Origin of the sequence: Neorhizobium petrolearium (genome assembly GCF_029854435.1) — a bacterium.
GTDB classification, from domain to species: domain Bacteria; phylum Pseudomonadota; class Alphaproteobacteria; order Rhizobiales; family Rhizobiaceae; genus Neorhizobium; species Neorhizobium petrolearium.
In genome coordinates this window covers 784,519-1,006,489 of the sequence record NZ_CP123000.1, presented here as the reverse complement: position 1 = coordinate 1,006,489, position 221,971 = coordinate 784,519, and the positions used below count along the sequence as shown (strand labels likewise).

Sequence of the window (221,971 nt, the reverse complement as noted above, 5' to 3'; positions counted from 1 at the left end):
CGCATCCGATCTTCGACACGCAGGTGGCCGCCATGGTCTGCGGTTTCGGGGATTCGGTCTCCTATGACCAGCTCGTGAACCGCATCAAGGGCGTGCATATCGACAAGTCCTCGCGCTTCACGGATTGGAGCCGGCGACCGCTTTCCGACAAACAGCTCGAATATGCGCTGGCTGACGTCACCCATCTGCGCGACGTCTATCTGTCGCTGAAGGAGCAACTCGAGCGCGAAGGCCGGGCGCTGTGGCTCACCGAGGAAATGGCGATCCTCGAATCGCCCGAGACCTACGACCTGCATCCGGATGATGCCTGGCTGAGGCTCAAGGCGCGGCTCAGGAAACCGACCGAGCTTGCCATCCTGAAATTCGTCGCCGCCTGGCGCGAGCGCGAGGCGCGCAGCCGCAACGTCCCGCGCTCCCGCGTGCTGAAGGACGATGCGATCTATGAGATCGCGCAGCAGCAACCGAAGGATGCGGAAGCGATGTCCAGGCTGCGCACGGTTCCGAGAGGCTGGGAGCGCTCGGCCTCGGGTGCTGCGGTCATCGAGCAGGTCAATGCCGCGCTGGCGCTGCCGAAAACCGAGATGCCGCATCCACCGAAGCATGCGCATGTGCCGGAGGGCACGGCCGCGGCCGTCGAACTGCTCAAGGTTCTCCTGAAACTCATCTCCGACAGGCAGGGGGTTGCCGCCAAGGTCATCGCCAATACGGACGACCTGGAGAAGATCGCCGCCGAAGGCGACAAGGCCGAGGTTGCCGCCCTCTCCGGGTGGCGTCGCGACCTCTTCGGCGACACCGCATTGAAGCTGATCGACGGCGACGTAGCGCTCCGCTTCGTCAACAAGAAGGTCGAGGCGGTCGAGCTTTAGGGGCTTACGGCATTTTCGCTTTTCCCCCTGTTTCACCCCCCCTCTGTCCTGCCGGACATCTCCCCCTCAAGGGGGGAGATCACAAGCGGCATGCTCTTTCCCCGCCAAACTACCCCCTTGGCGGACTTCGTCGTTGTTTGTTTGGGGAAGCCGATGCGTCCAGCCGATCTCCCTCCTTGAGGGGGAGATGTCCGGCAGGACAGAGGGGGTAAGAGCGGAGCGTCGTATATTTCGCGCCAGGTCATTCCGGCGCAGCCATCCGACAGCCCCCTATCGAATGACCGGCTCGCCGTGATAGCGGCGTTTCGACGGTTTCGAGACGCCGAATCCGACTTCCATCATCAGGCGCGGGCTCTGCTTCGCGAGCGTGCCCATATGAAAGCCGAACGGGTCCTCGACAAAGCCCGTTCCTGCGCGGCCAGTCAAAGTGACGGCGTTTTCCTCGCCGTAGAACTCCAGCACCTCTTCCGCCGGATGACCGACCAGCAGAGTCAGCTGATGCTTGATGCGCCGGCGCCTGTGGCTGCCCCGGACATATATATGCGGGCCGGCATCGGCATCGACGTCCGACAGGTAGAAAAAGAATTTCAGCATGCGCCAGTCGTCCAGGTCGAAGTGGTATTTGAACGAGGCGCGGCTGAGATCCGCGTCGGTTGCCGCCTTGGTGGGGAAACTCCACCAGATCCGGGTGGTAATCAGTTTCGCCTCGCCGCCGAGATAGTGCCGCGCCACGTCGATGAGAAGCGGGTCCTGTTGCACCGCGACGGCGGCCTCGCATTGCAGGACCCGTTCGAAGTGATGGCCGCTCAGGATCGGGCGACCGAAACGCCGCTCGGCTTCTGCATGCTCGCCGGCCAGAAATTCGAGCTTGCGTTCGAAATTGCCGAAACACGGCGTTTCCCGGCCAAAGCGGGCGATCTCCCGGTGGATGTCGTCCGGCAGGGTAAGACCGGCAAATATCCCCGCGCCTTTCAGCTCCGCCGCAATGGTCCGCGCATCCAAATCGCCGAACATCGAAGGTCCCGGCGTTGCCGCTCGGACCGGCTTCGCCGTCAGCCAATGCGCCCGGCGGAACGGCATCGTCCGCGCCAGAAGAAACATCGGCAACCATGCGGGATTTTCGCGCACGTCGGTCAGATAGGTCGGTATGCGTGCGGTGATGCGGCGAAGCGGTCCGCCGGAACGGGCAATGGTCTCGAGATCTTTCGGCTTGGATTTGGAAGCGTCAAGCATCTGATATCCTTTACGAAATCTTTGCTAGAGCGAATTCATGAATCTTGGCGGCCCCCATTCACGGTAACGCGCACTCGCCGCTATCGCAATGCAGCATAAGAATTTTTGCATAAAACATCCGATGAAAACCGCCGCCTTCGTTAAGAGAAACTTGACGCGGCTGGCCATCTCGATCACACGGGATTGCCGCCGAGCATATGCCCGCACCCGTTTCCGGCTTGATCCGGCCGGTTTCGTATGGTGATCTCGCCCATCATCTTACCCCGACGCGACGATGTCCGCGCATCGCCGCTCCTTCAAAGCGAGCCAATCCACATGCGCCAGTCCCTCACCGCCGAGACCGCCCAGCATTTTGCCGCGATCGCGCTCGGGCACGTCGGGCGCGAATATCCAAACAAGCCGGCCAACGTGTTTTCAGGCCCAGAAGATGCGAAAACACCGAGCGAGCTTCACCCGATCTTCCACGGCAGCCTCGACTGGCATTCCTGCGTGCACGGCTACTGGATGATGGCGCATATCCTGCGGACATTCCCGGATATCCCGGCGGCAGAGAGCATCCGGGCGCTGTTCGACGCGATGCTGGTGCCGGACAAGGTGGCGGGCGAATGCGCCTATCAGGCAAAGCCCACATCGCGCGGTTTCGAGCGGCCCTATGGCTGGGGTTGGCTCCTGAAACTTTCCGCCGAACTGTCGCTGCTCGATGAGCGGTGCTGGTTCGAGAACCTTAAACCTCTGTCGGATGTCTTCACCGGTCGCTTCACCGATTTCCTGCCGGTCGCCACCTATCCGGTCCGGGTCGGCACGCATTTCAACACCGCCTTTGCCATGCGGCTTGCAGCCGACTATGCCGAGACGATCGGCGATACCGCGTTGCTCGGACTGCTAACGGAGACGGCGCTCCGTTGGTATGGCAAGGACGAGGCCTGCCCGGCCTGGGGCGAACCCTCCGGCGACGATTTTCTCTCTTCAGCGCTCGTGGAAGCCGAATGCATGCGGCGGCTGATGCCGGCGGAGGGTTTCCTGCCCTGGTTCGACCGTTTCCTGCCTGAGATCGTGGCGCGGAGGCCCGCGACGCTGTTTTCGCCGGCCTCCGTCTCCGACCGCTCGGACGGCAAGATCGCCCATCTCGACGGTCTCAATCTTTCCCGCGCCTGGTGCTGGCGGTCGCTCGCGAAAGCCCTGCCGCAAGGCGATCCGCGACGGCCGATCATGGAGAAGGCGGCGGAAGACCATCTTGCAAGCGCACTTCCCCATGTGGAAGGCGACTATATGGGCGAGCACTGGCTGGCGAGTTTCGCGACGCTGGCGCTGGAGGCATGAGCGGAGAAGTTACCGGTGCATCTTCGCTCCCCTGGTGATCTTGTCGACGATCTTCTTCTCGGCCCGCAGCGCAATCCCGACCAGCCTGGCGTCGTCCGGCGCAAACTCGGCGAACACCGCGCGGTTCGCCGCATCGTGGCCTGTCGCAAACATCTCCTCGATATAGGCCGATGTTGTCACTTCCCGTTCGAGCGAGCGCCGGTGGATCATGCGCAACGTCTCCTGCTCGGCAGACAGGACCACGACCGGCTGGATGCTCATCGGATTGTAGACATGGCCGGCCGCATCCCGATATGCTTCACCGATGATCGCGGGAGATTGGGCGACGATGCCGCTCATCAGGAAAGCGGTCACGTTGAGCTCCTGCCAGGAGGCGAGGTCATCGCGAAGCACAATCGCGATCTTGGTGTCGAACATGAAGAACTCCGTCGAAGGTTATGCAAGGACCGACGCGATAGCGGCAGCAAGCACCGCCGGTCTTGAACGTTCATGCAAGGCGGAGGAAAAGCCGGACGGCATCGTCCAGGCTCCCTCCTCATGCGGCATCGAGCGGATCGAGGCGCGGTTCCACGGCAACGGTTTTTCGCCGCACCGGCATGACACCTATGCGCTCGGAATCACGCTTTCCGGCGTCCAGACGTTCCATTATCGCGGCTCGGTCCGCGTCAGCCTGCCCGGCAATGTCATCGTCCTGCATCCGGACGAGGTGCATGACGGCGCCGCCGGCACCGACGACGGTTTGCGTTACCGCATGCTCTACCTGCCGCCGGAACGGCTGATCGAGGCGGCGGGCGGTGTGGCCGGACTGCCCTTCGTGCCCGAGCCCGTCATGGCAGACGATGCCTTCCGCGACTGCCTCGCCGAGGCGCTCGACGATCTTGACGCCACGCCGCAGGAGCTTCTGCTGGATGACCTGATCGCCCGTCTGACGGCAAGCCTCTGGCGTCACGCGGACAGTCGCGGCGCTTTGCCGGACAAATCGACCTCGCGCGAAGCCGTGCTCCGCTGCCGCGACTATCTCCAGGACAATTGCGACCGCGCCGTCTCTTCCCAGGAACTGGAAGCCGTCAGCGGCCTCGATCGTTACACGACTTCACGGCAATTCCGGAAGCTCCTGGGGACAAGCCCACACCGCTATCTGGTCATGCGCAGACTCGACCGGGCAAAACAACTGCTCTTCGAAGGCGGAAGCCTGGCGGATGCCGCTTTCGGCGCAGGCTTTGCCGACCAGGCCCATTTCACCCGGCACTTCAAGAAAACCTTCGGCATGACGCCGGGCCGCTGGGTGGCGCTCAAGAGAAGCGCCTGACGTTCAAATCGACCTCGATATCCCGTCATCAAAGCTTCATCGAAGCTTCAATGTTCCATCACCCGGCCGTCACGACCGCTCCCTATGCGGTAGGCGTCTTTGACACGCCAACCAACAGGTGATCTCATGATCCGACCCCTTCTCGCCTCCGTTGCTCTCGCTGCGCTGATCGGCGGTTCTGCTGCTGCCGAAGAAAAAGCCTTCCCGGCCAAACTCGTCGGCCAGGCAATCCTGCCCGCCAACACGATCGTTCCGGCTCCGGCCGACGCGCCAGCCTTCCTGAAGACGTCCGGCAAGTTCACCACGCCCGACCGCAAGCGCACCGAGGCCCTCGGCACGCTGCCGGGCAAGGACGGCGTCCGCGTCACCGATGTGAAGCTGCCGTTCGACGGCCAGCCGCTGCAGGGCTTCTCCGGCATCAAGACGATGGCCGACGGCACGTTCTGGACGCTGTCGGACAACGGTTTCGGCTCGAAGGCCAATTCCTCCGACGCCATGCTCTTCCTGCACCAGATGAAATTCGACTGGGCCGCCAACAAGGCGGAAGTCGTGAAGAATATTTTCCTCTCCGATCCGAACAGGATCGCGCCCTTCCCGATCACCATGGAAGGTTCCGACACCCGCTATCTGACCGGCGCCGATTTCGATATCGAATCGATCCAGCCGGTCGCCGACGGCTTCTGGCTCGGCGAGGAATTCGGCCCCTATCTCTTGAAGTTCGACACCGAAGGCCGCCTGACCGACGTGATCGCGACCGTGATCGATGGCAAGCCGGTCAAGTCGCCCGACAATCCGACGCTCACCACGCCGGCCAACCCGGCCGCGAAAATGGTTGCCTTCAACCTGAAGCGCTCGGGCGGCTACGAGGGCATGGCCATGTCGAAGGACGGCTCGAAGCTCTACGGCCTGCTGGAAGGCCCGCTCTATCTGGAAGACGGTTCGGTCGAGAAGGCGGACGGAATGACGGCGCTGCGCATCGTCGAATTCGACGTCGCCTCGAAGGCATGGACCGGCCGCTCCTGGCTCTATCCCCTATCCCAGGGCGGCGAAGCGATCGGTGACTTCAATATGGTCGACGCCACGACCGCCCTCGTCATCGAGCGTGACAACGGCGCCGGCTCCGCCGACAAGGCCTGCGCCGATCCGGCCAAGCCCCAGCCGACCTGCTTCAACGCGCCTGCTAAGCACAAGCGCGTCTATAAGGTCGAGATGACCGACGGGAATGTCGGCAAGGCCGTCCGCAAGATCGGCTACATCGATCTCATGAAGATTGAGGATCCGGACGAGAAGAAGAAGGCGGGTAATGTCGAGGGTGTCTACGACATGCCCTTCGTGACGATCGAGAATGTCGACGTGGTCGATGCGACGCATATCATCATCGGCAACGACAACAACCTGCCCTTCTCCGCCGGCCGCGCCGTCGACAAGGCCGACGACAACGAATTCAGCCTGCTCGAAGTCGGCGAATTCCTGGCGGCGAAATAGTCCAGATCCGCCTCGGACAACAGGCCCCGGCATCCGCCGGGGCTCAGTTTGTTGGCAAACCTTCCGGCATGCAAGACGTCATCCCCGGGCTTGTCCCGAGGATCTGCCATCCCTTGCCAAATCATTGGTTATGTTGGGATAATTTCGAGAGTATAGAGGTGGTAAGATGCTCGGGACAGGCCCGAGCATGACCGAAGAGGAGTTGCCGCCCTTTGTCAGCAGCCTGAGCCCGGGCATCCGCCGGGGCTAATGCATTCAATCAATTGACCGGTATGTCGATCGCATAGCGGTCGACCAGTTTCAGGCTCCGGTCCGACTGAATGATGTAGGTCTCGTAATACCGGCGACCGTCCTGGCCGTAGAACTGATGGGTGACGGGACTGCCGACCGGCGACTTCGTTAGCTTGCTGCGCGGCTGTCCGCCATAGGTGATGCTGCCCGGAATGGGCTCCAATGCAACGGCGGTGCAGCCTGCAAGGGCCGCCGTCAGCAGGGCAACTGCAACTATCTTCTTCATCACTCGTCTCCCCTGTCCCGCAATTTCCTGCACGCCGGGCAGCCAAAATGGTCTGCCTCACGGTGGATGTCGGGATTGCCGACGTGATTTACAATCGGGGAGCGATAAAGTTTCCCGAAATCTATTCGAACCGGAACGCCAGCCGCTTGCCGGTCAGCTTCGCCAGTTGCTGCAGGCGACCATCCAGCCTTTCACCGGCAAAATTGCGGTAGGCCGGCGGCACGATGAATTCCAGATCGAGATCGGGGTCGGATGATGGGCGGAACGTCAAGTTGTGGACGATGCCCGGCATCGCGGCCGAGAAGAGATAGACAACGCGCAGCAGGCCACCGAGCAGCTTGGCAAGATCGAGCATGCGTGGCGTGGCAATCGTCGCCAAGGGGCCTGTCGCGCCGTCGTCGTTCAGTCCCTCGAAGCGATAGTAGTTGGCGAGCGCCAGATAGGCACGGCCTGCATGGGTGATGCCGACGAAAGAGGAATGAGCGATGATATTGAGCGCCTGCAGACCGCGATAATCCGGATGGGCGCGCCAGCTTATGTCGGCGAGCAGGCAGGCGGCCTGACGATAGCGGCTTTCTTCCTCCGTCTCGGTGATGCCAAAAGCAGGCACCATGCGGCCCGTCCATTCCGCCAGCTCGCGGGCATGTTCGGGCGAGCGGGCGCGCAGGATCGCCAGTTCGCCGGCCGCGGCGAGCAGCGGGTCACTTGCCTTCTCTCCGTCGGAAAGCCGTGAATAGAGATAGCCTTCGCGCACGCCCTGCGCGGAGAAGCTCACCCTGGCGGGTTTCATCGCACTCAGCACTTCCTGCATGGCGATGGCGCCGTAGGGCAGCAGCGAACGGCGGCTTTTGGAAACCGCCTGCCAGGCAGGGTCCTTGGAGTCCTTGGCGGCGATCACCTCTTCGAGGAATTTCTGGATGTCCGCGAGCGGCAGTTCGTAACCCTGCATCATGTGCAAGGGATATTTCGTCATCTCCATGTGCAGCTTGGCGATATTTCGCCAGGTGCCGCCGACCGCATAGAAGGTGCGGCCTGCGCCCTGTTCAAGGAACCGCGCGGTGTTCACCTGCTTACGGGCGAAGGTGCGCGCCTTGGAGAGAGAATTTCCGGAGGACTCGGACAATCGCAGTCCCCCGAGCGGCAACGTGATGCCGCGGCCGAAATCATTGCCCTTGATGTCGATGAGTTCCAGCGAACCGCCGCCAAGATCGCCGGCGATCCCGTCCGCATCATGAAAGCCGCTGATGACACCGAGCGCCGAATAACGCGCCTCCTCTTCTCCGGAGAGAAGCTGGATCTCCTGGCCGAGGATATCCTCCGCCTCGCGGATGAAGTCCGGTCCGTTCGACGCCTCACGGGCAGCCGCCGTCGCCAGCACATAGATTTCGTTGGCGCGCGCCTGCGTCGACAACGCCTTGAAGCGCCTCAGTGCCGAAAGCGCGCGCTGGACGGCCTCCTCGTCCATCCGGCCGCTGGATCCAAGCCCCTTGCCGAGCCCGCAGAGAACCTTCTCGTTGAAGAGAATCGTCGGCGCGCGGGACAGGCCTTCATAAACGACGACACGAACGGAGTTCGAGCCAATGTCGATGACGGAAACAGGGGCAATCCCCGGAAGGCGCCCCTGGGCTTCGGATCGTACCATATTGCCTATTTCTTGCGTCCGGACATCAGGCCGGCGATCAGTTTGGGAGCACTCGACTTCAGAGCTTCACCGCGCCCCGAGAGGCTTGGATTGGTCATGAAATAGTGCTGCGCGTTAAAAGGTTCTTCGCCTTTGCGCACTTCCATGCGCCGCGACGTGCCGTCGGGCAATATCTCGTAGCTCTGCTGGTTGTCAATCAAGTTGCCCAGCATGATCTGTGAAAGAACCTGCTCATGCACGGTCGGATTGAGGAGCGGCACGAGCGTCTCGACGCGGCGGTCGAGGTTGCGCGGCATCATGTCGGCCGAGCCGATATAGACGAGCGCCTTGTCGGATGGCAGGCCGTAACCGTTGCCGAAGCAGAAGATGCGGCTATGCTCCAGGAAGCGGCCGACGATCGATTTGACGCGGATATTCTCGGAAAGGCCGGGCACCTGCGGGCGCAGGCAGCAGATGCCGCGCACCACGAGGTCGATCTCGACGCCCGCCCGGCTTGCCCGGTAGAGCGCATCGATGATGTCCGGATCGACGAGCGAGTTCATCTTCATCCAGATCGCTGCGGGCTTGCCGCTCTGCGCGTGGACGATTTCCTCCTCGATATGCCTGAGGATGCGCGACCTGAGCGTATAGGGCGAGACCGCCAGCTTCATGCTCTCTTCCGGCTCGCCATAGCCGGTGATGAAGTTGAAGACGTTCGCCATGTCGTGGGCGATCTTCGGATTGCAGGTGAAGAAGGACAGGTCCGTGTAGATCTTGGCGGTGACCGGATGATAGTTGCCCGTGCCGATATGGCAGTAGGTACGGAGCTTACCCTCTTCGCGGCGCACCACCATCGACATCTTGGCGTGCGTCTTCAGCTCGATGAAGCCAAAGACGACCTGCACCCCGGCACGTTCGAGGTCGCGGGCCCAGCGGATGTTTGCCTCCTCGTCGAAACGGGCCTTCAATTCGACCAGCGCCGTCACCGACTTGCCCATCTCGGCCGCATCGATCAGCGCCCTGACGATCGGGCTGTCGTTGGAGGTTCGGTAGAGCGTCTGCTTGATGGCGAGCACGTCCGGGTCGCGCGCCGCCTGCAGAAGGAATTGCACAACCACGTCAAAGGATTCATAAGGGTGGTGAACCACCATGTCCTTTTCGCGGATGGCCGCAAGGCAGTCGCCAGCATGTTCGCGAACCCGCTCGGGAAATCGGGCGTTATAGGGCTCGAACCTCAAGTCGTCGCGCGGCGCCCTGGTGATTTCCGAAAGGGTGTTGAGCGCCAGAAGGCCGGGCAGAACCGCAACGCGATTATCCGGCACGCCGAGTTCCTGCACCACGAACTGACGCAATGACGCCGGCATTTCCGAATCGGTCTCGATGCGGATGACCTTGCCGCGGCGGCGGCGCTTCAGCGCCGTCTCGAAGAAGCGCACCAGGTCCTCGGCCTCTTCCTCCACCTCGATATCGCTGTCGCGGATGATGCGGAAGGTACCGGCGCCCTTCACCTCATAACCGGGGAAGAGCCTGTCGGTGAACATGCCGACGACGTCCTCCAGCGTGATGTAGCGGATCGCCGCGCCTTCGTCCGGCAGGCGAATAAAGCGATCGAGCGTGGTCGGCAGGCGCAGGAGCCCCGTCATCGGCTCCTTGCCGTGCTTGCTGTGAAGCTGCAGGCCCATGGAGAAGCCGAGGTTCGGGATGAAGGGGAACGGATGGGCCGGGTCGATCGAGAGCGGCGTCAGGACGGGGAAGAGTTCGTCGTCGAAGGACGTGGCCAGCCAGGCGCGATCTTCCGCCGAAAGCGCCGCCGGACGGACGATCAGAATGTCCTCCTTGGCAAGATATTGCTGCAGCACGGCGAGCGAAGCCTGCTGTTCCATCTGCAGATTGTCGATTTCCCGAAGGATGGCGTCGAGCTGTTCGGCGGGCGTCTTGCCGTCCGGGCTGCGCACGATGATGCCCTGGCGCACCTGGCCTTCCAGACCGGCGACGCGGACCATGAAGAATTCATCGAGGTTGGCTGCGGAAATCGACAGGAAGCGCACCCGTTCCAGAAGCGGATGGGCCGTGTTCAGCGTTTCTTCCAGAACGCGGCGGTTGAATTGCAGCCAGGAGAATTCGCGGTTGATGAACCGGTCCGGGCTCGTCAGCAGCTCAGCGGCGGAATCGACCGCTGCGATTTCGGCCTGCTGGGTTTCCGTCGTCATCGAATCCATTTCGCATCCTCCGCTAACCCTTTGGGTTCGAACGCCAAGTTCGGCGAGGAAAGTGTCACAGTCAATCACCGTCCTTGGCGCCGGCGCCAGAATTTCCGACATCGTTCAACACTTCGGCCGCCAGCGGACGGGTGATCCTGGTGCCGCGGGCGAGCGCCAGCCGGTCCAGCCGGTCGACGATCGTCTGGGCCGCCCCGAGGGAACGCTCCATCCTGTTGACGATATAGCCGACAAGTTTGTCATCGATATAAAGCTGCCGATCCGCGAAAAGTTTCACGATCACCTGGGCGAGCAGGTCCTCGTCCGGCTCACCGATCTCGACTATGGTCGCCGCCTTGAGCCGCGACTTGAGGTCCGGCAGCGTCACGCCCCACGATATTGGCCACAAGCGCGAGGTCAACAGGAGGCTATGGCCATTCTCGCGCACGCTGTTGATGACGTGGAAGAGCTCCGCATCGTCGAAACCGCGTCTATCGGCATCCTCGAACAGGACCGGGCCGGCGGCTGCAAGGTCCGCGGCATTCGAACCGACCACCGGATGGATGTCCGTGGCGCCGGCCTTCTCCCGCCAGATATGCGCGAGATGCGATTTGCCCGAGCCGATCGGCCCCGCCAGCACGACGACCGGCGACGGCCAGGCCGGCCATTCGTCGACGATCGCGACGGCCGCAGCCAGGCGTTCGGAGACCAGGAGGTCATCCCGGCTCTTCGCCGCATCATGAATGAATTGGAGCGGCAATTGCTCGCTTCTCCGCCGCTCGCGCTCAGTGGTCTCGTTCATTGGTCTTTCGAACTGCTCTCTTGAGCATCATTTGCTGCGCTGGTTCCGCTGCCATCCTGACGGTGTTCCAGCACTCGGGGCGGAGGCGCCCCTTCCCAGGGAAGCGTGGTCGTTCGTCCGTAATAGATATCGCTGTCAAGATACCGCGCCAGCGCGAAGCGGACAAGGACGCCAACCACGGCTGCGGCCGGCACGGCAATCAAGAGCCCGACGAAACCGAATATCGCACCAAAGGCAAAGAGCGCGAACATCAGCCAGACCGGATGAAGTCCGACGCTTTTGCCGACCAGCTTCGGCTGCAGGATATTGCCCTCGAGGAACTGGCCGATGAAGAAGACGCCGGCGACCGCAACAATCCACGCGTAATCCGGCCAGAATTGCACGAATGCAACCCCGACCGAAAGCACGAGGCCGACCAGCGAGCCGATATAGGGGATGAAGCTGATCATGCCGGCGATGAAGCCGATGAGCAGGCCGAAATTCAGGCCGACAAGCGAGAGGCCTACCGCGTAGAAGATGCCGAGGATGAGGCAGAGCGAGCCCTGGCCGCGGATAAAACCGGCGACCGACTGATCCATCTCGCGGGCGATCTGCCTGACGGTGTCGACCTGATCGCGCGGAACCCAGCTATCCACTCTGGCGACCATGCGGTCCCAATCGAGCAGGATGTAGAAAGCGACCACCGGCGTCACGATCAGCAGCGATACGACGTCGACGATCGCCTTGCCGGAATTCCAGATCTGCGTGAGCAGCGAGCCGAGAAAGCCGGCGCCCTGGCTCAGCACCTCGGAAAAGTTCTGCTTGACCGTCTCGATCTGCGCACCGACCCAGCTTGGCAGGAAGGAAGTCTCAGGGCTGGAGATGATCTGCTGCAATTGCGAGATATAGCCCGGCAGCGCCGCCGCAAAGCCGGTGAACTGGCTGATGATGATCGGGATCACCAGCATCAGGGACAGCACGAAGACCAGCACGAAGCAGACAAGGATGACGACCGTCGCCATCAGCCGGCTGAGACCCCGCCGCTCCAGCCAGTCTGCGACCGGATCGAGGAAATAGGCAAGCGCCATGCCCGCCACGAAGGGCAGGAGAATCGTGCGGAAGAACCACAGAAACAGGATAAAGACGACCAGCACACCGATCCAGAACAGGATGTGGCGTTTCAGGCTCGCGCCGCTGATATGGTATGGCATCTCTGCTTCCCCTGGTATTGGCCGGGCCGATCAAGGCATATGGAAGCGGGCGTATCAGGTCAAGAGTCCGGTCGTTGGGCTGTGAAAAGCCTTCAAAAGCAGCCTGAACGCTTGCATATCGGGGCGTGGCGTGCAATGGCGGCCAGATATATTGCGCATGCCCCCAGAAAGCGCTTCACACTTTTCGGGGGACATGCGGTGGTCCCCACTGGAGATGGAAGATGAGCGAGGCGGGCAAGAACGGTCTCACCTACAGCGATGCCGGTGTCGATATCGATGCAGGTAATCTCATGGTCGAGAAGATCAAGCCGGCCGTGCGCTCCACCCGCCGCCCCGGCGCCGACGGCGAGATCGGCGGCTTCGGCGGGCTCTTCGACCTCAGGGCAGCGGGCTTTACCGATCCGGTTCTGGTTGCGGCGAATGATGGCGTCGGCACCAAGCTCAAGATCGCCATCGACGCGAACTTCCACGACACCGTCGGCATCGACCTCGTCGCCATGTGCGTCAACGATCTCGTCGTGCAGGGCGCCGAACCGTTATTCTTCCTCGACTATTTCGCGACCGGCAGGCTCGATCCCGACCAGGGTGCCGCGATCGTCGGTGGAATTGCCGCCGGCTGCCGCGAGGCGGGTTGTGCGCTGATCGGCGGAGAAACGGCCGAAATGCCGGGCATGTATTCCGACGGCGACTACGACCTCGCGGGTTTTGCGGTCGGGGCCGCCGAACGCGGCCAGTTGCTGCCGGTCGGCGACATCGGTTCGGGCGACGTCATCCTCGGCCTCACCTCCTCCGGCGTCCATTCCAACGGCTATTCGCTGGTCCGCAAGATCGTCGCGATCTCCGGCCTCGCATGGGATGCGCCCGCCCCTTTCCGTGACGGCATGACTCTGGGTGAGGCGCTGCTCGTGCCGACCCGCATCTACGTGAAGCCGCTGCTCAAGGCAATCCGCGAAACCGGTGCGCTGAAGGCTCTCGCCCACATTACCGGCGGCGGCTTTCCGGAGAACATCCCGCGCGTGTTGCCGAAGAACCTTTCCGCCGAAATCGATCTCGATTCCATTCCGGTTCCGCCCGTCTTCTCCTGGCTTGCCAAGACCGGCGGTGTCGAGGCGAAGGAAATGCTCAGGACCTTCAACTGCGGCATCGGCATGATCATCGTCACCGCCGCCGAGAACGCCCAGATGGTCAGCGATATCCTTACCGGCGAAGGCGAGATCGTCGTGCCGCTCGGCCGCATGGTCGAGCGTCCCGAAGGCGGCGCCGGCGTCATCTACAAGGGCACGCTCGGCCTATGACGGCAACCTCCGCACCGTCGGCGCGCAAACGCGTTGCCGTCTTCGTTTCAGGCGGCGGCTCCAACATGCTGGCTCTCGCAAACGCCTGCGCGGCGCCGGATTTTCCGGCCGAGATCGTCGCGGTCATCTCCGACAAGCCTTCGGCCGGCGGCATCGCCAAGGCAAAAGCACGCGGCATCCGGACCTTCGTCTTCGAGCGCAAGCAGTTCGCAGGCAAGGCCGAGCACGAGGCAGCGATCCTTGTCGCGCTCGACGAGATAAAGCCCGACATCCTCTGCCTGGCAGGCTATATGCGGCTCTTTTCCGGCGAATTCATCAGCCGCTACGAAGGCCGCATCCTCAACATCCACCCTGCGCTTCTGCCGCTCTTTCCAGGCCTTCATACGCACCAGCGCGCCCTCGATGCCGGCGTCAAGATCGCCGGCTGCACGGTGCATTTCGTGACCGAAGGCATGGACGAAGGACCGATCGTCGCGCAAGCGGCAGTTCCGGTGCCTGCCGATGATACGGCGGAAACGCTCGCCGCCCGGGTGCTGACCGTCGAGCACAAGCTCTATCCGCTGGCTTTGAAGCTGCTGGCGGAAGGCAGGGTGCGGATGGAGGGGGACAAGGCGGTTTTCAGCAACCTGCCAGCGAAGGACGAGGCGAAGCTCATTTCGCCGGCAGTCTAAAAGCCGCTCGATCTGATCCGGCGGATCACTCCTCCAGTTCATCTCCTTTCACCGGCGGGTTGCCTTTGCCCGCACGGGCGAGGATATCGATCTCGTCAACTCCTCAAAAACGTCATCAGGTCTTTCGCCAGTTGTTCCTTGTTCGAGGCGAAGAGGCCGTGCGGTGCGCCATCATATTCGATCAGCTTCGAGCCGGGGATCATCGCGGCAGCGGCGCGAGCGGAAATGTCGATCGGGACGGTCTGGTCGCTCGTCCCGTGAATGATCAGCGTCGGCACCCTGAAACTCGTCAGGTCGGGCCGGAAATCGGTCGTCGCGAAGGCTTTGGCGCAGGCAAGCGTGGGTTTGAGCCCCGCCATCATCGTCTGATTGAAGGACCAGTCGAGCACTTCATCGCTCACCGAACCGGTGAAGACACCTACGCCGAAGAAGCTCTTGAAGAAGTCCGCGAAGAAATGCGCCCGGTCCTCCCTGATACCCTTGGCCATCTCATCGAAAACCGATTGCGGCACGCCGGCCGGATTGTCGGACGTCTGCAGCATGTAGGGCACGACGGAAGCGATCAGCGCCGCCTTGGAAATACCCTTGCCGCCGTGGCGCGACATATAGCGGGCGACCTCGCCGCCGCCCATGGAAAAGCCGAGGAGCGCCGCATCCTCGGCTTCGGTCGCGGCGATCACGTCCGCGAGGTCATCGGAGAACGTGTCGTAGTCATAGCCCTGCCAGGGCTGGTCAGATCGGCCGAAACCGCGGCGGTCGTAGGAGATCGCTCGGAACCCCGACTCCGCCGCAACCATGGCGAAATCATCCCATGTGTCGCAGGTCAACGGCCAACCGTGCAGCAGGATGACCGGACGGCCCCTGCCCCAGTCCTTGACGTAGAGTTCGGTGTCGTCGCGCGTCTTGATCATCGTCATCGGAAAGTCCTCGCTGGATGGGATCTTCCGTAAACGGTGCGGCAATGCCGTTGTTCCTGGGATTCAGCCCGAAATCGCCGTCCGATTGATCACCGCCCATTGCAGCAGCATGATCGTCTTGGCGTCGCAGATCTCGCCGCTTTCAATCATCGCCACGGCTTCATCGAGCGGCAGTTCCACCACCTCGATGTCCTCATGTTCCTCCGCCAGCCCGCCGCCGCCGTTGATGCGGTCGGCAAGGTCGATCGGTGCATAGAAGAAGTGCACGAGTTCCGTCACCGATCCGGGCGAGGTCAAAGCCTTGAACAGGTGGCGCACCTCGCGCAAACGGTAGCCTGTCTCCTCCATCGCCTCGCGGCGGATCGCGTCCTCGGGATGATCCTCGTCGAGAAGGCCGGCAGGCACTTCGATCATCCAGCCGGGTTCGCCGGAGAGATAGGCCGGCAGGCGGAACTGCTTCACCAACACCACCATGCCGCGCTTCGGATCATGGAGCAGGATGCAGGCCGCCGGCGTGCGGTGGTAGATTTCCCGGTGCAGGCGATGGGTCTCGCCGTTGCGGTCCATATAATCGAGTTCGTAGTTCGACAGCCGTGTCCAGCCATCCGACAGCGTCTTTTCGCTGACGATCTTCACTCGCGCACCATCATCCGTCATGCGGCGTCCTTGCGAAGCCAGACCTTGTTGTCGTGGAAGGCCGCGCCACCATAGGGCGCCACTGCGTCGGCGCCGGTCAACACGTTGATACCCTCGCCATCGAGATGCTTCCGGTTCGGCCAAAGCCCTTCGGCGATCAGCACACCCGGCCGCGCGCCCGGTACGATCCTGGCATGCAGGCGGATTTCGCCGCGCTGGTTGCCGAGCCGGACGATATCGCCGTCCGCAATGTCAAGCCGGGCCGCATCGGACGGTTCGATCATCACCTCCGGCCTCCCTTCCCGCTCGTAGGAACTCTTCGTCTCGGTGAAGGAAGAGTTCAGGAAGCTGCGCGCCGGCGATGTCGCAAGCCTGAAGGGATGCGCTTCGTCCGCCACCTCGATGACGTCGACCTGATCGGGAAAGACCGGCAGTTCGGAGAGCGGCCCCATCGGCCCGACATTCTTCGGCGGTTTGTCCGGCGACGGGCCGTTCGCCCAGTCCGGGCTGAAACGAAACTTGCCATCCGAATAGCCGAAGCCCCTGATATAATGGGCCGTTTCAAAATCCGGCTGCGCGTCGATCCATTTTTCCCGTTCCAGCACGTCGACGCCCGGCCAGTGGCTTGCCTTCAAAATGTGATCGATATGCTCTCGCTCGTTGAGACCGAAACCGGGGTAATGATCGACGCCGAGACGCTTTGCCAGTTCCTCGATAACGAAGAGGTTGGTGCGCACGGTCGGCGGTGGTTCCGTGATCTTCGGCCCAAGCAGGATGTGCTGCTGCCCACCGGCGCGATAGATGTCGTCATGTTCGAGGAACATGGTGGCCGGCAGGACGATATCGGCGACCTCCGCCGTATCGGTCAGGAACTGCTCGTGGACGGCGACGAACAGGTCGTCGCGCATGAAGCCCCGGCGCACAAGGCGCTGTTCCGGCGCGACGTTCATCGGGTTGGTGTTCTGGATCAGCATGGCAGTCACCGGCCCGCCATAGCGCAAGGCTTCCGCATCGCCCGTCAGCACGCGGCCGATCTGCGACTGGTCGAGCTGGCGGATGTCCGGGTCGGCATAGGCCGTACCCATCAATTCCGACTTGTTGAGCCTGAAGATCTCGCCGTTGTTATGGAAGGCGCCACCGCCCTCGTACTGCCAGGAACCGAGCACGGTTGCGATCGAAAGAGCAGCATGCATAGCGACCGCGCCGTTGCGCTGGCGGGCAAAACCGTAACCCAATCGGAAGAAGGTCTTTCTGGTCGTCCCGACGAGCTTGGCGAAATTCTCGATCTCATCGACGGACAGGCCCGTGATCGCGGATGCCCATTCCGGCGTTCTCGTCTTCAGGTGGGCTTCGAGCCCAGCCGGATCGTCGGCATATTTTTCCATATAGGCGCGGTCGGCATAACCGTCGCGGAAGGCGACATGCATGACGGCGCAGGCGAGCGCGGCATCTGTCCCCGGCCTGACTGTCAGCGCGATATCCGCCTGCTTCATGGTCGGGTTGTCGTAGATGTCGATGACGACGATCTTCGCGCCGCCCTCCTTGCGGGCCTTCACCGCATGGGTCATGACGTTGACCTGGGTCGAGACGGCGTTCGTCCCCCAGATCACCACGCAATCGGATTTCGCCATCTCGCGCGGGTCGGGGCCGCGAAGCGCGCCGGTCCCCATCACATAACCCGTCCAGGCCATGTTGGTGCAGATCGTGCCAAAAAAGCCGGAATATTTCTTGGCGTGACGTAGCCGCTCGATCGAATCTCGCTGCACCTGGCCCATCGTGCCGGCATAGAAATACGGCCAGACGGCTTCCGAGCCGTGCTTCGCCTCGGCCTTCAAAAAGGCATCGGCGATCTCGTCGAGCGCCGCCTCCCAGGAAAGTTCCTGCCAATCGCCGCCGCCCTTGGCACCCCTGCGGCGCTTCGGCACCATCAGCCGGCCGGGATGGTAGATGCGCTCGGAATAACGCGCCACCTTGGCGCAGATGACGCCGGCGGTATAGGTGTTGTCGGCCGCGCCGCGCACGCGGCCGATACGGCCGTCGGCGGTCAGGTCGACATCCAATGCGCAGGCGGACGGACAGTCGTGCGGACAGACGGTGTGGCCGACAGTCGTATGACTGACAGCGGTTTTGGCGGAGATCGGGGTCGCAACGTTCATGGCTTTTCTATATTGCAAGCAGAGGGCCACAAAAAGCGCGATTTGCGGCGCATCAATTTTATTCAAGCGAGACTCCAGTCACAATGAACTACCGGCATATCTATCACGCAGGCAATTTCGCCGACGTCCTGAAACACGCGGTGCTGGCGCGGCTGATCCGCTATGCCCAGAAGAAGGACAAGGCGTTCCGCGTGCTCGACACCCATGCCGGGATCGGTCTTTATGATCTTTCGTCCGAAGAGGCGCAGAAGACCGGCGAATGGCGCGATGGCATCGGGCGGCTCCTGGAAGCAGAGCTTCCGGCGAATGTGTCCGAACTGCTGGAGCCTTATCTCTCGACCGTCAGAGAGCTGAACCCCGACGGCGCGCTGAAACTCTATCCCGGCTCGCCAAAGCTCGCCCGCATGCTGTTTCGCCCGCAGGACCGTCTGTCGGCGATGGAACTGCACCCGGAAGACTTCAATCGCCTGCATAACCTGTTCGAGGGCGACTTCCAGGTGCGCGTCACCGAACTCGACGGCTGGCTTGCACTTGGCGCGCATCTGCCCCCGAAGGAGAAACGGGGAATCATCCTGGTCGACCCTCCTTACGAGGAAGAAGGGGAATACCAACGGCTGGTGAAGGGTCTTGCCAATGCCTACAAGCGTTTCCCCGGCGGCACCTACTGCCTTTGGTATCCGATCAAGAAGGGCGCGCCGATCAAGGTCTTCCACGAGGAGCTGCAGGCGCTCGATATCCCGAAAATGCTCTGTACGGAACTCACCGTCCGCAGTGATCGCGAGACCACCGGCCTCACCGGCTCCGGTCTCGTCATCGTCAATCCGCCCTTCACCTTGAAGGATGAGTTGCACGTGCTGTTGCCGGTCCTGAAGACAATCCTCGCCCAGGATCGTTTCGCCTCGCAGCGCACCTTCTGGCTTCGGGGCGAATAATCCGATTCACGAGGTCTCCCGTTTGCCTCTCTCCACATCCGGCGGATGCTCGGCGCGGAACCGCGACCGCTCGAAGACCAGGATCACCACCAGTGCCATGGCGAAGGGGATGAGCAGGTAGAACAGCCGGAAGACCAGCAGGGCGGCGATGACATCCGCCGGATCCATGTCCGGCAATCCCATGACAAAGACGAGTTCGAGGACGCCGAGCCCGCCCGGCGCATGGGAGATGAGCGCCGCCGAAAAGGAAATCAGGAAGATGCCCAGCACGACGAGGAAGCCCGGATTTCCCGCCTCGGGCAGCGCGAAATAGATGATGCCTGCGGCACCGACCAGCTCCACCGGCGCGATGATGAGCTGCGGCAGCACGACCCGCGGTGCCGGATAGAAGATGCTGATCGAGCCGATCTTGAGCGGCCTGAGCTTCAGGAAGCTCGCTGCGACATAGAGCGCGATGAGGAAAAGAATGACCAGTCCGGTTCCCGTCGAGGCTTCGACCGGCACGACATCGCCGAAACGTTCGGTAAGGTCCGGTTCGATGACGAGCACCAGACCTGCGAGCAGGAGGGTTCCAAGGACGAATGTGAAGGAGCATATGGCGATCAGAACGCCGATTTCGGCCGGTGTCAGGCCCTTGGAAGAATAGGCACGATAGCGGACCACCGCTCCCGAAAAGACGGACGCGCCGACATTGTGGGACAGCGCGTAGGTCGTGAACGAGCAGATCGTGATGAACCACCAGTCGACCTTGCGCCCGAGATGCATCAGAGCGATACGGTCGTATCCGGCGAGCGCCGCATAGGCAAGCAGAGTCGAGAGGCCGGCCAGCATCCAATGGGTCGACGATATCGCCTCCAGACTGAGCCACAGATCGTCCAGAGACAGCCCGCGCAATTCCTTGTAGAGAAGCCACGCCGAAAGCGCTATCGTCAGTCCGCCTATCGTCGGCCACAGGTATTTCTTGAATGTCATCCAGTCACGTCGCTCTTTACTCCCTGCCTCTATCCGGGCTTTCCGCTTTCCGCGAAGGGTTACTCTATTCGCCGAAACTCTGATTGTTCAACCGTTCAGACCGATGCCTGTTCCGAAGATCGAGATTTCCGACAATGACGCCGATTTTTAAAGCGACAGCCAAGAGCATCATCGCCGCAGCGCTTTTTTTCATGCCGGTAACAGCCACCATCGCCCTGGCCCAGCAACGTCACGACGATCGCGCCGGGCAGTTCGATTTCTACGTCCTTTCGCTCTCGTGGTCGCCAACCTTCTGTGCCTCGCAACGCGGCAACGAAAGCGATCAGCAATGCGGCGAGACCAGGGATTTCCGCTTCATCGTCCATGGGCTCTGGCCACAATACGAGAAAGGCTATCCGGATTTCTGCGAGACCCGCGAGCCGGGCCGTGTGCCGCGCTCGGTCGGCGAACCGCTTTTCGACATCATGCCGTCCATGGGACTCATCGGCCATCAGTGGCGCAAGCATGGAAGCTGCACCGGCCTTGGCCAGCGGGAGTATTTCAACGAGACCCGCCGGGCTTTCGAGCGTATCCGCCTGCCCTCCGATCTCTCCCGCGGCGACAGCGCCGTGACGCTTTCGGTCGATCAGATCGAGGAGAAGTTCGTCTGGGCAAACCCCGGTATGAGCCGCCGCGGCATTTCCGCAAGCTGCGAGGGCCGTCGGCTGGAAGAGGTGCGTATCTGCCTCACCAAGGACCTGCAGTTCCGCGATTGCGCCGAGGTGGATGGTGACGGCTGCCGCGCGGGCAGCATCACGCTGCCGCCGGTGCGCTGAATTTCATAAAGAGGAAAGACCATGAAGCTGCTTTATTCGCCGGCCTCGCCCTATTCCGCCAAAGTGCGCATGGCGGCACGTCATCTCGGCATCGGGATCGCCGAGGTGAAGACCGATACCAACTCCAATCCGCCGGAACTCGTCGACAGCAATCCGCTCGGCAAGATCCCGGTGCTGATCCGCGACGGCGAGCCGCCGATCTATGACAGCGTCGCCATCATGCACTATCTCGACCGGTTGTCCGGCGGAAAGCTCTATCCGAAGAAGGATGGAAAACGCACGGAAGCGGAAGTGCTGGAAGCGTTGTGCGACGGCATCATGGATTGCCTTCTCGCAATCGTCTACGAGCGTCGCTTCCGCCCGGAGGAAAAGATCCACCAGGGCTGGATCGACAAGCAATGGGAAAAGGTCATGCGCGGCCTGGATTATCTCGAAAACAACCTGCCGAAGACCGGCAAGAAGCTCAATGGCGGCCATTTCGCGCTCGCCGCCCTGATCGGCTATCTCGACCTGCGCTTCAACGGGCAATGGGCGGAAGGCCGTCCGGAACTCGCCTCATGGCCCGATACCTTCGCCAAGCGGTTTGCCGATTACGGCGCGATGAAATCGTCCGGATAAACAAGGCAAAAAGCCCGGAGCGACGCTCCGGGCTTCCCCAGCCTGTGAAGGCTTTCGAACTTAGAACTTGACGCCGATACCGACCTTGACGCTGTGGTCGTCGAAGCCCTTCGAGACCGAACCCGTGGCGAGGTCGTAATCTTCGGCCGCGAAGTCGGTATAGCGATATTCGATACGAGCGGTGATGTTGTTGGTGACGAACGCTTCCGCACCTGCACCGACCGTATAACCGACCGAAGTCTTGTCGTCGGAAGAGATGCCGTCGCTCAGTTCGTTATTCTGGAAGGCGACACCGGCCGTACCATAGATCAGGAACGGGTTGAGGTCATAACCGACGCGGCCGCGGACCGAACCCTTCCAACCACCTTCGCCGGTGTAGCCATTGGGGCTCGGACCGTCGAGGCCGTTGTAGCCGACATCAGCTTCGATACCGTAGACGACCGGACCGGTCTGGAAGTTGTAACCTGCGAAGGCTCCGCCGCCGAGACCGTCGGCGTCATAGTCGCCACCACCGAAGCGGCCCCAGTCATATTCACCGTAAGCACCGAGATAGAACCCCTGCCAGGTGGCGGCCGGTGCCGGCTCTTCGACCGCGACCGGAGCCTGCGGAATCTGCTCTACGGCATCAGCGGCATTGGCCGCGGAGATTGCGATGAAGCTGGCTGCCGAGGCCATCAGAGTTGCGATAAGAGTACGCATACATTTTCTCCTTTTACTGCTGTGCCGGGAATTTCGTCGCGACAACACGATAGTCGACGCATTTGTTCCCTACCCACTGGAGGCGAATGTGGATGCCAAATGAGGAATTGAAAGAGCCGAAATGTGAATTGATTGCGGCAGACAGAAGGCGAAAGTTTGATGTTGCTGTACCGCAACATGTAATTCATTAACCTTAACTGTTCCTTACTTTAAATATAAATTTCTTTACCTTCGTGAAATACTTCTTAAAACGCAAGAACAGCTTCGTCAATATATCTTGACAGGCAGCCACTCGCGGCCGCCCTCGTGCGGTTTCGACTTTTATCTTCAGAAAAGTCTGCGCCTGCCGCGAGCAGAAGGAGATTTTAGACATGGGAAATAAAGACCTTCAGGCGCCATCCGGGACAAGGACCCGATCGACGAAACGCTTTGCCGGATTTCTGCCTCAAATCATCCCCGACAAAGGCGGCGTTTCGGCCTCGAAGCACGAAGGCAAGGCATTCGCCTGCCACGCTTTCAAAATCAGGCCTGAGTCACTATGTCTGTCGCAACGGCCGATCGGGAGCCCGGCCGGCTATCCCGCAATCTTTTGACAAGCCGCCGATGACGAGCCCATGGTTCGAATCGGCAATGGTCAGGCATCGATCGCGAACGGAAAGCCGAGTTCGCAGGTCGTATCTGGCGGAGACTTTGGAAATGAACGGAACGAAGCTGCCCGACGGCGGCGTTCTCTACGACGAGACGGAAGACGATGACGACGACGCTCCGGTGAGCGAGCCGAGCGCAGGCCTCGCTGTGTCGATCGACTGGAACGAGGCTCTCCGGAACGAGAGCGGGCTGAAAGGCGCCGAGCTTATCGGCGAATTCGTCAAGCACCTGCCGAACCAGCCTGGCGTCTACCGCATGTTCAACGAGGCGGGCGACGTGCTCTATGTCGGCAAGGCGCGCAGCCTCAAGAAGCGGGTCGGCAACTATGCGCAGGGCCGCGTCCATTCGAACCGCATCGCCCGTATGGTGCGCGAAACCACGCATATGGAATTCGTCACGACGCGGACGGAGACCGAGGCGCTGCTGCTCGAGGCCAATCTCATCAAGCGTCTGCGCCCACGTTTCAACGTGCTTCTGCGCGACGACAAGTCCTTCCCCTATATCCTGATCACCGGCGACCATCGGGCGCCAGCCATCTTCAAGCATCGCGGCGCCCGCGCCCGCAAGGGCGATTATTTCGGCCCCTTCGCATCCGCCGCCGCCGTCGGTCGCACGATCAATTCGCTGCAGCGGGCGTTCCTGCTGCGCACCTGTACCGACAGCGTCTTCGAGACGCGCACCCGCCCCTGCCTGCTCTTCCAGATCAAACGCTGTTCCGGCCCGTGCACCCACGAGATCAGCGACGAGGATTATGCCGGCCTTGTGCGCGAGGCGAAGGATTTCCTCTCCGGCAAGAGCCAGAACGTGAAATCCGCGATCGCCGCCCAGATGACGGAAGCCTCGGAAGACCTCGATTTCGAGCGCGCAGCGGTCTATCGTGATCGTCTTGCTGCGCTCTCCCATGTCCAGAGCCATCAGGGCATCAATCCGGCGGGCGTCGAGGAGGCGGATGTCTTCGCCATCCATCACGAGGGCGGGCTCTCCTGCATCCAGGTCTTCTTCTTCCGTACCGGCCAGAACTGGGGCAACCGGGCCTATTTCCCGAAAGCCGATCCGCAGATGCCCGGCACGGAGGTCTTGAACGCCTTCCTGGCGCAGTTCTACGACGACAAGCCGGTGCCGAAGCAGATCCTGCTTTCCGAAACCGTCGAGGAACAGGACCTGCTGGCGCAAGCGCTTTCCGAAAAGGCCGGCCATAGGGTGATAATCTCCGTGCCGCAGCGCGGCGAGAAGAAGGACCTTGTCGATCACGTGCTGGCGAATGCCCGCGAGGCCCACGGTCGCAAGCTCGCCGAGACTTCATCGCAGGCGCGGCTGCTGCACGGGTTCGCCGAGACCTTCGGCCTGGCCCAGGTCCCGCGCCGCATCGAGATCTACGACAACTCGCACATCATGGGCACCAATGCCGTCGGCGGCATGGTCGTGGCGGGGCCGGAAGGCTTCGTGAAGAACCAGTACCGCAAGTTCAACATCAAATCGACGGACATCACCCCCGGCGACGACTTCGGCATGATGCGCGAAGTGATGACCCGCCGCTTCTCGCGTCTTCTCAAGGAAGAAGGCCTGCCGGACCGTAGCGTCGCCACCCAGGAGGACGCGGCCGATGCCGCCTTCCCCGCGTGGCCGGACGTGATCCTGATCGATGGCGGCCAAGGCCAGATGACCGCCGTGCGTGCCATCCTCGACGAGCTCGGCATCCGCGATGTCGTCACCGCGATCGGAGTCGCCAAGGGCGTCGACCGAGAGGCCGGCCGCGAGCGTTTCTTCGCGGACGGGAAAAGCGACTTTTCACTGCCGCCGCGCGATCCGGTTCTCTATTTCATTCAGCGCATGCGCGACGAGGCGCATCGTTTCGCTATCGGCTCGCACCGGGCTCGGCGCAAGAAGGAGATGGTCAAGAACCCGCTCGACGAGATTTCCGGCATCGGACCTGGCCGCAAGCGCAAGCTCCTGCAGCATTTCGGCACGGCGAAAGCGGTCTCCCGCGCAGGCCTCACCGACCTGATGGCGGTAGAAGGCATTTCCGAGGCCGTCGCAAAGCAGATCTACAATCACTTTCACGAGAGCCGGGCGGGGTGAAACTATCCACGTAAGTTGCGCCTCACCCTGACCCTCTTCCCGCAGACGGGGAGAGCGAACGTGCCATGCGCAACGTCGGGGGGTGGAGGAAAACGGTGCGGCACATGCCTTTCTCCCCGTAAGTACGGGGAGGCGTTGCCCGACAGGGCGGAAGAAGGGCAATAAAAGCGGGAGCAGACGGGCCGCCGCATTCTGCTACAAAAAAGCCGCGGGAACATGTTGACGCTCAGCCTCCAAAGCCTCAACTAGGGACAAACATCGCAATAGGTCATCCATGGCTTCCCGCGCATACAACATTCCCAACCTGCTCACCTATGCGCGTATCCTGGCCGTGCCGGTGATCGTCCTTTGCTTTTTCATCGAAGGCCGGCTCGAAAGCTCGGATTTCGCCCGCTGGACGGGGCTTACCATCTTCGTCGTCGCCTCGATCACCGATTATCTCGACGGTTACCTGGCCCGCATCTGGAACCAGACATCGAATATCGGCCGCATGCTCGATCCGATCGCCGACAAGCTGCTGGTCGCGTCCGTGCTGCTGCTGATGGCCGCCGACGGGACGATCGCCGGCTGGTCGCTCTGGGCGGCAATCACCATTCTGTGCCGCGAGATCCTCGTCTCAGGACTTCGTGAATACCTGGCGGCACTGAAGGTCTCCGTACCGGTAACGCGGATCGCCAAGTGGAAGACGACGATCCAGATGGTGGCAATCGCCTTCCTGCTTGCCGGCCCTGCGGGCGACAAGATCATGCCCTATATTACCGAGCTCGGCATTGCGCTCTTGTGGATCGCAGCGATCCTGACCTTCTATACCGGCTACGACTATTTCAAGGCCGGGCTGAAACATCTGGTGGATGAGGAATGACCACGAAACTCGTCTATTTCGCCTGGGTGCGCGAGCGGATCGGCAAGCCGGAGGAAGAGATCGAGCTTCCGGCCGATGTCGTCACCGTGCGCGATTTGCTGAATCATCTGAAGGGCCTGGGCGAAGAATACGAGAATGCGCTTCAATATCCGGACGTGATCCGCGTGGCGATCAACCAGGAGCATGTGGAACATTCCGAAAGGATTGCAGGCGCGCGCGAGATCGGGATATTTCCGCCGATGACCGGAGGGTGAGGAGCGGTCCGGCGAAGCCGGAGAAATCGATCCTGTGAATCGATTTCAGTGACGAACGCCCGGAGCCAAAGCGACGGGCGGGCGCCGGTGAGGCAACTCGGCTCACGGCAGCGGAGATATCAGATGTCGAAAATCATCCCTACCATCCGCGTCCAGGCGCAGGACTTCGACCTGCAAGCCGAAATCGATGCGCTGACTGCCGGCCGCAAGGATATCGGAGCCGTTGTCACGTTCACCGGCCTGTGCCGCGATGAACAGGGCGCGCTGTCGGCGCTGGAACTGGAACATTATCCCGGCATGGCGGAGGCAGAGATGCGCCGCATCGCCGAACTCGCCATCGAGCGCTTCTCGCTGCTTGACCTCACGGCCGTGCACCGCCACGGAAAGATCCTGCCGGGCGGGAATATCGTGCTTGTCGTCGCCGCAGCCCCGCATCGGCAGGCCGCCTTCGACGGGGCCAGCTTCATGATGGATTTCCTGAAAACCTCGGCCCCCTTCTGGAAAAAGGAGCATGGCGCCGACGGCGCGACGGGCGACTGGGTCGCCGCCAAGGATGCGGACGACAAGGCCCGCGACAAATGGCGGTGATGACGCGACCGGCCTCTGCTCGTCACCACAGACGGATCAAGCCTGGAAGCGTATCGAATATCTCATCGGCGGAGACGAGCGGGATGGAGGAATGCAAAGCCGTTGCCGCCAGGAGCCGATCAAAAGGATCGCGGTGCTCCCAAGCCATCATGGCACCCTGTAAACAGATTTGCGGCGCAAGCGTCGCCACCCTGCCGCCCTGCTCTTCGAGCAGCGCGGGCAATTCCTCCACATAGGGCGCTATCTCGGGCCATTTGCCGAGGCGGACCTTCTGGCCGATCTCGAAAAAGCTGACAGGGCTGACAAACACGGCGTCCGCTTCCAGAATCGCCCCAACCGCTCTCCCGGACAGGCGTTCGTCTCCGGTCAAGGACCAGGCCCAAGCATGGGTATCGAGCAAGATTGCAGTCAATTCTTGCCTTCCCACAGGCCCAATTCATCCTCCCCCATTGGCTCAAAGAAATCGGGACCGCCAGGCTTGATCTTGCCCTTCAGCAATCCGATCGTGAACCCGTGCTGCGGGATCGGTACGATCTTGGCAACAGGGACTTTTCCCTTCGCAATGATGACTTCCTCGCCGGCTTTCGCCAGCTCGATGAGCTTTGACAGATTGGTCTTGGCCGAATGGATTGTGACTTGCATGGGGATGTCCTAGCTAACTTAGCTAAATTTAGTCGTTTTGGCTTATAAAATCCAGCCTCGGCAAAGTCGAAATGACGGTGCCGTCTGCGGCAACGGGAAGCCGCTCACGGCACCACCCTCTCCCGCCGGCTCATGACCAGCACGGCAACCAGCGCCGAGACGATCACCAGATCGCGCCAGACGATCGGGCCGTAGCCGCTCCAGAGTGTCTCCGCAAAACCGATCACCGCGGCACCGGCCGCCGATCGCAACGGATTGGAATGGCCGCCTGCCGCTGCGATCAGCACCACTTTCAGCCCGAACAACAGGCCGGCGCCGAAATCCATCGTGCCGTAATGGGAGGTCGCAAGAACGCCGCAGATCGAGGCGAAGAGCGCTGCGGACACATAAGCCGTCACGAAGACGCGGGCGGAATTTGTGCCGGCAAGCTCCGCCGCAAGCGGATCGTCGGCAACGGCCCGCCAGATGCGCCCCCAACGGGTATGGGAAAGCACGAATGTGCCTGCGACGATCATGGCGAGCATGATCGCCACGTTGATGAGCTGGATGAGCGTCAGCGTCACGGGGAAACCGCCGCCCCGCCAGAAAACCACGACCCGGTTCAGGAAAGGCGGCAGCCAGAGTTCGCGTGTGTCGGAAGCGAGCCGCGCGCCCTCCATCAGCACCATGAGAACGCCGAGCGATGCGACGATCATCGCATTGGGAGAAACCTTTGCCAGCGGCCGCATCACCAACTGCCCGACCGTCGCGCCCGCCCCCACTCCGCCGATCAGCGCCACCATGGCTCCCATGGCCAGCGCCGCCGGCAGGATCAGCCAGAACCGGTCCCAGCCGATATGGGCAATGAGCAGATAGAGATGGCCGGAAAAGGCGAAGATCGCCCCATAGGTGATGTCGGCACGCTTCGTCACGGCGAAGGCGATCGCATAACCGAAGGCGAGCGCCGCATAAAGCGCCGCCAGCGGAATCGCATTCGCCAGTTGCTGCAACAGATAGGCCATGGACACTCCGGAAGCAGCTTCAAATATAACTGTCCAATCTCGTTTTGCCAGTTATAATCTCAGGCATGAGCTTTTCCTGGACCCCGCATCGTTTCGTCGGAGGCGCGCTGGCGCTGGATGTCGCCAACAGCGTCATTATGCGCTTCGACCCCAAGCGCAGCATCGACCGTTTCGCGAAGCTCGAACAGATGAATGCCTTTCCGAAGGCAGCCGAGGAATTTTCGGCCGAACGAGCACTGTTCGGCAAGCTCGCACCGGTGAAACCCCAAAATCACAAGCCTTTCCTGGCTCTGCGCGAGGCGATCGACCGTTATTTCCGCGCCCGCGTGCTCGGCGAAGAGGAACATACGCTGCTTGCCGACTTCCTCGACGCCACAGCCTCGATCCTGCGCCTTGCGGAGAAGGACTCGCTTGAGGCCGCGACCGCGCATTCCGCCCTTCGACTGCTCGCCGAGGAGGGAATGGCCCGGTTGAAAATCTGCGGCAATTGCGGCTGGCTGTTCATCGACCGCAGCAGGAACCGCAGCCGCACCTGGTGCGACATGGCCGTCTGCGGCAATCGCGTGAAAGCCAACCGCCACTATCATCGCAAGAAGAAGGAGGCCACGACATGATGCGCCGGCTCGTTTTCTGCGCCCTTGCCGCACTCCTGCTCACCGCCTGCCAGCGCGAGGCGGACGAACCGTTGGCCGAGCTTTCCGGCCGGGTGTTCATCTTCAACTACCGGGTGGCGGCGGCAAACTACGTCGTCACGCTCAGAAAGACAGCGCCTTTCCCTGAAAACAGTTATGCGGAAGCGGAGTTCGAAAACCCGCAGGGCGGTGCGGCGCTCGTGGTGCGGCAGAAGCTTTTCCCAGCCATGGAAAAGATCGTTCTCGAAAGCCCGGATCTCAAATGCGTCAGGAAGGACAAGCCCTATTCGGTGAAAATCCGCCTCGTCGGCGCGGACGACAGGCCATTGCAGACGATCGAGACGAGCATCACCTCCAACATGGACCAGACGGCAATGATGCCGGGCAAGCCGCTGGTGGTCGGACCGATCTACACGCCGAATCCGGAGGTTTTCAAGGCGGACGGCAGCGTCGACTATGACAAGCAAGCCAACTGTCCGGCATGAAATCCTGAAAGGGGAAGCAGCCCCTCACCCTAACCCACTCCCCGCATGCGGGGAGTGGGTCCCGGCAGGGAGATAAGGGGCAAAGAGCAAAAAGCCGAGGCGCGAGCCCCGGCTTTTCCTGTTCCATCGCTGACTGAAGCAATCAGCCGACGATTTCGGTTTCCGAGAACCAGTAGGCGATTTCCTGAGCGGCGGTTTCCGGCGCGTCGGAGCCGTGAACCGAGTTTTCGCCGATCGAAAGGGCGAAGGTCTTGCGGATCGTGCCTTCGGCGGCCTGGGCCGGGTTGGTGGCGCCCATGATCTCGCGGTTCTTGAGGATGGCGTTTTCGCCTTCCAGGACCTGAACGACGGTCGGGCCGGAGGTCATGCCTTCAACGAGTTCGCCGAAGAAGGGCCGTTCCTTGTGGACTGCGTAAAAACCCTCTGCTTCGCGCTTGCTCATCCAGACGCGCTTGGATGCTACGACGCGCAGGCCGTTGTCCTCAAAGACCTTGGTGATGGCGCCCGTCAGGTTGCGCTTGGTGGCATCCGGCTTGATCATCGAAAACGTGCGTTCAATCGCCATTGTTCTATCCTTCATCTCCAACGGAAAGTGGGCGGTGTTTACCCGCCCCTTTCACTGGAAACAAGGGGGTTCCGGCAATTTCACGCGGCTGTCACATGCCGCCCGACGCCATCATGGAGGTCCAGGCAGCGTTCGAACCACTGCCCGACCGGGTCGTCGTCGGCAAATACCTTGACGCCGGTGGTAACCCTCATCCACTGCAGCGCGCCGAACAGGATGTAGTCGGCAAACAGCGGGCCGTCACCACCGATAAACTCCTGATATTTCAGCGTCTGACGCACGGGTTCCAGCTTTGCGGCGAAGGCGGCGATCGCCTCGTCGCGGCCCGCCCTCATCTCCTCCAGCGTCCTGCCGAGAAAAGCCTCCCGGCTCTTGCGGAAATAGATCCGGTCGGTCTCACCAAGCATGTCATGGATATCGGCGACGGCAATATTGGTGACGGCAGGATGGATGATGGTCTGCGAGAAGCGCTCGACGAAACGGGAAAGCGCCTTGCCACCTTCGCCGCCGAACAGCGTCGGCCGGTTGGGATAGGTCTCCTCCAGGTAAAGCGCGATGTCGAAACTGTCGCGGATCAGCTCGTTGCCGTCCCTCAGGATCGGCACGGTCTTCGAAAAGCCGTTCTCCAGCGCCGGTATCTCCGTGAAGGGCGTCGGCTTCTCGATGAAGTCCAGCCCCTTGTGGCGAAGCGCCAGCACGACCTTCCAGCAATGGGGTGAGAATGGGCGGCTCTCGTCGGCGCCGCAGAGGGAATAGAGGATACGGGTCATGTCAGGCTCCTGATCTTCGATCGCAAATAGTGAAGGCAAACGGGCCGTCAAATCCAGTCAGGAAATTTCATGGATCCCATCACGCGGCAACCATACCGGCCGCGCCGTCCACTCTCTTTTAACCCTGTCATCGAGCCGCGGCGCCGTTTTCAGGAGATATTAAATGGAGATCACGCATGAGTTTTCGCGGATATCGAATAAATCCGATCGAGCGCGGGAGCGAGATATGGCGGGTGAAGTCAGCAAGGCAGCGAGGGACGGAAGCCTGCAGGCGGTGGTAAGCCGCATGGCAAAGCTGGATGTCGGCGGTCTGCCGCGCAATTACGAGCTTTTCCACGAAGCGCTTTCCGGCGCCGATGCGACGCTTTCCCGCGAATTACTGTCGCTCCCCTCTTCGCCGTCCCAAGCGCTGCTTGATGAGATCGGCCTCAGATACCAGTTGCCGGGCTTCATCGCGCTTGCGCCGTCCGCCTCCCGCGATCAGGAAATCAGGCTTCTTCGGGATCTGAAGGAAAAGATGGCGAGCGGCGTGACGCAGAAGCAAGGCTTCACACGTGTCCTCGAAGCCGTCGCCCGCAGCCTTCGCGAAGACAGCGATGCAGGCCCAAGAGATATTCTTGCCGAAATCGAATACCTAAGCGTCTCCCTGTCGGATGCGGTGGTGGCCGAAACGGAACTGGAGGCCGCGCTCAAGGCAGGCATAGACCGCCTTGCCGGCGCCAGCCAGAAAGCTGCAGCCGCCCGCGCCATCACGCTGACGGACCGGCTGACCTCGCTGCCGAACCATGCCGCATTCGCCGAACGTCTCGAGGCTCTCTATGCTTCCCCGGCCGACGACCACGGCATGGCACTCTTCCTGATCACGATCCCCGATCTTCCGGACATCAGCCGGACCTATGGCGAAGCAGCGGCCGGCCGGATTGTCAGAAAGGCTGCCACGACCTTCCGCAGGGCGATCAAGAAGAACGATTTCGTCGCGCGCATCGGCAGCGGCGATTTCGCCTTCCTGCTCCGCGACGTGAGCCGCGACAGCGTGCAACCGATCGCCGAGCGTCTGATGACCACGATCGCCGACAACCTGGTCTTTGCCGCCTCCGACAAAACAGCGGCCACGCTCGAGCTTTCAATCGGCGTTGCCCTGGCGCAGGACGCGTTCTCGCCGCAACAATTGCGCCTGCAGGCCACGGCTGCTCTGCAGACAGCGAAGGCAAACGGACGGCCGGCCGTTTTCGTCCCCGACCAGGCCAGGCGTTAGCTTCGCCGAAATCGGAGCGGCGGGCGCCTGCACCCGTCTTGCCTTCGCGGCCGGTTTCGGCCAAAACGCCGGCCATGATTACGATCACCGAACTCTCCGCCCGCGTGGCCGGGCGTCTTCTCCTCGATCATGCCAGCGTGACGCTTCCGGCGGGCGCGAAGGCCGGGCTCGTGGGCCGCAACGGCGCGGGCAAATCCACGCTCTTCCGGGTGATCACCGGTGATCTCGCGGCCGAAAGCGGATCTGTGAGCATCCCGAAGAACGCCCGCATCGGCCAGGTGGCGCAGGAAGCGCCGGGCACCGAGGAGTCGCTGATCTCGATCGTGCTTTCCGCCGACAAGGAGCGTAGCGCCCTTCTGCACGAAGCTGAGACCGCAACCGACCCGCATCGGATCGCCGAAATCCAGATGCGGCTTGTCGATATCGACGCCCATTCGGCGGAAGCGCGCGCGGCGAGCATCCTCTCCGGCCTCGGCTTCGACCATGAGGCCCAGCACCGTCCCGCCTCGTCGTTTTCCGGTGGATGGCGCATGCGCGTAGCGCTCGCGGCGGTGCTTTTCGCCGAACCGGACCTGCTGCTGCTCGACGAACCGACCAACTATCTCGACCTCGAAGGCACCATGTGGCTGGAGGACTATGTGCGGCGTTACCCGCATACGGTCATCATCATCAGCCACGATCGCGACCTTTTGAACAACGCCGTCAACTCGATCGTCCATCTCGACCAGAAGAAGCTCACTTTCTACCGCGGCGGCTACGACCAGTTCGAACGGCAGAAGGCGGAAGCCGACGAGTTGCAGATGAAGGCGAAGGCCAAGAGCGACGCGGCGCGGAAACACATCCAGAGCTATATCGACCGCTTCCGCTACAAGGCCTCCAAGGCCCGTCAGGCGCAGAGCCGCATCAAGGCGCTGGAGCGGATGGGCACGGTCTCGGCTGTCATCGAAGATCACGTCCAGCCGATCACCTTTCCCGAGCCGGAGAAACAGCCTGCCTCGCCGATCGTCGCGATCAGCAAGGGTGCGGTCGGTTATGTTCCCGGCAAGCCGATCCTGAAGAACATCACGCTCAGGATCGACAATGACGACCGCATCGCGCTGCTCGGCTCGAACGGCAACGGTAAATCGACCTTCGCGAAACTCATCTCCGGCCGCCTTCAGGCAGACGGAGGCGAGATGAAGCTGGCTCCTGGCCTGAAGATCGGCTTCTTCGCCCAGCATCAGCTCGACGACCTGATCCCCAATGAGACGCCCGTCGATCATGTCCGCCGGCTGATGCCGCAGGCGGGAGAAGCGCAGGTACGCGCCCGCGTTGCCCAGATGGGGCTTGCGACCGAAAAGATGGCGACCGCGGCGAAAGACCTGTCCGGCGGCGAGAAGGCGCGCCTGCTGATGGGGCTTGCCGCCTTCCACGCGCCGAATCTGCTGATCCTCGACGAACCGACCAACCACCTCGATATCGACAGCCGCCGGGCGCTGATCGAGGCGCTTAACGATTATGATGGCGCCGTCATCCTGATTTCGCACGACCGACACCTGATCGAAGCGACGGTCGATCGCCTCTGGCTGGTCAACGAGGGCACGGTGAAACCTTTCGAGGGCGACCTTGAGGAATATCGCGACCTGATCGTCTCGGCCGGCCGCAGGAAGGATGACAAGCCGCAGGCTGCCGATGAGCCCGCCTCGAAATCGGATCAGCGCAAGGCGAATGCCGAAAAGCGCGCCTCGCTCGCGCCGCTCAAGAAAAAGATCAATGAAATCGAGGCCTTGACCGCGAAGCTGGAGAAGCAGATTCAGGCTCTTGATAAAGAGCTTGCAGATCCGGCGCTCTACGACAAGGCTCCCGCCAAGGCTGCGCAGAAGGCCAAGGAGCGCGGCGAAGCGGCGTCAAAGCTCTCGGCTGCAGAAGAAGAATGGCTGATGCTTTCTTCCGAATACGAAGATGCGATGGCGGGCTGAGCGCCGCCTCATCAAAACCTGCACCGCTCAACCCGGAATGACGATCGCAGCGGTTGCCCATCGCGCTTCTGGACCATACGTATGGCTTCCTGACTGGAGACCCGCCATGGACCTTTTCCTTGAAACCGATGACGATCCGAAGACACTTGCCTTTGTGGCGGAGCTGAACAAGGCTTCCGACGAGCAGTTGCAGACACCGGAATTCGAGAAGGACCGCGACATCGTCAAGGCGATGTTCGAACGCGAGGACCGGCTGATCGTGCCCAGCCGGCGCGGCAATTGGCTCTTCGACTATCATCGCACCAAAGACAATCCGCTCGGCATCTGGCGTCGGCTCCCGGCGGATCAGGAGCCGCGTTCAGACGCTGACTGGGAAACGGTCTTCGACCTCGATGCCTTCTGCAGGCAAGAGGGCAAACGCTGGATCTATTACGGCGCGATCACCTGTCCGTTCGAGCCAACGCTGGTGCTGCTCATTCTCTCGGACGGTGGCTCCGATCTTTTGCGGCTCATCGAATTCGACACGGCGGCCAGGGCGATTGTCGAAGGCGGCTTCGATACGCCCGCCGCGCGCGCCCATGCAAGCTGGCTGAGCCGCGACGAGATCGCCTATTTCGGTTCGGTTGACGAGAACTCCGCCACCCGCTCGGGTTGGCCGCGGGTCGGTCGCCGATTGAGGCGTGGGCAGAATCCCCAGGATGCACCTGTCTATTTCGAGGCCGGCAAAGACGACGTCTACGGGTCGGCCTTCTCCATCGATCCCCTCTTTTGGCGCGGCAAGCCGGGCGAGCGGCCAATAGAAGTCTTCTTCATTGGCCACGAGATCGGCAAGGTGAGCGTGCATCTGCGTGACGGCAAGGGCGAGATCCGCCGCCTCGACCTGCCGGCCGAGATCGACTACTCGATCAATCACAGCCATATCCTCTGGCGCGTCAAGACGGACGAGCGTTTCCCGACCGGCAGCCTTATCCTGCAGGGCATTGCGCCGTTCTCGGACAATTTGCTCGGGGAACCGCGCGTGCTGTTCACGCCGAGAGACGGGCAATCGATCGCCCAGATGGCGCTACTCAAGACATGGGCCCTCTTCATCGTCAGCGACCGGATGGTCCCGAAGTTTTACCTGTTCGATTTGACCAAGGCGGATGCCGAACCGGAGGAGTTGCCGCTGCCGCCCGAATTGCAGACCGTGAACTTCCGGCTGCTCGATGCGGACCTGACCCTTGGTGAAGAAGTGCTGACCGTCATCGGCCAGGGTTTTCTCCTGCCCTACAGCACCTACCGCCTGGACCTGACCGGGCGAAGCCGAAAGCCGGAACTCGTTCTGACCGGCACCGCGCCGGCCTATTTCGATGCCGAAGGCATGCGCACCGAACTCCTGGAAGCCACGTCGGAAGACGGGACGAAAGTGCCCTATCACATCGCTTTCCCCAAGACCTGGACCAAGGGCGAACTGCCCGTGCTGATGTATGGCTATGGCGGCTTTGCCTCGCCCCTCGCGCCCTACTATTCGGGCAATAACGGCCTATGGCTGGAACATGGCGGCGCCTATGTGCAGGCCTATATACGCGGCGGCGGCGAGCTCGGGCCTGACTGGCACCACGTCGCCAAGGGCCGCGGTCGTCACAAGGCATTCGAGGATTTCGTGGCGGTCGCCCGGGATCTCGTCAGGCGGGGCTACACCAAACCGTCGCGCATCGCCTGCACCGGCGGCAGCAATGGCGGCCTGCTGACGGCCGTTATGCTGACGCGATACCCAGAGGATTTCGGCGCTGTCTGGACCCGCGTGCCCGTAATCGACATGTCGCGCTTCCACGTCTTCCCTGCCGGCAAAGCCTGGATGGACGAGTACGGCAATCCCGACGTCGAAGCCGATCTTGAATACATGCTCGGCTATTCGCCGCTGCACCAGGTGAAGCCGACCGCCGAGATCAGCTATCCACCGGTCTATATCGAAAGCTCATCCAATGACGACCGGGTCCATCCCTCCCACGCCCGCCGCTTCGCCAAGCGGCTGATCGAGGCGGGACATACACCGCTGTTCCATGAATATGGTTCCGGCGGACATGGCGGCGCCGGCGATTCCTCGGAGCAAGCCGCCCGCCTGGCGATGGGCTACAGCTTTCTGCGCCAGACGATCATGAGCGGCTGACCGGAACGGCGGCCGCGCGACGTGAGCACGGACCGTATCAAGCCTTCTTGACCCAGCGCCCTTCCTCCGACTGCTGCCAGTAGGTGAGCGTATGCCCCTCGCCCTTCAGCTTCTTCCATTGGGCGCGGGCATTTTCGAGTTGCGCGGCGTCGTAGCCGTCGAACATGAAGACGATCCGTTGATAGGTTTCGACCGGCGGCGGCTCGGCGCCGTCGACCAGGAAACGCACGTTGGCGCCATTGCCGTTTTCCGCTTCGGCGGTCAAAAGCACCGGCTGGGCCTCGGCCATCGGCGCCGTATCCGTGCCATGCGGCAGAAAGCTGTCCTCGCGAAAGGTCCAGAGATGCGCGTCAAGAAAATCCCGCCGCGCCTCTCCGCTCGTCTGCACAACCACCTTCCAGCCTCTCTCGACACTCTTTTCGAGCAGCGCCGGAAGAGCGTCCTCGAGCTTGGACTCGGTCAGATGGTAAAACAGGATTTCGGTCATCAGGCTTCGTAGTGCGCCCGCACCAGTTCGTCCAGAAGGCGCACGCCGTAACCCGAGCCCCAGGACTGGTTGATCTCGTTTGCCGGCGAATTCATCGCCGTGCCGGCGATATCGAGATGCGCCCAGGGTGTTTCCCCCACGAAGCGCTTCAGGAGCTGCGCCGCAGTGATCGACCCGGCCTGGCGGCCGCCCGTGTTTTTCATGTCGGCGAACTTCGAATCGATCAGCTTGTCGTAATCCTTGCCGAGCGGCATGCGCCAAAGCTTTTCGCCCGTCACTTCGCCAACAGCGCTGAGCTGGCCCGCCAGCGCGTCATCGTTCGAGAAGAGCCCGGCATGCAGGTTGCCGAGCGCCACCACGATCGCGCCCGTCAGCGTCGCAAGATTGATCATGAAGCGCGGCTTGAAGCGGTCGTTGCAGTACCAGAGCGCATCGGCTAGCACGAGACGGCCTTCTGCATCCGTATTGATGATCTCGATCGTCTGGCCGGACATCGTGGTGACGATGTCGCCCGGGCGCTGGGCATTGCCGTCCGGCATGTTCTCAACGAGACCGAGAATGCCGACCGCGTTGACCTTCGCCTTGCGGGCGGCGAGCGTGTGCATGAGGCCGATCACGGCAGCCGCGCCGCCCATGTCGCCCTTCATGTCCTCCATGCCGGCGCCGGGTTTGATGGAAATACCGCCGGTATCGAAGACGACGCCCTTGCCGACAAAGGCGACCGGCGCGTCCTTCGTCTTGCCGCCCTTCCATTGCATGATCGCAAGCCGCGGAGGCCGCGCCGAGCCCTGGGCGACGCCGAGCAGCGCGCCCATGCCGAGCTTCTTCATCTCCTTCTCGGTCAGGATCTCCACATCGACGCCGAGCTTTTCCAGATCCCTGGCCCTGTCGGCGAATTCGACCGGGCCGAGCGCGTTCGGCGGCAGATTGACGAGTTCGCGCGCCAGGGTGACCCCGCCGGCGATCGCTTCCGATTCGGCGAAAGCCTTCTTGGCGGCCGCATGCTCGCCGGTGACGATCGTCACCTTCACCGTCTTCGGCGCCTTTTCCTCGTCGTCTTGCTTCTTCGTCTTGAAAGCGTCGAAACTGTAGCTGCGCAGCAGCATGCCGAGCGCAAGGCCTGCCACCTGTTCGCCGCCGACCTGCAAACCGGGGGCATCCGCAAAAATGGTCACCTTGGACATCGATTTGACCGCGGCGGCGGCAACGCCACCCGCCTTCAGCCAGTCATAAGCCGTCAGGGCATCCGCCTTGCCGAGGCCCAGCACGACGAGCCGGTCGGCCGGCGAGCTCTGCGGCGCGATGATGTCTAGTGTCGTCATCGCCTTGCCGGAGAATTTTCCAATCTCCGCCGCCCTTGCGACGATGCCGGCCGGATCGACGTCGGCAGCACCTGCCGCCGGTCCATCGCCGGCAAGTTTGAGCTGGATGGCAAGTCCACCGTCGATCTTGGCGGACTTGGCGAAGGAGATATCGAATTTCACGGACATTGCGGCTCCAGAAGACTCTCGAAGAAGGAGCCGAGATCATCACCGTTTCAGCGCGAACGCAAGGTGGCGATCCGCTTCCGCCTTCACAGGCGCGAGAACGTTTCATGGCGATTCGTATGCGAGCATCAAAAACCTTTCACATTCGCATGCGAAACGAAGAAATAGAATCACCCGATTTCATTCCGATCAATGTTGTACTAAGTTCCGCGCGGGGGCCTTTATCGGAAATCAACAATTCGGCACAACCAGCTGTTCAAGAAATTCTAGCCATGACCGTCAGACAGTTCCTTTCGAGACCTTCAGGCTGGTTTATCGTGCTCTTCGGGGCTTGGTGGTTGCTGCTGGCAATCTTCTATCTGTTTCCACGGATCGATATCTGGGTCGCGCACGCCTTCTTCATCAAATCCGTTTGCGGCGGCTTGGACATCCAAGGCCAGATCTGCGGCAGCTTTCCCTACGGTACGCAGGCCGTCTTCATCGTCATCCGGCGCATATTCTTTTACCTGCCTGCGCTCGTTGCGATCTATCTGCTCTATCGCCTGCTCGCCAATCTTCAGCACCATGGCACCACATATTGCAGACGCAAGACACGCGATTACTCGATCGCCCTGACCGGCTTCCTGCTTGGCCCGCTCGTGGTGGTCAACATGATCCTGAAGGAGATATCAGACCGGCCGCGCCCCTATCAAACCGATTTCTTCGGCGGCAGGCACGTCTTCATGCCGGCCGGAGACTTCCAGGGTGCCTGCGCCAACAACTGTTCCTTCGTTTCCGGCGAGGCCGCCGGCGCCGGATGGCTGGCCTGCCTGATCGTGCTGATACCGAAGCCGTTGCGCCCGATTCTAGGACCGCCGCTCATCACCATCTCACTGATCTCGCCGGCGCTCCGCGTCGCCTTCGGCGGCCATTATTTCTCGGATGTCACGCTCGGCTGGCTGTCCTCGCTGGTCATCTATGCCTGCGTGGCAGCGTGTTTCGAAATGTCACAACGCGAAAGAAAACGAGAGCTTCAAACAAATTTGTGACACCACCCCTGTCGCAAACCCGCTCTGGATCGCTTAGATAGGCGCGGCTGCCATCAGTGGTGTGACGAGGTCATCACCCGGGTGGTGCAACGTAACATGTCTAGGCCTCGATGAAGCTTCTCGAACGCTACATACTGCGCCGGATTTTCCAGATGTTCCTGGTGACGCTCGTTCCCGTGCTCACCATCATCTGGACCATCCAGGTGCTCGGACGCATCAATCTGGTCACGGACACCGGCCAGTCGATGGGCTCGTTCGCGACGCTTGCCACCTATATCCTGCCGACCATCATTCCCGTCGTCGTGCCTTTCGCGCTCGTCATCGGCATCACCCAGACGCTGACGGCAATGAACAACGATTCGGAACTGCCGGTCATAGATGCGGCAGGAGCCTCTCGCGACATCATCTACCGGCCGGTGCTGATGCTCGGAATCGTGCTCAGCCTGTTCTCCTTCCTGGTGACGAACTTCGTCGAGCCGCCCTCGCGTGTGGCAGCCCGCCAGATGGTCGCTGCGGCTTACGCCGACCTGCTTTCGTCGGTTATCGAGGAAAAGACCTTCCGCAGCATCGAGGACGGGCTTTACGTCCAGATTTCGGAGCGCCATTCCGGCCGTGTTCTCAGGGGCCTGTTCGTGGTGGACTATCGCGACCCGAACTTCGACCTTATCTACTATGCCCGTGAAGGATCGATCGACGAAAACGGCACGACGCTCACCATGCGCGACGGCGAAGTGCATCGCAAATCCGCCGACGGGCGCGTTTCGATCATCAAATTCGTCTCCTATGCCTTCGATCTTTCGGCCATGGCGAAGTCGGAAGGCGGACTGCCGCAATATTCCGCCGATCGCAGCCTTGCCTTCCTGCTCAATCCGGATCCGAACGACCCGCTCTACCAGAAATCGCCCGCTTCCTTCCGTGGAGAGCTGCATCGCCGCCTCTCGGATTGGCTATACCCGATCACCTTCGCGCTTCTGTCGCTGGTCGCCGCGGGCAGCACGCGCTCGCACCGCCAGGCGCGGGTGCATCCGATGGTCCATGCGCTCTTCCTTGCCTTCTTCATCCGGTGGCTGGGTTTCTCCGCAACCAATTTCGTGGAGCGTCATCCGCTTTATGCTCCCCTTCCCTACATGGTTCCGCTGATCAGTTCCCTGATCGCCATCTACATGCTGGCCACCAACCGACAATTTGCGATTCCCGGCGTCCTCGCCCGTGGCATCTCGCACCTCACGGGCAACCTGCAACGCCGCTTCGCTTCCCGCACCTCGGATGGAGGCGCGGCATGATCTTCTCGACGCTCGGGCGGTATTTCTTCCGCCGCTATATCGCGACTGCGCTCTGGTTCCTGCTCGGCGTCAGCGCCATCATCTTCCTTGCGGATTTCAGCGAAACGAGCCGCCGCATGTCCGGCTTCGTAGGCTATACGGTCTACAGCGGCCTCCTGATGACCGCGATGCGCGTGCCGCTCATCCTGCAGCAGACCATCCCGACACTCAGCCTCTTCATCGGCATGACAGTGCTGATCGCGCTCAACCGGCGCTACGAACTGGTGGTGACCCGGGCGGCCGGCATCTCGGTCTGGCAGTTCATAGCGCCCTTCATCGCCGGCGCCTTCCTGATCGGCCTTGCCACGCTTCTCATCATCAATCCGCTCGCCGCCTGGGGCCAGCGCGAATCGATCTCGATGGAGGCGAGCTGGCGCGAGGCGAGCAACCGTTCCCGTGCCTCAAAATTCGTTCCGTGGATCCGCCAGATCAGCGGCGACGAGGATACGATCATCGGCGCCAAGAGCTATCAGGAGGAAGGAACGTTCCTCATCGACGTCGTCGTGTTCCACTTCGACAAGGATGGCCGCGTCATCATGCGGCAGGACGCCAAGACCGCAAAATTGGAAAATGGTTACTGGCTTCTTAACGACGTTCTGGAAAACCGGCCTGGAGAAATCCCCGCCCGTCGCGAGACTGCACAGGTTCGCACCAACTTGAGGCAGGAATATATCCAGGAGAGCCTGGCGCAGCCGGAAACCGTTGCGTTCTTTGATCTTTCCAGAAAAATCGAGGTGAGCAAATCCTTCGGCATATCCACCAAGGCGCTCGAGACGCAGTATCACTCCCTGCTCTCCATGCCGATCCTGCTCATGGCGATGACCCTCATTGCTGCAACAGTCTCATTAAAATTCAGCCGGTTCGCCCAGTCCCGCTCCATGATTCTGGGTGGAATAGTTTCCGGCTTCGTGCTTTATGTCGTAACCGTGCTTGTGAAGGCATTTGGGAGCAGCGGGGCGATTCCTCCCTTCGTGGCAGTCTGGGTTCCAGTCATCGTCGCGACGGCGTTGGGGATGACTATTCTGCTTCACCAGGAGGATGGCTAGTGGCGGCAAGTGACCGCAAAAACATAAGACGGCTCGCCGCCGCCCTGCTGACAGGTGTGTCTTTATGCGTTCTCGGCGTATCGGCAACGACTGTGCATGCACAGAGTCTGGTTCCTGCGCCCGCGGATGACGCCAAGCTTCTCCTGCGTGCCAATGAACTCATCTACAATCAGGATGCCCAGCAGGTCACCGCCTCCGGTGGCGTGCAGATGTATTACAACCGTTACCGCATGGTGGCGCAGCGCGTTCAGTACGACCAGAAGACCGGCCGCGTCATGGCGACCGGCAATATCGAGCTGGTCGAGCCCGGCGGAAACCGCGTCTATGCGGACGCGCTCGATGTGACGGACGATTTCGGCGAAGGCTTCATCAATGCGCTCCGCGTCGAGACGACCGACAATACCCGTCTTGCGGCCGAAAGCGCCGAACGCCAGCCCGGCGACCTGATGGTCTTGAACAATTCGGTCTATACCGCGTGCCTTCCCTGTACCCGGACGCCCGGCAAGGCGCCGCTCTGGCAGGTCAAGGCCGAACGGGTCGTCCGCAACGGCCAGACCCACACGATTCGCCTCGAGAACGCACAGTTCGAACTTTTTGGTTTGCCGATCGGCAGGTTGCCCTTCGCCATCGAGGTGCCGGACGAAACGGTCGAGCGCAAGTCCGGCCTCCTCTTCCCGCAGTTTTCTGCGAGCGACAATCTCGGCTTCGGCGTGACGGTGCCTTACTATCACGTCTTTTCGCCGAGCATGGACGCCACACTCAGCCCGACCTACTATTCCAACCAGGGCTTGCTGCTCCAGGGTGAGATCCGCAACAAGTTCGAGAGCGGCGACCATACTTTCCGCTTCGCCGGAATCCATCAGCAGAATCCGGACGCCTTCGACCTCGGCAGCAGCGACGCACAGGCGGAAAACCGTTTCATGGCCGCCTCGAAAGGCGAGTTCCAGATCAATCCCCGCTGGACCTTCGGCTGGGATGTCATGGTCCAGAGCGACAACAATTTTTCGCGTACCTATGATCTTACGGGTGTCAAGGCCGACACGTTCACCAACGACGTCTACCTGACGGGACTCGGTACCCGGAACTATTTCGACCTGCACGCCTATTACTTCGACGTGCAGGACGACGCATCGCTCAGTACGGTCGAACAACAGCAGGCGATCGTCTACCCGTCGCTCGACTACAGCTATTACGCTCCGGAACCGATCCTGGGCGGCGAGTTCTCCATCACCGCCAACCTCACCAATCTGTCACGCCGCGAAGACGATTGGTATACCGAAGGCACGACCGACCGCTTTCCGGGCCTCGAAGGCAGCTACAGCCGCTTCACCGTCGAGACCGAATGGAAGCGCACCTTCAACACGTTCAACGGCCTCCTGCTGACGCCGATCCTGGCCGCGCGGGCAGACGGACTGCGCCACACCGCATCGAACGTTCCGGGCGGCATCTATCTCGGCGACCTCGAGTCGGAAGGTAGCGATGGCCGTTACATGGTCACTGCCGGCCTCGAAGCCCGCTATCCGATCCTGATGACCTACGGCGAGAGCAGCCATATCATCGAACCGATCGCGCAGATTTTCGTGCGCCCCGACGAACAGATGGCCGGCGGCCTGCCGAATGAGGATGCCCAGAGCTTCGTCTTCGACGCGACCACCCTCTTCGAACGCGACAAGTTCTCCGGCTTCGATCGGATCGAAGGCGGCACGCGCGCCAATGTCGGCATTCGTTACACCGGGTTGTTTGCGAACGGCATCGGCGTGAGAAGCATTTTCGGTCAATCCTATCATCTCGGCGGACAGAATTCCTTTGCCACCGAGGACCTCGTGCACGCGGGCGCCAATTCCGGTCTGGAGACCGACGTTTCCGACTATGTTGCCATGGCAGCCGTCGACCTGCCGCAGGGCTTCACGATCGGCGTCAACACCCGGTTCGACGAGAAGACCTTCGCAGTCAAACGCACCGATGCTTCGCTCAGCTACACAATGCCTCGCCTGCAGGGGACGCTCGTCTACACGCAGGTCGATCCGCAGCCGGAATACGGTTCCGACGAAGCGAACGACGTGCTCAAGCAGTCGATGAGATTCCGCATCAACGAGAATTGGGCGATCGCCGGCACGGCGACCTGGGATCTCGCCGACAAGGAGATCATCAAGCGCGGGATAGGCGTCAGCTATGCGGACGAGTGCACGATCTTCACGCTCGCCTATACGGACAAGCCGTCGGACACGGCGGCCAACGACTGGACCGTCAGCGCCCGCCTCAGCTTCCGCACGCTTGGCGACATCAATATCGGCTCGAACACTGCCGATTACGACCAGGATTACCAGTACCAGTAACCCGTCGTGAATACGAAAACCCCGGGTCCGGACTGATCGGCGTCATTGTTTCGCCGCAAGAATTGTGCAAGCGGGCGCAAATATAGTATGAGAACGAGGCCGGTCGGGCAGAGTGCCGACCGGGGCGGGAAAGGAATTGGTATCATGTTTGCAATGACCGCAACGCGCAGGCTGGCGCTGGCCGTGGCCGTACTGGCCGCCTCCGTCGTCGTTCAGCCGGTCGTCCAACAGGCCCAGGCCGCCAGCGAGATTGCAGCGGTCGTCAATAGAACGCCGATCACCAGCACCGATGTCGCTCGCCGCGCAGCCTTCCTTCGGCTGCAGCGCCAGAAGGCCGACACCAAGACGGCCCGGGAGGCGATGGTCGAGGAAATCCTGAAGCGCCAGGAGGTCGCCCGGATGAGAATGTCGGTCAGCACCGACGACGTCGACAAGGCCTTCGAGCGCTTCGCCGCCAGCAACAAGATGAACGCGCAACAGATGGGCCAGATCCTTGATCGGGCCGGCGTCGGGGTGGAGCATTTCAAGAACTACATCGCCGTGCAGATGAGCTGGCCGCGCCTTGTCAACGCCCGCTATGGCAGCGGCCGCGGCCGCATGTCGAGCCAGGAACTCGTCACACGCATGATGGAGAACAAGGAAAAGCCGGTGACGACGGAATATTTCCTGAAGCAGATCATCTTCGTCGTGCCGCCGGCCAAGCGCAATGCCATCCTCGGCAAACGCCAGAAGGAAGCCAACGCCTCCCGCTCCAAGTTCCCGGGCTGTGAACAGTCCAAGCAGTTCGCAGCAACGATGCTGGACGTTTCCGTTCGCGATCTCGGCCGCATCCTCGCCCCCGAACTTCCGGCGGAATGGAAGCCGCTGGTCGAGAAGGCTTCCGGCGGAACCACGGCCACTCGCGTCACCGAGCGCGGTGTCGAGTTCCTCGCCATCTGCAACCAGCGCCAGGTTTCCGACGACTTCGCGGCTGAAGTGGTCTTCAGAGCCGAAGACCTCACCAAGGCGCAGAAGGAAGGGCAGAACCCCAACGACAAGAAGTATCTCGACGAACTGCGCGGCAAGGCGCAGATCGAATACCGCTGACAACCGGAGTGCCCATGCCGCTTGATCGTCCGCTCGACCGCCCTTTGGCGCTGACCCAGGGCGATCCTGCCGGCATCGGCCCCGACATCACGCTTGCCGCCTGGGTTTCGCGCGAACGGCACAGCCTGCCGCCATTCCTTTTCCTCGGCGATCCGGCGGTCCTGAAATCGCGCGCCGCGCTGCTTGGCCTCGACGTGCCGATCCGGGAAGCGGATACCGAGAGAGCCATCTCCATCTTTCAGGATGCGCTCCCCGTCCTGCCCATCCCGGCCGGCGCGGAGGTTGCAGCCGGCGAACCGCATGTGGCGACTGCAAAAGGCACGATCGACGCGATCGAAAAGGCGGTATCCCTCTGCTTCGAAGGCAAGGCTGCCGGCACCGTCACCAATCCGATCGCCAAGTCGATCCTCTATCAGGCAGGGTTCGGTTTCCCGGGACACACGGAGTTCCTGGCCGATCTTGCCGAAAAAGCGACCGGTAAAAAAACGATGCCGGTGATGATGCTGGCCGGGCCGAAGCTCAGGGCCATTCCAGTCACGATCCACATCCCGATCAAGGACGTGCCGACGGTGCTCACCCAGACGCTGATCGAAGAGACCTGCCGGATCGCCGATCACGATCTCAGGACACGCTTCGGCATAGAGAGGCCGCGGCTTGCCGTCGCGGGGCTCAACCCGCATGCGGGCGAGGACGGAGCGATCGGGCGCGAGGACCAGGAGGTCATCCATCCGGCGGTCTTCAAGCTGCGCGCCGAGGGCATCCACGTCTTCGGGCCGCTGCCGGCCGACACCATGTTCCACGACGAGGCGCGCGCCCGTTACGACGTGGCGATCTGCATGTATCACGACCAGGCGCTCATCCCGGCCAAGGCGCTCGGCTTCGACACGTCCGTCAACGTGACGCTCGGACTGCCCTTCATCCGCACCTCACCGGATCACGGCACCGCCTTCGGCATTGCCGGCCAGGGCATTGCCCGCGAGACCAGCCTTGTCGAGGCGCTCAAGCTCGCCGGTGATCTCGCTTCGAAAGCCTCCGCCTGATGGCTACACTCGATGGCCTGCCGCCGCTGCGTGACGTCATCCAGCGTTACGGGCTCGACGCCAGGAAGGCGCTCGGCCAGAATTTTCTGTTCGACCTCAACCTCACCCAGAAGATCGCCCGCAGCGCCGGACCGCTCGACGGCGTCACCGTCTTCGAGGTCGGCCCCGGCCCCGGCGGGCTGACCCGCGCGATCCTGTCGCTCGGCGCGAAGAAGGTCATCGCGATCGAGCGTGACAGCCGCTGTCTGCCGGCACTCGCCGAGATCGGCGACCACTATCCCGGCCGGCTGGAGGTCATCGAAGGCGACGCGCTGAAGACCGATTTCGCGGCGCTCGCGCCCGAAGGGCCGGTGAAGATCATCGCCAACCTGCCCTACAATGTCGGCACACAGCTTCTCCTCAACTGGCTGCTTCCGGAAAACGGGCAATGGCCGCCCTTCTGGGAAAGTCTGACGCTGATGTTCCAGAGGGAAGTGGGGCTCAGGATCGTCGCCGACGAGGACGACGACCACTACGGTCGCCTCGGCGTGCTCGCCGGCTGGCGGACGGAGGCGCGCATGGTCTTCGACGTGCCGCCGCAGGCATTTAGCCCGCCACCGAAGGTGACATCGACCGTCGTACATCTGACGCCAAGGCAGAATCCTCTGCCCTGCGACGTGGGCAAGCTGGAACGGGTGACGCAAGCCGCCTTCGGCCAGCGGCGGAAAATGCTGCGCCAGAGCCTTAAACCGCTCGGCGGCGAGTCCCTGCTCGTCAAGGCGGGCATCGACCCGTCGAGACGGGCGGAAACATTATCCGTGGAAGAGTTCGTGCGGCTGGCGAATTGCCTCTGAGGCCACGACTTCGTAGCTTACCGCCAAGCCACCCGCCAGCGGCGGATGGCTTCGGCGTGTCACGGAGTTCGCCGGTATTCCGCTTCCGGCCAGCAGGCTAACGCATCGGCTTGAGATGCTTGAAGCGGCCAAAGTTACGAAGGGATATTGGGCAAGGGAAATGATCACTGAAATCGAAGACTTCTTTACGAAGGGATGCGGACGCTGCGAACGCTTTGCGACACCGGATTGCTCGACGCGGCAATGGGCCCATGGACTGAGTGAACTTCGCCGGATCTGTCTCAGTTCAGGCCTCGTCGAGACGGTGAAATGGGGGCATCCGTGTTACATGCATGAAGGTCGCAATATCGTGATCTTCGGTGCCTTCCGCGGCGATTTTCGCCTCAGTTTCTTTAACGCAGCGCTGATGAAAGACCCCGAAGGCGTGCTTGAAAAACAGGGGCCGAATACCCGGCACCCCGACATGATCCGCTTTGTCGACAACGCACAGGTGGCGAAGATGGAGCCGGTCATCCTGTCCTATCTGAACGAGGCGATGGGCTATGCGGAGGCGGGCATCAAACCGCCAAAAGAACAAGGCGATATCGAACTGCCTGACGAACTGGTCGAGGCTCTGGATTCCGATCCCGAACTTGCAGAGGCCTTTCACAACCTGACGCCGGGGCGGCAGAAAAGCTATGCGATCAATCTCAGCTCGGTGAAGAAGTCCGAAACGCGAATTTCGCGCATTGCCAAATTCCGCAATCACATCCTTGCAGGAAAGGGTGCGATGGAGCGGTGAGCCGAAATTTCCAATGGCGGCAAGCAAGCCGCGCGGCCGGTCAATCCGCCGGCCAGCCTCCTGCCTCCGGGGGATACAGGCAGGCGATGTGTTTCAGGTCGGCGTGGCCTGTATCCGGTTTGCGTTCGGTCTGCGCAGGTTGAAAAGGTTGCCGGCAAGAATCAATCCAGCACCGATTGCGGTAAGGCCGTCGATCGCCTCGGCATACAACAGATAGCCCAATAGCGCCGACAACGGCACACGCAGATAATCCATCGGCATCGCCACTGTCGCTTCAGCGTGGGTCAATGCTTTGGCCATGCAAAAATGCGCGAACGTACCTGAAAACGCTATCAGAAAGATCCACGGCCAGATTGCTGCGGATGGCCATACCCAGACTTCCAGTGCCGGGATAAATCCGACGACTGATTGAATGATGAGCATCCAGAAGATGATCTTCGTTGGGCTGTCCGAAAGCGTCAGGATCTTGGTGGCAATGAAGGATATCGCGAATACAAAGGCTGCTCCCAGCACGATCAGATGGCCTGGGTTGAGCGGTGCAGCACCCGGTCGCACGATCAATACGACGCCACCCAGCCCAAACAGAATAGCGACGCCCTTGCGCCAGGTCAGCTTCTCGCCAAGGAACGCTGCAGCCATCAAAGCCGCCCAGATCGGCGCGGTAAACTCAATGGCGATGACTTGCGCCATCGGGATCATTGTCAACCCCATCAGCCACGCGAATTGGCCGATGTAGTGGGCAACGTTGCGGCCAATATGACTTGGCAGAATGCTGGTTCGCATGGCCCTGAAGCCACCTTCGCGATAGACGAGCGGCAACAGCATGAAAAAGGCGATGATGGAGCGCATCTCCATGACCTGGAAAACATCGACTTCACGCGTTATGGCACGACCCGAAACGGCCATGAGCAGAAGTAGTGCGATGGAGGCCATCATCCATGCGGCCGCCTTCATGGTTGAAGGACTATTTTCCACGTATGATCTTCTTTCTGGCGCGCATCATGGGCGACGGCAGCCAGCCCTCAATCAAGACCCGGCAAGCCCTGGCGGCGACAATCTCATAACTCCGGTTCTTCCATTAAAAGCCCCTGCACGAAGTCGAACAGGCCATGGCGGCGGTCGCGGCGGATGCGTTCGGCACCGATGATGTTGCTCACCGCGTGGAAGGCATTGTCGAGATCGTCATTGACGATGACGTAATCGTATTCCCGCCAGTGCTCGATCTCGGCGCGCGAATTCAGGAGCCGCGTGCGGATCACCTCCTCGGTGTCTTCGGCGCGGCGGTGCAGGCGCGACTGCAACTCCGTCATGGTCGGCGGCAGCACGAAGATCGATACGACATCCGCTTTCATCTTCTCCTGGAGCTGGCGTGCTCCCTGCCAATCGATGTCGAACAGCATGTCGCGGCCTTCCGCCATGGCGGCCTCGACCGGCTCTCGCGGCGTGCCATAAAAATTGCCGTGCACCTCGGCCCATTCGAGCAGCGCATCGGAATCCCTCAACCGCTCGAACTCCCGGGTGCTGATAAAGTGGTAATGCTTGCCGGCGATCTCGCTCGGGCGGCGCTGGCGCGTCGTGACGCTGACGGAAATGCCGAGAGTCGAGTCGGATTCGAGCAGGTTGCGGGCAATCGTCGACTTGCCGGCGCCGGAGGGCGACGAAAGGACGAGCATCAGCCCGCGCCGGGCGATCTTCACGGGCGAGGATGGCTTGCCCTTGGACGACGGTGCCGGGCTCATGGCCTACTCCAGATTCTGGACCTGTTCACGGAACTGGTCGATGACGACTTTCAACTCGATACCGGCTGCGGTTACAGCAGCAGAATTCGATTTGGAACAGATCGTATTCGATTCCCGGTTAAATTCCTGTGCAAGAAAATCGAGCCTGCGCCCCACCGGCCCGCCCTTGTCGATGAGTTCGCCGGCCGCGGCGACATGCGCCTTCAGCCGGTCGATTTCCTCACGCAGATCTGCCTTGGTAGCGAGAAGAGCCGCTTCCGCATGCAGCCGGTCGCGGTCGAGCGTCGGCGCCTCCTGCAGAAGTGCCGAAAGCTGCGTGGAAAGCCGCTTGGCGATCTCTTCCGGCGTGCGGGAAGGATCGGCTTCCACGGCCCTGGTCAGTTCCGCAATCCGGGCGACATGTCCCTTCAGCACGTCGGCGAGGACCGCCCCTTCCCCCCCGCGCATGCGCGCAAGACGACCGATCGCCTCGTCGAGGCCGGCGAGGATCGCGGCGTCACGGGCAGCAAGTGCCTCCTCACCCTCTTCCGGCTCCCTGATGTCGACTAGCCCGCGGATGCCGAGCAGCGTGTCGAGTTTCAAGGGCGACGGATCGATGAGATCGCCGAGTTCCTCGCGCAATGCCAGCACTGCCGCCAATGCATCGCGGTTCAGCGCCGCCTCCAGCTGGGTTTCGGCGATGGTCAGGTTGAGGGACGCCTGCAGATTGCCGCGGGAGAATTTTTCCGAGATCAGCCGGCGCACCTCCGGCTCCAGCCGTTCGAGGCCCGGCGGCAGGCGGAGCCGGATATCCAGGCCTTTGCCATTCACGGAGCGCAGTTCCCATGCAAAGCGGTTGCGCCCGCTCGATCCTTCGCTGCGAGCAAACCCAGTCATGGACTGCAAGGTCATTGACGTCTCCAGATAATGCTCAGGCCACGATCTGCGGCCTGAAAACAAGCGGTCAGTTGCTCTTCGGCGGCTTTTCCGCTTCCTCGCCGTCCGGCTGGCCGTCCACGGCGATGTCGGGGTTGGCCGCGCGCTCGGCTTCCACCTTTCGCCAACGACGGACATTGGCATTGTGTTCCTCCAGCGTCGCAGCGAAGACATGGCCGCCGGTGCCGTCGGCTACGAAATAAAGGTCGTTGGTGCGCCAGGGGTTGGCGACTGCTTCCAACGCAGCACGGCCGGGATTGGAAATCGGCGTCGGCGGAAGGCCCTTGATCTGGTAGGTATTATAGGGCGTCGGCTTGGCGAGGTCCGACTTGAAGATCGGCCGGTCGGACGGCTTCCCTTCGCCGCCGAAAAGTCCGTAGACGATGGTCGGGTCCGATTGCAGGCGCATGCCCTTCTGCAGCCGATTGATGAAAACGGATGCGACATGAGCGCGCTCGTCTTCCTTGCCCGTCTCCTTCTCGACGATCGAGGCGAGCACGACGAACTCTTCTTTCGTCTTGATCGGCAGGTCCAGATCGCGCTTTTCCCAGATCTGGTCGATCATCTTCTCTTGCGCCACGCGCATCTGCTGGATGATATCGGCCCGCTTGCTGCCGCGCGAGAACTTGTAGGTATCGGGGCGCAGGCTGCCCTCCGGCGGCAGTTCGGCCGGCAGATCGCCTTCCAGCACCGGATCTTCCGCCAGCCGCAGCATCATCTGCCGGACCGTCAGGCCCTCCGGCAGCACGACGGAATAAAGGATCGACTTGCCCGATTCCAGGACGCCCATGATGTCCTTCATGGACGCATGCGCCTTGATCTCGTATTCGCCTGCCTTCAGCGTCTCGCCACTGCGCAGATAGGTGGCCGTTACGTAGCGGAAGATGCGGGCATCGGAGACGATGCCGTTGCGCTCGAGATTGGTGGCGATCTCGGCCAAACCTGCGCCGGGACGAACCATGAAATGCGTGTTCGCCTCCAGCGGGCCGGGCTCCTGGAAGGCCGAAATCATGTAGTAGAAGCCGGCGACTGCAGCCACGCAGATGACCACCACCATCGTCATCACGAAATTCAAAAAAATGACGAGCTGGCTGCGCGCCTTCTTGGACCGGCGCGGCGGCTCGGGCACGCGCTCCGGCTTCAGGGCTTCATTCGGCGATTTCGGAATGATCGGCCCCCTGCCATTGCCGGGAGGCTGTTCATTGACATGATTCGTATCGCTCAACCGCGCCCCCCAAGAGACTCAAACACGTTCGACCGCTGTTTGGCCAAGCAATGCGGCAAAAAACAGGTCCAGAAGATGATACGAGCCGGACCCGAAAGTCCAGCCGCATTAAAAGCAGCGCTTCGACTACGCGTCGTAACGGCGCAGCACGAGGGAGGCGTTCGTGCCACCAAAGCCGAAGGAATTCGACAGCGCCACATTGATCTCGCGCTTGCGCGCCTTGTGCGGCACGAGGTCGATCGCCGTCTCGACATCGGGATTGTCGAGGTTGAGCGTCGGCGGCGCGATATTGTCGCGGATCGCCAGCGTCGAGAAGATCGCCTCGACGGCGCCGGCAGCCCCCAGAAGGTGGCCGATCGCCGATTTCGTGGATGACATGGAGATCTTCGACGCCGCATTGCCGACGAGCCGCTCGACCGCGCCAAGCTCGATCGTGTCGGCCATGGTCGACGTGCCGTGGGCATTGATGTAATCCACGTCCGATGCCGAAATACCGGCCCGCTTCAGGGCCGAGGTCATGCAGCGATAGGCCCCGTCGCCGTCTTCCGACGGCGCGGTGATATGGAAAGCGTCGCCGGAAAGCCCGTAACCGACGATTTCGGCATAGATCTTGGCGCCGCGCGCCTTGGCATGTTCCAGCTCTTCCAGGACGACGATGCCGGCGCCCTCGCCCATGACGAACCCGTCACGGTCACGATCATAAGGGCGCGAGGCCTTCTCAGGATCGTCGTTATGCTGGGTGGACAGCGCCTTGCAGGCCGCGAAACCCGCGAGCGAAATGCGGCAGATCGGTGATTCCGCGCCGCCTGCGACCATCACGTCGGCATCGCCGAGCATGATCAGCCGGGCCGCGTCGCCGATCGCATGTGCGCCGGTCGAACAGGCCGTGACGACGGCATGGTTCGGGCCGCGCAGCTTGTGGCGGATCGACACCTGGCCGGAGACGAGGTTGATCAGGCGGCCGGGGATGAAGAAGGGCGAAATACGGCGCGGGCCCTTGTCGCGCAGCGTGTAGCCGGCTTCCACGATGCCTTCGAGGCCGCCGATGCCGGAACCGATCAACACGCCCGTGGCGATCTGATCTTCGTCCGTCTGAGGATGCCAGCCGGCATCTTTGAGCGCCATGTCGGCGGCAGCCATGCCGTAAATGATGAAGGGATCGACCTTGCGCTGTTCCTTCGGCTCCATCCAGTCGTCGGGATTGAAGGTGCCATCGGAGCCATCACCTGTCGGAATACGACAAGCGACCTTGGCGGGAAGATCCTCGACTTCGAACTCGGTCACGAGACGGGCAGCGTTCTGGCTGGCAAGCAACCGCTGCCAGCTCACTTCCGTTCCGCACCCAAGAGGAGATACCATGCCGGTACCGGTGATAACGACACGTCTCATCGCCAGCGTTCCACCCTGAATTTTCATGTTCCAGGGGCAAGCCCCCAGTTGCTGAAACGGCCCGTGCGAGCGGGCCGTTGTCGGGATTTGCCTTGCGGCTTTATCCCTAGTCTATCGGATCGATCAGGCCTGGGCCTTCTCGATGAACTTCACGGCATCGCCGACGGTCAGAATGGAATCAGCAGCGTCATCCGGGATTTCGACGCCGAATTCTTCCTCGAAAGCCATGACCAGTTCGACGGTGTCGAGCGAGTCTGCGCCAAGATCGTCGATGAAGCTTGCGCCTTCAACAACCTTGTCGGCATCGACGCCGAGATGGTCAATAACAATTTTCTTCACGCGTTCTGCGATATCGCTCATGTCGGTTTCCTCGACCTTTGTCTTATCGGATGCCCGCTTGGCATCCGCATCCTGTTAAAGCCTGCAATCGCCGCCTTCGCAAGGCCGATGCCGGCAAACCTGTTCGCCCCTCGTCAGGCTCCAATCATGTCTTGCTCACGCAATATGAAGGCCTGCATTTCAGGGTGACTTCTCACAGTCATGGCCCGCTTAACACGGTTTGACTGTTCCGCAAAGCCAGAATTTGTTCCATTCCACCGCCGCCAACAACCGATTGCAACGGAATTTTGGAACCTTCCCGGCTCGGCTCAGATCATCGCCATGCCGCCGTTGACATGGATCGTCTGGCCCGTGACGTAACCCGCCTCGTCGGAAGCGAGATAAAGCACCGCCGCGGCGATGTCCGAACCCGCACCCATGCGCTTCATCGGGATCGCGCCGAGGATCGCTTCCTTCTGCTTGTCGTTGAGCTTGCCGGTCATGGCGCTCTCGATGAAGCCCGGTGCGACGCAGTTGACAGTCACGTTGCGGGTGGCGATCTCCTGTGCCAGCGATTTGGAAAAGCCGATCATGCCGGCCTTGGAGGCGCAGTAGTTCGCCTGGCCCGGATTGCCGGTAACGCCGACGACGGAGGTGATGTTGATGATGCGGCCATGGCGGCGGCGCATCATCGGATGGGTGAGTTCGCGGGTCAGGCGGAAGACCGCCGTCAGGTTCACCTCGAGTACCGAATCCCAATCCTCGTCGCTCATCCGCACGAAGAGGCCGTCCTTGGTGATACCGGCATTGTTGACGAGAATGTCGACCCCGCCGAGTTCGGCTTCGGCCTTCTCGCCGAGCGCCTTTACCTCGGCGCGGTCGGAAAGGTTGGCCGGGAAAATCTTGACGCGGTCACCGAGTTCGGCGGCCAGCGCCTCCAGCTTTTCGACACGCGTGCCGTGCAGGCCGACCACGGCGCCCTGCTTGTGCAGCATGCGGGCGATCTCTTCGCCGAGGCCGCCGGTTGCGCCCGTCACCAATGCCTTGCGGCCGGTCAAATCAAACATGGTGGTGTTCCTCTTTTTTGGAGCGAATAGCCAGTAGCGAATAGCGAATAGTTTTTCATCGCATCATCGCCATCTCTTTACTATTCGCCACTCCCTATTCGTTATTCGCTTTTCCCAATCAGCCGAGGATAGCGGCGAGCGCCGCGTCGATATCGGCTGGCGTATTGATGGCAATGCCGGAAATATTCTTGTCGATGCGGCGGGCAAGGCCGGTCAGCACTTTTCCCGAACCGATCTCGTAAAGCGTCGTGACACCATTGGCGGAGAACCACTCCACCGTCTCGCGCCAGCGCACCTGGCCGGTCACCTGGGTGACGAGCAGCTTGGCGATCTCGTCTGCATCGTAGACGGGTGCCGCGCGGACATTGGCGACGACCGGTACGACCGGGTTCTTCTTTTCCACCCTGTCCAGCGCATGGCGCATGGCATCGGCGGCCGGTGCCATCAGGTCGCTGTGGAACGGCGCGGAGACCGGCAGCATGATGGCGCGCTTGGCACCCTTTTCGGTCGCGAGCGCCGCCGCCTTCTCGACGGCCGCCTTCGAACCGGAAATCACGAGCTGACCGCCGCCGTTGTCGTTGGCGATCTGGCAGACCCCGGCATCACGCGCATCGGCGCAGGCGGCTTCCACATCGCCATGCTCCAGACCAAGGATTGCCGCCATGGCGCCCTGCCCTACCGGCACCGCCGTCTGCATGGCGTCGCCACGGATGCGGAGCAGCCTGGCGGTATCGGCAAGCGAGAAGGTGCCCGCCGCGCAGAGCGCGGAATATTCGCCGAGCGAATGGCCGGCCACATAGGCGACCTTTTCGACAAGGTTCAACCCACGCGCTTCCATGACGCGGATCGCAGCCATCGAAACGGCCATCAGCGCCGGCTGCGCGTTGGCCGTCAGCGTCAGCGTCTCTTCCGGCCCGTTCCACATGATATCGGAGAGCTTCTGGCCGAGCGCATCGTCGACCACCTGGAAAACCGCGCGGGCTTCGGGATAAGCGTCCGCCAACTCCTTGCCCATGCCGACGGACTGGCTGCCCTGACCGGGGAATGTGAATGCGATGCTCGCTGAAGTGCCCATGGGGATGATTTCCTTCCCTTATGTTTGCCTCTCCATTCACATTTGGGCTTCCTGAGTCAAGGGCAAGGCCAATCTCGAAGGTTCCCGAGGCCCGGTTGTCCCCCTTGCGCTATGTCAAATCCCGCTTAAAGTCCGGCCGACCTTCCAAGATCAGGATTCCTTTCATGAAATATAAGAGACTGGGCCGCACGGATATCACCGTGTCCGAAATCTGCCTCGGCACCATGACCTGGGGCACGCAGAATACGGAAGCGGAAGCCCATGAGCAGATGGATCATGCGTTCGACCAGGGCGTGAATTTCTTCGATACGGCCGAACTCTACCCGACGACGCCGGTCAGCATCGAAACCTACGGCCGTACGGAAGAAATCATCGGGACCTGGCTCGGGAAGAGCGGTAAGCGCAAGGACATCATCCTCGCCTCCAAGATCGCCGGAAGCGGCCGGCCGCATATCCGCGGCGGCCGCGATATCTCGGCCGCGACGATCCGCGAGGCACTCGATGCCAGCCTGAGACGCCTGCAGACCGACTATCTCGACCTCTACCAGATCCACTGGCCGAACCGCGGCACCTATCATTTTCGCAATCTATGGTCCTTCGACGCCTTCGCTCAGGATCGGGAGAAGGCGGCGGTCGAGATCGCCGAAATCCTCGAGACACTCGGCGATCTGGTGAAGGCGGGCAAGATCCGCGCGATCGGCCTTTCCAACGAAAGCGCCTGGGGTACGCTGAAATACCTCAGGCTTTCGGACGAAAAGAGCCTGCCGCGCGTCGCCTCGATCCAGAACGAATATAGCCTGCTCTACCGCCAGTTCGATACCGACCTTGCGGAAGTCGCACATCACGAGAATGTCGGGCTGATGGCGTATTCGCCGCTCGCCGCCGGCATCCTCACCGGCAAATACCGGAACGGCGCACGCCCTGCGGGCTCCCGCGCCACGATCAATACGGACCTCGGCGGCCGCCTGCAGCCGATGCAGGAGCCGGCCGTGGAAGCCTATGCGAAGGTCGCGGAAAAACACGGGCTCGACATGGCGCAGATGGCGCTCGCCTTCTGCCTCTCGCGCCCCTTCATGGCCTCGGTCATCATCGGCGCAACCTCGATGGCGCAACTGAAGACGGATATCGGCGCGGCGGAAGTGAGGCTCTCCGAAGACGTGACGAAGGATATTGCCGGGGTTTATCGGCAATATCCCATGACGCTGTAAGCGGAACAGGCAGACCCGCCTTGCGACGTGGGACGGGTCCGGCTCTCAAAAGCTCGTCGTGAGCCGCGTCAGCCAGTCCGGAGATGCCGCGACGAGCGCCGCCTCGATGGTCTTGTCCACGCCCGTCAGGACGGCGAAGCCGACCACCAGCAGGACCATGCCGAGAAAGCCCTTGGCAATCTTGCCGAAATTCAGCATCCGGTCGCGCCAACGCTGCACGATATCCCTCGACAGCCGTCCGAGCAGAAGAAGCGGGGCTGCCGCGCCAAGTCCGAATGCCGCCATGGTCAGGAAAACCTCACCGAGGTTCTCGCCGCGCGCCGCCATCAGCGACGCCGCGCCGAGCGTCGGGCCGACACACGGGCTCCAGACCGCGCCCAGAAGGACCCCGACGAGAAACTGGCCTGTCAAACCCCGGTCGTCAAAGCCGCCGAAGCGGCGCTCCGTCCAGTTGCCCACCGGCCCCGCTGCGGCGGCGAGGCGAACCTGCATAGCCGGGGCCAGGAGGACCACGCCGAACAGGATCATCACCAACGCGCCGATCTGGCGAAAGAACACAAGATCGAGCCCGAGGCCAAAGCCGACAAGCGCCACGAACATGCCGATCACAACGAATGAACCGGCCAGTCCCGAAGCGAGCGCCACCTGGGCGTAACGGTGCTTGCCCGTCGCACTGGCGAGAACGATCGGAACCAGGGGCAGAACGCAGGGCGAGAGGATCGACAGCACACCCGCGAGGGCGGCGAAAACCAGTGATGTGCCCATGGCCTAATTCTTCTTCAATGTGGATCTGAACAGCTTCTCGATCGACTTGGCATCTGTATCTCCAACCGAGCGGGCGGTCTCGCTATCGCCCTTGAAGGCGATGAGCGTCGACTGACTTTGAGCTTTGAAGGATCTGACGACGTCCTTCTGCTTGTCGAAATCGACCCGGAAAATCGTCAGGTCCGAGAAATCGGATGAAGAGGTCAGCTTCTCGATGATCGGCTGCTGCGCCGCGCATGTCGGGCACCAGCTTGCCCAGATATCGACAATGACCGGCGTTCCTGCCTTTTGAGCGGCCTCGAACGATTTCTGGTCGTAGGCTTTCAGCTCAACGGCGCCGGCCGCCGTCGAAACCAGCAGAACGAATGCCGACGCGCTTAAAATCCGCATCGAGCGCACAATATTTCTCATGTTCACCCTCCAATGGTTCAGCCCCGGCTCCGTTGACACTTCAGGTCAAAACGGCAGCCATCCGGACGTCAGCGGAAACCGGTCAGGATGTGGCTTCTGCCTGGCGTCAATCCGGTTACGCATCGCGCGGGGCTCAGGTTACATTTCGCCGAACACAAGGCCGTGATCACATGACGTCACGCAAATCCGCCGCCCGTCGGGAGGCAATTCACCACGCCCCTTGCCATCCGCCCAAAAATCCGTATAAGCGCGCTGTTCGAAACACCCGGTCTTCTGGCTGGTGGCTGAACGGAGGGCAGGTTTCCCGAGGGAAACCGCAGGGACCACAAGGTCCAAGCCTCCCGTGTCTCCGCTCTCGACCGTCTCGATCAAACAACTTTTCTTGCTTGGCTTTTCAGTCTTTCAGGAGCAGTCGTTGAGGCTTAGCCGCCGAGTCCGGGTGATACACAACCGCAAGAAAAGGCAAAGCTTACATGGCTCTTTACGAACACGTATTCCTTGCCCGGCAGGATATGTCGCAGCAGCAGGTTGATGCCCTCGTCGAACAGTACAAGGGCGTCCTCGAAGCTAACGGCGGCAAGGTCGGGCGCGTAGAAAACTGGGGCCTCAAGTCCCTCACCTACCGCATCAAGAAGAACCGCAAGGCTCATTACGCACTGATGGACATCGATGCTCCGGCTGCCGCCGTGCATGAGATGGAGCGCCAGATGCGCATCAACGAAGACGTCCTCCGCTACATGACGATCGCCGTCGACAAGCATGAGGAAGGCCCGTCTGCGATGATGCAGAAGCGTGACCGCGACGACCGTCCGCGCCGCGATGGCGACGACCGTGGCCCGCGCCGCGAATTCGGCGACCGCCCGCCGCGTCGTGAATTCGGCGACCGCCCGCCGCGTGAAGGCGGCTTCGAGCGCGCCCCGCGCCCGCCGCGTGAAGCGTAATCGGCTATAAGGAGAAAACACCATGGCTGACGTATCCTCCTCCCCGGCACGCCGTCCGTTCCACCGCCGCCGCAAGACCTGCCCGTTCTCGGGCGCCAATGCGCCGCGGATCGACTACAAGGACGTGCGCCTGCTGCAGCGCTACATTTCCGAGCGCGGCAAGATCGTTCCGTCCCGCATCACGGCCGTTTCCCAGAAGAAGCAGCGCGAACTCGCCCAGGCGATCAAGCGCGCCCGCTTCCTCGGCCTGCTGCCTTACGTCGTAGCGTAATGTGAATTTCCGACCCTCCGGTCCCAAACCAGAGGGTCGGATCTCCCTTCCGCGATGGGCGCGGATCGGAACTCCGACAAATCCCATGTTGGGGATGAAGGACCTGAGACAGAGAATCAGGTTGCCTCCCCTAACTGCTTGAATGGCAGGACAGCGAGACCGTGACGACCAAGAAACAAAGCATATTGCCGATCGGCATCCTTGCCGGCATTGCCGCCGCCCTGCTGGTGCTGGGTGCGAATGCACAGTCGTCCTTTGCGTCGCTTCTTTATGCCGCCTCCGCACTTCCCATTCTGATCGCCGGCCTCGGCTGGGGCAATCGCGCCGCCATCGTCGGCATCGTGACGGCAGCCGCGCTCGGCGCCGTCCTGGTTTCGCCGCTCTTTGCGCTCGCCATGGCGATCTTCACCCTGATCCCGGCGGGCTGGCTCAGCCACCTCGCCAACCTGGCGCGCCCGGCCACCGAACTCGGCGGTCCGGACAACCTGATGGCCTGGTATCCGATTTCGGACATCCTGCTGCATCTTTGCGGCCTGGTGACGATCGCCGTCATCGCGCTCGGCGTGGTGATCGGCTACGGCCCGGAACTTACCGGCCAGATGGTCGATGCGATGATGTCGTCCCTGCAGACCCAGGAACCCGCCTTCACGCCCGACGCGGCCAGCCTGGCGCAGACCAAGGCGATGATCGTGCTGATGCTGCCGCTGGTACAGGGTGGCATCTGGGTCATGCTTCTGTTTGCGGCCTTCTATATCGCCGTGCGCATCGTCTCCCGTTCCGGCCGGGCTCTGCGCCCCCGCGAGGACATGCCCTCCGCGCTTCGCATGAACCGCCATGCGATCTTCATCTTCCTCGCCGGCATCGTGCTCACCTTCGTGGGCGGTGTTCCGGCGATGATCGGCGCCGTGATCTGCGGCACGTTCGGCGCCGGCTTCCTGATGGCAGGCTTCGCCTCGATCCATTTCCGCAGCCAGGGCAAGGACTGGCGGCTGCCGGTCCTCGTCCTCTGCTACCTATCTTCCATGCTTCTCCTGCCGGCAATCATCGTCCTCGTGCTCGGCCTGTCCGACACGCGGCGGACGATCGCGCTCACGCCGGCAAGAGGCCCGATCAATCCCGACGAAAACAAGAATTGAGACCTAGAAAGGAAACCAAACATGCAAGTCATCCTGCTTGAACGTGTACCGAAGCTCGGCCAGATGGGCGAAGTCGTGAAGGTTCGCGACGGTTACGCCCGTAACTTCCTGCTGCCGCAGGGCAAGGCGCTGCGCGCCAATGACGCCAACAAGAAGCGTTTCGAATCCGAGCGCGCCACGCTCGAAGCCCGCAACCTGGAGCGCAAGGGCGAAGCCCAGAAGGTTGCCGAAGTGCTCGACGGCAAGTCTTTCATCATCGTCCGCGCCGCCGGCGAAACCGGCCAGCTCTATGGTTCTGTCGCTGCCCGCGACATCATCGATGCTCTTGCCGCCGAAGGCTTCAGCATCGGCCGCAACCAGCTCGATCTCAACCACCCGATCAAGGCGATCGGCCTGCACAAGGTCACGCTGCACCTGCATTCGGAAGTCGAGATCGCCGTCGAAGTGAACGTCGCCCGTTCGCCGGAAGAAGCAGGGCGCCAGGCCAAGGGTGAGAGCCTTACCTCCGTCGACGCCATCTACGGCGTCGATGAGGATGCACTGCGTCCGGAAGATTTCTTCGATCCGGATGCCGATCGCGAAGAAGGCGAAGAAGCCTGATCGCATTTCGGATTGCAGGTTTCTCAGGCCCTCGGCTCACGCCGGGGGCTTTTTTTATCGAAGCTCTACGAGACTTCGGCAAGCCAGGCTGCATGGGTAGCCATGCCGGCGGTCATAGCCTCCTGCGCGAAGCAGGAAGACGTGAACGACAGCCGGAAGTGGTTGACATGCAAGCCTGACTTTCTTCATGGTGACCGAAACAAGAGAAAGGGAGAAACAATGACCATCAGAAAGAACCTCCTCGCTATCGGCGCCATGATCGGCCTCGCGGCTGCAGGCATCGGCTTCGCGGCAGCTCAATCGCCGGCCTTCTTCCGGATCGGCACGGGCGGCACGGCCGGCACCTACTATCCGATCGGCGGCCTCATCGCCAACGCGATTTCGGGCGCCGGCGACAAGGGCGTCCAGGGCCTCGTGGCGACGGCCGTCGCCTCCAACGGTTCCGTCGCAAACATCAACGCCATCCAGGGCGGTTCGATGGAATCGGGCTTCTCCCAGTCGGACGTCGCCTACTGGGCCCATAGCGGCACCGGCCTCTACGAGGGCAAGGGCAAGGTGGAGGACCTGCGCCTGATCGCGACGCTCTACCCGGAAACCATCCATCTCGTCGCCCGCAAGGACGCCGGCATCAAGTCCGTCGCCGATCTCAAGGGCAAGCGAGTCTCGATCGACGAACCCGGCTCGGGCACGATCGTCGATGCCCGCATCGTCCTGGCCGCCTATGGCCTCAGCGAAAGCGACATCAAGGCCGAGCACATGAAGCCCGGTCCAGCCGGCGAGCGCCTGCGCGACGGCGGCCTCGACGCCTATTTCTTCGTCGGCGGCTATCCGACCGGAGCGATTTCCGAACTCGCCACCTCGGCCGGCATTTCGCTCGTGCCGATCACCGGTCCGGAAGCGGACAAGATGCTTTCGGAATACAAGTTCTTCTCGAAGGATACCGTCCCCGCAGACACCTATCAGGGGGTCGGCGAAACCCCGACGATCTCGGTCGCGGCCCAGTGGGTCACCAGCGCCAAGCAGTCTGACGATCTCGTCTACAACATCACCAAGGTGATGTGGAACGATGCGACGCGCGCCGCACTCGACGCCGGCCACGCGAAGGGCAAGATGATCACGCTGCAGAATGCCGTTACCAGCCTCGGCATTCCGCTGCATCCGGGCGCCGAGCGCTTCTACAAGGAAGCCGGCGTCCTCAAGTAAGGACGATATCTCTCCTTGACTGGAATGGCGGCGGTCGGCAGCGGGCGGACCGCCGTTTTCCGTCTGGAACAAGATAAATATATCAAGGGAAAAACGACATGGCGGCGGACGACGAGGGCAAGATTGCTCCCCTGGAACTGGACGAGGCGAAGGCGCGCGAACTGGAGGAGAAGTTCGACTCGGAGATCCGCTTCCGGCCGCTCTCGCCGATGGCCGCCCGCCTGGTGGGCGTGCTGCTGGTGACGCTCTCCATTTTCCACTACTATACCGCCGGTTTCGGCCTGCTTTCGGAAGTCGTCCATCGCGGCATCCACCTCTCCTTTGTGCTCGGGCTGATCTTCCTCGTCTTCCCGTTCACGCGGCGCGGATACGACCAGCCGGCGCAATCGAGCCTCGTCCGCCCGCTCGGGATTTCGCTGATCGATTGGGCGCTGGCGGCCGGCGCGGTGGTCGCCGTGCTGCATGTCCCCTTCATTCCGCTGGATGACCTCGCCTTCCGCGTCGGCAACCCGACGACGACCGACGTGGTGCTCGGCGGCATCCTGGTTCTGGTGCTGCTGGAGGCGACCCGCCGTTCCGTCGGCTGGCCGCTGCCGATCATCGCCCTTCTCTTCATGGCCTATTCCATCTGGGGACCGTCGATGCCCGGCATCCTGGTGCATCCGGGCGCCACGTTCTCGCAGCTCATCAACCATCTCTATCTCACGACCCAGGGCATCTACGGCATCGCGCTCGGGGTCGTCGCGACTTATGTCTTCCATTTCGTGCTGTTCGGCGTCTTCGCGACCCGCATCGGGCTTGGCCAGCTCTTTCTCGATTGCGCCGCCTGGGTCGCCGGGCGTTATGCCGGCGGGCCTGCCAAGGTGTCGATCTTCGGCTCGGCGCTGTTCGGCATGATCTCCGGCTCGTCCGTCGCCAATACCGTCACGGTCGGATCGCTGACGATCCCGGCAATGATCCGGCTCGGTTACAAGCGGACCTTTGCGGCGGCGGTGGAATCGGCATCCTCGACGGGCGGGCAGATCACGCCGCCGATCATGGGCGCGGCCGCCTTCCTGATGATCGAATTCCTGAACCTGCCCTACACGACCATTATCCTTGCCGCGATCGTGCCGGCCTTCATGCATTTCTTCGGCGTGCTGATCCAGGTGCATTTCGAGGCCAAGCGCAATGGCCTGCGCGGCATGACGCGCGAAGAACTGCCTGATCTCAAGGAGGCATTCAAGCGCGACTGGCCGACCGTCATTCCGCTCGTCGTGCTGATCGGCGTGCTGCTTTCCGGCTATACGCCCTATCTCGCGGCCTTCTGGGGCATCACGCTCTGCGTCGCCGTCGGCCTCCTCAACCCGCGCCGGCGCATGTCCTTCACGGAAGTGTTCGAAGGCTTGCGCGACGGCGCCAAATATGCGCTCGCGGTCGGTGCCGCCGCAGCGACTGTCGGCATCATCGTCGGCGTCGTGACGCTGACCGGCGTCGGCTTCAAGATCTCCTATATCGTCACCTCGACCGCCGCGCAGATGGCTACCTTCGTCGGCACACTCGTGCCGGCCGCCTGGTTCGGGCCGCAGACGCTGACGCTGCTCTTCACGCTCATCATGACCGGTGTCGTCTGCATCCTCATGGGCTGCGGCATCCCGACGACGGCGAACTACATCATCATGGCGACGATCGCCGCCCCGACGCTCGGACTTCTCGGGGTCGAGCCGATCGTCGCGCATTTCTTCGTCTTCTATTACGGCGTGCTTGCCGACATCACGCCGCCCGTGGCGCTCGCGGCCTACGCGGCGGCGGGCATGGCGGGCGCCGATCCGTTCAAGACCGGCAACACGGCCTTCCGGCTGGGGCTCGGCAAGGTTCTGGTGCCGTTCGTCTTCGTCTTCTCTCCGTCGCTGCTGCTGGTCACCGCGAATTTCACCTGGAGCAACTTCCTCATCGCCTTCATCGGCTGTGTGCTCGGCATCACCTGCCTCGGTTCGGCGCTTTCGGGATGGCTGCTCGTCAGGACGGCAGCCTGGGAGCGGCTGCTTCTCGTCATCGCGGCAGTCCTTCTCGTGGTGCCGGAACTGATGTCGTCGCTGATCGGATTGGCGTTGATCGTTCCCGTGCTTCTTCACCAGTTCGCCGGCCATCGCATGCAACCCGCCTTGTAGCGAATCTGCAGAAGACTTATTCTTCATGGCCGTGGCAAAGGGTTGAACAGTTTTGCCACGGTCAAATCATCTTGTTCGGTTCGGTGCGTTTTATCCACAAGCTCAAGCGATGACTGTGGAGATCGATGGATTCTGAAGATTCTGCCGGGATCGCCCATCCATCGTCTGCAAAGTGCTGTAGGATCGCGCCCGATTCAAAAAATACATGATTGGAAGACATGCAGGACGTCGCACGCAAGCTGACAGCGCTCAGCAACAAGGATGCGGAACCCCATTACCGCGAAGCTCCGAACAATATCGAAGCCGAACAGGCGCTTTTGGGCGCGATCCTGGTCAATAACGACGCCTATTATCGCGTCTCGGATTTTCTGAAGCCCGTCCACCTCCACGAGCCCCTGCACCGCAAGATCTTCGAGGTGGCAGGCGACATCATCCGCATGGGCAAGACCGCCAATCCGGTGACGATCAAGACCTTCCTGCCGGCAGAGGAGAAGGTCGGCGACTTGACCGTGGCGCAATATCTCGCCCGTCTCGCGGCCGAAGCCGTGTCGATCATCAACGCCGAGGACTACGGCCGGGCGATCTACGATCTGGCGCTCAGGCGCGCGCTGATCACCATCGGCGAGGACATGGTCAACATCGCCTATGACGCGCCGCTCGACATGCCGCCGCAGACACAGATCGAGGATACCGAGCGCCGCCTCTTCGAGCTTGCCGAGAACGGCCGCTACGACGGCGGCTTCCAGTCCTTCAACGACGCGGTGGCGCTGGCGATCGACATGGCGGGTGCCGCCTTCGAGCGCGACGGGCATCTCTCCGGCATTTCGACCGGCATCATGTCGCTCGATGCCAAGATGGGCGGGCTGCAGCGCTCAGACTTGATCGTTCTCGCCGGGCGTCCCGGCATGGGCAAGACCTCGCTCGCCACCAACATCGCCTACAATATTGCAGCCGCGTACGAGCCCGAGGTCATGCCGGACGGAACGTTCAAGGCGAAGAATGGCGGCGTCGTCGGCTTTTATTCGCTCGAAATGTCGGCCGAACAGCTCGCAACCCGTATCATCTCCGAGCAGACAGAGGTCTCGTCGTCGAAAATCCGCCGTGGTGACATTACCGAGGCCGATTTCGAAAAGCTCGTCGCCTGCAGCCAGATGATGCAGAAGGTGCCGCTTTTCATCGACCAGACCGGTGGTATCTCGATCGCCCAGCTGTCCGCCCGCGCCCGCCGCCTGAAGCGCCAGCGCGGCCTCGATTGCCTTGTGGTGGACTATATCCAGCTCATGACCGGCGCCGGAAAATCCGGCGACAACCGCGTGCAGGAAATCACCCAGATCACCACCGGCCTCAAGGCGCTCGGCAAGGAACTGAACGTGCCGATCATCGCGCTGTCGCAGCTCTCGCGTCAGGTCGAAAGCCGCGACGACAAGCGCCCGCAGCTCTCCGACCTTCGCGAATCCGGCTCGATCGAGCAGGATGCCGACGTGGTGCTCTTCGTGTTCCGCGAGGAATATTACGTCAAGAACATGGAACCACGCGATCCGGCCGATCCGAAATATCCGGAATGGGAAGCCCATATGGACAAGGTGAAGGGCACGGCGGACGTCATCATCGCCAAGCAGCGCCACGGACCGACCGGCACCGTCAAGCTCGCCTTCCAGTCGGAATACACCCGCTTCGCCGATCTGGCCGACCCGAGCTTCACCCAGTACGAAGAGCATTGATCGGGTTCGGCGCTCTACCCCGCCTGGGCTGCATTGTGTAGCAAAAGCCAGCAGACCGAAGCTCAACCCAAGACACATCCGCAAGGATTGCCGGGATAGGGAAACTGCAGGAAGCCCAAGCAGATCGTCCCGGGGAGCAGGCGTCCAGGCATCAAGGTTCTATCACGGGAATTCCCGTGGTATAATGCGTCATTGCGGACATCATCCGCCATGGCCTTCCGCGCCAGAGACTTGTCCGATGAGCGAAGTGGACGTGCTTTTTGCAGCCCTGCGACAGGCGGCTGACCCGCAGGCGGTTGAGTGTATCGAGCAAGTGGTCATGCATGGCTCGGATCGCGATCTCAACCGCATCAATGTGTTTGCCTTCGCCGACACCCATCATCTCGATGAAGAAAAAACGATCGCGGCGTTTCTCCATGCGGCGCGCATAGGCACATTCGAGATGACCTGGAATGTCCTCTGCCCTGGATGCGGCGGCGTCCTTGAAACCGGCGCCAACTTGAAAGCGGTCGATCGGGGAACGTACCATTGCGCGCTCTGCGCGGCCGGATATGAGCCAACTCTCGACGAGATGGTCGAGGTGACGTTCACGGTCAGCCCGAGAGTGCGCCGCATTGCTGCCCACGAGCCCGACCGCTTGCCTCCGCTTGAATACTACCGTCAGATATTCTTCAGCTCGGGAGTCGACCTGCCCGAGAACCTGGAAGCGAGCTTCGCACGCATTCTACTGGAGATGATCGAGTTGGATCCGGGCGAGAAGGCCTTCGTCTCGCTACAACTGCCGGCGCAATTCGTCATCATCTTCGATGCCGTCACACATTCGGCGCAGTTCATCGACGTGAAGGGTGAGCCAACCGACGAACGTCAGAACCTCTCAATGTTCATCAGTCGGGATTATGCACCGAACGAAACGCTTACCCTCCGTCCCGGCTTACTGCGGCTCACGATCGAGAATCACACCGACCGCAGAGTGCTCCCCAATGTCTGCATCGCCGGAGAGCAGCTGCACGACCTGCTGGGCCGCAGGCGACCGTTCCTGACAGCCAAGCGACTTCTGACAAACCAGAGCTTCCGGGACATCTATCGGACCGACACGCTTGATATCGACCAGCGTCTAAGGATCACCAGCCTGACATTCCTCTTCACCGATTTAAGAGGGTCAACCGCTCTCTACGAGCGCGTCGGAGATCTGGCCGCCTTCGATCTGGTGAGAGCACATTTCAAGGTTCTTCACGAGATCATCGCCACGGAATCCGGAGCGGTGGTCAAGACCATAGGCGACGCCGTGATGGCGACATTCTCGAGCCCGGATCGTGCGGTGGCGTCCGCGCTGCGGATGCGGGAAGCGATGCTTCGGCTGAATGCCGAGCACGGTCGCGAGGACCTTCTCCTGAAGATCGGTATCCATGAGGGGCCATGCCTCGCAGTCAACCTGAACGACCGGCAGGACTATTTCGGCCAGACCGTCAATATCGCCTCCCGCGTACAGGGCCTTGCCGATCCCTATGTGATCCTCACCACGGAGGCCGTCGTCGAAAACGCCCAGGTTTCAGAGATCTTAAGAAACAACGGCATCGCATCGGTTTCTCGGATGGAGGAACTTCAGGGCGTCGAAAGGGAAGTGAAGATCTTCGCCCTGTCGTGATCTCCGGATCTGCGCCATCGGAGAAGCATGACGGAAATCCTGTCGCGTTCATGCCTGGCGGCTGCCCAAGGCTAAGGCCAATCCGGATGCTCTCGCCCCAAAAGATTGTGCAGTGCGAAGGTTTTTCGCATGGCGGCCTTTTTCCCGCCTTCGAAACGGATAGGATCGCAGGAACATTCCTCAGCATGGCCGACGTGTAAAATGACCGATTTCGACAGCGATCCTTCTCCCTCCGGCGATTTCGACGTCGCGCCCGTCCGGCTGACGGTCGATCTCGCAGCGCTTTCCGACAACTGGCGGGAGATGCAACGACGCTCGGGAAGGGTGCGCACCGCGGCTGTCGTCAAGGCGGACGCCTACGGTCTCGGCATCGAGGATTGCGGCACGGCGTTTTATGAAGCCGGCGCGCGGGACTTCTTCGTCGCGGTCGCCCAGGAAGGCGTGACGCTGCGCAGCTATGCGCCAGACGCCCGCATCTACGTGCTTTCCGGCATCTGGCCCGGCCAGGAGCAGATGTTCTTCGAGAACGACCTCGTGCCGGTGCTGGCCTCCGAAGAACAGCTTGCCTTCTGGATGTCGGTCGTATCGGAACATGGAGACCACCCCTGCGCCCTGCAGGTGGATACCGGCTTCAATCGGCTCGGCCTTTCATTCGAGGATGCGCTTGCCCTTGCAGGCGACGTCTCGCGGCCCGCAGGCTTCTCGCCGGTTCTGGTGCTGTCGCATCTTCACAGCGGCGACAACCCGGCCTCGCCCCTCAACCGGCAGCAGCTCGAACTGTTCCAGCAGGTTAGCGCCGCCTTCGAAGGCATCGAATCAAGTCTTTCGGCTTCCGCCGGAATCTTCCTGGGCCCCGAATATCATTTCGACCTCACCCGCCCCGGCATTGCGCTTTATGGCGGCGAATCCGTCGGCGGCATGATGCCGCTCAAGCCGGTGGTGAAGGCGGAGGCGCGGGTCATCCAGGTCCGCGACGCCGCCGCGGGCGGCACGGTCAGCTACGGCGCCACCCATCAGCTTTCGCGCGAGAGCAGGCTTGCCATCGTCTCCGCCGGTTACGCCGACGGCTATCTCCGCTCTCTCTCCGGCTCGGGCGTGCCGATCCGCACCGGCGGCTCTTCCGGCGCCTTCGGCTTCATCGCCGGTCACAGGGTGCCGGTGATCGGCCGCGTCACCATGGACCTGACGATCTTCGACGTGACGGATGTTCCGGCATCCGATATCCGCACCGGCGACTATATCGAGCTTTTCGGTCCCAACATGCCTCTCGACGACGTGGCGCGGGCCGCCGGCACGATCGGCTACGAACTCCTGACCGGCCTCGGGTTGCGCTACGAGCGGCGGTATATCTATCCCGAATAGTTTCCACTCCTCCTTGCCAGCAGTGATATTTCCGGAGTACAAGAACAAATGTTCCGCTTTTGTTCTTGGCGGATTTTGTGAGTGTTTGAAGACGGCAACTCAATTTCATGGCAAAACCCAAGACCCAATTCGTGTGCCAGAACTGCGGCACGGTGCACAGCCGCTGGGCCGGCAAGTGCGATGGCTGCGGCGAATGGAACACGATCGTCGAGGAAGACCCGATGGGCGGCATCGGCGGCGGTCCCGGCCGCGCACCGAAGAAGGGCCGTGCGGTGGCACTCACCACGCTTTCCGGGGAGACCGAACAGGCGCCGCGCATCCATACCGGCATTTCCGAACTCGACCGGGCGACCGGCGGCGGTTTCGTGCGCGGTTCGGCCGTGCTTATCGGCGGTGATCCCGGCATCGGCAAGTCGACGCTGCTGATGCAGGCGGCGGCGGCCCTCTCCCGCCGCGGGCATCGCATCATCTATGTTTCGGGCGAGGAGGCCGTGGCGCAGGTGCGGCTTCGCGCTCAGAGGCTGGATGCCGCCAATACCGAAGTGTTGCTCGCCGCCGAAACCAATGTCGAGGACATCCTCGCCACCATTTCCGAGGGCAAGCGGCCCGATCTCGTCATCATCGATTCGATCCAGACGCTCTGGAGCGACACCGCTGATTCGGCACCGGGCACCGTCACCCAGGTGCGCACCGGCGTGCAGGCGATGATCCGCTTCGCCAAGCAGACGGGTGCGGCCATGGTTCTCGTCGGGCACGTCACCAAGGAAGGCCAGATCGCCGGCCCGCGCGTCGTCGAGCACATGGTCGATGCCGTCCTCTATTTCGAGGGCGACCGCGGCCATCACTACCGCATCCTGCGGACCGTCAAGAACCGATTCGGCCCAACCGACGAGATCGGCGTCTTCGAAATGTCCGACAAGGGCTTGCGCGAAGTCTCCAATCCGTCCGAACTCTTCCTCGGCGAACGCAATGCAAAGGCGCCGGGCGCGGCTGTCTTCGCCGGCATGGAAGGGACGCGACCCGTGCTTGTCGAGGTGCAGGCGCTGGTGGCGCCGACCTCGCTCGGAACACCGCGCCGTGCGGTGGTCGGCTGGGATTCGTCCAGGCTTTCGATGATTCTCGCCGTGCTGGAGGCCCATTGCGGCGTGAAGCTCGGCCAGCATGATGTGTATCTGAACGTGGCAGGCGGCTACCGCATCTCCGAGCCGGCGGCCGACCTTGCCGTCGCCTCTGCACTGGTCTCCTCGCTTGCCGGTCTTGCCCTGCCCGCCGATTGCGTCTATTTCGGCGAAATCAGCCTCTCAGGGGCGGTGCGACCGGTTTCACAAACGGCGCAACGCCTTAAGGAGGCTGAGAAACTTGGTTTTGCCGGGGCCATGCTGCCGGCAGCATCCGCCGAAGTGCCGAAAGGTACGGGCGGTCGCTGGACCGAGATCGACGACCTGCCGGACCTGGTGGCACGCATCGCAGGCTCATCGGCAAGGTTACGGCAAGCACCGGAAGATGATTGATCTTCCGTTAACAGGTCCGCTGTTGTATGACGGCTGCCTTGAGGCGGGGCGCCGGCATAATCCGGCAAGTCTTGGAGTAATATATGCCCATTACGATTTTCGACGGTATCGTCATCGGCGTGACGCTGTTTTCCGCCGTGCTCGCCATGGTTCGCGGCTTTTCGCGGGAGGTGCTGTCGATCGCAAGCTGGGTGGGATCCGTCGCGGCGGCCTATTACCTCTATCCGCTGCTTCTCCCCTACGCGAAGAACTATACCGCGGATGACCGCATCGCGATTGCCGCGTCCGCCGGCATCATCTTCCTGATCGCGCTGATCGTCATCTCGTTCATCACGACCCGCATCGCCGATTTCATCATCGACAGCCGCGTCGGCGCGCTGGATCGGACGCTGGGCTTCCTCTTCGGGGCCGCCCGCGGCATCCTGCTGCTCGTCGTCGCCGTCGCTTTCTGGAACTGGCTCGTGGCCGCGAATGCGCAGCCGGCCTGGGTCACGCAGGCGAAATCCAAGCCTTTCCTCGACACGCTCGTCGCGCGCCTCGAAGCCGTGCTGCCCGACGATATCGAGCCGCAGATCCGCGCACGCATCCTGGGCCGCGAGGCAGCGCCCGCCGAGGGCGCCGCCGGACAGGACCAGCCGCCGGCAGAGGATGCGCCTGCGACAAATAATTGACGCTTTGTTGCGCTTGATGCAGCGCAAAACATCACCATTTGTGGTAACATTCGAATTCAGGTAAGAGCGGGCTGGGTTCCGGGGAGGTTTTCCCCGGCCGGCCTTTCCATTTTTCCGACAGGGACGGTTGTCCGAAGGATAAGGGGCCAAGATGAGCGAGCCGGTTTCCGAGACGTTTGACGAAAAAAGCGTCCATGAATGGGATGGCGATACGCTTCGCGAAGAATGCGGCGTTTTCGGCATCCTGGGCCATCCCGAAGCGGCGACGCTGACGGCGCTCGGCCTGCACGCGCTCCAGCATCGCGGCCAAGAGGCGGCCGGCATCGTCTCCTTCGACGGCCTGCGCTTTCATTCGGAACGCCGCATGGGGCTTGTCGGGGACCACTACACCGATCCAGTCACGCTTGCCCGCCTGCCCGGCAATATCGCCATCGGCCACAACCGCTATTCGACGACCGGCGAGGTGGCGCTCCGCAACGTTCAGCCGCTTTTCGCCGAGCTCGAAGTCGGCGGCATCGCGATCGCCCATAACGGCAATTTCACCAACGGGCTGACCCTGCGCCGGCAATTGATCGCCGGCGGCGCCATCTGTCAGTCGACCTCCGACACTGAAGTGGTGCTCCACCTCATCGCCCGCTCACGCTACACCTCGACGGCAGACCGCTTCATCGATGCGATCCGCCAGATGGAAGGCGGTTACGCAATGGTCGCGATGACCCGGACCAAGCTGATCGCGGCGCGCGATCCGATCGGCATCCGCCCGCTCGTCATGGGCGAGCTCGACGGCAAGCCGATCTTCGCTTCCGAAACCTGCGCACTCGACATCATCGGCGCCAAATTCGTCCGCGACGTGGAAAACGGCGAGGTCATCATCTGCGAAGTCCAGCCGGACGGCTCGATCACCATCGACGCCCGCAAGGCCGGCAACGGACAGCCGGAACGCCTCTGCCTTTTCGAATACGTCTATTTCGCCCGTCCCGACTCGGTCGTTGGCGGCCGCAGCGTCTACGTCGCGCGCAAGAACATGGGCATCAACCTCGCCAAGGAGGCGCCGGTCGAAGCGGACGTCGTGGTGCCGGTACCGGACGGCGGCACGCCGGCGGCGCTCGGCTATGCGCAGGAAAGCGGCATTCCGTTCGAATACGGCATCATCCGCAACCACTATGTCGGCCGCACCTTCATCGAGCCGACACAGCAGATCCGCGCCTTCGGCGTCAAGCTCAAGCATTCCGCGAACCGTGCGATGATCGAGGGCAAGCGCGTCGTGCTGGTCGACGATTCGATCGTGCGCGGCACGACCTCGTTGAAGATCGTCCAGATGATCCGCGATGCGGGCGCCAGGGAAGTACACTTCCGCGTCGCGAGCCCGATGATCTACTACCCGGATTTCTACGGCATCGACACGCCGGACCGGGAAAAGCTTCTCGCCAACCAATACGACAACCTGGACGCCATGTGCCGATATATCGGCGCGGATTCGCTCGAGTTCCTGTCGATCAACGGCCTCTACCGCGCCGTCGGCGGCGAGGACCGCAACGATGCACGCCCGCAATTCACCGATCATTACTTCACCGGCGCCTATCCCACCCGCCTGCTCGACAAGGATGGCGAGACGATGGGTCGCAAGGTTTCGGTTCTCGCCAGCAACGGCTGAGGCAAACGGACCGGTTTGCATTCAGTGGCAAACGCTTTAGAAGGCTGCGGCAACGCAGCCTTCTTTTTATGCCGCGAGACCGTGAGGTGAACAGATGAACATCGATTTGAAGAACAGGATCGCGCTGGTCACCGGCGCGTCGCGGGGCATCGGCTATTTCACGGCGCTCGCGCTCGCAAAGGCCGGCGCGCATGTGATCGCCACCGCGCGCACCGTCGGTGGGCTAGAGGAACTCGACGATGCGATCAAGGCGGTCGGCGGCACAGCCACCCTCGTCCCGTTCGACCTTACCGACATGGCGGCGATCGACCGGCTCGGTGCTTCGATCTTCGAGCGCTGGGGCAAGCTCGACATCCTCGTCGCGAATGCCGGCATCCTCGGCGTCATCTCGCCGCTCGGCCATATCGAGGCCAAGGTGTTCGAAAAGGTGATGACGACCAATGTCACCGCCACCTGGCGGCTGATCCGCTCGGTCGAGCCGCTGCTCGTCAAATCCGATGCGGGCCGCGCCATTCTCCTGTCGTCGGGTGTCGCCAGCAATCCCCGCGCCTTCTGGGGCGCCTATGCAATGTCCAAGGCAGCGGTCGAAAACATGGGTCGCATCTGGGCTGAGGAGACCGCGCATACGCCACTCAAGGTCAACCTAGTCAATCCCGGCGCCACCCGCACGGCGATGCGCGCCCAGGCGGTACCGGGGGAGGACCCCGAAACGCTGCCGCATCCTTCCGAAATTGCCGAAAAAATCCTCTTCCTCGCCTCCCCCGACATGAAGGAGAGCGGCCGGCTGTTCGTGGTGCGCGAGAACCGCTTCGTGGATTTCAAGTCGCCGGAGTGAGACGGTCTAACCATCGCGAGCAGGGACCATTCCTGCTTGCAGCTTCGAAGCGGGGGGCCTAATTTGCCCGACATCGATTGGGTACCGGGACGCTTCCTCCATTGTCGCTTGCAGAATTCATCACGCAATACGGAGCGCTCGCGGTCTTCGTCGGAGCGGGAGCCGAGGGTGAGACGGCCGCATTCCTCGGCGGAATCTTCGCGCATCGCCACCTGATGCCGTACTGGCAGGCGGCGGTGGCCGCATCGCTCGGTTCTTTCGTCGCCGACCAGTTCTTCTTCCTCGCCGGACGATACGCGAGCAGGCTTCGCTTCGTCCAGACATTCACCGCCTCCGACATGATGCGGCGCGTCACCCGCCTTCTGGAAACCTATCCGACCGGCTTCATCCTGTCCTTCCGCTTCATCTACGGGATCCGGATCATCAGTCCGGTCGCGATCGGCCTTTCCTCCGTATCGGCACTGCGGTTTCTGGCGCTCAACCTGGTCGCCGCAAGTATCTGGGGCACGGTCATCACCGCAATCGGCTTTCTTCTCGGCAACGTCGTCGAAGCCGTTTTCGGCCGGCTGCACCTCCACATCCATCTGTTGATCGCGCTCGCGGCCGTTGCCGTATTGATCGCCGCGACAGCCATCCTGACGAAGAAATACCTCACGCGCCCTTCCAGGCGCACGTGAAGCCATATTGCCCACGGGTTTATGCCACCACACGCCCCCCGTATTCCGCTTGCTTGATTTCCGCTATGCTGCGGCGCCTGCGGTGGGACGCAGGAATCACGCCTTTGGGGGATATCGCATGAAAAATATCGCATTCTATTTCTTCGGCGCGGCGGTGCTGTGCGTCACCGTCGGCATGTTCTGGGGCATCCAGATGTCGATCTCGCACAATCACACGATGGCGCCGGCACATGCACACCTGAATCTCGTCGGCTGGACGACGCTCGGCCTCTTCGGCCTCTATTACACTGTAACGCCGAATGCCGCCGGCACGATGCTGTCGAAGGCCCATCTCGGTTTCGCCGTGCTCGGCGTTCTCTGTCTGGTGCCCGGCATTGCGATCGCGGTCTCCACCGGCGGCGAGGCGCTGGCCGCGATCGGCTCGATCCTCACCGTCATCTCGATGCTGATCTTCCCGGTTATCGTCTTCAAGAACGGTATCGGCCACAAAGCCTGACGCATTCGCCCGTGGCGCGGGCAAGGCCTCTTGACCAAAGTTCCCGCCCGCGCCATAACCTCGTACATGAAAACGGCGATTTCCATTTGCGGGATCATTATTCGCTAGCGCATCCGCTGGCCCGGCCGTTTTCGTCTCTCGAAAAGCCTTGAAGACAAACGACCCGGCCGGAGCCGGATGATTTCTTGTTGTCTCAACCCGAAATCATCCGGCTCCCTATCGAATGATCGGAGCGGGATGTCGGCCGAAAACCGCATACACTTTTCGGCATCCCGCTCTGCCGGCCGCTTGCTTTGGGAGATTTTTTGATGAGCGTCACGCTCAAGCTCTACAATACGCTGACCCGCGAGAAGGCGGAGTTTTCGCCGATCGATCCGCAGAACGTGCGCGTGTATGTCTGCGGCCCGACGGTCTACGACTACGCCCATATCGGCAATGCGCGTCCTGCAATCGTCTTCGACGTGCTCTTTCGGCTGTTGCGCCACGTCTACGGCGAAAACCACGTCACCTATGCTCGCAACATCACCGACGTGGACGACAAGATCAATGCCCGGGCGCTGCGCGACCATCCCGGCCTGCCGCTCAACGAGGCGATCCGCGCCGTCACCGAACGGACCGAGACGCAGTATCACGAGGATGTGGCCGCACTCGGCTGCCTCATGCCCACCGTCGAGCCGCGCGCCACGGACAATATTTCCCAGATGATCGAGATCATCGAGCAACTGATCGCGCGCGGCCATGCCTATGTGGCGGCCGGCGAAGTGCTGTTCGACACGAAATCGATGCGCGACTACGGCCAGCTTTCCAAGCGCCCGCTCGACGAGCAGCAGGCCGGCGCCCGTGTCGCCGTCGATGCGCACAAGAAGAATCCCGGCGATTTCGTCCTCTGGAAGCTCTCCTCCCACAACGAGCCCGGCTGGGAGAGCCCCTGGGGCCGCGGCCGTCCGGGTTGGCATATCGAGTGCTCGGCGATGAGCCAGCGTTATCTCGGCGAGGTGTTCGACATCCATGGCGGCGGGCTCGACCTCATCTTCCCGCATCATGAGAACGAGATCGCCCAATCGCGTTGCGCCCACGGCACGCAGGTGATGGCGAATGTCTGGATGCACAACGGCTTCGTGCAGGTCGAAGGCCGCAAGATGTCGAAGTCCGAAGGCAATTTCATCACCATCTACGACCTCCTGCACACCGAAACCTTCGGCGGTCGGCAATGGCCGGGCGAAGTGCTCCGGCTCGCCATGCTGATGACGCACTACCGCGAGCCGATCGACTTTTCGGTGAAGCGGCTGGAGGAAGCCGAACGCCTCATCGCCAAATGGCCGGCGGCCGACCCTTCGGATGCAGCCCCTGCCGACGTCGTGCTGGAGGCGCTGGCGGACGACCTCAACACGGTCGCTGCCGTGCAGGCGCTGCATGGACTGGCGCAGGACGCCAACGCCGACAAGGCGCTGCTGCCCGTCTTCGCGGCGAGCGCCGCCCTTCTCGGCGTGTTGCCGCAGAAGATGGAAATCGACGAGGCCGTCGCCGCCGAGATCGATCAGCGCGTCAAGGCGCGTCTCGAACTCCTCAAGGCGAAGAATTTTGCCGAAGCCGACAAGATCCGTGACACGCTTTCCGCCGAGGGTATCCAGCTCAAGGACGGCAAGGACCCCGCGACCGGCGAACGGATGACCAAATGGGAGGTGAAGCGGTAGGATGGGCGCCCTTGCGGCATATACCCCTCTCTGCCCTGCCGGGCATCTCCCCCACAAGGAGGGAGATTGGATAATAGCCATGCCTCGCCCTCAGCAAAGGTCCCGATTTGCCGTGCAGACAACCAAGGTGGTCTGTTTTTCGGGAAGCTGGCGCGTCTTGCCGATCTCCCCCCTTGTGGGGGAGATGCCCGGCAGGGCAGAGGGGGGTGCCAGCCCGGAAACGATCCGTGAGGAGCATGACATGCCGCATGCACCTGTCCCGCCTCAGCGCCGCGCAAACGCCAAGCGCATGCGCAAGACGATGACCGATGCCGAGCTGAAGCTCTGGAACGCGCTACGCGCCCACCGGCTGATGGGACTGAGCTTCCGCCGCCAGGTGCCGATCGCCGGTTACATCGTCGACTTCGCGTGTCCGGCGCATCAACTGATCGTGGAAGTGGACGGTTCACAGCACGGCAACGATGCCGACCTTCGCTACGACGACAATCGAACCAAACGGCTCGAACAAGATGGCTGGACCGTCCTGCGCTTTTGGAATGACGACGTCCTGAAGGACATCGACAACGTCTGTTTGCATATCGTGAAAATCGTTGGGGAGGGTTAGGTGATGAAGAACGGCATGGCTTTCTCGGTGGCACTTACCCCCCTCTGCCCTGCCGGGCATCTCCCCCACAAGGGGGGAGATCAGATAGTAGCGACGTCCCGCTCTCAATCCGAGTCTGAGGTTGCCGAGATTGTTCTCTCCCCGGATGCTGTTCTGGGAAGCCGGAGCCTCTTGCCGATCTCCCCCCTTGTGGGGGAGATGCCCGGCAGGGCAGAGGGGTGTGGCGTATGGCATGACGAACGAGAAGAGGAGACTCGTCCATGACCCATATCCACACCGGCGGGTGTCAGTGCGGCGCGGTGCGCTTCCGTGCGGAAGGAGAGATCGGTTTTCCGCATCTGTGCCACTGCCGCATGTGCCAGAAAGCGGCAGGCAATTATTTCATGCCGCTCGGTGGCGTGAAGTGGGAAAACTTCTCCTTCACCCGCGGCGAGCCGGCCTGGTTTCACTCCTCCGAAACCGTGAAGCGCGGCTTCTGCGGAAAATGCGGCACGCCGCTCTTCTATGATGGCGGCAGCGACCATATCAGCATCACGCTCGGTTCGCTGGACGATCCGGAAAGCGTCAAGCCCCGGCTGCAGACCAATCTCGTGCACAAGATGTCCTTTTTCGGCGAACTGGATCACCTGACGCACGAGACGGCCATGGATATGACGCCGAGCGAAGAAAAGAAGGTCGCGGCGAGCAGCCGGCAGCACCCGGATCACGATACCGGGGTCTGGCCGCCGGAGCGATGGGAGGAGAAGTCATGAGCGATATTGTCCGAACCGGCGGTTGCCAGTGCGGCGCGATCCGCTTCCGGCTGGAAGGCGAGCCGAAGGATTCATCGATCTGCCACTGCCGCATGTGCCAGAAGGCTTTCGGCGCCTATTATGCGCCGCTGGTTGCCGTCGGTGAGGCGGAGCTTGCCTGGACGCGCGGTGAACTCAAATATTTCCAGTCGTCGAATCATGTGCGGCGCGGCTTCTGCGCGGATTGCGGCACGCCGATGACCTACGAGGCGGACGACGGCATCGCGATTTCCGCCGGCAGCTTCGACGATCCGGCCTCCCTGCCGCCCGTCGTGCAATATGGCATCGAGGCCAAGCTTCCCTTCGTGGACCGGCTGCATCAATTGCCCGGACGACACACGATGGAGGATATCGAGGCGGCCCCGTTCCTCGCCGACGTCGTCTCTTACCAGCATCCGGACCACGATACCGAAACCTGGCCGCCGGAAAACCGGCAGAAGGAGAAGAAGCATGACTGAGCAAGAGAGAACAGGCGGCTGCCAGTGCGGCGCCGTGCGCTTCCGCATCCATGGAAAGCTGGGGCGGCCTTCCATCTGCCATTGCCGCATGTGCCAGAAACAGTTCGGCTCCTTCTTCTCCGCGCTGGTCACCGTGCCGCCGGAGGGCCTGGAATGGACGCGCGGCGAGCCGAGCTATTTCCAGTCGTCGGTCAATATCGACCGAGGCTTCTGCCCTCATTGCGGAACGCCGCTGACCTACCGCCATCCGAACGGAATCGAGCTCGCCATCGGCGCCTTCGACGACCGTTCCGATCTCGCACCGCAGATTCAGGTCAACTATGCGTACCGGCTGCCCTGGGTTGAGACGATCTTCGACCAGCCGGTCTTCGAAGATCCGGATTTCGACCGGCAGCAGGAACAGATCATCTCCTTCCAGCATCCCGACCACGATACCGAAATCTGGCCGGAAAAAGGCCTCCACCTGTGACCGGCAACCCGAACCTGAAGGTGCCGAAATGGCTGTTCTACGGGCTGATCGCCAAGGGTGCGATCGTCGTGCTCATCACCGCCGCGGTGCTCGCCTATGCATTCCTCAGATGACGCACTGAATTGCGTTCCAGACCGCCGGCAGGCAAAAGCGATTGATGAAGGACTTTTCGATGACTGAAGCGCTACGCACTCTCTATCCCGAGATCGAACCCTACGAGACGGGCCATCTCGATGTCGGCGACGGCCATGTGATCTATTGGGAACGCGTCGGCACGCGCGGCGCCAAGCCCGCGGTCTTCCTGCATGGCGGGCCGGGCGGCGGCTGCAACCCGAACCAGCGGCGGCTGTTCAATCCAGACCTCTATGACGTCTTGCTGTTCGATCAGCGCGGCTGCGGCCGATCCACGCCGCATGCCAGCCTGGAGGCCAACACGACCTGGCATCTGGTCGCCGATATCGAGCGCCTGCGGGAAATGGTCAGGGTGGAAAAATGGCAGGTCTTCGGGGGCTCTTGGGGTTCGACGCTGGCGCTCGCCTATGCCGAAACCCATCCGGAGCGCGTGAGCGAACTTCTGGTCCGCGGCGTCTACACGCTGACCAGGCCGGAACTCGACTGGTACTACCAGTTCGGCGTCTCGGAAATGTTCCCGGACAAGTGGGAGGCCTTCCTCGCGCCCATTCCGCCGGAGGAGCGCCACGAAATGATGGCTGCCTATCACCGCCGGCTGACCGGCGACGACAAGGCGGAGCAGATCCGCTGCGCCAAGGCCTGGAGCGTCTGGGAAGGCTCGACCATCACGCTTCTGCCGGACCCGCAACTGGCGACCAGCCACGATGACGACCATTTCGCGTTGGCGTTTTCGCGCATCGAGAACCACTTCTTCATGAACGCCGGCTGGCTGGAGGACGGACAGCTTTTGCGCGATGCGACGAAGCTCAAGGGCATTCCGGGCGTCATCGTGCACGGCCGTTACGACATGCCCTGCCCGCTGAAATATGCCTGGCAGCTCTCGAAAGTCTGGACGGATGCTGATTTCCATATCGTGGAGGGCGCGGGACACGCGGTATCGGAGCCGGGGATTACCGATCAGCTCATCCGCGCGACGGATAAGTTTGCGGGAAGGTCTAATATCCGATGAATACGAAGAACACCCCCCTCTGGCCTGCCGGCCATCTCCCCCTCAAGGGGGGAGATCGACTCGCGGCGACGTCGCGCTCCCGACAAGCGCTGACGATGGAGGGAAGCCAGAGCGTCTTACCAATCTCCCCCCTTGAGGGGGAGATGGCCGGCAGGCCAGAGGGGGGTAAAGCGGAAAACCACGGAGTATCGTTCTGGGAGGGGCGCCCATGACACGCGAACGCATCTATCTCTTCGACACCACGCTCCGCGACGGGCAGCAGACGCCCGGCGTCGACTTTTCCGTCGAGGACAAGATCGCCATCTCCAACCTGCTGGATGCCTTCGGCATCGACTATATCGAAGGTGGCTATCCGGGCGCCAACCCGACCGACACGGCCTTCTTTTCCGAAAAACGCACGCAAAAATCCACATTCGTCGCCTTCGGGATGACGAAGCGCGCCGGCATTTCCGCTTCCAACGATCCGGGGCTTGCCATTCTCCTTCAGGCGAAGAGCGATGCGATCTGTTTCGTGGCGAAGAGCTGGGACTATCACGTGCGCGTCGCGCTCGGCTGTTCCAACGAGGAGAATCTCGAAGCGATCCGCGAGAGCGTCGAAGCCGCCCGCAGCGCGGCCAAGGAAGCGATGGTCGATTGCGAGCATTTCTTCGACGGCTACAAGGCCAATCCAAAATACGCGCTCGCCTGCGCGAAGACCGCATACGAGGCCGGCGCCCGCTGGGTCGTGCTCTGCGACACCAATGGCGGCACGCAGCCGCATGAAATCCGCGAGATCGTTTCAGCGGTGATCGCCGCCGGCATCCCGGGCTCATCGCTCGGTATCCATGCCCATGACGATACAGGCCAGGCGGTCGCCAATTCGCTTGCGGCCGCCGAGGCGGGCTGTCGGCAGATCCAGGGCACGCTGAACGGCATCGGCGAGCGCTGTGGCAATGCCAATCTCGTCACCCTAATCGCGACGCTTTCGCTGAAGGAAACCTATTCCTCGCGCTTCGAAACGGCGATCGACGCGGAACGGCTCACCGGCCTCACCGCTCTCAGCCATGCCTTCGACGAGTTGCTCAACCGTTCGCCGAACCATCAGAGCCCTTACGTCGGGGCATCCGCTTTCGCCACCAAGGCCGGCATCCATGCTTCCGCCCTGCTCAAGGACCCGCGCACCTACGAACATGTGACACCGGAGAGCGTCGGCAATTTCCGCAAGGTCATGGTCTCGGACCAGGGCGGCAAGTCGAACTTCATCAATGCCTTGAAACGGCGCGGCATCGAGGTCGCCAAGGACGATCCCAAACTCGACCAGCTGATCTCGATCGTGAAGGAGCGCGAAGCTTCCGGCTATGCCTACGAGGGCGCCGACGCGAGCTTCGAACTGCTTGCCCGCCGCACGCTCGGCACCATCCCGGAATTCTTCACCGTCGAAGGGTTCCGCGTGATGGTCGAGCGCCGCTTCGATTCCCACGGCCGCATCAAGATCGTCTCGGAGGCGGTGGTGAAGATCGCGGTCGATGGCGAAACGCATATGTCGGTGGCGGAAGGCGACGGCCCGGTCAACGCGCTCGACCGGGCGCTGCGCAAGGATTTCGGCAAGTACCAGCACGAGATCAACGACCTCGTGCTTGCCGATTTCAAGGTGCGTATCCTCAACGGCGGGACGGAGGCGATCACCCGCGTCCTGATCGAATCCACCGATTCGAGCGGCGTGCGCTGGTGGACGGTCGGGGTTTCGGAAAACATCATCGACGCCTCGTTCCAGGCGCTGATGGATTCCGTCATCTACAAGCTGATGAAGAATCGGGAACTCGCCGGCAAGATCGCTGCGGAGTAATCAGAGCCCCGGCGCTTGCCCGCTTCACTTCCTGGCGAGCGCCATGATCGTCCAGCCAAACCCCAGCCTTTCCTTGAGCCGTTCGACACGATTGCCGAACAGGAAGCGAATTGGCTCGTTCAGCCTTGAAGAATTCACGACGCGCATGAGCCCCTTGTTCGCCTTCGGTGAAACTGTAAACAGCTCGGTAACCACGAAGTTGTTTTCGAGAAGATTGCGGAGTTCGCCTTTGTCCACCCAGCGGCGGATCTGGCCCGTCGCCGGTGGAGGGACATTGTTGAAGTTCTCGAGGACATAACGGTTCTGTGTTGCCATCATCAGATAACCGCCCGGCCTTAGATGGTCCGCGAGCTTTCTCACAAAGGCCGCCTGTTCCTCGACATGGGAAAGAACTTCGAGCGTCACGACCACGTCGAATTTCTCCGCGCCGAAATCCAGGTGCATGAAATCACCGGGGACAAAGCGGATATGCGGCATACGTCGGCTGGCGCGCGCCAGAACCTCATCCGACAGATCGGTCGCGGTGACGCTTCCGTAGCGTGACAGATGATTGCAGAACCAACCCGATCCGCAGCCCGCTTCCAGAATCGCGGCATCGCGAATTTCCAGCCTGTCCAGCCAGCCGGTCACCACCTCCGCCTGCCGGAGTGAAACATCATGGACGGCATGCTCACGAGCGGAAGCATTCCAGTCGTTCCAAAAGCGCGTTTGGAGGCCGATTTCTTGCATGTCAACGCCACTCCGAATGCGGCGCCTGCCCCATGCCGCCATAGGTCTCCGGTGGAGGGTGGGAAAGCCGCCTTGATCGAAGGCTACCATCGGAGCATCCGTCTCCCCATCTGTCCAATAGAGGTATGCGGCTCGTGAACCTGTCTCGATCGGCCTTTGCTCATCCTTCCGGACATGATCTCGATAGATGGCCGGGGCAAACATCCTCGCCACCTCCCGAAAGAAAGTTCCGATGGGATCCGAGCAGGTCGTGCATCTCCGCCATTTCGGCGGCAACCTCGGATCGGCTAGACGTATGATCCGGCAATCAGCAGGACGGCGCCCGCAACCATCATGGCCAAACCCGGCCAGTTCTTGCCGAGGCCCAGGAAGGCGACGCCTTGGCGTCCGGGTTCCAAGGTGGGCTTTGATCCGGCCTGATCAGGGCGGTGTGGATCACTTAGCCGACGGCGGCCAAGGGCCTCGCGGAGCATATACAACAGTCCGATCACGATCAGGATCGATCCAAGAACGATTGCCAGCATCGCGCCTATCTCCTTAGGCGTTACCTAGTTATTATAACGCAAAGACGCCCGATTTGGGAGTAAGCATCGTTTTTCTGTATGTGCCGAGGTCCACCGGCTCACACCTCCTCGAACGACAGTCCCCAATCCTCCTCGCCGTACCATTCCTCCCGCCCCGGCGGTGTTTGCCAGCGAAAGCTGCGCACCTGAAAGCCTCGGCGCGAGCGGAAGGCATCGGCCAGTCGCTGATGGCGGCCTTCCGGTGGAGGCACCTGCCCCTCAACCCAGACGAAGGAGACCGGCTGCAGGAATTTTGCGCCGAAGCCTGACGGTCGGCGGTCGATCATCAGGAATCCGGCCCAGCGGGTGAAACCGGTAGGCCTGCCGTTCTCGATCGCCGGGACGCCAAGGGGAAAGAGCGCCCTGCCGTAGATCGCAAGATTATCGATCCAGGCTTCCGGCGGATGGTCGAGCGCGAAATTGGCATAAACGACATCCGCATCCTCCTCCGGCCATTCGGTCCCGTCGCCCTGAATGAGCTGGACGTTCGCATAGCGGCCAAGGTTTTCCTGCGCCTTTTTCGCCAGCGCTTCGTCATATTCGACTGCGATTACCCGGCCCGACGGACCCACAAGCTCCGCGATGATTGCACTGTAATAGCCTGTTCCGGCCCCCAGATGGGCGACCGTCTCCCCTTCCCGAATGCCGAGCGCATGCAGCGCTGCAGCATGCAGCGAGGGCATGCCGTTATTGACGCCGCGTGCCGTATCAATCCCGATCAGCATATCCTGATAGAGAACGACGGGATCGGCGGATGCCATCTCCCGATAGTTGTGGAAGTCCTTGTAGACCCAGGGCGGCGGCCCGATGAATTCCTCGCGCGGCACCTTCGCAAAAGCCGCTAAAAGTCTGTCACTCCTGGCAACTCCGGCTTTCGCCAGTATCTGTTTCGCATAGATCTGCCGGTGCACCGGCTCATCCTCGAAAGCCATTCAACCCTCCGCTCTCAAAGGCAACCACCATTCCATCCGAAGCTTACAGGATCGCGACAGGTCATGGTTCCTTCAAGGAAATGAATTGGTTCGGCTCAATCTATTCGTTTAGACCGGGGAAAAATAGAATAAATGATGGAAACACCCGCAATGGCCTCCGATACCACCCCTGCTATCATCAAGAACGAGGATACGCCGCGCGGTTTCGCGTTCGGGCTGACGGCCTATTTCCTCTGGGGTTTCCTCCCGTTCTATCTCAAGGCGGTCGCCCATATTCCCTCGCTCGAAGTTTTGGCGCATCGCGCGCTCTGGTCCGTTCCGGTCGCCGGGATCGTCCTCGTCGCGCTACGCCGCACGGCCGATCTGAAGGTCGCGCTGAAGACACCGCGCATGCTGGGCATGGCCTGCCTGACCGCGACGATCATCATGGTCAACTGGGGCATCTATGTCTGGGCAGTCGCCGCCGGTCGCGCGCTGGATGCCGCGCTCGGTTATTTCATCAACCCGCTCTTCAGCGTCTTTCTCGCAGCCATCATTCTCAAGGAGAAGCTGGCGCCCGCGCAACTCGTGGCGATCGGCCTGGTCGTGGTGGCCGTCACGGTTCTGACGATCGATGCCGGCGGCCTGCCGTGGGTGTCGATCGGACTTACCGTAACCTGGGGCTTCTATGCGCTTTTCCGCAAGACACTGCCGATCGGGCCGAACCAGGGCTTTTTCCTGGAAGTGCTGCTGATCAGCATTCCCTGCCTGCCCTATGTGGTCTGGCTCGAGGCCACCGGACAAGGCCACCTCCTCCATTCGACCGGCTGGGACACGTTCATCCTGGCGATCGCCGGCGTCGTCACTGCCGTTCCTCTGATGGTCTATGCCAACGGTGCCAAGCTCCTGACGCTCTCTACCATCGCGATCATGCAGTATATCGCGCCGACAATGATCTTCCTCATCGCAGTCTTCGCCTTCCACGAGCCACTCAGCCTCGTCAAGCTCGGTGCCTTCGTGCTGATCTGGGCGGCGCTGGCAATCTATACATGGTCGATGCTCAGGCAGGTGCGCGGGCGCTCGCTTTAAGATACTGAGGCATATTCATGAAAATGAACGGGATTCTCTTCGGCACTACTGACTGGAGCGGCGTGCCGAAGGCCCGTCACGAGGGCGAGCGCGGCTTCGCGATCTGGCAGACTCGCCATTTCGGGGAGGTACGGGTGCGCATGGCCGAATATTCGCCCGGGTACCTGGCCGACCATTGGTGCGTCAAGGGACACATTCTGCTCTGCCTCGAAGGGGAGCTTGCAACCGAACTCGCGGATGGCCGTGTCTTCGTGCTGAAGCCGGGCATGAGCTATCAGGTGGCCGACGACGCAGAGCCGCACCGCTCCTCGACATCCGGCGGCGCGAAACTCTTCATCGTCGACTGAGGACCATCAGAGTTTTGAAATCACATCCTCCTCGCCATCGGACGGGGGACGGTCTTCGCCCTGCTCCAAGATCGCCGGGACGATCTGGTCCACTTCCGGGATGACCATGGGCTGGACGAGATGTGCGTGATGGACGAAGCCCTGCTCGCGCATGTGCCGGATGAGCTCGAGCATCGGGTCCCAGAAGCCGCCGATATTGGCGAAGACCATCGGTTTCTGATGCCGGCCGAGCTGTGCCCAGGTCATGATCTCGACGATCTCCTCCAGCGTGCCGATGCCGCCCGGCAGGGTCACGAAAGCGTCAGCGCGCTCGAACATCTTATGCTTGCGTGCATGCATGTCCTCGGTCACAATCAGCTCGTTGAGCTGGCCGAGCGAGTGGCGCGTCGCCTCCATATCGACAAGAAACTCGGGAATGATGCCGGTGACCTGACCGCCGTTCGACAGAACGCCGGATGCGACCGCACCCATGATGCCCTTGGTGCCTCCACCGTAGACAAGCCGAAGCCCGTGGGCAGCAATGGATTTTCCGAGCGCACGGCCCGCCTCTATATAGGCGGGATCGCGTCCCGGCTGCGAACCGCAGTAAACGCAGATGGATCGAATCGGCAAGAGTTTTCTCCGTCAGGCATCCCAAAATGCGGGCAAGAACATGCCCCGATCCGCGAAATTGGCGGGAAATGCCCGGAAGAGCAAGGGTTTATAACGTGAAAAGCTTGTGAAGGCAGGAGGAAAGGATTAATCCGATTATGCGACGGTAATTTGATCCGAATCCCTCCACTGGCAGGGTTTCAGGACCCGTCGGGAGAGACTTTGATGATGAGAAACCGCGCCGGCTGGCTGGCCATCACCGCACTCGCCATAGCATCATTGCTGATGGTGTTCTTCGTATTGCCGCGAATCAACCACGACGCGAAGCCGGTCGGGGATGCGATCAATGCCGCGGGCAATGCCGTCAAGGAAGCAGTGACGGAAACGCAGCAGGCCACCAGGACGCCGGATACTTCAAAGCCTGCCGAACTGCAGGCTGCCGCTCCGCAGGCCGGAGCCCCGGCCGCCCAGCCCGGCACGTCTCAGTCTGATGCGACCAAGGCTAACGCCATGACGTCTCCCTCCTTCGACGTGCTGCGCGTCGAACCCGACGGCTCGACTGTCATTGCAGGGCGCGCCGAACCCCATTCCACGATCGAGGTAACGAACGGCACATCGGTCGTCGCCAAGGTGAATGTCGGCCCGAGCGGCGACTTCGCCGCCGTCCTTGACGAACCACTGCCGCCCGGCGACCACGAACTCGTGCTGAGAGCGACCGGCAAGGACGGCAAGGCGACGATATCCGAGGAGACCGCGACCGTTTCCGTCCCTGCCGACAAGAGCGGCAAGCTGCTCGCCATGGTGACCAAGCCGGGCAAGGCCAGCCGCGTGATCGCCATGCCGGCCCAGAACAAGCCCGCAGCTTCCGTTCCGGAGCAGCCGTCGCCTACGGTTCCCGCTGCTTCGGCCTCCGAAACCGCGACCTCGCCGGCAACCGCGCCTGCAACATCGGTTGCGGGAGCGCCGACTGCACTGCCCGCGCCTCCGGCAGGTTCATCCGGCCTTGCCTCGTCGGCACCTGACATTGCGGCGCTCACCCCGAACTCTACGGCACCGGCCGGCACTCTGGCCTCGTCCGAGCTGCATATCACCGCCGTCGAGATCGAGGGCACCAAGATTTTCGTCGCCGGCGTTTCGAAAGCCGGCACGTCGTTGCGCGGCCAGGCCGACGGCAAGCTGATCGGCGCCGCAAAGGCCGGTCAGGACGGCAGTTTCGTCATCGAAGGCAACATGGAACTTGCGGTCGGTGATCACCGGATTTCCGTCGAGGCGCTCAGCGCGACCGGCCAGGTTGTGGTCCGCGTCGAGGTGCCCTTCAATCGCCCGGCCGGCGAACAGGTCGCTGCCGTTGCCGCCCCGCAACAGGGGGGCAATGCCATGGTCACGCTCGACGACGCGGCCTTCGACAAGCTGCGCAACGAGACGGTACGCGCCTTCAACCTGCTGCGCGGCCTTTATGATGGCGGCAACATCCCATCCATGGAACAGATGATCGCCGCCCGGTCCGCCACTTCGATCGCGCTGAGATCGCTCAGCGAATACCGTCTGCCGGCCGATGCCGCGGCCGCCTCCCGCTCCGTCGCGGAGACCACGGCAAAAGATGCGGCAGCCGCCTTGGCCGCACTCGACGCGCTTCCGAAGGAAGTCGCCGCCGTCGGCGCCGGTCTCAAGGAAATCGCGGCAATGATCGCCAAGGCCGTCGGCCCGGTTATCGCCCAGCAATTGGCAGGCGTCGAAATGGCCGCGGTGGTCCCCGTTGCAGCGACGGATGCGAGCGGCGCGAAGACGATCCAGCAGGCGCCGCTGACCCAAAGCACCCGCAACTCGGTCATCATCCGCCGGGGCGATACGCTGTGGCAGATCTCCCGCCGCGTTTACGGCCAGGGCGTGCGCTACACGACGATCTATCTCGCCAACGAGGACCAGATCCGCAATCCCGACATCATCCAGCCGGGCCAGATCTTCGGCGTGCCGGAGGAATACCGGCCGGATTCCGAAGAGCTTCATCGCCAGCGTATGCTGCAAAAGCGGTCCTGATCCCGCATTCCCCCTCCCTGCCTGCGGTTGGGAGGGGATGAATTCCATGGGTCTCAAAAATTCTTCGACCATTTCCCAATGGCTTAATCTCGCCATCGCCCCCGCCTCGTCCCCATATCCCGGAGCCAGGCGACAATCGTCGCGTCATCGGATGGGAAACCGGGTTCTGGAACCGGTCGCCTTCCTGGGTTCGAAAAGCTCGGTTTCCGGTGATGGTCGACGAAGGCGGCAAGAGAGGCCTGACTATACCTCCCGAACCGCCTTGCACCGGCCGGGGCAGGCGGAAAACCTGACACCCAATATCATTGAAATGCCCCGCCTGCCCCATTCCCAGGCAAAACCGCGCGGACGAGACGTCCGGCGCGGGCGAAGGGATTCCCGCAGCCAATACATCGTCCATGTCAGGGTAATAGTTCCCGTCCGGATGCAAGGCATCATCGGATGTCTGCGGCTTCATCCCATAAGCAGGATCACGCCGTAGATCATCGCCGCCCACATCGCCAGTGAGACCGCAACCATCAGCAGGAAGTTTCGAAAGCGCGATGTCATAAGGCATAGTACGGCCATTTTCCGGCAGCTTCACCGTGGCTATAAGGCGTAAGAAGCCGCTGGCATTTCCTCCCGGTCCATACGGCCTGCCACTTCACGGCCGACGACATCGCATCTCCCGCAAGCCGGAACTTTCATCAAACCGTCATTGCAACATTCCGCATCGGACCTTATGTGCCGGTTGGCGTTTGACACGCCCCGCGCGGAGATATCGATGGCAGGACAGAAAAAGACCGTATCGGCGGATGCGAGCAATCCGCTCGGCACCCTCGTCAACCTGTGGCCCTATATGTGGCCCGAGGGCCGCGCGGATCTGAAGGCACGGGTTCTCTGGGCGACCCTCTTTCTCTTCATCGCCAAGCTGGTGCTGCTCGCCGTTCCCTATTTTTTCAAATGGGCGACGGATGCGCTGAACGGCAGGCTCGACATGGCCGGCCTCCTGCCCGCCTTCCTGCTCGGCGCCGTGGTCCTCGTCATAGCCTACAACTTCACCCGCATCCTGCAGCTCGCACTGAACCAGCTTCGCGATTCGCTGTTTGCTTCGGTCGGGCAATATGCGGTGCGCCAGCTAGCCTACAGGACATTCGTGCACATGCATCAGCTTTCCTTGCGCTTCCATCTGGAGCGCAAGACAGGCGGGCTGTCACGCATCATCGAGCGCGGCACCAAGGGTATCGAGACGATCGTCCGCTTCACGATCCTCAATTCCGTGCCGACGCTGCTCGAATTCCTGCTGACCGCGATCATCTTCTGGGCGGCCTACGGCTTCTGGTACGTGGCGGTCACCGCCGTTACCGTCTGGCTCTATATCTGGTTCACGATCAAGGCGAGCGACTGGCGGATTTCCATTCGGCGTTCGATGAACGACAGCGACACCGACGCAAACACCAAGGCGATCGACTCGCTTTTGAATTTCGAGACGGTCAAATATTTCGGCAACGAGGAGATGGAGGCGCGGCGCTTCGACGTCTCCATGGCGCGCTACGAAAAGGCCGCGACGGACGTCTGGACCTCGCTCGGCTGGCTGAACTTCGGCCAGGGTGTCATCTTCGGCGTCGGACAGACGGTGATGATGGTCATGTCGGCGCTTGCGGTCCAGCGCGGCGACCAGACGATCGGCGATTTCGTCTTCGTCAATGCGCTGCTCATGCAGCTCGCCGTGCCGCTCAATTTCATCGGCTTCGTCTATCGCGAAATCCGCCAGGGGCTCACCGATATCGAACAGATGTTCGAGCTTCTGGAGGTGGAGCCGGAAGTGGTGGACAAGCCGGATGCCAGGGCACTGGATATCCGCAAGGGCGCCATCGCCTTCAAGGACGTCCATTTCTCCTATGATCCGGAACGGCCGATCCTGAAGGGTGTCTCCTTCGACGTGCCGGCGGGCAAGACGGTGGCGATCGTCGGCCCCTCGGGAGCGGGCAAATCGACGATCTCCCGCCTGCTCTACCGCTTCTACGATATCCAGGACGGCGCGATCACCATCGACGGGCAGGACGTACGGGACATCACGCAGCAGTCGCTGCGCGCCGCGATCGGCATGGTGCCGCAGGATACGGTGCTCTTCAACGACACGATCGCCTACAACATCCGTTATGGCCGGCCCTCCGCCACGGACGAGGACGTTCAAACGGCAGCCGAAGTGGCGCAGATCGGCCATTTCATCCACACCCTGCCGGAAGGTTTCGCCACCAAGGTGGGCGAACGGGGCCTGAAGCTCTCCGGCGGCGAGAAACAGCGCGTCGCGATCGCCCGCACGATCCTCAAAGCTCCGCCGATCCTCATCCTCGACGAGGCGACCTCGGCGCTCGATACGACGACCGAGCACGAGATCCAGTCGGCGCTCGACACGGTTTCGAAGAACCGCACGACGCTCGTCATCGCCCACCGGCTGTCGACCGTCATCCATGCGGACGAGATCATCGTGCTGCGCGACGGCCAGATCGCCGAACGGGGTACGCATGCAGCGCTTCTCGAAGCGGACGGGCTCTATGCCTCGATGTGGAACCGCCAGCGCGAGGCGGTGCAGGCCGAAGAACAGCTCCGGAAAGTACGCGAAAGCGACGATCTCGGCATCGTGCTGCGCGGCCAGCCGGCGGCGGAATAGCGATCACGAGGAAACAAATGCGATATTCCTGGAAGAGAATGGCGGTGTTCGGCAGCGTGGCGCTTGCCTATCTGCTCGTGCTGGCATTCTACGGCTCGCCGCTGCTGGCGCTCACGACGTGGCTGGGACTGGTGAAGCCGTAATCTGAAGCGAAGCGATCCACATCACGAAGGAAGGCAGGAGATATCGGATCGAAGCCGCGGCATGATCTCATGCCGCAGGAAATGAGTAAAATATTTGCATTCGCCGTTTTTCTTCGCAGTTTTCTTCCAATCAAAGCGTCCTAATTTCTGGCATCTAGGGTCGGAAACCAAATGCCAGCAAAGCATTGCTGAAAGGATGACGAAAATGATCCGGTTGAAAACCATTGTCGCTGCAGCCCTCATTCAGGCGGCGGCGATCGTTTCCTCCCTCGCCGGCGAAAACCTTGGCGCCATCAAGTCGGCCGGCGTCCTCAAGATCGGCACCGAGGGAACCTATGCGCCCTTCACCTATCACGATCAAAACGGCAAGCTCGTCGGCTTCGACGTCGAGATCGGCGAAGCCGTTGCCGCGAAGCTCGGCGTCAAACCGGAATTCATCGAGGGCAAGTGGGACGGCCTGATCGCAGGCCTCGATGCAAAGCGCTACGACACGGTCATCAACCAGGTGGGCATCACCGAAGCGCGCAAGCAGAAGTACGACTTCTCCGACCCCTACATCGCCTCCAAGGCGGTGCTGATCGTCCGTGCGGACAATGACGACATCAAGGGCTTTGCCGATCTCAAGGGCAAGAAGTCGGCCCAGTCGCTGACCAGCAATTTCGGCAAGCTCGCCGAGCAGTCCGGTGCCGAACTCGTCGGCACGGACGGTTTCGACCAGTCAATCCAGCTTGTGTTGACGCGTCGCGCCGACGCCACGGTCAACGACAGCCTTTCCTTCCTCGATTTCAAGAAGCAGAAGCCCGATGCTCCGGTGAAGATCGCTGCCGAGCAGGAAAACGCCGACTATTCCGGCATCATCATCCGCAAGGGTGAACCGGAACTGCTGGAAGCCATCAACAAGGCGCTTACCGACATCAAGGCCGACGGCACCTACCAGAAGATTTCCGAGAAGTATTTCGGGCAGGATGTGTCCAAATAAAGGGAACGGTTTCCGGTTTCCGCAAACTGCACTAATTGAAGACATTCAAAGCGTCCGGCGGCTGCGCCGGACGCGCTGTTTTTGAGGGGCACACCTTGCCGCACTGGCTTCAACTGATGTCGGATTCACTTCCGATGCTTTTATGGGCGGGCATCAAGTTCACCGTCCCGCTGACCTTGCTTTCCTTCACCTTCGGCCTGATCCTCGGCCTCGTGACGGCGGTCACCCGCCTGTTCGGGCCCAATCCTCTTGCGCTGATCGCGCGATTTTATGTGTGGGTGATCCGCGGCACGCCGCTATTGGTGCAACTTTTCGTGATCTTCTACGGCCTTCCGAGCATCGGCATCCTGCTCGATGCCTTCCCGGCGGCGCTGATCGGCTTCACGCTCAATATCGGCGCCTACAGTTCCGAGATCATCCGGGCGGTCATCTCCTCCGTCCCGAAGGGGCAATGGGAAGCGGCCTATTCGATCGGCATGACATGGCGGCAGGCGATGAGCCGGACAGTCCTGCCGCAGGCCGCACGGGTCGCGGTACCGCCGCTCTCCAACACCTTCATTTCACTCGTCAAGGATACCTCGCTTGCGGCCGCGATTACCGTGCCGGAGCTTTTCCAGGCGGCCCAGCGCATCGTCGCCACCACTTACGAACCGCTTATCCTCTATATCGAAGCTGCCCTCATCTATCTCGTGCTGAGCTCGGTCCTCTCATCGCTGCAGGACAGGCTGGAAAAGCGCTTCGCCCGCTATGGCGGCATGCTGGAGGCAAATAGATGATCGAGCTTTCCCATATCGAAAAAAGCTTCGGCGATACCGCCGTCCTGAAGGACATCAGCATCCGCATTCCCGAAGGCAGCGTCACCGCGCTGGTCGGCCCGTCCGGCGGCGGCAAAAGCACGCTTCTGCGCTGCATCAACCTTCTGGAAATCCCGACCGCCGGTTCCGTGCGCATCGGCGACGAAAAGCTCGATTTCAACCCCGGCAGGAAGGTCAGCTGGCAGGCGATACAGAAAATCCGCCGCCAGACCGGCATGGTGTTTCAGAATTTCCAGCTCTTTCCACACCAGACAGCAATCGAGAACGTCATGGAGGGGCTGATTACCGTCCTGAAGTGGCCGCGCGAGAAGGCACAGGCCCGCGCCATGGAACTGCTGACCAAGGTGGGCATGGCGCACAAGGCGGATGCCTGGCCCTCCACACTCTCCGGCGGACAGCAGCAGCGCGTGGCGATCGCCCGGGCGCTTGCACCTTCTCCGCGCGTTCTCCTTTGCGACGAACCGACATCAGCACTCGACCCCGAACTTTCCGCAGAGGTCGTCGATGTGCTGGGACGACTTGCGAAGGAAGGAACGACCATGGTCATGGCAACGCACGACCTGCGCCTTGCCTCGCAGATCGCCAATCATGTCGTCTTCCTGGAAAACGGCAGCGTGGTGGAATCGGGTAGCGCTCAGGCGATCTTCAACTCCCCGAAACATGAGCGCACGCGGCGGTTCGTTTCATCGATCAATGCGGCGCAGGGGCTTTCGCCGGGTTGATCGGACAGATGGGTGGCTCAACGCCACCGCGCGTCATCAACAAAGCCTGAAGTTGCGGCAGCGGAACCGCATTGCCGGTAAAGCGGTTTTTCTGTAGTCAGGTCCGGCTGACCAGCAGGAGAACCAGGTTGATCAATCTCTTCGACACCATCCGCAACACGCTCGTGCCGATCCATAAGGAAGGCTATATCTTCGTGGCGGCCTTTTTCATCGCCTCGCTGATTCTCGGCTATATCGCTGAACCGCTGTTCTGGATCGGGCTTATCCTGACGCTCTGGTGCGCCTATTTCTTCCGCGATCCGGAGCGCGCCGTGCCCCAGGACGACGATCTCGTCCTGAGCCCCGCCGACGGGAAGATTTCGCATGTCGCCATGGTCGTGCCACCGGCTGAACTCGAACTCGGCTCCGAGCCGATGCTGCGCATCTCCGTGTTCATGAACGTCTTCGACTGCCACATCAACCGCTCGCCCGTGCGCGGCCAGGTCTCCCGCATCGAATACCGCCCCGGCCAGTTCATCAACGCCGAACTCGACAAGGCGAGCGAGGACAACGAGCGCAACGGGCTTGTCATCGAAACCCGCCACGGCAAGATTGGTGTCGTGCAGATCGCCGGCCTCGTGGCGCGGCGCATCGTTTGCTGGGTGAAGTCCGGCGAGCCGGTGAATGCCGGGGAGCGCTTCGGGCTGATCCGCTTCGGCTCCAGGCTCGACGTCTTCGTGCCGTCCGGCGCTGAGCCGCGCGTTTCCATCGGCCAGATTGCCATCGGCGGCGAGACCGTGCTTGCGGAATTCGGCTCGTCCAAGGGCCCGACCATCAGCCGCCGCACATGAGCGAGGGACGAGAAAACCGCATGGAGACGCCCGCTTCGCCCCCGCAGCAGAACGAACCGAACCGTCCGAACGACGAGGCCCGCGGTCCGCGCCTGCGCGAAATCCCGATCCGGCTGATGGTGCCGAACCTCATCACCGCGCTCGCCATCTGCGCAGGACTGACGGGCATCCGGCTCGCCTTCGAAGGACGTTACGAACTCGCCGTCGTCATGGTGCTCGCAGCCGCCTTCCTGGACGGTATCGACGGGCGCGTGGCGCGGCTGCTCAAGGCAACGTCGAAATTCGGCGTGCAGATGGATTCACTTGCCGACATCATCAATTTCGGCGTGGCGCCGGTGCTGGTCTCCTATGCCTTCCTGCTCGACAACGCCCGTTCGCCGGGCTGGATCGCGGCACTTCTCTATGCGATCGCCGCCGGGCTTCGGCTTGCCCGCTTCAACGTCATGGCGGACCGCGAAGTGAAGGCGCCGTGGCAATCGGAATTTTTTGTCGGCGTGCCGGCTCCGATGGGGGCCCTGCTGGTGCTGCTGCCGGTCTATCTGGGCTTCCTCGGCGTCGAGCCTACCCCCTTCTTTGTCTATGGAAGCGTCGCCTACACGGTGCTGATCGGCTACCTGCTCGTCTCCCGCCTGCCGGTCTGGTCCGGCAAGTCGAGCCGCATCCGCCGCGATCTCATGCTGCCGATCCTGCTCGGCGTCGTGCTCTATGTGGCGCTGCTGATGAGTTATACCTGGCAAGTGCTGTCCGTCACCGTCATCGCCTATCTCTGCGTGCTGCCCTTCAGCGCGCGGGCCTGGCAGCGTCGCTACGGCACGATTACAATCGAGGATGACGGCACGAGCGTCTGAAGACTCGCACCTGACAGGCTGCAACTTCCGCGCAACAGTGTCCGGCAAGACGACAGTTCCGTGAAGGGCTGGCGACGACGCCGGCTTGTTGGTCACGATTCCGCCCGGTTTCATGGGAAAAGCCGCGATAGATGCAACCGAATCGCGCGTGTGAAGAGACAGCCATGAGCACCGAAATACCAGCCAAGAAAACCGAAACCAAGCAGGATATCACCCCGCCCTACCGCCCCCTGGCGCTCAAGGCCGCCGTTGCCGCCGCGCTGATGCTGAAGCGCAGGCCGAAGCTCAACCCAACCGGCTGAAGCCCGCCTTCATTCCTATTCGCCGCCGAGGAAGCTCAAAAGCAGCCCGAGCGCGAGCAGGCCCATCACAACGCCGATGACGACATCCAGAACCCGCCAGGCGGCGGGTCTGGCAAAGAACGGCGCCAAAAATCGGGCACCGTAACCGAGCCCGAAGAACCACAGGCACGAGGCGATCGCCGCACCGGCGCCGTAGGCCACGCGTTCCGTCCCCTCGAAGGCCGCCGACAAGCTGCCGAGCAGCACGACCGTATCCAGATAGACATGCGGATTGAGAAAGGTGAAGGCAAGGCAGGTCAGGACCGCCGCCTTCAGCCCCATCGGTTCCGGCGCGCCGGCCACCATGGCGCCGGGCTTTGCCGCGCGGCGGAAGGCCATGACCGAATAGGTGCCGAGGAAGACTGCGCCGCAGAGCGTCACCACCTGGATCAGCACTGGCGATTGCGCGACGATCGTGCCGAGGCCGCCGACGCCCGCGGCGATCAACAATGCATCCGAAAGCGCGCAGATCAGGCAAAGAATGAAGACATGGCTGCGGATCAGGCCCTGCCGCAGGATAAAGGCGTTCTGGGCGCCAATCGCGACAATGAGCGACCCACCGAGCGCAAGACCGGAAAAACCGGCGGAAAACAGGTTCATGGAAGCATCCGTCTGAAGAAAGCCGAAGGATCAGAAGAGCGACATCTGCGAGGAGTCCGGTTTCGCCTTCTTCGGCGGTTCCTCTTCCGGCGGGCTGACCGCGACCGGCTTCTGCAGGTCCGGCCCCATGTTGGAAACCTTGTTGACGAGGTCGGAAACCGGCAACGCCTCGAAGAAATCCTCCTGAACCGGCCGCATCAGGTCGGCCACCTCGCGTGGTTCGCGCGTCTTGCAATCGAGCCAGCGCTCGAAATCCTCCGGCGCGATGACGACCGGCATGCGCTCGTGGATATGACGGATCGTGGCATTTGCCCCGGTCGTCATGATCGCCGCGGTATCGACTTCCGAACCGTCGGCCGACGACCAGGTCTCCATCAGCCCGGCAAAGGCGATGACGCCTCCCTTTTTCGGGCGCACCCAATAGGCCTGCGGCTTGACGCCCGTCTCCTTCGGCGGGCGGCGCCATTCGTAAAAGCCGGTCGCGGGGATCAGGATGCGGCGGTGGCGCATGGCGGCGCGGAAGGAGGCCTTGCCGATCGCCGTTTCGGAGCGCGCGTTGATCAGCAGCGGAAACTCCTTCGGGTCCTTAACCCAGCCGGGAATGAAGCCCCAGCGGGCGAGGAATGCGCGGCGCTCCGGCAGGTTGCTGCCGGGCTCACGCCGTTCCGACGACATCACGACGAGGATCGGTTGCGTCGGCGCAATGTTGTAGCGGGCCGGGAAATCGTCGAGATCCGCCAGATCGAAGAATTCCGAAATCTCTTTGGGAGTGGCCGTCAGGGCGTAGCGTCCGCACATGAGAACCTAGATGGCATCGGGCTTGCGAAGGGTCAAGCGGGTCTAGGCGCTTCTCGGACCGAAGAGGATGATCGCGCCGCCTGCCAGGCAGACCGCAACGCCAAGCACATCCCAGCGATCCGGCACCTGTGCCTCCACCGCCCAGAGCCAGAGGATGGAGGCGAGGATATAGATGCCGCCATAGGCCGCGTAGGTGCGTCCCGCCGCCTCGCTCGGCACCAGTGCCAGCACCCAGGCGAAGAGGACAAGCGACACCATGCCCGGCGCCAGCCACCAGACGGGCTTTCCAAGCCGGAGCCAGGCCCAGAAGGCAAAGCAGCCGGCGATCTCGGCAAGGGCAGCTAAGGCGTAGAGGGCGTAGGTTTTCATGATGTTCCTATTCGAAGTCGCGGGGCTTCACGTCCTGTGCCATGTGCATGACACGAAGGATCACGATTCGGTCGGGATAGGATCGATAGTAGATGCAGCGCTGCCGATAGGGAAAGCTGCGAAGCCCGGGCGAGATGTAATCACGCGGAGAACCGGTGAAATCCACTTCTGCAATCCAAGCGATCTTGGCCGTTATGTCGGCCATAAATTCCCGCGCATAATAAAAGCTGCTTTCCGCAATATAGCGGCGGATATCGCGCAGGTCCTGACGCGCCAGGGGGGCAACGATAAGGCGTTTCGGGCCGCTAATGATTGTCGCCTTCATTCATGACGTCGGCGAGCAGATCGGCGCTCGATGCATATTCCTTGCCGAGGCCTGCTTCGATTTCCGCGTCCGCGGCATGAATTGCTTGCCTTAGCGATTGCATCCGCATCTCGTAATCCGCAAGCATCCGAATGCCGGCCCGGACGGCTTCCGTCTCCGTCCCGAAACGGCCGCTCCTCACCAGATCGGACAGGATTCCGTCATAGGTATCTCCAAGAGAGAATGTTTTCGCACGTGCCATCGTCTGCTCCTTCGCTTGAAGCATACGGTAAATTACAATACTTTTACAATATCGGTATATAAAATCCCAGCGCAACAGGTTCATTCGATTCGATGTAAATTTCTTGCTTACACCCATTGACGGAATGTAAGCTAGATACTTACATATCTCATGATCAAGTCATTCAGGAACAAGGCACTCGCTGCCCTGTTCGAGACGGGCAAAACGGGTAAGATCGACGCAAAGATGCACAAACGCATCCTTGTGCGTTTGGACCGCCTCGAAGCGGCGGAACGCCCGGAGGATATGAATTTGCCGGGATTTGATTTTCATGCCCTGCAGGGCTTCAACCCGACACGCTATACTATCCATGTCAACGGACCATGGTGCATGACATTCGAGTTCGACGGCAAGGATGCCGCCCGCGTCGATTTCGAGCAGTATCACTGAGGGCGGGATCCGGGATCAATAACCATGGCTGAGTATGAAGCGAAAAGGCCCATTCAGCGCTGCCCGTCCCATCCCGGCGCGCTGCTCGGAGAGATTATCCCGGCAACGGGAAAGACGAAGGTGGAGATTGCCGAACTGCTGGGCATCTCGCGCCAGCAACTCTACGATATTCTGCGGGAGCGTAAACCTGTTTCGCCGAACGTCGCCGCCCGGCTCGGCAAGATGTTCGGCGACGGCGCGGCCATCTGGCTGCGCATGCAGGCTGCTTATGATGCCTGGCATGCGGAGCGCGAGGTGGATGTCAGCAACATTCCGACACTGAATGCGGCATGAAGCAAAGCTTCGCGACCGATGAGAGACGATAGCATCCCTCCGCAACCTGCATCCTCCGCCATTCTCGAACGGGAAGGCCGGTTCCTCTTGATCCGGCGGATCAATCCGCCATCGGCAGATCTCTTCGCCTTTCCGGGCGGGCGCGCCGAGCCCGGCGAGACGCCGGACCAGACGGCACTCAGGGAATTCTTCGAGGAGACCGGCATTGCGGCCCGCAATCCCATTCTGTTCGCGACCTACGACATCAGGGGCGGCAAAGACGACGGCAGACATTTCTTCCTCTCGGTCTTTCGCGTCGAGGCGGATGCCGACACCGAAGCGATAGCCGGCGATGATGCCGCCGATCCTGGCTGGTATACGGTCGAAGAAATCCGCCTGCTTCCGGTGCCGCCAAGCGTGCTCGAATGCGCTGAAAGGCTGGCGGCGGAGCTGAATGCCCGGTAAGAGATGCCGATACGCCGGGACTCGTTCATGAAGCACAGTTTGCGATTTGCCCTCACTCTCCTGTTGCCGGTTCTGGTAACGGCACCTCTCGCCGCCCAGACAACCAAGCAGCCGGCAGCGAAACCGCAGTCAACTCTTCCTCCCCCACAACCACCGGCGGAGGAAAAACCGGCGCCTTATGAAGCGCAACTCACCCGCCTTGCAGAGGTTCTGGGATCGATCCAATACCTCAGGGCGCTCTGCGGCGCACCGGGCTCCGACTGGCGCGCCGCCATGCAGCAACTTCTGGATGCCGATACGGCGAACGAACCCAAGCGTCGCGAGAAACTGACCGCCGCCTTTAACCGTGGCTATCGTTCCTTTGCTGCCGTCCACACTTCGTGCACGGACGCGGCAAGGATCGCGGAGGAGCGATACCGTAACGAAGGCGCAACACTTGCCACAGAAATTGCCGCGCGCTTCGGAAATTAGAGGATTATTTACCTCTTTTCACAGGAGGCCGTGTCGTTTTGATAAAAGGCTGATAAAGTTTTTAACGGGCTAGTAATCAAACGGGCACCGAGGACGAGAGAATGCAAGCAGGCCGCAATGACATCGACGACATGATTGTGCATGAGAAGATGCAGGCTGCCTTGGAATATCAGAGTGAAGCCTGGGCCGACGGCCGGGCTGACGGTATCGAAACGGAGATCATCGCCGACGCAGCCCTGGTGCTTGCCATGCGGGAAACCATCCGAATCCATGGCGAGACCGGTGCCGAAGCCATGCTTGAATCGCTTCGGACCCGCATGCTTGCAGGCGAGTTCTCCCCCGAGCGCACGGTCCAGTAAACAATCGAGGTTTCCCATGCGCGGCGCAGCGGAAACGACCATGCCCCAAATCCTCATTCGCCTTTCCATGGCGGTGCTGTTTGCCGTTGGCGGCACGGCGGCCGGCAGTCACACCTTTGCCTTTTCCGAACTCTCACCGGGTGTCGAATCTCCTCGAGAGCCCCAGCGCTCCCAAAAGGTGGAAAACCTCGAAGCCTTCGAGGGTACGACGCTGCCCCAGCCAGGCCCGGCAATCGATCGATCGGCACAGGTCGACGAGAAATCGACCGACGCGCCCGATACCGATGCCGGCAAGACCGTACCCGACGACAACACGCCGCTCGAAATCATTCACGACATGTCGACCCTGCCGGCGCCGGTCAAACAGATGCGCGAGCAGATCGTCGAAGCTGCCGCCTCCGGCGATATCGAGCGGTTGCGCTCGCTGATCGGAACCGGAGCCGACCAGACCCAGGTGATGAACGGCGAAAGCGACGATCCGATCGAGACGCTGAAAGGCTTCTCTGGTGATCCGGACGGTCAGGAAATCCTGGCGATCCTGCTCGACATCCTTTCGACGAGTGCTGCCCATTTTGATACCGGCACGCCGGACGAGACCTATGTCTGGCCCTATTTCACCGGCAAGTCGCTTGCCACGCTGACCCCGCCGGAGCGTGTCGACCTGCTCCGTATCGTCACGGCCGGCGATCTCGCGGGCATGGAAGAGAACGGCAACTACAACTTCTTCCGCGTCGGCATCACGCCGGACGGCAAATGGAAATTCTTCTCCGGCGGCGATTGAGAGATTGGGGGCTCGCAGAGCGGTTGCTCTTTTCAGCCGCCCCCTCACCAACAACATCTACGACTGAGCTGCGGCTCAAGATCGGGATTGCCACGATCGCTCACGGAATCTGCGTCTTCGCTCCGTTGATTCAGCCAGCGGCACGACTTGTCCCCGCCCCGCGAAAGACTTAACTCTCAGTTTCAGAACAACCGGATTCCCATGCCATGTCCGCCGCCTATCTTCCAACGCGAAGCCTGATCCGCCTTTCCGGCAAGGATGCACAGGATTTCCTGCAGGGGCTGATCACCACCGATATCGATGGACTGCCCGAAAACGAGGCGCGGCCGGGCGCGCTTTTAACCCCGCAAGGCAAGATCCTCTTCGACTTCATCGTCTGGCGGGATGGCGATGGTTTCGTGATCGAAACCGATGCCGACCAGCGGGAAGCACTCGTCCGGCGGCTCACCATGTACAAGCTGCGCGCGGCGGTCGACATCGCGCCCGATGCCGCGGAAGGCGTCACGGTCTTCTGGGGCGACGACGCGGACAAGGGAGGCGTAAAGGACGCCGCCTTCGAGAAAGCCGGAATCGCGCTTACCCGCGTGCCGGGCAAACAGGCCGGGGGACCGGAAGAGGCCTATCATGCACTCCGCGTCGAAGCAGGTCTCACGCTCTCCGGCCATGATTACGCATTGCAGGACGCCTTTCCGCATGACGTCCTGCTTGACCTTGCGGGCGGGCTTTCCTTCCGCAAGGGCTGCTATGTCGGCCAGGAAGTCGTCTCCCGCATGCAGCATCGCGGCTCGGCGCGGCGACGCGTGGCGCTGGTTTCAGGCGATGAGCCGCTGCCTCGCACCGGCACGGAGATCATCGCCGGTGGCAAGACCGTCGGCACCCTCGGCTCGGTTGCCGGCAACAAGGGGCTTGCGATCGTCCGCATCGACCGCGTTGGCGATGCCCTGGCGCGTGGCCTGCCGCTGATCGCCGGCGATGTGCAGGTGACGCTGACGCTGCCGGAATGGACGGGACTTTCCTTCCCCGTCGAGGCGGAAGAGGCCGAACCGTGACAGCAGCCAAGACTCCTGGCTCGATTTCCGCCCGTGCGGCCCGCGCCTGGCAGCGCATGCTGTCGGGACGACGGCTCGACCTGCTCGACCCCTCTCCGCTCGACGTCGAAATCTCCGACATCGCCCATGGGCTTGCCCGCGTCGCCCGCTGGAACGGCCAGACACGCGGCGATCATGCCTTTTCCGTCGCCCAGCACTGCCTCGTGGTGGAGGAGATTTTTCGCCGCTGCAATGAACCCTGCACGGCGGAGGCGTTGCAGATGACGCTGCTGCACGATGCGCCGGAATATGTCATCGGCGACATGATTTCGCCGTTCAAGTCGGTTGTCGGCGGCGACTACAAGGCCGTCGAGCAGAGGCTCGAAGCGGCCGTCCACCTGCGCTTCGGCCTGCCGCCGCATCCCTCCCGCGAACTCAAGGCACTGATCAAGAAGGCCGATACGATCGCCGCCTTTTTCGAGGCGACCGAGCTTGCCGGCTTTTCCGTTGCCGAAGCGCGGAAATTCTTCGGCCAGCCGCGCGGCATTACCCGCGACATGCTGCCGATCGAGCCCATGCCGGCAACCGAAGCGCAGCAGCGCTTTCTCGATCGCTTCCACGAGATCGAGGCGGAGCGGGCGGCAGACAAGAGAGCGAGTAAAGCCTCATGACGGGGATCGTCGTTTGCCCGCTTGCAAGCATCGCCCAAATGGCGGTCCGGCACCGCGCCCGGGAAATGGTGAGCCTGATCGCCGAGAAGCAGGACTTCCATCGGCCGGGCGTCATTTCCCCGAACCGCCACCTGAAGCTTGCGATGAACGATATCGGCTTTGCCGGAACGGGCGACCTGGTGGCGCCGAGCGAAACGCATGTGGAAAGCCTGATCGGCTTCGTGCGGAACTGGGACCAGTCGGCACCGATCATCATCCATTGCTGGATGGGCGTTTCCCGCTCGCCGGCCGCGGCGGTAATCGCCGCCCTTTCGCTCCACCCCGAAGAGGACGATTTCACGCTCGCCAGACGGCTGCGTGAAGCGGCGCCGCATGCGACACCGAATCCCCGGCTGATCGAGATCGGCGACCGGATGCTGAACCGCGGCGGCCGGCTGATCGCCGCCATCAAGGGCATCGGGCGCGGCGCGGAGACGGATGGCAGGGCATCCTTCGTGCTTGCACTAAGCCCCCGCAATGAAGCCAAAAGTTGAATTTTCATAATTGGTTAGCCTGAGGCCGAAAAGCTCGTTTTTTATCTTGACCTCGCTGCGTTCTGCGCCAAATACCGCCGAGCCAGATACCGGGAAGAGATTCCAGACCCTCAGGTAGCTTCCCGCAGCATTTCCGGTAAGAGCGGACCTCCGGCTCCTCAAGGAGCGGACGAGCCGGCGATGGCGCGGGCCTGAAGGAAAGGATGCATCGGGTCCGGCTTTACGAGGAGCCGGACCCGATGCGCACCTCAATGCGACATGGACGAACGGTGCGCCCAGCCGGTCATGCGCATCTCGATCCAGGCCATCAGCGCGTACATGGCGATGCCTTCGACCGCGAGCGCCAGGAGGCCTGCGAAGACGAGAGGCACGTTGAACTGGCTCTGCGCCGAGCTCATCATGTAGCCGAGCCCGTAATTCGAGGCGACCGTTTCGGACACAACGGAACCGACGAAGGCGAGCGTGATGGCGATCTTCAGCGAACCGAAAAAGTAAGGCATGGAGCGCGGAATGCCGACCTTCAGCATGATGTCCATCTTCTTCGCGCCGAGCGCGCGCAAGACATCTTCGGTTTCCGGCTCGATCGTCGCCAGTCCCGTCGCGACGTTGACGACGATCGGGAAGAAGGAAATCAGGAAGGCCGTCAGCACCGCCGGCACCGCGCCGATGCCGAACCAGATGACCAGGATCGGCACCAGCGCCACCTTGGGGATCGCGTTGAATCCGATCATCAGCGGATAGAGCCCGGCATAGATGGTCTTCGACCAGCCGACGAAGAGGCCGAGCCCGAGCCCCGCCACCACAGCGATCGCAAAGCCCACGGTGGTCGTATAGAGAGTCTGCAGCGAGTTCTTCCAGATCGGCGACCAGTATTGCAGGATCGCCTCGAAGACGCGGGTCGGCGCCGGCAGGATGGTGGGCGGCATGTCGAGCGCCATCACCAGCAGTTCCCAGAGGACGAAAAGGCCGAGCGTGTAAAGCCAGGGCGCGAGACTCGTCCAGTTGACGCGGGCCAGGAGCGGCCTGGCAGACGCCGGCGCGGAAGCGTTGTCCGATACTGCGCTCATGCGACCACCCTCGCGCTGGCAATCTCGCCGTGCAGTTCATGCACCATGTCGTTGAAGCCTTTTTCGTACATGACGTCGAGATCGCGAGGCCTGGCGAAGGGCACGACATGCTCCTTCAACACCCGGCCGGGACGCGCGCTCATCACGAAGATGCGGTCGGCGAGGAAGGTCGCCTCGCGCAGGTCGTGGGTGACAAGGATGATGGTGACGCCCTGCGCGGCATGCAGGTCGCGGATGACGCACCAGAGCTCCTCGCGAGTGAAGGCGTCGAGCGCGCCGAAGGGCTCGTCGAGCATCAGAAGTTCCGGCTCGTGGATCAGCGCACGGCAGAGATTGGCACGCTGCTGCATGCCGCCGGAAAGCTGCCAGGGAAATTTGGAACCGAAGCCCTTGAGGCCGACGGTTTCCAGAAGATGTTCTGCCTTCTCGACATATTCCTTTTTATGAGCACGAAGCCGGTGGCGGTGCTTTTCGACGATTTCCAGCGGCAGCAGGATGTTGTCGAGCGTGGTGCGCCAGGGCAGCATGGTCGGGTTCTGGAAGGCCATGCCGACGATCGAGACAGGCTCGGTCACCTGGCTGCCCGCGACGATCACCACGCCGCTCTGCGGGATGTGCAGCCCGGTGACAAGCTTCATCAGGGTCGACTTGCCGCAGCCGGACGGACCGACGACGGCGGCGAACTCTCCCTTGTCGACCTTCATCGTGAGGCCGGCAACCGCAAGCGTGCCGTTTGCGCCGCCATAGCGCATGTCGACATTGTCAATGGAAACGAGGTGGGCCATTTGGTTTTCTCTGCTTGGGCAATCGGGATGGGCACCCCCTCACCTGAAAAATCTAGCACTTAGCTTTCAGCTAAGATGCTGATTTTTCTTCCTCCCCCACCGAGGGGGAGGTAGGGCTGCGGCGCCGCGGCACCTCCATCTCTCCCCTTGTGGGAGAGAAAGCGATTTCAACACCTTAGCTGAAAGCTAAGTGTTAGAAATTGCAAGTGAGGGGATACTACGGCAGCATCCGCTCCGCCTTGGGCGGCAGATAGCTGGCGTCGAACACCTGCTCCGCCTTTACATTGCCCTTCAGGCCCATGGAGACCTTGAGCGTATCGATCGAAGCGGAAAGACGCGCCGGATCGACGCCGCCGAAACCGTTTTCCACGACATAGGGCGTCTTGATGTTCATGGAATTCGCCATGATCAGGCGCTCGACCTCGATATCCTTGTTGAGCGTCTCATTGCGCTTCAGGACGGCAGCGGCGCCCTCTTCCGGATTGGCGACGGCATCGGCAAAGCCCTTGGCGAGCGCCTTCAGGAAACCCTTCACGGCATCCGGATTTTTCTCAGCAAAATCGGCATTGACCAGAACGGCATTGCCATAAAGGTTGAGGCCGTGCTCGGCCATCAGGATGGTGGCGATATCCTCGTCCTTGATGCCCTGCGCCTTCAGGTTCAGGATCACCGAGAAGGCGAAGCCGAAAACGGCATCGACATCGCCCTTGGCGAGCATCGGCTCGCGAACCGGGAAGCCGATCGATTCGATGGTGATCTTGCTGTCATCGATCTTGGCGGCCTGCTTGAAGGCCTTCCACTGGGCAAAGGCGCCGTCCGGCGGCGGCGCGCCGAGTTTCTTGCCCTCCAGCGACTTCGGATCGTCCGTGACCCCGAGCGACTTGCGGCCGACGACGGCAAACGTCGGGCGCTCATAGATCATCATCACCGCCTTGATCTTCTGCGACGGATCCTCGTCGAGGAACTTGATCAGCGAGTTGATGTCGCCGAAGCCCATCTGGTAGGCGCCGGTTGCCACGCGCGGGATCGCCTCGACCGAGCCGTTGCCGGTATCGATCGTGACATCCAGCCCTTCGGCCTTGAAGTAGCCCTTGTCCTGAGCGAGCAGGAAACCGGCAGCCGGGCCTTCGAATTTCCAGTCAAGCGTGAACTTGACCGGCGTCTCGGCCAGCGCCGGCGCGGCAGGCGCGGAAAAGCCGGCGGCAAACGCCAGCGCCGCAGCGGCCGAAAGTTTGGAAAACAGTCTGCGCGAGATCATGAAAATGGGTCCCCTCAAAGGTTTCTTTTGTTCGGATGAGCCCACATCCAAGCGCTTCTTCAGCCTTCGCGCAAGCCGAAATTGCACATAAAGTCATCATATTTTAGTATAGATCAATTTATATGCATTCGCCGATCTCCTGCGCAATATCGTGGCGCGATTTTCAGCAGGAGGCTGGCTCTTCCCTTCCTTCGTCCGGCAATTGTATAACCTCCGGATCATTCCACCTGCTTGCGAGAATGCCGATGATCGAACTCCTGCTCCTTATCCTGGTCATCGTCATGGTGGGCCTCAACAGCAGAACCGGAAAACGGGTGGCCGCGCTCGAAAGGGAGCTGGAGGCGATCAAGGCGGCGCTCAGGCAGCAAGCGATCACCCTGCCCTCTCCGGTGGAGGCGTTTTCGACCGGGACAGCGGCGGGCGCGCTCCAGGACCGACCTGCTTCACCGGTCGAGCTTGCGGCCCGCGAGGCCGCCGAAGCAGAGGCGCCGCTCGCCGCCGTTGCGGAGGATGTCGGCACCGGCCACGAAACCGTGGTGCCCGGCCCGGCGCTCAAGCCGGCAGCGCAGGCGAAGACCCGCGAAAACCTGGAAAGCTATCTCGGCGCCCGCTGGCCCGTATGGGTAGGCGGTGTCGCACTCGCCTTCGGCGGCATCTTCCTGGTGCGCTATTCAATCGAAGCGGGACTGCTCGGACCGGCCGCACGGCTTACGCTTGCCGGCATTTTCGGGCTCCTGCTGCTTGCCGCCGGCGAAATCGTCCGCCGCCGCGCCATGCCGCAGATGTCCGAACGCTTCAGCAATGCCATGATTCCAGGCGCGCTGACGGCGGCCGGCGCGGTGACGCTGCTCGGCGCGATCTATGCGGCCTACGGCATCTACGAGTTCATCGGCCCGGCCTCGGCCTTCGTCCTGCTGGCGCTCGTCTCGTTCGCGACGATCGCGCTATCGCTCCTGCACGGGCAGGCGCTCGCCGGCCTCGGCCTGCTCGCCTCGCTCCTGACACCGGGCCTCGTCGCGACCGAAGAGCCGAACGCCAATGCGCTGTTCATCTTCCTTGGCCTCACCTGGCTTGCGGTGAATGCCGCCTCGCGCTTCCGCCGGTGGACGGTCGTGCCGATGCTCGCCAATATCGGCGTCGGGCTCTGGGCAGTCGCCTATGTGGCCGGCTCCGACGCCTTCGATCCCCTGCCGCCCGTGCTGGCGCTGATCGTGATGATCGCCGGCACCGGCTTCTTCTGGCCCGGTTCGCGCTACGAAGCCGGCGCGTCGGCCAGAACGGGGTGGCGCTCACTTCTTCTCCGGCCACCGCTGAAGATCATGCTTTCGATCGCGATCATGACCATGCTGCCGGCGCTCGTCATGGTGTTGTGCCATGCGGAAGGCGCAGGAATGGTGCTCTTCGGCTTTGCTGCCATCATGGCCACGCTTGCGGCGCTCGGCGCAAGCCGCATCCATGCAGTCTGGCCGGCGATAATCGCCGCGGCGGGCTCCATCCTGGGCATTACCATCACCGCCCTGACCTGGTACGATTACGTGCCGCAATCGGTGCTTCCCACTCCGGCTGACGGCCAGCCGGCGCAAGCATTGACCTTCACCAACGAAATCACCGTCTATCTGTTGCTCGGCGCGGTCTTTACGCTTCTGGGCTTCGCCTTCCTCAGGCGCTTCCGCAGGCCAGAACCGGAATTTTCCATTGTCTGGGCCTTCCTCATGCCGGCCGTGCCGGTGGCGCTTGCCTTCATCAGCTTCCTGAATTTCGGCAACCTCGGGCGCGACTGGACGCATGGGCTTTACGGGCTCGGCCTCGGGCTGGCGCTTCTGGCGGGCGCCGAATGGCTGTTCCGGCAAGGTGGAGACACGACGGAGGACGGGACCGGCCCGTCCGTCGACTGGCCCGCCAATCTCCTGGTCGCCGGCTCCTTCGCGGGCTTCACGCTGGCGCTGCATGCGCTGACCAACGGCATCGTGACGACTATCCTCGTCTCGGTGCTCGGCTTTGCCTATCTGCTGGCGATGCGCGCAAAACCCTGGCCGGCGCTGCCCTGGATGATGGCCGCCGCCACGCTGATCGTCTTCGGTCGCATCGCCTGGGAGCCGACGCTGATCGGCCCGAACAGCCTCGGCGCCACGCCGTTCTTCAACGCACTGCTGCCCGGCTACGGCATCCCGACGCTGCTTGCGATCGTCTCCGCCTGGCTTCTCAGGGATTCGCCTGACTTCCGGGTCCGCAACCTCATGCAGGCGCTCGCCTCGCTTGCTGCGCTGATGACGATCGCCGTTCTGGTGCGGCACGCGATGAACGGCGGCGTGCTGGACAGCCGGGTGCCCACCCTCGGCGAGCAGTCGATCTACACGCTCGTCACCGTCGGCTTCTCGGGCATCCTGATGACGCTCGACCTCCAACGCCCAAGCCCCATCTTCCGCTTCGGCTCGATGATCGCCGGGGTGATCGCGACGATCAACGTGCTGTCGCTGCATCTCTTCGCGCTCAACCCCTATTTCAGCGGCGAAAATACCGGCCGCTGGCCCTTCTTCAACCTGCTTTTGATCGGCTACCTGCTGCCGGCGCTGGCTTACGGCCTCGTCGCCTTCTATGCGCGTGGCCGGCGGCCGATGCCCTATGTCGCCATGCTGGCGGTGGCCGGCGCAGTGCTCGGCTTCCTTTGGGCGACGCTTTCGGTGCGCCGCTTCTGGCAGGGCGACAATATCGCCGACTGGAAGGGGTTCCTGCAGGGCGAGACCTATACCTATTCGGTCGTGTGGCTCTTGATCGGGGTAGCGCTGCTGGCGCTCGGCTCGAAGCTCGACGCCAAGAGCCTTCGGCTTGCCTCGGCCGGCCTCGTCTTGATCGCAGTCGTGAAAGTGTTCCTCATCGACATGTCGAACCTCGAAGGGATCCTCAGGGCGCTTTCCTTCATCGGCCTCGGTGCAGTGCTGATCGGCATCGGGCTTTTCTACCAGCGCATTCTGGTCAACAGGAGCGCGCCCTCCGCTCCTGTTGATTCTCCGGCCGATTCCCAGGGAACCACATCGTGAGCGCATCCATCGCCGCCGCCTTCCAGCCCTTCGAGGCGCTGGCCGAAACGCTCATCCCGCACGCGACTGAGGGCGACGACGGCAGTCATGACATCGCCCACATCCTGCGTGTCTTCAAGAACGCCATGCGCATCCACGCCAAGGAAGGCAGCGACGGGCGCGTGCTGGCGGCGGCCGTGCTGCTGCACGATTGCGTGGCGGTGGAAAAGAACTCGCCGCTCAGATCACAGGCCTCGCGGCTGGCGGCGGAAAAGGCGGCGGGCATTCTGGCCGGGATGGGCTGGAGCGGAGAGGATATCGCCTCCGTCGCGCATGCGGTCGCGGCCCACAGTTTTTCGGCCAATATTCCGCCCGAGACGCTGGAGGCGAAGATATTGCAGGATGCCGACAGGCTGGATGCGATCGGCATGGTGGGTGCGGCGCGCTGCTTCTACATTGCCGGGCGGATGGGCTCCGGCCTTTACGACCCCGCCGACCCGCTCGGCAAGGAACGGCCGCTCGACGACAAGGCATTCGCGATCGATCATTTCGAAGTGAAGCTCTTCAGGCTCGCCGAGGGCTTCCGGACCGCAGCCGGCCGGGCGCTTGCCGCCGAACGGCATGCGCGCCTCAAGCAGGTGCTCGACCTCTTCATCGATGAAATCTGAGGACTATTTTCCATGCGCGTCAGCCAACTCAATTTCTATCCCCTGAAAAGCGGCCGCGGCATTTCGCTCAATGAGGCCGAAATCGCGGCGGAAGGCATTCCCGGCGACCGGCGGATGATGGTGACCGACCCCTCCGGCCATTTCATCACCCAGCGGGAACTGCAGGCGCTGGCGCAGCTTCAAGTCACGCCCGGGGACGGCGGCTTCCGCTTCGCGATCGACGGCAAGGGCGAGATTTTCGCGGGCCAGCCGCCGAAAGACCGGCGCATGGATGTCGCCGTCTGGAAATCGATCGTCAATGCGGCGGTGGCGGATGACGCGGTCAACGAGACGCTGTCCGGCTGGCTGGGACGCGACGTGCGGCTCGTCTTCTTCGACGATCAGGCGAAACGCACAGCAAGCGCCGAATGGGCCGGTCCGGACACGCCGGTGACCTTCGCAGACGGATACCAGGTGCTCGTGACGACGACCGGATCGCTCGCGGCGCTCAATGCCGATATGCAGAGAAATGGCGAAGGCTCGGTCGGCATGGAACGTTTCCGGCCGAACATCGTGCTCGACACCGACGAGGTCTGGGCGGAAGACAATTGGGAGGGCATCGAGATTTCCGGCATTCGCTTCGATTTCGTCAAACCCTGCGCCCGCTGCATCATGACCACGCAGGATCAGACGAGCGGATCGCGCGAGGCGCCGAGCCCGATACCAGCCATGGGCCGCATCCGCATGTCGGCCGACCGGCGCGTACCGGGGCCCCTCTTCGGCTGGAACGCCGTGCCGCGCGACACCGGCCGGATCAGGATCGGCGACGTGGCGACGGTGACGGCCGGGCGGGATGCCTGGGCGATCAAGCGGCGTGCATGAGCGAGACGCCGATGATCGCCACGGAAAGGCTCGTTCTCCGGCCTCCCAGACTGACGGACGTCCCGGCTCTTTTCGAATTCCTCGGCGATCCGAAGGCCATGCAGTTCACCCATGTGGACGGTTCGCTGAAGGAATGCCGGCGGCGGGTAGCGGCGCATGAATGGCAGCGGCGTAAGGATGGCTACGCGCCCTGGACGGCGGAACTGAAGGAGAGCGGCCGGATCATCGGCTGGGGCGGGCTTTACGACGATCCCTTCGATCCCGGCTGGGGCGTCGAGCTCGGCTACTATTTCCACCCGGACGCCTGGGGAAAGGGTTTCGGCAGCGAGTTGACGCAAGCGGCGATGAAGGAAGCCGATGAGGTGCTCAGATTGCCGAAGGTCAGTGCATTCGCGCGGCCGGAGAACGTCGCCTCGCGACGTTTGCTGGAGAAGGCGGGCTTCCAGGTGGTGCGTTATGTGCCTGAGATGGAACGGTTCTATTTCGCGAGGATCAGGGTGAATGGTTAGCTCTGCGCATGCTTTCCAAGAGATACCCCCGTCTGCCCTGCCGGGCATCTCCCCCTCAAGGGGGGAGATCGATAAGACGCATCTTCTCACTCAGCCGGGTTGAGCGCCGCGCCACCCGCCGCCGTCGGCCCTGCCGGACTGCTCAGCCGGCCATAACCGACGAGCATGGTTACGAACGCCACCGCGCCGCCGGCGACTGCCACCCAGAAGCCGTTCGACGCGCCATAGGCATCGATCGTCCAGCCGGCAAGCGAGGAGCCGGCGGCGAAGCCGATGCCGACGCCGGTCATGGCATAGGTAATACCCTCCGTGAGCTGCGACGCGGGCACGATGCGCTCGATCAGGCTCATGCCGGTGATGAAGGTCGGCGAGATCGCCGCACCGGCGAGAAACACGACCAACGTCAGCGCCCAGAGATTGCCGACGAAGGGCATGGGCAGCGTCGTGACGGCGGCGATGAGGCTCGCAAGCACCAACCGGCGGGCAAGCGGCGTCTTGAACTCGATCGCACCGATCACAAGGCCGACGATGAAAGAACCGGCGGCATAGGCGGCCAGGATATAGCTTGCCGCACCCTTGTGACCCATGGCTTGCGCGAAGGCGACCACCGACACTTCCGCCGTCCCGAAGATCGCGCCCATGCCGGCAAAGACCGTCACGACGAACCACATGGGAAGAAGCCGCATGACCGAGCCGCCATTCCTGATCCGATGCGGATCGACCTTCGGCTCGGTGGATTTCTGGGCGACGAACAATGCCGTGCCGGCGGCCAGGAAGGCGGCGGAGGCCAGCACGCCCGCTTCCGGGAAGAGAGAGACGCTTAAGCCGATACCGAAGATCGGGCCACAGATATAAACAACCTCGTCCATCACCGATTCGAAGGCGAACGCGGTGTGGAGCTCCGGCCGGTCGCGGTAGATCTCCGTCCAGCGGGCGCGCACCAGCGCCATCATGCTCGGCATGACCCCGGCGATCACGGCGAAGACGAAGAGCGTCCAGTTCGGCCAGCGCGCCCAAGCGGCGGCGGCAAGTGCCACGAGTGCGGCGACGGCGACGATCGTCGTCGGCACCAACACAGCCGACTGGCCCTTGTTATCCACCCACCGAGAGACCTGCGGCGCGATGAAGGCATTGGCCAGCGCGAAGGTGGCCGAGACCGCGCCGGCGATCCAGTATTCGCCATGGGTCTGGGAAAGCATGGCGACAAGGCCGATCGTCGTCATCGGCAGCGGCAGGCGGGCCACGAATGCGGCCGCTGCAAAACCTTTCGTCCCCGGCCTTCGGAATATTTCGCGATAGGGATTGGGCATATCGGAATCCTTGGGTTATCTTGAATGACCACTTACATACGCCGCGTATGTGAGCTAGATAATCACATACGTTGCGCATGTCAATTAACATACGCTGCGTATGCGAATAATTTTCGGAGTCCGTATGGCGCAGAAAATAGGGCATAAGCCCCGCAAGGAAATGATCGCCGAAACGAAGGGCAAGCTGATCGCCGCCGCCCGTCGCGCATTTGCGACGCGAGGTTACGCCGAAGCCTCGATGGACGACTTCACTGCCGAGGCAGGGCTGACGCGCGGCGCGCTCTACCATCATTTCGGCGACAAGAAGGGCCTGTTCCAGGCGGTGATCGCCGAGATAGACGCGGAAATGTCCGACCGGCTCTGCGCCATTTCCAGCAAGGCGCAAACCGCCTGGCAAGGCTTCGTCGACGAAAACATCGCCTATATCGAGATGGCCCTGGAACCCGAGATACAGCGCATCATGCTGCTCGACGGGCCGGCGGTACTCGGCGATCCTTCCAGCTGGCCGAACCAGAACGCCTGCATCCGCACCATGACCGCCAGCATCCAGAAGCTGATGGACGAGGGTACGATCCGCGACGTGGATGCGGAGGCGACCGCACGGCTCGTCAATGGTGCGACCTTGAGCGCCGCACTCTGGATCGCCAGCGCAGAAGACCCTCAGGCCGTGTCGAAGAAGGCGGTCGGTGCGTTTTTGGTGATGGTCTCGGGATTGTTGAAGGAGAAGGCGGGGGCGTGAGACGGCATCCGGTTTTGCCGGGATGCCAAAACGATTTGCACTGCCGCAAGCAATGCCGATAGTTTGAGATCGAAAACCAGAAGCCCCGGAATCAAGGAGAGGCTAATGGGATATTTCCGCTTGCCGATTTTGATTTTTGCGCTGATTGCAGTCTTTGTCTGGATCCAGCCATCACAGGCTCAGAACGAGAGCGGCTCTTCCCGGCCGCTGACAGTGGGGGTCTATGTGAGCCAGCCTTTCGTGATGAAGGATGGCGCACTCTATTCCGGAATGGCGATCGAGCTGTGGGAGGCGACAGCCAGGCCGCTGAACCTCATTTACAGCTACCGTGACTATCCGAGTCCCGACGCCCTCGTCGCGGCGACGGAACGCGGCGAGATCGATGTGGCGGTCACCAACCTGACGATCACCAAGGACCGGGTTGAGCGCATCACCTTTTCGCAGCCCTGGTACGATGCCGGCTTGCGCATCATGGTGGCCGATAGCGAGGATGCAGGCTTCTGGCAGGTCATCGGCGGACTGGAGCGCGCCGGGCACCTCCGCGCCATGGCATGGCTCGTTTTCATCGTCCTCATTGCCACACTCATTCTCGTGCTGTTTTATCGCCGCTTCGACAAGAGCTTTCCGCGAAGCTGGCACGAGGGCGTGGCCGAGAGCTTCTACGAAGTCATGTCGGTCGCGACGTCCGGCAAGGTCACCCGTCCCAACGCGCTCGGCTGGGTGGGAAGGATTTCCGGCGGCATCTGGATGGTTTGCGGAGTGGCGGTGATTGCCTACGTCACCTCATCCGTCACCAGCGTCATGACGGCGCTGACGCTGACGCACCAGATCAATTCGCTTGCCGATCTGCCCGGGCGAACGGTCGGTGTGTTCCGCGGTAGCGTGGCGGAGGCTTACTCAAACGAATTGCGGCTTTCGACGACGTCATATCCCGATATCGACAGCGCGGTGGAAGGCCTCGTCTCCGGCAGTTCCGCCGCTCTCATCGGCGACGCGCCCGTGCTGGAATATTACGCGCATACGCATACGAAGCCACCTTTCTCCGTCGTCGGGCCGATCTTCCATCCGGACAAATACGGCTTTGGCTTCAGGCACGGCGATACGCTCAGCCATGAAATCACATTGCGGCTCCTGGCGCTGCAGGAGGCGGGGGCGCTCGAAAACCTGAGACAGAAATATTTCGGCAACAGCCGCTGACCGATCAGGGCCCTCCTTCATTGCTGTGCTGATTTGAGACGCTATCACGGCGACCGGATCAATTCAGGGTAACCATACCGGATCACCTGCACTTGAGAATAAGCGTCATGAACCTACCCTTGTCGGTCGGGGCGGGAACGTTTTCCCTCGGTGCTACAAGTCGCAGGCCCTTTAAAGATCACGGAAGTCTGGCGAAACTCAACAGGGGATATCACCATGAATCGCTTCGCTTTGTCCGTTTTTGCCGTTCTCGCCATCCTATGGCTCGCGCCGCAGGCCAACGCCCAGGCAACGGTCGAATGCCATTCCAGAGACTATCAGTATGACGAGTGCTTCGCCGGGCCGCTGAGACAGCCACAGCTCATCCACCAAATCTCCGGCAGTTCATGCATTCTGAACCGGTCATGGGGATACAACCCGAGAAGCCGGTATATCTGGGTCGCTCAAGGCTGCTCCGGGGTCTTTGCCGATGTCGGCGGCTATCATCATGGACGCGGCGACGGTTTCGACCAGAATGCGAGAATGTACGATCATCGCGGCCATGACATCGGAGGAGCGGTGGCCGGCGCGGTGCTCGGCGCCATCCTTGAGGGACTAGCCGATGAAGGCGAGAAAAAACACCGCCATCATACCAGCAACCATCACGACGGCGGCGGATACAACGGATGCCATGGCATCGGATGCAAGGTCGACAATCCCGACCAGGCCATCGATACCAGGCCTCAGTTCGACAGACAGGGCAATCCCAACTTCGATGTGCATGGCAACTATCAGGGATGCCATGGCACCGGGTGCCTGGTCGATGATCCGGACAGCGCCAATTGAGGTCGCGACCCGATTTTTCTGAGAGAGGAGAAAGTCATGAAAAAGGCAATGATTTTGCTGGTCTCCGGCCTTCTGGCCATGTCCGGGACGGCCCTGGCCCAGACCTCCGCCGATACGAACAAATCGCTCGACGACCTGTTCGGCCACCACCAGCCCTATGCGGACTTCTTCTCCAAGCTGCAGACTGCCGTGGGTTCCGGTGACAAGCAAGCCGTGGCCGGAATGGTCGATTATCCTTTCCAGGCACGCATTGGCGGCAAGGCCGTCAAGATCAACGATGCCAAGCATTTCGTCGCCGATTACGACAAGATCGTTACCACAAAGGTGAAGGGCGCCGTCGCCAAACAGACCTATCCGACGCTGTTCGCCAACTGGCAGGGCGTGATGATCGGCGAGGGCGAAGTCTGGTTCGCCGAAACGGGGAAAGACGAAAAGCACATGGCGGTCAAGATCACCGCCATCAATGATTGATACGACACGCTTCGCCTCCGCGACTCACCCGCTGAATGCATGGCAGCCATTCGCAAAAGGCAGGTTGTCCGTTCGGCTTGTGAAAAGTCAAAACGGAAGCATAATCTGCCCTGCCCTGCCCATCCCTCTGCGTCGGCGCGCCTGCAGCCGGCGGCGCCCCGAAAGAGACTGCCCCCATGACACCTCGGTCCACCGGCCTCCTTTGCGCGCTTTCGGCCGTGACGATCTTTTCGGTGCAGGACGGCATCTCCAAACATCTCGGCACGGCCTATCCGCCGATCTTCATCACCATGATCCGCTACTGGGCCTTTGCAGGCTTCGCCCTGCTGCTCGCCAGCCGCTCGCCGGTCGGCTTGAAAGGCGCGGTCTCCGCCAACCGGATGTGGCTGCAGATCGCCCGCGGCGTTCTCCTGGCGGTCCAGATCGTCATATCGATCTTCTCCTTTTCGCGGGTCGGACTTGCGGCAAGCCACACAATCTTCGCCGCAACGCCGCTCGTCGTCGCCTGCCTTTCCGTGCCGCTGCTTGGAGAAAAGGTCGGCTGGCGGCGCTGGACGGCCATCGGTATCGGCTTCGTCGGCATTCTCCTGATCGTCAATCCGCTGCACGCCACGTTCGATACGAAGATCATCATTCCGATCATCGCCACGCTGATGTTCGCCCTCTACTCCGTGATGACCCGGCTTGCGAGCCGAACCGACGCGGCCGACACCGCCTTCTTCTACACCGGCGTGGCGGGGGCGGCGGCGATCACCCTCGTCGGACCTTTCTACTGGACGCATATCACCTTCACCGACTGGTTCTGGATGCTGGTGCTCTGCATCACCGGCATGAGCGGTCACTATCTCCTGATCCGCGCCTTCGGCCTGCTCGATGCGGTCGTCGTGCAGCCCATGTCCTACATCCAGACCGTGCTGGTCTGCCTCATCGGCGTCTTCGTCTTCGGCGAGGTCATGACCTTTAACATGATCGCCGGCGGCGCGATCGTGATTGCCGCCGGCATCTTCACCATCTGGCGGGAAGCCCGGCTGGGACGCTTGGCGCCGGCGGCGATCGACCCGCCCGGCACGCCTTGAAGAAATGTGCCTGTAGGGATACCCCTCATCCGCCCTGCCGGGCACCTTCTCCCCGCATACGGGGAGAAGGACATATGCCGCATCGGCTTCTTAACGCTCGGTGCTGCGTATGGCACGTCCCCTCTCCCCGCAAGCGGGGAGAGGGTTAGGGTGAGGGGCAAAATCCCAAGAGCCGCATCAAATACGGTGATGGATTGATTGAGCAAAAGTTGTTTTAAGAAGGAGGCCGCACGCGGTATGATTTTCCATCCGCAGCGAGGAGGAAATCCATGATCCAGTCTGCCCGAGCGTCCATGCCCTGGCTGATCATCACCGCCGGCGCATTGATCGCCATGCTGACCTTCGGCCCGCGTTCCGCCATGGGTTTCTTCCAGCTCCCCATGCTCGCCGATACGGGCTGGGACCGTTCCACCTTCGGGCTGGCCATGGCGATCCAGAACCTCGCCTGGGGTCTCGGCCAGCCCTTCTTCGGCGCGCTTGCCGACAAATACGGTACCGGCCGCGTACTGACGCTCTCCGGCCTCCTTTACGCCGCCGGCCTCATCCTGATGTCCACCGCCCATTCGATCGCGATCCTGCATCTCTCCGGCGGCGTCATGGTCGGGCTTGCGGTCGGCGCCGGCTCCTTCGGGACCATCCTCTCCGCCTTCGCCCGCAACGTGACGCCGGAACAGCGCTCGCTCGCCTTCGGCATCGGCACGGCGGCAGGCTCCGCCGGCATGTTCCTCTTCGCTCCGCTCAGCCAGGCGCTGATCACCACCTATGGCTGGTCGGACAGCCTCGTCATCATGGGGCTGATGATGCTGCTCGTGCCCGTGCTGGCCTATCCGCTGCGCGGCAATGCCAAGTCCGGCACGCAATCCAGAAACGAAATCGACCAGACTGTCGGTCAGGCGCTGCGCGAAGCTTTCGGGCACCAGAGCTATCTGCTGCTCACCTCGGGGTTTTTCGTCTGCGGTTTCCAGGTCGCCTTCATCACCGCGCATTTCCCGGCCTATCTCGGCGATATCGGCATCGACGCCCGCTATGCCGTGATCGCCATGGCGCTGATCGGCTTCTTCAACATCATCGGCTCGTTCGGCGCCGGCATGATCGGGCAGCGCTACTCGAAGCCCTATTTCCTCGCCTATATCTATCTCGCCCGCTCGGTCGCGGTAGCGGCCTTCCTCATCCTGCCGCAGACGCCGCTCTCGGTGATCGTGTTCGCGATCGTCATGGGCCTCCTTTGGCTTTCCACCGTGCCGCCGACCAACGGGCTCGTCGCCATCATGTTCGGCACGCGGCATCTTGGACTTCTGGGCGGCATCGTCTTCCTGTCGCATCAGGTGGGTTCGTTCCTGGGCGTCTGGATGGGCGGCTTCCTCTACGACCGCTTCGGCTCCTATGATCCCGTCTGGTGGCTCGGCGTGGCGCTCGGCATCTTCGCGGCGATCGTGCATTGGCCGATCCAGGAGAAGCCGGTCGACCGGCCGGCGCTCGCCGCCCAGCCGGCGGAATGACGGTCAATCGGCCTGAAGCGGCGGCACCCAGGGATGCCTGTGCTGATCGTAGACCGCCTGCGATGGCGCCGGGAACTGCGGATCTGCAAATGAACCAACGCCGATCGCGATGGCATCAGGCTTGCGCTGCGGCTCCCAGAACACCGTTGAACCGCAATCGGGGCAGAAGTGAAGATTAACGGGAAAGCCGCTGTCCGACGGGCGGGCATAGGTCTTGCTTACACCCTCGATGTGAACCCGGCTACGCGCGAAGAAGGCGGCGATGCCATAGGTACTGCCGGTGCGCCTCTGGCATTCCAGGCAGTGGCACAGCGAAACCTTGGCAGGCTCGCCTTCGCAGATCGCCTGCAGCTTGCCGCAGGCGCAGGTGGCTATCCGCTCCATCCCTCTCCTCCTCTTCAACTCGCCTGACGCTCCGGCTCGCCGTTCCCCTGAGGCCTTTGGGACAGCGCCTTCAACGCCGCCTGCACGAAACCCTCGCGGGCTGCCTGTTCCGTCAGCCCTCGCGGTTCATAGACATGCCGGTGCAGGAAAAATGCGGTGAGCCGGAAGGCGGCGGCAAGGCTGTCGCAATCGGCAGCAGCGACCGCCCCTTCCCCCAGGAAAGCCGGGAGAGCCAACATGCGGTCGGCATAGGGGGCGCCTGCCTCGCGGGAGACGGCGCGGCCGCTCTTCGGCGAGACGTAGATGAGTTCCTCCCGCAAGCCGGTCGCAGCGCATTCGGAGAGGTCGAGCCCGAAGCCCAGGTCGTTCAGCACCGCAAGCTCGAAACGCACGAACAGTTCGCCGGCATCGGCCGGGTTGTCCAGTGCATCGAGGATGATGTCGAGCGCCTCGAAGAGATGCGGGTGCGGATCGCGCTCGGGAAGCAGCCGGAGCAGTGCGCCCATGGCCTGCACGCCGTAGACGGCGGTCGCAGTCTCCATCAGCCTTGCCGCGCGCAGTTGGAGCGGTTCAAGACGGAATTCGCCGAGATGCTCGTCGAGACGGGCGCGCCAGACTGCCTCCACGCGATTTCCCGGCTGCAGGACGGGCTGCATGGTGCGCGAGCGACCGGAGCGGACGAGACCCAAATGCCGGCCGCGCTCACGGGTCATCAGCTCGGCGATGACGCTCGTCTCGCCGTGGCGCTTGACGCCGATGATGATGCCTTCGTCCTGCCACTGCATATGTCGGTTCAAGCCTCCTGCATGCCGATTCAACACTACCTCATAAGGAGTTCAGACTGAATCGCTTTTTGGCATCGCCCATCTTCAGCCGGATGCGAGCATCTACCGGCTTGCCTGGAACAAATATGGCTCCATTTGGATTCCTGTGCGGAGTATTCACGACGCCAGACAACCCGCTTGGGAGCCCTTATGAAACACGCCCTTCTCGCCGCAGCACTTGCCGCCATGCCTGCAGCCATCTTCCTCGCCTCGCCCGCAGCCGCCCAGTCGCAGCCGCTTGAACAGGCCTGCATCACGGTCGCGAAAAATTTCCTGCTGGTGCCGTCGATCAAGACCGGCATCGTGCAATCCTTTCCGGAACTCGATCCGCCAGGGGCACGGCTCACCTACTCCACCCGCGCGGATGCAAAGCCGACCGATTTCAACAACGAGATCGAATGCGAGTTCGACAAGGCCACGGCTCCCTTCAACCTGCTGCGCTTCTGCATTTCGGAAACCTGCTACGGCCCGAACGAGCAGGACCAGGAAAACCGCAGGCGCTACCAAGAGGTCAAAGCGCTGATGGATCGGCAGAAGAAATAGGCGCCTGACCGACACTGGATCAAGGACACCGCTGCGCGGGCACCATGCGATTGCTGCGGAGCAGCCCCTACTCGATCACCATCACGTGCGCCTCGCGCGCTGCCCTGATCAGCGCAGCGCGCACGTCTTCGGGGCTCGCCCGATCATGCATGCCCTCGAAGCACACCTTCACCGCCTCGCAAAATTCCTCGCCGTCATCCGTCGGCCATCCGCGCAAGAGCACATCTGCAGCTTCCTCGACCGAATGTACCACGCTGTATCGGCCCGTCTCATGCATAGCCAATCCAACCGGCTGAAACTGGTGCAACTTGTCCCGTTTCATGACGTTCTGCCCTTGCCTCGCTGCCACATTAGCAACGTTGCAATAACCATGCCGCGAGGCCGGTGCGAACAGGAAAGCAGGAAATGGAAGCCCGCCGCCCCGCTCTCCTATAGGGGGGCGGCGTTGCCGGCCGCTACGCGGCGGCGCTTCAATGTCTCGGGAATTCCAGGCCCATTTCGCGGAAACGTTCCGGGTCATCACCCCAGTTCTCGCGCACCTTGACGAAGAGGAAGAGGTGCACGGGCTGCTCCAGGATTTCGGAGAGCTCATTGCGGGAAGCCGTGGAGATCGCCTTGATCGCCTCGCCGCCCTTGCCGAGCGTGATCTTCTTCTGGCTCTCGCGCTCCACGTAGATCACCTGCTCGATGCGCACGGAGCCGTCCTTGCGCTCCTCCCACTTTTCCGTCTCGACATGCGAGGAATAGGGAAGCTCCTGATGCAGGCGCAGGAACAGCTTCTCCCGGGTGATCTCGGCCGCAAGCTGACGCATGGGAAGGTCGGAGATCTGGTCCTCGGGATAATACCAGGGGCCTTCGGGCAGCGTTTGCGCCAGATAATCCATCAGGTCGTCGCAGCCGGAACCGGTGGTGGCAGAGATCATGAAGGTGCGCTCGAAGGGCACAACCTCATTGGCGGCCGCCGCGAGCTTCAGAAGGTCCTCGCGCTTCACCTGGTCGATCTTGTTCAAAGCAAGGATCTTCGGCTGGCGGACCTCCTTCAGGCCCTCCAGGATCGCTTCCGCATCGCCGCGCAGGCCGCGCTCGCTGTCGATCAGAAGCATGATGAGGTCGGCGTCCTTCGCCCCACCCCAGGCGGACGTCACCATGGCGCGGTCGAGCCGGCGACGCGGCTTGAAGATGCCGGGCGTATCCATGAAGACGATCTGCGCCCGTCCATGGATGGCGATGCCCCGCACGATAGCGCGCGTCGTCTGCACCTTGTGGCTGACGATCGAGACCTTGGCGCCGACGAGGCGGTTCATCAGCGTCGACTTGCCGGCATTGGTCGGGCCGATCAGAGCCACGAAGCCAGAATGGGTGGCGCCGGCTTCCTTCTCGTCACCGGCGATGTGTTCGTTTTCCGTCATCTTGTCCAATTCATCGTTCGGCAGAGGGTTTCTGCCACACGCCTTCGCGTTCGAGTATCCTGGTTGCCGCCACCTGTTCGGCAGCGCGTTTTGAACGATCGACGCCGGTTTCCGGTGCAACGCCCGGGATCTCCACCGTCACCGTGAAACGCGGATCATGATCCGGCCCGCTGCGGTCATCGACCCTGTAGGAGGGCGTCAGCCCGAATTTCGCATGCGCCCATTCCTGCAGCTCGGTCTTCGCATCGCGCCGTGCGCCATCGGCACGGGTGGCGCGGCCTTCCCAATGCTTCAGGATGAATGCGCGGGCGGCTTCCAGCCCCCCATCGAGATAGAGCGCGGCAATCAGACTTTCCACCACGTCGGCGCGCACATTCATCATGCGCTTGCCTGTCAGCTTCTTCACGTCGGCGCCGGTGCGGATGAAACGGTGCAATTCCAGTTCATCGGCAACGGTCGCGCAGCTCTCGGCGCTGACAAGCTGGTTCAGGCGAACGGAAAGCTCCCCCTCGGCAGCGGTGCGGAAAGTCGTGAACAGGAGTTCCGCGACGCAGAGCCCGAGCACACGGTCGCCCAGAAACTCCAGCCGCTCGTAATTGGCCCCCTTGGACGAACCAGTGCTGGCATGCGTCAGCGCCCGGTCAAGCCATTGCTTGTCGGCGAATTCATGGCCGACGGCCTTTTCAAGCTGGCCGTGCTCCTCCGCCGAAAGCGCTTTTGCCCTCATCACTCGACGACCTTGAAAATCCTATCCCAGCGCATGTTGGTCGGCCACTTCCAGACCTCGCGGAAGGAGGTATCGTTGCCGAGCGAGAAGAAGATGATGCTGGCACGGCCGACGAGATTTTCGGCGGGCACGTAACCAACGTCGAAACGGCTGTCGAGCGAGTTGTCGCGGTTATCGCCCATGAAGAAATAATGGTCCTCGGGAACGACGAATTCCTGGGTGTTGTCACCGCGCGAAACGTTCGACTGGTCGAGCGTGTCATAGGAAACGCCGGTATCGAGCGTCTCGCGGAAGACGGGGATATGGTCACCCGGATCCAGGCTGTAGTCGGACGCAAACGTCCCGTCTGCCTGCTTCGGCACCGGCTGGCCATTGACGAGGAGCACGCCGTTCGTCACCTGCACGCGGTCGCCCGGCAGGCCGATGAGGCGCTTGATGTAATCGACATCCGGATGGCTCGGCAGGCGGAAGACGATGATATCGCCGCGCTTCGGCTCGTTGAACTCGAGAATGCGGCCGGAAAACAGGTTCGGAGAGAACGGCAACGAATATTTCGAATAGCCATAGGCGAACTTGTTGACGAAGATATAATCGCCCACGAGCAGCGTCGGCATCATCGAGCCGGAGGGAATGGTGAAGGGCTGGAAGAGAACCGTGCGGATCACCATCGCCAACAGCAATGCCTGAATGATGACCTTGATGTTTTCCCAAAGGCTGTTCTGCGATTTGGTCTCGGCGTTTTCGGACACGTCTGAATTCTTTCTCTTTCCAGCGAAGTGCCGCTTTCTAAACCCTTCGCAGAGCCGCGGCAATGGCTCATCGGGCCACGGGGCAAATGATCAGGCCGGGACCGGCCTTGCCTCGATCACCACAAAGGCCTGCGCGTAAGGATATTCGTCGGTAATGGTGATGTGGATCACCGGTTCGTGACCCGCCGGCATCAGTTCGGACAGCCTCTCGGCGGCGCCTCCGGTCAGGACCATGGTCGGCTTGCCGCCGGGCAGGTTGACGACGCCCATATCCTTCCAGAACACGCCGTTCGCCAGGCCGGTGCCGAGCGCCTTGGAACAGGCCTCCTTGGCAGCGAACCGCTTGGCATAGGATGCGGCACGGTTCTTGCGGCGATCGGACTTCGCCCGCTCGACCTCGGTGAAACAGCGGTGCGTGAAACGCTCACCGAAGCGTTCGATGGATTTTTCCACCCGGCGAATATCGATCAGGTCGCTGCCCATGCCGATGATCATGCGGTTCCTTTCCTGTGCTCGTCAGCGTCACACTGACTTGAGCGCTCCGGCCCGCGCCGTCAAGCGTTCGCGGCGGCGATTGCGGAAACTGCGCACTCCCAGGTATGTGACGGCATAGAACAGAAGGCCGCAAAGAAGCCCGGGCGGAATGGAGCCGATCAGCATCGGTTCCAGGATCGGCCTCCAGAGCTGGGAAATATCGAGATGGTGGAAGAGCGCGCCAAGATCGATACGGTCGTGGCCGGCGGCGCTATGTCCCAGCATCACCTCGCCGATCTTCCAGGTGATCGGCCAGATGAGCGGACAGGTCAGCGGGTTGGCGAAGGCGGTGCCGAGGGCTGCCGCCACCACGCTGCCGCCAAGAAGATAGGCGATCGGGATTGCGAAGAGAATGTGGAAGCCGAGGAACGGGGTCCAGGCGCTGACGACGCCGACCGCGATGCCAGCCGCCACCGCATGCGGAGATCCGCCGACCCGCATCACCTTCAGGCGATAATAATCGAGGCTGCGGCGAAAACCCCTGGACGGCAGGATGGCGCGGCGCAGTCTCTCACGAAATCCAAGCGGGGTGCGGCGGCGAAACGGCATGGGGCTTATCTGGTTCAGCGGCGCGGACTTTTTCAACCGGCCACAGGGCTCTCTTCTTCATCGGAATATGCGGCTCTAGCCCAAGCCGACGATGATGGCGAAAATTGGCCCGGCTCACTCCGGAGAGCAATTTCCGCGGAAGAGGTCCGCTCCCTGGCCGCACATTGCGGCCCGTGGAGGCTTAAACAACCGCGCGACATCTTTCCGCGCGGCGGAAACGGGTCAGAATATCAGAAGCCGGACTTGCGGAACATGCCGCGGTCGATCTGGCGCATCCGGTATTCGAGGTCGATCCGATCCTTGGCTTCGTTCAGATAGGCGATTTCACGATCCTGAGTGGTCGGGACCCGGAAGGCGCGGGCGAATTTGCGGACTGAGTCAAACATTGTCGTTTTCTTTCTCTCTTATATTGCACTGCAGCAATATAAGACGAGACCCCACGCTTTACCAACGCCGCAACCGCTGGTCAGCGTTGCGTGGGGAGCATGGCGAGAGGATGGTGGTGGGCAGAAAGTAGGCGGGATGATTAGCCGATATTGGCCGATAGTGTTGAAAAACTCGGCGTTGCTGGCCTGGTGTCGGCGTGATTCAATCCTCCTATTGATTTGCGGAGGATTGAGCGATGATGGGATGTCAGGCAGCTCCGGCGCAGCTCTTCTATGAATTCAGCCTCGATGATCATGTTCCTGCTGACCATCTGCTTCGCGGCATTGATCGACATCTCGATCTTGAGGGAGTGCGGGCGCAGTTGAAGCCGTTCTACAGCATCACTGGTCGGCCGTCCGTCGATCCAGAACTCATGATGCGGATGCTAATCATCGGCTACTGTATGGGCATCCGGTCGGAGCGACGACTATGCGAGGAGGTTCATCTCAATCTGGCCTATCGTTGGTTCTGCCGCCTCGGGCTCGATGGCAAAGTGCCGGATCATTCCAGCTTCTCGAAGAACCGTCATGGCCGCTTCAGGCAAAGCGATATCCTGCGTCACATGTTCGAAACGGTGGTGGAGCGTTGCCTTGCTCAGGGATTGGTTGGTGCCGAAGGGTTCGCCGTCGATGCCAGCCTGATCGCCGCCGACGCCAACAAGCAACGTTCTGTCCCCGGCGCAGAGTGGGAGGCCAAGGACGAAGCCAGCCGCTCGGTTCGGGAATATCTGTCGGTACTCGATGATGCCGCGTTTGGCGCGGCATCGCCCGTGACGCCGAAGTTCATCTCGCCATCCGATCCGGCGGCTCAGTGGACTGGCGCACACAAAGGCCATGCCTTCTTCGCCTATGCCACAAACTACCTGATCGACACCGAACACGGTGTCATTCTCGATGTCGAGGCCACCCGTGCCATTCGTCAGGCCGAGGTCGGTGCGTCCCGAACGATGATCCAGAGAACGGAAGATCGGTTCGGCCTCAAGCCGGAATATGTCGTCGCCGACAGCGCCTATGGCTCTGCTGACAACCTTGCCTGGCTCGTCAAGGAAAAGAAGATCGCGCCACACATCCCCGTCTTCGACAAGTCGCAGCGGACCGACGGCACTTTCTCGCGCTCGGACTTCACCTGGGAGGCGGAGAACGATCGCTACATCTGCCCGGCCGGCAAGGAATTGAAGCAATTCCACCGGACTTACGAAACGCCGAGATCGGGCATTACCGCCGAAGGCACGCGGCTTTACAGGGCAAGGAAAGGCGACTGCGATGCATGCGAGCTCAAGCAGCGCTGCTGCCCGAAAATGCCGATGCGCAAGGTGCCACGCGATCTCAACGAGGATGCCCGGGACGTCGCACGAGCGATTGCCACCACGCCCGAATACGAGCAGTCGCGCCATCGCCGGAAGAAGGTCGAGATGCTCTTTGCCCATCTCAAACGCATTCTCCGGATGGCGCGACTGAGGCTGAGAGGTCCGTGTGGTGCCCGTGATGAATTCCTGCTCGCAGCGACCGCCCAAAACCTGAGGAGGCTCGCCAAGCTGAGGCCAATACGGCCGCCGCAAGGCGATGTTGCCGCCTGACGGCGGCATAGATGATATCCTGCGCCGAGGCGCGGGGATCGACAACGCGTAGCCTGCCGTCCAAAAGACCAAAACGGCAGGACGAGCGGCTAATCAATCGAGTTTTTCAACGATATCGGCGCAAGGCAGTCATTCAATCCAAGCGTCTGGACCGGCCTGCACTAATCATACACCCGCTTCACGTTCGCGACGACGTCGAGTTCCTTCATCTGCAGCAGGAGCTGGTTGAGCTGCCTCAGGTCCCAGACCTCGACTTCCATGGTGATCTCGGAGAAGTCGTCGGCGCGGTTGCTGCCCATCGTCAGCGTGCGGATATTGATGTCGAGCCCGGCGATCGTCTGGGCGACGGTCGCGAGTGTGCCGGGTTCGTTCAGCGTGTTGACCTCGATCCTGGCGAGAAAGCGTGACTTGTTCGCCTCGTCGAGGTCCCAGCGCACGTCAATCCAGCGCTCCGGCTGGTCATCGAAACGCTGCAGGGCAGACGCCTGGATCGGGTAGATGGTGATGCCCTTGTCCCTCTCCATGATGCCGACAATGCGGTCGCCGGGCACCGCGCCGCTTGGAGCGAACCGCACCTGCATATTGCCGGAAAGGCCGCGGATCGGCAGCGGGTCGGGGCCCGCCTCGATCTCTTCCGGTCCGACGCGCCGCTGGTTTGGCAGCTTGAAGATCATGCCCGATGCGCTGCGCATATTGAACCAGCCGTCGTCGGCGGCGGGCTTCACCGTCACCCGCTCGTCCTGATAGTCGGGGAAGACGGCGCGCAGCACGTCCAGCGAGGAGAGCTCGCCGCGGCCGACAGCGGCAATCGCATCCTCGACGTCCTTATACGCCAGCCGGGGCAGCGCGGGCTTCAGCGCATCACGAGAAAAGATCTTGCCGGCCCGCTCGAAGGTGCGCTCCAGAATGCGGTGGCCGAGGCCGGAATATTGCTTGCGGATCGCCATGCGGGTGGCGCGGCGGATCGCCGAGCGGGCCTTGCCGGTCACGACGATCTCCTCCCAGGCAGCCGGCGGCACCTGCACGCCCGAGCGGATGATCTCCACCTCGTCGCCGTTGTTGAGCCGTGTCACGAGCGGCATGATACGGCCGTTGATCTTGGCGCCGACGGTCGTGTCGCCGATGTTCGTATGGACCGCATAGGCGAAATCGATCGGCGTCGCGCCGCGCGGAAGCGCGATCAGCTTGCCCTTCGGCGTGAAGCAGAAGACCTGGTCCTGGAAGAGTTCGAGTTTTGTATGCTCCAGGAATTCTTCCGGATTGTCGCCTTCTGCCAGCGACTCGATCGTATGACGCAGCCAGGAATAGGCGTTGGATTCCCTCGGCAGGAGTTCCCCTGCCCTGCCATCCTTGTAAAGCGCATGGGCTGCGATACCGTATTCGGCGATCTCCTGCATGAGCTGGGTGCGGATCTGCAGCTCGATACGCTGGCGCGACGGACCGACGATCGTCGTGTGGATCGAGCGGTAGTCGTTCTGCTTCGGATTGGAGATATAGTCCTTGAAGCGGCCCGGCACGACGCGCCAGCGGGTGTGGACGATGCCGAGCGCGCGGTAACAGGACGGGATGTCGCCGACGATGATGCGGAAACCGTAGACGTCCGAAAGCTGCTCGAAGGAGAGCGACTTCGACTGCATCTTGCGGAAGACCGAATAGGGTTTCTTCTGCCGCCCCTTCACGAAGGCATCGGTCAGGCCGTTGGCGATCAGGAGTTCGCGCAACTCGTCTTCGATCTTCTTGATGAGGCCTTCGTTGCGGGCCTCCAGCTCGGCCAGCCTCTTGGTGACCGTCTCGTGGGCCTCCGGATTAAGGTTGCGGAAGGCGAGCTCCTCCAGCTCGTCACGCATGTCCTGCATACCCATGCGACCGGCGAGCGGCGCATAGATATCCATGGTCTCTTCGGAAATGCGCGCCTTCTGCTCCGGCTTCATGTGCTCCAGCGTGCGCATGTTGTGCAGCCGGTCGGCGAGTTTGACGAGCAGGACGCGCACGTCATCGGAAATGGCAAGCAGCAGCTTGCGCAGGTTCTCCGCCTGCTTGGCCTTCTTGGAGACAAGGTCGAGACGTTTCAGCTTCGTCAGCCCCTCGACCAGCCGGCCGATATCCTCGCCGAAGAGCTCGTCGATCTCGGCGCGGGTGGCGGTCGTGTCCTCGATCGTGTCATGCAGCAGGGCGACCGCGATCGTGGATTCGTCCAGGTGCATGTCGGTCAGGATCGCGGCCACTTCGAGCGGATGAGAGATATAAGGGTCGCCGCTGGCGCGCTTCTGCTGGCCATGCTTCTGCATGGCGTAGACATAGGCCTTGTTGAGGAGAGCTTCGTTGGCATCGGGCTTGTATTTCTGAACCCGCTCGACGAGCTCGTATTGCCGCATCATCCTGAAAAAAGTCCTCGATACCGCTCGTCTTGACACGTTTAGGGATGCCCGGAACCGGTTCCCAACCGTTTCCCCATGGCGGGCAACGGCACCGGGCGAAAAGAAAATGGCGCGCCAACCGTCAGATTGGCGCAGCCATCATAAAACATCCAGCCAGATTAGGGCGAGAGGATGAACGAAAACTTGCCAAACAAAGATTTCGTTCAGTATTCGTCGCTCTTAGTAATCGTCGCTCTTTTCCGGCGGCACGAGGCCTTCGATACCGGCCAGCAGTTCCTCTTCCGACATCTGATCGAAAGTGACGGTTTCGGGAAGTTCCTCTTCCTCGTCGCGGTCGGAGGCCACGGCTACGCCGCCGGCGGCGATCAGCGAAGCCGGATCGGGCTCGGGCTCGTCCACTTCCACATGCTTCTGCAGCGAATGGATGAGGTCTTCCTTGAGGTCGTCGGGCGAAAGTGTCTCGTCGGCGATTTCGCGAAGGGCGACGACTGGATTCTTGTCATTGTCGCGGTCGATCGTGATGGACGCGCCCTGCGAAATCTGGCGGGCCCGATGGCTCGCAAGAAGAACGAGCTCAAAACGGTTATCGACTTTGTCAATGCAATCTTCTACTGTGACACGGGCCATTGCCTGTCCTTTGGGTCATGAATTTCGGGATTGATACGCCCGATACAGCCATTGCGCGGCAAATTCAAGTTTTTCTGACGAACGCGGTCTGAATACCTTCGACCAGGGCCCTATGGAGCACCAAAGAGATTCAACCGCAGGCTGCTTGGATTATTACGAATCGTGCCATAAATGACATTTATATGAATAGTTCGTAATGTAGTGGATTATTCACGGGTTTGGTTCAGCTTATATTGACCAAGGCCCTGCCTGCCAAGCAGGTTTATAAGAACAAGGGGATGGAGACCATATGTTTGACCCAAGAGAGAAGATTGCTCTCTTCATTGACGGCGCCAATCTTTACGCTGCATCGAAAAGCCTCGGTTTTGATATTGATTACCGGAAACTGTTGAAGGCTTTCCAGAAGCGCGGTTATCTCTTGCGGGCCTACTATTATACGGCTCTGATCGAGGATCAGGAATATTCCTCCATCCGCCCGCTGATCGACTGGCTCGATTATAACGGCTACAAGGTGATCACCAAGCCCGCCAAGGAATTTACCGACAGCATGGGCCGCCGGAAGATCAAGGGCAACATGGATATCGAACTCGCGATCGATGCCATGGAACAATCGGAAACGGTCGACCATCTCGTGCTCTTCTCCGGCGACGGCGATTTCACGACGCTGGTGGAGGCCTTGCAGCGCAAGGGTCGCAAGGTTTCGGTCGTCTCCACGATGTCCACCCAGCCGCCGATGATCGCCGACGACCTGCGCCGCCAGGCCGACCACTTCATCGACCTGATGACGCTCAAGGCAGAAGTCGGCCGCGATCCTTCCGAGCGTCCGGTCCGCCCGACGGAATCTGCCGAAGCGGTCGATCTCTGATCTCAAGCGACGGCAATGTTCTGCGCATGTCGTTTCGGCAAGACCGCCGTACACTTTTGCGCGAGATGCGATAAAGAATAGGCGCCCGTTTTTCGGCGGCGCCTTTTTCGATTTCGGGTTAGAAAGCTCCATGCTTTTCAAACGCCCTTCCGACGATATCCTCTACGAAGCCCTGGTCGCCCGCGATGCAGCCTATGAAGGTTTTGCATGGGCGGCCGTGAAGACGACCGGCATTTTCTGCCGCCTCACCTGCCCGGCCCGCAAGCCGAAGCGCGGGAACACCACATTTTACGGCACGATCGCGGAATGCCTGGAGGCGGGCTTTCGCCCCTGCAGCCGCTGCCGGCCGATGCTGAAACTCGGCGAGACAGACCCGATGGTGACGCGGCTCCTCAATGCGCTCGATGCCGATCCGCACCGCCGCTGGAGCGAGGACGACGTGGGCTCGCTTGGCGTCGACCCTTCCACCGCCAGGCGCGCGTTCAAGCGGCAGTTCGGCATGAGCTTCCTGGAGATCGCCAGGCTGAGGCGAATGGGCAAGGCGGCCGAGATACTGACGTCCGGCGCGAGCGTCATCGATGCGCAGCTTGACGCCGGCTATGAATCCGGCAGCGGTTTTCGCAGCGCCATGACGAAGCTCTTCGGCGCGGCTCCCGCCAACCTGCGCGACAAGACGCTGCTTCGTGCCGACTGGATCGAGACACCGATCGGACCGATGATGGCGATCGCCGACCAGCATGCCCTGCATCTCCTCGAATTCGCTGAACGCAAGGCCCTGCCGGCTGAAATCAGAAAGCTTCAGAAATTTACCGGCAGCGGCATCATCATGGGCCGGCATCCGCCGATCGACGAGATCGAAGAGGAACTGAAGGCCTATTTCGCCGGCGAGGATCGCGGCTTCAGGACACGGCTTGCCGGCCACGGCTCACCGTTCCAGCGGCAGGTCTGGGAGGCGCTCAGGGCGATCCCGGTCGGCGTGTCGCGCACCTATGGTTCGATTGCCGCAGAACTCGGCCTCCCCTCCTCCACCCGCGCCGTCGCGGGCGCCAACGGCGCCAACCAGATCGCAATCGTCATTCCCTGCCACCGCGTGCTTGGCGCCGACGGCAGCCTGACCGGTTATGGCGGCGGGCTGTGGCGCAAGCGCTGGCTTATCGAGCATGAGCGGCGGATGGCGGTGCGGAAGGTTAGCGACGGTTGAGCGGCGTGCCCCATCATACCCCCCTCTGCCCTGCCGGGCATCTCCCCCTCAAGGGGGGAGATCGGCTGGTGGCGGGCTCACCGCTTTCTCTTTAAGATTCCACTTTCTGAGGCTTCACTCTCTGCTTAAAGATTTCTCCACAAGGACTTGGGGAATGGCGGTCGTGCCGCTTGTGATCTCCCCCCTTGAGGGGGAGATGTCCGGCAGGACAGAGGGGGGGTGGCGCCACCCAAAGCTCACACAGATGCCGGTTCGCTAAGCTGAAGCCCCGAGCGCGACTGCCGCTTTGGCCTTCTTCGCCCGGAAGATCCCTTCGACGATCACGGCCAGCGGCAGGCCGATAAAGAACGGGATGAAAAAATAGATCACCCGGAAAGCGACGAGCGAACCGATCGAGGCCTGGTCGCCCATGACATGGCGGACGGTCGCCTCCAGCACGCCGAGACCGCCGGGCGCATGAGTGATGAGGATCGCCAGATTGGCGAGGACGAAAGCAGTCGCCGCTTTCAGATAGCTCACATCCGCCGTCGCAGCCATGACCTCGCGCAGGCAGGCGGACACGAGGGCAAAGTTGATCGTGCCGATCACCACCTGGGCGACGGCGATCCTCAAGGTCGGCATCTGAAACGTCCACGCCCGTACCTTCAAGGGTGTGCGGAGGAAGGCCGCGAGCGCCAGATAACCGGCCGTTGCGGCAAAGCAGGCAAAGCCGATCGCCCGGGTGACACCCTCGCCCATGCGCAGCACCGATGCGGCATCCTTCGGATTGACGATGAGAACAATGCCCGAGAGTACGGTCATGCCGAGACCGACCGTGACGCCTGAGAGCAGCACGATCTTGGCAACATCTTCCGTGCTCATGCCCCAATGGGCGTAATAACGGTAACGCAACCCGCCGCTGCTGAGCCCGGCGAGGCCGACGCTCTGACCGATCGACAGCGCCACGAAGGAGGCGAGCGCGATCTTCGGATAAGCAAGGTCGTTCTTCACATAACGCACGCCTGCCCAGTCGAAACCGGTCAGGCAGAGATAGGAACCGAAGGCGAAGCCGAACGCGGCCAGGAGATTGACGATCGGAATGGCCTTGACAGAGTCGACAATCTCCGAAGCCGAGTATTCACGGAATGTATGGTAGAGAAGGTAGCCGGCCAAACCGAAGCCGATGACCACCGTAACGTAAGTGAGAATTTTCTTCGCCATCGCCTGCTCGTGTCCACGGAATGAACCGCAACGGGCGGATGCGGAGATTGTTCCTGGACGGGAATTTCAGATACGGCCGATGATGCGCGAAAATGCGGGATCGTTGCGATTATAGCCGCGCGCCGTGCCATGAAACCTCTGATCCGTTTCGAAAAGCTCGCTGATGTCATCGACATGAAAGAGCCGCCAGCCGGCCCCGGTGCCGGAAATCTGCCAGCCGCTCAGAGCCAGTTCGCCCGTCCCCACATATCCCAGGATATGCGGCCGCACCCTGCGCGCCACATCCTTGTAGCGGAGTTCAAGAACCTTCCGCCGGTCGATCGCGTCGATGATGATATCCGGATAGCCCATGCCTCACCTCTCACCCACAACGAGCGGGAAAGAGCAAAGTTCAGGGGTGTCAGCAGACGTCGAAGTTTATGTCCTGGGCGCCTTTCCAGAGCACCAGCCTGCCCATTTCCTCGAGCTGCTCGCGACCTTCGATAACCGTCAGGAAGTGATTGCCAGCAAGAGCGCCCATCTTGCTCGCAAACGAGGAGCTGCCGTAGGCAAACAGCAGCTCCGTCTCGCTGTGGCCACCGGGATAAAGCAGGATATCGCCACGCGAGGGATGGCAAGTGTGGTTTTCGAAACCCGCGCCGAACTGGAAATCACCGAGCGGCACCCAGACCGCCTCGCCGCTCCAGCGGGAATGGATGACCTGGTTGCGGAACGGCAGGAAGGTCTCGAAGATGCGGCAGGTCTCAGGCGCCTTTTCGCGCTCGAAACGGGCGATGAAGGCAAACGGGCCGACCGTGATGCGCAAGCCTTCCATGCCGGTCAGTTCGCCTTCAACAGCCGCGATTTCTGGCGGTTCCAGTCGCGCTCCTTCTCCGTCTCGCGCTTGTCGTGCAGCTTCTTGCCCTTGGCGAGCGCGAGTTCCAGTTTGGCACGGCCCTTCTCGTTGAAATAGATCTTCAGCGGCACCAGCGTCATGCCTTCACGATTGATGGCGGCACGCAGACGGTTGATCTCACGCTTCGAGAGCAGCAGCTTGCGGCGGCGGCGCGGCTCGTGATTGAAACGGTTCGCCTGCAGATATTCCGGCAGGTGCGAATTGATGAGCCAGATCTCATCGCCCTCGTCCGAAGCGTAGGATTCGGCGATATTCGCCTTGCCGTCGCGCAGCGACTTGACCTCGGTCCCTGTCAACACCAGGCCGGCCTCGTAAGTGTCGATGATTTCATAGTTGAAGCGGGCCTTGCGGTTTTCCGCGACAATCTTGTTGACCGTGCGCTGGCTGCCTTTGGGTGCCATGGGATAGATTCCGTTCCGCCCTTTTTCTGAACATAAATCCCCGCCCATGGGCGATGAGCGGGGTTCGATCCTTATCTAATGCGCGAGACGTGAAATGTGAAGCTTCTGCAGCGTTCGCTTCAGTTCAAGAGCCCCGCGTGACGCATGGCCGCGTCGATCGCCGCTTCCGTCGCCGGTTCCAGCGTCGAGATCAACGGGGAACGCACCATGCGGTTCATGCCGCGCAGCCTGTGCAGCGCATATTTGGCGCCGCAAAGGCCGGGCTCCATGAAGATCGCCTTGTGGAGCGGCATCAGCCGATCCTGATATTCGAGCGCCTTCGCGTAGTTGCCGTCCAGCATCGCGGCCTGAAAGTCGGCGCAGAGACGCGGTGCGATATTGGCCGTGACCGAGATGCACCCGACACCACCGTGGGCATTGAAACCGAGCGCGGTCGCATCCTCACCCGACAACTGGACGAACTCCTTGCCGCAGGTGATGCGCTGCTCGGAGACACGTTCCAGCTTGCCGGTCGCATCCTTCACGCCGACGATGTTCCTATGAGACTTCGCCAGCGCACCCATCGTCTCAGGCGACATGTCGATGACCGAGCGCGGCGGGATGTTATAGATGATGATCGGCAGCCTTACGGCTTCGGCTATCGCCGAGAAATGCGCGATCAACCCCTTCTGCGTCGGCTTGTTGTAATAAGGCGTCACGACCAGGATAGCATCGGCGCCCGCGCTTTCCGCGTGCACGGCCAGTTCGATCGCTTCCCGCGTGTTGTTGGAGCCCGCTCCGGCGATGACCGGAACCCGCTTTTTGGCCACCTTGACGCAGAGTTCCACGACGCGCTTGTGCTCGTCATGGGATAGTGTCGGCGATTCACCGGTGGTGCCGACCGGCACCAGGCCGCTGCTGCCTTCACCGATCTGCCATTCCACATGCGCGGCAAAGGCGTCTTCATCCACCGAACTATCGGTGGTGAAGGGGGTGACGAGGGCGGGGATCGATCCCTTGAACATGCAAAGCTCCCAATCGGCCGCAATCCATGCTTCGGCCGCAATCCGTGACTAAGGTCGCGCACAATAAAGCGGCGGGAAAGCGGCGACAAGCGTGACGACAAGGGATTTCATGCGGAATCTCATATAAGAAATCGCGCATTTTCATAAATATGGTAAGGTTTCGTTAATCCGCTCGGCGGCTAATAGGGGTTAGATATCTTCACGACGAGTTATCGGATGAATAGGCCCGTTCTGATCCTCGCTGCTCTGGGGCTTGGTGCTGCGAGCGTGCCCGGTTTTGCCGCATCTCCTGAAAGCGCCGTACCGCTGCCCTTCGTCAAGCCGGAAGATCCCGTCGCGCGCGCAATGCCTACCGCCATGCCGGTGCCAACCACGCCTTCGCCGGATATCACAGGCGCGATCCCGCGCACGGGAAGGCTGCAGCCGGCCGGCGTGTTGAGAGAAGGGCTCGACGCCCTTTCCCGCAACGATATCGCAACAGCACTTGCCACCCGCAACGGGCTCTCCGAAGGTTCACTCGACCGGCATATCCTGACCTGGGCGATCGCCACGTCCGGCGCGCCGGGCGTTCCGTCCGGCGAAATCGCGGCCGCGCAGCGGGAGCTGAAAGGCTGGCCCGGCCTCAAAAACCTGCGCGCCAATTCCGAGCGCGCCCTCTATCGGGAAAATCCGTCGGCCTCCACCGTGCTTGCCGCCTTCGGCTCGACACGGCCGGAAACGACGGAAGGCGCGATCATCCTGGCGCGTGCGCTGGTCGCCGCCGGAAAGACCAGCGAGGCGGCGCGTCCGCTGCGTCAGATCTGGCTTTCCGAAACGCTCGACAAGCCGACCGAAGACAGGATCCTTGCCGAATTTCCGGCGCTCCTCTCGCCGGCCGATCACAAGGCCCGCATGGACACGCTGATGTACAAGGGGCGCGCCACGCAGGCCAAGCGCTTCGGCGATCTCGGCAAGGCGCAATCACTCTACAAGGCATGGGCGGGCGTCACCAGCAACGCCAAGAATGCCGAGACCCTTCTCAATGCGGTCGACCGGTCCTGGAAGGATGATCCGGCCTATCTCTTCGCGCGGATAGAATATCTGCGCCGGCAGGACAAATATCGCGAGGCGGCCGAACTCATTGAAAAGGCGCCGCGCGAGGCTTCCAGGCTCGTCAACACGAGCGAATGGTGGAACGAGCGGCGCATCGTGGCCCGCGGCCTTGCCGACCAGGGCGATTTCAAGCGCGCCTACACGGTCGTTGCCAATCATCTCGCGACCTCCTCGACCGATGTGGTCGACGCGGAATTCCATGCCGGCTGGTACGCGCTGAGAGCGCTTCGCGAGCCGGCGCTCGCGGAAAAGCACTTCCGCAAGATCCTTGATGTGTCGAACAAGCCGCTCTCCGCTTCCCGCGCCTGGTACTGGCTCGGCCGGGCCGCCGAAGCCGGTGCACCCGGCAACGCCCGCGAATTCTTCGCCAAGGCAGCGCATTATTCCGGAACATTCTACGGTCAGCTTGCAGCCGCCCGCCTCGACATCAAGACGCTCGACGTGAGCTACCCCTCGCCTACCGTTGCCGACCGGCGCAGTTTCGACAACCGCGAGGCGGTGAGAGCGATCGCCCGGCTGGAAGATGCAGGCCACGGCAAACGCGCCGGCACGCTTTACCGCGCACTCGCCGAGGAAATGACAAGCCCGGGTGAGCTCGCGATTCTCGCCGCGCGCGCCGAAACGCAGGACAATCATGCCCTCTCGCTGCAGATCGGCAAGATCGCGTTCGGCCGTGGCATCGAGGTCGCGGCGCTGGCTTTCCCGATCGGCGTCATTCCGGCCGGCGCCAATATCGCCGGCTCCGGCAAGGCGCTCGCCTATGCCATTGCACGCCAGGAAAGCGCCTTTAACCCTGCCGCCGTTTCAGCCGCCAATGCCCGCGGACTCCTGCAGCTCCTGCCCGGCACGGCCCAAGGCGTGGCCAAGCGCCACGGCCTCACCTACGCCGCCGCGAAGCTCACCACGGATGCCGGCTATAACGCTACGCTCGGCGCTCACTATCTCGGCGAACAGATCGACACGTTCGGCGGCTCCTATATCCTGACCTTCATCGCCTATAATGCCGGTCCGCGCCGTGTGCCGGAGTGGATCGCCCGTTATGGCGACCCGCGCGGGAAATCCCTCGATGACATCGTCGACTGGATCGAGCGCATTCCCTTCCCCGAAACGCGCAATTACGTGCAGCGGGTGATGGAGAATTACCAGGTCTACAAGATCCGCCTCGGCCAGAAGGCCGATATCGAGGCAGACTTGCGGTTCGGACGGCAATAGCGGGGCTCACGGCGTCCAGCATCACTGCCCCACCCTTCCGAAAGCGCTTATCATCACGTCATAAACGAAAAGGCCCGGCGCAATGGCCGGGCCTTCAAGCTCAGATCAGACGATCAGATCAGAAGTCGCGCTGCAGGCGGACGAGACCGGCCCATTCGTCGGCTTCATGGCCATAACCGACAGCAAACTTGCTGCGCAGGCCTTCCGTGATCTGGTAGTTGACGGTGAGACCGGCAGCCCAGTCGTCGCCACCGTCATCGTAGCTACCCGCAACGATATTCGTATTCCAGAAATACTGGAATTCCGGAATGACTTCGAGCTTGTCGGTAGCCTTCCAGACGTAGTTCGCAGCAACCGTCCACTCGGCGTCTTCATAGTAGACGCTCGGGTCAGACGACCAGAGAACGGACAGGTAGAAGGTGCCCGGACCGGCATCAATCGAACCGATCGCGCGGACCGCGCCATCTTCGGAGCGGTTGTCATAGGCGCCGAGGAGTTCGAGGTTTGCCGGACCGAGAGCTGCCCGAAGACCACCCTGGATACCAAATTCCTGGCCTTCACCTGCGCGGGAGATCTCGTTCGAAATCTCGTCGGCCTGGATCATGGCGGTGAATGCTTCGCCGGTATAGGTGTAGGATACCGAGGTGAAGCGGGTCTGATTGCTCAGGAGATCGAGCTCGCCCGGCAGATCGTTATCCCACCAGCTCAGGTAGTCACCGACCTTGAAGCCGCCGAGCTCGATATAGACTTCATCGAAGTAGAAGTGATCATCGTCCGAACTGCCAGAGTTGTCGCGAGACGATTCGCCATGGATGGCAATGAAGCCGGTCAGCGTGCCAAGTTCGGTGTCGCTCTTGGACGTAACCTCGACGCGACCACGGGTCCAGGCATCCCAATCGCCGCCGTTGAAGCCGTTCGTGCTATCGCCGATATCGACCTGGAAGCGGACGTAGCCGCCGATCTTGAGGCAGGTTTCCGTGCCCGGAATGTAGAAATAGCCAGTGCCGAATGCGTCGCAAACGCGAACGTATTCCATCGGCTCCGGTTCTGCAGCAACGATGGCGTCAGCAGCCTGAGCGCCAGAGACTGCTGCAAGCGCAGCAGCGGAGCCGAGGAGAAGGCTCTTGATGTTCATTTTCATGACCTCCAGTCATTTCAAAATGTGCATCTGATTCACCAGATGCTGCAGAAAGCTTATTACTGAAGGCTAATCAGCGGCAACAAAGTTCCCCGGCTCCCCATCCTCCCGCGAGGCATTTGAAAGGCCATCGTCTCCTTTTTGTCACAAAATCACCACCACCACCGAAAGTGGAACTCAACATCAGCACAACAAAAAACTCCCCCGGCCGAGGCCGGGGGAGTTCACCGATCAGGATAATCCAATCAGATTAGAAAGTACGCTGCAGGCGGACGAAGCCGCTCCAAGCGTCATCTACGAGGTCATGCTCATCCGTGTACTGGACGGAGACCAGGGTGCTCAGACCGGTCGTGATGTTGTAGCCAACCGCTACACCAGCACGCCAGTAGTCGTCACCTTCGAAGTTGCCAGCGCCAGCAGAGCTGTTGATCCAGTATTGGAAGCCGGGGGTGATGGTCAGCTTGTCAGTGGCCTTGAACGCGTAGGAAGCGGCGAGAGCCCATTCGGAAGCGTTCCAGTAATCCTGTACAGAGTCGCCCTTACCTTCGCCCGACGACCAGATCGCAGCACCCTGAAGCGTGCCCGGACCGACAGCAGCGGAAGCGAGGAGGCGAACAGCGCCTTCTTCGGCTTCGATATCATAGGAACCGAGGAGATCGATCGATGCCGCGCCGAACTTCGCGGAAACGATACCTTCGACACCGAGACCCTGACCATCACCCTCTACACCGATAGCGCGGGAGATTTCGTCGAGCTGGATACCGGCACTGAAAGCTTCACCCGTGTAGCTGTAGGAAACTGCCGTCTTGCGGGTATTGAAGCCGAGCGAGTCGGTTTCGCCGTTGATGCCCTTATCCCACCAGTTGTAGTAGCTACCAACCTTCAGGCCACCGAGCGAGAAGTAGACTTCGTCAAAGTAGAAGTTATCGAAGTCCGAGCTGCCGGAATCGTCACGCGAAGCTTCACCATGGATCGCGATCAAGCCGGTCAGCGTACCGAGTTCGGTGTCGCTCTTCGTCTGGAATTCAACGCGACCACGGGTCCAGGCATCCCAGTCACCAGCGTTGTAGCTGTTGACCTCATCACCGAAGTCGACCGTGAAACGGACGTAACCGCTGATCTTGAGGCAGGTTTCGGTGCCCGGGATGTAGAAATAGCCCGTGCCGAATGCGTCGCAAACGCGAACGTATTCCATCGGCTCCGGTTCTGCAGCGACGATGGCGTCAGCAGCCTGAGCGCCGGAGACTGCTGCGAGGGCAGCAGCGGAGCCGAGAAGAAGGCTCTTGATGTTCATATTTGACCTCCAGTCAAAGTTTCGTGTGGGTTTGGGTTCTTTTTGCTGAAGGACAGCGTTCCCTGCCCCATCCCCGTCGATTGCCAGAAGAAGGACGATCCACCGCCTCGCTTCCGGATGTGAAAATACAAGACGGCAGAGGGCATGCAATCCGGAACTTGAACCTGAGACCTTTTCGAAACCCGCTTCCCGACAGTCTGTTGCCGAAAGGACACAAAGCTGCCGGTGGCGCCGGGCATTATTTTACACTTAGTTAAGAAAGAGCTTATCTGACAGTCACTTAGCGGCGATGGCTCAGGCATCGGAAGAATCGCTCGGAGGCGCGATCGGTCGTGCGTATCCGGCCGTGTCCACATGGTAACACTTCAATCAAGGCGGGAGGTTGTATACAGGATAAAGAAGGCCATTTAGCCGGAAAATGGCGGAGAAGATGGGATTCGAACCCACGATACGCTTTTGACGTATACTCCCTTAGCAGGGGAGCGCCTTCGACCACTCGGCCACCTCTCCGTCGCGGTCTACCTATGTTAGAGCCCCCGTGAATGCAAGGCTTTTGTGACAGCGGCAGCAAAGTTTTTAGGCGAATCAAAATGGGAATTCGCGCCTCGCCGGGCAGCACTCTCGATGGCTTCCACCCGGGCTGACGGGATTCCCGGACCCATCGCTGCCGGACGGGATTCTCAGTAGCCGGGGCGCGGCGCCGGTTTTCCCGCGGCGCGGCCATAACGTGCCGCAAGCGCCTTCAGTGCGCCGGAAAATTCCGTCACATCGGCACCGACCGCCACGAAAGACGCGCCGAGATCGAGATAGTGACGGTTCAGTGATTCGCTGAAGGTGAGGATGCCGGCCGCCTTGCCGGCCTTCACGATCGTCACGATCGCCTTGTCGATCACTTCCTGCACTTCCGGCGCTTCCATGCGGCCGAGATAGCCCATGTCGGCGGACAGGTCGGCCGGGCCGATGAAAATGCCGTCGACGCCATCGACGGCCGCAATGTTTTCCAGATCGCGAATCGCAGCCATGGTTTCCGCCTGGACGATCAGGCAGATCTCATCGGCCGCCGTCTCGGCATAGTCGGGAATGGCGTTGAAGCCGGAGGCACGCGCCACGGCAGCGCCCACGCCGCGAACGCCCCTCGGCGGATAGCGCACGGCGCGGACCAGCTCTTCCGCCTCTCTTGCCGAATCAACCATCGGCACCAGAAGCGTTCGGGCGCCGATATCGAGCAGCTGCTTGATGAACCAGGTCTCGCCCATCGGCGGCCGCACGACCACTTCCGACGGCGAGGCGGAAAGCGCCTGGAGCTGCGCCATGATGCTGCGCAGGTCGTTCGGTCCGTGCTCGCCATCGATCACCAGCCAGTCGAAGCCGGCCGTGCCGGCGATCTCGGCTGTCAGCGCCTCCCCCATGTTGAGCCAGAGGCCGATCTGCTGCCGACCGGCCTTCAGCGCTGCCTTGAAATGATTCCTGGGAGCCGGCATGGCGCTCACATTCCCTTCAAACGAGAAGCTGCTTCAGGTCTGCGGCCGGATCGGCAAGGACAGCCCGGTTCGGCTCGATGCCGGCTTCGAGCATCTTCTTGCCCGTCACATAGGCCTTCGCATCGTTGATCGCGTCGACAGCTATGAACTTTCCCTCACGGAAATACCAGACGGACAGGCTTCCCTCGCGGGCACCGGGCCGCACAAACGTCTCGTCATAGCCCATGTTGAAACCGGCGATCTGCAACTTCACGTCATACTGGTCCGACCAGAACCAGGGTTTTGCGTCGTAGGGCGCATTGCCACCGGCCATGATCGCCGCGGCGGCTTCCGCCTGATCGACGGCATTCTGCACCGATTCGAGACGGATCCGCTTGCCCTTCCAAGGCAGCATGGCGCAATCGCCGATCGCGAAGATCGAGGGATCGGAGGTGCGGGCGAATTCGTCGACGACGATGCCGTTGCCGACCTCCAGGCCGCAGTCCTGCGCCAGCAGGTCGTTCGGGGTGACGCCAATACCGACGATGACGAAATCGACGTCGATCGTGCTGCCGTCGGAAAGTTCTGCGGCGCAAACCCTGCCATTTTCGCCTGTCAGGCGATGCAGGCCGGTCTTTTCGCGGATGACGACGCCGTGAGCCTGATGGATGGCGCGCATCGCATCGGCGGTTTCCTCAGCCGCGACACGAGCCAGGATGCGGTCGGCCATTTCGATCAGCGTCACTTCGAGGCCGAGATGGCGGGCGACCGAAGCCGCCTCCAGACCGATATAACCGCCGCCTATTATAAGGAGTCGCCGGCCGGGCCGCATCTCGCCCATCAGCAGATCGGCATCCCGCTTGTCACGCATGGTGAAGACGCCGGCAAGATCGCCGCCGACGCTTGCCGGCAGCGTGCGGGGCGTCGAGCCGGTGGCAAGCGCCAGCGTCTCGTATTCGAGCACGGCGCCGTCCTGCATGCGCACGCGCTTTGCCTTGCGGTCGATCTCCTCGACATAGGTCGACAGCAGAAGCTCAACCCCGTTATCCGGATACCAGTTCTCGGGCCGGAAGGTCAGCCGGTCGAATTCCATCTCACCGAGCAGATACTTCTTGGAGAGCGGCGGGCGCTGGTAGGGGATCACCTCTTCCGAACCGATGATCGTCATCGGCCGCTCGTCCTTCAAGGCCCGGAGCTTCGCAGCGAGCGCAAACCCCGCCTGCCCGGCGCCGACAATCACCAACCTGCCCGTCACGTCTCACTCCCCACGTCGATCATGGTTCCTGTTGAGATAACATCGAAAATCCGATCGCAAGGGGTATCGCCGCGACGCGTGCCCGTCAACAACGCGACATCCGTGATTATGTGCTTTGAATTATGGACTGTTCCATACGGAAGGAAAAAACGCCTTCCTTGTGTTCAAATGCCCGACTTTTGGGCGCCATCTGCCGGTATCCATACAATTTTACCGATCCGTTTCAGAATATATCAGCGGAAGAGGAATATAGTCACAGCAGGAGTGAAGAAGGAGGGTTTCATGCCCTATGTCATGGACCAGGATACGAGGCTGAAAGGCTCACGCGAGAAGGCTTTCGAGAAGTTCCCGATCGACAGGCCCGGCAAGATCATCTTCGTCGGCCGTCATCTGAGCACCAAGACCAGCTTTCGTTGCCTGATCCGCACCATTTCGCTCTATGGCGCCGAACTGGAGATCAGCCCGCATCTGCCGGTGCCGAACAATTTCTTCCTCGAAATCCTCGGCATTCATGACGATATCGGCTGCACGGTCATCCGACGGGAGGAGGAAAAGGTTTCGGTCGGCTTCAACATGTTGATCGACCAGGAATTCCTCCATCACGTCATCCGGCTGAGTTTCGAGACCAGCCACTGAGCGGTTCACAGCGCAGCATCCGGCGGGTCTTTGCAGCCCGTCGTTTCGGTTGACTGCCTGCCAGACGCCCAAGCAACGGCACGATCCATAACAGTCCGCGCCATTCGGCGCCTTCCAGGGGGTCGGCAAGCGGATGCCGTCCGCGCCTGTCGTTTTCCTTCTTCAGCCGACCCCAGAGCTTGACCCAGTTGAGAAGCATGGCGGTATCTCCATCTATATGTGATGCCACCGAGCTAATGGCCTACACGCCGGTCTTGTAGACGCGTCGGCGAAAGCCGCTTTTCATCCATGAACGATGGGAAGAACACTGGCGAATCCATAGGATAACTCAATGACCGATGCAGGCTGGGACGATCTGAAACTCTTCCTCCACGTGGCGACGGAAGGAGGGTTGAGCGGCGCGGCGAGCCGGACAGGCCTGAGTGCGCCGACGATCGGGCGGCGCATGCTGGCGCTCGAACGCACGACCGGCCGGACGCTCTTCGTGCGCAGCCCGCAGGGATACCGGCTGGCGCCGGACGGCGAGATCCTGCTGGAGCATGCGCGCGCCATGCAGAGGGCGGCCGACGGCATCGCCGACTGGAAGGGACAGGCCTTTGCCATGCCGATCGTCTCGATCGGCGCCGATGCCTGGCTATCCGGCTTCATCGCCGATCACACCGCAGACATCCGAGGGCAGGACGATCGCTTCCGGCTCTGCTGCAAATCGCTGCACAAGGGCATGGACTTCACCTATCGCGAGGCGGATGTCGGGCTGGTCGGGCGGAGACCCGAATCCGGCAATATCGCAATCCGTCGCTCCGTCAGCGTTACCCATGCGGTCTACAAAGCAAGTGCTCTCGCCGAAGAGGACGATCTGCCATGGGTTTCGCTCGGCACCGAGAGCTCCCATGCACCGGCCGACAAATGGGTCTTTCAGCATCAGGAAGCCAGGATCCGCACCTGGACCAACTCGCCGGAACTTCTTGCGCACCTGATAGCAAGCGGCAACGGCCGAGGCGTGCTGCCCTGTTTCGTGGGCGATGCGCTTTCCGGTCTCGTGCGCGAAGGCGGCATCATTCCGGAACTCACCTATACGATATCGATCGTCGCCAATGACGATGACCGGCACCGGCCCGAGGTGCGACACGTGATCGAAAAGCTCGGCCACCTGTTCGGGCGAGAGCGGAAAAGATTTGCGGGTGAGAGAGCCCAAACAGGCTGAAGCGGGCTTGCGCATTGATGAATCACTCTTATTGTGTGCCGATTTTAGAAAGCCGGAACACAATCCATGCCTGCATTCTCGCGCTTCACACCGCTGATCAGTGCCCTTCCCGCGACCGTCCCCTTCGTCGGGCCCGAGGCCATCGAACGCAACCGGGGACTGATCGTCAAGGCGCGTATCGGCGCCAACGAAAACGGTTTCGGTCCCGCACCGTCGGCCATCGAAGCGATGTGCGCGGCCGCCGGCGAGACTTGGAAATATGCCGATCCGGAGAATTTCGACCTCAAGCAGGCGCTCGCGGCCCATCTCGGCTGCAAGGCCGAGAACATCGCTGTCGGTGAAGGCATCGACAGCCTGCTGGGCCTGATCGTCCGCTTGGTGATCGATCCCGGCCTGCCGGTCGTCACCTCCTTCGGCGCCTATCCGACGTTCAACTTCCATGTCGCCGGTCACGGCGGGCGGCTGGTGACGGTCCCTTATGTCGACGATCGCGAGAACCTCGACGGACTGCTGGAAGCCGTGCGCCGCGAGAACGCGCCGCTCATCTATTTCGCCAATCCCGACAATCCGATGGGAAGCTGGTGGGATGCCGACAGCATCGTCGCCTTTGCCGAAGCGCTGCCGGAAACCTGTCTGATGATCCTTGACGAGGCCTATTGCGAGACAGGCCCGGCCGACGCGATGCCGGCGATCTCCGCCCTCATCGGCCGTCCGAATGTCATCCGCACGCGCACCTTCTCGAAGGCCTACGGCATGGCCGGCTCCCGGGTGGGCTATGCGATCACGACGCCCGGCACAGCGCAGGCGTTCGACAAGATCCGCAATCATTTCGGCATGAATCGCATTGGCGTCGCAGCAGCGCTCGCCGCCCTCAAGGACCAGGCCTATCTTTCCGACGTGATCGGCCGGATCAAGGCCTCGCGGGACCGGATCGCCGGGATCGCCGCGGCCAACGGACTGAAACCGCTCCCTTCGGCGACGAATTTCGTGGCGATCGATTGCGGCCGTGACGGCGCCTATGCGCGCTCGATCGTCGATGGGCTGATGGAGCACGGCGTGTTCATCCGCATGCCGGGTGTCGCGCCACTCAACCGCTGCATCCGCGTGAGCGTCGGACCGGAATCGGATATGGCTCTCCTGGAAGAGGCGCTGCCGAAGGTCCTGAAAGGATTTTGAGCCCTCAAGAAAGCGACCGCGTCGGCCTTGTTCCTGCCGATCGCGGTCTTAAATTGTCGGGCCAAGGTCCCATACGGTCCCCGAGTCCCTTCCCCTCCTGGATTTATTCCGTGTCCGACCTCTTGCGGGGCCGGCGGATTCACTGACACGCCGGGAGCAGCTCAGTGCATCGTCATCCATTCGCGGGCGGCGCGAAGAGCTGCGGCGAGTTGCATCTTGGTCATGGTCTGGGCGAGGTCGGCCCGCAGCTCGGCGGCGCGGTCGGACCCCTTGATCGCGGCGATGTTGAGCCATTTGTGAGCGGAAACGAGGTCTATCTCGCAACCACGGCCAGTCGCATACATCAGACCCATTTCGCAGAACGTATCGGCGCGGGTTTCGCCACCCATGGTGGCCATTTCGGAATTGTTGATTTCAAAGCGTGCCATCGGTTTGATCCCTGTCTAAAGCCTGTCGTTCATCTGCCCTGTTTTCCGTCCGGATCCACCGTCTTGAAGCGGCTGTTTTCGATCCGTCAGGCCGGCGGTTGCCCCGCTCGTCTTGATGAGCCCACTATGCGCCCAACCTTCCAAAAGACGCCTAAAAAGCATGATTAATTTGAGGAAAACAAAGTCCAAACACTTGGTAAACTTGGGTTTTTGTTAAACATCAGATGCCTTGCATTTTCGCGATTTCGCGACGAATTTTACGAAAATTTTAGAAACAGATTTAAACGGATGCGTAACCACGATTTCGGTCTTCATGTCTTCACACTTCGGAAAATCCGCACCGCAGGCACGTTGAAATGCTTCAGCGAGACGGACTTTACCTTTACGTGTGCGTAAGATAAATTTTCGAAGAAGCCTGCGCGGAGGAGCGAGAGCTTCGAAGGGAAATTGCACCGCAGGACTCGATGGGCCTGCCGGGATCAAGGAGGAGAAGCCATTATCATGCAGAAACTGATGCTTGCTGCCGCATTCGCACTTGCAGCCACCGCCGGCCAGGCTGCGGAGCCGATCGAGGGCAACTGGAAAACCGCCAGCGGCGAAACCGCTGCGATCGGCAAATGCGGAAGCGTCTATTGCGTAATGCTGAAGACCGGCAAGCATGCCGGCAAGCAGATCGGCCGGCTTGCCGGAAAAGATGGCGAGTATTCCGGCGAGATCACGGATCCGGCCGAGGACAAGACTTATAGCGGGTCGGGGTCGGTCAGCGGCAATTCTCTGAAGATGAAGGGCTGCGTTCTGAAGATCCTCTGCAAGTCGCAGACCTGGACACGTCTCTAACACCTCCGCCACTCCCTTTATTAAGAGAGTAATTGGAATGGCCGCACCACTGCCGGCGCGGCCATTCCCCGTTCCAGAACTCCAGACTTTGCCCGATTTTTTTGCCGGTGCATCGGTAAAGGGCACCGTGGCCGCAAGAAACGGCATCGGTTGAAAGTCCACGAACTCCACCAATCCGGAACATCACAGTTTTGTGAAAACCTTGAATAGCACCGGCGCAATGATACCGCCGTACAAAAGACATAAAAAAGCCATATTTCGCTAAGGTCTACACGCCTAAGGCGCAATTCCTTACCATCCTTTTTATCATTTTGTTTTTCCAGTCAATATTACCTTTCCAGAATGTAACCTAATCGGTTTATGCAGGGCGTCTGCGCAAAAATTAGCGCACTTAGCACTTTTAACGGGTATAAGAAGAATCGGATTTTTATCGTCAATGTTTCATTGACAGCAGTCGCCAAAATAGGGGGCTTTCAGATCGAACCGATCGGTCCGATATGACGGGTGCAAACAACAACACTCTCATTTGAATTTTATGACGCTGAAAGGACATGACAATGAAGATCATTGCTTCCACCATTGCAGCTACTCTGATCGCTTCGGCTTCGTTTGCCGGTGCTGCTTTTGCTGGCAATGGCGACTACCATGAAGGCGTTTGGCCCGATCAAACGGTCCAGTCGGCCCACCAGATACAGTCCGACGGTTACGGTTATCCCGGTTCGATCGCCCGCGCCTATGGCGTCGACCAGCAGGGCGGCTGGGTGTTGGCAGAGGCAAGCCCGGATCGGGGCGACTATTACGAGGGCATCAACCGCCCGAACTGACTGCAGTTCATTCAAGACATCGAACAATGCCGCCGGCAAGGTCGCAAACTCAACGCCGGCGGACAACTCTGAAGGGATAAGACAATGACGAAGATCGCTTCTGCGTTCGCAGCCGTTCTCATCGCATCGGCTTCCTTTGCAAGCGTCGCTCTCGCCGGCGAGGGGGACTATTATGAGGGCCTTGACCGTAATGGCACCAGGGCCGCTCCTTCAACCGCTCCTTCCCGGGTCGACCGCTTCAGCACCGGCAGCATTACGAATAGCCGAACCTATTCGACCGGCATCGACTCCCGCCAGAGCACCGGCGACCTCCAGGCTCCTCCTGAGAGGGGCGACTACTATCCGGGCATCGTTCGCCCGGAATAAGGCCTTCCGACAGTCAGGGTTTGAAACGTGAGTGAAACCTGACTTCTGCGAAGGCCCCTGTGCCGCCGCCATCCGGGGACGTTCCCCCTGCCCCTGCCCCGGATGGCGGTTTGGCCTGTCATACATACGCAAATGCCAGCCGCAGAGCGGCTGGCATTTGCAGTTCATTCAAGACACCCATCGGAAAACGGGTCGCAATCGTCTTCCGGTAAAGTGACAGCCGGACTCTGAAACCGATTGTCGACTTCAAGATTAGGTGAAGCCCTCCAGCGAATCAATCACGAATAAATCCGCAAACCGTGATTTCCGGGCGGTTTTCCGTGGAAAATCCTCACGTTTTCCGGGTCATCCCACCGGAAATCTGCAGCCTTTCCGTGTCGGTTTGTTGGAACGATCTCCCTCTCCATCGATTTGTACCTTCGTACGAGGCGATGCCGATATCGCTTCGCAATATGATGGGACCATGGAAAGGACAGGAAATGAAGACCTATCTGACCTCCGGTATTGTAGCTGCCCTCGTCGCTTCAGCAGCTTTCGTCGGTCCTGCCGGTGCCCAGGACTATGGCCAAGACTATAGCCAGGATTATATGATGACGGCTCCGCCCCAGGGCGACGCCCCCAACCTTGACGATACCTCTGTTGACAGAATGCCTACCGGCAGCATTCAGCCCGTCCGCCCCTGGGTAAGCAACGAAGGTGCGGATACGGACATAGATAATTCCCAGGATAGCGGCGATTTCTACAACGGCATCGTCCGTCCGCAGGACTAAGCATTTGATTCAAGATACCGAACTCCGTGCAGGTCGCAGCCTTTGCGCGGAGTTCCCATAAGGATAAAGCCGGTTTGAGACCGGCTTTATCCTTATGGGTCGCGGTCCTGCCGCTCCCGCCGACAGCAATGCGTCCTCCAGGCCTCCTGTCCGCAACAAGGGTCGTGCGCTTCCTCGCCGATTGGCACGACATGCGTGGCAATCCTTCATGCGCCACGCTTTCGGTCCGTTAACGATGCTGAATTCCTGATGAACCGGTCTCTCAGGACGCGTTCAGTCTCCCGCCATTATCCTGCCTGCATTGGATCGGGAGTAGGCCATGTTCGTTCTTGCACGCCGCTTGACCATCGTGACGCTGATCATGACGATTTTCGCATTGTCCTTTGCCGCGCTCGTCGCGGAGCCGGGGCGCAGGGACCTGCGCGTGCATCTGGGCACGACGGCTCCGTGCTATCACTCCGCAACGCCGAACTGTGTCAAGGCGCTCTGACGGTAAACCGCGAAGAAGATCATGCGATCAACCATCGGCGAGCGCGTGATGTCGTTTGATTGTCAACGAGTTCCCACTATAATGGCGCATGAACACACGAATCTTCTCCATCTCCCCCCTTTCCTTCATCAGTCCGAGCCCGGCCGAACCGCGCGTTTTCGACAATGCCGTTGCGGCGGTTGACGCGCTCACCGAGCTCTATGAGCGCAATACGCGCTTCCTGATCGATGCATTCGATGCGCTCGCGAGGGGCGCGCCGGTGACCGGACGCTACCGCGCCTTCTATCCCCAGGTCAGAATCGAGACGACCTCCTTCGGGCACGCGGACTCCCGCCTCTCTTATGGGCATGTGGCCGCGCCCGGGATTTACACGACGACCATCACGCGTCCGAAGCTCTTCCGGCATTATCTCAAGGAACAACTGGACCTCCTGATGCGCAACCACAGCGTTCCGGTCATCGTTTCGGAATCGGCGACGCCGATCCCGCTGCATTTCGCCTTCGGCGAAAACGCCCATGTGGAGGCATCGGCAACCAGTTCGCTCGCCGACATCTCGCTGCGCGACATCTTCGACACGCCGGACCTCACCAACACCGACGACCTGATCGCCAATGGCGAATACGAGGCTCTGCCGGGAGAGCCGGCGCCGCTCGCGCCCTTTACAGCGCAGCGCATCGACTATTCACTCGCACGGCTGAGCCACTATACGGCAACCAACGCCGACCATTTCCAGAACTTCGTGCTCTTCACGAACTATCAGTTCTACATCGACGAGTTCGCCGCCTGGGCGCGCAAGCTGATGGCGGACGGGGGTGAGGGCTACACGGCCTTCGTCGAACCGGGCAATATCATCACGCCCGCCGGCAGCGACAAGCCTGAAAGGGACGCGGTCGTACGCCTGCCGCAGATGCCCGCCTATCACCTGAAGAAAAAGGGGCATGCCGGGATCACGCTCGTCAATATCGGTGTCGGCCCCTCGAATGCCAAGACGATCACCGACCATATCGCCGTGCTTCGACCGCATGCCTGGCTGATGGTCGGCCATTGCGCCGGCTTGCGCAACAGTCAGCGGCTCGGCGACTACGTGCTCGCACACGCATACGTACGCGAAGATCACGTGCTCGACGACGACCTGCCGGTCTGGGTGCCGATCCCGGCGCTGGCTGAAGTGCAGCAGGCGCTGGAAAGCGCGGTCGAGGAAGTGACCGGCTACAAGGGTTTCGAGCTGAAGCGCATCATGCGGACCGGCACGGTCGCGACGATCGACAACCGCAACTGGGAACTGCGCGACCAGCGTGGCCCGGTGAAGCGGCTTTCACAATCGCGTGCCATCGCGCTCGACATGGAATCGGCAACGATCGCCGCGAACGGTTTCCGCTTCCGCGTGCCCTATGGGACGCTGCTATGCGTCTCCGACCGGCCACTGCATGGCGAACTGAAACTGCCCGGCATGGCGACGGCCTTCTACCGGACCCAGGTCAGCCAGCATCTGCAGATCGGCATACGCGCGGTACAGAAGCTCGCCGCCATGCCGATCGAGAGGCTGCATTCACGCAAGCTGAGAAGCTTCTACGAAACGGCGTTTCAGTGACGTTGTAAGCGAGGACGCCTTGGTGTATGATTTTTGAAATTCATACACATGAGATGGCTATGCGCACCAATATCGAAATCGATGACGCCTTGATCGCAGAAGCTATGGAATTGAGTGGCTTGCCGACGAAGAAAGCTGTTGTCGAAAAGGCGTTGCAGGACTTTGTCAGCCACCATAGCCGCAAGAAAGCGTGGGAGGAACTACGCGGGATGGGATGGGAAGGCGATCTCGACGCTATGCGTCGGGGCTGAAGTCCCGACACGGATGATCATAAAGATGCTGCAGAATGATCGTTGTCGATAGCTCGGTTTGGATAGCCAGGCTCCGCAACATTGCAACAGCACAGACGGAAAAATTCGACGCATTGTCGGATATGAACGTGATCCTTCTGGGCGACATTATCCTGATGGAAGTGCTGCAAGGCACACAAAACGATCAACATGCCGCCAATGTTCGAAAACGCCTGGAGAAATTTGGCGTCATTACAATATTTTCACCGGATCTTGCCGTGAAGGCGGCAAGAAACTACCGACTGCTCAGAGCCCGTGGGAAAACCTTGAGCAAGACGGCCGACCTCATCATCGGCACTTACTGCATTGAGCATGGCCATAGCCTTTTGCATGCGGACAAGGACTTCCTGCCGATGGCAGAGCATCTAGGTCTGCAGATCGCCTGATCACCCAGTTTTCTTGGGTCTCGCCGCAAACAGCGACAGCGCCGTGCCGACGAGCGAGGAGACGATCACCAGAAGGTGGGTATTGACCGCGGCCCGGCCGAGCTCTTCCAGAGCCTCCCTGCCGGCATCGGCGCCGAAGGCGAGCGCGCCGGCCGTGATGCCGGCCGGATAGGTGCCGACGCCTGCCGGCGCATGCACCGGCAGCACGGAGGAAAGCTCGCCGCCGAGCGCACCGCCGAAGCCGGCGGCGATGGGCAAATCACCCAGAAGGCCCAGCACCCAGGCCAGCACCGCGATCTTCGTAAACCAGTTGATCAGCGTCGCGCCCCAGGCACGGGCAAAAGCCCAGGCATCGAACGGCAGGCCGGCTTCCACCTCTTCAACCAGTTTCTCTGCCCTGCTCGGCAGAAATTTCGCGGCCAATCGGAAAACCGGCTTGCGGATCGCAAAAGCCGCAGCCGGCAGGATCAAAAACAAGAGCCAGAGCCCCCAGGTCCAAGCCTTGCCGGTCTCAAGAGCGAACCCGGTGCCCGCGGCGGCCAGGAGCGCATGCAGGTCGAAAAGGCGCATGACGAAGAGCGCCGAGGTGCCGCGCGCCAGCGGCAGGCCGAACTCCCGCTTCATCAGCAGCGGAAAGCTTGCCTCGCCGGTGCGGAACGGCAGCATGACATTTAAAAGGTTATGGACCTGCACGAGCCTCAGAAGCGTGCCGAAATGCCCGCCGGTCTCCTTCGGGAAATAGTCGTAGATGCGCCAGGTGCGCAGCACATAGGTGCATAAAAGCAAGGCCAGAGCGATGAGGGCGGAAGTCCAGCCGGCGCCGTTCCAGAGCGACACGATGCCCTGCCAGCCCCAGACCCACTGGATGAACGCGGCATAGACAACGATGATCGCGACGGTTCCGAGCGTCATGGCGTGGCGAATTATCCATGCTCGGCGACTGGCAACCGGATAATTCTTCATATAGTAGGGTGCCCCATGTAAAAGTTCCGGGTTCCGGCAGCCTGACAGCATGCCGCGTCAAGCCCGAGGTTCTAGGAGAAACACAAGGTGCGTACAACAGCAGAGTCGGTCACAAGCCGCATCGAGGCGGCCGAACCGATCGAACTGTCCCTCGTCGTGCCGCTCTTCAACGAAGAGGAAAGCGTCGGACCGCTGATCGAGCGGATCGCAGCGGCAATGACCAGTTATCCCGCAAGCTGGGAGCTCATTCTCGTCGACGACGGCAGCACGGATGCGACGATCGCCAATGCGAAGAGCGCATTGAACCGCCCCGGCCTCGACCTGAAGATCGTGGCCCTGCAGCGCAATTTCGGCCAGACGGCAGCCATGCAGGCGGGCATCAACCAGGCACAGGGCCGGCTGATCGCCACGCTCGACGGCGACCTGCAGAACGATCCCAAGGATATTCCGGGGATGGTGGCCGAACTGGAGCGGCGTGAACTCGACCTGCTCGTCGGCTGGCGCAAGAACCGCCAGGACGGGCTTCTCCTGCGAAAAATCCCCTCCTGGATTGCAAACCGGCTGATCGGCCGCATCACCGGCGTGCGCCTGCACGACTACGGCTGCAGCCTGAAGATCTATCGCGGCTCCGTCATCAAGCAGGTCAAGCTGATGGGCGAAATGCACCGGTTCATCCCCGCCTGGGTGGCTGGCGTCGTGCCGAGTTCGCGGATTGGCGAAATGCCGGTGACCCACCATGCGCGCCAGCACGGCGCCTCGAAATATGGCATTTCCCGCACGTTCCGGGTGATCCTCGACCTGCTCTCGGTGATGTTCTTCATGCGCTTCAAGGCCCGGCCGGGACATTTCTTCGGCTCGGTCGGCCTCGGCCTCGGCGCGCTGTCGGGCATCATCCTCGCCTATCTGTTCATCGACAAGTTCATCATGGGCAATGATATCGGCACGCGACCGCTGTTCATGATCGGCGTAATGCTGTTCCTATCGGCGGTACAGATGATCACCACCGGCATCCTCGCCGAGATGATTGCCCGTACCTACTACCGCGAAGACACGGCGGTCAGCTACATCATCAGGGAAGTCTATGAGGGCGATCAAGCGCATCAGTGACGCGCTTGCCCGCCGTCCCGACCTTATCCTCTGGCTGATCGCGGCCTATTACGTGCTCGCGATCGGCTTTCGGGTACTGCGTTCCGAGGCGCTTGAAAGCGACGAAGCGGAACAGCTCTACCAGTCGCAATTCTTCCTGATGGGCTACGGGCGACAGCCGCCCCTCTACAACTGGCTGCAATACGGCGTCATCCAGCTCATCGGCCCGTCCATCTTTGCGATCTCGCTGGTCAAGAACCTGCTCCTCTTCTTCTGCTGCGTTCTCTACGGGTTCGCGGCCCGGCTGGTGCTGAAAGACCAGCGGCTCACGGCGATCGCGATGCTCGGGGTGATCGCCATGCCGGCGGTCAGCATCCTGGCTCAGCGGGACCTGACGCACGCCGTTGCAACGCTCTTCGCCGTTGCGCTGTTCTTTTACGCCTTCCTTCGCACCCTGACGCGCCCAAGCCTCGGCAACTATCTGCTGACCGGCCTGGCCGTCGGCGTCGGGCTCATCGCCAAATACAATTTCGTCGTCGTGCCCATCGCGGCGGTCCTCGCCATCCTGCCCGAACCTGATTTGCGCAAGCGCATCTTCGACTGGCGTTTCATTCCGGCGCTTGTCGTCGCCGCCGTCATATGCCTGCCGCACGGGCTCTGGGTGGTCGGCAATTTCGCCGAGGCGACGGCGGGTACGATCAAGGTCATGCGGGAGGACGCTACCGGGAATGCGATCAGCGATCGCCTCACCGGTCTTGGAACGCTGCTCATCTCCCTGTTGGGCGGCACGCTGCCAATCCTGGCCTTTTTCCTCATCGCCTTCCGCCGCCCGCTGCTCTCGACATGGCGGGCGACAAGCCCATGGACCCGCGTCACCGGCCGGACGATCCTCCTTTCGCTGATCACAGTGGGGCTGATCGGCCTCGGCCTCGGCGCGACGACGATCAGCGAAAAATGGCTCTCGCCCTTCCTGCTCCTGCTGCCGCTTTATCTCTGCCTGAAGCTCGATGCAGCCGGCGCGGACACGACCGATGCGATTCCGCGGATGTTTCTTCCCGTTGCGGCCCTGGCGCTGGGATTCATCGCCTATATCTCGCTCGGCAACGTGATCGGGCCACGCTTCGGCCAATATACCAAGGAGAATTTTCCGTCGGGTCCGTTCATCCGGGAGGTTCTGGCGGAACAGCCCGGCACGAAGCCTGCCTATGTGATCGCCGATGATTCCTCCCTCGCCGCCAGCGCGCGGCTGGAACTGCCGGATGCGCGCGTATTGCTGCCGAGTTTCGAACAGACGCCGCCTCTGGACGAGGCCGAGAAAACTCTGCCCGGGCTTGTCATCTGGCGCGCGGTCCAAGGCAGTGGTGAAATTCCCGCCTATCTCAAGGCCTATATCGCCGGACAGGGAGGCGTGCCGGAAAATCTCTCACCTGCAACGCTGGCAGTCCCCTATCTGTTTTCCAACGGCCGGGACAGCGTGCTTTTCGGCTATGCCTGGGTGGGCGGAGCATCGCTTGATTCAACTTCATTCCGGAGAAACTAAGTGGGACCAGACCATGCGGAGACGGTAAGAGACGATGCAGTTCCCGGTAGCCGCGCCCTGCTGATCGTGCTCGCCGGCTATTTCCTGTTGAACTTTATCGTGCGGATGGCGCTGCCGCATTCTCTGGAACTGGACGAGGCCGAACAGTCCTATTTTTCTCAATGGCTGCTGGCGGGATACAGTTCCCAACCGCCCCTCTACAACTGGCTGCAATATGCGGTCGTGCAGGTTTTCGGGCTTTCGCTGGTCACGCTGTCGCTGCTCAAGAACCTCCTGCTGTTTGCCTCCTACGGGTTCTATTGGCTGGCGGCGCGGCAGGTCCTGCGCGACAGGCGGCTTGCCGCCGTCGCGGCCCTCGGCTTGCTCACCATTCCGCAAGTGGCGTTCGAGGCACAACGCGACCTCAGCCATACGGTCGCGACCATCTTTGCCGCCTCGCTGTTTCTCTACTGCTTCTTCCGGGCGCTCAACCGGCCCTCGATCGCCTCCTTCATCCTGCTCGGTGTCGCCACGGGCATCGGCGGGATCGCCAAGTACAATTTCATCGTATTGCCGATTGCGGCCTTCGCGGCGATCCTCAGCGATCGGCAATGGCGTTCGCGCCTTCTCGACTGGCGGGTCCTGCTTGCCGGCGCCGTGGCATTGCTGATCGTCTTGCCGCATGCGTTGTGGCTGGTCGATCATTTCGCGGCGACCAGCGGCCACACGATGCGCAAGCTTGTGGGCGACGACACCAATCCCATCGTCGCGATGTTAGAGGGCTTCGGTTCGCTTGCGCTTGCCTCGCTCGGTTTCGGCGCACTGACGACGGTCATCTTTGCAGCAGCCTATCGCGAGCGGCTGCGGGAGGTGATCCGGGCTCGAAACGACAGCACACGGCTTGTCGGCCGAATCCTGCTTTTCTCGCTCGCGTTGATCGTCCTGCTCATCCTGTTTGCCGGTGTCGAAAGAGTAAAGGACCGCTGGCTCACACCGATTCTGATCGTGCTACCGCTTTATTTCGTGGTGAAGATCGACGCCGCAGCGATCGGCCTGCAACCGGGCCTCAGGCGGATATGGGGAGTGGCTTTGGTCATCATGGCCCTCATCCCATCAATCCTCTTCGGCCGGGCTGCCGTGGCTCCGATCACCGGCACCTATCAATATTCCAATTATCCCTTTCAGGCGTTTTCGGAGGAAATCCGGCCGCTTACGGACACCGCTCCGACCCTGATCGTCGCGTCCGACGGGCAGTTTGCCGGAAACATGCGGTTCAATTTCCCCTCCACGCCGGTCACGACGCTCTCCACCCCGACCGATATCCGCTCCCTGCCGATGCCGCCCCACCGGCGCATCCTCTTCGTCTGGCGCAATTCCGACGGCAGCATGCCACCCGGTTTTCCCGCGGGCTTCGCGCAATATCTGCAGGAACGTGGCCTCGCCGGCACGGTGCCGCAGGCGAGGATCACCGCCCTTCCCTACAATAACGGGCGACCGGACGACCGATACCGGTTCGCGTACGCGGTGGTCGATATTCCCGGATAAGATCTATTCCCTCACCGTATCGCGCAGGTGATCGAGCGCAGCACGGAGCTTTTCGACCACCTCGTCGATCTCCAAGCGGCTGATGGTCAACGCCGGCGAGGCAAGCATGCGGTCGCCGGTGGCGCGCATGATGAGGCCGTTCTCGACGCAATGATTGCGGACCGTCGCACCGATATCGTCGGGTTTCGCATACCGCCGCCTGGTCGCCTTGTCGGCCGCAAGCTGCAAGCCGCCGATCAGCCCGACGCTTTCGGCCTGCCCCACCACGTCATGATCTTCGAGGCTCTTCCAGGCCTCGGCGAAATAAGGACCAATGTCGTCGCGCACGCGCTCCACCAGCCCCTCTTCCTCGATGATGCGGATGTTCTCCAGCGCTGCTGCGGCGGCGACCGGATGACCGGAATAGGTAAAGCCATGATAGAAATCGCCGAGTTCATTGACCATGACATCGGCGACCCGGTCGCTCACCAGCACGCCGCCGATCGGCAGGTAACCGGAGGAGAGACCTTTGGCGATCGGCGCGAGATCCGGCTCGACCCCGTAGTATTGGTGTCCGAACCAGGCGCCGAGACGACCGAAGCCGCAGATCACTTCGTCGACGACCAACAGGACATTGCGCGCCTTGCAGATACGGGCGATTTCCGGCCAATAGGTCTCGGGCGGAATGATGACGCCACCCGCTCCCTGGATCGGCTCGGCGACGAAGGCAGCAACGCGGTCCTCACCGAGCTCGTCGATCTTTTCTTCCAGCTCACGGGCAACTTTCAGGCCGAATTCGGCAGGCGACAGATCGCCGCCTTCCGCATACCAATAGGGCTGGCCGATATGATGGATGCCCTCGATCGGCAGGTTGCCCTGCTCGTGCATCAGCTTCATGCCGCCGAGCGAAGCGCCCGCTACTGTCGAGCCGTGATAGCCGTTCTTTCTCGCAATGACCTCAGTCTTCTCCGGCTTTCCCAAGACTTTCCAATAGACCCGCGCCATGCGGAACCATGTATCGGTCGCTTCCGAGCCGGAATTGGTGAAGAAGACGCGCTTCAGCTTCTCGCCCCCATGCGAGGCGATCTTCTGGGCGAGCAAGGTCGCGGGCGGCGTCGTCGTGCCGAAAAACGTGTTGTAATAAGGCAGTTCCTGCATCTGCCGATAGGCGGCATCGGCGATCGACCTGCGGCCGTAGCCGACATTGACACACCACAGCCCGGCGAAGGCATCGAGATATTTCCTGCCGTTCGAGTCGTAGATATAGACGCCCTCGGCCCGCTCGATGATGCGCGTGCCCCTGGCGTTCAGTTCCTTCATGTCCGAAAACGGATGCAGATGGTGAGCGGCGTCGATCGTGGCGAGATTGGAAAGTGCAGGCCTGTCGTTCATGGGTATCTCTCTGCCTCAGATTGTGCCTCCGATTCTTATCGGCTACGAACGAAGCTCCGCAACACCCTTCAAAAGATATTCCCATGGCTGCAGAGACCGCCCCGCCCCATATCGAAATCCTCCTCGTCGGCATGAACGGCGATCTGCGCGGCAAACGCATCCCTGCGACCATGGAAAAGAAGATCTGGGACGGCGCCGTACGTCTGCCGACCTCCACCCAGTCGCTCGACATCTGGGGCGACGATAATGACGATATCACCGGCCTGTCGCTGACGATCGGCGATCCGGACGGCAACTGCATTCCTGACCAGCGCAGCTTGGTGCCTATGCCATGGGCGCCGGAGGGCTCCAGGCAGGTGCTTTCCACCATGCACGAGCTCACCGGCGAGCCGAGCTTCATGGACCCGCGCGGCATTCTCGCCTCTCTCCTGAAGCGCTACGAAGAGCGCGGCCTGATACCAGTGGTGGCGACGGAACTGGAATTCTACGTGGTGCAGGACGACTGGCGCGAGACGGGAAAACCCCGGCCACCGGAGAAGCTGACGTATCGCGGCGAGCCGAACGGTTTCCAGCTCTACGACATGAGCGCCGTCGATGCGCTGGACGACTACCTGCAGACGGTCAGGACCTGGGCGAAGGCACAGGATCTGCCGGCGGACGCGACCACTGCCGAATTCGGTCCGGGCCAGTTCGAGATCAACCTTCTGCACCGCGCCGACGCGCTGGCGGCAGCCGACGACTGCATCTATCTGAAGCGTATCGCCGAGCAGGCGGCCAGGAAGCACGGGCTCAAGTCCACCTGCATGGCGAAACCCTATGCGGACCAGGCGGGCTCCGGCCTGCATGTGCATGCGAGCATCATCGACCGCGACGGCAACAATATTCTGGATGCCAGGGGCAGCGATCCGCTCAAGCTCAGATCCGTCACGGCTGGCATGCTGAACACGATGCGCGACGCGCAACTGATCTTCGCGCCGTTTGCCAATTCCTACCGCCGTTTCCAGCCGGGCTCGTTCGCGCCGGTCGATATCGACTGGGGTTTCGGGCATCGGGGAACCGCGATCCGCATTCCCGACAAGGGTGGCCCGGCCGCCCGCATCGAGCATCGCGTCGCCGGCGCCGACGCCAATCCCTATCTGCTTCTGACTGCCATCCTCGGGGGCATGCTCATCGGTATCGACGAGACGCTCGATCCCGGCCCTTCGACCGAACCCGGCAAGGAGCCGCCGGCAGGCACCAAGAAGCTGACGCACGACTTCCTGACGGCAGTGGAGGATTTTTCAGCCTCACCCTTCATCAAGGACATCTTTGGCGAGCGCTACCAGAAGCTCTACGGCGATACCAAGCGCAAGGAAGCGATCACCTTCCTGCGCACCGTCAGCGACTTCGACTACCGGACCTATCTGCCGCGGATTTGAATCCTCATTCCTCGGGTGATGCCAGGCAAGGATCGAGCATGATCCGCCGCGCGCCAAATCGTGCATAGCCGCCCGCGAAAAGGACGGGATCACCAATGTTGCGCCCCTCCTTGCTGTAGGTGATGCACATGACCTGAACGTCCTTCTCGTCACACATCACCAGGTATGCCAAAGTACCGTCCCAATCCACCGCAACGAGCCTGCCGCTGATCGTCAGCGTGATGCGGTCGTCGGTCGGCGGCGCGTGATCGATCCAGTGTTTTACGGTCTCGCAGGTCGCAGGCCGGTCTGCATAGCCTTCGCCCATCCTGAACGGCCCATCCGGGTCTATCACCGTCTCCGCGAACGAAGCGGGAGGCAATCCGAACAGGAGCAGGACGGCAATAGCGGCTCTGGCCGGAGCTTTACGGCACGACGAAAAAAACAAGCAGTTACTCCTTGATTGATCCCTTCGACTACCGATGCCGATTCGCGCAAATTTGAGGCCGACATCGGAGCGGCGTGTGTCACCGTTCCCGGCCATGCACAGCTTTGCCGGCGGCCACCCCAGAGGATCCGGTTTTCTTCCGGGAGACGGCAGCGTTATCCACATTCTCCAAGCCCAAACTTGCTGATATATTGGTCATTATTTCTATGTCGCACATAGTCCCCAGGGATTGACGGGAAACCGGTTACACAATCTTTCTGCGGCGACCGGCGAAATAGGGTTGTCAGCCTTCCGGTGCGCTTTGCACGGACGGCATCAGGGGACGTCGCATGGTGCAGGCAGGTGCATTTTTGAGAGTTTGCCGGATCGTGACGATCACGGTGTCGATGCTGTTGTGCGGAGCATCCGGCTCCCTCGCGCAGGAGAAACCGCTGACGCTGATCCTTCAGCAGGGCCAGAACGAGGCCGATATCAAGCGTGTCCTGGATATCGCCGCGCAGACCGGCCGTCCGGTGAGCGTGCAGGTCGAGAATGCGGAAGACGATCAGAAGGCCGGTTCCGCCGGACCGGCCATGGAACCCTCGCCGGAAATGGTCGCGACGAACATGGGCATGGCCTCCTGGGACACGCTTTCGAGCGCTGTGGTGCGGGGTTTCACGATCGCCGTTTCGGGGTTTTCCGGCTTTTCCACGGTGCTGGGCATGACCCGGAGCAACCTTGCTGCCGAGGGAAGCAATTACGGATGGCCCCTGTTCGTCGCCTTGCTGGCTATTGCCGCCGGCAGTGCCGCGGTAATGCTGTTGCGCTTCCTGGCCGCGAGTATCCTGCCTCGCAGGCATGAATCGCTAAGCGTTGCCGGAAAATTCCGGCGAGCTTCCATGCGTCTCCTTGCCGATCTCGTCTCCATTGTGGTTTTTCTGGCGGTGGCTCGATTCACGCTGCTTACGTTGCTCGAACCCGGTTCGATTTCGTTTCGCGTCGCCAAGGGCGTGGTGGCGGCGGCTGTGATTTCCGCCGTCTATTACACGATCGGCCGCTTTCTTTTCAAACCCACGGCCGCCGCCAGTCCGCTGATCGATATCGAGACGCCGAACTGGCATTTCCGCATGCTCGTCGCCTACGGGCTGATAGGCGGTATCTTCGCGGAGACCATTCGCCTGTCGGTTTCGCTCGGGCTGAACACGGGCACCATGGAAGGGTGGCTCCTGATCGGCAATACGGCGCTTGCGATATTGAAGCTCGTCTGGTTCATCGGCGGACGGAAAGGTATTCGCGATGCGTTCATCGGCGCCAATCCGGGCTTCATCCGGCGCCTGGTCGGCAATCTTCTGCCGGACTTCTACGCATTGACGGCGGTGCTGATATGGATCACCGGCCTTATGGTCGCGGGCACGCCGGACAGCGCCCGCTGGAGTTTCGCGGCCGGGGCCACGCAAGTCCTCCTGCTGATCCTGCCGATCCTGGCGATGGGCGCCTATACGATCATGGACGAGTTTACCCGTCAGCATGAGCAGGCCGACGGCGCCGGACTATTGTCGTCGTTGTTGGCAAGCCTCCGGGTCGTCGTTTCCGGCGCAATCTGGATCGGCGGACTGCACTTGATCACGGCGTTGTGGCGCCCGCTGATGGCGGGAGAGGCGGCCGTCCTTGCCACCGACTGGATCGTCTGGCTCGAGCGCTTCAGCTTTGCCGTGGTGGCAAGCTGGGCCGTCTGCACGCTGATCTGGAAATATTTCGATTCGATCTCCCCATCCACGCAGATCGCGCTTCCGGGCCAGGAGGACGATCATGGCGAGAAGAAGATGACGAGCCGGTTGTCGACGGCCCTGCCCGTCGTCCGCAACCTGGCGCTCGGTGCCGTGCTTGCCGTTGGCGCCCTCCTGATCCTCAGCTCGCTCGGAATCGATGTCGCACCGCTTCTGGCCGGTTTTGGCGTCCTCGGCCTGGCGCTGTCCTTCGGTTCGCAGGCGCTGGTCAAGGATATCGTATCAGGCATCTTCTTCATCGCAGACGACGCCTTCCGTATCGGAGAATACATAGACACGGGCAAGCTGAAGGGCACCGTGGAGCAGATCACGGTGCGATCCATCCGATTGCGGCACCATAACGGGCCTATCCACACAATCCCGTTCGGACAGATCAGCTCCGTCACCAATTACAGCCGGGACTGGGGCACGATCAAGTTCGAGCTGCGCTTCGATCGCGAAGCCAACACCGAGACCATCCGGAAAGTGGCGAAGAAGGTGGGCCTGGCGATGCTCGAAGATCCGGAATTCGGGCCGGAATTCCTCGTTCCGCTCAAGATGCAAGGTGTCCAGGACATCACCGAAACGTCCATGATCGTCCGCTTCAAGTTCACCTCCCGTCCCGGAAATCCGAGCCTCATCAAGAGAGAAGGCATGAAACGGCTGATCGCCGCCTTCAAGGAGGCCGGCCTGGAATTTGCCTCGAATGCCGTGACGGTCCGGTCCAATGCAGCCAATCCGGCAGAAGCCGCCGCCGCCGCGCTCGCGCAGCAACCTGCCCCGGCTCCGGTCGTGGCGGCATAAGCCTTAGATACCGCTTCCCTGCTGCTCCACCTCCCCGCGGGGCAGAGGTTCATTGACCAGCACCTTCAGCTCGCCCGCATGGATTTTCAGGCGCACGTCGCGGTCCATCGGCAGAAGCTCGCCGTCGATGACGCAGCGGATATCATGGCGCTCGCGCGGGAAATGCAACTCCACCTCGGTCGCGGTCATGGCGGTGATGGCGACGTTCTCCTTGAACCGGCCGCGCAGGATATCGAAGGTGAGGCGCGCCACACCGGCGGGCTTCAGCGGGTCGGCGATATAAAAGCCGAGATGGCCGCGGGTGAGGTTGTCTGCATACATCAGCGGATCGGGACCAAATTCGTTATTGGACACCGAGATGGCCGAAACCTTGCGATGGCCAGTCTTGCCCTCGGCCTTGAACTCAACTTCGAACTCCGGCGGATTGAACATCACGCCGACTGCCGCCCGCACGCTCGCCCGCATCTTGCCCAGCCTGGAGCCAAAGGTCATGGAATTGCGGTAGCGCACCATGCGCGCGTGCATGCCGGCGGAGAACTGATGCACGAAACTTCTTCCGTTGGCGCTGGCAATATCGATATTTTCAGGCGTCGCGGCGGCCAGGGCATCGAGCGCCTGCCAGATATCGAGTGGCAGTTTCAGCGAGCGGGCGAAGAGATTCATTGTGCCCGCCGGCACCACCCCGAGCGCAATCCCGCTTCTCCAGGCAATGCCCGCCGCCGCGGAGATCGTGCCGTCGCCGCCGCCGGCGATCAGGCCCTCGATACCCGGCGTGGCCGCTGCCTTCTCCATAGTCTCCACAACTCTGTCGCCGGAGACCACATGGCATTCAATGTCGTGTCCCGCTCCTTCAAAAGTCCGGAGCGCATGGGCGCAGTATGCGTCCATATCGGTGGTTCGGAAGGTACCGCCATCGCGGTTGAAGACGGCAAACAGATTCATCTCATATCCTGGGCCGGGATCGGCGGCGGAACAACGGATCACCGAAGAAATGGTTGCGGACAAGAGGTTTATCAACACCACGCCGCCTCTCTGCGACGCACACACACAATCCCGTGATATGAGCGGAGGATCTACCGCAACGCACAATAGCATGCTAACTTTCAACACAGGTCGTTTCGATGACCGCTCGCCTCCAGAGCGGGTAGGTGTTTCCCACACCTCACCCGCGTCTTTTTTTCAAGCAGATTCATTTGCATGACCGACTCCGCCGCTTCTTTCGCTTCCGCACGCGACCGTTCGGAAACACGCGCCTCTGAGGCCGCTCCCGCCCTTTCACCGCTCGCGATCGCGCTGATCGAAATCGCGCTTGCGGTCGGCGGTTTCGGCATCGGCACCGGCGAATTCGCGATCATGGGCCTGTTGCCGGACGTGGCCGCCACCTACGATGTCAGCATCCCCATGGCGGGTTACGTCATCAGCGCCTATGCGCTCGGCGTGGTGGTCGGTGCGCCGATCATCGCTGCCCTTTCGGCGCGCATGCCCCGCCGAACCCTGCTTCTCTGCCTGATGGGCCTGTTCGCAGTGGGCAATATCCTGAGCGCGATCGCGCCGGATTTCTGGAGCTTCACGGCCCTGCGCTTCATCACGGGCCTGCCGCACGGCGCCTATTTCGGCGTCGCCGCGCTCGTCGCCGCCTCCATGGTGCCCTTTCACAAACGTGCCCGCGCCGTGGGCCGCGTGATGCTGGGACTCACGGTCGCAACGCTGGTCGGCACACCGATCGCCACCTTCATGGGCCAGATGCTCAACTGGCGCACCGCATTCTTCCTCGTCGGCGGCATCGGGGCGGTAACAGTCGCCCTGCTCTGGTATTTCCAGCCGCGCGACCAGGTGCAGGAAGGCGCGAGCGTCAAGCGGGAACTCGGCGCCTTCGGCCGCCCGCAGGTCTGGCTGACGCTCGGCATTGCTGCCGTCGGCTTCGGCGGCATGTTCTCGGTCTTCAGCTATATCGCCTCGACGACCACCGTGACCGCCCGGATGCCGGTTGCCATGGTATCGATCGTGCTGGTGCTTTTCGGCATCGGCATGAACGTCGGCAACATTCTGGGCTCGCGGCTTGCAGACGTGTCGCTGAAAGGCACGATCGGCGGCGTGATGGTGTTCAACGTCATCGTCATGAGCACCTTCGGACTCTGGGCTCAGTACCCTGTCGTGCTCTGCCTCTGCGTTTTCCTGATCGGCTGCGGATTTGCGGCCGGCCCTGCCCTGCAGACGCGACTGATGGACGTCGCGGCGGATGCGCAGACGCTCGCCGCCGCCTCCAACCATTCGGCCTTCAATATCGCCAATGCACTCGGCGCCTGGCTCGGCGGCCTCGTCATCGCCTGGGGCTGGGGTTTCGCCGCCACGGGTTATGTCGGTGCATTCCTGTCGCTGCTCGGCCTCGGCGTCTTCTTCGCGTCGGTCACACTGGAGAAGAAGAGCGGGACGGCCTGATCTCAGGCTGCCTTCGACGGCGTTTTCGCCTCCGGCATCACCATGTATTTCCGGCCGTTCTCGCAGATGACGTGCTCCTTGCCCCATAGACGCAACGCGGCGATGACCGGCTCCAGGCTGAGACCCAGCGGCGTCAGCTTGTAGTCGACGCGCGGCGGCACGACCGGAAACACGGTGCGTTCCACAAGCCCTGCCTCTTCCAGTTCACGCAACTGCTTGGTGAGCATGCGCTGCGTGACCGAAGGAATGCGGCGACGCAGTTCGTTGAAGCGCAGCGTTCCGTCTTCCAAGAGGTGGTAGAGGATCACACCCTTCCATTTGCCATCGAGGAAACTCAGCGTCGATTCCACCGGGCAGCCGGGGAAATTGTCGGTCAGCTTGGCACGTGGTTTCGACATGGCGACGATCCTTTCACGGTATACTTTTTGGCACTATACACCAAAAATGTGCATTCTTGCGCTCCTGAACCTTACGCGCCATCTAGTTTCCACGCAACGAAACCAAGGAGATTTTGAGATGCGCGCCGTCGGCTTCAACACACCCCAGCCCGTTACAGCCGAAACTTCCCTGCTCGATATCGAGCTGCCCGTGCCGGAAGCGAAGGGCCGCGACCTGCTGGTCGAGATCAAGGCGGTCTCCGTTAATCCCGTCGACAGCAAGGTCCGCGCCTCGGCGACTGTCGAAGCCGGCCAATATCGGGTTCTCGGTTACGACGCGGCCGGCATCGTCAAAACCGTCGGGCCCGACGTCAAACTCTTCAAGCCGGGCGACGAAGTCTATTACGCCGGCGCAATCAACCGCCCAGGCACCAATGCGGAGTTCCATCTGGTCGACGAGCGGATTGTCGGTTTCAAGCCGAATACGCTGAGCTTCGAGGAAGCCGCTGCGCTGCCGCTGACGGCAATCACCGCCTATGAGGCGCTCTTCCATCGCATGAAGGTCGAGGACAAGGTGGCGGGCGCGTGGAATGCGGTTCTCATCATCGGCGGCGCCGGCGGGGTGGGTTCGATCGCCATCCAGCTCCTGCGCGAGCTTTCCGACGTTACCGTGATCGGCACCGGCTCACGGCCCGAGACCCAGCAGTGGATCAGGGAACTCGGCGCCCATCACGTGCTCGACCATTCGAAACCCATGGCGACGCAGCTTGCCGAGATGGCGATCGGCGCGCCCGCCTTCGTCTTCTCGACCACCCATACCGACCAGCACATCAAGGACATTATCGAGCTGATCGCGCCGCAGGGCCGGTTCTCGCTGATCGACGACCCAAAGGAGCCGATGGACCTGCGTCCCTTCAAGAGCAAGGCGCTCTCCATCCACTGGGAGATGATGTTTGCCCGGCCCGTCTGGCAGACGGCGGACATGATCGAGCAGCACAAGCTTTTGAACCATGTCGCCGAACTGGTGGATGCGAAGAAGATCCGCACCACGCTTTCCGAGGTACTCGGCACGATCAGCGCCGCCAATCTCAAAAAGGCCCATGCGATGATCGAGAGCAACCGCACCAGGGGCAAGCTCGTGCTCTCCGGCTTCTGAGCCCCTGCCGGACCATGAAAAAGCCCGCCGTGGCTGAAACGGCGGGCTCTTGCCAGGCAGGTCTGTGGCCGGTCGATCAGGCCTGGATCACGACCACACGGGCACCGACCTTGACCCGTTCGTAAAGATCGATGACGTCGTGGTTCATCATGCGGATGCAGCCGCTCGACATGGCAAGACCGATCGATTCCGGCTGGTTCGTGCCGTGAATGCGGAAATGCGTGTCGTTGCCGTTGCGGTATAGATACATGGCGCGGGCGCCCAGCGGATTGTTCGGGCCGCCCGGCACGCCCCCGGCGAGCTTCCGGTAGCGGGCTTCCCGACGCTGCATGTTCAAGGTCGGCGTCCAGCTCGGCCATTCCGCCTTGCGTCCGACATAGGCGTTGCCTGCTAGCGCCAGACCGGCGCGGCCGACGCCGACGCCGTAACGGATCGCGCGACCTTCACCAAGGACATAAAAGGCGCGGCGAGCCGGCGTATCGACGACGACGGTTCCGGCGGGGTGCGCCGTGTCATAGGCTACTTCCTGGCGGCGAAGTTCCGGCTTGATCCTGTCGAGCGACACGGCCTTTAACGGGAATTCCTCGTTCGGCAAAGCCGCGTAATTCGCCTCTGGAACGGTGGAAGCGCAGCCGGCCAGCATCAGCGGCAGACCGACCAGAAAACCGCGACGGGAAATCGACATGAATGTGTCCTTGGTGCGTCGGAACGATGACCCAAGACTTAAGAATATTATGGTTAATAGACGTTTAATTCAGCCCGACGCGCCAGCAAACATCCGGCTCTTTTAACAAACCACGAAAGAAAGGGGGCACCGCAGTGCCCCGCGGTCCGCCGAGGTCGTTCAGTTCCACTGCTGGCTTCGCCATTCCCACGGCGTCACTTCTCCGTTCTTGTCGGCATCGGCCGCATCGTAATGGGCCTTGGCGCCGGCAATGAACTCGACCTGGGTCACGGTACCGTTCTTGTCCTGATCCATTTCATCGAAACGCGTGAGCTTCGCCTTCTCGCGGGCAGCCTGCCGATCCTTGTTCCAGCCCATCTGCGGTCCCATCCGCACGGCCATGTATTCGTCCTTGCTCAGATCGCCATTGTCGTCGGCATCCATCGCGATGAAGACGTCCTCGGCGGCGGACGCAGCCTCCTCCGCAGTCACCTTGCCGTCTCCGTTCGCATCGATCATGGCGAATCGCCCGCGGCCAGGCGCGTGCATCATGGGGCCTGACCCCATGCCCATTCCCCAGCCCTGGCCACCGAAACCGCGCCCCCAGGGGCCGTCGCCATAGGCTTGCGAATAGGCCGTACCGGCAAGGAGGCCTGTGCTCGCCAAGACTACAATTGCTGTCAGTATCCGTTTCATCTCAGTTCTCCCTAGATCAACAGGACCGCGGCCCGACACCGTGGACGACCGCATTCCAATGCTAGTCGGTTTCCGGGAACGGGCCTTGCGGCAGATCAAGGGAAAAGGCGGTCCCCTTCCGGTGGCCGCCCAATTCGCCGGCGGGGACAGGCGGCGAGCCTGTCTTCCGCAGGGCGGCGGTCGCGGGAACGACCTGCGACGATCACATATTCTGGTAAAGCGGCCCTTCGCCGCCCTGAGGCGGGACCCAGTTGATGTTCTGGTTGGGGTCCTTGATGTCGCAGGTCTTGCAGTGGACGCAGTTCTGCGCGTTGATGACATAGGTCATCTCGCCATCCTTCTCCACCCATTCGTAGACGCCGGCCGGACAGTAACGGGCCGAAGGGCCGCCATAGACGTCGTGTTCGGAGCGCTTCTGCAGGTCCATGTCCCTGACCTTGAGGTGGACCGGTTGGTCCTCCTCATGGTTGGTGTTCGAGAGGAACACCGAGGACAAGCGGTCGAAGGTCAGCACCCCGTCCGGCTTCGGATAGTCGATCTTCTGATGCTTCGATGCCGGTTCCAGGCTCTCCGCATCCGTCTTGCCGTGCTTCAGCGTGCCGAACAAGGAGAAGCCGAAGAGCTGGTTCGTCCACATGTCCAGCCCGCCGAGCGCAATGCCGAGACCCGTGCCGAACTTCGACCAGAGCGGCTTGACGTTCCTGACCCGCTTCAGGTCCGTGCCGATCGCGGTCTGCCGCCATCCGGTCTCGATCTCGATCGGCTCGTCATTGGCGCGGCCGGCGGCGATCGCCTCGGCGATCTTTTCGGCCGCCAGCATGCCGGACAGAACCGCATTGTGGCTGCCCTTGATGCGCGGCACGTTGACGAGACCGGCCGAACAGCCGATCAGCGCGCCGCCCGGGAAGGACAGTTTCGGTACCGACTGGTACCCTCCTTCGGTGATGGCGCGGGCGCCGTAGGAAAGACGCTTGGCGCCCTCGAACGTGGCGCGGATCGAAGGATGCGTCTTGAAGCGCTGGAACTCCTCGAAGGGGTAAAGCCACGGGTTCTTGTAGTTGAGATGGACCACGAAACCGACGGCGACGAGATTGTCCTCCAGGTGATAGAGGAAGGAGCCGCCGCCGGTCTTCATGCCGAGCGGCCAGCCGAACGAATGCTGCACCAGGCCGGGCCTGTGGTTTTCCGGTTTCACCTGCCAGAGTTCCTTCAGGCCGATGCCGTATTTCTGCGGCTCGCGGCCGTCCTGCAGGCCGAAACGGGCGATCAGCTGCTTGGCGAGCGAACCGCGCACGCCCTCGCCGATCAGCACGTATTTGCCGAGCAGTGCCATGCCGCGGGTATAGTTGGGGCCGGGCTCGCCGTTCCTCTCGATGCCCATGTCGCCGGTCGCCACCCCGATGACCGCGCCCTGTTCATCATAGAGCACTTCGGTCGCGGCAAAGCCCGGATAGATCTCGACGCCCAGTGCTTCCGCCTTTTCGGCGAGCCAGCGACAGACGTTTCCGAGCGAGACGATGTAGTTGCCGTGATTGTTCATCAGCGGCGGCATGGCGACGTTGGGCAGACGGATCGCGCCGGCAGGACCCAGGAACAGGAACTGGTCGTCGGTGACCGGCGTCTTGAAGGGATGGCCCTCCTCTTCCTGCCAGCCGGGCAGAAGCCTGTCGATGCCGATCGGATCGACCACCGCACCGGAGAGGATATGGGCGCCCACTTCCGACCCCTTTTCAAGCACCACGACCGTCAGATCCGGGTTGACCTGCTTCAGGCGGATCGCCGCCGCAAGCCCCGCCGGCCCCGCGCCCACGATCACCACGTCGAATTCCATGCTCTCCCGTTCGGGAAGTTCCTGTTCGTTCATATCCAACTCCGCTCGCCGGCCCCTCCCGGCGTCTGTTCAGGCACCTGTTGCGGCAGGCATCCTGTCTTGGCAAAAGCCGCCCCGCTTGTCGAGGCGGGAAAACGTCTTCAGCCTTGCCATTCGCGCAAATCGCCTTTCCGTTTCTTCAACTTACTTTTACGTTCACGTCAACTATAAGGCGCGAACGGAAGAAAGCAAGTTCGGCCTTTCGCGACCAAATGCCCCTGCTATAAAGGCCGACAGTCCGAAGACAGGAATGGAAGGAACAGCATCATGGATCTCGGTCTTACCGGCAAACGCGCTCTCGTGCTCGCCTCATCGCGCGGCCTCGGCCTCGGAATCGCGAAGGCGCTCGCGGCGGAAGGCGCGAACGTGCTGCTCGTCGGCCGCTCAGGCGACCGCCTCGCGGAGAACTGCAAGGCGATCAATGCCGAAGGCAAAGGCAAGGCCGAATGGGTCTGGGGGGATATTGCCGACGACAATTTCGTCGCAGCCATGGTGAATGCGGTGAAGGAGAAGCTTGGCGGTATCGACATCCTCGTCAACAACACCGGCGGCCCGACACCCGGCACGACGGAGGATATGACGGCCGACAAGCTCGACACCTTCTTCCAGTCCATGGTGCTGCGCGTCATCACGCTTACCAATGCGCTGCTGCCGCAGATGAAGGAACAGGGTTTCGGCCGCATCCTGACGGTCGCTTCCTCCGGCGTCGTCGAACCGATCGCCAATCTCGCGCTTTCCAACACGCTGCGTTCGGCGCTGGTCGGCTGGAACAAGACGCTTGCGACGGAAGTGGCCAATTTCGGCATCACTGCCAACATGCTGCTTCCCGGGCGCATCCACACGGACCGTATCGATGAACTCGACGGTGCAAATGCGAAGCGCACCGGCAAGTCGCTCGAGGACGTGCGCGCCGCGTCGCTCAAGACGATCCCCGCCGGTCGTCTCGGCAAGGTGGAGGAATTCGCCGCCGCCGGCGCTTTCCTCTGCTCGGTTCCGGCAAGCTATGTCACCGGCACCACGCTGCGGGTCGATGGCGGCGCCTCGCGTTCGATCTGAGCATCGTCGTTCAATATTGATTCGAATTGAGGTCTTCCTCTTCGGAGGATCTCAATTCCCGTGACGTAGGAGACGAGCCGGCCCTGAAACCCGCAGCATCGGCCCGAAAATCGGAATCGATTTCCGGAAAGCAGGATGCGTAGGTTCAAGGAGATAGAGCGTCCTTTGTGCGTCCATTCGGACGCACGGCGCTCTAGGGATCGCCGGCATGATCGAAAGCGTTCCGGAGGTATGCGAAGATTCTTCGCCGGACAGTTTTTCCGCGCCGCATGCGCCGGCCTCCGCCGCCGCGGCGATTGCGGAAATGCTTGCGGCGGGAGACATGCCCGGACGCGATGCCGGCGACCGGCCGGCGCGGCCGATTTCCGCGGCAGCCGCTATCGCCAGACCGGCACCCCTTAACGCGAGGCCGCTCGGTGCCTTCGAGGATGCGGTCATCTTCAACCTGCTCGACAACCTCTCGCCTTCGAGCCGCATCGCCGGCTTCGTTCTGTCCGAAAGCGAGGAGCCGGCGCCAAGATCGCTGATCACGGCCTATTACGAAGACGCCTGATCGCCTTCCGATATCACGCAATCGCGTCTCGCGATCCGCCCGGCCCGGGCCTATGATCCGGCGTTCCCTGACCCTCGGAGATTTCCCATGAAATTCGCACGACTGGCGCTTTCCGTGATCGGCGTCCTGCTGATTGCTCTCGGCCTTCTCTGGATCGGCCAGGGCAGCGGCATCTTTCCCTACCCGGCGCGGAGCTTCATGATCAACCAGACGCCCTGGCTCATCAACGGCGCGATCGTCGCCGTCATCGGGCTCCTCGCCATCGGGGGCGCACGGCGGTTTCTCCGATAGCGGCATAGATCCGCCTGTCGCGAGACGGTCAGCCGGGATCAGTCGCGATAATTCGACAACCACTTGACGCCTGCTGCGGCCACAGTGACGAACCCCATGAAGCCCGCCCAGGTTTCAACATAGACCGGTGGTGTGGCCGGCAACGTCCCTTCGATGTTGAAGTAGCCCAGGGTGAGCATGCCGGCGCACAGAACGAAAGCGAACGTCGCCCAAATCCATATCCGCAGGTATGACATTCATCTCCTCCTCCGCTGACGCGCGGCAGAAAAATAAACGAACGGCGGCGCCGGGAAAGTAGGCCAATCGACGTAAGTCCTTCAGGTGAAGCAAGGCGTGAGAGTAACCTTAACGAATAACCTGAATATCGAACTCCACTTGCACAAGCGGCCTCCAATGCCGTTTATGGTTGGCGCGCTGCAGCGCTGCCTAGGCGCTATGGGCGGTCGGGCCTGGGGGGCCCGGCCGCTTTCGGTTTTCAGCGCGAAAACTCTTCGAGATCAGAACCTTTCCGCCAGTTTCGGAAAGTCCTCGATCAGCCCGTCCCGCACCACGAAGCTGATCGGTTCCTTCGGATACCGTTTGGTATCGACCAGCAGCCTCGCGAAGATGACGCGCCGTTCGTCCTTCATCGCCCAGCCGACGAACCAGCCGAGCGGGCGGTCGCGATCTGTCTTGCCGGCCTTGTCGCGCAGCCAGCCGGAACCGGTCTTGCCCTGGATGTCCCAGCCGTCGCCCGCGTCGAAATGCGGGGTGATGGCGAGCGTCATGTCGACGGCATGTTCGGAGATCGGCAGGCCGCCGGTCAGGAAGCGGCGGATGAACTGCACCTGCTCGTCGGCCGAAATCTTCAGCGAGGACATGAGCCAGGCTTCGGTCAGGCCGCCGGAGACATCGCGATTGCCGTAGCCGAAGCGCTGGATGTAATCGGCGAAGGCGCGTTTTCCGAGCTTGCGGGTCAGCTCCTGCGAATACCAGACGATCGAGTCCTTTTCCCAGATCAACGGATCGACATCTTTCTTCACCCGATCCGGCCCGCCGAACTTCGCCTGGTATTTCCAGCGCGGGTTTTCCGCATCGGTCAGGATGCCGGCGTCATATCCCATCATGGCCAAAGGAAGTTTGAAGGTCGATTGCGGATAAAAGCCCTGGTCGCAGGTGCCCTGACGATAAAGTGTCTCGCCGCTCTGCTCATCGATAATGACGGTGCAGCGGATCGGCTCCGCCGCCCCGGCCGACGCAAAATCGAGGAAAGCTGCGGTAATTCCAAGAGAAAATGCCAGAATAAGGGAATTTCTGAAAGCCATGGTCAAAGCTCCGGTTGATGGGACATGGTTTTCTAGGCCGGCTTGCGAGCCCCAATCAAACGATGATATCTGCGGCGAGCCATAAACTGAATTAGGGCATTGCCATGGTTAGGCCATATTTGCCGCTGAACGCGCTGCGCGCTTTCGAAGCCGCCGCAAGACATCTCTCCTTCACCCGGGCGGCGATCGAGCTCTGCGTCACGCAGGCTGCCGTCAGCCATCAGGTGAAGCTTCTGGAACAGCGACTCGGCGCGACGCTCTTCCGCCGCCTGCCGCGCGGGCTGATGATCACCGAGGAAGGATTGGCGCTGCTCCCTTCGCTGCAGGAGAGCTTCGACCGCATGGCCGACATGCTGGAGCGGTTCGAGGGCGGGCATGTGCGCGAGGTGCTGAAGCTCGGAGCGGTCGGCACGCTGGCGGTCGGCTGGCTGTTGCCGCGTCTCCACGATTTTCGGGAAAGATATCCGTTCGTGGATTTGAGGCTTTCCACCAACAACAACCGTGTCGACATCGCCGCCGAAGGGCTCGACTACACGATCAAGTTCGGCAACGGCGCATGGCACGATATCGAGGCCGAAGCGCTGTTCGAGGCGCCGCTTTCCGTGCTCTGCATCCCGGCGATCGCAAAGCAGCTCAAGTCGCCGGAGGACGTGACGCATCAGACGCTGCTCCGCTCCTACCGCGCCGACGAATGGCCGGGCTGGTTCGAGGCGGCGGGCGTCGCCTCGCCACCGATCCGGGGCATGGTGTTCGACAGTTCCGTGCTGATGATCGAGGCGGCCTTGCAGGGTGCCGGCGTGGCGCTCACCCCGCCGCTGATGTTCTCCCGGCAGCTCAGTTCAGGCGCGCTCGAACAGCCCTTCGAGATCTACATTTCCAAAGGCAGCTATTGGCTGATCCGCCTCAAGTCGCGAAGCGTGACGCCGGCGATGGAGATGTTCCGCAACTGGCTTGCGGAACAGGCGGCGGAGACGCGGGGAATGGCCTAGGCGGCGTCCTCGGTCGCCCGGCGGGCGGATTTCATCGCCTCGGTGATCGCCACCGTCTCGACCGAAACGCGGGTGACGCGCATCAGGAGATCGATGACCTTCTCCTTGTAGTCGGCGAAGCGGTAGGTGTTGAACTTTTCGCGGATGGTCGGGTCCTTGGGCGTCTTCTCCTTGTATTGATCGAGGATCCATTCGAGCCCGGAGCGGTTGCCGAGCCGGTAGGTCCAGGCCTCCGCCGGGATGCCGGAAAGCTGCGTTTCGCTGTCGAGGCGGATGATGCCGCCCTCCTTGTCCGCCTTGAGGATCGCCTTCGCCGAAACGCCCGCCGCCCTCGCCTTCTCGTCCGGCGTATCCAGACGCTCCAGCGGCCAGGGCTCGACGGTCTCGTAGCCGATATGCAGCTCCATCAGGCGTTTGCCCCAATCGGCCCATGCCCGGAAATCCGGATAGAAGGGGATGCGCGGAAACTCGCGCTTCAGGTTCAGCGCATATTTTTCGCGGTAGAGCGGATCGTGCAGCACGCCATAGACATAGTGAAAGATGTCTTCCTTCGAAATCTTCTCCGCCTTGCCGTAATGGCTCTGGAACTGTTTCAGGCCCCAGTCGGTGATGTTGTCGACCCGCTCGCCGGAGGATGTGTAGCGGTAGAGGGGAGTGCAAACCGTACCAGCCGCCGCCCCAACATAATGCAAATCAGGAAGGCGATCGACGGAGCAAGTCATCCAAGGCTTTTGCGCCGCCGGATCGCTGAAGACTATGAGTTGGTTGGCTTCAACACGCTCGAAGGGGAAGATGGAATCCTGCTGATACAGACGATGGGTAACGATTCTGTCGTAATAGGTATGTAGCGAGCAGAAGGGACGATAGGCTGCTGGCCTGATCCTCTCACGACGAAACTTAAGCGGAACACTTGTCCTTAGATAATTTTCAAGTTCCGAAGTCCATTTGATCGAACGATCAACCCAGCCGCCAGTGGTCTTGGACTCAGATTGTGCCTCCCAACGGGCCCTCTCGGATTCGTAGGTATCGATAAGTAACCCCTACCTTTCCGGCTAATCTATCTTGATCATGATCATAGACCCACTCATCTCGAGCCGTCACGACGCCGAGCGAGAATAGCCGAAAGATCGCCCGCTCCTGCCCTGCTGTCTTTGCCGTCTTCGTTCTCTTGTCGGCAACCGGGATAAAACTCTCCCAGTCATTCTCCGCCAGGTCGATCCAATTCCCGTTTTTGTCTGGAGTAACGATCGTAAAGGTACGTCGCGATAGCGGTGTCGCGGACAGAAATGTCCGCTTATCGTCTGATTTTGCGTAGTCTCGAACTGCATCGTATCTGATAACGCATCCGTGTTTCTTTTTCCTCTTTACAAAGAAACTGATGGCGACCCCCACTCGGATCTGGTCATCAAAAACATTGCCTCCTTCCTTACGCCGTTGCTCACCGCTGGTCCGAGCGTTGCCCTTTAGATCGACAACGTAGATTTCGTGAAACTCCTCAGCCACCGCCTTCCGGAAGCCATCAAAGGTGCGAGAGTTTACGAAGCTGTTGTTGGTGACGAAAGCCAGCACGCCGTCGTCGTGCATGCGGTCCGACGCCCAGCGGAAGAAGCGGGCATACATGTCGTAGACCTTGGTCTTCTGCGCCGTCGACAGCCGGATGTAGCTCGACTTGATTAGTTCATCGACGCGCTTGTATTCGCGGTTCTTGTTGTTCTCGTTTTCATTCTGCTGGTTGGCATTATACGGCGGGTTGCCGATGATGACGGAAATCTTGCGCTTGTTCTGGCGGCGGACGCGCTCGACATTTTCTTCCGACATCGCGCCGAACAATTCGTGCTGATGGCCGGCGCGGATGCCGAGGCCCTCCACATTGTCCAGCGTATCGACGAAGCAGAGGTTCGGATATTCGGCGAACTGGCCGGTGATCGCCGCATAGGTCGCCTCGATGTTCAGGTTGGCGACGTAATAGGGCAGGATCGCCACTTCGTTGGCGTGCAGTTCGTTCTTGTATTTGTGGGCGAGTTTCCTGGGGTTGCCGCGGAAATATTCGAGCAGCTCGCAGATGAAAGTGCCGGTGCCCGTCGCCGGGTCGAGGATTTCCACATGCTCGTCGATCAGGTTCCTGCCGAAATGCTTTTCGCAGAGCCAGTCGGCGCCCTCGATCATGAATTTGACGATCTCGTTCGGCGTATAGACGACGCCGAGGCGATCGGCCTTCTTTTTATCGTAGACCTTGTAGAAATTCTCGTAGATCACCTTCAGGAAGGTCTGCTTTTCCGAATGGCTGGTGATCTGCGCCGCATTCGCCCGGATCGCCGCGTAATAGGGTTCCAGTCCCTTGAGCGTTTCGCGCTTGACGGCGCCGGTGAAGAATTTTCCCTCCAGCGCATAAAGCTCCTTGGCGATGTTGTTCTCGTGGTGGAAATCGCCCTCGTTGAAAACATGCGTGAAGATTTCCTCGGTCAGGATGTGCTGAATCAGCATTTCCCGCACATCCGCCTCGCCGAGCGTCGGGTTGATCGTCTCCTTGCAGGTTTCAAGGAACCGGGCCGCTTCCGCGCGGAAGGCGGCATTCTCCCGGTAGGCCGTATCGATGCGCTGGCGCAGCGCCTCCAGCACGGTCGGCAGGTCGGCCTTGAACTTTTCGACCGCCTTGCGGAACTCGGCGATTTCCGGCCGCTCATAACGGAAGAACAGCGATACCAGCCGCAGCAGCCCGGCCGTATCGGTCATCGAGGCGCGGGTGACCTCCTGCCGGTTCTGGATGAGCACCGCAATCTCGGAATTCTCGAAGATGATATTGTCCTGCGGATAACCGCGGGCGAATTTCTTGCGGATTTCCTCGTCGAGGTCGTCCTTTGTGTCCTTCGCCTCCCAATAGCCGTGCGGCACGCGGATATCGTGCAGCACCGTGCCGTCGGGACGGACCGTCGTCTTCATCGTCGTCTCGACGGGATATTCTTCCAGGAAGACGAGCTTTTCGGAGGACGCCCAGGATTCCAGCAGCCGCCCGAAAGCCCGGCGGATGACCTGTTCGTTGGATAATCCCGAAAACTTCCTGAGCCGGTCGATCTCGGCAAGATATTGATTGATAAGCTGCTGGCTCATGTCACCCCCTGGAGCGGGGACATTAGAACGCGCCGGCTCCGAGCGAAAGCGCGAATTCTCGCACGGTACAACCGTTTTAAGCCCTGGTCCGGGGTTGCCATCCGCCTCCCCTTGTGCGATCACGCGCCCTCTCAAAAAATCCGGGGCGCGCAATCAAGCGCCCTTTTCGCGTTCGGGGCCTCCGGCTTCGGTTCAATGATCTTCGGTGGACAAAAGGAGCACGGCCATGGCACGGGCGCTCGGGCTTGATTTCGGCACGACGAATACGGTTCTGGCGCTTTCGGACGGCGCCGACGCCACGCATTCCATGCGCTTCACGAGCAGCGCCGGCGAGACCGACACGATGCGCACCGCGCTTTCCTTCATGAAGGACCCGGTGATGGGCGCGCAGGCGCTGAAGGTCGAGGCGGGACAGGCGGCGATCCGCCAGTTCATCGACAATCCCGGCGACTGCCGCTTCCTGCAGTCGATCAAGACCTTTGCGGCAAGCGCCCTCTTCCAGGGCACGCTGATCTTCGCCCGCCGGCACGTCTTCGAGGACCTGATGGAGATTTTTCTGCGGCGGCTGAAGACCTATGCGGAGGAGAACTGGCCGAGCGACGTCTCGCGGGTCATCGCCGGAAGGCCTGTGCATTTCGCCGGGGCCAATCCGGACGCGAAGCTCGCCACCGAGCGCTACAACGCGGCGCTGACACGGCTCGGCTTTCCGGAAATCCACTATGTCTACGAGCCGGTCGCGGCGGCCTATTACTTCGCGCAGACGCTGAAATCCGACGCGACCGTGCTGGTCGCGGACTTCGGCGGCGGCACGACCGACTATTCGCTGATCCGCTTCGAGCGGCAGGCCGGCAAGCTGATGGCGACCCCGATCGGCCATTCGGGCGTCGGCGTCGCGGGCGACCATTTCGACTACCGGATGATCGACAATCTCGTGGCGCCCGAGATCGGCAAGGGCACGTTCTTCAAGAGCTTCGACAAGGTGCTGGAAGTGCCGGCTGGCTATTACGCCAATTTCGGCCGCTGGAACCAGTTGTCGATCTTCAAGACCACGCGCGAATTCACCGATCTCAAATCGCTGGTGCGCTCGGCGCTCGATCCGGACAAGCTGGAGCTCTTCATCGACCTCGTCGAGCATGACGAGGGCTATCCGCTCTACCAGGCGATCTCCGCCACCAAGATGGCGCTGTCGGGCGCGGAAGAGGCGGAATTCCACTTCCCGCCGCTTGGGCGTGCGGGCCGGAAGGTGGTGAAACGTTCCGATTTCGAGACGTGGATCGCCGACGACCTGGCGCGCATCGAAGGCGCGCTCGACGAGGTGATGGAGAAAACCGGCACGGTGCCGGGAGAGATCGACAAGGTGTTCCTGACCGGCGGCACGTCCTTCGTGCCGGCCGTGCGGCGCATCTTCACCCGGAGATTCGATGCCGGCAAGATCGAGAGCGGCGGCGAGCTGCTGTCGATCGCCCACGGCCTGGCGCTGATCGGCGAAAGCGACAACGTCGCACAATGGGCGGCGTGAGAGGGGCCGGAAGGTTTATCCTCCCTCATCTGTCGGGAATGCCCCTCATCCGGCTGCCGCCACCTTCTCCCCGCTCGGGCGGGGAGAAGGGATATGCCGCACCGGCGTCCCAAAACTCCAGTTGCGATCTGGGCACATCCCCTCTCCCCGCATGCGGGGAGAGGGTTAGGGTGAGGGGCAAATTCCCATACGGGACTGCTGCGCCGTCATCCGAAACCGGTTCCCCCTCCCCGGCGACATGCTATAGGGTAGTCCCATGAACGCCACACAAACCCTCGACGCCCAGGAGCTCGCCGCCCTTCTGCATTTCTATGCGGACTCGGGCGTCGAATGGCTCGTCGAGGATGAACCGGTCGATCGTTTCGCCCAGTTCGCAGCGCAGAAGGCCGCGCAGGCGGAGGCGAAAATGCCGGCATCGGCCCGCCAGCCGCAGCCGCCGCAGAACGGGTCTGCCCCCGCCCCCCGGACGCGAGGCGAAACCGCGACGCAGAACCGCGCCGCTGCGGGGGCACGCCCGGCGGCACCCCCATCGGTCGCCGTGCCGGATAGCGAGGCCGTGGCCTCGGCCCGGTTTGCGGCCGAAAGCGCCCGCTCGCTCGTCGAACTGAAAACCGCGCTCGAAGCCTTTACCGGCTGCAACCTGAAGAACGGCGCCCGTTCCACCGTCTTCGCCAGCGGCGACCCCTCTTCCGGCATCATGGTGATCGGGCCGACGCCGAATGCCGACGACGACCGCGACGGCCTGCCCTTTTCCGGCCGGCAGGGCCAGTTGCTGGACAGGATGCTCGGCGCGATCGGGCTTGCGCGCGAGACCGTATTGCTCACCAACATCATTCCCTGGCGTCCGCCGGGCAACCGCATGCCTTCCGATGCCGAGCTCGAAATCTGCCGGCCTTTCCTCGAACGGCAGGTGGCGCTCGCCGAACCGAAACTGTTGTTGCTGCTCGGCAACTTCCCGGCCCGCTTCTTCTTCGGCGCCAATGGCACGATCCATTCGCTGCGCGGAGAATGGCGCGACATCACCTTCGGGGGAATCGATGCGGCGGCGATCGCGACGCTGCATCCGCAGGAGCTTCTTGCAGCACCCGCCAACAAGGCGCTTGCCTGGCAGGACCTTCTGACCTTCAAAAAGCGGCTTTGAGGCCATCGACTGCCCGCATTTCGGGCAGAAGCTTGCGGAATTGCCACAAGATTACAAAAATATGAAAAATGCCATGCGTCTGGCGCATGGCAGCGCGGCGTTCTGCTGCATTGCAGAATCAATGTTGCGCTGCAATATTGGCATCATGTCTTGGGAGGAACAGGTTTAAGGAACCAAGGCAATGACGACGCGCTTCCGCCCGATCCATTCGGGCTTCGAAACCCTCCGGATCGCAGGCCTTCAGCCGCGCTCGACGCAGGGTTATCACCGTTTCGGCTCAGCGACGAACGAGCAGATGACGTCCCGCGCGATGGCGCGCCTAACCGGCATCACGCGTCCGGCTGCCGTCTTCGCCGATTTCCGCGAACGCTGATAGCCAGGACAAGGAAGCAGCCATGACGGCCATCCTCCACCCGATCCGCACGTTGCGCGAAAATCTCTCCGATATCAGCGCAGCAGTGAACGCCTCGCGCGAATTCAGCCGCGCGGGTGCCGCCCGGTACGGCTCCGAAAAGATCAACCCGGTCACGGCCGCCATCCCGCTCTGATTTTCAGGTGCCCGCCCCTGGCGGCGATGCCTTGCGCGCCGCCTTCCGCTCCAGCCCGAGCTGGTGTTCGCGGTAGATGATGAAAATTCCCGCCGAGACGGTGATCGCCGTGCCGATGAGCATGCTGACCGTCGGCACATCCCCGAACAGCACATAGGCAATGCCGATCCCGAGCAGGATCGACGTGTATTCGAACGGCGCGACCGTCGAGACGTCGGCATTGCGGTAGCCCTCGGTCAGAAGAACCTGTCCCACTCCGCCGCAGAAGCCGGCGCCGATCAGGAAGAGCTTTTCCGACGTGGACAGTTCCACCCAGCCGAAGGGCAGGCTGACCAGCGAAAACACCGCCCCGCTCAGCGAGAAGAAAAGCACGATCGTCGCCGTTTTCTCTGTGCGCACGAGCTGGCGTGTCTGTATCATCGCAAACCCGGCCAGCACTGCCGATATGATGACGGAGACCGCGCCGATCGCCTGTTCGGACTCCATGCCGCCCTGTTCGAACATGGTCAGCTTCGGCCAGGAAATGATGACCACGCCGATCATGCCGATCAGAACCGCGGTCCACCGATAGACCCGCACCGTCTCCTTCAGGAAGATTGCGGCAAAGACGACGGCGAGCAGCGGCGTGGAATAGCCGATCGCGATCGCATCCGGCATGGGCAGGTGCACCAGTCCATAGAACCCAAAACCCATGGAGAGAATGCCAAGAAAACCACGCTTCAGGTGCCCGAACGGACTGTCCGTGCGAAATGCGCCCCGCAATTCGCCCTCGAACGCGAGATAAGCCACGATGGGCACGATTGCGAAGGCAGAGCGGTAAAAGGTGATCTGGCCGGCTGGAATATCAGACCCCGCGGATTTGATGCAGGTCTGCATCATCACGAAAATCACCACGGAGGAGACTTTGAACATGATCCCCCGAAGGGGATTCAAGGCATCGGCGGCGGCCATCAACAACTCATTGAAATCTTAGGCCGCATCGAAAACGGAGCCTGCAATGAAAAGGAGGGGATTCAGTTTGTCGGCAGAGTAACGGAAAAGCGCTGTGCGCGGGATCAAAACTGATGATGGGTTGATCAATATCCGTGACCTGATGAAAACTTCCGCGAAATATACCGAAACAAAATGAGGTTTAATTTAGCCAAAGTTTCAACAATCGTTTAGCATTGCATGCAAGTATGCGCGCGGCGTCGGGCAAATGCCAGTGAACGGGAGCATTCATCACTCCCAATGCCATTTTTGAAGAGCCGGTTCAGGAAGCAACATGCGAACAGATACGGGCCAGATCGTTCATCTGGCAGATTACCGCCCCACCGATTTCGTCCTGGAACGCGTCGATCTGACTTTCGAGCTCGACCCGACCAACACCAAGGTGGAGGCGCGGCTGATCTTCCACCGGCGCGAAGGTGTCGATCCCTCTGTACCCCTCGTCCTCGACGGCGACGAACTCACCCTTTCCGGGCTGTTGATAGATCAATCCGAAGCGCCAGCCAGCCGGTATGACGCGACGCCGGAAAGCCTGACGATCCGCGATCTGCCGGCCGAAACACCCTTCGAGGTCACCGTCACCACCTTCATCAATCCGGAAGCCAACAGCCAGTTGATGGGGCTCTACCGCACCAGCGGCGTCTATTGCACCCAGTGCGAGGCCGAAGGCTTCCGCCGCATCACTTATTTCCCGGACCGTCCCGACGTTCTTGCGCCCTATACGATCACCATCATCGCCGACAAGGCCGCCAATCCGGTTATGCTGTCGAACGGCAATTTCCTCGGTGGCGGCGATTACGACGAAGGCCGGCATTTCGCCGCCTGGTTCGATCCGCATCCGAAGCCTGCCTATCTGTTCGCGCTGGTGGCGGGCGACCTCGGCGTGGTCGAGGACACGTTCACCACCATGTCGGGCCGCGACGTCAAGCTCCGGATCTACGTGGAGCACGGCAAGGAGCCGCGCGCCGCTTACGCCATGGATGCGCTCAAACGCTCGATGAAGTGGGACGAGGAACGCTTCGGCCGCGAATACGATCTCGACATCTTCATGATCGTCGCCGTCTCCGACTTCAACATGGGGGCCATGGAAAACAAGGGCCTCAACGTCTTCAACGACAAATACGTGCTCGCCGACCCCGAGACCGCAACCGATCAGGACTACGCCAATATCGAAGCGATCATCGCGCATGAATATTTCCACAACTGGACCGGCAACCGCATCACCTGCCGCGACTGGTTCCAGCTCTGCCTCAAGGAAGGGCTGACGGTTTATCGCGACCACGAGTTCTCGGCCGACCAGCGCTCGCGCGCCGTCAAGCGCGTCGCCGAAGTGCGGCATCTGAAGTCGGAGCAGTTCCCCGAGGATGCAGGCCCGCTCGCCCATCCCGTCCGCCCGACGAAATATCGCGAAATCAACAATTTCTATACGACGACAGTCTACGAAAAGGGCTCGGAAGTCACCCGCATGATCGCGACCCTGCTCGGGAGCAAGGATTTCAAGGCGGGCATGGACCTCTATTTCGAGCGCCATGACGGTCAGGCGGTCACTGTCGAGGACTATCTGAAGTGCTTCGAGGATGCGAGCGGTCGCGATCTTGAGCAATTCTCGCTCTGGTATCATCAGGCAGGGACGCCGCTCGTTACGGCTTCGAGCAGCTACGACCAGAAAAAGGGGACATTTACGCTGTCTCTGGAGCAGATGCTTCCGGCCACGCCCGGCCAGTCGAACAAGGAGCCGATGCACATTCCGCTCTCCCTGGCGCTGATCCTCGACAATGGCCAGATTGCAGCGCCGACAGCCGTCAAGGGCGGCGAAATGACCGGCGATGTTCTGCATCTTACAGAGCGCAAGCAGACCTTCACGTTCTCCGGCATCTCGTCCCGACCGGTTCTGTCGCTCAACCGCTCGTTCTCGGCGCCGATCAACCTGCATTTCGACCAGACGCCGGCCGATCTTGCCCATATCGCCCGCCATGACACCGACCTCTTCGCCCGCTGGCAGGCCCTCACTGACCTTGCGATGCCGAACCTCATGCAGGCGGCACGCGACGCCCGCGAGGGCAGGGAGATCACCTGCGATCCGGCGCTCACCGCAGCCCTTCTCGAAGCCGCCGGTGACGAGGCGCTGGAGCCCGCATTCCGCGCGCAGGTGCTGACGCTGCCGAGCGAGGCCGATATCGCCCGCGAACTCGGCGGCAACAACGACCCGGACGCGATCCATGCCGGAAGGCATGCGATCCTTTCGGCGATCGCCAGAGAGGGGAACAAGACCTTCCTGCGCCTCTTCGATGAGATGAAGATTGCAGGTCCCTATGCGCCGGATGCCGCAAGCGCGGGCAAGCGGGCGTTGAGGAACAGCGCGCTTGCCTACCTGACCTATGCGGAAGGGACACCCGCCCGCGCGGCGCAAGCCTTCGCCGCTGCCGACAACATGACCGATGTGGCGCAGGCGCTGACGCTGCTCGCCCACCGGTTCCCGGACTCTGCGGAAGCGCAAGGCGCGCTCGATACGTTCCTGAAGCGGTTCGACGGCAATGCGCTCGTCATCGACAAGTGGTTCTCGATCCAGGCGACGATTCCGGGCGCGGGCGCACTCGCCCGGGTCAAGGCCTTGATGGAGAACCCGCGCTTCGTATCGACCAATCCGAACCGCGTACGCTCGCTGATCGGCACTTTCGCCTTTGGCAATCCGACCGGCTTCAACCGACCGGATGGCGAGGGCTACCGGTTCCTCGCCGAGCAGATCCTTTCGATCGACCCGAAGAACCCGCAGCTTGCCGCCCGCATCCTCACTTCGATGCGGTCCTGGCGGTCGCTGGAGCCGCAGCGTGCGGACCATGCCCGCTCGGCGCTGGCAACCATCGAACGGGCCGAAACACTGTCGACCGACGTGCGCGACATCGTCGAACGCATGCTGAAAGGGTGAACCTGCGGCGCCAGGCTATTCCACATCGATGCCGTTGATGTCGATGGCGACCGCGACCCGGTCGAGGACGGGCCGGTTATCGGGGCCGATGGAATAGACGCGGCGCCTGGTGGGGAAGACGAGCCCCCCGAAGGTCCTGGGTTCGGTCGCATAGTTGGCGCTGGACGTTCCGCCCATGATCTCGACGCTGTAGTCATGCCGGCGCAAGATTCCGGCTGCATCGAAGTAAAAGATCTGCTCGGTGGAATGGCTGGCGACATCCGGCGGGAAGGTGACCCTCAGCCGTCGCCACGTCTCCCCTTGCTCATCCCAAGGCTCCATTTCATCGAGAATGAAACCGGGCAGCCCCAACAGGAACGGCGTCGTCAGATATGTCCACATCGCATATCCCGAAAAATAAGCGAGGTGCTGTGCGTCCCAGGGGGTCTGGATCACGTGCCCCTCGAAAGCCGACCGCGGGCGCTCCCGTTCTTCGAGAACCTCGTTCCGATCACCGAGGATGGCCGTGCGGGCAGGCTCATATTGGCTGTGATGACCCGGCTCGATGAACGGCGAAAACTCGGCATGCTGGCGATGCGGATCGATCGAAACGGCGACGTCCGACAGGACGCCCGGCCACCCTTTGAGATGCCACATCGCTCCCGCGACAGAAATCCTGGCCGTCAGCTTCCTGACTTCGCGCCAACGCTCCCACCCGCCATGCGCCGCAACGGCAAATTCCAGCAAATCGCTCATGCCCGTCTTCTCCTTTTAACAGCAAACCCGCGGATTCCGGTTTAATTTTGAAACCTGTCGACACATAATCCCATTTGGTTTAAATTTGCAACCAATCTTGCATGGTACTGCAAGTATCCTGGAGACGCAGATGAAGGGCAGGAAAACCAATTTGGAAGGAGCGGATTGCGGCATTGCACGCAGTCTTCAGATCGTTGGAGACTGGTGGACGCTTCTGATCGTTCGGGACGCCTTCCGCGGGCATCAGCGTTTCGGGGAGTTTCAAAAGAATCTCGGCCTCGCCAAAAACATCCTGTCGGCGCGGTTGAAAAAACTCGTCCAGGAAGGAATCTTCACCATCGAGGCTCACACGAATTCCCCATCGAGCCCGCGCTACATCCTGACGCCTAAAGGTGAGAAGCTCTACACCCTGCTTGTCGCGCTGTGGCAATGGGGAGAGGAAAACTGTTTTGAACCGGGTGAACTGGAGACCGAAATGGTGGACACGATCGATGGCGCACCGATCGAGAGGTTGCAAGTCAAGGCGGCCGACGGACGTCTTCTAGGCCCCCGCGATTTCCGCCTCGCCTCCAGGCCGTCGTCGGTGGGAGCGTAAGGGGCAGGTAGGATCACTTTCCGAAAAATCGCGCGACGAGCGCCCGGCAGTAGTCGGGCGTCAACTCCCTATCACCGAACAGGATGTGATAGACAATCGGCGCCACCACAAAATCGACAGCCTCGCCGAGATCGAAAGGCGTTTCGCCCCGTGCAGAGGCCCTTTCCCGCAGGGTCTCCAGATGATGATAGGTATATTGGCAGCATTTTACCGGAGCATTGCCTTCCAGGCTTCCGAGCACGTCCGCGAGCAGTGCGCGTCCTACTCTTGAGGACATTTCCTCCGCATATTGCAGGATGAAGGCTTCGAAATCGGAAGTCATCGCTCCCGTATCTTCAGGATCGGCGACCGGTCGCATGCGGTCGACAGCTACATCCGCCAGAAGTTCAGAAAGATCACCCCAGCGGCGATAGATGGTCGACGGAGTGACGCCCGACTTGTCGGCGATCATCGGCACGGTGATCTCGCCCCGGTCCATGTTCTTCAGCAGTTCCTGAACCGTGCGATGCACCGCCTCCTGGATCCGCGCGCTACGCCCGCCCTGCCGCAACATCTCCCTCGCCACTTTTCTTCTCCTTGCCGGCATTCCGCCGGAAAATCGTTCTTATTAATGCAAAGATATTGCATTAGTGCGGAAATGCAACTAAATGCCGTTAACGCTAAAGATTTGCGTTTAGGTGAACCTATGAGCAGTATCCTCCCCTCTGCAACGTCTCCATCCGCTTTCCGGATGACGGTCTACAGCTTCACATTCGCGGTGCTGATTTCGGTCTGCAGCAGTGCGCCAACTCCGCTCTATCACCTCTATCAGGAACTTTTTGACCTCTCGCCAGCGATGATCACACTGATCTTCGGGTCCTATGCCTTCGCGCTCCTTGCCGCGCTTCTGACGTTCGGCGGACTTTCCGATTACGTGGGGCGCAAGCCGCTGATCCTCGCTGCCCTCGTCATCAACGCTACCGCGCTGGTGATGTTCATGCTGGCCGAATCCGGCGCCATGCTGATGGCCGGCCGCATCGTCCAGGGCATCGCGACCGGCCTCGCCTTTCCGACTTTCGGCGCCACGATCCTCGACACCGACAAACGGCACGGGCCGATCCTCAACAGCATAACGGCCTTTCTCGGTCTGATGATCGGCACGCTTGCGGCCGGGACGCTCGTGGCCTTCGCGCCTGCGCCGACATATCTCATCTACGCGATCCTGTTCGTCGCGACCATCGCCGGCACTATCGCGCTCGCCTTCATGCCTGAAACCATCACCAGACGACCTGGCGCGCTCGCCGCAATGCGGCCGCGCATCAGCGTGCCACCCCGTGCCCGCGGAGCGCTCATCAAGGTCACGCCGGTCAATGTTGCCAGCTGGGCGCTTGCCGGCTTCTACCTCTCGCTTATGCCGACGCTGGTCGCGGTCGCGACCGGCATTACCTCGCCTTTCGTCGGCGGCGCAGTCGTCGCCACCTCCATGCTCAGCGCCACGGTCTCTGTCTTCGTTTTTCGCGCGCTCGCGCCGCAACGGGTTCTGTTCTCGGCTACGACCGGGCTGATGATCGGCGTTCTGATCACGCTGCTCGGCGTGGAGGAACGAGCCGTCGGGCTTCTCTTTCTCGGTACGGCGGTCGCTGGTCTCGGTCTTGGATCGATCTTTTCAAACATCCTGAAGATCGTTCTGCCGCTCGCTGAAAGCCATGAACGGGCCGGCCTGTTTTCCGCCTTCCTGGTGGAAAGTTATCTCGCCTTTGCGGTTCCCGCTATCATCGCCGGCCTTGCCGCACCGGCACTGGGTCTCTCCGCAACGGCCTACATCTATGGCGCGGTCGTCATCCTGCTTGCCGCGATTTCCATCGCGGCCACCCGCACCGGCCTCATCGAAAACCCGGCTGTCTGACCTGACAGCCGGTTCGCTCACCCGAAGAGGGACTATACTGGTTTTGACCGGCCAGCCTTTTTGTTCGATGAGATCATCGGCGCCATATTGGCCGGCCTGCTTCCGATTGCGCTCAATGCCGATGACAAGGGCTGATCGCTCCGCCCGGCGCAGGTGATTTGCCCCTCCGTTTGACAGGCAACCATACAGCGAACCGCCCGGCCGGCATGGGTCTCGTCCGATTCGCAATTGAATCAAAGTGTTAAAAAAATATTAGCAACCCTCTGGACACGAAGAATCACTAGTGATTCATTAGGTTAGATTCGGGCGAGCGGCGCCTCGAATCACACGAGGGACCACAATGAGGACGATGTCGGGCGTGCAGCGGGCAACCGCGGCCGAGGGGCGGCTGCGTTTCAAATTTCCGAGCTTCGCAGGTTTGGGGCGCATCTCTCCGGAGGAGGTGCGGCTTTCCGTCAAGCCCATCTCGCGGCAGTTGCCGCGGGTGGAACTGGTTCTGAAGCGTTCCATCCCCCTGCTCATCGTCGCCTTCCTCTCCGTCGTCGCAGCCTCGCGCGTTCTCGGCATCGTGGCGGAATACGGGCGGATGGAAGATTCAGCCCGGCAGTCGACGGCGCTGATGGCCGCCGCGGCACGCGCTGCCTTCTCCGGTGAGCCGGCCTTTTCCAGCCGTGACCGGGCCACGGCGGAAATGCGCCTCGCCTCCTTCCTGCCGCAGCAACAGCTGAAATCCGACACCTTCCTTCTCCTTGTCGACGAAGCCGGGCGTGTCTTTGGCGGATCGGGCGAGATCGCGGCCTATATCGGGCGGCGCCTCACATCCGTGCTGCCGGAAACCGCCGCGTTGCGCCGTTTCGGCGGCGACGACGGTGTGATCGAGACCTATTTCGGAGAAATTCCCCATTATGCGGCGATCCAGCCGCTCGGCAGCGAAGGAGCGCTCATCGTCGCAGCCCAATCGCTCGACGGCATTCATCGCTTCTGGCGGCGGGAAGTATCGCTCAACGTCACGCTTTTCACCGGCATTTCGGCGATCCTGCTCATCATCCTCTACGCCTACTACATGCAGGTCAAACGCGCCCGTGACGCCGACGATATCTTCGTCGAATCCAATCTGCGTATCGAAACCGCGCTGTCGCGAGGCCGCTGCGGGCTTTGGGATTTCGACGTCACCAACAAGCGCCTCTTCTGGTCCGGCTCCATGTACGAGATGCTCGGCCTGCCGCCCGGCAGCAATGTCATCTCCTTTGCCGACGCAGCACGGATGATGCATCCGAGCGACGGCAATATCTGCACGCTTGCCCGGGCCATAAGTCGCGGCAATGCCCGGCAGGTGGACCAGGTCTTTCGCATGCGCCACGCCGCGGGCCACTATGTCTGGATGCGCGCCCGCGCCCAGGTGGTGAAGACCGCCGCCGGCCGGACCCACGTCATCGGCATCGCCATGGACGTGACCGAGCAGCATCGTCTCGCCCAGCGATATGCCGAAGCCGACCAGCGGCTCGCGGACGCGATCGAATGCACCTCGGAAGCCTTCGTTCTGTGGGACAAGAACGACCGGCTCGTGATGTGCAACACCCATTTCCAACAGGCTTACGGGCTGCCGGATAGCGTGTTGGTGCCGGGCACCGAACGTGCCTCCGTCAACGCGGCGGCCGCCCGGCCGGTCATCGAACGGCGGGTCGCCGACCCGGACGGCAGCGGCCTTTCCCGCACGACGGAAGTGCAGCTTGCCGACGAACGCTGGCTGCAGATCAACGAACGACGCACCCGTGACGGCGGCCTCGTCTCGGTCGGCACCGATATCACGCTCCTGAAGCGCCACCAGGAGCGGCTGCGCGACAGCGAGCGCCGGCTGATGGCGACGATCGGCGACCTCTCCTCTTCGCAGAAGAAGCTGGAGCGCCAGAAAGCCGAGCTTTCGATCGCCAATGCCAATTACCAGGCGGAAAAGGAACGCGCCGAGGCCGCCAACAAGGCGAAGTCCGATTTCCTCGCCAACATGTCGCATGAACTCAGAACGCCGCTCAACGCCATCCTCGGCTTTTCGGAAATCCTGATGAACGGCATGTTCGGGCCGCTCGGTTCGCCGAAATATTCGGAATATTCCAAGGATATCTACGACAGCGGCAAGCATCTCCTGAACGTCATCAACGACATCCTCGACATGTCGAAGATCGAGGCGGGCCACATGCGCATCCAGTGCGAGGCGGTCGACCTGAAATCACTGATCGAGGAAAGCCTGCGTCTGACCTCCATCTCGGCTCAGGACAAGGCGATCATCATCCGCCAGCGCCTGTGCGACAGCCTCGACATGGCCGGCGACCGGCGCGCGCTGAAACAGGTGCTGCTCAACCTCCTCTCCAACGCCGTCAAGTTCACCAACGAGGGTGGCAAGGTCGAATTGCGCGCCCGCAGGCTTGAAAAGGGCACGGTGCTGACCATTGCCGATACGGGCATCGGCATCCCCAAGGAATCGCTTAGCAAGATCGGCCAGCCCTTCGAGCAGGTGCAGAGCCAGTATGCCAAGAGCAAGGGCGGCTCAGGGCTCGGGCTTGCCATCTCCCGCTCGCTGATTTCGCTCCACGGCGGCACGATGCGCATCCGTTCCCAGGTCGGCAGGGGAACCGTGGTTTCGCTGCATATCCCCGACCGGCCGCTCCAGGCGGCACGGAAACGGTCGGCATGAGACTCACGTAATCCTCGATATGGCGGACGCGCGGCCTCCGTGCATCAGACTATATTGCAGGTTGTGGCTCAAAAGAATTCAGGGGCAACCGTGCGGAAGCGAATCCGTCTTAACGCCACGTGTTATCTGTCTGTTGTGGACTCCAGCTAACATTACAGCAAGACAAGGAATTGAAGCGAGGGGGAGTATGTCGCCAGAATGTCCGTTCTGCATGGCAAACCGAAGCGGGAAGGACCAGCCCGTTTTCGCCAACGAAACCTGCTTCTTCCTCAAAAGTACAGATGAGGTTCTCCAGCATTCCGGCATGATCATCCCCTTCAGGCACGTCAGCTCGCCATTCGATCTCACCCCTACCGAGTGGATCGACACCTTTGATCTCCTGATTCGAGCCAAAGCCCATTTGGACCAGACAGAGCCTAGCGGCTTCAACTTGGGATGGAATGTAGGGCAAGCAGCAGGGCAGGCAGTCGATCACGTGCATCTGCATGTAATTGCGCGCTTCGCCGACGAACCGCTCACAGGTCAAGGCATACGCTATCACCTCAAGCAGTTGAAGAACCGCCGACAATCGTCACCTGTCTGCCCTGGGAGTAACAGTCCTCCCGAACACCTCCCGCACTGCCTTTGAAAGCCTCTTGATCTCCCCTTCGAGCGTCCCGATGTCCGGGCAGTCCCCTGCCCGGCAGACACGCTCCAGGAGACCTGCCGGCGCGTCTTTGGGATCGAAGGGGCCGTCAACGCAGAGCCTTATGATCTGGGAAAGCTCGGTGAAGAGGCGCAGCGCCTCAAGGCAGGTATCGAGATCACCAGGCTTCATCAGTCTCCCGCCGAGCGCCTTCAGCGCTTCGGCTGTACTGAAGCCGAAGGTCTCGACCTCGACACCTTCGGCCGGCGCGATGAGGCGCAGATATTGCGCAATGAACTCGATGTCGATCAGACCACCGGGGATCAGCTTGAAATCCCAGATGTCGCGCGGCGGCTTTTCCTTTTCGATCAGCGCGCGCATCTCGGCCACATCCTTGGCGATCTTGCCGACGCCCCGCCTGGCCGAAAGCACTTCGCCGATCACATCCCTCGCCTCGTTCACAAGGCTTTCGTCGCCGCAGACGAGACGGGCACGCGTCAGCGCCATATGTTCCCAGGTCCAGGCTTCCTCGCGCTGATACTTGCTGAAAGCGTTGATGCGCGTGGCAACAGGCCCCTTGTTGCCCGACGGCCTCAGACGGAGATCGACCTCGAAGATCACGCCTTCCGCCATGGGCGCGGAAAGTGCAGCGATCAGCCGCTGCGTGATGCGGGTGAAATAACGGGTGGAATCGATGGGCTTCGGCCCCTCGCTTTCCATTGCGTCTCCGTCGTAGTCATAGAGAAGGATGAGGTCGACGTCGGAACCGGCGGTGAGCTCGAAACTGCCGAGCTTGCCCATCCCCATCACCGCGACACGCCCGCCGGGATAGGCGCCATGCGCGGCCGTAATTTCCGCAGTGACCGCCTTCAGCGCGGCCTCGATCAGGAGATCGGCAAGATGAGTGAAGGCGCGCGCCGCCTCAACGCCTGAGATCGCTCCGGTGAGCAGCCTGATCCCGATCAGGAAACGCTGTTCGGCAGCGAAGATGCGCAGCCGGTCGAGCAGTTCCTCGTAAGCCCTTGCACCGCCAATGAAGGTCGTCAGCCGCTGCGAGAGATATCCCCGGGTCGGCAGCTCGGCCATCAGGCCGGGGTCCAGCATGCCGTCGAAGACATGCGGCTTGGAGGCGACGATATCCGCCAGCCTTGGTGCCGACGACATGATCGTGACGATCAGTGCCAATAGCGGCGGGTTGTTGCCGATCAACGAGAAGAGCTGGATTCCGGCCGGCAGGCCTTTGAGAAAATGATCGAAGCGCAGCAATGCCTCGTCGGCCCGCTTGCTTTCCCCAAATGCCTTGAGCAGCGCCGGCATGAGCTCCGTCAGCCGCTCGCGCGCCTCGACAGATTGCGTCGCGCGGTATCGGCCGTAATGCCAGGTGCGGATGACGCGGGACATGTCGGCCGGCCGTTCGAAGCCGAGCGAAGCGAGCGTCTCAAGTGTGCCGGGATCATCCTGCTGTCCCGTGAAGACGAGGTTGCCGTCACCGCCCGAAAGCTTCGCCTCCTGTTCGAAGAGCCGTGCGTAGCGTCTTTCGACCGTCCGCAGCACCTCTTCCAGCCTGGCCGAAAAGCTCGCCGCATCGGCAAAGCCCAGCATGAGGGCGATGCGCTTCAACTCGGCATCCGTCTCCGGCAGGTTATGGGTCTGCTCGTCATGCACCATCTGGATGCGGTGCTCGACATCCCGCAGGAACCAGTAGCATCCGGTGAGTTCCGCGGCGATCTCCGGCGCGATCCAGTTCGCCTCGGCAAGGGCGGCAAGCGCCGCCTCCGTCTCCCGGGCGCGCAGCGGCGGCATGCGGCCGCCGGCGATCAATTGCTGGGTCTGGGCGAAGAACTCGATCTCGCGGATGCCGCCGCGGCCGAGCTTCACGTCATGGCCCTTCACGGCGATCGCGCCATGCCCCTTGTGGACATGGATCTGCCGCTTGATCGAATGGATGTCGGCGATCGCCGCGTAGTCGAGATATTTGCGGAAGACGAAGGGGATCAGAAGCCGCAGGAAATTGTCGCCGGCAGCAATGTCGCCCGCAACCGGCCGGGCCTTGATGAAGGCCGCACGCTCCCAGTTCTGCCCCCTGCCCTCGTAATAGATCAGCGCCGCATCGAGCGAGACGGCAAGCGGCGTCGAACCGGGGTCGGGGCGCAGGCGCAGATCGGTGCGGAAGACATAGCCGTCCGCCGTGCGCTCCTGCAGGATGCGGATCAGCCGCCGCATCATCCGCCCGTAGATTTCCGAAGCGTCGAACGGATCGTTCAGGATGCCTGCTTCCGGATCGTAAAAGACGACGATGTCGATGTCGGAAGAATAGTTGAGCTCGCGGCCGCCGAGCTTGCCCATGCCGAGCACGATGAGGCCCGAGCCCTTGCTCGGTTCAGCAGGATCGGCAAGCTTCAGCTTGCCGCTCTCATGGCCGGCGAGCAAAAGATGGTCGATTGTTGCCGCGACGGAAGCATCGGCAAAGGCGCTCAGCCAGCGGGTCGTGTCCCGAGCGGAAAAGATGCGCGCAAGATCGGCGAGCGCGACCAGAAAACTCAAACCCCGCCGAGCCGTCCTGAGTGTCGTCATCACCTCGTTTTCCGAGGGTGCCTTGCCGTCTTTCGGACGCCATGAATTGCGCGCCGAATCGATCAGTTGTTCCAAAGCCGGCTCAAGCGGCTCACCTATCGCTGTCGCGAGAAGCGTGGGAGAAACGGCGGCCGTGTCGCGCAGATAGGGCGAAAGCGTGAAGGCTGCGGCGATAAAGTCCTTCAGGGGACTTTCCTTCGTGAGCAGATCGGCGACCGCCGGCTCGGTCTTGCCCATATCCTTCAAGGCGGCCGTCGCCGCCTTCAACTCCGCCTGGTTCAGCGGGCGTATCACATCCGCCTTGACCGCATCGAGCCGGCTCAGTTTTCCCGACACCGAAATCCTCCTCGAATCTCTCCCTCGCTCTATACCCACTTAGGGCTTCGGGACCGGAAAGACCATGGTGACGGTCAGGCCGGGCGCTTCCGTATTCTCCTTGTGCGTGGAGGAAAGTTCGAGCGAACCACCATGCAGTTCCATCACCGCCTCGACGAGCGAAAGGCCAAGCCCGGTGCCCGGCTTGGAGCGGCTTTCGTCAAGACGGACGAACCGCTTCAGCACCTCGTCGCGCTTTTCGGGCGGAATGCCCGGCCCGTTATCGCAGACAGAGAGCCGAAACGTGCCGTCTTTTTTTGCAAGCTTCACGCCGACCTTCGGCTCGCCCTTGCCTCCGGCGGCATATTTGATCGCGTTGTCGAGCAGATTAAAGATCGCCTGACCGATGAGCTCGCGGTTGCCGCGCACGATGAGGCCCGGCTCCAGCGCGGTCGTGAGAGAAAGGCCCGCCTCCTCCGCCACCGGCTCATAGAGCTCGGCGCTGTCGGCGGAAATCGCCGAAAGATCGACGTCGGACATTTCCGCGGCGATCGACCCGGCTTCCACGCGAGAAATCATCAGCAATGCATTGAAAGTTCGGATGAGCTGGTCGGATTCCGCGATGATGCCTTCCAGGGCGGAGCGGCGCACGTCCTCGCGCTTTTCGGCCAGCGCATCGGCCGCCTTGTTGCGCAGCCGCGTCAGCGGCGTCTTCAAGTCATGGGCGATGTTGTCCGAGACCTGACGCAGGCCCTCGTTGAGTTTCTCGATGCGGCCGAGCATGGCGTTCAGCGAATCCGACAGCCTGTCGAACTCGTCGCCGGATTTTCCAACCGGCAGGCGCTGGGAAAGGTCGCCCGCCATGATCTTCTGGCTTGCCGCCGACATGCGGTCAATGCGCTTCAGCGCGTTGCGGCCGATGCCGAACCAGATCACCAGCGCACCGACGCCCATGATCGCCAGCGCCACCATCAAGGCCCGCCGCACGAGACCGCGGAACCGGTTCGGATCCCCCAGATCGCGGCCCACCATGACCCGGAGGCCATTGTCGAGGAGCAGCACATTGGCCACTGCCAGGTGCCTCCGCGAACCGGCGGCCTCCGAATAAGGTTCGTAGCTGAAAGGAAATTTAGTCCAACCCTGCTCGTCAAGCACGCCCGGCTGCACGGAGGCGACATTGCCCGCCAGCATCTCGCCGTTCGGACCGGCGATCACATAAAGATTGGCACCCGGCTGGCGTGCGCGACGCTCCATCATCCGCAGCAGAAGATTGATACCACCGCGCTCATAGGCGCGCTCGATATCCTGCACCTCCTCCTGCAATGTCTGACGCGTCTGCTGCGCGAGCAGCCGTTCGGACATCGCCGTCACGTAAAAGACGAGAAAAGCGGCGCATAGTGCGAAGAGCAGAATATAAAGCGCCGACAGCCGCACGGCTGTCGAGCGAAACATCAGGCGGGCACGTGCGAGCAATTAGGCCTCGTCCTTGATCATGTAGCCGGCGCCGCGGATCGTCTTCAGAAGCGGCTTGTCGAAGTCCTTCTCGATCTTCGAGCGAAGCCGCGAGACATGCACGTCGATCACGTTGGTCTGCGGGTCGAAATGATAGTCCCAGACGTTTTCGAGCAGCATGGTGCGGGTGACGACCTGGCCGGCATTCTTCATCAGATATTCGAGCAGGCGGAATTCGCGCGGCTGCAAAAGCACTTCCTTGCCGGCGCGCTTCACTTCGTGGGAAAGGCGGTCGAGTTCCAGGTCGCCAACGCGGTAGACCATGTCCTGTTCGGGCGTGCCTTTCCGACGTCCCAGCACTTCCACCCGGGCAAGCAGTTCGGAAAAGGCATAGGGCTTCGGCAGGTAGTCGTCGCCGCCGGCGCGCAATCCCGTCACGCGGTCATCCACCTGGCCGAGGGCGGAGAGGATCAGCACGGGGGTGTTGATGCCACGCTTGCGAAGCTCGCTGATGACCGACAGACCGTCGCGGCGCGGCAGCATGCGGTCAATCACCAGCACGTCGTAGGAATTTTCCGTGCCCATGAAGAGGCCGCTTTCGCCGTCGCTTGCATGGTCAACCACGATCCCGGCCTCGCGAAAGGCCTTGGTCATGTAGGCAGCCGCCTCCAGGTCGTCTTCGATCACCAGAATCTTCATGTGCGGAACAATAGCGTCACCGCCCGTTTTTGCACCATTGGATTCGGCAGTTTCGGCAGAATAACGGACGCTCGTCTCCATCTCTTTTCCCTTCCAAAGGAAAAAGGGCGCCGGCCGTTGCCGGCGGCGCCCCGCTTCAATACGACCAAAAAGGGATCAGCCCTGATCGATGGGCAGGGCGATGAAGCGGCTGTTACCGCTGCCTTCGACCTGGAACAGCGCACGGGTGCGGCCGTCCTTGCGGGCCTCCTCGATCACCTTGCCGATATCGGCGGCACTCTCCACCTTGCGATTGTTGACCGAGACGATCTTTTCGCCGCTCTTCAGGCCGCGGGCGGCAGCCTCGGAGTCAGGATCCACCTCCGTCACCGAGAGGCCGGAACCGTCCTCGGCCGGGGCAACGGTGATGCCGAGATCGGCAAGCGCCTTCTCGCTGGACGGGGCCGGAGCGTCGGGCTGCTTCGGTTCGGCGGCGGCAGCTTCGTCGCTTGCGAGGTTGCCGAGCGTGACCGGGATCGTCTGGGCCTTGCCGTCACGCCACAGTTCGACATCGACCTTGGTGTTCGGACCGAAGGCCGCGACGCGTTTGGCGAGGTCACGGGCATCCTTGATCGGCTGGCCGTTGACGGCGGTGATGACGTCGCCTTCCTTGATGCCGGCCTTCTGGCCCGGCGAACCTTCCTGCGGGGCGACGACGAGGGCACCGGAGGCTTCCTTGAGGCCAAGCGATTCGGCAATGTCCTGGTTGACCGGCTGGATCTGGACGCCGAGCCAGCCGCGCTCCACCTTGCCGTCCTTGATCAGGTCGTCGACGACGTCCTTGGCCACCGAGGCGGGGATTGCAAACGCGATGCCGACATTGCCGCCGGAAGGCGAGAAGATCGCCGTGTTGATACCGACAACTTCGCCCGAAAGGTTGAAGGTCGGGCCACCCGAATTGCCACGGTTCACAGCCGCGTCGACCTGGATGTAGTCGTCATAGGGGCCGGAGCCGATGTCACGGCCGCGGGCCGAGACGATGCCGGCCGTTACCGTGCCGCCGAGGCCGAACGGGTTGCCGACGGCGACGACCCAGTCACCGACGCGCACCTTCGAATCGTCCGCGAAGCTGACATAGGTGAACTTGCGGCTGGAGGCGTCGACCTTCAAGACAGCGAGGTCGGTGCGGCTGTCCTTGCCGACGAGCTTGGCTTCAAGCTCGGTACCGTCGTTCATGACGACCGTGTAGGCCGAACCGTCGGAGACGACGTGGTTGTTGGTCACGAGATACCCGTCTTCGGAAATGAAGAAGCCGGACCCCTGGGCGGTCGGGCGAAGACGGTGCGGGCGGTTGCTGTCCGGGCCGCGCGGGCCGCCCCGTTCGGCGCGGTCCTGGTCGCGGTCGCCGGGGCCGCCCGGCATCTGGCCGCCGAATTCGCGGAAGAAGCGTTTCAGCGGATGATCGTCCGGAAGCTGGTCGAAACCGCGGCCGCCGAAATTGAAGGAGAAATTGCTGCTGTCGTCGGAAGCGACCTGCGTGTCGGACTGGACACGGACGGAAACGACGGCGGGCGAAACGGCGGAGACGACGTCCGCAAAGCTCGGTGCCTGCGGCGCGGTGACGCTGACCGGAGCCGCGAAGGACTGCACGACCTGAGCCGGGATGCCGCTCGACAGCATGACCGCTGCAAGACCAGCCACGGTGGAGGCCTTCAAAACGGTCTTCAGGGAGGGACGTCCGATATTGCGCATCTTTAGAGTTACCTTCTTTTCTTCAGTCGTGATGTTGGCCGGAGGTCTGGCCAGGCGGTGGATGACGAAGATATAGGCGGCAACACGTTAACTGCACGTGGCGGACGAATGAAATATTGGTAATGTTCGCCCTTGGCTGTGTCAGGCGGCTATTTTTTCAGGAACTCTTCGAGTTTCGACTGCTCCTCCGGCGTCAGCGCCGCAACCGTCCGCTGGCTGGGACGCGTGCGGACGAAAACGAAAATCGCAGTGGCGCCAATGAGAAGCAGCAGGATCGGCGTTGCCCAGAGGATCATCGTCTTGGTGCTGAAGCGCGGCTTCAAAAGCACGAACTCGCCGTAGCGCGATACGACGTAGTCGATCACTTGGCTGTCCGTATCGCCGTTGCTCAAACGCTCGCGCACCAGCACGCGCAGGTCGCGGGCAAGCTCAGCATTCGAATCGTCGATCGACTGGTTCTGGCAGACCATGCAGCGCAGTTGCGCCGAGAGGTTCCTCGCCCGCTGTTCGAGAACGGGATTGGAGAGAACCTCGTCCGGATTGACGGCAAAGGCTGGCAGCGCATTCAGAAACAGGAAAAGCGCGATGAAAAGCCTGCGCATCACTCCGCTGCCTCCAGTGCCGGTTTCACCGGCTTCGCCTTCCGCCTTGGAGCCCCGACCCGAAGCCTGCGGTCCGACAGCGACACGAAGCCGCCGAACATCATGATCAGCGCGCCGCCCCAGATGCACAGGATGAACGGCTTCCACCAGATGCGCACGACGATGCCGCCGCCTTCCATCGGATCACCGAGCGAGACATAGAGTTGGCTGAGCCCGAAAGTCAGGATGCCCGCCTCGGTCGTCGGCATGCGCCGGGCCGTATAAAGCCGCTTCGACGACCAGGTATCCGCAACCTGGACGCCACCGCGGCTGACCGTGAAATGCCCGCGTTGCTCCGTGAAGTTCGGGCCGACCGCGTCTCGCATGCCGTCGAAGGTCAGCGAATAACCGCCGGCATCGACAGAAGCGTCGGGTTTCATCTCGACCACCGTTTCGGTGCCGAAGGTCGTCGCAGCGAAAATCCCCAGAACCGTCACGCCGAGGCCGAAATGGGCGATCGCCGTGCCGAACACCGAACGCGGCAGGCCAGCAAGCCGCCGTAGACCGACCGACAACCCGACCTTCGAAAAATTGCCTCTATACCAGAGATCGGCGAGCGCGCCGAACAAGCCCCAGAAGCCAAGCGCGAGCCCGAAGATCGCCAGCACCGGACCGCCGTTGTGAACATAATAGAAGGCAAGGCCGGCGAACAACGCGAGTCCCGCGAAAACCCAAAGCCTCTGCAGCGCGCCGAGCAGGTCGCCTCGCTTCCAGGCGAGCATCGGCCCGAAGGGCACCACGACCAGAAGCGGCAGCATCAAAAGCCCGAAGGTCATGTTGAAGAAGGGCGCGCCAACCGAGATTTTTTCGCCGGTCAGCGTTTCGAGCACCAGCGGATAGAGCGTACCGGTCAGAACCGTCGCGGTCGCGACCGTCAGGATCAGGTTGTTCAGCACCAGCGCGCCCTCGCGCGAGATCGGCGCGAAAATCCCGCCCGCTTTCAGCATCGGCGCCCGCCAGGCAAACAGCGTGAAAGCGCCGCCGATGAAGATCGCCAGGATGCAAAGGATGAAGATGCCGCGCGTCGGATCGGTCGCGAACGCATGCACGGAGGTCAAAACGCCGGAGCGGACGAGGAAGGTGCCGAGCAGCGACAGCGAGAATGTCATGATCGCCAGAAGCACGGTCCAGATCTTCAGCGCCTCGCGCTTTTCCATGACAAGCGCGGAGTGGAGCAACGCCGTGCCGGCGAGCCAGGGCATGAACGAGGCGTTCTCGACCGGGTCCCAGAACCACCAGCCGCCCCAGCCGAGTTCATAATAGGCCCAGTACGAACCCATGGCGATGCCGGCCGTCAGGAAGGTCCAGGCGGCGAGCGTCCAGGGCCTGACCCAGCGCGCCCAGGCGGCATCGATGCGTCCTTCCATCAGGGCCGCAACAGCGAAGGAGAAACAGACGGAAAAGCCGACATAACCGAGATAGAGAAGCGGTGGATGCACCGCGAGCCCGAAATCCTGCAGCACCGGATTGAGGTCCTGCCCCTCGGCAGGGGCGGGATCGAGGCGCAGGAACGGGTTCGAGGTCAGCAGGATGAAGAGCAGAAAAGCGCCGGCGATCCAGGCCTGCACGGCGAGCACATTGGCTTTCAGACTGTCCGGAAGGTTCCGCCCGAAGACCGCCACCAGCGCGCTGAAAAAAGTCAGGATCAGCAGCCAGAGCATCATCGAGCCTTCGTGATTGCCCCAGACACCGGAATATTTGTAGATCAGCGGCATCAGCGAATGGGAATTCTCCCAGACGTTCTTCACCGAAAAATCCGAGACCACATAGGCCCAGGTCAGCGCAATGAACGACAGGGCGACGAGCGCGAAGACCGTCAGCGTCCCGGTTGTGCCGAGCGCCATCATCGCCGTGTCGCCACGCCGGGCTCCAATCGCCGGCAGGACCGAAACAATCAGGGCAGTGGCAAGCGCGAGCACAAGCGCGTAGTGGCCGATCTCGATGATCATCGGGTCGCCGCCTCCTTGCCCTCTTTACCTTGGCCCTCGTTCCATACGCCATCGGCTTTCAGCCGGTCAGCGACTTCCTTCGGCATGTAGTTCTCGTCATGCTTGGCAAGCACGCTGTCGGCAACGAAACTATGCGTCACCGCGTCGAAGGTTCCCTCGGTCACCACGCCCTGCCCTTCGCGGAAGAGGTCCGGCAGGATGCCCGTATAGGTGACGGGCACGTCGCCCGTGCCGTCCGTCACGGTGAAACTCACCGTCGAACCCTGGCCGCGCTTTACGGAACCTTCCGCCACCAGCCCGCCGAGCCGAATACGCGTGCCCGGCTTGACCTCCGTCTTGGCGAGGTCGGCGGGCATGAAGAAATAGGCGACCGACTGGCTGAAGGCGAACATGACGAGCAGCACGGCGACGATGATGAAGCTCATGCCGCCTGCGATCACCGCAAGCCGTTTCTGTTTGCGCGTCATTGGGTCGTTCCTTCCACGGCGAGCCCCATCTCGTTCGCCAGCGCCACCAGTTCGCCGGAGGATGGAAACTGTTTAAGCCCGCTCTTCAGCGCTTCCTGGGCTTTCTCCTTGTCGCCAAGCACGGTATAGGAGCGTACCAGTCTCAGCCAGCCTTCGAGATTGTTCGGATCCTCTTTCAGCCGCGCCGCAAGGCTGTCCACCATGCCGCGGATCATCGCCTGCCGGTCGTCCTGCGACATGGTCCCGGCTGCGGCCATGTCTTCCTGCGTCGGATTGCCCGGCGCCTGCGCCGTACTCTGATCGGGCGCGACCGTGCCGCCATTCTTGGCAATATGCTGGTTCACGAGCTCGAGCCATGGCGCGCCGGCCGGCGAATCCTTGGCGATCGCCTCGAACACGCTCCGCGCCTCCGCCGCCCGCCCCGCCTGTTCGAGCCCGAGACCGACATAGAAGCGCGACCGCGGATTATCCGGTTCGAGCCTCACCGCCTCTTCGAACGCAGAACGTGCATCCTCCGTGACGATGCCGTCATTGGACGCCACCAGCGTCTCGCCGAGACCGGCCAACCGGGTTGCGCTGGGGCCAAGCAGGCGGATCGCATTGCGATAAGCCATTTCGGCGTCACCCAGCCGCATGGAGCGGAAGTAGATCGGCGCGAGCAGATCCCAGCCCGCCCCGTCGTTCGGGTTCTGGGCGAGATGGCGTTCCGCCTTGGCTACGAGCAGGGCGACATTGTTGCCGGGATTGGCGAGGCGCGCTTCGAGCGGCTGGTCCGGAAGCCCGGGGCTGCCAAGCGTCAAGTAAAGACAGAGACCGACGACCGGCAGCACGAGCGTTACCATGGAGGTCACGAGGGCATATTTCCCCGTCTTTGCCGCGCCTTCCTGCCTATCCGCATTCGCCCCCGCCGCGGCAAGCAGCCGGCGGCCTATCTCGGCGCGGGCATATTCGGCCTCCTGGGGCTCGATCAGACCCTGGGCGCGATCCCGCTCCAGCTCGTTCAGCTGATCGCGATAAACCTCGACCTCACCGGTACGATCGGCAGGCGCCACCTTGCCGCCGCGGGCGAAGGGCGCGATCAGCACTGCCGCAACGGCTGCCGTCAGAAGCGCGAGGATAATCCACAAAACCATAATGGCCCATTACTGCAACGGCGCTAGCTTTCCAACTGCGGCGCCGGCGTTGACGCGAATTTGAGGCGTTTCGCCGCAAGTCGCGGCATTCATATGGTGTCTGAAGCCGTATCCGGCCATGACATAAGTCAAAGCGTCGCAGACGTATCAAACTTCACGTTAACGGCGTCCACGTCCCGTCGGAATTGCGGCATGCCGCACCGCGTGCCGTCACGTCGCGTCCGTCGGCGGTTACAGTATGACGATATTGACGGCAATTCTGCGTTCCGACCTGATAAGGAGCATTGGCGACCACCTGGCCGTTTGCGTCATCTCCCTTCCAGGGCACGGTCTGGCCGACGGCGGCTCCTTCCAAAGCCCGGTATTCCGCCTCCAGGGCGCGTGAACGGTCGCTCGCCGAAAGCGTCACACCCGTGCGGCCGACGATACCGCCCTGCAACGCGGAAATATAGGAGGCGGACGAGGAAGGCTTCGGCGAAAGAAGGCCACGCGGTCCACTCATCCCGCTACGTGACGCTGTACCGCAGCCGGCAAGCATGCCCGCTACAAGAAACAATGAAACGGCATTTCGGAGTTTCGGGGATCGCATCTTGTCAAAAACCGGGTCGCGAGTTGTCTTTGCTCGGTCATCTCTGCCGAAATTGCTTCCGTCTCGGCATGGCATCATTATGGCGCTACTCGAAAAACACATGGATCCGATAATGGCTCAATCCTCGCATATCAGCAGGCTGCAGCAATGACGCTGTTTCCGGAAAAGATATAGCAGGCGATCCATCCGTCCATAACCGGAGGAACGGATCAATCCCATGTTGCCCTTCCGCCACATCTGCTCCGGTGTTGTCATGGCTCGCCTCGCAGCCTTCGTCGGGTTCACGCCACACTCTTCGTCACGCCCGGCAGGAGAAGCCGGGCCATCAATCCGCCGCGCGGTCCGCGCGTCAGTTCGAACATACCCTGATATTCACTGGTGATCTCGCGCACGATCGACAGACCCAGACCTGCACCCGGCTTGCTCTCATCGAGCCGCGTGCCGCGCTTCATCGCTTCGCGGATCTGGTCGGGTTCGAGCCCTGGCCCGTCATCCTCCACCGTCATCTCGACCCAGGTGCGCCGCAGCGCATCCCCCTCCTGTTGCGGCCCGGAGGCCGGCGTTGCGGTGATCCAGACACCCGTCTCGCAGAAGCGCGCGGCGTTTTCGAGCAGATTGCCGATCGTCTCCTCCACATCCTGCTGCTCCATGGCAAGTGCTGCGCCTGGCGGTGAGACGGAAAGATGGAATTCCTTGTCCGGATTGAGCCGGCGCATGACTCGGACCAGACGCTCCAGCGCCGGCTCGATATCCGTGCGGGCGAGCAGGGATTCGCGCTGGGCGGCGATGCGCGCGCGGCTGAGATAGGATTGCACCTGTGCCTGCATGGCTTCGGCCTGCGAACGCACGAGTTCGGACTGCGGCTTGTCAAGCAAGCGCGCTTCGTTGAGCAGCACGGCGATCGGCGTTTTCAGCGAATGGGCGAGGTTGCCAACCTGCATGCGCGCCCGCTCGACAAGGCGGCGGTTGCTTTCGATCAGCGCATTGATGTCATTGGCAAGCGGCATGATCTCGCGCGGGAACTCGCCCTCCAGCCGCTCCGCCTCCCCGCGCCGCACCCTTTCGAGCGTCCGGCGGGCCCCGTCGAGCGGCAGCAAGCCATAGAGGATGGCGAGGCCGTTCACGACGAGACTGCCTAGGCCGAAGACGGCGAGCGCGATATAGAGGCTGCGGGTAAAGGCCTGGATATCCTCCTCGACGACCGCCAGATTGCCCGACACGCGGAAGCGGGCAGCCCGCCCCTCGCCGTCAAGGACAACCTCGGTTTCCGCAACGAGAACATGGTTCCCGAAGGCGTCAGTTGCAGGATAGAAGCGCTCGTAGCGGTTGTTGAAGGGTACCGCCAGGATCGAGGGCACGCTGATGTTCGAAGTGCCGAGAGAGGAGGAGGATAGCGGCCTTGCCGCAAAGGTGCCGAGCGGTTCGATGATCCAGTACCAGCCCGTCTCCGGCTGGGAAAAGCGCAGATCGCCGAGTTGCGGGCTTCCGGAGAGCTGGTTGTCGCTGCCGATCGTGATCGAATTGATGACGTTGTAGAGTTGAGCGCGCAGAAGGTCGGTGAAGGCGCGCTCCGCCGATTGCCGGTAGAGCTGCGAAATCACGATCGAGATCACCACCAGGGCCAGCGCCGACCAGGCGGTTGCGAGAAGCAGCACGCGGGCTGTCAGCGATCTCGGTCCGATGGTGTGAAACCTAACGCGCATCAGTTGGCGCTTGCATCCTGTAGCCGAGGCCGCGGACAGTCTCGATGAGATCGACGCCGAGCTTCTTGCGAAGCCGGCCCACGAAAACCTCGATCGTATTGGAATCGCGGTCGAAATCCTGGTCATACATATGCTCCACAAGCTCGGTGCGGGAAACGACCTGGCCCATATGGTGCATCAGGTAGGAGAGCAGCCGGAATTCGTGCGAGGTAAGCTTGAGCGTCACGCCGTCGACGCTCGCCTTCGATGCCTTGGTGTCGAGCCTGACCGGCCCGCAGACGATCTCCGAAGAGGAGTGCCCGGCGGCACGGCGGATCAGCGCACGCACCCGCGCCAGCACTTCCTCCACGTGGAAAGGTTTTGCGACATAATCGTCGGCACCGGCATCTATTCCCGCCACCTTGTCGCTCCAGCGGTCGCGCGCGGTCAGCATCAGCACCGGCATGCCCTTGCCGCCGGCGCGCCATTTCTCGATGACGGTGATGCCATCCATGGCCGGCAGGCCGATATCGAGGATCACCGCGTCATAGGGCTCGTTGTCGCCGAGGTAATGGCCTTCCTCGCCATCGAAAGCCTGGTCGACCACATAACCGGCCTCTTTCAAGGCATCGGAAAGCTGCCGGTTGAGATTGACGTCGTCTTCGACCACCAGAATGCGCATGCACCGTCCCTCGAATGATATGCCGGCAGATTGGCCGAGAGCTTACATCGGAACCCTTACGGTGACCTTACGCGGCCTCTCGCTGCCGTTGCCCTGGACGAGCACCGTGACGACACAGGTCTGGCCGTCGGAGGACGGCTGAGCAGAAAGAAGCTGGCCGCCGGTTTCCCGCACAACGCGAGATGCCGCCGAGCCGCAATCGCCCGCAACGAGCATGAGATAATCACGCGCGGAGGCCTTTTCCGGCTGCAGGCCGGAAAAACCGGCAATGCCGGCAGCCAGTATCGCGATGATCGGCAGTCGCGCCATGGTTACAGTTTCCACTCACAAGACAACAGGATACATGCCCGAAGCATATGACGGAGTATGTAACCAAAGGCGGCTGAATGGCAAATGAATGGTCCGTAATGCTTTCTTTCAGGAGGCTATTTTCCCCTGATTCCGGTATCGGCAGAAATCCGCCCATAGATTGCAAGAAGCCCGCCGGCCGCCCCCGCCAATGTCACCGCGATGTCCGCAAGATCGGCCTGCATGTCGGCGCCGAGCTCGATTCCCGCCACCTGCAAAAGTGATGCACCGACTGCAATCAGTGCGCCCCAGACCGTTTTCGACTGATACCAGGCCTTCATCCCGTCCATGTTTCATCTCCGTTTCTTGAGCTAAAGTAAAATGGTCGTTCCAACCGGCACACCGAGCGGCACGGCGCGGCCCATCTGCCGTATGCGCAATGAAAGGCTCGTCTGCGCCGCGCCGAAGTCGGCAGTCTCATCGGCCGCCGGATAGGTGAAGGCCGGTTCCGTCACCTCGATCACGCGCCGGACGATTGCTCCGTCCAGAACCTCGATGCGGTAGCGCTCCGTCGGTTCGTCCAGCGGGATATCCGCTCCCTCCCAGTCGTCCGCTTCCACCCTGCCGCGTCTCACCCAGGTCACCCGGACGTCGCCCGCTGCCTGTCGCTCCCCGCGGACATGCACGGGCGACAATGGCGTCTCCGCGCGGATGCCGCCTGCAAAGACATGCGGGCCTGAGCGGCCGCCAGCCTGGCCAAGGCTTTCCGCCAGCCAGTTCATGCTGAGACCACGCTCTTCCGCCGTGAGCCCCAGCGACACCACCGCCTCGTCGAGAACCACGACGGCAGCGCCCTGACCCGCGCCGGCCAGCATCGCATCTTCCGTGCCGGCGAGACCGCGCAGCAAGCCCCCGAGGCGCCAGCGGTTCGGACTGATCTCCTCCGCATCCGCATAACCGACCACCTCCCAGACGCCGTTCGCCGCCTTTACTGCGATCCGGTTCTCCCCATTCAGCACCACCCGCTCATCCGCAGAGGATAGCCCGCCGAAGAAGAGGTCGAGTTCCACCATGCCGCCCCGATTGAAGCGCCCGGTCATGTCGGGACTGAGCGGCGCAGCCAGAACGCCCACTCTCGCGGGTCGGTCGAGCACCGTCCGCGTCCGGTAGCCCTGGTTTCCGGCTGACGACGACAGCGCCGTGCGTCGCCACGGCCGGCAGAGGCCGGCAATGCGCGCGAAGCTTGGCGCTTCGCCTGACGAGAAACGGGGCAGGTCGAGGAAGTGCAGGACCGGCGCAAAGGCATCGGACACGATGCCGCCCCCATTCCTGCGTTCCGGCTCGCCGGCGTAATTCGCCGGTGCAAGCGGCGCGTGATGGCGTGCCTCGATCCGCCGTGCGGCACCCTCCTCGATCCGCTCGACGATGAAGGTCCCGTCCGGACCGGCGATATCCGGCAGCGCCAACCGCACCGCATCCCCCGGCTCGACCCCGATATCGGCAGGTGAGAGTGAAAAGGTAACCGTTCTCCGCCCGATCCGCTGCGTGCGCAGCAGCGTCTCGACCGCGCCGAGTGCCGTCTCCTGCGCAAGCACCGCCGGCAGATCGTAGCTCAGGGTCCGCTGGCTTGCGGCCCGCGTCCGGTGGGAGCGCACACTGGCCTGCTCATAATCGAGCCGCGGATTGTATGATGTCAGCACCGCTTCCGCTGCGAAATCGCTGTCGTGACTGCGGTTCTCGGACCAGAGCGGCTCGCCCTCGATATCGGCGACGACCGAAACGCTCGCTGGCGCCAGGCTCGCACTCAGCCGCGACCGAAAGCGCAGCCTTCCGGCATCCTCGGTGACATCCACCTGAAAGACGTCGAGCAACGGCTCAAGGAGTGCGCGCGCCGAGGTCACCTCGCCCTGCACGTAACCTGTCAGGTCGCCGCTCACTTCGGAGACGTCGAAATCCATGAACCCGTGCTCGGTCAGGATCGCTGCGATCGCATCCGCCAGCGTCGTGCCTCCCAGGCGCCCGTTCAGCCAGTGGCCGGCGCGCCAGTTGCCGCCGTCGCTCCAGATCGACAGGTCGTCGGGGAAGGCTGGCATGGGCCTCGCATCCCAGGTCCAGACGAATATGTGGTCTGCATCGACAATGCCGGTCGATGCGTCTTCGCCCTGCCACCGGCCATGATGTGCTTCGAGAAACCGTCGCTGCATGCTGTCGGAACGGGCGAGGCTGGAGAAATAAGGTGCCGCGCTTTCCGCCGATTTCGGATCGATGAAGACGTTCGGCTGGTTGGCGCCTTTGTCCACGGCCGGGCAGCCGAGTTCGGTGAACCAGATTGGCTTCATGCCGGGCGTCCAGGCTGTCGGCGTCGCTTTCTCCCCACCATCCACCCGGTCGTAATGTCGGTTCGACCACCAGCCGGAGAGATCCTTGGTACGGAATACCCATGGTTTTCCGGCGAGCCCGTCGGTGATCGGCGAGCGCACCCGGTTCTCCCGGTCCGTATCGCTCGCATAATACCAGTCGAAGCCTTCTCCGGCGGTGATCTGCCCCGCCATCGCTTCGGCATCGTCGGCCAGCCGGAAGCCATCCGGATTGTCCGCAGAAAGGTCCTCGTCCCTCCAGTCGGCCAGCGGCATGTAGTTGTCGATGCCAACGGCATCGATATCCGGCGAAGCCCAGAGAGGGTCCAGATGGAAGAACACCGCGCCCGAACCATCCGGCGGGTGATAACCGGAATATTCACTCCAGTCCGCGCCGTAGGTGAGCTTCGTTGCCGCGCCGACGATCGCCCTTACGTCCGCCGCCAGCCCGACCAGTTCCTGCACGAAGGGAAAGGCATTCGTCTCGTCGCGGAGCTGCGTCAGCCCGCGCAGTTCCGAGCCGATGATGAAGCCGTCCACGCCACCCGCAGCCTCTGCCAGACCGGCGTAATGCAGGATCATCCGCCGATATCCATCGGCACCGGCCGAGAATGCCTCGACCTGCGCTCGCGCCGCCGCCGTCCTGTCTGCAGTCGCCGGCTGTCCCGGTGCCGGAAAGCAGGTGATCCGACCGCGCCAGGGAAAAGCCGCTTGCTCCGCATTGCCATAAGGGTCCGGCAGGCTGTTGCCCGGCGGGATTTCCATCATCACGAACGGATAGAGATAGACCTTCAGCCCCCGCGCCTTGAGGTTGGCGATCGCCTGCCTCACGCTCGCATCGCTCGGCGTGCCGCCGAAGGCCGGTCCGCCATCCCGGCTCACCAGATGCGCTGCCGAACGCGACATCCCGGCCACGGACCACTCGGTACTCTCCTCCCTCCTTGCCGCGACTTCCACGCCCGGCACGATCCGGCAATGCTCCGCCCTGAGATCGGTCCCGAACCAGGAGACCACCAGCGCCACGCGCTGAAGGTTCGGGCAGAGCGCCTGCAACTCGTCCAGCGAAGCCTGCCAGTCCGTCGCCGCCGTCAGCACATTGCGGTTCAGGATGCGCGCGCTGCCCTCGCCGGTCTTTTCGGTCACCGGCACCGTCGAATAACCATGTTCAGTCGCGCCAGGGATGATCGTGACGGCACGGATCTGCCGCTCCAACGCGCCCACCAGCCGCAACACCTCGAACTGCATGAGCGGAATGCGGTTTCCGAAACTGTCGAGCGGCAATCGCTCGAACACCACGTAAGCAAGGCCGCGATAGGCCGGCGCATTATCTTCGCCTTGCTTCGCTTCGACCAGCGGATCGGGCAACTGCCCCTTGTCGCCGCGATAGACCCGCATCTCGATCGCTGTCAGGCTGAGTTCGCGCCCGTCGGCCCAGACGCGCCGCACGCCCGCAATCGGCCCTTCACACAGCCCGACCGCCAGGTTGGCGAAATACCGGAACGTCTCGACCCGCTGCCCCGTCGCCTTGCCGCCGGAACGTTCACGCGTCACCTCCTCCTCGAACCGCGTCGCCCAGATCAGCGTGCCGCCGATCCTCGCCGTGCCGTAGACGCGGTTGATCGCCGACCCCTCGTCCGCACCCGGAATGCGCGCAGTGGCCAATCGGGCGCCTGAGACCGCCGTGCCGCCGTTGATCAGTGCGCGATCGACCAGGCCGCCGGCCAGCGCCCCCGCCGCCCGCCCGAGGATCGCGCCGACAGGACCGAACACACCGCCGAGCGCCGCACCCGCTGCCTGAAAGAGAATGGTGGCCATGAAAATACCTCGCGGCCATCCGGCGGATACCACTGGATGCGCGCCTAGATTGTGATAGCGTGTGGAAATTCGAGAGCAGAAGCAGCAGGCGCCGCGCCAGCCGGCGCATCAGTGGAGATAGGCTACACTGACTCAGGCAGGAGCCCTGCCCTCGATGATGGAGGTGATGTTATGAGGCTTAGGCCGATTGGCATTGCGCTTATATTGAGAATGACCCGGACGAGCTGGTCACTGACCGTCCGGGTCGTATTCAAAAGATAAGTCCACGGTGGGCGGGGTTGCCGCCTCGCTCACCACTCCATCAATATACGCCAAACGGCATGTTTTTCAATCGCGCCCTATCGCCGGAAACCGATGCACGGCTGCAATCCGTCGCCTCCACGAAGGCACCAGCGCCGAGCGCGTCACCGCCGTCTGCTCATAGGCATGAATGAAGTGCTCCGGCTCGGCGAGGATGCCGACATGCTTGGCGGCGCAATCCGGCCGCCAGCGGAACAGCAGCAGGTCACCCGGCTGTGCCTCACCCATCGGCACTGGCTCCCCGAACAGCCGCCGCGCCGCGTCCACCAGACGATCCTCGCCGCTCCGCTCTGCCCAGTCTGGCGCATAGGCCGGCACCGCCTCCGGCTCCCCACCGTAGAGCTCGCGCCAGATGCCGCGGATCAGCCCGATACAATCGCAGCCGATCCCTTTGGCCGCGCCCTGATGACGATAGGGCGTGCCGATCCAGCTCTCCGCCAACACAACGACCTTGCCGCCTATCCCGCTCATTCGAAAATCGGGCCGCCGTCATGGACCCGCTCCCCGTCGGCATAGGAATAGGCGAAGTCGGCGCCCGGCATATGCGGGAAGCCCCGGAAATTCAGGTGGTTGGCAAAGCGCGCCCTGCAGGTCGCAAACGACTTGTCGCAGCCAGCCGTCACCGTGAACGTCTCGCCCGCTGCAATCGGCTCCTCCAACGGCAGCCAGAAGGTCAGCTCCGTCGTGCCATCCGCCTTCCGCTCGTGCGTTTCGACATCCACCGCCACGTCGCTGGAGAACGTCAACGCGCCCTGCCGGAAGAACCCGCTCTCGAAATCGCCGAGCCCGGAAACGGCGATCCGGCTTGCATCCTTCACGTCGATAACCGCTCCTTCGCCGCGCCAAGACGAAAGGTCCAGACCGCAGCGGGCATCACCCAGCACGGCATCGCAGCGGCGGCTGTAGACGCGCCCCTGCGGCTGGCTCAACCGGTGCGCCAGGCTGCGCAGTTCCGCCCGGAACTCACCACCGGCGCGCGAGACCTCACCGATCTCGCGAACGTTCAGCAGCATATGCTGATCGGGTGCTGCCCAATTCACCAGAAACTGTTCGATGCGTGCGCCGTCGTAATGCCCGGCCGCCAGGTCTTCCTCGCGGATCGCCGCGCTGGAAAAACCGCCGGACACCTCGTCGGCGCTGATGGAAAGTCCGGCGGCCGCTTCCGCTTCGCTCGCTGAAAAGCCGCTCGCAGCCAGGAAGGCCGTGCCGCCGAAAACGAGATCGCGATCGTGGTCGGTGAAACCGAGCACCACGCCGTCGCGCCGGGTCACCCGCCAGCAATGGCAGGTGGTGGTGGCCTCGCCGGCCAGATGTGCGGCAAGCGCCGCCGGTGCCGTTCTCATGCCAATATCTCCGTCAGTGGAATGGTCTGGATGCGCCCCGCGTCGAAGTGCGCGAGATTGACGTCGATCCGGTCGGTATCGAAGCGCACCGGCACGTCGAATTCGAAACCTGCCCGCACCACCGCGCCGGCCATCGGGATATGCTCGGCCACAAAAGTCACGATTCCGGTCGCCGGATCGACTTCGAACGAACCCGCCGGCTTCTCGATATCGTCCACCGAGACGACCACCGTCCCCGCCACCGGTTTGGCGATCCGCCGTATCCAGCTCCCGCCGCTGTCGGCATAGGTCTTTACGAGCTGAAACTCGGCTGCTGCACCATCCCCGGTGCCGATCACCTGATCGCTCGCCGATACCGACTCGCCCGGCCCGCAGGACTTCCAGTCGACCGGATCGCGGAAGCGGAATCCGTAAAGCTGTCCGCCGCGCGCCTCGAAGAATTCCAGCACGGCATAAAGGTCGGCCAGCGATTTTACGCCCGATCCGGCATCATAGCTTCGTCGGGAATCCCGCCAGCGCTGGTTGCGGCTCTCGCGGCCATTGGAAAGATTGACGATATCGGTGCGCCGCACCGGCCCGCCCGTCGCGCCGCGCGCCAGCCGCAGCGGGAACCGTACATCATGAAAACCGCTCATCCTGTTTCAAAGTCCTCTTCGTCCGCGCGCGACGCTGCGCGCCAGCATGGCGGAAATCTGTCCTTCGCTTTTGCGGAAACTTGCGGCATCGGTCGCCGTGACATTGAAGACGATCTGCGGCTCCGCCCCGCCTGCGGCCGCGGCCACGCCGAGCGCGCCATCCGGCCCGCGCCGGAGCGGCAGGATCGCCTCGGCGCCAGCCTCGCCCATCAAGCCGATATTGCCGCCCATCGGGAAGAAGCTCGGGGCGCGCACCACCCCGCCATCGGCAAACGGCGTCACAGCGCCGACCAGACCACCCGCCGCATTGCCCAACATGCTCTCCAGCGGCTTCAGTCCGGCGGCAAGCGTAATATCGGCCAGGCGATTGCCAAGCCCCCGCAGCGCATCCTCCAGCCCCTTGCCGCCTCCGGCAGCGGACCTCAACGCGCCCGTCAATGCGGCACCGAAACGCTGCGACCGGTTTTCCAGCTCGGTCATCACGCCGGCCAGCGCCTCGGCATTGGAGAGCGCGCCGGCAAATGTGTTCTCATCGTCTTCCATGATTGGTCTCCAATTGCCCCTCATCCCTGGCCCTCTCTCCGCCGGCGGGGAGAGGGCGCGAGCCAGGGTGGCATGCTCCCACCTCCCCCTCGAGGGGGAGGTCATCGCGAAGCGATGGGTGGGGGTGACATCTTCAGGGCTAGGTCACCCCACCCCGGCACGGCGTGCCGCCCCCCTCAAGGGGAGGGTACTCACCCATCCGGAAACTCCCTCATCAGCGCCTCCAGCCCAGCCCTTTCCATAGCCGCGCCTCGCGATCGCAGCCCTCCGGTCATGGCAAAGAACTCGACGGGCGTCAGTGCCCAGAAATCTCGCGGTACCAGCCGCAGCAGGCAGAGGCCGGCATGCATGACCGTTTCCCAGGGAAACGGTTCCGCCTTGACCTCTTTTTCCTCGATCACAATTCCGGACGGAAAACCGCTTCGCACGTTTCCGGGAGTTGCCTGACCGCCTGCCGCGGCCCTCAAGGGTTTGCGGTGGCTTCCCCGCTGGCCTCGCCGAACGTCGCCAAAAGCAGGTCGCCGACGATCCGGGCGGAACCGGCAACTCCGCCGTCGATATTCATCGCCGCCACCTCGTCGTCGGAAAAGAGATTGCCGCCGCCTCTCAATCCGGCGCCGATGACGCGGATCATGTCCGCCGCCTTCAACCGGCCGGAAGAAAAGCGTTCCGCCAGGCCGTTGAGATCGCCCACGGCAAAGGCTGTCTCCAGTTCCGCCAGCGCTCCCAGCGTCAGGCAGAGAATACGGCGCTCGCCGTCGATCACCGCCTCCACTTCGCCGCGCCTGCGGTTCGCCCGCCCGCCCGGCATCATCACAGCGCTCCGAATGTCAGGCCGCCGGCCGATTCCAGCGCCAGCTCGAAACGGATCTCGCCATTGTGCTCGCCGGAATATTCGAGCGCCGTCACCTGGAAAGGACCCGTGATCGTTCCGAAAGCCGGAATGAAAATCTGCCAGTTCAGGATGCTGCCGGCGAAGAATGCCGTCCGCACCAATGCGTCGCTCGCCTGATCCTTGAAAAGGCCGGCGCCCGTCAGCGAGGCGCGCTGCACGCCGGCTCCTCCCAGAAGTTCCCGCCAGCGCCCGGCGCTTTCAGCGTCGGTGATGTCGACGGTCTCGGCATTGAAGGCGAGCCGTTTCGAACGTAATCCCGCGACGGTCAGGAACGTGCCGCCGTCGTCGATCTTCAGAAGCAGGTCCTTACCCTTCTGTGCCACCATGTCTCAAATCCTTTCGTTGAAGAGGATACGAACCTATTCCGTCACCGCCCGGAACCGCATTTCGGTCAGATAGATCTTCGTCTTCGGCTCACGACGCGTGCGCATGCTCATCCGCAGGAGACTGACCAGCACGGCGCCGTCCAGTCCCAACGCCGCATCATGCAGCAGGTCATGGACAAGCCCGGCGATCTGCTGCGCCTCTCTCCGTCCCTCGCCGTCCGACCAGACCTCCAGCGTCAGAAAATGCTCTTCACCGCTCTCCGTCGAGGTCGAATAATCCCACGCCTCCAGCTCGCCGAACACGATGCAAGGCAGCTTGGGCCGCGGCGACAACCTGTCCCGGACACCGTCCGCCCCGATGATCGCGGTCAAGGCGGCATTGCCGGAAAGTCGCTGATGAATCGCGACCAGAAGCGCGTTCGCCGCCGTCATCGGGTCTCCTCCTCGCACTGGCAGACGAGATAGCGCCGCGTCTCGTCGGGATCGCGGGCCAGCTTGACGACGAACACCCGCGTGCCCTTGCGGAACCGCTGGCCAGCTGTGATATCCTCGCGGAACTTCACCCAGATGCGATGGCTGATCGTACCCCGCTCGGAGGCGGCCTCTTCCGTCAACAGGAAGGAGACGGGCTCGATCCGCGCCCAGAGCGAAGCCACCACGTCAAAGGACACGGTTGCGCCGCCCTGCCCGTCCGGCACGGCCTGCGGCGCCTCCAGGTCGAGCCGCGCCGTCATCTGGCCGGGATCGAAGAAGACGACCATCAGAGCCTCCGCATCCTGAACGGCGCGATCAGCCGCTCGTAACCGTCCGGAATGCCGGCTGGCTGCTGATCCGGCGAGATCGCGCCGCGGAAGGCGAACATATGACCGATATGGATCGACATTGCCCGCTTCAGCGTATCGGGCACGTCCGTCCCCGCCTCGCCGTATCCGGCCGAGAAGTCGATCTCGATGCCGTTCACCGCCTGCCCCGGCTCTGGCGGGTTTCTGAGCCACAGCCGCGCCGGCCGGCCCACGCCGTCGAGAAGATGATCCTGGAGCGGAATGTCGACGGCGGTCCCGTCCGCTTCGTAAACGGTAACGGTTTCAACCGATTGCACCGGAGATTTCGAGATGCGGATGATGCCGTCCTTCGGCCAGCGGTCGAGATGGAGCCGCCAGGTTTGAGAGATCAGGCAAAGCCCGGTCTCGCGTTCCAGATGCTCGCGGGCGGTCCGGATGAGCGAGGCCAGCAAGGCATCTTCATCCGCACCGTCGAGACGCAGGTGGGCCTTCACCTCGGCAAGCGTCAGCGGCTCCGCTGCGGGCGGAGTGGTCAGGGCATAGGTCATGGGGTTTCCAAGCGAATAGCGAATAGTGAGTAGCGAATAGAAAGAGACCGCCGAGCGAAGGGAGCAGCGAGCGCACAGGTGGCCGTCAGGCCAACCTCTATTCGCTATTCGCTACTCCCTATTCGCTCTTATGCCGCTGCGAACTTCACCACCTTGATCGCCTCGAAATTCTGCACCCCGCCGCCGACGCGCTTCGTCGTATAGAAGAGCACATAGGGCTTGGCGCTGTAGGGATCGCGCAGGACGCGCACGCCCGCCCGGTCGACGACGAGGTAGCCGGAGCGGAAATCGCCGAACGCAACGGACAGCGAGTTCGCCGCCACGTCCGGCATTTCCTCGGCTTCGGCGATCGGAAAGCCCATCAGCGAGGCAGGCTGGCCGGCGGCGGCCGGCGGGCGCCAGAGATAGTTGCCGTCGGCATCCTTGAACTTGCGGATATCGGCTTGCGTCTTGCGGTTCATCATGAAGGTGCCGTTCTGGCGGTGCCCGGCCTTCAGCGCGTAGACGAGTTCGATCAGCGTGTCGGAAGGGTCCGTCGATTGCCAGGCGCCGGCGGCACCGGAAGCGACATAGCCGATATTGCCCCAGCTCCAGGCGCTGTCCGCGACTGTCGGATAGGACAGGAAACCTTTCGGCTTGTTCACGCCATCGCCGCGGATGAAGGCATCGCCCTCCTGTTCGGCAAAGACGATATCCACCTCGCCGGCGATCCATGACTCGATGTCGACCGCCGCGTCGTCCAGCAGGCCTTGAGTGGCGGCCGGCATGGCGTAGAGTTCCATGGTCGGGAAGGAGAGTTCCGCAAGCTGCGGCGTGCTGGTCTGCGGCCTGGCCGCCGTCTCCGCCACCCAGCCGGTGGCAAGGCCCGTCGTCGCAAATGGCTTCTTCAGCACGGCGGAAGAAACGGTGCGGCCGGTCGAAAGCGCCCGCATCGGCGAAACCACGGAGATCCGCCGGCCGATCTCGGTATCCGTCTCAGGCGGCACCAGATATCCGCCGTCCGTGCCGGAACCGGACGAAAGGGCCTTGACCTCCAGCTCGCGAAGCCCCGCTTCCTCGCCCCGGCGGATATAGGCGTCGAAGGCGGCCTTGTGCTCGACCGCTTCGGCGGAAAGTTCGCCGCCACCCCGGCCGAGCTGCGGACGGGCCTTCTTCAGCACCAGCTGGTCGAGCACCTTCTTCTGGTCGTCCATCGCGCGGTTGATGCGGTCCACCTTGTCGCGCGTCACCACGTCGGCCGTCAGTTTCTGCTCGATCTCGCCGAGCCTGCGGTCGTTGACGTCCTTGAACGCCTCGAAGGCTTCCATGAATTCGTCGAAGGCGGCCGTCACCGTTTCCGGCACGGCTTTCACCTCAGGCGCCACGCTTGCTGCATTCGTCATATCGCTTTTCCTTTGAAGGTTGACTGCATCATCATCTTCGCCGCCCGCCGCATCTGGCGGACGAGCTCGGTTTCCCGGTCACGGAAGAACCGCGCATGCTTGACGTCGGAGACCCGGGCCGACGGGAGCATCGGGAAGGTCACGACGGAAATTTCCCAGAGATCGGCCTCGAGGATTTTTCGGACGCCCGTCTTTGCATCGGTGCGAGCCTTCACCGTCCGGAAGCCGATCGACAATCCGTCGAGCGCGCCCGATTTCATCAGCGCCAGCACCTCGCGGGCGCGGGCCACGCCCGGCGACAACACACCCTCGACATAAAGACCCCGGGCATCCTCGCGGATCGTCTTCCAGGCGCCGATCGGCTCGTTCGGATCGTGCTGGTAGAGCATGCGCACACCCGGCGCGCCGCGTTCGACGAGCGAGTGCCTGAAGGCGCCACGTTCGATCGTGTCCTTGCCGAGATCGACCTCGCCGAAAATGCTGGCATAACCTGAGAAGGTTCCGTCGCCGGCAACGCCGGCAAGTTCGAGATTGGCGAATTTGCGCCCACTGGGGCGTACGGGCGGGCGCGGCCCGCGATAAGCGTGCATGGGTAGTCTCCTGGTTTTTGAATATTGTCGCCCCTCATCCGCTGCCGCGGCCTTCTCCCTGAAGGCGGGGAAAAGGTGCCGGCAGGCGGATGCGGGCATTCAGGTGAAGAAGGGCGCTCTAGCCGCCCACCCGTCTCCCATACCTGTCCGCCACCCGCGCCAGCACGCCCAGCACCCACCAGGCGGACAGACTGGCCGTCGCCGCGCCCGCGAGCATCACCTCGGCGCCTGAAAGCTCGCCGCCGATCCCCAGCCTCGTCTCGAGCCAAAGCCCGGTCGGACCGCCGAAGATCAGCCCGAAGCTCACGCCGGTCAGAAAACGGCTCGCCGCCTCGCGACGGCTTTTCGGCACGAGGTAGATCAGCGAGACACCGGCTCCCGCCATCGAGCCCAGGACCTTGGCGATCCCGACGCCCGGATCGCTTCCGAGGTCAGACATTTTTAATCTCTCTTTTTTAGAATTTGCGCATAAAGAGCCACCAGGGCTCGGCTGCAGTGCCACGCGCCGTCAGGCGAAAAGGATACCGCAGCTCTTCAAGATGCCGCATGTCCGATCACAGCATGCAGCAGCCATGACGGCCCACTCGGCCTCCCTTCGGGGCGGCCGCTTCTGTTTTCGTCAGTCTTCGGAATCGCTTGGACGTGCTTGTTGCGAAGTTGAGTCGGAGGCTTGAGAGGTTGAGCTAGGTTCTTGACAAACCAAGCGAAGGCGATGCTTGCCGATTGGCTCAGCCTTCTTCGCCGGGTTCGCCGTCCTTTTCGAGTTCGAGCGGCTCCTGGCGACCGTGACGGATATGCGAAACGTAGACGGCTGACTTTTCAACCCGATAATGGATGATGTAGGCTCCCGATACGAGACGGCGGCGCCCCTCCAGAGCCTGAAGATCACCGCCTGCCCTCGAAAACTCCCCTAACAGCCGCAAGGACGCCCGCAACTGGCGCATCACCGCCATTGCGGCGCGTGGATTGAACTGCTCCAGATAGGCGCGCTCCTGCCGGAGGAACCGGCCCGCTTTCTTCGACAGGATCACCTTCATCACGCAGCGTCGCTTTTGCGCTCATCCAGAAGCTCGTCGAAAAGCTCCTCCATGTCGACCGTCTCGCCATCGCGGATCTGCTCCTCGCCCTTGCGGATCTGCAGGATATCGTTCCCCTCCGCCATGAGGTAATATTTCAGAGCGCGCACGATCACCCAGGATCGGCTGCGATCCGCGGTCTCCGCGATCTTCTCGACGTCTTCCAGAATGTCGAGCGGCAGGCGCAGCGTGATCGGATCGGAAAGAACAGGCTTGGCCATGGGAGCCTCCATTTGTAATACGGCGTATTACAAATTACACCAATTCCGCTCCTGTTAATACCCCACCGCCTCGCGCTTCTCGTCATCGCTCAGGAAGGTCGCGGCCCCCACCCTCGCCCAGAGCGCTTCACGTTCTGCGGAAAGCCCGGCGATCCGGTCGAGGTCGGGCTCCAGCCGCAACCCGCCTCCATAGGCATCCGACAGCCAGGCGGAGAAGCTTGCGGCGGTGCGGGAAATCAGCGGCAGCACGGTCAGGCGGTAGAAGGCGCGGTTCGCCTCCTGGTAATTGGCATAGGTGTTGTCGCCCGGAATGCCGATCAGCATCGGCGGCACGCCGAAGGCGAGCGCGATGTCGCGCGCCGCCCCGTTCTTCGCCTCGATGAAATCCATGTCCTTCGGCGAGAGCCCCATCGATTTCCAGTCGAGACCGCCTTCCAGAAGCAGCGGCCTGCCGGCATTCACCGCACCGGAATAGCCCGCCTCCAGCTCGTCTTTCAGCCGCTCGTACTGGTCGGCTGAGAGATTGCCGCCGTCCTTCGGCTGGTAGACGAGCGCGCCGGAGGGTCTGGCGGAATTGTCGAGCAGCGCCTTGTTCCAGGAAGCCGCCGCATTGTGCAGGTCGAGCGCCGCACCCGCCGCGCCGATCGGCGGAAAGCCGCAATGGTCGTCGAGCGGATGAAACAGTTTCAGATGCAGCAGCATTATGCCGTCCCCATCCGCAGCCAGCCGCCGCGTGACGCCGCCGGCGCGGTAGTCGTAGCCCGTCACCCAGCCGTCGCGCCCCTCGACCACGCTCACCCGGTCGGGGCGCAGGAGATGCAGTTCCCGCAGGGTCCCGCCGATCAGAAGCGGCTCCACATAGGCATTGCCCGAGAGCAGCAGATGCCCATAGAGCGCCTCGAAGAAATCCGGTCCGCCCTGCCGCCCGTTCGGCCGGGAGATGAGCGCCAGCGCCGGATGATCCGCCACCTCGCTTCCGCCTTCATAGGCAAGCCAGGGCACCGCCGCTGCCGCCTCGGCAATCATCCGCATGGCACGGTAGGCGACCGGGTTCCTCATGAAGCCTGCACGCGACAGCGCCGCATAGGAACGTCCGGACCAATAGGCCGCGCCCTCGCCGGAAACGATCGTAAATCCTGACGCAAAGCCCGTTGCCGTTTTGGTCTCGGGCTGGGCAGCAAAAGCGCCTGCAACCTCGGATGCCCGGGCTTCGCGCATGGCCTTTCGTCCGCCGGCGGAAAACCCCTGAGGGAACCACCGGCGCCGGAATGGAGATTTCATGGAATAATTCCTTCGGCTCTATAAGGATCGGGCGGCTCTGTAGAGATCGGGCCAGGTGCAGCGGCCGCGCCTTCAACCCGTGGTGTAGCTGATGCAGCTATAGAAGGCCCTGCCATAGTCGGCGAGTTGCGGCGCCCGCTCGATACCGTTGATGATCCGGCGTCCGTTCAACCAGTCCTCCTTCGGTCCCAGGAAGAACTGCTCCAGCCGGTGACCGGTGAAACTGCCCTGCTCCATGCCGAGGAACATGATGCGCAAGGCGACATCCATTCGCAGCGTCACTGAAGGGTCGGTCACAAGATCCATACCGGTCACCCGGCTTAACTTCTCGTAATTGCGGGGATGCGTAAGCTGCACCAGCCCGCGGCCCAGCCAGGTCTGGCCGCCCGGATCCCGCCGCCAATAGGGATTGCTGACCCAGGGAAGCCGACCGCGCCGCCAGGCGTTTTCCAGTATGGCGATGGCCTTGTCGTCCGTCGGTGCCAGCGTTTCCCGCACCGGCTGCATCGTTCGGGCCGTCTCGTGGAATGCCGTCCCGAGCATATAGGCGAGCCAGCGATCGTCCTTGGCAGGACTCGTCTGCTCCCAATGATCAAGGATCGCCTCCAGCCCATGAACCTGATGCTGCTGAAACCGTCCCCCGAACAGCCGCTGACGCGCGTTCTCGAAGAAGAAACGCCTGTTGATCCCCATTCCCAACCCTCCCGTTTCGCGATTTACCAATAAAATACTCTCGCAAAAATTGTATATGCGAATTACATCTTCAAGGTGATTTTTCTATTTACACATCTATAGGATGCAATACTGCGAACGAAGGTGCGCCGGGAGGCATCCCGCCGATCGCGGTCCTCAACATTCAATCGGTTTAGAAAAACTAAATCGTTTTAAGCTCTTAGGCGCCACTTTACTTTTCATTGACGCTATGGAACCAACGGTGCCGCAGGACGTTCATGTCTGCCTTCTAATGAACAAGGAGATCATGATGATGCAGCAGCCGATGCAGGCCGCCCCTTCCAAGCAGATCCCCCAGCATATCGCCGAGCGCATGGAATCCGAATGGAAAGAGATGCGCGAAAACGCTCCGCCGAAGCCGGCAAGCCAGCAGCGCTGATCACCACGATCCAATCATCGAGCCGCGTCAGATGCCCCGCACGCGCGGCTCCCCCGAACCTTCCAGCAGAAGCGCCGTCAGCGCCCAGACCAGTGCGTCGAGCCGGTCTGGCGAACGGCCGGAAGACAGCCCGTCCGGACCAAAATCGCACATCTGGTCCTCCAGGTCCGCGAACCGTCCGGCATGGCTGACCCGCCCCTGCTCGTAGAGTGCGGCCACCGGTTCGGCCCGCAGGAATTTTCCCCGCGTCGCGCGCACCATGGTCACCGGCAGGACCGAATCGACGCTTTTCAGCATCGCCGTCACCATCTCGCCGCCTTGGTTGACCTCCGCCACCACGCGGTCCGCCTGGAAGCGCGAGAAGGCCTTCGCCACCGCATGCGCCCAGCCGGCCGGGCTTGCGCCCTCCACCGAGCAGTCGGCAAGCACCACGGCCCTTCCGCTCGTCTCCAGCCCCGCCACGACGATGCCGCAGCAGGAACCTGCGCCTGAACCGGAGGGTGGATCGACCGCCACGACGATGCGCCTGAGCGCGCCGGCGAAGCGTCCCCCCTGAAAACCGATCCGGCAGGCTTCGATGTCGGCGCGTTTCCACAGCGCGTCCTCGCGGTCCTCGATCAGCTCGCCGGCGATCTCCTGCCGCCCGAGCCGAGTGCCGCCATAGCGCGCCTCCAGCACCTCCAGAAAACCCGGCGCCAGATTTTTAGCATTCGCCTCGGTCGAGATCCTGATCAGACTGGTCCCCGGGTCGGCGATCAGCCGTTTCAGCACCGGCACCGGCCGTGGCGTGGTGGTCACGAGCTGGCGCGGATCCGCCCCGAGCCGAAGCCCGAACTGCAGCATGTCGAACGTCTCTTCGGCATGTTTCCATTTGGCGAGTTCGTCGCACCAGGCGAAGTGGAATTGCGGCCCGCGCAGCGCCTCCGGGTCTTCGGAGGAGAAGATCTGCGCCACAGCACCGTTCGGCCAGACGAGCCTGCGGCGGGAAATCTCGAAATCCGGCCGCTTCTTCCTGGCGACCCGGCAGATGCCGGAAACGCCGTCGATCATCACCTCGCGGGCATCGCCCAGCGTTTCGGCCACCAGCGCGATCCTGAGATTGGACCGTTGTTCCGCGGAGGCCAGCGCATGCACCCATTCGGCACCGGCCCTGGTCTTGCCCGACCCGCGCCCGCCCATGATCAACCATGTCCGCCAGTCGCCGGCGGGAGGATGCTGCTCGCGGCGGCCATTCAGGAGCCACTCCCGCTCATGACCGGGCATGAAGTCATCAAAGGCATCACCAACTTGCTCCTCCGAAGTCGGAGGACGAATGTTCATGGGAGAAGAGCAGTGCGGCAGACCGATCTCCCCCCTTGTGGGGGGTGAGGCGTGATCCGGCGAAGCCGGAGCGATCGATCCAGTGAATCGATCGCAGCGCCGAACGCCCGGCAGGACAGAGGGGGGTGCCGCCCCGACCTCTTCGTCAATGATCAGCTTCTCGGCACGGTCGCCACCCCCCTCTGTCACCTCTGGTGACATCTCCCCCACAAGGGGGGAGATCGGCGGAAGTTCGCCGCGATGCCTCGCGCTGTCATCCGCGATCGCTTTGGCCAGCTTCCTGCTTTCCCCAGATGCTGCGACGTTTTCCTCACGCGCGGCCGTGATCGTCTGCATGCCTCGATTCAATTGCTTCGAAACCACCAATGCCTTTTTCGCCATCTTCTCGTCCGCCAACCGTTGTGTCCGGAGGCTCGGCGGCTTTGCGTTCAAGTAGCTCGGTGACCCACGGCGGCGGACCATCCCGTTTCCATGCTTCCAAAAGGCGGGCGGCATATTCATTGGCGCGCTCCTCGATCAGTTTCATGAAGCGGGCTTTCGCCTCCTCATACCCACCCTCATCGGCCACGCGTTCGGCTTCGAGCTCCCGGTCGCGGGCAAGCTGGCGCTGCAGGCTGTCGACCTTTTCGAGGGTGCGCACGATCAGCGACATGGCGTCGGTTGCCGCCTTCACGTCGGCGCGCGCCAGTTTCTGAGCCGCCTCGTCGCCGTCCTCGAGCGTCTTTTCCGCCGACCTGCGCATGTCGCGGAACGTTTCGAACTGCGCACGCATCTCGGCGGTCATATCGTTCAGCAGCCGGCGCAACTCCTCGGCCGGCTGGATCGCGCTTTCGGCCGACTTGATTTCCAGCAGCACGCCGCGCGCCCTGTCGGCCAATATCTCGTCGTCCATGACGATCCCGTCGCCATAGGCAGGCCGTTCCGCCCAGAGCCCGAAGAGCGCCGGATCGAAATTTTCGAATTCATCCATGGCCGATTCCCCGATGCGCTTTCGCGCATACCGCGTCGCCTGGCGCCCGTTCCCGGCCCCAGCGCTCCCGCTATCGATTGTCGTGATAAAAAAGACCCGGCATGAAGACCGGGCCGATGACCGAAAGCCTTGCCACCGACAACCTCAAAGGCTCCGCGCCGGCGCAATTCTTCGACTGTAACCAAACCCTATCAAACCACCGTCACGCCGTCAAGGATTATTTTCCTATTTTCATTGTTTCGTATCCGAGGAGCCGCGCAACCTTTGTGTGATCGAAGGATTCGAGGTATGAAATCAATCCTCTAGAGCAACGCCACCTCGGTGTGGGACACTCGTGTCCTGCTCACTCACCGCGCAGTTTATTTATGCTTCAGTGTTTTGTGGATGAAAGTGGAAATGGTCAGGGGCCTGTCATGGTAATGGTTGGCCTTGTTTCCGATATTCGATCATGGGCCGAATTTTCCGATGAGTGGCAAGAGTGTTTGGATATGAGGCCCCGGCTCAAGGCTTTTCATATGGCCGAGATAATTGCTGAAAGTTGGAGCGATGATACGAAGGCGCGGGTAGCTCGATTTAGAGCCTGACCGAAAAAGATAGGATATTCGGCTTGCGCCCCACCTCGGACGGTGATGCGGGAAGGTGCTGCGCTTCGAGCTGATGATAGAACGTGGTCTGTCGCGACAGCCA

At 61.9% G+C, this 221,971-nt stretch carries 229 protein-coding genes and 1 tRNA gene (1 of these 230 cut by a window edge); 118 read left to right on the top strand and 112 right to left on the bottom strand.

The window, feature by feature from the left end; genetic code table 11:
• A protein-coding gene (gene rnd / locus QEO92_RS05215) for a ribonuclease D (protein ID WP_227702397.1) crosses the window boundary here: on the top strand, window positions 1–866 show its 3' portion. 280 nt of this gene lie to the left of the window's left edge; only the last 866 of its 1,146 coding nucleotides appear in the window; the start codon falls outside the window, past its left edge; it ends in the stop codon at window positions 864–866.
• Window positions 867–1,136: 270 nt separating this feature from the next.
• Here rnd and QEO92_RS05210 read toward each other — a convergent pair whose 3' ends face one another.
• Window positions 1,137–2,099 (bottom strand): phytanoyl-CoA dioxygenase family protein, encoded by a 963-nt coding sequence (locus QEO92_RS05210; RefSeq protein ID WP_227702396.1) that lies wholly within the window; start codon window positions 2,097–2,099, stop codon window positions 1,137–1,139.
• Between the two features lie 315 nt (window positions 2,100–2,414).
• On the opposite strand from QEO92_RS05210, the gene QEO92_RS05205 reads away from it, so the two are divergent.
• Window positions 2,415–3,419: a DUF2891 domain-containing protein gene (locus tag QEO92_RS05205; RefSeq protein ID WP_227702395.1), complete on the top strand. Its 1,005-nt coding sequence runs from the start codon at window positions 2,415–2,417 to the stop codon at window positions 3,417–3,419.
• A 9-nt stretch (window positions 3,420–3,428) separates the two neighbouring features.
• Here the strand turns inward: QEO92_RS05205 and QEO92_RS05200 are convergent, their stop codons facing one another.
• On the bottom strand, window positions 3,429–3,836 hold the full coding sequence (locus QEO92_RS05200) for a DUF2000 family protein (RefSeq protein WP_227702394.1): 408 nt from the start codon (window positions 3,834–3,836) through the stop codon (window positions 3,429–3,431).
• On the opposite strand from QEO92_RS05200, the gene QEO92_RS05195 reads away from it, so the two are divergent.
• Window positions 3,835–4,728, top strand: coding sequence for an AraC family transcriptional regulator (locus QEO92_RS05195; protein ID WP_227702393.1), 894 nt, complete (start codon window positions 3,835–3,837; stop codon window positions 4,726–4,728). The two genes, QEO92_RS05200 and QEO92_RS05195, sit on opposite strands and share 2 nt — an antisense overlap.
• A gap of 126 nt (window positions 4,729–4,854) precedes the next feature.
• Window positions 4,855–6,213 carry an esterase-like activity of phytase family protein gene (locus tag QEO92_RS05190; RefSeq protein ID WP_227702392.1) on the top strand — a complete coding sequence of 453 codons (1,359 nt, stop codon included), beginning with the start codon at window positions 4,855–4,857 and terminating at the stop codon, window positions 6,211–6,213.
• 259 nt (window positions 6,214–6,472) lie between these two features.
• Here the strand turns inward: QEO92_RS05190 and QEO92_RS05185 are convergent, their stop codons facing one another.
• The 5 genes from QEO92_RS05185 to QEO92_RS05165 all read right to left on the bottom strand — a co-directional run bounded on the left by QEO92_RS05185 (window position 6,473) and on the right by QEO92_RS05165 (window position 12,541).
• Window positions 6,473–6,730: a lipoprotein gene (locus tag QEO92_RS05185; protein ID WP_227702391.1), complete on the bottom strand. Its 258-nt coding sequence runs from the start codon at window positions 6,728–6,730 to the stop codon at window positions 6,473–6,475.
• Between the two features lie 121 nt (window positions 6,731–6,851).
• Complete coding sequence (ppx, locus tag QEO92_RS05180; protein ID WP_037150615.1) at window positions 6,852–8,372, bottom strand: exopolyphosphatase; 1,521 nt, start codon at window positions 8,370–8,372, stop codon at window positions 6,852–6,854.
• A 5-nt stretch (window positions 8,373–8,377) separates the two neighbouring features.
• Window positions 8,378–10,570, bottom strand: coding sequence for an RNA degradosome polyphosphate kinase (locus tag QEO92_RS05175; protein WP_227702390.1), 2,193 nt, complete (start codon window positions 10,568–10,570; stop codon window positions 8,378–8,380).
• A gap of 61 nt (window positions 10,571–10,631) precedes the next feature.
• Window positions 10,632–11,351, bottom strand: a complete 720-nt coding sequence (gene hdaA, locus QEO92_RS05170; RefSeq protein WP_227702389.1) for a DnaA regulatory inactivator HdaA — start codon at window positions 11,349–11,351, stop codon at window positions 10,632–10,634.
• Window positions 11,348–12,541: an AI-2E family transporter gene (locus QEO92_RS05165; RefSeq protein ID WP_227702388.1), complete on the bottom strand. Its 1,194-nt coding sequence runs from the start codon at window positions 12,539–12,541 to the stop codon at window positions 11,348–11,350. The genes hdaA and QEO92_RS05165 overlap by 4 nt, the downstream gene beginning before the upstream one ends.
• 221 nt (window positions 12,542–12,762) lie before the next feature.
• On the opposite strand from QEO92_RS05165, the gene purM reads away from it, so the two are divergent.
• Window positions 12,763–13,836 (top strand): phosphoribosylformylglycinamidine cyclo-ligase, encoded by a 1,074-nt coding sequence (purM, locus tag QEO92_RS05160; RefSeq protein WP_227702387.1) that lies wholly within the window; start codon window positions 12,763–12,765, stop codon window positions 13,834–13,836.
• Window positions 13,833–14,507 carry a phosphoribosylglycinamide formyltransferase gene (gene purN, locus QEO92_RS05155; RefSeq protein WP_227702386.1) on the top strand — a complete coding sequence of 225 codons (675 nt, stop codon included), beginning with the start codon at window positions 13,833–13,835 and terminating at the stop codon, window positions 14,505–14,507. Before purM ends, purN begins: the two co-directional genes overlap by 4 nt.
• Before the next feature lie 95 nt (window positions 14,508–14,602).
• Here purN and QEO92_RS05150 read toward each other — a convergent pair whose 3' ends face one another.
• The 3 genes from QEO92_RS05150 to QEO92_RS05140 all read right to left on the bottom strand — a co-directional run bounded on the left by QEO92_RS05150 (window position 14,603) and on the right by QEO92_RS05140 (window position 18,216).
• Window positions 14,603–15,424 (bottom strand): alpha/beta fold hydrolase, encoded by an 822-nt coding sequence (locus QEO92_RS05150; protein WP_037150600.1) that lies wholly within the window; start codon window positions 15,422–15,424, stop codon window positions 14,603–14,605.
• Between the two features lie 63 nt (window positions 15,425–15,487).
• On the bottom strand, window positions 15,488–16,081 hold the full coding sequence (locus tag QEO92_RS05145) for an NUDIX domain-containing protein (RefSeq protein WP_227702385.1): 594 nt from the start codon (window positions 16,079–16,081) through the stop codon (window positions 15,488–15,490).
• Window positions 16,078–18,216: a molybdopterin-containing oxidoreductase family protein gene (locus tag QEO92_RS05140; protein WP_227702384.1), complete on the bottom strand. Its 2,139-nt coding sequence runs from the start codon at window positions 18,214–18,216 to the stop codon at window positions 16,078–16,080. The genes QEO92_RS05145 and QEO92_RS05140 overlap by 4 nt, the downstream gene beginning before the upstream one ends.
• Window positions 18,217–18,299: 83 nt before the next feature.
• On the opposite strand from QEO92_RS05140, the gene QEO92_RS05135 reads away from it, so the two are divergent.
• Window positions 18,300–19,148 carry a 23S rRNA (adenine(2030)-N(6))-methyltransferase RlmJ gene (locus QEO92_RS05135; protein WP_227702383.1) on the top strand — a complete coding sequence of 283 codons (849 nt, stop codon included), beginning with the start codon at window positions 18,300–18,302 and terminating at the stop codon, window positions 19,146–19,148.
• Window positions 19,149–19,154: 6 nt separating this feature from the next.
• Here the strand turns inward: QEO92_RS05135 and QEO92_RS05130 are convergent, their stop codons facing one another.
• Entirely contained in the window at window positions 19,155–20,120 is a 966-nt protein-coding gene (locus QEO92_RS05130; protein WP_227702382.1) for a lysylphosphatidylglycerol synthase domain-containing protein, read from the bottom strand.
• A gap of 191 nt (window positions 20,121–20,311) precedes the next feature.
• Here QEO92_RS05130 and QEO92_RS05125 point away from each other — a divergent pair, with 191 nt between their 5' ends.
• Both QEO92_RS05125 and QEO92_RS05120 read left to right on the top strand, forming a co-directional pair.
• Entirely contained in the window at window positions 20,312–20,935 is a 624-nt protein-coding gene (locus QEO92_RS05125; RefSeq protein ID WP_227705092.1) for a ribonuclease T2 family protein, read from the top strand.
• 21 nt (window positions 20,936–20,956) lie between these two features.
• Window positions 20,957–21,553: a glutathione S-transferase gene (locus tag QEO92_RS05120; RefSeq protein WP_037150590.1), complete on the top strand. Its 597-nt coding sequence runs from the start codon at window positions 20,957–20,959 to the stop codon at window positions 21,551–21,553.
• Between the two features lie 60 nt (window positions 21,554–21,613).
• Here the strand turns inward: QEO92_RS05120 and QEO92_RS05115 are convergent, their stop codons facing one another.
• Complete coding sequence (locus tag QEO92_RS05115; RefSeq protein WP_037150588.1) at window positions 21,614–22,252, bottom strand: outer membrane protein; 639 nt, start codon at window positions 22,250–22,252, stop codon at window positions 21,614–21,616.
• A 696-nt stretch (window positions 22,253–22,948) separates the two neighbouring features.
• Between QEO92_RS05115 and uvrC the strand changes: the two genes are divergently transcribed.
• From uvrC to QEO92_RS05095, 4 genes are all read left to right on the top strand, one after another.
• On the top strand, window positions 22,949–24,979 hold the full coding sequence (uvrC, locus tag QEO92_RS05110; RefSeq protein ID WP_227702381.1) for an excinuclease ABC subunit UvrC: 2,031 nt from the start codon (window positions 22,949–22,951) through the stop codon (window positions 24,977–24,979).
• A gap of 274 nt (window positions 24,980–25,253) precedes the next feature.
• Window positions 25,254–25,841: a CDP-diacylglycerol--glycerol-3-phosphate 3-phosphatidyltransferase gene (gene pgsA, locus QEO92_RS05105; protein ID WP_037150578.1), complete on the top strand. Its 588-nt coding sequence runs from the start codon at window positions 25,254–25,256 to the stop codon at window positions 25,839–25,841.
• Window positions 25,838–26,095 carry a molybdopterin converting factor subunit 1 gene (gene moaD, locus QEO92_RS05100; RefSeq protein ID WP_037150576.1) on the top strand — a complete coding sequence of 86 codons (258 nt, stop codon included), beginning with the start codon at window positions 25,838–25,840 and terminating at the stop codon, window positions 26,093–26,095. The genes pgsA and moaD overlap by 4 nt, the downstream gene beginning before the upstream one ends.
• A 123-nt stretch (window positions 26,096–26,218) precedes the next feature.
• Complete coding sequence (locus QEO92_RS05095) at window positions 26,219–26,683, top strand: molybdenum cofactor biosynthesis protein MoaE (RefSeq protein WP_227702380.1); 465 nt, start codon at window positions 26,219–26,221, stop codon at window positions 26,681–26,683.
• 22 nt (window positions 26,684–26,705) lie between these two features.
• Here the strand turns inward: QEO92_RS05095 and QEO92_RS05090 are convergent, their stop codons facing one another.
• The 3 genes from QEO92_RS05090 to QEO92_RS05080 all read right to left on the bottom strand — a co-directional run bounded on the left by QEO92_RS05090 (window position 26,706) and on the right by QEO92_RS05080 (window position 28,326).
• Window positions 26,706–27,095, bottom strand: coding sequence for a type II toxin-antitoxin system VapC family toxin (locus QEO92_RS05090; protein WP_227702379.1), 390 nt, complete (start codon window positions 27,093–27,095; stop codon window positions 26,706–26,708).
• Window positions 27,092–27,325 (bottom strand): type II toxin-antitoxin system Phd/YefM family antitoxin, encoded by a 234-nt coding sequence (locus QEO92_RS05085; RefSeq protein ID WP_227702378.1) that lies wholly within the window; start codon window positions 27,323–27,325, stop codon window positions 27,092–27,094. The genes QEO92_RS05090 and QEO92_RS05085 overlap by 4 nt, the downstream gene beginning before the upstream one ends.
• 104 nt (window positions 27,326–27,429) lie before the next feature.
• A complete protein-coding gene (locus tag QEO92_RS05080; protein ID WP_037150567.1) occupies window positions 27,430–28,326 on the bottom strand; it encodes a branched-chain amino acid ABC transporter permease in 897 nt (298 codons plus the stop codon).
• A gap of 65 nt (window positions 28,327–28,391) precedes the next feature.
• Here QEO92_RS05080 and QEO92_RS05075 point away from each other — a divergent pair, with 65 nt between their 5' ends.
• Window positions 28,392–28,940: a CGNR zinc finger domain-containing protein gene (locus QEO92_RS05075; RefSeq protein ID WP_227702377.1), complete on the top strand. Its 549-nt coding sequence runs from the start codon at window positions 28,392–28,394 to the stop codon at window positions 28,938–28,940.
• The gene (locus QEO92_RS05070) at window positions 28,937–29,443 is read left to right on the top strand and encodes a hypothetical protein (protein ID WP_407720880.1); all 507 of its coding nucleotides are present in this window, start codon (window positions 28,937–28,939) and stop codon (window positions 29,441–29,443) included. Before QEO92_RS05075 ends, QEO92_RS05070 begins: the two co-directional genes overlap by 4 nt.
• Before the next feature lie 142 nt (window positions 29,444–29,585).
• On the opposite strand, the gene ndk is transcribed toward QEO92_RS05070, so the two are convergent.
• Window positions 29,586–30,008 (bottom strand): nucleoside-diphosphate kinase, encoded by a 423-nt coding sequence (gene ndk / locus QEO92_RS05065; protein ID WP_210051063.1) that lies wholly within the window; start codon window positions 30,006–30,008, stop codon window positions 29,586–29,588.
• A gap of 80 nt (window positions 30,009–30,088) precedes the next feature.
• The gene (locus QEO92_RS05060; RefSeq protein WP_227702376.1) at window positions 30,089–30,778 is read right to left on the bottom strand and encodes a glutathione S-transferase family protein; all 690 of its coding nucleotides are present in this window, start codon (window positions 30,776–30,778) and stop codon (window positions 30,089–30,091) included.
• A 226-nt stretch (window positions 30,779–31,004) separates the two neighbouring features.
• Here QEO92_RS05060 and QEO92_RS05055 point away from each other — a divergent pair, with 226 nt between their 5' ends.
• From QEO92_RS05055 to QEO92_RS05045, 3 genes are all read left to right on the top strand, one after another.
• A complete protein-coding gene (locus QEO92_RS05055; protein ID WP_227702375.1) occupies window positions 31,005–32,033 on the top strand; it encodes a GGDEF domain-containing protein in 1,029 nt (342 codons plus the stop codon).
• 74 nt (window positions 32,034–32,107) lie between these two features.
• A complete protein-coding gene (gene abc-f / locus QEO92_RS05050; RefSeq protein WP_227702374.1) occupies window positions 32,108–33,991 on the top strand; it encodes a ribosomal protection-like ABC-F family protein in 1,884 nt (627 codons plus the stop codon).
• A gap of 106 nt (window positions 33,992–34,097) precedes the next feature.
• Window positions 34,098–36,140, top strand: coding sequence for a prolyl oligopeptidase family serine peptidase (locus tag QEO92_RS05045; RefSeq protein ID WP_227702373.1), 2,043 nt, complete (start codon window positions 34,098–34,100; stop codon window positions 36,138–36,140).
• A gap of 37 nt (window positions 36,141–36,177) precedes the next feature.
• On the opposite strand, the gene QEO92_RS05040 is transcribed toward QEO92_RS05045, so the two are convergent.
• Window positions 36,178–36,627, bottom strand: coding sequence for a DNA polymerase III subunit chi (locus tag QEO92_RS05040; RefSeq protein WP_227702372.1), 450 nt, complete (start codon window positions 36,625–36,627; stop codon window positions 36,178–36,180).
• Window positions 36,627–38,117: a leucyl aminopeptidase gene (locus tag QEO92_RS05035; RefSeq protein WP_227702371.1), complete on the bottom strand. Its 1,491-nt coding sequence runs from the start codon at window positions 38,115–38,117 to the stop codon at window positions 36,627–36,629. Before QEO92_RS05035 ends, QEO92_RS05040 begins: the two co-directional genes overlap by 1 nt.
• A 104-nt stretch (window positions 38,118–38,221) precedes the next feature.
• On the opposite strand from QEO92_RS05035, the gene QEO92_RS05030 reads away from it, so the two are divergent.
• The 8 genes from QEO92_RS05030 to QEO92_RS04995 all read left to right on the top strand — a co-directional run bounded on the left by QEO92_RS05030 (window position 38,222) and on the right by QEO92_RS04995 (window position 47,586).
• A complete protein-coding gene (locus QEO92_RS05030; protein ID WP_280107494.1) occupies window positions 38,222–39,142 on the top strand; it encodes a phosphatase PAP2 family protein in 921 nt (306 codons plus the stop codon).
• Between the two features lie 110 nt (window positions 39,143–39,252).
• Window positions 39,253–40,425 carry an LPS export ABC transporter permease LptF gene (lptF, locus tag QEO92_RS05025; protein ID WP_227702369.1) on the top strand — a complete coding sequence of 391 codons (1,173 nt, stop codon included), beginning with the start codon at window positions 39,253–39,255 and terminating at the stop codon, window positions 40,423–40,425.
• Complete coding sequence (lptG, locus tag QEO92_RS05020; protein ID WP_037150549.1) at window positions 40,422–41,510, top strand: LPS export ABC transporter permease LptG; 1,089 nt, start codon at window positions 40,422–40,424, stop codon at window positions 41,508–41,510. The genes lptF and lptG overlap by 4 nt, the downstream gene beginning before the upstream one ends.
• A complete protein-coding gene (locus QEO92_RS05015; protein WP_037150546.1) occupies window positions 41,510–43,846 on the top strand; it encodes an LPS-assembly protein LptD in 2,337 nt (778 codons plus the stop codon). Before lptG ends, QEO92_RS05015 begins: the two co-directional genes overlap by 1 nt.
• Before the next feature lie 144 nt (window positions 43,847–43,990).
• Window positions 43,991–44,932: a SurA N-terminal domain-containing protein gene (locus QEO92_RS05010; protein WP_152601115.1), complete on the top strand. Its 942-nt coding sequence runs from the start codon at window positions 43,991–43,993 to the stop codon at window positions 44,930–44,932.
• Window positions 44,933–44,946: 14 nt separating this feature from the next.
• Window positions 44,947–45,972 (top strand): 4-hydroxythreonine-4-phosphate dehydrogenase PdxA, encoded by a 1,026-nt coding sequence (gene pdxA, locus QEO92_RS05005; protein ID WP_037150544.1) that lies wholly within the window; start codon window positions 44,947–44,949, stop codon window positions 45,970–45,972.
• Window positions 45,972–46,805 carry a 16S rRNA (adenine(1518)-N(6)/adenine(1519)-N(6))-dimethyltransferase RsmA gene (rsmA, locus tag QEO92_RS05000; protein WP_227702368.1) on the top strand — a complete coding sequence of 278 codons (834 nt, stop codon included), beginning with the start codon at window positions 45,972–45,974 and terminating at the stop codon, window positions 46,803–46,805. The genes pdxA and rsmA overlap by 1 nt, the downstream gene beginning before the upstream one ends.
• Before the next feature lie 160 nt (window positions 46,806–46,965).
• Window positions 46,966–47,586: a YdeI/OmpD-associated family protein gene (locus QEO92_RS04995; RefSeq protein ID WP_227702367.1), complete on the top strand. Its 621-nt coding sequence runs from the start codon at window positions 46,966–46,968 to the stop codon at window positions 47,584–47,586.
• Window positions 47,587–47,679: 93 nt separating this feature from the next.
• On the opposite strand, the gene QEO92_RS04990 is transcribed toward QEO92_RS04995, so the two are convergent.
• The 8 genes from QEO92_RS04990 to fabD all read right to left on the bottom strand — a co-directional run bounded on the left by QEO92_RS04990 (window position 47,680) and on the right by fabD (window position 55,314).
• A complete protein-coding gene (locus QEO92_RS04990) occupies window positions 47,680–48,522 on the bottom strand; it encodes a DMT family transporter (protein WP_265105776.1) in 843 nt (280 codons plus the stop codon).
• A 122-nt stretch (window positions 48,523–48,644) separates the two neighbouring features.
• Entirely contained in the window at window positions 48,645–49,325 is a 681-nt protein-coding gene (gmk, locus tag QEO92_RS04985) for a guanylate kinase (protein WP_037150532.1), read from the bottom strand.
• A gap of 3 nt (window positions 49,326–49,328) precedes the next feature.
• A complete protein-coding gene (locus QEO92_RS04980; protein ID WP_227702365.1) occupies window positions 49,329–50,216 on the bottom strand; it encodes a YicC/YloC family endoribonuclease in 888 nt (295 codons plus the stop codon).
• A 52-nt stretch (window positions 50,217–50,268) separates the two neighbouring features.
• Window positions 50,269–51,465 carry an endolytic transglycosylase MltG gene (gene mltG, locus QEO92_RS04975; protein WP_227702364.1) on the bottom strand — a complete coding sequence of 399 codons (1,197 nt, stop codon included), beginning with the start codon at window positions 51,463–51,465 and terminating at the stop codon, window positions 50,269–50,271.
• 126 nt (window positions 51,466–51,591) lie between these two features.
• Window positions 51,592–52,854 carry a beta-ketoacyl-ACP synthase II gene (fabF, locus tag QEO92_RS04970; RefSeq protein ID WP_227702363.1) on the bottom strand — a complete coding sequence of 421 codons (1,263 nt, stop codon included), beginning with the start codon at window positions 52,852–52,854 and terminating at the stop codon, window positions 51,592–51,594.
• A 123-nt stretch (window positions 52,855–52,977) separates the two neighbouring features.
• Window positions 52,978–53,214, bottom strand: coding sequence for an acyl carrier protein (locus tag QEO92_RS04965; protein WP_003502080.1), 237 nt, complete (start codon window positions 53,212–53,214; stop codon window positions 52,978–52,980).
• Window positions 53,215–53,501: 287 nt separating this feature from the next.
• Window positions 53,502–54,239 (bottom strand): 3-oxoacyl-[acyl-carrier-protein] reductase, encoded by a 738-nt coding sequence (fabG, locus tag QEO92_RS04960; protein WP_037150525.1) that lies wholly within the window; start codon window positions 54,237–54,239, stop codon window positions 53,502–53,504.
• 118 nt (window positions 54,240–54,357) lie between these two features.
• Window positions 54,358–55,314: an ACP S-malonyltransferase gene (fabD, locus tag QEO92_RS04955; protein ID WP_037150522.1), complete on the bottom strand. Its 957-nt coding sequence runs from the start codon at window positions 55,312–55,314 to the stop codon at window positions 54,358–54,360.
• A 164-nt stretch (window positions 55,315–55,478) separates the two neighbouring features.
• On the opposite strand from fabD, the gene QEO92_RS04950 reads away from it, so the two are divergent.
• Window positions 55,479–56,522, top strand: a complete 1,044-nt coding sequence (locus QEO92_RS04950) for an aldo/keto reductase (protein WP_227702362.1) — start codon at window positions 55,479–55,481, stop codon at window positions 56,520–56,522.
• 45 nt (window positions 56,523–56,567) lie between these two features.
• Here the strand turns inward: QEO92_RS04950 and QEO92_RS04945 are convergent, their stop codons facing one another.
• Together QEO92_RS04945 and QEO92_RS04940 are read right to left on the bottom strand one after the other, a co-directional pair.
• Window positions 56,568–57,287, bottom strand: coding sequence for a cytochrome c biogenesis CcdA family protein (locus QEO92_RS04945; protein WP_037150519.1), 720 nt, complete (start codon window positions 57,285–57,287; stop codon window positions 56,568–56,570).
• Window positions 57,288–57,290: 3 nt separating this feature from the next.
• On the bottom strand, window positions 57,291–57,698 hold the full coding sequence (locus QEO92_RS04940; RefSeq protein WP_227702361.1) for a thioredoxin family protein: 408 nt from the start codon (window positions 57,696–57,698) through the stop codon (window positions 57,291–57,293).
• Window positions 57,699–58,171: 473 nt separating this feature from the next.
• Here QEO92_RS04940 and rpsF point away from each other — a divergent pair, with 473 nt between their 5' ends.
• The 22 genes from rpsF (at window position 58,172) to cimA (ending at window position 81,553) form a co-directional block, all read left to right on the top strand.
• A complete protein-coding gene (gene rpsF, locus QEO92_RS04935; protein WP_037150513.1) occupies window positions 58,172–58,639 on the top strand; it encodes a 30S ribosomal protein S6 in 468 nt (155 codons plus the stop codon).
• 22 nt (window positions 58,640–58,661) lie between these two features.
• Window positions 58,662–58,910, top strand: coding sequence for a 30S ribosomal protein S18 (gene rpsR / locus QEO92_RS04930; protein WP_037150511.1), 249 nt, complete (start codon window positions 58,662–58,664; stop codon window positions 58,908–58,910).
• Between the two features lie 161 nt (window positions 58,911–59,071).
• Window positions 59,072–60,046, top strand: a complete 975-nt coding sequence (locus QEO92_RS04925; protein ID WP_037150508.1) for a YybS family protein — start codon at window positions 59,072–59,074, stop codon at window positions 60,044–60,046.
• A 21-nt stretch (window positions 60,047–60,067) separates the two neighbouring features.
• A complete protein-coding gene (rplI, locus tag QEO92_RS04920) occupies window positions 60,068–60,646 on the top strand; it encodes a 50S ribosomal protein L9 (RefSeq protein ID WP_227702360.1) in 579 nt (192 codons plus the stop codon).
• Between the two features lie 219 nt (window positions 60,647–60,865).
• Complete coding sequence (locus QEO92_RS04915) at window positions 60,866–61,849, top strand: TAXI family TRAP transporter solute-binding subunit (protein ID WP_037150504.1); 984 nt, start codon at window positions 60,866–60,868, stop codon at window positions 61,847–61,849.
• Between the two features lie 98 nt (window positions 61,850–61,947).
• Window positions 61,948–63,999, top strand: coding sequence for a TRAP transporter permease (locus QEO92_RS04910; protein WP_227702359.1), 2,052 nt, complete (start codon window positions 61,948–61,950; stop codon window positions 63,997–63,999).
• Window positions 64,000–64,217: 218 nt separating this feature from the next.
• Window positions 64,218–65,720, top strand: a complete 1,503-nt coding sequence (locus QEO92_RS04905; RefSeq protein WP_037150500.1) for a replicative DNA helicase — start codon at window positions 64,218–64,220, stop codon at window positions 65,718–65,720.
• 238 nt (window positions 65,721–65,958) lie between these two features.
• A complete protein-coding gene (locus tag QEO92_RS04900; protein WP_227702358.1) occupies window positions 65,959–67,365 on the top strand; it encodes an adenylate/guanylate cyclase domain-containing protein in 1,407 nt (468 codons plus the stop codon).
• Between the two features lie 201 nt (window positions 67,366–67,566).
• Window positions 67,567–68,727 (top strand): alanine racemase, encoded by a 1,161-nt coding sequence (gene alr / locus QEO92_RS04895; RefSeq protein WP_227702357.1) that lies wholly within the window; start codon window positions 67,567–67,569, stop codon window positions 68,725–68,727.
• A gap of 107 nt (window positions 68,728–68,834) precedes the next feature.
• Window positions 68,835–70,238: a DNA repair protein RadA gene (gene radA / locus QEO92_RS04890; protein WP_037150494.1), complete on the top strand. Its 1,404-nt coding sequence runs from the start codon at window positions 68,835–68,837 to the stop codon at window positions 70,236–70,238.
• Window positions 70,239–70,321: 83 nt separating this feature from the next.
• Window positions 70,322–70,909, top strand: coding sequence for a CvpA family protein (locus tag QEO92_RS04885; RefSeq protein WP_227702356.1), 588 nt, complete (start codon window positions 70,322–70,324; stop codon window positions 70,907–70,909).
• A gap of 151 nt (window positions 70,910–71,060) precedes the next feature.
• Window positions 71,061–72,563, top strand: a complete 1,503-nt coding sequence (gene purF, locus QEO92_RS04880; RefSeq protein WP_037150490.1) for an amidophosphoribosyltransferase — start codon at window positions 71,061–71,063, stop codon at window positions 72,561–72,563.
• A 94-nt stretch (window positions 72,564–72,657) separates the two neighbouring features.
• Window positions 72,658–73,398, top strand: coding sequence for an SDR family NAD(P)-dependent oxidoreductase (locus QEO92_RS04875; RefSeq protein ID WP_227702355.1), 741 nt, complete (start codon window positions 72,658–72,660; stop codon window positions 73,396–73,398).
• A 101-nt stretch (window positions 73,399–73,499) separates the two neighbouring features.
• Entirely contained in the window at window positions 73,500–74,075 is a 576-nt protein-coding gene (locus QEO92_RS04870; protein ID WP_227702354.1) for a DedA family protein, read from the top strand.
• Between the two features lie 118 nt (window positions 74,076–74,193).
• The gene (locus tag QEO92_RS04865; protein ID WP_227702353.1) at window positions 74,194–74,571 is read left to right on the top strand and encodes a hypothetical protein; all 378 of its coding nucleotides are present in this window, start codon (window positions 74,194–74,196) and stop codon (window positions 74,569–74,571) included.
• Window positions 74,572–74,879: 308 nt separating this feature from the next.
• Window positions 74,880–76,265 carry a cysteine--tRNA ligase gene (gene cysS, locus QEO92_RS04860; protein ID WP_227702352.1) on the top strand — a complete coding sequence of 462 codons (1,386 nt, stop codon included), beginning with the start codon at window positions 74,880–74,882 and terminating at the stop codon, window positions 76,263–76,265.
• Window positions 76,266–76,506: 241 nt separating this feature from the next.
• Window positions 76,507–76,869 (top strand): endonuclease domain-containing protein, encoded by a 363-nt coding sequence (locus tag QEO92_RS04855; RefSeq protein ID WP_037150480.1) that lies wholly within the window; start codon window positions 76,507–76,509, stop codon window positions 76,867–76,869.
• A gap of 260 nt (window positions 76,870–77,129) precedes the next feature.
• Window positions 77,130–77,621 carry a GFA family protein gene (locus QEO92_RS04850; protein ID WP_227702351.1) on the top strand — a complete coding sequence of 164 codons (492 nt, stop codon included), beginning with the start codon at window positions 77,130–77,132 and terminating at the stop codon, window positions 77,619–77,621.
• Window positions 77,618–78,118 carry a GFA family protein gene (locus tag QEO92_RS04845; RefSeq protein ID WP_037150475.1) on the top strand — a complete coding sequence of 167 codons (501 nt, stop codon included), beginning with the start codon at window positions 77,618–77,620 and terminating at the stop codon, window positions 78,116–78,118. Before QEO92_RS04850 ends, QEO92_RS04845 begins: the two co-directional genes overlap by 4 nt.
• Entirely contained in the window at window positions 78,111–78,587 is a 477-nt protein-coding gene (locus QEO92_RS04840; protein ID WP_227702350.1) for a GFA family protein, read from the top strand. Before QEO92_RS04845 ends, QEO92_RS04840 begins: the two co-directional genes overlap by 8 nt.
• A 172-nt stretch (window positions 78,588–78,759) precedes the next feature.
• The gene (gene pip / locus QEO92_RS04835) at window positions 78,760–79,728 is read left to right on the top strand and encodes a prolyl aminopeptidase (protein ID WP_227702349.1); all 969 of its coding nucleotides are present in this window, start codon (window positions 78,760–78,762) and stop codon (window positions 79,726–79,728) included.
• A gap of 208 nt (window positions 79,729–79,936) precedes the next feature.
• On the top strand, window positions 79,937–81,553 hold the full coding sequence (gene cimA, locus QEO92_RS04830) for a citramalate synthase (protein WP_227702348.1): 1,617 nt from the start codon (window positions 79,937–79,939) through the stop codon (window positions 81,551–81,553).
• A 24-nt stretch (window positions 81,554–81,577) separates the two neighbouring features.
• Here the strand turns inward: cimA and QEO92_RS04825 are convergent, their stop codons facing one another.
• The 3 genes from QEO92_RS04825 to QEO92_RS04815 all read right to left on the bottom strand — a co-directional run bounded on the left by QEO92_RS04825 (window position 81,578) and on the right by QEO92_RS04815 (window position 83,777).
• Window positions 81,578–82,282: a class I SAM-dependent methyltransferase gene (locus tag QEO92_RS04825; protein WP_227702347.1), complete on the bottom strand. Its 705-nt coding sequence runs from the start codon at window positions 82,280–82,282 to the stop codon at window positions 81,578–81,580.
• 287 nt (window positions 82,283–82,569) lie between these two features.
• Window positions 82,570–82,806 (bottom strand): hypothetical protein, encoded by a 237-nt coding sequence (locus tag QEO92_RS04820; protein ID WP_227702346.1) that lies wholly within the window; start codon window positions 82,804–82,806, stop codon window positions 82,570–82,572.
• Between the two features lie 98 nt (window positions 82,807–82,904).
• Window positions 82,905–83,777: a protein-L-isoaspartate O-methyltransferase family protein gene (locus tag QEO92_RS04815; protein ID WP_227702345.1), complete on the bottom strand. Its 873-nt coding sequence runs from the start codon at window positions 83,775–83,777 to the stop codon at window positions 82,905–82,907.
• A 150-nt stretch (window positions 83,778–83,927) separates the two neighbouring features.
• Between QEO92_RS04815 and rarD the strand changes: the two genes are divergently transcribed.
• Complete coding sequence (gene rarD / locus QEO92_RS04810; RefSeq protein WP_227702344.1) at window positions 83,928–84,845, top strand: EamA family transporter RarD; 918 nt, start codon at window positions 83,928–83,930, stop codon at window positions 84,843–84,845.
• Window positions 84,846–84,862: 17 nt separating this feature from the next.
• The gene (locus QEO92_RS04805) at window positions 84,863–85,192 is read left to right on the top strand and encodes a DHCW motif cupin fold protein (protein WP_227702343.1); all 330 of its coding nucleotides are present in this window, start codon (window positions 84,863–84,865) and stop codon (window positions 85,190–85,192) included.
• Between the two features lie 6 nt (window positions 85,193–85,198).
• Here QEO92_RS04805 and QEO92_RS04800 read toward each other — a convergent pair whose 3' ends face one another.
• Window positions 85,199–85,804, bottom strand: coding sequence for an LOG family protein (locus QEO92_RS04800; RefSeq protein ID WP_227702342.1), 606 nt, complete (start codon window positions 85,802–85,804; stop codon window positions 85,199–85,201).
• A 204-nt stretch (window positions 85,805–86,008) separates the two neighbouring features.
• Here QEO92_RS04800 and QEO92_RS04795 point away from each other — a divergent pair, with 204 nt between their 5' ends.
• The 9 genes from QEO92_RS04795 (at window position 86,009) to QEO92_RS04755 (ending at window position 95,112) form a co-directional block, all read left to right on the top strand.
• Complete coding sequence (locus QEO92_RS04795) at window positions 86,009–87,820, top strand: Ig-like domain-containing protein (protein ID WP_227702341.1); 1,812 nt, start codon at window positions 86,009–86,011, stop codon at window positions 87,818–87,820.
• 763 nt (window positions 87,821–88,583) lie between these two features.
• Window positions 88,584–90,473, top strand: coding sequence for an ABCB family ABC transporter ATP-binding protein/permease (locus tag QEO92_RS04790; RefSeq protein ID WP_227702340.1), 1,890 nt, complete (start codon window positions 88,584–88,586; stop codon window positions 90,471–90,473).
• 17 nt (window positions 90,474–90,490) lie between these two features.
• Window positions 90,491–90,616: a hypothetical protein gene (locus QEO92_RS04785; RefSeq protein WP_265105666.1), complete on the top strand. Its 126-nt coding sequence runs from the start codon at window positions 90,491–90,493 to the stop codon at window positions 90,614–90,616.
• A gap of 205 nt (window positions 90,617–90,821) precedes the next feature.
• Window positions 90,822–91,595: an amino acid ABC transporter substrate-binding protein gene (locus tag QEO92_RS04780; protein WP_227702339.1), complete on the top strand. Its 774-nt coding sequence runs from the start codon at window positions 90,822–90,824 to the stop codon at window positions 91,593–91,595.
• Window positions 91,596–91,690: 95 nt separating this feature from the next.
• The gene (locus tag QEO92_RS04775; protein ID WP_037150886.1) at window positions 91,691–92,371 is read left to right on the top strand and encodes an amino acid ABC transporter permease; all 681 of its coding nucleotides are present in this window, start codon (window positions 91,691–91,693) and stop codon (window positions 92,369–92,371) included.
• Window positions 92,368–93,132, top strand: coding sequence for an amino acid ABC transporter ATP-binding protein (locus QEO92_RS04770; RefSeq protein ID WP_227702338.1), 765 nt, complete (start codon window positions 92,368–92,370; stop codon window positions 93,130–93,132). Before QEO92_RS04775 ends, QEO92_RS04770 begins: the two co-directional genes overlap by 4 nt.
• A gap of 131 nt (window positions 93,133–93,263) precedes the next feature.
• Window positions 93,264–93,962, top strand: coding sequence for a phosphatidylserine decarboxylase (locus tag QEO92_RS04765; RefSeq protein WP_037150884.1), 699 nt, complete (start codon window positions 93,264–93,266; stop codon window positions 93,960–93,962).
• A 20-nt stretch (window positions 93,963–93,982) separates the two neighbouring features.
• Window positions 93,983–94,810: a CDP-alcohol phosphatidyltransferase family protein gene (locus tag QEO92_RS04760; RefSeq protein ID WP_227702337.1), complete on the top strand. Its 828-nt coding sequence runs from the start codon at window positions 93,983–93,985 to the stop codon at window positions 94,808–94,810.
• A 164-nt stretch (window positions 94,811–94,974) separates the two neighbouring features.
• Complete coding sequence (locus tag QEO92_RS04755) at window positions 94,975–95,112, top strand: hypothetical protein (RefSeq protein WP_227702336.1); 138 nt, start codon at window positions 94,975–94,977, stop codon at window positions 95,110–95,112.
• A 15-nt stretch (window positions 95,113–95,127) separates the two neighbouring features.
• On the opposite strand, the gene QEO92_RS04750 is transcribed toward QEO92_RS04755, so the two are convergent.
• The 5 genes from QEO92_RS04750 to QEO92_RS04730 are packed head-to-tail and all read right to left on the bottom strand — an operon-like array spanning window position 95,128 to window position 97,484.
• Window positions 95,128–95,745, bottom strand: a complete 618-nt coding sequence (locus QEO92_RS04750; RefSeq protein WP_227705090.1) for a LysE/ArgO family amino acid transporter — start codon at window positions 95,743–95,745, stop codon at window positions 95,128–95,130.
• Between the two features lie 36 nt (window positions 95,746–95,781).
• Window positions 95,782–96,549, bottom strand: a complete 768-nt coding sequence (locus QEO92_RS04745; protein WP_227702335.1) for an SOS response-associated peptidase — start codon at window positions 96,547–96,549, stop codon at window positions 95,782–95,784.
• Between the two features lie 42 nt (window positions 96,550–96,591).
• Window positions 96,592–96,918, bottom strand: a complete 327-nt coding sequence (locus QEO92_RS04740) for a YnfA family protein (RefSeq protein ID WP_037150444.1) — start codon at window positions 96,916–96,918, stop codon at window positions 96,592–96,594.
• A 7-nt stretch (window positions 96,919–96,925) separates the two neighbouring features.
• Window positions 96,926–97,243, bottom strand: a complete 318-nt coding sequence (locus tag QEO92_RS04735) for a type II toxin-antitoxin system RelE/ParE family toxin (protein ID WP_037150442.1) — start codon at window positions 97,241–97,243, stop codon at window positions 96,926–96,928.
• Complete coding sequence (locus QEO92_RS04730; RefSeq protein WP_037150882.1) at window positions 97,224–97,484, bottom strand: type II toxin-antitoxin system ParD family antitoxin; 261 nt, start codon at window positions 97,482–97,484, stop codon at window positions 97,224–97,226. Before QEO92_RS04730 ends, QEO92_RS04735 begins: the two co-directional genes overlap by 20 nt.
• A 150-nt stretch (window positions 97,485–97,634) precedes the next feature.
• On the opposite strand from QEO92_RS04730, the gene QEO92_RS04725 reads away from it, so the two are divergent.
• The 9 genes from QEO92_RS04725 (at window position 97,635) to QEO92_RS04685 (ending at window position 102,533) form a co-directional block, all read left to right on the top strand.
• Window positions 97,635–97,913, top strand: a complete 279-nt coding sequence (locus tag QEO92_RS04725; RefSeq protein WP_037150440.1) for a type II toxin-antitoxin system RelE/ParE family toxin — start codon at window positions 97,635–97,637, stop codon at window positions 97,911–97,913.
• Window positions 97,914–97,937: 24 nt separating this feature from the next.
• The gene (locus QEO92_RS04720; RefSeq protein ID WP_037150436.1) at window positions 97,938–98,246 is read left to right on the top strand and encodes a HigA family addiction module antitoxin; all 309 of its coding nucleotides are present in this window, start codon (window positions 97,938–97,940) and stop codon (window positions 98,244–98,246) included.
• A gap of 18 nt (window positions 98,247–98,264) precedes the next feature.
• Window positions 98,265–98,690 (top strand): NUDIX hydrolase, encoded by a 426-nt coding sequence (locus QEO92_RS04715; protein WP_227702334.1) that lies wholly within the window; start codon window positions 98,265–98,267, stop codon window positions 98,688–98,690.
• A 27-nt stretch (window positions 98,691–98,717) separates the two neighbouring features.
• Complete coding sequence (locus QEO92_RS04710) at window positions 98,718–99,161, top strand: TIGR02301 family protein (RefSeq protein ID WP_227702333.1); 444 nt, start codon at window positions 98,718–98,720, stop codon at window positions 99,159–99,161.
• Between the two features lie 101 nt (window positions 99,162–99,262).
• On the top strand, window positions 99,263–99,520 hold the full coding sequence (locus QEO92_RS04705) for a hypothetical protein (RefSeq protein ID WP_037150430.1): 258 nt from the start codon (window positions 99,263–99,265) through the stop codon (window positions 99,518–99,520).
• Between the two features lie 40 nt (window positions 99,521–99,560).
• Window positions 99,561–100,301, top strand: a complete 741-nt coding sequence (locus QEO92_RS04700; RefSeq protein WP_227702332.1) for a hypothetical protein — start codon at window positions 99,561–99,563, stop codon at window positions 100,299–100,301.
• Between the two features lie 206 nt (window positions 100,302–100,507).
• Entirely contained in the window at window positions 100,508–101,350 is an 843-nt protein-coding gene (ygfZ, locus tag QEO92_RS04695) for a CAF17-like 4Fe-4S cluster assembly/insertion protein YgfZ (RefSeq protein WP_227702331.1), read from the top strand.
• Window positions 101,351–101,406: 56 nt separating this feature from the next.
• Window positions 101,407–102,000 carry a YfbR-like 5'-deoxynucleotidase gene (locus tag QEO92_RS04690; RefSeq protein ID WP_227705089.1) on the top strand — a complete coding sequence of 198 codons (594 nt, stop codon included), beginning with the start codon at window positions 101,407–101,409 and terminating at the stop codon, window positions 101,998–102,000.
• Window positions 101,997–102,533 carry a tyrosine phosphatase family protein gene (locus QEO92_RS04685; RefSeq protein WP_227702330.1) on the top strand — a complete coding sequence of 179 codons (537 nt, stop codon included), beginning with the start codon at window positions 101,997–101,999 and terminating at the stop codon, window positions 102,531–102,533. Before QEO92_RS04690 ends, QEO92_RS04685 begins: the two co-directional genes overlap by 4 nt.
• A 248-nt stretch (window positions 102,534–102,781) precedes the next feature.
• Here the strand turns inward: QEO92_RS04685 and QEO92_RS04680 are convergent, their stop codons facing one another.
• The 3 genes from QEO92_RS04680 to QEO92_RS04670 form a co-directional block, all read right to left on the bottom strand.
• Entirely contained in the window at window positions 102,782–103,600 is an 819-nt protein-coding gene (locus QEO92_RS04680) for an ABC transporter permease (protein ID WP_227702329.1), read from the bottom strand.
• Complete coding sequence (locus QEO92_RS04675; protein WP_227702328.1) at window positions 103,597–104,385, bottom strand: ABC transporter ATP-binding protein; 789 nt, start codon at window positions 104,383–104,385, stop codon at window positions 103,597–103,599. The genes QEO92_RS04680 and QEO92_RS04675 overlap by 4 nt, the downstream gene beginning before the upstream one ends.
• Window positions 104,386–104,602: 217 nt before the next feature.
• A complete protein-coding gene (locus tag QEO92_RS04670) occupies window positions 104,603–105,643 on the bottom strand; it encodes an ABC transporter substrate-binding protein (protein WP_227702327.1) in 1,041 nt (346 codons plus the stop codon).
• A 245-nt stretch (window positions 105,644–105,888) separates the two neighbouring features.
• Here QEO92_RS04670 and QEO92_RS04665 point away from each other — a divergent pair, with 245 nt between their 5' ends.
• Genes QEO92_RS04665 through QEO92_RS04650 form a run of 4 tightly spaced genes read left to right on the top strand, consistent with a single transcriptional unit; the run spans window position 105,889 to window position 110,698 of the window.
• A complete protein-coding gene (locus tag QEO92_RS04665; RefSeq protein WP_227702326.1) occupies window positions 105,889–108,681 on the top strand; it encodes a DUF2339 domain-containing protein in 2,793 nt (930 codons plus the stop codon).
• A complete protein-coding gene (locus QEO92_RS04660) occupies window positions 108,678–109,328 on the top strand; it encodes an HD domain-containing protein (RefSeq protein ID WP_227702325.1) in 651 nt (216 codons plus the stop codon). The genes QEO92_RS04665 and QEO92_RS04660 overlap by 4 nt, the downstream gene beginning before the upstream one ends.
• 12 nt (window positions 109,329–109,340) lie before the next feature.
• Window positions 109,341–110,189 (top strand): MOSC domain-containing protein, encoded by an 849-nt coding sequence (locus QEO92_RS04655; protein ID WP_227702324.1) that lies wholly within the window; start codon window positions 109,341–109,343, stop codon window positions 110,187–110,189.
• A complete protein-coding gene (locus QEO92_RS04650) occupies window positions 110,186–110,698 on the top strand; it encodes a GNAT family N-acetyltransferase (RefSeq protein ID WP_227702323.1) in 513 nt (170 codons plus the stop codon). The genes QEO92_RS04655 and QEO92_RS04650 overlap by 4 nt, the downstream gene beginning before the upstream one ends.
• 86 nt (window positions 110,699–110,784) lie before the next feature.
• Here the strand turns inward: QEO92_RS04650 and QEO92_RS04645 are convergent, their stop codons facing one another.
• A complete protein-coding gene (locus tag QEO92_RS04645; protein ID WP_227702322.1) occupies window positions 110,785–112,008 on the bottom strand; it encodes an MFS transporter in 1,224 nt (407 codons plus the stop codon).
• Window positions 112,009–112,132: 124 nt separating this feature from the next.
• Between QEO92_RS04645 and QEO92_RS04640 the strand changes: the two genes are divergently transcribed.
• The 6 genes from QEO92_RS04640 (at window position 112,133) to QEO92_RS04615 (ending at window position 117,815) form a co-directional block, all read left to right on the top strand.
• Window positions 112,133–112,747 (top strand): TetR/AcrR family transcriptional regulator, encoded by a 615-nt coding sequence (locus QEO92_RS04640; RefSeq protein WP_227702321.1) that lies wholly within the window; start codon window positions 112,133–112,135, stop codon window positions 112,745–112,747.
• Window positions 112,748–112,852: 105 nt separating this feature from the next.
• A complete protein-coding gene (locus QEO92_RS04635) occupies window positions 112,853–113,944 on the top strand; it encodes a transporter substrate-binding domain-containing protein (RefSeq protein WP_227702320.1) in 1,092 nt (363 codons plus the stop codon).
• A gap of 216 nt (window positions 113,945–114,160) precedes the next feature.
• Window positions 114,161–114,769, top strand: coding sequence for a DUF3011 domain-containing protein (locus QEO92_RS04630; RefSeq protein ID WP_037150389.1), 609 nt, complete (start codon window positions 114,161–114,163; stop codon window positions 114,767–114,769).
• Between the two features lie 36 nt (window positions 114,770–114,805).
• Entirely contained in the window at window positions 114,806–115,240 is a 435-nt protein-coding gene (locus QEO92_RS04625) for a hypothetical protein (protein ID WP_037150387.1), read from the top strand.
• Between the two features lie 176 nt (window positions 115,241–115,416).
• Window positions 115,417–116,316, top strand: a complete 900-nt coding sequence (locus QEO92_RS04620) for a DMT family transporter (RefSeq protein ID WP_227702319.1) — start codon at window positions 115,417–115,419, stop codon at window positions 116,314–116,316.
• A gap of 269 nt (window positions 116,317–116,585) precedes the next feature.
• Complete coding sequence (locus tag QEO92_RS04615; protein WP_037150383.1) at window positions 116,586–117,815, top strand: MFS transporter; 1,230 nt, start codon at window positions 116,586–116,588, stop codon at window positions 117,813–117,815.
• A gap of 3 nt (window positions 117,816–117,818) precedes the next feature.
• On the opposite strand, the gene QEO92_RS04610 is transcribed toward QEO92_RS04615, so the two are convergent.
• Entirely contained in the window at window positions 117,819–118,199 is a 381-nt protein-coding gene (locus QEO92_RS04610) for a GFA family protein (RefSeq protein WP_227702318.1), read from the bottom strand.
• 14 nt (window positions 118,200–118,213) lie between these two features.
• Entirely contained in the window at window positions 118,214–118,984 is a 771-nt protein-coding gene (gene recO, locus QEO92_RS04605; RefSeq protein WP_227705088.1) for a DNA repair protein RecO, read from the bottom strand.
• A 189-nt stretch (window positions 118,985–119,173) separates the two neighbouring features.
• On the opposite strand from recO, the gene QEO92_RS04600 reads away from it, so the two are divergent.
• Window positions 119,174–119,566, top strand: a complete 393-nt coding sequence (locus tag QEO92_RS04600; protein WP_227702317.1) for a hypothetical protein — start codon at window positions 119,174–119,176, stop codon at window positions 119,564–119,566.
• A gap of 67 nt (window positions 119,567–119,633) precedes the next feature.
• Here the strand turns inward: QEO92_RS04600 and QEO92_RS04595 are convergent, their stop codons facing one another.
• The 7 genes from QEO92_RS04595 to QEO92_RS04565 all read right to left on the bottom strand — a co-directional run bounded on the left by QEO92_RS04595 (window position 119,634) and on the right by QEO92_RS04565 (window position 123,920).
• Window positions 119,634–119,888: a DUF982 domain-containing protein gene (locus tag QEO92_RS04595; protein WP_037150376.1), complete on the bottom strand. Its 255-nt coding sequence runs from the start codon at window positions 119,886–119,888 to the stop codon at window positions 119,634–119,636.
• Window positions 119,889–120,036: 148 nt separating this feature from the next.
• Window positions 120,037–120,975, bottom strand: coding sequence for a GTPase Era (era, locus tag QEO92_RS04590; protein WP_227702316.1), 939 nt, complete (start codon window positions 120,973–120,975; stop codon window positions 120,037–120,039).
• A 10-nt stretch (window positions 120,976–120,985) separates the two neighbouring features.
• Window positions 120,986–121,702, bottom strand: coding sequence for a ribonuclease III (gene rnc, locus QEO92_RS04585; protein WP_227702315.1), 717 nt, complete (start codon window positions 121,700–121,702; stop codon window positions 120,986–120,988).
• On the bottom strand, window positions 121,702–122,451 hold the full coding sequence (gene lepB, locus QEO92_RS04580) for a signal peptidase I (protein WP_227702314.1): 750 nt from the start codon (window positions 122,449–122,451) through the stop codon (window positions 121,702–121,704). Before lepB ends, rnc begins: the two co-directional genes overlap by 1 nt.
• A gap of 90 nt (window positions 122,452–122,541) precedes the next feature.
• Window positions 122,542–122,946: a holo-ACP synthase gene (gene acpS, locus QEO92_RS04575; protein WP_227702313.1), complete on the bottom strand. Its 405-nt coding sequence runs from the start codon at window positions 122,944–122,946 to the stop codon at window positions 122,542–122,544.
• A gap of 27 nt (window positions 122,947–122,973) precedes the next feature.
• Window positions 122,974–123,534, bottom strand: a complete 561-nt coding sequence (locus QEO92_RS04570) for a DUF2062 domain-containing protein (protein WP_227702312.1) — start codon at window positions 123,532–123,534, stop codon at window positions 122,974–122,976.
• Window positions 123,535–123,764: 230 nt separating this feature from the next.
• Window positions 123,765–123,920 carry a DUF3563 family protein gene (locus QEO92_RS04565; protein ID WP_081952813.1) on the bottom strand — a complete coding sequence of 52 codons (156 nt, stop codon included), beginning with the start codon at window positions 123,918–123,920 and terminating at the stop codon, window positions 123,765–123,767.
• 236 nt (window positions 123,921–124,156) lie between these two features.
• Between QEO92_RS04565 and QEO92_RS04560 the strand changes: the two genes are divergently transcribed.
• Complete coding sequence (locus QEO92_RS04560) at window positions 124,157–125,536, top strand: transposase (RefSeq protein WP_227702311.1); 1,380 nt, start codon at window positions 124,157–124,159, stop codon at window positions 125,534–125,536.
• A 161-nt stretch (window positions 125,537–125,697) separates the two neighbouring features.
• Here QEO92_RS04560 and QEO92_RS04555 read toward each other — a convergent pair whose 3' ends face one another.
• Both QEO92_RS04555 and rpoZ read right to left on the bottom strand, forming a co-directional pair.
• Complete coding sequence (locus QEO92_RS04555; protein ID WP_037154554.1) at window positions 125,698–127,914, bottom strand: RelA/SpoT family protein; 2,217 nt, start codon at window positions 127,912–127,914, stop codon at window positions 125,698–125,700.
• Between the two features lie 219 nt (window positions 127,915–128,133).
• Entirely contained in the window at window positions 128,134–128,541 is a 408-nt protein-coding gene (gene rpoZ, locus QEO92_RS04550; protein WP_037154557.1) for a DNA-directed RNA polymerase subunit omega, read from the bottom strand.
• A gap of 289 nt (window positions 128,542–128,830) precedes the next feature.
• Between rpoZ and QEO92_RS04545 the strand changes: the two genes are divergently transcribed.
• Window positions 128,831–129,406 (top strand): LabA-like NYN domain-containing protein, encoded by a 576-nt coding sequence (locus tag QEO92_RS04545; protein ID WP_037154561.1) that lies wholly within the window; start codon window positions 128,831–128,833, stop codon window positions 129,404–129,406.
• A 130-nt stretch (window positions 129,407–129,536) separates the two neighbouring features.
• Window positions 129,537–130,607 carry a bifunctional transcriptional activator/DNA repair enzyme AdaA gene (locus QEO92_RS04540; protein WP_037154564.1) on the top strand — a complete coding sequence of 357 codons (1,071 nt, stop codon included), beginning with the start codon at window positions 129,537–129,539 and terminating at the stop codon, window positions 130,605–130,607.
• Between the two features lie 255 nt (window positions 130,608–130,862).
• Here QEO92_RS04540 and QEO92_RS04535 read toward each other — a convergent pair whose 3' ends face one another.
• The 5 genes from QEO92_RS04535 to dapA all read right to left on the bottom strand — a co-directional run bounded on the left by QEO92_RS04535 (window position 130,863) and on the right by dapA (window position 134,107).
• Window positions 130,863–131,807 (bottom strand): lysylphosphatidylglycerol synthase transmembrane domain-containing protein, encoded by a 945-nt coding sequence (locus QEO92_RS04535; RefSeq protein ID WP_227702310.1) that lies wholly within the window; start codon window positions 131,805–131,807, stop codon window positions 130,863–130,865.
• Window positions 131,808–131,873: 66 nt separating this feature from the next.
• Window positions 131,874–132,158, bottom strand: a complete 285-nt coding sequence (locus QEO92_RS04530) for a WYL domain-containing protein (RefSeq protein WP_227702309.1) — start codon at window positions 132,156–132,158, stop codon at window positions 131,874–131,876.
• A 49-nt stretch (window positions 132,159–132,207) separates the two neighbouring features.
• Window positions 132,208–132,621, bottom strand: coding sequence for a DUF3830 family protein (locus QEO92_RS04525; RefSeq protein WP_037154569.1), 414 nt, complete (start codon window positions 132,619–132,621; stop codon window positions 132,208–132,210).
• A gap of 5 nt (window positions 132,622–132,626) precedes the next feature.
• The gene (smpB, locus tag QEO92_RS04520; RefSeq protein ID WP_037154571.1) at window positions 132,627–133,103 is read right to left on the bottom strand and encodes an SsrA-binding protein SmpB; all 477 of its coding nucleotides are present in this window, start codon (window positions 133,101–133,103) and stop codon (window positions 132,627–132,629) included.
• A 119-nt stretch (window positions 133,104–133,222) separates the two neighbouring features.
• The gene (gene dapA / locus QEO92_RS04515; protein WP_227702308.1) at window positions 133,223–134,107 is read right to left on the bottom strand and encodes a 4-hydroxy-tetrahydrodipicolinate synthase; all 885 of its coding nucleotides are present in this window, start codon (window positions 134,105–134,107) and stop codon (window positions 133,223–133,225) included.
• A gap of 216 nt (window positions 134,108–134,323) precedes the next feature.
• On the opposite strand from dapA, the gene QEO92_RS04510 reads away from it, so the two are divergent.
• Complete coding sequence (locus tag QEO92_RS04510) at window positions 134,324–136,411, top strand: lytic transglycosylase domain-containing protein (protein WP_227702307.1); 2,088 nt, start codon at window positions 134,324–134,326, stop codon at window positions 136,409–136,411.
• Between the two features lie 118 nt (window positions 136,412–136,529).
• Here QEO92_RS04510 and QEO92_RS04505 read toward each other — a convergent pair whose 3' ends face one another.
• From QEO92_RS04505 to QEO92_RS04485, 5 genes are all read right to left on the bottom strand, one after another.
• Window positions 136,530–137,546 carry a porin gene (locus QEO92_RS04505; RefSeq protein ID WP_227702306.1) on the bottom strand — a complete coding sequence of 339 codons (1,017 nt, stop codon included), beginning with the start codon at window positions 137,544–137,546 and terminating at the stop codon, window positions 136,530–136,532.
• Window positions 137,547–137,799: 253 nt separating this feature from the next.
• Complete coding sequence (locus QEO92_RS04500; protein ID WP_227702305.1) at window positions 137,800–138,843, bottom strand: porin; 1,044 nt, start codon at window positions 138,841–138,843, stop codon at window positions 137,800–137,802.
• Window positions 138,844–139,262: 419 nt separating this feature from the next.
• Window positions 139,263–139,353: transfer RNA gene (locus QEO92_RS04495), tRNA-Ser, on the bottom strand.
• Between the two features lie 170 nt (window positions 139,354–139,523).
• Window positions 139,524–140,324: an aldolase/citrate lyase family protein gene (locus QEO92_RS04490; RefSeq protein ID WP_037157392.1), complete on the bottom strand. Its 801-nt coding sequence runs from the start codon at window positions 140,322–140,324 to the stop codon at window positions 139,524–139,526.
• Window positions 140,325–140,340: 16 nt separating this feature from the next.
• Window positions 140,341–141,558, bottom strand: a complete 1,218-nt coding sequence (locus QEO92_RS04485) for an NAD(P)/FAD-dependent oxidoreductase (protein ID WP_227702304.1) — start codon at window positions 141,556–141,558, stop codon at window positions 140,341–140,343.
• A 282-nt stretch (window positions 141,559–141,840) separates the two neighbouring features.
• Between QEO92_RS04485 and QEO92_RS04480 the strand changes: the two genes are divergently transcribed.
• From QEO92_RS04480 to QEO92_RS04470, 3 genes are all read left to right on the top strand, one after another.
• A complete protein-coding gene (locus tag QEO92_RS04480) occupies window positions 141,841–142,194 on the top strand; it encodes a PilZ domain-containing protein (protein ID WP_081953036.1) in 354 nt (117 codons plus the stop codon).
• A gap of 331 nt (window positions 142,195–142,525) precedes the next feature.
• Window positions 142,526–143,398: a LysR family transcriptional regulator gene (locus QEO92_RS04475; RefSeq protein WP_227702303.1), complete on the top strand. Its 873-nt coding sequence runs from the start codon at window positions 142,526–142,528 to the stop codon at window positions 143,396–143,398.
• Window positions 143,399–143,464: 66 nt separating this feature from the next.
• On the top strand, window positions 143,465–144,574 hold the full coding sequence (locus QEO92_RS04470) for a pyridoxal phosphate-dependent aminotransferase (RefSeq protein ID WP_227702302.1): 1,110 nt from the start codon (window positions 143,465–143,467) through the stop codon (window positions 144,572–144,574).
• 161 nt (window positions 144,575–144,735) lie between these two features.
• Here the strand turns inward: QEO92_RS04470 and QEO92_RS04465 are convergent, their stop codons facing one another.
• A complete protein-coding gene (locus QEO92_RS04465) occupies window positions 144,736–145,002 on the bottom strand; it encodes an SEL1-like repeat protein (RefSeq protein ID WP_037157401.1) in 267 nt (88 codons plus the stop codon).
• 501 nt (window positions 145,003–145,503) lie between these two features.
• Between QEO92_RS04465 and QEO92_RS04460 the strand changes: the two genes are divergently transcribed.
• The 8 genes from QEO92_RS04460 (at window position 145,504) to vapC (ending at window position 150,556) form a co-directional block, all read left to right on the top strand.
• A complete protein-coding gene (locus QEO92_RS04460; RefSeq protein WP_152601275.1) occupies window positions 145,504–145,839 on the top strand; it encodes a DUF2147 domain-containing protein in 336 nt (111 codons plus the stop codon).
• A 557-nt stretch (window positions 145,840–146,396) separates the two neighbouring features.
• Window positions 146,397–146,663 carry a hypothetical protein gene (locus QEO92_RS04455; RefSeq protein ID WP_227702301.1) on the top strand — a complete coding sequence of 89 codons (267 nt, stop codon included), beginning with the start codon at window positions 146,397–146,399 and terminating at the stop codon, window positions 146,661–146,663.
• A gap of 84 nt (window positions 146,664–146,747) precedes the next feature.
• The gene (locus QEO92_RS04450; RefSeq protein ID WP_037157406.1) at window positions 146,748–147,029 is read left to right on the top strand and encodes a hypothetical protein; all 282 of its coding nucleotides are present in this window, start codon (window positions 146,748–146,750) and stop codon (window positions 147,027–147,029) included.
• Window positions 147,030–147,508: 479 nt separating this feature from the next.
• Window positions 147,509–147,799: a hypothetical protein gene (locus QEO92_RS04445; protein ID WP_227702300.1), complete on the top strand. Its 291-nt coding sequence runs from the start codon at window positions 147,509–147,511 to the stop codon at window positions 147,797–147,799.
• Between the two features lie 319 nt (window positions 147,800–148,118).
• Window positions 148,119–148,289, top strand: coding sequence for a hypothetical protein (locus QEO92_RS04440; protein ID WP_227702299.1), 171 nt, complete (start codon window positions 148,119–148,121; stop codon window positions 148,287–148,289).
• Between the two features lie 88 nt (window positions 148,290–148,377).
• Window positions 148,378–149,880 (top strand): AMP nucleosidase, encoded by a 1,503-nt coding sequence (amn, locus tag QEO92_RS04435; protein WP_227702298.1) that lies wholly within the window; start codon window positions 148,378–148,380, stop codon window positions 149,878–149,880.
• Window positions 149,881–149,939: 59 nt separating this feature from the next.
• Entirely contained in the window at window positions 149,940–150,131 is a 192-nt protein-coding gene (locus tag QEO92_RS04430) for a type II toxin-antitoxin system VapB family antitoxin (protein ID WP_227705087.1), read from the top strand.
• Between the two features lie 35 nt (window positions 150,132–150,166).
• Window positions 150,167–150,556: a type II toxin-antitoxin system VapC family toxin gene (gene vapC, locus QEO92_RS04425; protein ID WP_037157414.1), complete on the top strand. Its 390-nt coding sequence runs from the start codon at window positions 150,167–150,169 to the stop codon at window positions 150,554–150,556.
• Here vapC and QEO92_RS04420 read toward each other — a convergent pair whose 3' ends face one another.
• Entirely contained in the window at window positions 150,557–151,519 is a 963-nt protein-coding gene (locus tag QEO92_RS04420) for a lysylphosphatidylglycerol synthase transmembrane domain-containing protein (protein WP_227702297.1), read from the bottom strand. It abuts the gene before it with no gap.
• Window positions 151,520–151,606: 87 nt separating this feature from the next.
• On the opposite strand from QEO92_RS04420, the gene QEO92_RS04415 reads away from it, so the two are divergent.
• From QEO92_RS04415 to QEO92_RS04405, 3 genes are read left to right on the top strand one after another with little or no spacing between them, the layout of a single operon-like run.
• Window positions 151,607–152,626 (top strand): glycosyltransferase family 2 protein, encoded by a 1,020-nt coding sequence (locus tag QEO92_RS04415; RefSeq protein ID WP_037157419.1) that lies wholly within the window; start codon window positions 151,607–151,609, stop codon window positions 152,624–152,626.
• Complete coding sequence (locus QEO92_RS04410; RefSeq protein WP_227702296.1) at window positions 152,601–154,145, top strand: ArnT family glycosyltransferase; 1,545 nt, start codon at window positions 152,601–152,603, stop codon at window positions 154,143–154,145. The genes QEO92_RS04415 and QEO92_RS04410 overlap by 26 nt, the downstream gene beginning before the upstream one ends.
• Complete coding sequence (locus QEO92_RS04405; RefSeq protein ID WP_227702295.1) at window positions 154,146–155,669, top strand: ArnT family glycosyltransferase; 1,524 nt, start codon at window positions 154,146–154,148, stop codon at window positions 155,667–155,669. It abuts the gene before it with no gap.
• Between the two features lie 3 nt (window positions 155,670–155,672).
• On the opposite strand, the gene QEO92_RS04400 is transcribed toward QEO92_RS04405, so the two are convergent.
• A complete protein-coding gene (locus QEO92_RS04400; RefSeq protein WP_227702294.1) occupies window positions 155,673–157,040 on the bottom strand; it encodes an aspartate aminotransferase family protein in 1,368 nt (455 codons plus the stop codon).
• 83 nt (window positions 157,041–157,123) lie between these two features.
• Here QEO92_RS04400 and QEO92_RS04395 point away from each other — a divergent pair, with 83 nt between their 5' ends.
• Window positions 157,124–158,458: a glutamine synthetase family protein gene (locus QEO92_RS04395; protein WP_227702293.1), complete on the top strand. Its 1,335-nt coding sequence runs from the start codon at window positions 157,124–157,126 to the stop codon at window positions 158,456–158,458.
• A gap of 4 nt (window positions 158,459–158,462) precedes the next feature.
• On the opposite strand, the gene QEO92_RS04390 is transcribed toward QEO92_RS04395, so the two are convergent.
• The gene (locus QEO92_RS04390; protein ID WP_227702292.1) at window positions 158,463–158,981 is read right to left on the bottom strand and encodes a hypothetical protein; all 519 of its coding nucleotides are present in this window, start codon (window positions 158,979–158,981) and stop codon (window positions 158,463–158,465) included.
• A 233-nt stretch (window positions 158,982–159,214) separates the two neighbouring features.
• On the opposite strand from QEO92_RS04390, the gene QEO92_RS04385 reads away from it, so the two are divergent.
• A complete protein-coding gene (locus tag QEO92_RS04385; RefSeq protein ID WP_227702291.1) occupies window positions 159,215–161,434 on the top strand; it encodes a mechanosensitive ion channel family protein in 2,220 nt (739 codons plus the stop codon).
• A 3-nt stretch (window positions 161,435–161,437) separates the two neighbouring features.
• Here the strand turns inward: QEO92_RS04385 and QEO92_RS04380 are convergent, their stop codons facing one another.
• The gene (locus QEO92_RS04380; RefSeq protein WP_037157428.1) at window positions 161,438–162,376 is read right to left on the bottom strand and encodes a diacylglycerol/lipid kinase family protein; all 939 of its coding nucleotides are present in this window, start codon (window positions 162,374–162,376) and stop codon (window positions 161,438–161,440) included.
• 255 nt (window positions 162,377–162,631) lie between these two features.
• On the opposite strand from QEO92_RS04380, the gene QEO92_RS04375 reads away from it, so the two are divergent.
• Window positions 162,632–163,873 (top strand): MFS transporter, encoded by a 1,242-nt coding sequence (locus QEO92_RS04375; RefSeq protein WP_227702290.1) that lies wholly within the window; start codon window positions 162,632–162,634, stop codon window positions 163,871–163,873.
• A gap of 2 nt (window positions 163,874–163,875) precedes the next feature.
• Here QEO92_RS04375 and QEO92_RS04370 read toward each other — a convergent pair whose 3' ends face one another.
• Complete coding sequence (locus QEO92_RS04370) at window positions 163,876–164,271, bottom strand: winged helix-turn-helix transcriptional regulator (protein WP_037157434.1); 396 nt, start codon at window positions 164,269–164,271, stop codon at window positions 163,876–163,878.
• A 118-nt stretch (window positions 164,272–164,389) separates the two neighbouring features.
• Here QEO92_RS04370 and QEO92_RS04365 point away from each other — a divergent pair, with 118 nt between their 5' ends.
• Window positions 164,390–165,406, top strand: coding sequence for a zinc-binding alcohol dehydrogenase family protein (locus QEO92_RS04365; RefSeq protein ID WP_227702289.1), 1,017 nt, complete (start codon window positions 164,390–164,392; stop codon window positions 165,404–165,406).
• Between the two features lie 76 nt (window positions 165,407–165,482).
• On the opposite strand, the gene QEO92_RS04360 is transcribed toward QEO92_RS04365, so the two are convergent.
• The 3 genes from QEO92_RS04360 to QEO92_RS04350 form a co-directional block, all read right to left on the bottom strand.
• Window positions 165,483–166,091: a L,D-transpeptidase gene (locus QEO92_RS04360; RefSeq protein WP_227702288.1), complete on the bottom strand. Its 609-nt coding sequence runs from the start codon at window positions 166,089–166,091 to the stop codon at window positions 165,483–165,485.
• 159 nt (window positions 166,092–166,250) lie between these two features.
• Window positions 166,251–166,766 (bottom strand): EF-hand domain-containing protein, encoded by a 516-nt coding sequence (locus QEO92_RS04355; protein ID WP_227702287.1) that lies wholly within the window; start codon window positions 166,764–166,766, stop codon window positions 166,251–166,253.
• A 202-nt stretch (window positions 166,767–166,968) separates the two neighbouring features.
• Window positions 166,969–168,630, bottom strand: coding sequence for an electron transfer flavoprotein-ubiquinone oxidoreductase (locus QEO92_RS04350; protein WP_227702286.1), 1,662 nt, complete (start codon window positions 168,628–168,630; stop codon window positions 166,969–166,971).
• A 273-nt stretch (window positions 168,631–168,903) separates the two neighbouring features.
• Here QEO92_RS04350 and QEO92_RS04345 point away from each other — a divergent pair, with 273 nt between their 5' ends.
• The 3 genes from QEO92_RS04345 to QEO92_RS04335 all read left to right on the top strand — a co-directional run bounded on the left by QEO92_RS04345 (window position 168,904) and on the right by QEO92_RS04335 (window position 170,536).
• Window positions 168,904–169,692 (top strand): SDR family oxidoreductase, encoded by a 789-nt coding sequence (locus QEO92_RS04345; protein WP_227702285.1) that lies wholly within the window; start codon window positions 168,904–168,906, stop codon window positions 169,690–169,692.
• 208 nt (window positions 169,693–169,900) lie between these two features.
• Window positions 169,901–170,245 (top strand): hypothetical protein, encoded by a 345-nt coding sequence (locus QEO92_RS04340; RefSeq protein ID WP_227702284.1) that lies wholly within the window; start codon window positions 169,901–169,903, stop codon window positions 170,243–170,245.
• Window positions 170,246–170,332: 87 nt separating this feature from the next.
• On the top strand, window positions 170,333–170,536 hold the full coding sequence (locus QEO92_RS04335; RefSeq protein ID WP_210051224.1) for a hypothetical protein: 204 nt from the start codon (window positions 170,333–170,335) through the stop codon (window positions 170,534–170,536).
• A 38-nt stretch (window positions 170,537–170,574) separates the two neighbouring features.
• Here QEO92_RS04335 and QEO92_RS04330 read toward each other — a convergent pair whose 3' ends face one another.
• Together QEO92_RS04330 and blaOXA are read right to left on the bottom strand one after the other, a co-directional pair.
• Window positions 170,575–170,772, bottom strand: coding sequence for a hypothetical protein (locus tag QEO92_RS04330; RefSeq protein ID WP_037157459.1), 198 nt, complete (start codon window positions 170,770–170,772; stop codon window positions 170,575–170,577).
• A 261-nt stretch (window positions 170,773–171,033) separates the two neighbouring features.
• Window positions 171,034–171,840 carry a class D beta-lactamase gene (gene blaOXA / locus QEO92_RS04325; RefSeq protein ID WP_227702283.1) on the bottom strand — a complete coding sequence of 269 codons (807 nt, stop codon included), beginning with the start codon at window positions 171,838–171,840 and terminating at the stop codon, window positions 171,034–171,036.
• Between the two features lie 104 nt (window positions 171,841–171,944).
• On the opposite strand from blaOXA, the gene QEO92_RS04320 reads away from it, so the two are divergent.
• Entirely contained in the window at window positions 171,945–172,829 is an 885-nt protein-coding gene (locus QEO92_RS04320) for a LysR family transcriptional regulator (protein WP_227702282.1), read from the top strand.
• Here the strand turns inward: QEO92_RS04320 and QEO92_RS04315 are convergent.
• Complete coding sequence (locus tag QEO92_RS04315; protein WP_227705086.1) at window positions 172,826–173,860, bottom strand: type ISP restriction/modification enzyme; 1,035 nt, start codon at window positions 173,858–173,860, stop codon at window positions 172,826–172,828. The genes QEO92_RS04320 and QEO92_RS04315 overlap by 4 nt on opposite strands.
• Window positions 173,814–175,937 carry an Eco57I restriction-modification methylase domain-containing protein gene (locus tag QEO92_RS04310; RefSeq protein WP_227702281.1) on the bottom strand — a complete coding sequence of 708 codons (2,124 nt, stop codon included), beginning with the start codon at window positions 175,935–175,937 and terminating at the stop codon, window positions 173,814–173,816. Before QEO92_RS04310 ends, QEO92_RS04315 begins: the two co-directional genes overlap by 47 nt.
• A gap of 226 nt (window positions 175,938–176,163) precedes the next feature.
• Between QEO92_RS04310 and QEO92_RS04305 the strand changes: the two genes are divergently transcribed.
• The 4 genes from QEO92_RS04305 (at window position 176,164) to QEO92_RS04290 (ending at window position 179,145) form a co-directional block, all read left to right on the top strand.
• Window positions 176,164–177,456 (top strand): Hsp70 family protein, encoded by a 1,293-nt coding sequence (locus tag QEO92_RS04305; protein WP_227702280.1) that lies wholly within the window; start codon window positions 176,164–176,166, stop codon window positions 177,454–177,456.
• A 256-nt stretch (window positions 177,457–177,712) separates the two neighbouring features.
• Window positions 177,713–178,597, top strand: coding sequence for a uracil-DNA glycosylase (locus QEO92_RS04300; RefSeq protein WP_227702279.1), 885 nt, complete (start codon window positions 177,713–177,715; stop codon window positions 178,595–178,597).
• 181 nt (window positions 178,598–178,778) lie between these two features.
• The gene (locus QEO92_RS04295; protein ID WP_227702278.1) at window positions 178,779–178,970 is read left to right on the top strand and encodes a hypothetical protein; all 192 of its coding nucleotides are present in this window, start codon (window positions 178,779–178,781) and stop codon (window positions 178,968–178,970) included.
• 22 nt (window positions 178,971–178,992) lie between these two features.
• Entirely contained in the window at window positions 178,993–179,145 is a 153-nt protein-coding gene (locus QEO92_RS04290) for a hypothetical protein (protein WP_161784804.1), read from the top strand.
• A gap of 3 nt (window positions 179,146–179,148) precedes the next feature.
• Here the strand turns inward: QEO92_RS04290 and QEO92_RS04285 are convergent, their stop codons facing one another.
• The gene (locus QEO92_RS04285; RefSeq protein ID WP_227702277.1) at window positions 179,149–180,096 is read right to left on the bottom strand and encodes a DMT family transporter; all 948 of its coding nucleotides are present in this window, start codon (window positions 180,094–180,096) and stop codon (window positions 179,149–179,151) included.
• 313 nt (window positions 180,097–180,409) lie between these two features.
• Between QEO92_RS04285 and pepN the strand changes: the two genes are divergently transcribed.
• Window positions 180,410–183,058, top strand: coding sequence for an aminopeptidase N (pepN, locus tag QEO92_RS04280; RefSeq protein ID WP_227702276.1), 2,649 nt, complete (start codon window positions 180,410–180,412; stop codon window positions 183,056–183,058).
• A gap of 15 nt (window positions 183,059–183,073) precedes the next feature.
• On the opposite strand, the gene QEO92_RS04275 is transcribed toward pepN, so the two are convergent.
• On the bottom strand, window positions 183,074–183,793 hold the full coding sequence (locus QEO92_RS04275; RefSeq protein WP_037157484.1) for a hypothetical protein: 720 nt from the start codon (window positions 183,791–183,793) through the stop codon (window positions 183,074–183,076).
• A gap of 130 nt (window positions 183,794–183,923) precedes the next feature.
• Here QEO92_RS04275 and QEO92_RS04270 point away from each other — a divergent pair, with 130 nt between their 5' ends.
• Entirely contained in the window at window positions 183,924–184,388 is a 465-nt protein-coding gene (locus tag QEO92_RS04270; RefSeq protein WP_200884006.1) for a winged helix-turn-helix transcriptional regulator, read from the top strand.
• Between the two features lie 13 nt (window positions 184,389–184,401).
• Here QEO92_RS04270 and QEO92_RS04265 read toward each other — a convergent pair whose 3' ends face one another.
• Complete coding sequence (locus tag QEO92_RS04265) at window positions 184,402–184,941, bottom strand: TetR/AcrR family transcriptional regulator (RefSeq protein ID WP_081952992.1); 540 nt, start codon at window positions 184,939–184,941, stop codon at window positions 184,402–184,404.
• 132 nt (window positions 184,942–185,073) lie between these two features.
• Here QEO92_RS04265 and QEO92_RS04260 point away from each other — a divergent pair, with 132 nt between their 5' ends.
• The 3 genes from QEO92_RS04260 (at window position 185,074) to QEO92_RS33125 (ending at window position 189,590) form a co-directional block, all read left to right on the top strand.
• Window positions 185,074–186,273 (top strand): MFS transporter, encoded by a 1,200-nt coding sequence (locus tag QEO92_RS04260; protein ID WP_227702275.1) that lies wholly within the window; start codon window positions 185,074–185,076, stop codon window positions 186,271–186,273.
• A gap of 349 nt (window positions 186,274–186,622) precedes the next feature.
• A complete protein-coding gene (locus QEO92_RS04255) occupies window positions 186,623–188,962 on the top strand; it encodes a PAS domain-containing sensor histidine kinase (protein WP_227705085.1) in 2,340 nt (779 codons plus the stop codon).
• Window positions 188,963–188,981: 19 nt separating this feature from the next.
• On the top strand, window positions 188,982–189,590 hold the full coding sequence (locus tag QEO92_RS33125; RefSeq protein WP_320443007.1) for an HIT family protein: 609 nt from the start codon (window positions 188,982–188,984) through the stop codon (window positions 189,588–189,590).
• Here the strand turns inward: QEO92_RS33125 and QEO92_RS04245 are convergent.
• The 31 genes from QEO92_RS04245 to QEO92_RS04095 all read right to left on the bottom strand — a co-directional run bounded on the left by QEO92_RS04245 (window position 189,534) and on the right by QEO92_RS04095 (window position 218,576).
• The gene (locus QEO92_RS04245) at window positions 189,534–192,497 is read right to left on the bottom strand and encodes a bifunctional [glutamine synthetase] adenylyltransferase/[glutamine synthetase]-adenylyl-L-tyrosine phosphorylase (RefSeq protein ID WP_227702273.1); all 2,964 of its coding nucleotides are present in this window, start codon (window positions 192,495–192,497) and stop codon (window positions 189,534–189,536) included. The two genes, QEO92_RS33125 and QEO92_RS04245, sit on opposite strands and share 57 nt — an antisense overlap.
• 39 nt (window positions 192,498–192,536) lie before the next feature.
• A complete protein-coding gene (locus QEO92_RS04240) occupies window positions 192,537–193,928 on the bottom strand; it encodes a sensor histidine kinase (RefSeq protein ID WP_227705084.1) in 1,392 nt (463 codons plus the stop codon).
• A gap of 21 nt (window positions 193,929–193,949) precedes the next feature.
• Window positions 193,950–194,627, bottom strand: a complete 678-nt coding sequence (locus QEO92_RS04235) for a response regulator transcription factor (RefSeq protein ID WP_037159659.1) — start codon at window positions 194,625–194,627, stop codon at window positions 193,950–193,952.
• 156 nt (window positions 194,628–194,783) lie between these two features.
• Window positions 194,784–196,358: a Do family serine endopeptidase gene (locus QEO92_RS04230; RefSeq protein WP_037157496.1), complete on the bottom strand. Its 1,575-nt coding sequence runs from the start codon at window positions 196,356–196,358 to the stop codon at window positions 194,784–194,786.
• Between the two features lie 149 nt (window positions 196,359–196,507).
• Window positions 196,508–196,963 (bottom strand): cytochrome c-type biogenesis protein, encoded by a 456-nt coding sequence (locus QEO92_RS04225; RefSeq protein ID WP_227702272.1) that lies wholly within the window; start codon window positions 196,961–196,963, stop codon window positions 196,508–196,510.
• Complete coding sequence (locus QEO92_RS04220) at window positions 196,960–198,948, bottom strand: heme lyase CcmF/NrfE family subunit (RefSeq protein ID WP_227702271.1); 1,989 nt, start codon at window positions 198,946–198,948, stop codon at window positions 196,960–196,962. Before QEO92_RS04220 ends, QEO92_RS04225 begins: the two co-directional genes overlap by 4 nt.
• Entirely contained in the window at window positions 198,945–199,415 is a 471-nt protein-coding gene (gene ccmE, locus QEO92_RS04215) for a cytochrome c maturation protein CcmE (protein ID WP_037157504.1), read from the bottom strand. Before ccmE ends, QEO92_RS04220 begins: the two co-directional genes overlap by 4 nt.
• Window positions 199,412–200,548 carry a c-type cytochrome biogenesis protein CcmI gene (gene ccmI, locus QEO92_RS04210; RefSeq protein ID WP_037157507.1) on the bottom strand — a complete coding sequence of 379 codons (1,137 nt, stop codon included), beginning with the start codon at window positions 200,546–200,548 and terminating at the stop codon, window positions 199,412–199,414. Before ccmI ends, ccmE begins: the two co-directional genes overlap by 4 nt.
• Before the next feature lie 154 nt (window positions 200,549–200,702).
• Window positions 200,703–201,137 carry a hypothetical protein gene (locus QEO92_RS04205; protein WP_227702270.1) on the bottom strand — a complete coding sequence of 145 codons (435 nt, stop codon included), beginning with the start codon at window positions 201,135–201,137 and terminating at the stop codon, window positions 200,703–200,705.
• A gap of 281 nt (window positions 201,138–201,418) precedes the next feature.
• Window positions 201,419–202,840 (bottom strand): sensor histidine kinase, encoded by a 1,422-nt coding sequence (locus QEO92_RS04200; RefSeq protein WP_265105663.1) that lies wholly within the window; start codon window positions 202,838–202,840, stop codon window positions 201,419–201,421.
• Window positions 202,830–203,501 (bottom strand): response regulator transcription factor, encoded by a 672-nt coding sequence (locus QEO92_RS04195; RefSeq protein WP_037157513.1) that lies wholly within the window; start codon window positions 203,499–203,501, stop codon window positions 202,830–202,832. The genes QEO92_RS04200 and QEO92_RS04195 overlap by 11 nt, the downstream gene beginning before the upstream one ends.
• Before the next feature lie 42 nt (window positions 203,502–203,543).
• Window positions 203,544–203,810, bottom strand: coding sequence for a hypothetical protein (locus tag QEO92_RS04190; protein ID WP_037157516.1), 267 nt, complete (start codon window positions 203,808–203,810; stop codon window positions 203,544–203,546).
• A gap of 116 nt (window positions 203,811–203,926) precedes the next feature.
• Window positions 203,927–204,139, bottom strand: coding sequence for a hypothetical protein (locus QEO92_RS04185; protein WP_037157519.1), 213 nt, complete (start codon window positions 204,137–204,139; stop codon window positions 203,927–203,929).
• A gap of 21 nt (window positions 204,140–204,160) precedes the next feature.
• The gene (locus tag QEO92_RS04180; RefSeq protein ID WP_227702269.1) at window positions 204,161–207,961 is read right to left on the bottom strand and encodes a baseplate multidomain protein megatron; all 3,801 of its coding nucleotides are present in this window, start codon (window positions 207,959–207,961) and stop codon (window positions 204,161–204,163) included.
• 327 nt (window positions 207,962–208,288) lie between these two features.
• Window positions 208,289–208,732, bottom strand: coding sequence for an NlpC/P60 family protein (locus tag QEO92_RS04175; RefSeq protein ID WP_227702268.1), 444 nt, complete (start codon window positions 208,730–208,732; stop codon window positions 208,289–208,291).
• A complete protein-coding gene (locus QEO92_RS04170; RefSeq protein WP_227702267.1) occupies window positions 208,729–209,604 on the bottom strand; it encodes a DUF2163 domain-containing protein in 876 nt (291 codons plus the stop codon). The genes QEO92_RS04175 and QEO92_RS04170 overlap by 4 nt, the downstream gene beginning before the upstream one ends.
• On the bottom strand, window positions 209,601–210,239 hold the full coding sequence (locus tag QEO92_RS04165) for a DUF2460 domain-containing protein (RefSeq protein WP_227702266.1): 639 nt from the start codon (window positions 210,237–210,239) through the stop codon (window positions 209,601–209,603). The genes QEO92_RS04170 and QEO92_RS04165 overlap by 4 nt, the downstream gene beginning before the upstream one ends.
• A gap of 6 nt (window positions 210,240–210,245) precedes the next feature.
• On the bottom strand, window positions 210,246–210,782 hold the full coding sequence (locus tag QEO92_RS04160; protein ID WP_227702265.1) for a phage tail tape measure protein: 537 nt from the start codon (window positions 210,780–210,782) through the stop codon (window positions 210,246–210,248).
• Between the two features lie 191 nt (window positions 210,783–210,973).
• Window positions 210,974–211,183 (bottom strand): rcc01693 family protein, encoded by a 210-nt coding sequence (locus tag QEO92_RS04155; protein WP_227702264.1) that lies wholly within the window; start codon window positions 211,181–211,183, stop codon window positions 210,974–210,976.
• A 62-nt stretch (window positions 211,184–211,245) separates the two neighbouring features.
• The gene (locus QEO92_RS04150) at window positions 211,246–211,593 is read right to left on the bottom strand and encodes a gene transfer agent family protein (RefSeq protein ID WP_407722043.1); all 348 of its coding nucleotides are present in this window, start codon (window positions 211,591–211,593) and stop codon (window positions 211,246–211,248) included.
• 2 nt (window positions 211,594–211,595) lie between these two features.
• Window positions 211,596–212,003 carry a phage major tail protein, TP901-1 family gene (locus QEO92_RS04145; RefSeq protein WP_227702262.1) on the bottom strand — a complete coding sequence of 136 codons (408 nt, stop codon included), beginning with the start codon at window positions 212,001–212,003 and terminating at the stop codon, window positions 211,596–211,598.
• 33 nt (window positions 212,004–212,036) lie between these two features.
• Entirely contained in the window at window positions 212,037–212,435 is a 399-nt protein-coding gene (locus QEO92_RS04140) for a DUF3168 domain-containing protein (protein ID WP_227702261.1), read from the bottom strand.
• The gene (locus QEO92_RS04135; protein ID WP_407720833.1) at window positions 212,432–212,764 is read right to left on the bottom strand and encodes a phage head closure protein; all 333 of its coding nucleotides are present in this window, start codon (window positions 212,762–212,764) and stop codon (window positions 212,432–212,434) included. The genes QEO92_RS04140 and QEO92_RS04135 overlap by 4 nt, the downstream gene beginning before the upstream one ends.
• The gene (locus QEO92_RS04130; protein WP_227702260.1) at window positions 212,764–213,333 is read right to left on the bottom strand and encodes a head-tail connector protein; all 570 of its coding nucleotides are present in this window, start codon (window positions 213,331–213,333) and stop codon (window positions 212,764–212,766) included. The genes QEO92_RS04135 and QEO92_RS04130 overlap by 1 nt, the downstream gene beginning before the upstream one ends.
• Window positions 213,334–213,461: 128 nt before the next feature.
• Window positions 213,462–214,715: a phage major capsid protein gene (locus QEO92_RS04125; RefSeq protein WP_227702259.1), complete on the bottom strand. Its 1,254-nt coding sequence runs from the start codon at window positions 214,713–214,715 to the stop codon at window positions 213,462–213,464.
• A complete protein-coding gene (locus tag QEO92_RS04120) occupies window positions 214,712–215,305 on the bottom strand; it encodes an HK97 family phage prohead protease (protein WP_227702258.1) in 594 nt (197 codons plus the stop codon). Before QEO92_RS04120 ends, QEO92_RS04125 begins: the two co-directional genes overlap by 4 nt.
• A gap of 118 nt (window positions 215,306–215,423) precedes the next feature.
• Window positions 215,424–215,744, bottom strand: coding sequence for a DUF6107 family protein (locus QEO92_RS04115; protein WP_227702257.1), 321 nt, complete (start codon window positions 215,742–215,744; stop codon window positions 215,424–215,426).
• A 289-nt stretch (window positions 215,745–216,033) separates the two neighbouring features.
• Window positions 216,034–216,342 carry a type II toxin-antitoxin system RelE/ParE family toxin gene (locus QEO92_RS04110; RefSeq protein WP_227705081.1) on the bottom strand — a complete coding sequence of 103 codons (309 nt, stop codon included), beginning with the start codon at window positions 216,340–216,342 and terminating at the stop codon, window positions 216,034–216,036.
• Window positions 216,342–216,602 carry a CopG family ribbon-helix-helix protein gene (locus tag QEO92_RS04105; protein WP_037157548.1) on the bottom strand — a complete coding sequence of 87 codons (261 nt, stop codon included), beginning with the start codon at window positions 216,600–216,602 and terminating at the stop codon, window positions 216,342–216,344. Before QEO92_RS04105 ends, QEO92_RS04110 begins: the two co-directional genes overlap by 1 nt.
• A gap of 54 nt (window positions 216,603–216,656) precedes the next feature.
• Window positions 216,657–217,820: a phage portal protein gene (locus QEO92_RS04100; protein ID WP_227705080.1), complete on the bottom strand. Its 1,164-nt coding sequence runs from the start codon at window positions 217,818–217,820 to the stop codon at window positions 216,657–216,659.
• Between the two features lie 135 nt (window positions 217,821–217,955).
• Complete coding sequence (locus QEO92_RS04095) at window positions 217,956–218,576, bottom strand: lysozyme family protein (RefSeq protein WP_227702256.1); 621 nt, start codon at window positions 218,574–218,576, stop codon at window positions 217,956–217,958.
• Window positions 218,577–218,817: 241 nt separating this feature from the next.
• Between QEO92_RS04095 and QEO92_RS04090 the strand changes: the two genes are divergently transcribed.
• Window positions 218,818–218,994 (top strand): hypothetical protein, encoded by a 177-nt coding sequence (locus QEO92_RS04090; RefSeq protein ID WP_280107490.1) that lies wholly within the window; start codon window positions 218,818–218,820, stop codon window positions 218,992–218,994.
• A gap of 27 nt (window positions 218,995–219,021) precedes the next feature.
• On the opposite strand, the gene QEO92_RS04085 is transcribed toward QEO92_RS04090, so the two are convergent.
• A complete protein-coding gene (locus QEO92_RS04085; RefSeq protein WP_227705079.1) occupies window positions 219,022–220,257 on the bottom strand; it encodes a DNA-packaging protein in 1,236 nt (411 codons plus the stop codon).
• Window positions 220,258–220,624: 367 nt separating this feature from the next.
• Window positions 220,625–221,284 (bottom strand): hypothetical protein, encoded by a 660-nt coding sequence (locus QEO92_RS04080; protein ID WP_227702255.1) that lies wholly within the window; start codon window positions 221,282–221,284, stop codon window positions 220,625–220,627.
• A gap of 116 nt (window positions 221,285–221,400) precedes the next feature.
• On the opposite strand from QEO92_RS04080, the gene QEO92_RS04075 reads away from it, so the two are divergent.
• Complete coding sequence (locus QEO92_RS04075; protein ID WP_280107489.1) at window positions 221,401–221,556, top strand: hypothetical protein; 156 nt, start codon at window positions 221,401–221,403, stop codon at window positions 221,554–221,556.
• A gap of 93 nt (window positions 221,557–221,649) precedes the next feature.
• Entirely contained in the window at window positions 221,650–221,868 is a 219-nt protein-coding gene (locus tag QEO92_RS33330; RefSeq protein ID WP_482809869.1) for a DUF3800 domain-containing protein, read from the top strand.
• Window positions 221,869–221,971: the final 103 nt, after the last annotated feature.

Excerpts from the sequence above, each read along its gene's own strand:
- rplI (WP_227702360.1), top strand. The coding sequence starts at position 60,068 with ATGCAAGTCATCCTGCTTGAACGTGTACCGAAGCTCGGCCAGATGGGC.
- QEO92_RS04790 (WP_227702340.1), top strand. The coding sequence starts at position 88,584 with ATGGCAGGACAGAAAAAGACCGTATCGGCGGATGCGAGCAATCCGCTC.
- QEO92_RS04600 (WP_227702317.1), top strand. The coding sequence starts at position 119,174 with ATGAAACACGCCCTTCTCGCCGCAGCACTTGCCGCCATGCCTGCAGCC.
- QEO92_RS04565 (WP_081952813.1), bottom strand. The coding sequence starts at position 123,920 with ATGTTTGACTCAGTCCGCAAATTCGCCCGCGCCTTCCGGGTCCCGACC.
- QEO92_RS04110 (WP_227705081.1), bottom strand. The coding sequence starts at position 216,342 with ATGAAGGTGATCCTGTCGAAGAAAGCGGGCCGGTTCCTCCGGCAGGAG.
- QEO92_RS04365 (WP_227702289.1), top strand. The coding sequence starts at position 164,390 with ATGCGCGCCGTCGGCTTCAACACACCCCAGCCCGTTACAGCCGAAACT.
- QEO92_RS04080 (WP_227702255.1), bottom strand. The coding sequence starts at position 221,284 with ATGGATGAATTCGAAAATTTCGATCCGGCGCTCTTCGGGCTCTGGGCG.
- QEO92_RS05045 (WP_227702373.1), top strand. The coding sequence starts at position 34,098 with ATGGACCTTTTCCTTGAAACCGATGACGATCCGAAGACACTTGCCTTT.
- QEO92_RS04465 (WP_037157401.1), bottom strand. The coding sequence starts at position 145,002 with ATGGCACGCTTTGAAATCAACAATTCCGAAATGGCCACCATGGGTGGC.
- QEO92_RS04335 (WP_210051224.1), top strand. The coding sequence starts at position 170,333 with ATGAAATTCGCACGACTGGCGCTTTCCGTGATCGGCGTCCTGCTGATT.
- cysS (WP_227702352.1), top strand. The coding sequence starts at position 74,880 with ATGAGCGTCACGCTCAAGCTCTACAATACGCTGACCCGCGAGAAGGCG.
- QEO92_RS04440 (WP_227702299.1), top strand. The coding sequence starts at position 148,119 with ATGTTCGTTCTTGCACGCCGCTTGACCATCGTGACGCTGATCATGACG.
- QEO92_RS04625 (WP_037150387.1), top strand. The coding sequence starts at position 114,806 with ATGAAAAAGGCAATGATTTTGCTGGTCTCCGGCCTTCTGGCCATGTCC.
- QEO92_RS05035 (WP_227702371.1), bottom strand. The coding sequence starts at position 38,117 with ATGTCCGTGAAATTCGATATCTCCTTCGCCAAGTCCGCCAAGATCGAC.
- fabG (WP_037150525.1), bottom strand. The coding sequence starts at position 54,239 with ATGTTTGATTTGACCGGCCGCAAGGCATTGGTGACGGGCGCAACCGGC.
- QEO92_RS04355 (WP_227702287.1), bottom strand. The coding sequence starts at position 166,766 with ATGAAACGGATACTGACAGCAATTGTAGTCTTGGCGAGCACAGGCCTC.
- QEO92_RS05130 (WP_227702382.1), bottom strand. The coding sequence starts at position 20,120 with ATGACATTCAAGAAATACCTGTGGCCGACGATAGGCGGACTGACGATA.
- radA (WP_037150494.1), top strand. The coding sequence starts at position 68,835 with ATGGCAAAACCCAAGACCCAATTCGTGTGCCAGAACTGCGGCACGGTG.
- QEO92_RS04115 (WP_227702257.1), bottom strand. The coding sequence starts at position 215,744 with ATGTCTGACCTCGGAAGCGATCCGGGCGTCGGGATCGCCAAGGTCCTG.
- QEO92_RS04595 (WP_037150376.1), bottom strand. The coding sequence starts at position 119,888 with ATGAAACGGGACAAGTTGCACCAGTTTCAGCCGGTTGGATTGGCTATG.
- QEO92_RS04735 (WP_037150442.1), bottom strand. The coding sequence starts at position 97,243 with ATGAAGGCGACAATCATTAGCGGCCCGAAACGCCTTATCGTTGCCCCC.
- QEO92_RS05085 (WP_227702378.1), bottom strand. The coding sequence starts at position 27,325 with ATGCAAGTCACAATCCATTCGGCCAAGACCAATCTGTCAAAGCTCATC.
- QEO92_RS04500 (WP_227702305.1), bottom strand. The coding sequence starts at position 138,843 with ATGAACATCAAGAGCCTTCTTCTCGGCTCCGCTGCTGCCCTCGCAGCA.
- QEO92_RS04740 (WP_037150444.1), bottom strand. The coding sequence starts at position 96,918 with ATGAAAACCTACGCCCTCTACGCCTTAGCTGCCCTTGCCGAGATCGCC.
- QEO92_RS04755 (WP_227702336.1), top strand. The coding sequence starts at position 94,975 with ATGAGCACCGAAATACCAGCCAAGAAAACCGAAACCAAGCAGGATATC.
- QEO92_RS05070 (WP_407720880.1), top strand. The coding sequence starts at position 28,937 with ATGATGCGCCGGCTCGTTTTCTGCGCCCTTGCCGCACTCCTGCTCACC.
- fabF (WP_227702363.1), bottom strand. The coding sequence starts at position 52,854 with ATGAGACGTGTCGTTATCACCGGTACCGGCATGGTATCTCCTCTTGGG.
- QEO92_RS04195 (WP_037157513.1), bottom strand. The coding sequence starts at position 203,501 with ATGCGCATTCTGGTGGTCGAAGACGACGTCAATCTCAACCGGCAGCTT.
- QEO92_RS04710 (WP_227702333.1), top strand. The coding sequence starts at position 98,718 with ATGAAGCACAGTTTGCGATTTGCCCTCACTCTCCTGTTGCCGGTTCTG.
- QEO92_RS04785 (WP_265105666.1), top strand. The coding sequence starts at position 90,491 with ATGCGATATTCCTGGAAGAGAATGGCGGTGTTCGGCAGCGTGGCGCTT.
- QEO92_RS04305 (WP_227702280.1), top strand. The coding sequence starts at position 176,164 with ATGGCACGGGCGCTCGGGCTTGATTTCGGCACGACGAATACGGTTCTG.
- QEO92_RS04545 (WP_037154561.1), top strand. The coding sequence starts at position 128,831 with ATGTTTGACCCAAGAGAGAAGATTGCTCTCTTCATTGACGGCGCCAAT.
- QEO92_RS04680 (WP_227702329.1), bottom strand. The coding sequence starts at position 103,600 with ATGAGCGCAGTATCGGACAACGCTTCCGCGCCGGCGTCTGCCAGGCCG.
- QEO92_RS04615 (WP_037150383.1), top strand. The coding sequence starts at position 116,586 with ATGATCCAGTCTGCCCGAGCGTCCATGCCCTGGCTGATCATCACCGCC.
- QEO92_RS04555 (WP_037154554.1), bottom strand. The coding sequence starts at position 127,914 with ATGATGCGGCAATACGAGCTCGTCGAGCGGGTTCAGAAATACAAGCCC.
- ndk (WP_210051063.1), bottom strand. The coding sequence starts at position 30,008 with ATGGCGATTGAACGCACGTTTTCGATGATCAAGCCGGATGCCACCAAG.
- pepN (WP_227702276.1), top strand. The coding sequence starts at position 180,410 with ATGCGAACAGATACGGGCCAGATCGTTCATCTGGCAGATTACCGCCCC.
- QEO92_RS04505 (WP_227702306.1), bottom strand. The coding sequence starts at position 137,546 with ATGAACATCAAGAGCCTTCTCCTCGGCTCCGCTGCTGCGCTTGCAGCA.
- uvrC (WP_227702381.1), top strand. The coding sequence starts at position 22,949 with ATGAACGGAACGAAGCTGCCCGACGGCGGCGTTCTCTACGACGAGACG.
- QEO92_RS04450 (WP_037157406.1), top strand. The coding sequence starts at position 146,748 with ATGACGAAGATCGCTTCTGCGTTCGCAGCCGTTCTCATCGCATCGGCT.
- QEO92_RS04980 (WP_227702365.1), bottom strand. The coding sequence starts at position 50,216 with ATGACCTTGCAGTCCATGACTGGGTTTGCTCGCAGCGAAGGATCGAGC.
- QEO92_RS04165 (WP_227702266.1), bottom strand. The coding sequence starts at position 210,239 with ATGAGCGGTTTTCATGATGTACGGTTCCCGCTGCGGCTGGCGCGCGGC.
- QEO92_RS05010 (WP_152601115.1), top strand. The coding sequence starts at position 43,991 with ATGTTTGCAATGACCGCAACGCGCAGGCTGGCGCTGGCCGTGGCCGTA.
- QEO92_RS04190 (WP_037157516.1), bottom strand. The coding sequence starts at position 203,810 with ATGGCGCGACTGCCGATCATCGCGATACTGGCTGCCGGCATTGCCGGT.
- QEO92_RS04910 (WP_227702359.1), top strand. The coding sequence starts at position 61,948 with ATGGCGGCGGACGACGAGGGCAAGATTGCTCCCCTGGAACTGGACGAG.
- QEO92_RS04885 (WP_227702356.1), top strand. The coding sequence starts at position 70,322 with ATGCCCATTACGATTTTCGACGGTATCGTCATCGGCGTGACGCTGTTT.
- QEO92_RS05185 (WP_227702391.1), bottom strand. The coding sequence starts at position 6,730 with ATGAAGAAGATAGTTGCAGTTGCCCTGCTGACGGCGGCCCTTGCAGGC.
- QEO92_RS04130 (WP_227702260.1), bottom strand. The coding sequence starts at position 213,333 with ATGACCTATGCCCTGACCACTCCGCCCGCAGCGGAGCCGCTGACGCTT.
- QEO92_RS04640 (WP_227702321.1), top strand. The coding sequence starts at position 112,133 with ATGGCGCAGAAAATAGGGCATAAGCCCCGCAAGGAAATGATCGCCGAA.
- QEO92_RS04470 (WP_227702302.1), top strand. The coding sequence starts at position 143,465 with ATGCCTGCATTCTCGCGCTTCACACCGCTGATCAGTGCCCTTCCCGCG.
- QEO92_RS04700 (WP_227702332.1), top strand. The coding sequence starts at position 99,561 with ATGCCCCAAATCCTCATTCGCCTTTCCATGGCGGTGCTGTTTGCCGTT.
- moaD (WP_037150576.1), top strand. The coding sequence starts at position 25,838 with ATGACCACGAAACTCGTCTATTTCGCCTGGGTGCGCGAGCGGATCGGC.
- QEO92_RS04275 (WP_037157484.1), bottom strand. The coding sequence starts at position 183,793 with ATGAGCGATTTGCTGGAATTTGCCGTTGCGGCGCATGGCGGGTGGGAG.
- QEO92_RS04610 (WP_227702318.1), bottom strand. The coding sequence starts at position 118,199 with ATGGAGCGGATAGCCACCTGCGCCTGCGGCAAGCTGCAGGCGATCTGC.
- QEO92_RS04525 (WP_037154569.1), bottom strand. The coding sequence starts at position 132,621 with ATGGAAGGCTTGCGCATCACGGTCGGCCCGTTTGCCTTCATCGCCCGT.
- QEO92_RS04780 (WP_227702339.1), top strand. The coding sequence starts at position 90,822 with ATGATCCGGTTGAAAACCATTGTCGCTGCAGCCCTCATTCAGGCGGCG.
- QEO92_RS04120 (WP_227702258.1), bottom strand. The coding sequence starts at position 215,305 with ATGCACGCTTATCGCGGGCCGCGCCCGCCCGTACGCCCCAGTGGGCGC.
- QEO92_RS04940 (WP_227702361.1), bottom strand. The coding sequence starts at position 57,698 with ATGAGAAATATTGTGCGCTCGATGCGGATTTTAAGCGCGTCGGCATTC.
- QEO92_RS05135 (WP_227702383.1), top strand. The coding sequence starts at position 18,300 with ATGAACTACCGGCATATCTATCACGCAGGCAATTTCGCCGACGTCCTG.
- QEO92_RS04270 (WP_200884006.1), top strand. The coding sequence starts at position 183,924 with ATGAAGGGCAGGAAAACCAATTTGGAAGGAGCGGATTGCGGCATTGCA.
- QEO92_RS04650 (WP_227702323.1), top strand. The coding sequence starts at position 110,186 with ATGAGCGAGACGCCGATGATCGCCACGGAAAGGCTCGTTCTCCGGCCT.
- pip (WP_227702349.1), top strand. The coding sequence starts at position 78,760 with ATGACTGAAGCGCTACGCACTCTCTATCCCGAGATCGAACCCTACGAG.
- QEO92_RS04730 (WP_037150882.1), bottom strand. The coding sequence starts at position 97,484 with ATGGCACGTGCGAAAACATTCTCTCTTGGAGATACCTATGACGGAATC.
- QEO92_RS04100 (WP_227705080.1), bottom strand. The coding sequence starts at position 217,820 with ATGCGCGAAGCCCGGGCATCCGAGGTTGCAGGCGCTTTTGCTGCCCAG.
- QEO92_RS04400 (WP_227702294.1), bottom strand. The coding sequence starts at position 157,040 with ATGAACGACAGGCCTGCACTTTCCAATCTCGCCACGATCGACGCCGCT.
- QEO92_RS05055 (WP_227702375.1), top strand. The coding sequence starts at position 31,005 with ATGGCGGGTGAAGTCAGCAAGGCAGCGAGGGACGGAAGCCTGCAGGCG.
- QEO92_RS04815 (WP_227702345.1), bottom strand. The coding sequence starts at position 83,777 with ATGGCTTTCGAGGATGAGCCGGTGCACCGGCAGATCTATGCGAAACAG.
- smpB (WP_037154571.1), bottom strand. The coding sequence starts at position 133,103 with ATGGCACCCAAAGGCAGCCAGCGCACGGTCAACAAGATTGTCGCGGAA.
- QEO92_RS04665 (WP_227702326.1), top strand. The coding sequence starts at position 105,889 with ATGATCGAACTCCTGCTCCTTATCCTGGTCATCGTCATGGTGGGCCTC.
- QEO92_RS04965 (WP_003502080.1), bottom strand. The coding sequence starts at position 53,214 with ATGAGCGATATCGCAGAACGCGTGAAGAAAATTGTTATTGACCATCTC.
- QEO92_RS04855 (WP_037150480.1), top strand. The coding sequence starts at position 76,507 with ATGCCGCATGCACCTGTCCCGCCTCAGCGCCGCGCAAACGCCAAGCGC.
- QEO92_RS04635 (WP_227702320.1), top strand. The coding sequence starts at position 112,853 with ATGGGATATTTCCGCTTGCCGATTTTGATTTTTGCGCTGATTGCAGTC.
- QEO92_RS04805 (WP_227702343.1), top strand. The coding sequence starts at position 84,863 with ATGAAAATGAACGGGATTCTCTTCGGCACTACTGACTGGAGCGGCGTG.
- QEO92_RS04480 (WP_081953036.1), top strand. The coding sequence starts at position 141,841 with ATGCCCTATGTCATGGACCAGGATACGAGGCTGAAAGGCTCACGCGAG.
- QEO92_RS04135 (WP_407720833.1), bottom strand. The coding sequence starts at position 212,764 with ATGGTCGTCTTCTTCGATCCCGGCCAGATGACGGCGCGGCTCGACCTG.
- QEO92_RS05200 (WP_227702394.1), bottom strand. The coding sequence starts at position 3,836 with ATGTTCGACACCAAGATCGCGATTGTGCTTCGCGATGACCTCGCCTCC.
- QEO92_RS04645 (WP_227702322.1), bottom strand. The coding sequence starts at position 112,008 with ATGCCCAATCCCTATCGCGAAATATTCCGAAGGCCGGGGACGAAAGGT.
- QEO92_RS04125 (WP_227702259.1), bottom strand. The coding sequence starts at position 214,715 with ATGACGAATGCAGCAAGCGTGGCGCCTGAGGTGAAAGCCGTGCCGGAA.
- QEO92_RS33125 (WP_320443007.1), top strand. The coding sequence starts at position 188,982 with ATGGCGGACGCGCGGCCTCCGTGCATCAGACTATATTGCAGGTTGTGG.
- purM (WP_227702387.1), top strand. The coding sequence starts at position 12,763 with ATGAGCGAGGCGGGCAAGAACGGTCTCACCTACAGCGATGCCGGTGTC.
- QEO92_RS04095 (WP_227702256.1), bottom strand. The coding sequence starts at position 218,576 with ATGGGGATCAACAGGCGTTTCTTCTTCGAGAACGCGCGTCAGCGGCTG.
- rpsF (WP_037150513.1), top strand. The coding sequence starts at position 58,172 with ATGGCTCTTTACGAACACGTATTCCTTGCCCGGCAGGATATGTCGCAG.
- QEO92_RS04375 (WP_227702290.1), top strand. The coding sequence starts at position 162,632 with ATGACCGACTCCGCCGCTTCTTTCGCTTCCGCACGCGACCGTTCGGAA.
- QEO92_RS04360 (WP_227702288.1), bottom strand. The coding sequence starts at position 166,091 with ATGTCGATTTCCCGTCGCGGTTTTCTGGTCGGTCTGCCGCTGATGCTG.
- QEO92_RS04490 (WP_037157392.1), bottom strand. The coding sequence starts at position 140,324 with ATGCCGGCTCCCAGGAATCATTTCAAGGCAGCGCTGAAGGCCGGTCGG.
- rpsR (WP_037150511.1), top strand. The coding sequence starts at position 58,662 with ATGGCTGACGTATCCTCCTCCCCGGCACGCCGTCCGTTCCACCGCCGC.
- QEO92_RS05205 (WP_227702395.1), top strand. The coding sequence starts at position 2,415 with ATGCGCCAGTCCCTCACCGCCGAGACCGCCCAGCATTTTGCCGCGATC.
- QEO92_RS05210 (WP_227702396.1), bottom strand. The coding sequence starts at position 2,099 with ATGCTTGACGCTTCCAAATCCAAGCCGAAAGATCTCGAGACCATTGCC.
- rpoZ (WP_037154557.1), bottom strand. The coding sequence starts at position 128,541 with ATGGCCCGTGTCACAGTAGAAGATTGCATTGACAAAGTCGATAACCGT.
- QEO92_RS04445 (WP_227702300.1), top strand. The coding sequence starts at position 147,509 with ATGAAGACCTATCTGACCTCCGGTATTGTAGCTGCCCTCGTCGCTTCA.
- QEO92_RS04085 (WP_227705079.1), bottom strand. The coding sequence starts at position 220,257 with ATGCCCGGTCATGAGCGGGAGTGGCTCCTGAATGGCCGCCGCGAGCAG.
- QEO92_RS04690 (WP_227705089.1), top strand. The coding sequence starts at position 101,407 with ATGCTGTCGGGACGACGGCTCGACCTGCTCGACCCCTCTCCGCTCGAC.
- QEO92_RS04670 (WP_227702327.1), bottom strand. The coding sequence starts at position 105,643 with ATGATCTCGCGCAGACTGTTTTCCAAACTTTCGGCCGCTGCGGCGCTG.
- QEO92_RS04230 (WP_037157496.1), bottom strand. The coding sequence starts at position 196,358 with ATGCGCAATATCGGACGTCCCTCCCTGAAGACCGTTTTGAAGGCCTCC.
- QEO92_RS04265 (WP_081952992.1), bottom strand. The coding sequence starts at position 184,941 with ATGTTGCGGCAGGGCGGGCGTAGCGCGCGGATCCAGGAGGCGGTGCAT.
- QEO92_RS04205 (WP_227702270.1), bottom strand. The coding sequence starts at position 201,137 with ATGCGATCCCCGAAACTCCGAAATGCCGTTTCATTGTTTCTTGTAGCG.
- QEO92_RS04380 (WP_037157428.1), bottom strand. The coding sequence starts at position 162,376 with ATGAATCTGTTTGCCGTCTTCAACCGCGATGGCGGTACCTTCCGAACC.
- era (WP_227702316.1), bottom strand. The coding sequence starts at position 120,975 with ATGACGGAAAACGAACACATCGCCGGTGACGAGAAGGAAGCCGGCGCC.
- QEO92_RS05040 (WP_227702372.1), bottom strand. The coding sequence starts at position 36,627 with ATGACCGAAATCCTGTTTTACCATCTGACCGAGTCCAAGCTCGAGGAC.
- QEO92_RS04370 (WP_037157434.1), bottom strand. The coding sequence starts at position 164,271 with ATGTCGAAACCACGTGCCAAGCTGACCGACAATTTCCCCGGCTGCCCG.
- QEO92_RS04945 (WP_037150519.1), bottom strand. The coding sequence starts at position 57,287 with ATGGGCACATCACTGGTTTTCGCCGCCCTCGCGGGTGTGCTGTCGATC.
- QEO92_RS04630 (WP_037150389.1), top strand. The coding sequence starts at position 114,161 with ATGAATCGCTTCGCTTTGTCCGTTTTTGCCGTTCTCGCCATCCTATGG.
- recO (WP_227705088.1), bottom strand. The coding sequence starts at position 118,984 with ATGCAGTGGCAGGACGAAGGCATCATCATCGGCGTCAAGCGCCACGGC.
- hdaA (WP_227702389.1), bottom strand. The coding sequence starts at position 11,351 with ATGAACGAGACCACTGAGCGCGAGCGGCGGAGAAGCGAGCAATTGCCG.
- QEO92_RS04255 (WP_227705085.1), top strand. The coding sequence starts at position 186,623 with ATGTCGGGCGTGCAGCGGGCAACCGCGGCCGAGGGGCGGCTGCGTTTC.
- QEO92_RS04410 (WP_227702296.1), top strand. The coding sequence starts at position 152,601 with ATGAGGGCGATCAAGCGCATCAGTGACGCGCTTGCCCGCCGTCCCGAC.
- QEO92_RS04705 (WP_037150430.1), top strand. The coding sequence starts at position 99,263 with ATGCAAGCAGGCCGCAATGACATCGACGACATGATTGTGCATGAGAAG.
- QEO92_RS04345 (WP_227702285.1), top strand. The coding sequence starts at position 168,904 with ATGGATCTCGGTCTTACCGGCAAACGCGCTCTCGTGCTCGCCTCATCG.
- QEO92_RS04430 (WP_227705087.1), top strand. The coding sequence starts at position 149,940 with ATGCGCACCAATATCGAAATCGATGACGCCTTGATCGCAGAAGCTATG.
- QEO92_RS04675 (WP_227702328.1), bottom strand. The coding sequence starts at position 104,385 with ATGGCCCACCTCGTTTCCATTGACAATGTCGACATGCGCTATGGCGGC.
- QEO92_RS04655 (WP_227702324.1), top strand. The coding sequence starts at position 109,341 with ATGCGCGTCAGCCAACTCAATTTCTATCCCCTGAAAAGCGGCCGCGGC.
- QEO92_RS04840 (WP_227702350.1), top strand. The coding sequence starts at position 78,111 with ATGACTGAGCAAGAGAGAACAGGCGGCTGCCAGTGCGGCGCCGTGCGC.
- QEO92_RS04760 (WP_227702337.1), top strand. The coding sequence starts at position 93,983 with ATGGAGACGCCCGCTTCGCCCCCGCAGCAGAACGAACCGAACCGTCCG.
- QEO92_RS04825 (WP_227702347.1), bottom strand. The coding sequence starts at position 82,282 with ATGCAAGAAATCGGCCTCCAAACGCGCTTTTGGAACGACTGGAATGCT.
- vapC (WP_037157414.1), top strand. The coding sequence starts at position 150,167 with ATGATCGTTGTCGATAGCTCGGTTTGGATAGCCAGGCTCCGCAACATT.
- QEO92_RS04420 (WP_227702297.1), bottom strand. The coding sequence starts at position 151,519 with ATGAAGAATTATCCGGTTGCCAGTCGCCGAGCATGGATAATTCGCCAC.
- QEO92_RS04290 (WP_161784804.1), top strand. The coding sequence starts at position 178,993 with ATGACGGCCATCCTCCACCCGATCCGCACGTTGCGCGAAAATCTCTCC.
- QEO92_RS04455 (WP_227702301.1), top strand. The coding sequence starts at position 146,397 with ATGAAGATCATTGCTTCCACCATTGCAGCTACTCTGATCGCTTCGGCT.
- QEO92_RS04330 (WP_037157459.1), bottom strand. The coding sequence starts at position 170,772 with ATGTCATACCTGCGGATATGGATTTGGGCGACGTTCGCTTTCGTTCTG.
- QEO92_RS04720 (WP_037150436.1), top strand. The coding sequence starts at position 97,938 with ATGGCTGAGTATGAAGCGAAAAGGCCCATTCAGCGCTGCCCGTCCCAT.
- QEO92_RS04540 (WP_037154564.1), top strand. The coding sequence starts at position 129,537 with ATGCTTTTCAAACGCCCTTCCGACGATATCCTCTACGAAGCCCTGGTC.
- QEO92_RS04140 (WP_227702261.1), bottom strand. The coding sequence starts at position 212,435 with ATGACGGCGGCGAACGCGCTTCTGGTCGCGATTCATCAGCGACTTTCC.
- QEO92_RS04160 (WP_227702265.1), bottom strand. The coding sequence starts at position 210,782 with ATGGAAGACGATGAGAACACATTTGCCGGCGCGCTCTCCAATGCCGAG.
- QEO92_RS04285 (WP_227702277.1), bottom strand. The coding sequence starts at position 180,096 with ATGGCCGCCGCCGATGCCTTGAATCCCCTTCGGGGGATCATGTTCAAA.
- QEO92_RS04905 (WP_037150500.1), top strand. The coding sequence starts at position 64,218 with ATGCAGGACGTCGCACGCAAGCTGACAGCGCTCAGCAACAAGGATGCG.
- QEO92_RS04390 (WP_227702292.1), bottom strand. The coding sequence starts at position 158,981 with ATGGCCGGGAACGGTGACACACGCCGCTCCGATGTCGGCCTCAAATTT.
- QEO92_RS05195 (WP_227702393.1), top strand. The coding sequence starts at position 3,835 with ATGAAGAACTCCGTCGAAGGTTATGCAAGGACCGACGCGATAGCGGCA.
- fabD (WP_037150522.1), bottom strand. The coding sequence starts at position 55,314 with ATGGGCACTTCAGCGAGCATCGCATTCACATTCCCCGGTCAGGGCAGC.
- gmk (WP_037150532.1), bottom strand. The coding sequence starts at position 49,325 with ATGAGCCCGGCACCGTCGTCCAAGGGCAAGCCATCCTCGCCCGTGAAG.
- QEO92_RS04795 (WP_227702341.1), top strand. The coding sequence starts at position 86,009 with ATGATGAGAAACCGCGCCGGCTGGCTGGCCATCACCGCACTCGCCATA.
- QEO92_RS04350 (WP_227702286.1), bottom strand. The coding sequence starts at position 168,630 with ATGAACGAACAGGAACTTCCCGAACGGGAGAGCATGGAATTCGACGTG.
- ccmE (WP_037157504.1), bottom strand. The coding sequence starts at position 199,415 with ATGACGCGCAAACAGAAACGGCTTGCGGTGATCGCAGGCGGCATGAGC.
- QEO92_RS04820 (WP_227702346.1), bottom strand. The coding sequence starts at position 82,806 with ATGCTGGCAATCGTTCTTGGATCGATCCTGATCGTGATCGGACTGTTG.
- QEO92_RS04340 (WP_227702284.1), top strand. The coding sequence starts at position 169,901 with ATGATCGAAAGCGTTCCGGAGGTATGCGAAGATTCTTCGCCGGACAGT.
- QEO92_RS04725 (WP_037150440.1), top strand. The coding sequence starts at position 97,635 with ATGATCAAGTCATTCAGGAACAAGGCACTCGCTGCCCTGTTCGAGACG.
- QEO92_RS04560 (WP_227702311.1), top strand. The coding sequence starts at position 124,157 with ATGATGGGATGTCAGGCAGCTCCGGCGCAGCTCTTCTATGAATTCAGC.
- QEO92_RS04715 (WP_227702334.1), top strand. The coding sequence starts at position 98,265 with ATGAGAGACGATAGCATCCCTCCGCAACCTGCATCCTCCGCCATTCTC.
- QEO92_RS04180 (WP_227702269.1), bottom strand. The coding sequence starts at position 207,961 with ATGGCCACCATTCTCTTTCAGGCAGCGGGTGCGGCGCTCGGCGGTGTG.
- QEO92_RS04260 (WP_227702275.1), top strand. The coding sequence starts at position 185,074 with ATGAGCAGTATCCTCCCCTCTGCAACGTCTCCATCCGCTTTCCGGATG.
- QEO92_RS04950 (WP_227702362.1), top strand. The coding sequence starts at position 55,479 with ATGAAATATAAGAGACTGGGCCGCACGGATATCACCGTGTCCGAAATC.
- QEO92_RS04510 (WP_227702307.1), top strand. The coding sequence starts at position 134,324 with ATGAATAGGCCCGTTCTGATCCTCGCTGCTCTGGGGCTTGGTGCTGCG.
- QEO92_RS04200 (WP_265105663.1), bottom strand. The coding sequence starts at position 202,840 with ATGCGCGTTAGGTTTCACACCATCGGACCGAGATCGCTGACAGCCCGC.
- QEO92_RS04685 (WP_227702330.1), top strand. The coding sequence starts at position 101,997 with ATGACGGGGATCGTCGTTTGCCCGCTTGCAAGCATCGCCCAAATGGCG.
- QEO92_RS04770 (WP_227702338.1), top strand. The coding sequence starts at position 92,368 with ATGATCGAGCTTTCCCATATCGAAAAAAGCTTCGGCGATACCGCCGTC.
- lptF (WP_227702369.1), top strand. The coding sequence starts at position 39,253 with ATGAAGCTTCTCGAACGCTACATACTGCGCCGGATTTTCCAGATGTTC.
- pdxA (WP_037150544.1), top strand. The coding sequence starts at position 44,947 with ATGCCGCTTGATCGTCCGCTCGACCGCCCTTTGGCGCTGACCCAGGGC.
- QEO92_RS05140 (WP_227702384.1), bottom strand. The coding sequence starts at position 18,216 with ATGAACGTTGCGACCCCGATCTCCGCCAAAACCGCTGTCAGTCATACG.
- ccmI (WP_037157507.1), bottom strand. The coding sequence starts at position 200,548 with ATGGTTTTGTGGATTATCCTCGCGCTTCTGACGGCAGCCGTTGCGGCA.
- QEO92_RS04745 (WP_227702335.1), bottom strand. The coding sequence starts at position 96,549 with ATGTGCGGACGCTACGCCCTGACGGCCACTCCCAAAGAGATTTCGGAA.
- QEO92_RS04220 (WP_227702271.1), bottom strand. The coding sequence starts at position 198,948 with ATGATCATCGAGATCGGCCACTACGCGCTTGTGCTCGCGCTTGCCACT.
- rnc (WP_227702315.1), bottom strand. The coding sequence starts at position 121,702 with ATGAGGGCAAAAGCGCTTTCGGCGGAGGAGCACGGCCAGCTTGAAAAG.
- QEO92_RS05075 (WP_227702377.1), top strand. The coding sequence starts at position 28,392 with ATGAGCTTTTCCTGGACCCCGCATCGTTTCGTCGGAGGCGCGCTGGCG.
- QEO92_RS04900 (WP_227702358.1), top strand. The coding sequence starts at position 65,959 with ATGAGCGAAGTGGACGTGCTTTTTGCAGCCCTGCGACAGGCGGCTGAC.
- ppx (WP_037150615.1), bottom strand. The coding sequence starts at position 8,372 with ATGGTACGATCCGAAGCCCAGGGGCGCCTTCCGGGGATTGCCCCTGTT.
- QEO92_RS05030 (WP_280107494.1), top strand. The coding sequence starts at position 38,222 with ATGGCGATTCGTATGCGAGCATCAAAAACCTTTCACATTCGCATGCGA.
- QEO92_RS05125 (WP_227705092.1), top strand. The coding sequence starts at position 20,312 with ATGCCGGTAACAGCCACCATCGCCCTGGCCCAGCAACGTCACGACGAT.
- purN (WP_227702386.1), top strand. The coding sequence starts at position 13,833 with ATGACGGCAACCTCCGCACCGTCGGCGCGCAAACGCGTTGCCGTCTTC.
- ygfZ (WP_227702331.1), top strand. The coding sequence starts at position 100,508 with ATGTCCGCCGCCTATCTTCCAACGCGAAGCCTGATCCGCCTTTCCGGC.
- QEO92_RS05115 (WP_037150588.1), bottom strand. The coding sequence starts at position 22,252 with ATGCGTACTCTTATCGCAACTCTGATGGCCTCGGCAGCCAGCTTCATC.
- QEO92_RS05165 (WP_227702388.1), bottom strand. The coding sequence starts at position 12,541 with ATGCCATACCATATCAGCGGCGCGAGCCTGAAACGCCACATCCTGTTC.
- QEO92_RS04385 (WP_227702291.1), top strand. The coding sequence starts at position 159,215 with ATGGTGCAGGCAGGTGCATTTTTGAGAGTTTGCCGGATCGTGACGATC.
- QEO92_RS04460 (WP_152601275.1), top strand. The coding sequence starts at position 145,504 with ATGCAGAAACTGATGCTTGCTGCCGCATTCGCACTTGCAGCCACCGCC.
- QEO92_RS04320 (WP_227702282.1), top strand. The coding sequence starts at position 171,945 with ATGGTTAGGCCATATTTGCCGCTGAACGCGCTGCGCGCTTTCGAAGCC.
- QEO92_RS04105 (WP_037157548.1), bottom strand. The coding sequence starts at position 216,602 with ATGGCCAAGCCTGTTCTTTCCGATCCGATCACGCTGCGCCTGCCGCTC.
- dapA (WP_227702308.1), bottom strand. The coding sequence starts at position 134,107 with ATGTTCAAGGGATCGATCCCCGCCCTCGTCACCCCCTTCACCACCGAT.
- QEO92_RS04310 (WP_227702281.1), bottom strand. The coding sequence starts at position 175,937 with ATGAGCCAGCAGCTTATCAATCAATATCTTGCCGAGATCGACCGGCTC.
- QEO92_RS05080 (WP_037150567.1), bottom strand. The coding sequence starts at position 28,326 with ATGGCCTATCTGTTGCAGCAACTGGCGAATGCGATTCCGCTGGCGGCG.
- QEO92_RS04995 (WP_227702367.1), top strand. The coding sequence starts at position 46,966 with ATGATCACTGAAATCGAAGACTTCTTTACGAAGGGATGCGGACGCTGC.
- QEO92_RS05190 (WP_227702392.1), top strand. The coding sequence starts at position 4,855 with ATGATCCGACCCCTTCTCGCCTCCGTTGCTCTCGCTGCGCTGATCGGC.
- QEO92_RS04865 (WP_227702353.1), top strand. The coding sequence starts at position 74,194 with ATGAAAAATATCGCATTCTATTTCTTCGGCGCGGCGGTGCTGTGCGTC.
- QEO92_RS04535 (WP_227702310.1), bottom strand. The coding sequence starts at position 131,807 with ATGGCGAAGAAAATTCTCACTTACGTTACGGTGGTCATCGGCTTCGGT.
- rsmA (WP_227702368.1), top strand. The coding sequence starts at position 45,972 with ATGGCTACACTCGATGGCCTGCCGCCGCTGCGTGACGTCATCCAGCGT.
- QEO92_RS04845 (WP_037150475.1), top strand. The coding sequence starts at position 77,618 with ATGAGCGATATTGTCCGAACCGGCGGTTGCCAGTGCGGCGCGATCCGC.
- QEO92_RS04850 (WP_227702351.1), top strand. The coding sequence starts at position 77,130 with ATGACCCATATCCACACCGGCGGGTGTCAGTGCGGCGCGGTGCGCTTC.
- QEO92_RS04170 (WP_227702267.1), bottom strand. The coding sequence starts at position 209,604 with ATGAGAACGGCACCGGCGGCGCTTGCCGCACATCTGGCCGGCGAGGCC.
- QEO92_RS05175 (WP_227702390.1), bottom strand. The coding sequence starts at position 10,570 with ATGGATTCGATGACGACGGAAACCCAGCAGGCCGAAATCGCAGCGGTC.
- QEO92_RS05120 (WP_037150590.1), top strand. The coding sequence starts at position 20,957 with ATGAAGCTGCTTTATTCGCCGGCCTCGCCCTATTCCGCCAAAGTGCGC.
- QEO92_RS04620 (WP_227702319.1), top strand. The coding sequence starts at position 115,417 with ATGACACCTCGGTCCACCGGCCTCCTTTGCGCGCTTTCGGCCGTGACG.
- QEO92_RS05150 (WP_037150600.1), bottom strand. The coding sequence starts at position 15,424 with ATGACGATGATCAAGACGCGCGACGACACCGAACTCTACGTCAAGGAC.
- blaOXA (WP_227702283.1), bottom strand. The coding sequence starts at position 171,840 with ATGGCTTTCAGAAATTCCCTTATTCTGGCATTTTCTCTTGGAATTACC.
- abc-f (WP_227702374.1), top strand. The coding sequence starts at position 32,108 with ATGATTACGATCACCGAACTCTCCGCCCGCGTGGCCGGGCGTCTTCTC.
- QEO92_RS04395 (WP_227702293.1), top strand. The coding sequence starts at position 157,124 with ATGGCTGCAGAGACCGCCCCGCCCCATATCGAAATCCTCCTCGTCGGC.
- QEO92_RS04240 (WP_227705084.1), bottom strand. The coding sequence starts at position 193,928 with ATGTTTCGCTCGACAGCCGTGCGGCTGTCGGCGCTTTATATTCTGCTC.
- QEO92_RS04990 (WP_265105776.1), bottom strand. The coding sequence starts at position 48,522 with ATGATGGCCTCCATCGCACTACTTCTGCTCATGGCCGTTTCGGGTCGT.
- QEO92_RS04295 (WP_227702278.1), top strand. The coding sequence starts at position 178,779 with ATGACGACGCGCTTCCGCCCGATCCATTCGGGCTTCGAAACCCTCCGG.
- pgsA (WP_037150578.1), top strand. The coding sequence starts at position 25,254 with ATGGCTTCCCGCGCATACAACATTCCCAACCTGCTCACCTATGCGCGT.
- QEO92_RS04145 (WP_227702262.1), bottom strand. The coding sequence starts at position 212,003 with ATGGTGGCACAGAAGGGTAAGGACCTGCTTCTGAAGATCGACGACGGC.
- QEO92_RS04530 (WP_227702309.1), bottom strand. The coding sequence starts at position 132,158 with ATGGGCTATCCGGATATCATCATCGACGCGATCGACCGGCGGAAGGTT.
- QEO92_RS04185 (WP_037157519.1), bottom strand. The coding sequence starts at position 204,139 with ATGGACGGGATGAAGGCCTGGTATCAGTCGAAAACGGTCTGGGGCGCA.
- QEO92_RS04075 (WP_280107489.1), top strand. The coding sequence starts at position 221,401 with ATGACCGAAAGCCTTGCCACCGACAACCTCAAAGGCTCCGCGCCGGCG.
- QEO92_RS04235 (WP_037159659.1), bottom strand. The coding sequence starts at position 194,627 with ATGAAGATTCTGGTGATCGAAGACGACCTGGAGGCGGCTGCCTACATG.
- QEO92_RS05060 (WP_227702376.1), bottom strand. The coding sequence starts at position 30,778 with ATGACCCGTATCCTCTATTCCCTCTGCGGCGCCGACGAGAGCCGCCCA.
- QEO92_RS04915 (WP_037150504.1), top strand. The coding sequence starts at position 60,866 with ATGACCATCAGAAAGAACCTCCTCGCTATCGGCGCCATGATCGGCCTC.
- acpS (WP_227702313.1), bottom strand. The coding sequence starts at position 122,946 with ATGATCATCGGCATGGGCAGCGACCTGATCGATATTCGCCGGGTGGAA.
- QEO92_RS33330 (WP_482809869.1), top strand. The coding sequence starts at position 221,650 with ATGCTTCAGTGTTTTGTGGATGAAAGTGGAAATGGTCAGGGGCCTGTC.
- alr (WP_227702357.1), top strand. The coding sequence starts at position 67,567 with ATGACCGATTTCGACAGCGATCCTTCTCCCTCCGGCGATTTCGACGTC.
- QEO92_RS04300 (WP_227702279.1), top strand. The coding sequence starts at position 177,713 with ATGAACGCCACACAAACCCTCGACGCCCAGGAGCTCGCCGCCCTTCTG.
- QEO92_RS04570 (WP_227702312.1), bottom strand. The coding sequence starts at position 123,534 with ATGCCGTTTCGCCGCCGCACCCCGCTTGGATTTCGTGAGAGACTGCGC.
- QEO92_RS05145 (WP_227702385.1), bottom strand. The coding sequence starts at position 16,081 with ATGACGGATGATGGTGCGCGAGTGAAGATCGTCAGCGAAAAGACGCTG.
- QEO92_RS04175 (WP_227702268.1), bottom strand. The coding sequence starts at position 208,732 with ATGAGCGGGATAGGCGGCAAGGTCGTTGTGTTGGCGGAGAGCTGGATC.
- amn (WP_227702298.1), top strand. The coding sequence starts at position 148,378 with ATGAACACACGAATCTTCTCCATCTCCCCCCTTTCCTTCATCAGTCCG.
- cimA (WP_227702348.1), top strand. The coding sequence starts at position 79,937 with ATGACACGCGAACGCATCTATCTCTTCGACACCACGCTCCGCGACGGG.
- rarD (WP_227702344.1), top strand. The coding sequence starts at position 83,928 with ATGGCCTCCGATACCACCCCTGCTATCATCAAGAACGAGGATACGCCG.
- QEO92_RS05095 (WP_227702380.1), top strand. The coding sequence starts at position 26,219 with ATGTCGAAAATCATCCCTACCATCCGCGTCCAGGCGCAGGACTTCGAC.
- purF (WP_037150490.1), top strand. The coding sequence starts at position 71,061 with ATGAGCGAGCCGGTTTCCGAGACGTTTGACGAAAAAAGCGTCCATGAA.
- QEO92_RS04150 (WP_407722043.1), bottom strand. The coding sequence starts at position 211,593 with ATGCCGGGCGGGCGGGCGAACCGCAGGCGCGGCGAAGTGGAGGCGGTG.
- lptG (WP_037150549.1), top strand. The coding sequence starts at position 40,422 with ATGATCTTCTCGACGCTCGGGCGGTATTTCTTCCGCCGCTATATCGCG.
- QEO92_RS04475 (WP_227702303.1), top strand. The coding sequence starts at position 142,526 with ATGACCGATGCAGGCTGGGACGATCTGAAACTCTTCCTCCACGTGGCG.
- QEO92_RS04875 (WP_227702355.1), top strand. The coding sequence starts at position 72,658 with ATGAACATCGATTTGAAGAACAGGATCGCGCTGGTCACCGGCGCGTCG.